The organism is Brevundimonas sp. BR2-1 (assembly GCF_037626195.1).
Classification (GTDB): domain Bacteria; phylum Pseudomonadota; class Alphaproteobacteria; order Caulobacterales; family Caulobacteraceae; genus Brevundimonas.
This window is the reverse complement of the sequence record NZ_JARKMV010000001.1, coordinates 884315-1111119: the sequence shown is the minus strand read 5'-3', so window position 1 is coordinate 1111119 and position 226805 is coordinate 884315. Positions and strand designations below refer to the sequence as shown.

The following is a 226805-nucleotide window of genomic DNA, read 5'->3' as shown; positions in this document are numbered from 1 at the left end:
GACCAGCGGGATGGAGGCGAGGCTGGCGGCCAGCCCCGCATGGGCGCGGGCGGCGATGCGGTCGACCACGCCGTCGGCGCCGTCGAAATAGCGATAGACCAGCTTGCGGTCGCAGCCGGCCTCGGCGGCCAGGGTCTGGACGTTCAGGCCCGGAAAGCCGTCGCGCAGCAGGATGCGCTCGCCCGCCGCGACGATGGCGGCCTCGGTGGCGTTTCGGTCGCGCAGCCTTGCGACGGAGGGGACGGGCGATTCGGCCATACGCCCAGCATCGGGCCGCGCGGCCTGAGTCGGCAAGCGGGCCGGACGGAGAACCATGTCTGGAAGAAGATGCGGCCCGGTCTGCGTCGGGGGGCGTGGCAGAGACCGGGCCGCTGAGGACTCTGTCGAGCGCGCATCGCCGCAAGGTCCGATGGGAAAACTGCGATCGCCGGAAACCGTTCCCCGCCGTCCGAATAAATTCTCGCGACCGTCGCCCCCGCGTGTCCGGTCGCTGACATTTGCCTTCAAAGACAGATATTTAGGGAGTTGCAACTGCCATGGCCGCGAGGGCATTAAGGGCCGACAGTTCGAGGTGAGCATGAGTTTGAGTCTGGAACGGCTGGTCTATGAAAGCACCGCCACGGGAACGACCGCGTCCATCGGCAATCTGGCCGTCATCCTCGCCGAGTCGCAGCGCAACAACGACCGCGACGGCCTGACCGGCGCCCTGGCCGCCCACCGCGACCGCTATATCCAGGTCGTCGAAGGGCCGGCGCAGAGCCTCGACGCCCTGCTGCGCCGTCTGGAGAGCGACCCCCGGCATCGCGACCTCGTCCTGCTCGGGCGCGAACCGATCGACGCCCGGCTGTTCGGCCGCTGGTCGATGGCCAGCGCGGTGATCACTCCCGCCTGCGGCGCGGCCCTGGACGCCCTGGTCGACGACGACGACCTGAGCCCGCCCCAGGTCATCCGCATCCTGCTGGATGCGGTTGACGCCGCCGCTCAGGACGCCTGAACGGCCTGTTCCCTGAGGAGGCGCTGATAGCGGCGGGTCACCATGCCGAAGCTGTTCCGCGTGCTCTTCGCCCGGGCGACGGCGGGATCGCAGACGACCGCAAGTATGTCGCCTTCCAGCTGGCGGTCACGGGGTTTCGACCATTTCAGCTGGCGCGCCGGAAGGTCGAGAATCTCGCCGTCCTGCAGGACGAACCTCTGGCCGCGGCTGGCCATCTGGCGGCCGGAGCAGTCGAACTCGTGGAAATACTGGACCTGGACGATCGGGGCCTTGCCGGTCAGGGGCAGCGGTTTGTCCGCCGGCGCGACCATGGTCGTGCGGGCGCTGGCCGAGGCGCCGTTGACCACGACCTGTTCGACGACGACCAGACCGGCGGTGTTGGCCGCGACGATGTAGCGTCCGCCGGCCGGCTCGAAACAGGCCGACAGACAGGTCAGGGCGAGCGACAGCAGGGCGGTGGAGACGGGACGCATGCGGACTCCGAAAACGGGACCGCGGCCATGCTGACGCGACGGCGGTTAAGCCGCGGCTGAGAACAATGGTGAACCGGTTCGGCATTTTGGACGCAGACGTCTATTAGGGGCGCACACCGGAGCCCCGCCCATGCATCTCGCCCGCTTTCCCCGCGTCCGCCTCGCCCATCTGCCGACCCCGCTGGAGCCCTTGCCGCGGCTGAGCGAGGCGCTGGGTGTCGAGATCTGGATCAAGCGCGACGACTGCACGGGTCTGGCCGGGGGCGGCAACAAGACCCGCAAGCTGGAGTTCCTGCTCGGCGACGCGATGGAGCAGGGCGCCGACACCCTGGTGACCCAGGGCGCGGTGCAGTCGAACCATGTGCGCCAGACGGTCGCCGCCGCCGCCGCGCACGGATTCGCCAGCGAGGTCATTCTGGAGGAGCGGACCGGGTCGAAGGCCATCGACTACACGCGCAACGGCAATGTCCTGATGGACCGGCTGTTCGGGGCCGGGATGCGCACCGTGCCCGGCGGGACCGACATGAACGCCGAGCTGGAGAAGACCGCGGCCGAGGTGCGGGCGCGGGGCGGCAAGCCCTACATCATCCCCGGCGGCGGCTCGAACGCGATCGGGGCGCTGGGCTATGTCGACTGCGCGCGCGAGATCGTGGTCCAGGCGGACGAGCTGGACATGCAGGTGGACCGGATCATCACGGCGACGGGCAGCGCCGGGACGCACGCCGGCCTGGTGGCCGGGCTGGCGGTGATGGGGGCGGACATTCCGGTGCTGGGCGTCGGGGTGCGGGCTCCGAAGGCCAAACAGGAAGAGAATGTGCTCAAGCTCGCGCATGAGACGGCCGCCCTGCTGGGCCGGCCGGATGCGGTGAAGGCGGAGATGGTGGTCGCCGACTGCGACTATGTGGGCGAGGGCTACGGGCTGGTCGACGACGCGGTGATCGAGGCGCTGAAGCTGGCGGCGCGGACCGACGCGATCGTTCTGGACCCGGTCTATACGGGCAAGGCGATGAAGGGACTGATCGCCCTGGCGAAGGCCGGGCGGTTCGAGAACGAGACGGTGGTGTTCCTGCACACGGGCGGGGCCCAGGGCCTGTTCGGATATCAGGGCGAGATCGAGGGCTCGCTCTGATGGCGAAGGTATTGGGCGTTCTGGGCGGCATGGGGCCGGCGGCGACGGTGGCGTTTCTGGCGCGGGTGCAGGCGCTGACGCCGGCCGAGGGCGATCAGGACCACATCCGCATCATCGCCGACATCAATCCGCAGGTGCCGGACCGCAACCGTCAGTCCGACGCCGCCGAGGCCGTGCTGGGTCAGATGGCGATGCGGCTGCGCGACGCCGGGGCGCAGGTGCTGTGCATGCCGTGCAACACGGCCCACGCCCAGGCGGCGGGGATCCGCAAGGTCGGCCTGCCCTTCGTCGACATGATCGCCGAGACGACCGAGGCCGCCGCGGCGGGCGGGGCGAAGAAGATCGGCGTCCTGGCCACGCCGGGCGGCGAGGCGCTGTATGCGCGCGCGCTGCAGGGCAAGGGGGTCAAGATCGTGCGGCTGAGCGGCGCCGCGCGCGAGGCCTTCATGGCCTGCGTCTACGCGGTGAAGCGCGGCGATCTCGGCGAGGGGCCGCGCACCGAGATGAGGCGTCTGGCGGCCACGCTGGTCGCGGCCGGGGCCGAGACGGTGATCGCCGGCTGCACCGAGGTGCCGCTGCTGCTGGGGGCCGGGGACGTGACCGTACCGCTGGTGGATTCGGCCGAGGTGCTGGCGCAGGCGTGCGTGGACCGGTGCAGGTGACCCGCTGAGGCTTGCCTGTCCGGGCGACCCGCTTCACACCTGATCCGGTGACCCGACAAGCCCTTATCATCGACTGCGATCCCGGCGTGGACGACGCCGTGGCGCTGATGCTCGCCTTCGGGTCGAGCGAACTGGACCTGCTGGCCGTCACCGCCGTGGGCGGGAATGTGCCGGTGGAGAAGACGGCGCGGAACGCGCGGATGCTGCGCCAGATCGCGGGACGTCTGGACGTGCCCGTCTTCATGGGCGCGGACCGGCCGCTGCGGCGGGAGCCGGCCGGAGCGGGGGAGTTCCACGGGGCCGAGGGGCTGGGCGACATGACGCCGTTCGAGCCGGATGCTCCGTGTGCGGAGGGGCATGCGGCGGACGCCATCATCGAGCTGGTCATGGGCCGGCCGGAGACGTCGGTGGCGGTGGCGGTGCTGGGGCCGCTGACCAATCTGGCGCTGGCCTTGCGCAAGGAGCCGCGGCTGGCCGGGCGGCTCGGACCCGTGGCGATCATGGGCGGGGCGCGGTCCGAGGGGGGCAATATCACCGCCTCGGCCGAGTTCAACATCTGGGCTGATCCGGAGGCGGCGGCCGAGGTGCTGGCCACCGGCTGCGAGGCCGTGCTGTTCGGGCTGGACGCGACGCATCAGGTGCGGGCGACCGAGGCGCGGATCGCGGCGCTGGAGGCGGCCGGGACGCCGATGGCGGATGCGGCGGCGTCGATGATGCGGTTCTCGCAGCGGGTCGAGCGGCGGATCGTCGGCTGGCCCTCCCTGTCCGAGTGGGGCCCGCCGGTGCACGACCCCTGCCCGGTGGCCTGGCTGCTGCGGCCGGACCTGTTCCAGCTCAAACCCTGCCGGATCGCGGTGGAGACCGAAAGCGAGCTGACGCGGGGCCATACGGCGGTGGAGTTCCGGCTGTCCGTCGCCGGCTCCCTGCCGCACCGCTGGGCGGTCTCGGCCGATGCGGAGGGGATATTCGCCCTGATCGCCGGGGCCGTCCGGCAGCGCCGGACAATCTGACGCAGGGGCTTACGGCCAAGGTTTGCGCTGCCGCAAGGCCGCCGCGCCACAAGGAGACCACCACCCCCGCGACGCCCGCACCGGCCGCATGTCGCGTCCGGACCGCGTCGTGGAAGACGAAGATGAAACGGAACATGACGCTGGCGGCCGCTGTGGCGGTGATGACGCTGGCGACCGGCGCCGCGACCGGCGCCACGGCCCAGACCGCCAACGACTGGCAGGTCGCGCGCAAGGGCGACTGGATCGTCACCGGACGCGTCACCGACGTGTCGAGCAGCGCCGACGACGCGATCTTCACGTCCGCCGGCGCGGACACGGGGCTGGCGGTCGACGTCGGGAACGACGTCATGCCGACGCTGGGCTTCACCTATTTCCTGACCGACAACGTCTCGGTCGAGGCCATCCTCGGCGCCACGCAGCACGAGATCCGGGCCCAGGGCGGGGCCACCGACGTGGCCGTGCACGAGACCTGGGTGCTGCCGCCGGTGGTGACCCTGCAATACCGTCCCATGCCCGAGGCGCGGGTCAGCCCCTATGTCGGGGCCGGCGTGAACTACATGCTGTTCTTCGAGGGCCAGGACCGTAACGGCTTCACCGTCGATCTGGAGGACGGCTTCGGCTACGCCCTGCAGGCCGGGGCGGACGTCGCGGTGACCGGGCCCTGGACGCTCAATGTCGACGTCAAGAAGGTGTGGTTCGACACCGAGGCGACGATCAACGGCGGGGCCCTGACCAGCGACGTCAGCCTGGATCCCTGGGTCGTGTCGGTCGGTTTCGGCCGGAAATTCTAGAGCGTGAAACCGCCGCCGGCGTGATCGCCGGCGGCGTCGCCGTGGTGGCCCCCCGGGCCGCGCGCGGGTTATAGAGGGGCGTCTGTCCGGTTCCGCCGGACGCGGGAGAGACGCCTTGAGGCTGACCGTCGTCGGTTCGATCAATCTGGATTTCGTCGCCAGCAGCCCGGCCCTGCCGCGGCCCGGCGAGACGGTGACGGGAGCGACCCTGGCGCGGCATCCGGGCGGCAAGGGCGCCAATCAGGCGCTGGCGGCGCAGCGGCTGGGGGCGGACGTCAGCCTGACCGGCTGCGTCGGCGACGACGAGATGGCGGGCGCGGCCATGGCCCTGCTGATGACCTGGGGGGTGGATCTGTCGGGAGTCGAGACGGACATCGCCGAGCCGACGGGCGTGGCCCTGATCGCCGTGGACGACACGGGCGAGAACCAGATCGTGGTCTGCGCCGGAGCCAATCACCGGGTCACGCCCGAACAGCTGCCGGCGCGGATCGACTGCCCGCTGATCGTGCAGCTGGAACTGCCGATCCCGACGGTCGAGGCGGCGGTAGGGCGGGCGACCGAGTTCGTCTGCGTCAACCTGGCCCCGGCCGCGCCGGTGTCGGACCAGCTGCTGCGGCGGGCCGATCTGCTTGTGGTCAATGAGACCGAGGCGGCCTTCTACGGCGACCTGCTGCATCACGGCGGCGGGCGGGTGGTGGTGACCGAAGGGGCGAAGGGCGCGGTCATGTACCAGCGCGGCGTCGAACTGGCGCGCGCGGCGCCGCCCCGGGTCAGGGCCGTGGACGCGACGGGGGCCGGCGACGCCTTCGTCGGCGCGATCTGCGTGGCCCTGCTGGAAGGGATGGAGGCGGAAGCGGCGTTGCGGTTCGCCTGCGCGGCGGGGGCGCTGGCGGCGACCCGGCCCGGGGCCCAGCCCTCGCTGCCGACACGGGCCGAGGTGGAGGCTATCATTACGGCGTCGTAACTTTGGCCCGCGAGTTCGGCTGATAGGGTCCCGGCTTCCGTTGAGAGACCGATCCGGGGACCGCCGACATGACACGCACCGCCGCCCTTCTGGGAGCCTCGCTTCTGGCGTTCGCTTCTCCGGCCTTCGCCCAGTCGCCCGCGCCGATTTCCGTGCCGCCGCTGGAATACACTCACCGCGAACTGGCCAACGGGCTGGACGTCTACGCCATGCCGGACGCCACGGCAGGCACGGTGACGGTGACCCTCTGGTACAACGTCGGCGGCAAGGACGATCCGCAGGGGCGCAGCGGCTTCGCCCACCTGTTCGAACACATCCTGAGCCGCAAGACGGTCAACCTGCCGTACGGCCAGATTTCGACGCTGGTCGAGAACGCCGGCGGGTCGCGCAACGCCTCCACCGGCCAGGACTTCACCAACTACTATGAGACGGTGCCGCCCCAGTATCTGGAGACGATGCTGTGGACCCACGCCGAACGGATGGCGCGGCCGGTGGTCGACGACGCCGTGTTCCAGGCCGAGCGCTCGATCGTCAAGGAAGAGCTGCGCCAGCGGGTTCTGGCCCCGCCCTATGGCCGGTTCGGCCGGTTCGTGATCGGCGACAACAGCTTCGACGAAAGCATCTACCGCCGCAGCGTGATCGGTTCGATCGAGGAGCTGGACTCGGCGGTCATCGACGACGCACGGGCCTTCCACGAGGCCTATTACCGCCCCGCCACGGCGACGATGATCGTGTCGGGTAATTTCGATCCGGCGCAACTGGACCGATGGGTCGACCAGTATTTCGCCGACATTCCGAACCCGGAGCGTCCCGTGCCGGTGTTCGAGCGCCCCGTCGAGACGCCGCGCACCGCGCCGCGCATGGTCGAGGCCTACGCCCCCAATGTGCCGATGCCGGCGGTGGGCGTGCTGTATCCAGGCGTGGCGGCGAACCACCCTGACACCGCCGCCCTGGAGGTGCTGCAGGCGATCATGTCGCGCGGCGACAGCTCTCGGCTCTACCAGGCCCTCGTCTACGGCAAACAGCTGGCCTCGACCGCCAATTTCGGCGCCAACAGCATGGAGGAGGACGGCTCGATCAGCGTGACCGCCACGGTGGCGCGGGGCAAGTCGATGACCGATCTGGAGGCGGCGCTGGACATCGAACTGGCGCGGGTGCGCGACGAGCCGGTGACCGCGGCCGAACTGGCCGAGGCCAAGACCGAGCTCGTGGCCGCCGAACTGCGCCAGCGCGAAACGGCCTCGGGCCGGGCCTTCATCCTGGGCCAGGCCATCGTGTCGGAGAACGATCCCCGCGCGCCGGACGCCCAGCTGGCGGCGATCCAGGCCGTGACGGCGGCGGATGTGCAGCGAGTGGCGCGGACGTATCTGAACGACCAGACGCGGGTCGCCGTGCGCTATCAGGACGAGAGCGCCCGGCCCGCCGGCGTGCCCGAGGACAGCTGGCGCAATCCGGCCCCGGTCCCGACCTATCTGACTGTTCCCCCCGCCATCCTGCCGGCCCATGAGCTGCTGCCCGAGGGCCAGCGGATGGCGCCCCCGGCGCCGGGCCCGGTCCGCGCCATGGCCACGCCGCGCGTGGTCGAGCGGACGCTGTCGAACGGTCTGCGGGTCATAGTGGCGAAATCGACCAATCTGCCGATCATGAACGCCCAGCTGGTGATGGCCGGCGGCGCAGCCGGAGATCCCGCCGGCCAACCGGGTCTGGCCTCGATGACCGCCGACCTGGCCACCCAGGGCGCCGGCGACCGCTCGGCCCCCGAGATCGCCCGCACGCTGGAGGCGCTGGGCGCCAATATCGGCGGCGGGGCCGGGGCGGATTCCACCACCCTGTTCCTCTCGGCGCCGGTCGCCTCGGCCGATCAGGCCGGCGCGATTCTGGCCGATGTTGTCCAGCGCCCGAGCTTCGACGCGGCCGAGCTGGAACGCAGCCGGACGCAAAGGGTCACCGCCCTGACCGTGGCCCTGCGCGATCCCGGCGCCCTGGCCTCGCAGGTGCTGAACCGGCTGGCCTTCGGCGGCGCGGCCTATGGGGCGCCGGCCGCGGGAACGCCGGCCTCCGTCGGGACGCTGACGCGCGACCAGATCGTCGGCTTCCATGACCGCTGGTGGCGCCCGGACAACGCCGCCCTGATCATAACGGGCGGCATGGATCCGGAGCAGGCCTTCGCCTTCGCCGAGCGAACCCTCGGCGGATGGCGCAAGCCGTCAGGCGCGGTTCCGGTCGTCGCCGACCGGGCGGGCGACCGGCCCGCGCCGCGGATCGTCGTGGTCGACCTGCCGGGCGTCGGCCAGGCGGCGGTTGCGGCGGCCGTGCGCGGACCGCGCCGGTCGGACCCGGCCTTCTATCCGCTGGCGGTGGTTAACAGCGTCATCGGCGGCGGCCAGAACGGCCATCTGTTCCAGGAGGTGCGGGCCAAGCGCGGCCTGTCCTACGGCGCCAGCTCCCAGCTGGCCGCGCGGGTCGACGGCGGCCTGCTGGCGGCCGCGACCCAGACCAAGAACGAGAGCGCGGCCGAGGTCGTCGCCCTGGTGCTGGCCGAGTTCGACCGGCTGAAGACCGAGGCGGTGACCGACCAGGCAGTGACCGACCGCGAGGCCTTCATCACCGGCGGCTTTTCGCGCGCGGTCGAGACCACCGGCGGTCTGGGCGGGGTGCTGGCGGACGCGGTCACCTATGGCCTGCCGCTGACCGAGGTCGAAACCTACGCCGGCAAGATCAACGCCACGACGCCCGAGGGCGTGATGGCGGCGGCGCAGGCCGTCGGGTCGGATCAGGCCTATGTCGTGGTGGTGGGGCAGTCGGCGATGTTCATCGACGCCCTGCGGGCCGCCCATCCGGACGTGGTGGTGATCCCGGCGGCGTCGCTGGATCTGAACAGCGCGACGCTGGGGCTGTAGGGGAGTGGCTGGTGGCTAGTGGCTGGCCGGCGCCCGCGCGACGGCGTGGTCTGCGCCGCCCTTCCGCCGTCAGACGAAGCTGCAATCACTAGCCACTAGCCACTAGCCGCCAGCCACTACTTCGCCCGGAACGCCGCGATCGCATCCACCGTCTTGCGCACATTGGCCTCGATGCCGGCCCAGTCGCCGGCCTTGACGGCCGCGTCGGTGACCAGTTTCGAGCCCATGCCGGCGGCGACGATGCCGCTGCCGAACCATTTGGCGATACTGGCCTCGTCCGGGTCGACGCCGCCCGTGGGCATGATCTTGGTCCAGGGCATGGGGCCCAGCACCGCCTTGACGAAATCGGCGCCGCCGACGCTGGCGCCGGGGAAGAGTTTGACGATCTCGCAGCCCAGTTCGTGCGCCTGACCGATCTCGGTGACCGAGCCGCAGCCCGGGAAATACGCCGTCATGCGCCGGTTGCAGACGCGGGCGACGTCCGGGACCAGGCAGGGGCTGACCACGAACCGCGCGCCGCGGTTGAGGTAGAGGCTGGCCGTGCCCACATCGACCACCGAGCCGATGCCCAGGATGATGTCCGGGTCGGTCTCCTGCAGCTCGCGGGCGATGTCGGCGAACAGGTCGCAGGCGAAGTCGCCGCGGTTTGTGAACTCGATGGCCTTCGCCCCGCCGCGGGCGCAGGCGCGGATCACGTTCAGGCTGACCTGCGGATCGGGATGATAGAAGACCGGGGCCACGCCCTGGGATTCAAGGGCGGTCAGGACGGCGAGGCGGTCGTGGCGCATGGTCTTGTTCCTTTGCCGGCGTCCGGCAGCCCGCCATGCTTATCCCACCCGCTGCGTTTCGGAAAAGCGGCGGGCGCGGGACGGCGCGAAACTTTGTGTTTCGAAGACCGGCGGCCCGGCTCAGCCCGTCTGCCGCTTCGCGCCGCAGAGGTCGCAGAACTCGCGCCCCGAAACACGGCGGTCCGGACGCCAGCGATGGCGGCGGCAGCGGAGCTGACGGAGGAATTTTCGAAGAACGCGGAACATGAACTCGAATGGACGCTACCGGACGGGCGCAGACACAATCATTCGCCGCCGCGGTCAAGCGATGAATTTGGGATCAAGGGCGAGGATTGTTACCGGTGGCGCCCGCCCGGCATGCGCGCGCGCCCGGCGTCAGGCGCCGGGCCTGGCCAAGTCCGCGATCCGTCTCACCAATTTGCTGTTCGCGTCGAACAGCGGATCCAGCACGGTGAAATGGTTGAGGCCGGGCAGGGCGTCATAGCGGGTCTCGACGCCGTTCGCGGCCCAGTGGTCGGCCATCATTCGCGACTGGCGCAGGAACTCGGAGCTCTCGTCGCCGCCGACGACGCAGTCGAGAACCGTGCCGCCGGGGGTGGAGCCGTTCGGCATGGGCCAGAAGACCGGCGACAGGGCCGCGGCCTCGCGCTCGTCGAGGTCGAGGGCGGCGTTCAGCGAGGTCGGGATGAGCGGACGCAGGTCGAAGATCCCGCTGATGGCGACGGCGGCGGAGGCGCGGCCTTCTGACAGCATGCAGGCCGACATATGGCCGCCGGCGGAGTGGCCGAAGACGACGGGCCGGGCGCCGGTGCGGGCGCGGATCGCCTCCACCGCCGCGCGCACCTGACGCAGGATGCGGCCCAGGCGGACGGCGGGGGCGAGATCGTAGGAGGGGACGGCCAGGCTGACGCCGTGAGCCAGGAAGGCGGGGGCGATTCCGCTGAACCAGCTCTTGTCCAGCGCCTGCCAGTAGCCGCCGTGCAGGAAGACGGCGACCGGGGCGCCGGGGCCGGCGTCGAACAGATCCATGACCTCGCGTTCGCCGGGCCCGTAGGCGATCTCCGTCGGAGGATGGGCGGCGCGGGCGGCCTCGGCGAGTTCGCGCCACCTGGCCATGACGGCCGGGTGGTCGGGCACGCGGGCGCGGTTGTTGTACTGGCTTTCGAAGTCCGGGGCCTCGAGGTCGATCTCGCCTGTCACGAATCCATCCGCTACACACCTCCCGAACCCGGAAGGACCGCCGCCATGATGACCGCCATCTTCGTCTTCATCAAATGCGAGCTGGGCCACGCCAACGACGTGGCCGCCGACATGGTGGACAATGTCGAATACGTTTCGGAGGTCTATTCGACCTCGGGCCAGTACGACCTGCTGGCCAAATTCCAGCTGCCGAAGGAAATGGACATCGGCACCTTCGTGACGAAGTCGGTGCAGACGCGCGCCAACATCCGCGACACCTTCACGGTCATCACCTTCTCGCCCTTCCTGCCCGGCGGGGGCTGACGCAGCGTCACCCGTGAATCGCTGCTAGGGTCGCCGCAGAGGAAACGCGGGTCCCGGCCTGCGCCGGGATGACGAGGTTCACAATGGCCGATCTTGATGCGTTCCGCGCGGAGACCCGCGCCTGGCTGGAGGCGAACTGCCCGGCCGAATGCCGCGGGCCGGTCGAAAGCGACGAGGCCCGGGTCTGGGGCGGGCGGAACGCTGTCTTCCCGACGCCGGCGCACAGGCTCTGGCTGGACCGGATGGCGGCCCGTGGCTGGACCGCGCCCGAGTGGCCGGCCGAATACGGCGGCGGCGGGCTGAGCCGCGAACAGGCCAAGGTGCTGAACTCGGAGATGCGGCGCATCAAGGCGCAGGCGCCGCTGGCCAGTTTCGGGGTGTGGATGCTGGGGCCGGCGCTGCTGGCCTTCGGCACCGAGGAACAGAAACAGCGTTTCCTGCCCGAGATCGTGCGCGGCGAAATCCGCTGGTGCCAGGGCTATTCCGAGCCGGGGGCCGGATCGGATCTGGCTTCGATCCAGACGCGGGCGGAAGATCGCGGCGACCACTGGATCGTCAACGGCCAGAAGGTGTGGACCAGCTATGCCGACAAGGCCGACTGGATCTTCTGTCTGGTGCGGACGGATCCGGAAGCGCCCAAGCACCTGGGCATCTCCTTCGTGCTGTTCGACATGGCGACGCCCGGCGTTTCGACCCGGCCGATCACCCTGATCAGCGGCAAGAGCCCGTTCTGCGAGACCTTCTTCGACGACGTGCGGGTCGAGAAGGCGAACCTGGTCGGGACGCTGAACCGCGGCTGGGACGTGGCCAAACACCTGCTCGCGCACGAGCGGACCATGATCGGCGCCATGGGCGAGGTCGGAGGCGGGCGGCCGCTGGGTCAGGTGGCGACCGGATCGATCGGGCTGGACGGCGACGGGCGGCTGGACGAGCCGATGCTCCGCGCGCGGATCGCCGAGCTGGAAGTCGACGCCGCGGCCTTCCGTCTGGCCATGGAACGGGCGGGCGATCAGGTAAAGGCGGGGCAGGCGCACCCGGCCATCGCCTCGATGCTGAAATACTATGGCTCCGAGCTGAACAAGCGGCGGCACGAACTGCTGATGGCGGCGGGCGGATCGGACGCGCTGGAGTGGGAGAGCGACCGCTCGCGCCACGGGGCGGCGGCGCGCGACTGGCTGCGGACCAAGGCCAATTCCATCGAGGGCGGGACCAGCGAGATCCAGCTGAACATCATCGCCAAACACCTGCTGCAACTGCCGGGCGCCTGACATGCCGCTGATCCTGACCGAAGAGCAGACGATGCTGAGGGAGGCCGCCGACGGCTTCCTGAACGAACACGCGCCGATCGCCCACCTGCGCAAGCTGCGCGACAGCAGGGATGCGGACGGGGTGTCGCGCGACCTGTGGCGGGCGTTCGGCGAGATGGGGTTCGCGGGGATCGTCATCCCCGAGGAACACGGCGGCTCGGGGCTCGGCGCGGTCGAGGCGGGAGTCATGGCCGAGGCGCTGGGTCGGACGCTGACGCCGTCGCCCTTCCTGGGATCGGGCGTGCTGTCGGCGACGGTGCTTAAGGGCGCTTCGGCCGAGCAGCAGGCGGCCTGGCTGCCCCGGATCGCGGCGGGCGAGGCCATCGTGTCGCTGGCGGTCGATGAAGGGCCGAAACATGCGCCGGCGCGGATCGCCACGACGGCCGAGCGCTCGGGCAACGGCTTCCGGCTGAACGGGGCCAAGGGCTTCGTGCTGGACGGTCATGTGGCGGACGCCCTGATCGTGGCGGCACGGACGGAGGCGGGGCTCACCCTGTTCCTCGTCGATCCGAAGACGGCGGGCGTGGAAGTCGAGCGTACGGTCATGGTCGACGCGCACAACGCCGCGCGGGTGACGCTGACCGATGTCGAGGTCGACGCGGACGCCGTGATCGGGTCGGTGGACGGCGGGGATGGCTTGCTGGAAGGCGCGCTGAATCTCGGCCGGGCCTGCGCGGCGGCGTCGCTGAACGGGGCGGGGGATCAAGCCTTCCAGACAACGCTGGAGTATCTGCGGACGCGCAGGCAGTTCGGGAAACTGATCGGCGAATTCCAGGCGCTGCAGCACCGGGCGGCGCATCTGTATTCGGAGATCGAGATCGCGCGGGCGGCGGTGATGGGCGCGCTGAACGCGCTGGATGCGGGACGTGAGGACGCCGGGCTGGCCGTATCGGTGGCCAAGGCCAAGGCCGGACGGGTGGCGGAACTGGCGGTGCAGGAGGCGGTGCAGATGCACGGCGGCGTCGGCATGACCGACGAGTTCGACGTCGGCCTGTTCATGAAGCGGGTGCGGGTGCTGAACGAACTGCTGGGCGACGCCGGGTTCCACCACGAGCGGATGGCGCGGGCGCAGGGGTTCTAGCGGTGGGGCTGCGGGCGCCCTAAACCTCTCCCACGGGAGAACACGCACCATGACGCGAACCAACGCGCCCCAGTATCTGAGCGGCTTCGGCAATCATTTCGCGACCGAGGCCGTGCCCGGGGCCCTGCCCGAGGGACGGAACTCGCCGCAGAAGACGCCGATGGGGCTGTACGCCGAACAGCTGTCGGGCACGGCTTTCACGGCGCCCCGGTCCGAGAACCGGCGGTCGTGGCTGTACCGGCTGCGGCCCAGCGCCCAGCATCCGGCCTATCAGCCGTTCGCCCAGGGCCGGGTGCGGTCCGGACCGTTCCATGACGCGCCGCCGTCGCCCAACCGGATGCGTTGGGATCCGCTGCCGATTCCGGACACGCCGACCGACTGGGTCGAGGGCTTGACGACCTACGGCGGAACCGGGGACGCGGAAGCGCTGAGCGGGACCGGCATCCACCTGTACGCGGCCAATCGTTCGATGACCGACCGGGTCTTCTACTGCGCAGACGGGGAATTGCTGATTGTCCCGCAGCTGGGAATCCAGGTCTTTGTCACGGAGATGGGACGTATAGAGGCGGGTCCCGGCGAGATCGTCGTCATTCCGCGCGGGGTGCGGTTCCGGGTCGAGTGTTCCGGGCCGATCCGGGGCTATGTCTGCGAGAACTACGGCGCGGCCTTCCGCCTGCCGGACCTGGGGCCGATCGGCTCGAACGGCTTGGCCAATCCGCGCGACTTCCTGACGCCGGTGGCGGCGTTCGAGGACATCGACCGGCCGACCCAGTGCGTGCAGAAATTCGGCGGCCGGCTGTACGCCACCACCTTCGACCACAGCCCGCTGGACGTCGTCGCCTGGCATGGCAACAACGCGCCGTACAAATACGACACGGCCCGGTTCAACACGATCGGCACGGTCAGTTTCGACCATCCGGATCCGTCGATCTTCACCGTCCTGACCTCGCCCAGCGACACCCCGGGCACGGCCAACTGCGACTTCGTCATCTTCCCGCCGCGCTGGATGGTGGCCGAGGACACCTTCCGCCCGCCGTGGTTCCACCGGAACGTGATGAGCGAATTCATGGGGCTGGTGACCGGCGAATACGACGCCAAGGAGGGCGGCTTCGCCCCCGGCGGCGCCAGCTTGCACAATTGCATGAGCGGCCACGGGCCGGATCAGGCGTCCTATGACAAGGCGGTCGCCGCCGATCTGAAGCCGGTCAAGATCGCCGACACCCTGGCCTTCATGTTCGAGACGCGGATGCCGATCCGGACCACGGAATGGGCGCAAACCAGTCCGACGATGCAGCTCGACTATGACGACGTCTGGACCGGGTTCCGGAAGGGAAGAGTGGAATGAAGCGCCTCGCCATGATCGCGGCCCTGTTGCTGGCCGCCGCCTGCCAGCCCGTGCCGGAAAAGGGCGACTACGGCTTCGGCAATGAGCCGGCGCCCGTGGCGGTCCCGGAAAGCCAGGCGGCGGCGGACTGCATCGCCCGCAACGGGACGATGCAGCCGGTCGGTCGGATGCAGACGATGCAGTGCGTGGTCCGCTACGCCGACGCCGGCAAGCGCTGCACCGACAGCGACCAGTGCGCCGGCGAATGCCGCACGGCCGATGCCGCGGCCCGTCCGGCGGAAGGCGCGGCGATCGCCGGCATCTGCCAGGCCGACAGCAATCGGTTCGGCTGTTTCACCCGCGTCGAGGACGGCAAGGCCGAAGCCACCCTGTGCGTCGACTGACCCTGCATCCGAAGCCCGTGCGGCGCCGTTCCTGAGCCATGAGCCTGACCGAGATCGCCGCCCTGCTGGGCCTGAACCTGGCCCTGATCGTGGCGGTGATGCTGGGCCTGTGGCTGGTCGCCCTGCGGCTGAAGGACGTCAGCTTCGTCGACGGGGTCTGGCCGCTGGGCATGCTGATGCTGGCGCTGGCGACGTTTCCGCGCACCGACGGCGATCCGATCCGCAAATGGCTGCTGATCTGGCTGGTCGGGGTGTGGGCCGTCCGGCTGGGCTGGCATCTGCTGGGCCGCTGGCGGCGCAACGGTCCCGACGGCCGCTATGTCGAACTGGTCCAGAACCAGGAGACGGCGAAGGGCTGGGCGTTCGCCAAGACGGCCCTGCTGTTCGTCTTCCTGCCGCAGGCGGCGCTGAGCTGGTTGACCTCCCTGCCCGTGCAGCTGGGACAGGTCGCGTTCGAGCCGACGGTCGGATGGATCGGCTGGACGGGCGCGGTGCTGGCGGTCGTCGGCATCGGCTTCGAGAGCATCGGCGACGCCCAGCTGGCGACGTTCAGGAAGGACCCGAAGAACCGGGGCAAGGTGCTGGACGCCGGCCTGTGGAAATACACCCGGCACCCCAACTATTTCGGCGACGCCTGCGTCTGGTGGGGACTGTATCTGATCGCCGCCGAGACGGGGCCGGGGATGTGGGCGATCCTCGGGCCGATGTTCCTGACCTTCACCCTGACGCGCTGGTCGGGCATCGGGATCACCGAAAAGGCGACGGCGAAGACCAGGCCCGGCTACGAGGACTATGTGCGGCGGACCAGCGCCTTCATTCCGTGGCCGCCGAAGAAGGGCTGAACCGCAAGATCGGTCGAGCGCGCGGGAGCCTCAGGCTTCATATCGAGACCGCCACAACGGATGAGGACGATGACGGCGGCGCTCGACCAATATCATGCCCGGATGCAGAGGGTGCTGGATCATATCGACCGGCATCTGGACGGCGATCTGGACCTGGAGACGGTCAGCGGGGTCGCGGCGTTTTCCAAATTCCACTTCCACCGGCAGTTCAAGGCGACCTTCGGGGTGTCCCTGCATCGCTACGTCCAGCTGGCCCGTATGCGCCGGGCCTCGAAACAGCTGGCCGACGGACAGGGCCACAGCGTCACCGATATCGCCCTGGACGCCGGCTACGAGACGCCCGACGCCTTCGCCCGCGCCTTTCGCCAAAGGTTCCGGCAGTCGCCGTCGAGTTTCCGGAAGTCGCCCGACTGGGTTCCGTGGCTCCAGGCCTTCAGGCCTCTCAACGCAGCCAGGAGCAAGCTCATGCAGACGACCTTCAGCCCCGATCAGGTGACCATCCGCGAGGTGGCCCCGACGCGCGTGGCGATCTTCGAACACCGGGGCGATCCTGAGACGTTCGACGACACCCGCGACCGGTTCATCGCATGGCGCAAGGGCGCCGGACTTTCGCCCAGAACCAATCCGACCTTCAACATCTGGTATTCCGAAAGGCGGCCCGCCGATCCCGCCGACTACAGCATGGACCTATGCGTCGGCATCGGCGCCGACCAGCGGATCGATCCCGCGGACACGACGGTCAAGGTCGGCGAAATCCCCGGCGGACGCTGCGCTGTGCTGCGGGTGACGGGCGACACTCACAATCTGGAGCCCGCCGCCCTCTACCTGTACCGCGAATGGCTGCCGGCCAGCGGCGAGGAGATGCGCGACTTTCCGATCTACTGCCAACGCTTCTTCCTGGACGAACCGGAGCAGGGTGCGGCGGCGGAGCTGTTCCTGCCGTTGAGGTAGCGGGTCGCCCCACGGAAAACCCCCGCCGCTCGCGCGACGGGGGCTGACTCTTTCCGAAGGTCGTCGGGGGTCATGAAGGCCCCGGCGTCCGGGTCTTACTGGCCCGGGTTCGCCGTCGACGGCGAGGTGTTCGGGGTGTTGGCCGTGGTCGCGCCGCCGTCGGCGTTGCCGGCCTGCTGCTCGATCATGTCGGCTTTTTCGTTGAGGGCCGTTTCAGCGGCTTCGGTCGGAGCCGCAGCAGCTTGCTCTTCCAGGGCGTCGGCCTGGACTTCGGCGGTCTTGTCGGCCTGGCTTTCACAGGCGGCGACGCCGGCCAGGGCGAAGACGGCGGCGGAGGCGATGATCAGTTTACGCATGAGGATATCCTTCCAAAGTGGAAACCGGATAACTCTGCCGCGCCGCTTCGGTTCACGCGTCCGTGAGAAAAAGTGTCGGGAGCGCTACCTTACTCCGGCGAAGGCCACGCGGGCGGCGCCCAGCAGGGCGGCGTGTTTGTGCAGGATCACGTTCGTGGGGATCGCCGCCATATAGTCCTGGAACCGGCCCTTGCGCTCGAACCGTTCGCGGAAGGGGCTGGCCTTGAGGAAGGGCAGGATGCGCGGAGCGATGCCGCCGGCGATATAGACGCCGCCGCGCGCGCCCGTGGTCAGGGCGATGTCGCCGGCCACGGCGCCCAGGATGGCGCAGAAGCGGGCCAGGGTGGCGCCGCAGGGGCTGTTGGGGTCTTCCATCGCCTCGGTGGTGATCTGGGCCGGGTCGTCGATATGACTTTCGCGGCCGTCGATCTCGGCGAGGGCGCGGTGCATGTTCAGCAGGCCGGGGCCGCAGATCAGCCGCTCGATCGAGACGCGGTCATAGCGGCGGCGCAGGATGCGCAGGATCTCGTCCTCGATCGGGTCGCCGGGGGCGAAACAGGCGTGGCCGCCCTCCGAGGGCATGGCGATTTCGTTCCCGTGGATGTCGCGGGCCAGGGCCGAGACGCCGAAGCCGGTGCCGGGGCCGAGCACGGCGATGGCGGTGTGCGGCTCGCCTTCCGCGGGCCCGCCCAGCGAGGCCAGCATGTCGGCGGGCACGACGGGCGCGCCCCAGGCCAGCGCCTCGAAATCGTTGATCAGGCGGACGGGGTTGAGGCCCAGCGTCTGGAGTTCCGCCTCGGACACGCGCCAGGGCGAATTGGTCAGGTCGATCTCGCCGTCGGTGACCGGCCCGGCCACGGCGATGACGCCGCCGGTCGGCTTGACGTCGCAGCCGTCGATGAAGGCCTTCACCCCGCTCAGGAAGGTGGGGTAGGCCTCGGCGGGGAAGCTGTCGTGGTGTTCGAGCATCGGCTTTCCCTCGACCATATGGGCGAGGGCGAAGCGGGCGTTGGTGCCGCCGACGTCGCCGACGAGCAGGGTCTTGTCCCAGGCGATGGTCATGGAGCAGTTCTCTCCTGAGGGTGCGTCATGCGTCCACCGCGCGGTCGACGACATTGTTGTCCGGCGGCGTGTCCGCCTCGGCGGAGGCGCCGACCGGCAGCGGGAAACAGACCGAGGCGCCTTCCTCCGCGGTCGAAACCACATGGCGGAAGGCCGAGAACAGTTCCCGGCCATAGCCCCATGCCGTGCCCTCCTCGTGGGCCCGCGAGCGGGCGGCCGCGGGACGGGCGGTCAGGTCGGGCACGCCGACGGTGGTCAGCACCCCGGCGTCGGCGTCGAGCCGGATGATGTCGCCGTCGCGAACGTGCGCCAGGGGGCCGCCGGCGAGGGCCTCGGGCGACACATGGATGGCGGCGGGGGTCTTGCCGGAGGCGCCGGACATGCGGCCGTCGGTGACGAAGGCGACCTTGAAGCCCTTGTCCTGCAGCACCGACAGGGCCGGGGACAGGCTGTGCAGCTCGGGCATGCCATTGGCCCTGGGCCCCTGGAAGCGCAGGACGACCACGACATCGCGGTTCAGCCTGCCGTCCTTGAAGGCCAGGAGCGCGTCTTCCTGGGTTTCGAAGACGGCGGCGGGCGCCTCGACGATACGGTTCTCGGGCTTGACCGCCGAGACCTTGATCACGGCGCGGCCAAGGTCGCCCTGGACGAGGCGCAGGCCGCCCTCGGTGTCGAAGGGGTCCGAGGCCGGGCGCAGAATGTCCGTGTCCAGACTCTCCGTGACGCCATCCTTCCAGACCAGTTCGCCGTCGATCATGACCGGCTCCTGGAAATAGTGGTGGATGCCCTCGCCCATCACGGTCGTCACGTCGGCATGGATGTGGCCGGCGTTCGCCAGTTCGCGCGTCACGAAGGCGACGCCGCCGGCGGCCTGGAAGGCGTTCACATCGGCCGAGCCATTGGGATAGACCCGGGCCAGAAGCGGAGTGACCGAGGACAGCTGGTCCATGTCGGTCCAGTCGATCAGCACGCCCGCGGACCGGGCCATGGCGACCAGATGGATGGCGTGGTTGGTCGAGCCGCCGGTGGCCAGCAGGGCGACGATCATGTTGACGATCGACTTCTCGGAGATGACGTCGGCCATCCGGCCCTGACCGCTGCGGGCCAGTTCGACCGCGCGCTTCGCCGCCGCCGCCGTCAGGGCGTCGCGCAGCCCGGTCTCGGGATGGACGAAGGCGGTCGAGGGCAGGTGCAGGCCGCCCAGCTCCATCATCATCTGGTTGGAGTTGGCGGTGCCGTAGAAGGTGCAGGTGCCGGGCGAATGGTAGCTGCCGATCTCGCTTTCCAGAAGGGTCTGGCGGTCGACCTGGTTCTGGGCGTAGAGGGCGCGGACCCGCGCTTTTTCCGCATTCGGAATGCCCGAGGGCATGGGGCCCGCCGGGGCGAAGACGACGGGCAGGTGGCCGAAGGCCAGGGAACCCATGAACAGGCCGGGCACGATCTTGTCGCAGACGCCCAGGGCGACCACGGCGTCGAAGGCGTCATGGGTCAGGCCGACGCCGGTCGACATGGCGATGACGTCGCGGCTGAACAGGGACAGCTCCATGCCGGGGCGGCCTTGCGTGACGCCGTCGCACATGGCGGGCGTGCCGCCGGCGACCTGGGCGGTGGCGTTCACCTCGCGCACGGCGTCGCGGATGATCTGCGGGAAGCGTTCGAAAGGCTGATGCGCCGACAGCATGTCGTTGTAGGCGGTGATGACGCCGACATTGGGCTGGGTCCCCGACATGGCGTTCAGCTTGTCCTTGACCGGGGCGCCGGCGAACGCGTGGGCCCAGTTGGCGCAGGACAGTTTGGCGCGGCCAGCGCCGGAATCACGGGCGGCGTCCATGCGGCGCAGATAGTCGGCGCGGGTGGCCTTCGAGCGCTCGACGATGCGGGCGGTGACCTCGGCCACGACGGGATGGAGGGCTGGCATCAGGCTTTCTCCGTCCACAGAACGTCGAGCGGAACGTTCGCCGCGATCAGGGCGGCGATTGGCTGGACCGCCGGATCGCCGGCCGCCTCGCGCTCGAAGACGGCGCGTTTGGCGGCGCCGGTCAGGGCCAGGACGACGCGGCGGGCGCCCATCAGATAGGGCAGGTTGACAGACAGCCGCTCAAGGCTGGGCGCCGCGCCGTCGCGGCCGTGGGGCACGCCGAGAACCGTCGGCGGCAGGCTCGGGGAAAGCAGGGTCTTCAGGGTCGGACTGTTGGGGAACATGGAGCAGATATGGCCATCCTCTCCCATGCCGAGAAGGACCGCGTCGAGACGGCCCCCTTCACGCGCCAGGGCGTGGGCGGCGAGGGCGGCGGCGCGGTCGACGGTGACCTCGGAATGGTACAGGGGCACGAACCGGGCGGCGGCCGCCGCGCCTGTCATCAGCGTCTGTCTGATCAGGGCGGCGTTCGATTCGGGCGAGGTCTCGGGGACGTAGCGTTCGTCGATCAGGGTCACGGCCACCTTCGACCAGTCGAGCTTCGACTGCGCCATGCGGCGATAGATCGGGGCGGGGGTCGATCCCCCCGAGCCGGCGAAGAGGGCCTTGCCGGCATCGGCGACGGCGGCGGCCAGCGTGTCCGTCAGGCGTGCGGCGCAGGCCTCGGCCCAGCTGGAACCGTCCGCGAAGGTTTCGATCTCACGCATCGCCCGTGTTCCACTGGCGGCCGGTGCGGGAGAGCAGATACTGCGCCTCCTCGGGGCCCCAGGTCCCGGCGACATAGTCCTTCGGCTTGAACGCCGCGCCCTCCCAGGCCTCGGAGACCTCGTCGACCCATTTCCACGCCTGTTCGGCCTCGTCCCGCCGGACGAACAGGGTTGAGTCGCCATTGAGGGCGTCGAGCAGCAGCCGCTCATAGGCGATGCGGCGGCGCGGCGGTTTGGCGTCCTTGTCGTTCTGCCCCCACGACAGGGACATCTGGATCGGCTGAAGTTGCATCCGCTGGTCCAGCCCCGGCTTCTTGTTCATCACCGACAGGGAGATATCTTCCTCGGGCTGAAGCGCGATGACGAGGCGGTTGGCCTGGACCTGACCGCGGTCGTTATCGAAGATGGAATGCGGCAGCGGCTTGAACTGGATGACGATCTCGGTGCGCTTCTCGGGCAGCCGCTTTCCGGTGCGCATGAAGAAGGGCACGCCGGCCCAGCGCCAGTTGTCGATATCGGCGCGGATGGCGACGAAGGTTTCGGTGTCCGAGGCGGCGCCGCGTTCCTCGTCATAGCCTTTCGCGGGTTTGCCCTCGACGGTTCCGGCGACGTACTGGCCGCGCACGGTGACGCGTTCGGCCTCCTCGTGCGTGACCGGACGAAGCGAGCGCAGAACCTTGACCTTCTCGTTGCGCACCGAGTCCGGATCGAGGTCCGAAGGCGGCTCCATGGCCACGAGGCAGAGCAGCTGGAGCATGTGGTTCTGGAGCATGTCGCGCAACGCTCCGTACTCGTCGTAATAGGGCCAGCGGTCGCCGACGCCGACGGTCTCTCCCACGGTGATCTGGACGTGGTCGATCGACAGGTTGTTCCACAGCGGTTCGAAGATGGTGTTGCCGAACCGTAGGGCGATCAGGTTCTGGACCGTCTCCTTGCCGAGGTAGTGGTCGATGCGGAACACCTGCTGTTCCGAGAAGGCGTCGGCGACGGCGTCGTCGATCTCGCGGAAGGTTTCGAGGTCGCGCCCGACCGGTTTTTCCAGCACCACCCGGTCGTCGGCCTCGGCCAGGCCTGCGGCGCGCATGGCCGTGACGATGCGGGCGTAGAGCGAGGGCGAGACCGCCAGGAAGCTGGTGCAGGCGCCGTCGCCGACCTTGTCCTTGAGCGGCTTCAGGCTTTCGGCGCTGGTGGCGTCGACGGCCAGATAGTCGAGGCGGGCCTCCATCCGGCTCCAGGCCTCATCGGACCAGGCGTCGTCCGCCCTGGCCTTGCCCTCGACCGAGGCGCGGACCTTGGCGACGTATTCGTCGCGGCTCTCGTCGGAGCGGGCGGCGCCGATGATCTTCAGACCGTCGGGCAGCAGCCCGTCGTGCTCAAGAAAATAGAGCGAGGGCAGAAGCATCCGCATGGCGAGGTCGCCGCCCCCGCCGAACAGCACCAGGGCCGCCATGCGCTCTCCTTCGTTCAGGTCCCGGCTGGACCGGGCTTTTGTCTGGCCGCTTCCGACCGCTGAGCCAAGACGTCGAGGACATCCTGAAACACCATGTTACGGGCCCGCAGCAAGACCAGCAGGTGATAGACCAAATCCGCGGCTTCGGATGCGAGTTCCGTATCGGGACCCGCGGCGCCGGCCAGGGCGGTCTCGACGCCCTCCTCGCCGACCTTCTGCGCGGCGCGCCTGGGGCCTTCGGACAGCAGGCGGGCGGTCCAGCTCCCGGCGGGGTCGGCAGCGACGCGGGCGGCGATGGTCGCCTCCAGACGTGCGATGCGGCCGAGACCCGGCGCATCCTCGTCACCGAAACAGCTGATGCGATCCAGATGGCAGGCGTTTCCGACGGGGCGGACCTTGAGGACGAGGGCGTCGCCGTCGCAGTCGGGGGTTATCGAAACGACGTGGAGCCGGTCGCCCGAGGTCTCGCCCTTGCGCCAGCGCCCGCCGCGCGAGCGGGAGAAGAAGGTGGCCTCGTTGGAGGCGAGGGTCTCGTCGAGGGCGGCGCGGTCCATATAGGCCAGCGTCAGCACCTGCAGGGTGGCGACGTCCTGGACGACGACGGGGATCAGGCCGCCGGACTTGTCGAAATCGAGGGTGGAGGGATCGATCACAGTCTCATCTCCTGCCCGGCGTCCGACAGGAACGCCTTGAGATCGGGAATGGCCAGGGTCCCGGTGTGGAAGACGCTGGCCGCCAGGGCGCCCGAGACGTCCGCCTGTTCGAAGACGTCGAGGAAGTGCGAGGCCGCGCCGGCGCCGCCGGATGCGACCAGCGGGATCGTCAGCCGCGCGCGGGCGGCGGACAGCTGGGCGATGTCGTAGCCGCGGCGGACGCCGTCCTCGTCCATGCAGTTGAGGACGATCTCGCCGGCGCCGAGGTTCTGGGCGTCGACGATCCAGTCCATGGTGCGGCGCCCCGCGCCGCGGCTGACGTCGGGGTCGCCCGTGTACTGGTGGACCAGCCAGTCGTCGCCGGAGCGTCTGGAATCGACGCCGACGACGACGCATTGGGAACCGAGGCGGTCCGCCATCTCGCCGATCAGTTCGGGGCGCTCGAGGGCGGGGGAGTTGATCGACACCTTGTCGGCGCCGTGGTCGAGGCAGCGGGCGGCCTGATCCACCGAGCGGATGCCGCCGGCGACGCTGAACGGGATGTCCAGCAGGCGGGCGATGTCGCGGACCCAGCCGTAGTCCAGGGTGCGGCCCTCGGGGCTGGCGGTGATGTCGTAGAAGACCAGTTCGTCGGCGCCCTGATCGCGATACCGGGCGGCCAGTTCGGAGGCGTCGCCCATGTCCGCGTGATCCCGAAAGCGGATGCCCTTGACCACGCGTCCGTCCCTGACGTCGAGGCAGGGGATGATGCGGCGCGCCGTCATGCGGTCACCGCCAGGGCCTCGGCCACGGTGAAGCGGTTCTCATAGATCGCCCGGCCGACGATAACGCCGTCGCAGCCGGCGTCGCGGGCGGCGGTCAGGTCGGACAGCTGCGACACGCCGCCGGACGCCTGGACCCGTAGATCCGGACGGCGGTCGGCGATCTCGCTCAACAGGTCGATATTGGGTCCGGTCATGGCGCCGTCGCGGCCGACATCGGTGACCAGCAGGTGGCGCGCGAGGCCCGGCGGATAGCGGTCCAGCGCAGCCCACAGATCGACCTCGGCCGCCTCGGTCCAGCCCTTGAGGGCGGGAATCCAGCGGTCGCCGTCGGCCTTGACGTCGATGGCCAGGGTGATGCGGTCGGGGCCGAACCGGGCCAGCCAGTCGGCGACGGCCCATGGCTGGGAGACCGCCAGAGAGCCCACCACGACCCGGGCGACGCCTGCGTCGAGCAGGGCCTGAACGTCGTCTGCGGAGCGGACGCCGCCGCCCGACTGGATGCGGATGTCGATCGCCGCCGCCAGTTCGCCGATCAGGGCATGCTGCATGGCGCGGCCGGCCTCAGCTCCGTCGAGGTCGACGATATGGGCCCAGGCCGCCCCGTCCGCGGCGAAGGCGGCGAGGCGGGCGGCGGGCTGGTCGTCGTAGCGTGTCACCGCGTCGAACTGGCCGTGCATCAGCCGTACGCAGCCCCCCTGACGCAGGTCGATGGCGGGGTAGACGATCACGCAGGGAGCTCCAGGAAGTTTTTCAGGATGTGAGCGCCGGCGGCCGCCGACCGTTCCGGGTGGAACTGGCAACCCCAGCGGTTGCCGGCGCGGACGACCGCGGGCACCGGCCCGCCGTAGTCGGCGCGGGCGAGGGTCGCGGGACCGTCGGGACAGACGAAGCCATGCACGAAATAGGCCCAGGCGCCGTCCGGAACGCCTTTCAGCAGCGGGTCGGCCCTCACCTGGGACAGGCGGGACCAGCCCATGTGCGGGACAGGCAGGGCCGGTCCGGGCGAAAGGGCGCGGACGCGGCCGGGGATCAGGCCGAGCATCTCCGTCCCGCCGCCCTCATCGCTGGTTTCGAACAGCAGTTGCTGCCCAAGGCAGACGCCGAGGAGGGGGCGCCGGAAGGCCCGGATCGGCTCGATCAACCGCAAGTCGCGCAGTCGGGCCATGGCCCAGGCGGCGGCCCCGACGCCCGGCAGGATCAGCCGCTCGGCCTCTGCGACCTCGCCGGGATCGGCGGTCAGGCGCACGAAGGCGCCGAGCCGCTCCAGGGCGAACTGGACCGAGGCGACATTGCCGGCGCCGTAGGCGAGGACGGTTACCTCGCTCACAGCACGCCCTTGGTCGAGGGCACGGCGTCGCCCTCGATGCGGATGGCCTGACGCAGGGCCCGGCCGAGGGCCTTGTAGACGGCCTCGGTCTTGTGATGGTCATCGTCGCCGGTGACCGAGACGTGCACCGCGGCGCCCATGGCCTCGGCCAGAGACCGGAAGACGTGGGCGGTCAGGTCGGTGCGGTAGTCGCCGATGAAGGGCGTGGAGAAGGTTCCTTCAAACACCGGATACGGCCGGCCCGACAGGTCGATGGAAACGGTGGCGTTGGCCTCGTCCATGGGCAGGGTGAAGCCGTAGCGGGCGATGCCCTTGCGATCGCCCAGCGCCTGTTTCAGCGCCTGGCCGAGGGCGATGGCGGAGTCCTCGATGGTGTGGTGCGGGTCGGTGTGCAGGTCGCCCTCGCAGGCGAGACGCAGCGAGAAGCCGCCGTGGGTCGCGACCTGCTCCAGCATGTGGTCGAAGAAGCCGACGCCGGTGGCGATGGAGACCGGGCCCGCGGCGTCAAGATCGACGGCGCAGACGATGCGGGTCTCCTTCGTGTCGCGGACGGACTGGCCCGTGCGATGGGGACGGCCCGGCCCGGCGCCGAGACCGAGCGCGGCCAGCAACCGGTCATTGGTTCCGGCGCTGGCGGATACGGGAAGGCGGACGCGTTCGCCGGCGCGCTCGGAGGGCACGCCCAGCCGGGCCAGCGACGCGATGACGGCGTCCGGGTCGGAAGGGCGCGCCATGATGACGGGGCCGAAGCCGGGTTCGACGGCCATCTCGCGGCCCAGCGCCTTGACCAGCCGTTCGCGTTCACGCCGGACGGAGGCGAGGCGTTCGGCGCTCTCCATCATCCGCGACGGATCGAGCGCCTGAAGGGCGAGACGAACCGACACCTCCGGCAGGGCCCACGGCTCCAGCACGGAGGCGAGTCGGGCGATCGTCGCGGGCCGGGCGAGGGCCGCGCCGACGCGGGCTCCGGCCAGACCCCAGGCCAGCGACAGGCTGCGCAGGACGATCAGATTGGCGTGGTCGCCGAGGATGGTCGCGGCGGAGGGCGTGTCGGCGAATTCGGCCAGACCCTCATCGACGACCAGCAGGCCGGGAGCGACGCGTTCCGCCATCTCGGCGACTGCTTCCGGCGAGCCGAGCGCGCGCAGGATGACGGCGGCGACCGGGGCGTCCGCGGGCGGCGTGGCGTAGAGGGCTGCGAGGGTGCGGTACGGCTCCGCGTCCGGCGCCTCGACGGCCTGACCGTCGCGGGCGGCGAGGCGGAAGACCAGCTCCAGCCCGTGGGTCAGGCCGCGCACGGGCAGGACGCCGTCGGCGGGAACGCCATAGACCTCCGCCATGCGGGCGGCGAGGGCGCGGGGCTCGGCCGGGTAGCGATCGAGGCCCTCGCCGCCTGCGACCAGGGGAGCGAAGGGGGCGGGCAGGTTGTTCATTCGCCCGTCCTCAGATCGGCGGCGCGGGCGTGGGCCTCGAGGCCTTCCAGCCGGGCGAGGCGGGCGGCGATGGGGGCCAGTTCCGCGGCTCCGGCCTCGGTGACGCTCTGGACCGACATGGAGGTCATGAAGCCGGCGGTGGTCAGGCCGCCGAGCGTTCGCGCCGCGCCGTCGGTGGGCAGGACGTGGCTGGGGCCGGCGGCGTAGTCGCCCAGGGTCTCGGCCGCGAAGGCCCCGAGGAAGACGGCGCCGGCGGCGGTGATCTTCGCCACCCGGTCGTCGGCGTCCCCGGTCTGGAGCGCGAGGTGTTCGGGGGCGTAGGCGTTGGCGACGGCGCAGGCCGTGTCGAGGTCGGCCACGCGGATGGCGCGGCCCTCGGCGAGGGAGGCGCGGGCGATGTCGGCGCGGGGCAGGGAGGGCAGCTGTTCCTCAACCTCGGCGAGGATTTCGTCGATCATCCGTTCGCTGTCGCAGACCAGCAGAACCTGCGCGTCGGCGTCGTGTTCGGCCTGGCTGAGCAGGTCGGCGGCGGCCAGCACCGGATCGGCGCGGCGATCGGCGATGACCAGCAGTTCGGACGGACCGGCGGGCATGTCGACGGCGGGACCGCCGGGACGGGCGGCGGCCTGTTTCTTGGCCTCGGCCACCCAGGCGTTGCCGGGGCCGAACAGCTTGTCGCAGGGTTCGATGATCCCGTCTTCCAGCTCGGCGCCGAAGGTCAGGGCGGCGATGGCCTGGGCCCCGCCGATGAGCCAGAGCGCGTCGAGTCCGGCCTCGGCGGCGGCGTAGATCATCGCGGGATGGGGCTCGCCCGACCTCGACGGCGGGGTGACGGCGACGCGGCGGCCGACGCCCGCGACAGCGGCGGGAATGGCCATCATCAGCAGGGACGAGAACAGGGGCGCCGAGCCGCCGGGGACATAGAGGCCGGCCGACTGCAGCGGCCGGCAGACCAGACGGGAGCGGACGCCGGGGGTGATCTCGACCCAGTCCGTGTCCTCGGGCCGGGTGGCCTCGTGGAAGATGCGCACATTCTCGGCGGCGATGCGGATGGAGCGGGTGTCGGCCGGGCGCAGCCCGTCACGGGCGGCCGCGACGACCTCGGGGGTGAGAGCGAGGCGGCGGGGCGGGGCGCCGTCCAGCCTGACGCTCCAGTCGGTCACGGCGGCGCCTCCACGCGCGGCCACGTCCTCGAGGATGTCGCGCACCGTATCGGCGACGCGGGCTTCCGTACGCTGACGCGGGCGGGCGAGGGCGGCGGCGCGGCCGGCGGGGTCCAGCGCGCTCCAGTCGAAGCGTTTCATCACATCATCTTCTCGATGGGGAGAACCAGGATGGCCGAGGCGCCGGCGGCCTTGAGCCGTTCCAGCGTCTCCCAGAAGACGGCTTCCTGACAGACGGCGTGCACGGCCACCGCGTCGTCGCGGCCCGACAGCGGCATGACGGTCGGAGCGCCAGCGCCGGGCAGGATGGCGGTGATCTCTTCCAGCGCCGAGCGGGGCGCGTTCAGCATCACATATTTGGCGCCTTGGGAGGAGACGACGCCGGCCATGCGTTCGATGACGCTGTCCAGCAGGTGCTGCAGGCCAGGCTCGGGCGCGACCGGCGACCTGATCAGCACGGCCTGACTCTCGAGCACCGTTTCCCGGGCGCCCAGACCGTTGGCCTCAAGCGTCGCCCCGGTCGAGACAAGGTCGCAGATGGCGGAGGCCAGCTTCAGCCGCGGGGCCACCTCGACGGCGCCGCGCATGGTGACGATGTCGGCCTGGACGCCCTGCGCATCGAGCCAGCGGCGCAGGATCTTCGGATAGGAGGTGGCGATGCGCAGGCCCGCCAGCGAGGCGGGGCCGTCGTAGGTCAGGGTCGGAGGCGCGGCGATCTTCAGCGTGCAGCGGCCAAAGCCGAGGGGCATCAGCACCTCGGCGACGGGCCCGCCGTTGCGCACCTCCTCCAGCACGTTCTCGCCGACGATGCCCAGGTCGCAGACGCCGTCGGCGACGAAGGTCGGGATGTCGTCGTCACGCACGCGCAGCAGATCGATGGGGTAGTTCTCGACCCGGTACAGCAGATCGTTGGCGCCCTTGACGACGCGCAGGCCCGCATCGCGAACGAGGTCGAGGCTGCGTTCGGACAGGCGGCCGGATTTCTGCACGGCGATGCGCAGCCGGCCCTGGACGGTACTCATGGTTTTCTACTCAGGATTTGATGCGGTCGAGGACGAGGCGATAGCCCTGATGCGGCATCTCCCTGAGGAACCGCGCGACACGAACGACAGTGGTTGGGCTGGCGTCGGCCTCGACAGCGATCTCGCGATAGGATTTGCCGCCGGCGTCGAGCAGGCGCGCGACCGCCCAGCGTTCGGCGAAGGCGCGAAGTTCGGACGGGGTGCAGAGATCAGCCAGAAACGCGTCCAGCTCTTCGCGCGTGCGCAGCGACAGGATCGCGTCATAGAGCGCGATGCGATCGTCCGCGGCCCTGTCGAGGACCTTCCGGGAGACGGGATTGACCATGACGTTCCACTAAGCTGTAACGCTGGAACAGTCAAGCGCCGGGGCTGATCTCCGACGAATCCTCTTCGGCCGTGGGACCGTCCGGGGTCTGGGCATGCAACTGATCGATCAGGCGGGCGCGGTGTTTGGCTCCGGCGGCGCGGGCGGAGGCCGCCTGCCATTTCAGCGCCTCGGCCGCAGCCTCCATCTCCTGGTCGGAGAAGGAGGGAGACTCGGGAGGGATCTTCATGGGGACTGAACTGAACGACTGCCCGATCAGTGTCGGGTACCGGTCATAACCCGGGCGCGCCCGACGGGTTTCTCGAAGAGTCGGGGTTTTCGGGCGGGTGTGTTTCCCCTACCTCACCCTCGGCGGCTGCGGCCGTCCGGAAAACCGGATACAGGGCCTGAATGGCGAACAGGGTGCTCATCATCGGCGCGGGACACGCGGGCGGAACGGCGGCGGCGCTGCTGCGCCAGTATGGCCATGAGGGCTCCATCGTCCTGGCGGGCGAGGAGCCGGCGGCGCCCTATCAGCGCCCCCCCTTGTCCAAGGCCTGGCTGAAGGGCGAGACGGATCTGGAGGCGCTGCTGCTGCGCCCCGAAAGCTTCTACGAGGAACACGGGATCGAACTGCGGACCGGAGCGACGGCGACCGCGATCGACCCGGCGGCGCGTAGGGTCAGTTTCGCCGACGGGACCGTAGAGCCGTATGACGCCCTGATCCTGGCGACGGGTTCGCGGGCCCGGCGGCTGGCGATTCCGGGCGCGGACAGGCCGGCGCTGATGGAACTGCGGACGCTGGCCGACGCCGAACGGCTCAAGGCGGCGTTGGGCCCCGGGCGCCGGCTTGCCATCGTCGGCGGCGGCTATGTCGGGCTGGAAGCGGCGGCCTCGGCGCGGGCGCTGGGCGCGGAAGCGGTCGTGATCGAACGCATGGACCGGGTGCTGGCGCGCGTCGCGTCGGAGACGCTGTCAGCCTTCTTCACAGCTCGTCACCGCAGCGAGGGAGTCGAGGTCCTGACCGGAGCCGAGGTCACGGCGTTCGAGGACGCAGGCGTGCGACTGGCCGACGGCCGGCTGATCGAGGCCGACGCGTTGCTGGTCGGTGTGGGGGCCGTGGCCTGCGACGACCTGGCGCGGGCGGCGGGCCTGGAGTGCGGCAACGGCGTGATCGTGGACGAGCAGGCGCGGACATCCGATCCGGCGATCTGGGCCATCGGCGATGCGACCTTCCGGCCGATCCCGGTCCACGGCGGGCGGCGGCGCCGTCTGGAGAGCGTGCCCAACGCGCTGGAACAGGCCAAACAGGCGGCCTCGGCCATCGTGGGCCGCCCCGCGCCGGCGCCCGAGGTTCCGTGGTTCTGGTCGGACCAGTACGACCTCAAGCTGCAGATCGCGGGCCTCCCGGACGGCGCGGATCGCCAGATCGTGCGCGGCGACCCCGGCGTCATCGGCGAGGGGGCGTCGTTCGCGGTCTTCCACCTCGAAGGCGACCGCATCCTGTGCGTCGAGGCCGTCAACGCACCTGCGGAATTCATGGCCGGGCGGATGATGATCGGCAAGGCGACGCCGGTAGACGCGGTGAAGCTGGCGGATCCGTCGGTGTCGATGAAACTGGTCGCGGCCGGCTAGACCGCGGCGGATTTCGCCCCTTCGGCGGGCGCCAGCCGGTCCAGCAGCGCCGCCATCGGCGCGGGCCGGCCGATCAGATAGCCCTGGGCCATGTCGCAGCCCATGCCGCGCAACAGGGCCAGGGCGGTCGGGGTCTCGACGCCCTCGGCGGTCACCTTCAGGCCCAGCCCGTGCGCCAGATCGATCGTCGATTTGACCAGCAGGCCGTCGCGGGCCGAATCGTCGAGACCGAGGATGAAGCTCTTGTCGATCTTCAGTTCGTCGGCCCGGATTCGTTTCAGATAGGTCAGGGACGACAGGCCCGAGCCGTAGTCGTCCAGCGAGACGGAAATACCCGCGTCGGCGAACCGGTCGATGGTGCGCAGGGCCATCTCGGGATTCCCCATCACCGCTGTCTCGGTGATCTCGAAACAGAGGTCGGCGCCCGAGGTCGCGACCTCCTCGACGGCGAAGTCGGCGAAGCTTTCGTCGGACAGCAGGCGGCCCGAGATATTGACCGAGACGGTCAGGACGTGGCCGGCGGCGGCCAAGGTCTTCTGGTCCTCGATGGCGCGACGGATGGCCCATTCGGTCAGCGGACGGATATGGCCCGTCTCTTCGGCCATGCCGATGAACAGGTCGGGGGAGACCGCGCCCCGACGCGGATGGGTCCAGCGCATCAGGGCCTCGACGCCGGTGACGCCCTGGGCCCGGAAATCGTATTTCGGCTGGTAGGCCAGGGACACCTCGCCGTTGTTGAGCGCGGTCATCAGTTCGGAGATCAGCGACAGGTTGCCGGCCGGATCACCATAGGCGACCTCGTCGAACGCAGCGGCGCTCTGCCGGCTTGCGCGGGCCTGGTCGAGGGCGATGGCGGCCCGGTCGACGGGCGAGGGGAGGTCGGAGCCGGCGGCTCCATGGCCCGCCACCCCGGCGGTCAGGGCGATATCGACGGGCGCGCCGTTGACGCTGATCGGCGCCTGGGCCGCGGCGGCCAGATGCTCGGCGGCCTCCAGCGCCTCGGCCTTGCTTCTGGCGATGATGACCAGGCCCAGGGAGCCGGCGCCCACCCGGGCCATCGGAGCGCCGTCGGCGAGGGCCGACAGCCGGGCGCCGAGCACGGCCAGCAGCCGGCCCATGGAGTCGTAACCGATGGCGTTGCGCACGACCTCGAAACGGTCGACCCCGAACAGGACCACCCAGGCGTCGGTGTGGCCGCCCGCCTGGCGTTCGAGCGACAGTCGGTTGGGCAGGCCCGTTTCCTGATCGTGCAGGGCCATATGCGTCAGCTTGGCCTCGCGGTCCCGCAGGTCGCCGACCATGGCGTTGAAGCTGGCGGCCAGCCGGCCGATCTCGTCGGTCGAGGTGACGGGGGCCTCGACGTATTCGCCCTGCTGCAGCCGATGGACGGCCTCATCCAGGGCGGTGATCGGCTGGGTCAGGCCGCGTGACAGAACCCAGGTCCCGCCCATGAGCAGCGCCAGCCCCGCGGCCCCGATCGCGGCCAGCCACAGGAACAGCGATTCATAGGGTTTCATGGCCCGGTCCAGCGGAGAGGTCAGGAGCAGGAACGTCTTCGCCGCGGGGTCGAAGCTCGGGAGGGGGTGGGCCAGCTGCATCGACAGGCCTTGTCCAGTCTCGACCGTGATGGGCTGGCCGATCGACGCCTGCACCGGGTTCAGGACCACGGCGGCGGACAGGGGGATGGGCGAGAGGCCTTCCAGATTGCGCATTTGCGCCGCGTCCAGGCGTTCGGCGAAGACAACCCATCCGGCCGGCGCGGGCGTGTCGACCGGGGCGGCGACGACCTGGAACGGCTGGCCGCCGATGGTCAGGACGCCGCTTTCCGGCCCCCCGGACTCAAGACCCTTGAACAGGGCGGTCCGGGCGGCTTCGTCGAGGGTGACGCCGGTCGGGGTCGCATGGCCGTCGACGCCCAGGACGAGGGCCCCGTCCAGCCCCTGCCGGGCGCGCAGATCGTCCAACGCCGAACGCATCGCAGGCGCGTCGTTGGCGGCGACGGCCTGGCGGAAGGCATGGTCCCCGGCCAGCACCCGGGCGCTCTGACCCAGCTGGGACGAGCGGGCCTCCCACAGCTGGCCGTAGACGGCGCCGGCGGAGGTCATTTCGCCGCGAACCATATGGCGGGCGCTGTTGGTCACGGCGGTGACCACGGCGATGGCGCTGAGGATCAGGGCGAGACCGAACAGCCCCATGTAGAGCAGCGTCAGGCGGGTCCGCAGATTGCGGAACGTCAGCAGGCGATGGACCTGTCGGGAGAGGTTCATCCCACGGTCGCCCGTGTGTTGAGGTCGCCCGAGACTGCCCGGCGCGCAGTCGCCATCAGCTCACCGGCGACATCCGGAGTCTTGACCACCGGAAAAACACGAAGGACCAGGAGGCGGCGCATCGTCCGCTTGTACGGAATCAAGATGAAACCCAAGTAAATCATAATACCCGGCCAGATAACTGAATGTCGCACAACGAATGATAGTAGATACGGTCAAGCTTTCGGATTTTTTCCCTGACTTTGACCGCGGGCCCCGACGGCGCCCATGGACGTCCCCGCGCCAGCGCCCTTCGGCCCGCCAGGGCGAGTAACAAGGACATATTGCGACTTATTCGCAATTGCCGTTGCGCTGACCGGCAAAGCTGATATTGCGACGTGATCGCAACTCAAGCCTTCCGGACTGATTCCATGACCTCCCGCGCCGACGCGCTTCGCGCCCTCCTGTTCGCCTCCAGCGCCGCCGGCATGCTGATGGCCGGTCCGGCCCTGGCCGAGCCGGGACCGGACGGAGAACCGCAGGAAGCGACGACGCTGGAGACCATCACCGTCGACGGCCATCCGGTGAAACGCGAGCCGACCGGCCCCGAGTTCGTGGCGCCCCTGGTCGACACGCCGCGCTCGATCACCATCATTCCGCAGCAGATCATCGAACAGACGGCGGCGACCTCGCTGCAGGACATCCTGCGCACCTCGCCGGGGATCACCTTCGGCGCCGGCGAAGGCGGCCAGCCGCTGGCCGATCGACCGTTCATCCGGGGCCAGGCTTCGGGCAACAACATCTTTGTCGACGGCATCCGCGACAGCGGCGGACAGCAGCGGGAGGTCTTCAACCTCGAACAGGTCGAGGTCATCAAGGGCCCCGACAGCGTCTATTCGGGCCGCGGCTCGGGCGGCGGCAGCATCAATCTGGGTTCCAAGGCCCCGCGGCTGACGGACTTCACCCGCTTCGGCCTCGGCGTCGGGACCGACGGCTATATGCGCGCGACGGTCGACCAGAACTGGAACCTGGGCGAGACGGCGGGCCTGCGCATCAACCTGCTGGGGTCCGAGGGCGACGTGCCCGGCCGTGACGCCGTGGACTACGATAAATGGGGGCTGGGCCTCTCGCTGGCGGCGGGGCTGGGAACGCCCACGACGGCGACCTTCAGCTACTACCACCTGACGTCCAACCAGATGCCCGACTACGGCATTCCGCTGTTCACCAAGATCGGCGTGCGCACGACCGACAGCGGCATTCTGGATGTGCCTTACGACAGCTTCTACGGCCTCGAGGCGCGGGACTATCTGACCAATGAGGTCGACACCTTCACCTTCGATTTCGAGCATGCGTTCAGCGAGGACCTGACCCTGCGCAACGTCAGCCGGTGGTCCGAGACGCTGAACGACTATGTGGTGACCAACCCCGGCGACGGCGGCAACACCACCAACGGCGGCGCCGCCCTGATCGGCGGAACCTGGTGGATGAGGCGCGCCACCAAATCGCGCTGGAATCCGACGCAGACCATCGCGAACGTCACCGACCTGACCGGCCGGTTCTCAACGGGCGGGCTGCGTCACAGCTTCGACATCGGCCTCGAACTGGCGCGTGAGGACAACAGCAATGCGTCCTACGCCGTCACCACGATCAGCGGCGCGGCGTGTCCCGCGCCCCTGACCGGATTCGACTGCACCCCGGTGTACGCGCCCAACCCGGAAGACCCCTGGACCGGCACGATCGTCCGTGGACTGATCAGCAAGGCCACGACCGATACAGTCGGCCTGTACGCCCTCGACTCGATCGAGATCGGCCAGCGGTTCATCGTCAATCTGGGCCTGCGCTATGACGATTATTCGGTCGAGGGCCGCAACGCCTCCGGCCCCGTCGCGGTGCCGGTCTACACGCCGGTCGGCGGCGACTGGGACTTCCTGAACTACCAGATCGGGCTGGTGTACAAGCCGACCGCCGACTCCAGCGTCTATGCGTCCTACGCCACCTCGGCCACCCCGCCGACTCTGTCGGCCGGCGACCAGAGCACGGGCGGAGCGGTGGGAACCGAGCTTCTCGACCCGGAAGAGACGGCCAGCTGGGAGATCGGGGCCAAGGCCAATCTGTTCAACGACCGGCTGGCGCTGTCGGCCGCGGCCTTCATGCTGACGCGCGAGAACGCCCGGATCCAGGTGTCGCCCGGCGTGTTCGAACAGGTCGGCGAGGCCGAGGTGAAGGGGATCGAGCTTGGCGTGTCGGGCAACGTCACCCGCCAATGGCAGGTGTTCGGCGGCTATACGTACATGGACAGCGAACTGGTGTCGGGCGCCTATAACAGCGTCAACGTCGGCGATCCTCTGGCCAATACGCCCGAGCATACGTTCAGCCTGTTTTCGACCTATCGCGTGACGCGGGCGCTGAGCCTCGGCGGCGGCGCCTACTACGTCTCCGACAGCTTCGGCGGCAACCAGGGCGGCGCGGGCGGCGGAAACAACCGCGTCTATGCGCCAGCCTACACCCGGTTCGACCTGTTCGCCTCGTATGACCTGAACGAGAGGGCCTCGCTACAGCTGAACGTCCAGAACGCGACCGATGAAGAGTACATCCTGCGCACCAACGGCGTGCACCACGCCGACGTGGCGCCGGCGCGGCAGGCTATCCTGACGCTGAATCTGAGGTACTGATCGGTTCATGCTGCTTCACGTCCCCGGCGTCTTCACCAAGGACGAGGTCGCGACCCTGCGGTCGCGCCTGGACGCCGGGCCGTGGGTGGACGGCAACGTCACATCGGGCCACCAGTCGGCAGGAGCCAAGGTCAACCGCCAGCTGCCCGAGGACTGCGCAGAGGCGCGCGAGGTCGGGGCGCTGATCCAGCAGGCCCTGAACGCCAATCCGATGTTCGTCTCGGCGGCCCTGCCGCACACGGTCTTCCCGCCGCTGTTCAACCGTTATGAGGGCGGCGAGCGGTTCGGGGTCCACGTCGACAATGCGATCCGCCAGCGGGGGCCCATCCGGATCCGGAGCGACCTGTCCGCGACCCTGTTCCTGTCGGAACCCGAGGACTACGACGGCGGTGAGCTGGTCATCGAGGAGATGTACGGTCCGCAGAGCGTCAGACTGCCCGCCGGGGATCTGGTGCTCTATCCGTCCAAGAGCCTGCATCAGGTGACGCCGGTGACGCGCGGCGCAAGGGTGGCGAGCTTTTTCTGGATCCAGAGCCTGGTGCGCGACGATGCGGACCGCGAGACCCTGTTCCGGCTGGACGTGGCGATCCAGAGGGTCAGCGCCGACAGGGGGCCGCAGGATGCGGCGGTGCTGGAGCTGACCGCCGTCTATCACAACCTGCTGCGGCGCTGGGCCGAGGCCTGAGCCTCAGTAGACGTCCCGCCGGTAGCGCCCGGTTTCGATCAGCTCCGCCAGCCGGTCGGCGCCCAGGGCGTCGGTCAGCGCCGCCTGAACCCCTTTCGACATGCCTCCCAGGCTGCCGCAGACGAGGATGGCCGCGCCCCGGTTCACCCAGTCCCTTATCGTGGCGGCGTACTCCACGATCAGCGCCTGGACATAGCGGCCGTCTTCGGCGTCGCGCGAGAAGACGCGGTCAAGGCGGGTCAGGTCGCGGGCCATCAGGGCCGCCTGAAGCTCGTCGTCGAGGAAGGCGTCATGGGCGCGCGTGCGCTCGCCGAATATCAGCCATGCGCCGCCGTGGATGTGGCCGGCGCGGGCCTTCCAGTGGGCCCGAAGGCCGGCCAGGCCTGTGCCGTTGCCGATCAGGATCAGCGGCGTCTCAGGTGCTGGCCCATGGAAGCTCCGGTTGGCGCGGATTCGCATGCTCACGGTGTCGCCGACGGCGAGATCGTGCGTCAGCCAGCCCGAGGCGAGGCCGGGAGAACCGTCCGGCCGGGTCATTCGCCGGACGATGAAGTCGGCGCGGCCGTCGCCCGGCAGGGAGGCGACGGAATATTCGCGGCTGCCCGGGTCGGTCCCGTCGGCGGCGGCGGGCAGGCCGATCTCGGCGATGTCCCCGGCGCTCCAGACGGGGTCGTGGCCCGCGGGCGCGAAACCCAGCAGCCAGGCCTCTCCGCCCGGACTGCCCGGATTGAGATGGCGGCGCTCGATCAGGGTCCAGCGATCATAGGCGGGCGGCGTCCAGTCGGCCTGGATCGTCGAGCCGGTCAGCAGGCCCAGCTGGTGCTGCCAGTGGCGGACGGCGCCGGCGTCGCCGTTGTCGACCTCGACGCGGTCGAACAGGGGCTCGGCCCCCGAGCGCCGCAGCCAGCCGTCCAGCGCGCGGCCGAAGCCGCAGAAGTCCGTATAGGTGTTGTCGCCCAACGCCAGCAGACCGTAGCTCACGCCGGACAGATCGGCTGGCGCGCCCATGGTCTGGCGCACGAAGCGGGACACGCCGTCGGGCGCATCGCCCTCTCCCGTGGTGGAGGCGACGATCAGCAGCCGCCCCGCGCTCCTGAGCGTGGCGGCGCCGAGCTCGCCCAGCGGCATGACGCGGGCGCCGGTTCCGGCCTCGGAGAGGCTGCGCGCCGTCATCCAGGCCAGTTCCTCGGCAAGGCCGGTCTGGCTGGCGAAGGCGACGGTGACGGCGTCCGCACCCGACGCGAGCGCTCCGGCTCGATTCGCAGCGGCGCGGCGAGCGCGGGCGCGGCTCCAGGTCACGGCGATGACCACCAGCAGCCACAGGCCGACGGCGGCGGCCGTCCACAGCCAGCGTACGGGATCGGCGGTCACGCGCCCTCGGCGGCCATGGCGGCGAAGGCCGGAGAGACGATCTCGAGCAGGCCGGTTTCCGTCCGTACGACAAAGGCGGCGGCGATGTTCAGGGCCTCGGCCCAGGCCGGGCCTTCGGTGGGGCCCATGACGGTCAGGGCCGTGGCCATGGCGTCGGCGTACAGGGCGGTGTCAGCCAGCACGGTCACGGAGGCGACGCCGTTGTCGACCGGTCGGCCAGTGTGGCCGTCGATGGTGTGGCTGTAGGTCCGGCCGTCGGCCTCGAACCGGCGCACCCAGTCGCCCGAGGTGGCCACCGCCATGTCGAACAGGGCGGCGGCGGTGCGCGGGGCGGGCGTTCCGGGCGCCTGTTGCAGCTCGACCCACCACGGATGGCCGCCCGGCTTGACGCCTGCGCCGCGCAGTTCGCCGCCGATCTCGACCAGATGATGGACGGCGCCCATGGCGGTCAGGCGTTCCGACACGAGGTCGACGGCGTGTCCCTTGGCGAGGCCGGACAGGTCCAGTTTCAGGCCGCCCGGCTGCTGGACGGCGCGGGCCCCGCGGTTCAGGCGCAGGGCGCCCCAGCCGCTGACCTTCAGGGCCGCCGCGATCTCGTCATCGGACGGAACGTCCGGCCGCGGCCCTGGAGGGCCGAAACCCCACAGGTCGACCAAGGCCCCCAGCGTCGGATCGACCGAGCCGTTGGTGTCGTCGGCCAGATCCAGGGCGGTGTTCAGGAAAGCCCAGAACGGCTCGGACACGGCCCAGAATCCGGGCGGGGCGGCGTTGAACCGGGCCAGTTCCGAGGTCGGGTCCCAGTGGCTGAACAGGGCGATGATCGCCGCCAGCTCGGCCTCGATGGCGGTCTGGAAGGCGTCGCGGTCCGAACCCGGCGGCGGGACCAGCCGGACGGCCCAGCCGGTGCCCATGGTCTCGCCGGCGAAATCCTGGAGCAGGTCGGACGTCGGCAGCTCGGGCGTTCGGCCGTGGGTCGGAATCAGGACGCGATTCTGCGCCTGCGCCGCCGGCTCGCCGATGGTGATCGGCGGCGGGGCGCCGCGCGGGCCGGGCGGCGTTCCGGTCAGGGCAGGACTTCCACGACGCCGTTGTACGCGGCGCTCGAGGCCATCTGCGAACCCGAGGCCGGGGTCCGGACCGAGGCGTTCATCCAGTACATGCCCGGCTCGGGCCAGGTGACGGTGAAGGCGCCGTCGGCGCCCGTGCGGACCGTCATCTCTTCGGGATTGTCGCGATAGCGCGAGCCGCCGCGGGCGATGGTCACCTCCAGATCGGCGGCCGGCCGGCCGTCGCGAACCAGTTTGAAGGTGGCCGCTTCGCCCGCCACGAGATCGTTCGGATGGGTGACGGGGACCAGTTCGATGCCCTGGCCGGTCGGGGTGATGGCGGTCGGCGCGCCGAGGGTGACGAAGGTCTCGGTGCGGCTGTTCGAACGGGTGGCGACCACTTCGGTGGCGTCCGCGGGGATGTTGGCGGCCATGTCCGCCTCGGCCCCGCGCCAGCGCTTCGTTTCGCCGCCCTGTTTGTAGGCGACCATGACGCCGCCCGAGACGTTGGCGATGCGCCAGGTGCCCGCCTGGGTCAGGTGCAGGTCGAAGGTCGAACGGTATTTGCCGGTCATGGCGTTGACCGGCGCGGCGGTCGAACCGTCCGGGGCGGTGATGATCAGGCCGGCCAGGTTCATGGCGGCGTGGTCGGGGATGAAGACCCCGTTCGACATGCCGGCGTCGAAGCCGACCCAGGCGTCCGCGCCCGACAGGACGGTCGAGGTCGGGGCCAGCCAGGCGCGGTGGGCCTGGGCCGACATCGGCAGGGCGAAGGCGGCCAGAATGCCGAGGATGGGGGCGGCCAGCAGGGCGATGCGCTTCTTCATGGGTTCGGTTCCTTAGCGGGTGACGGCGACGCTGACGGCGCCCAGTTCGGTGGAGCCCGATGCGCGGGCGGTGTTGGGGGCGCCCCAGCGGAAGGGCACGCGGACGGCCTCACGGCCGCCCAGTTCGCGCGCCGCCTCCACGACCATGACGTAGTCGCCGGCCGGCATGTCGCGCAGGCGGGCGGCCGGGACGGTGACGGCATGACGGCCCGGGGCCTTGGTCGCGCTGGAAACGCCGTCCATGGGCAGGGTCAGGGACCGGCCGCCGCGGCGCCACCAGGTGCGCATGTCCTTGAGCCAGTCCTTGCCCTCGGCGGCGTTGGAGACCTCGTACCAGACGGCAAGCGTGCGCACGGGAGTGTTGTCCGGACGCTCGATCCACACGGCGACGTACGGGCGGTGATAGGCGGCGACCGACAGCCGCGGCACCTCGACGGAAACCGTGATGTCGGCGGCCAGGGCGGGGCCGGCGACGGCGGCCGCGGCGGTGGCTGTCAGGATCAGGGGAAGCTGGCGCATCTGGGACTCAGTGGATGAACAGAAGGGCGATGACGGCGGGTATCAGAAGACCAAGGCCGAGCAACGGCCAAGTCGAGGGGCGCTGCCGGGCGTGCAGCCAGGTCAGGCCGAAGCCGGTGACAGCGAAGACGATGCAGGCGGCGGCGAAGACGTCGATGAACCAGTACCAGACCGGACCGGTGTTGCGACCCTTGTGCAGATCGTTCAGCCAGGCGATCGCGCCGCGCGTGGTGCGTTCGCGCAGCGCGTCGCCGGTGGCGCGGTCGATGGTCAGCCAGCCGTCGCCGCCGGGCTCGGGCAAGGAGATATAGACCTCGTCGGGCGTGGTCTCGGTGGGGCGGCCCTCGACCTGGACCTTGAAGGTCTCGAACGCCCAGCGTGCGACGGCGGCGGGGACCGGGTCGGTGGTTTCCCCGGGCAGGTCGGCCAGACGCGCCAGAAGGGGGGCGGGCAGCTGACCCGTCTGTTCGACGGTGGCCGGCGTCGCGGGAATCTGGGCGGCGTGGTTGAGCGTGATGCCCGTGATCGCGAACATCAGCAGGCCGATCAGGCTGACAGCCGCCGAGATCCAGTGCCACTGGTGCAGTTGCTTCAGCCAGAACGACCGTTTGGCGTTCAGGGCCGGCTTGGGCTTGGCGGGGGCGGCGTCAGTCACCTGCGGCTTGTGCCGAAGTTGCGAACGATTTGCAATGACTTCCGGCGTGGAACTCAGCGCGACAGTCTGACGCCTGCCGACAGGGTGCGGGGCGGGCCGAAGCCGGCGACGCCGGTTCCGGTCTCGGCGGTCTCGACCGCGGCGTCGAACAGATTGTCGGCGGCGAGCCACAGGGCAGCCGACGGGGTCATCTCCCATTCGGCGCGCAGGTCGACCGTTCCGGCGGCGTCGAGGACGCGGCTGTTCAGGTCATCCTCGAACCGGCGGCTCTCCCATTGCAGGTCGGCGGCCAGGCTGAGGCGGTCGACGGGCCGCCAGTCGACGCCGGCGACGGCGCTCCAGATCGGCGCCTGGGCCGGACGCAGGCCGGTCAGCTGCGGCGCCCGGGCGCCGCCGTCAATGCGGGCGTCGGTGGCGGCCAGGGCGGCGCGCAGGGACAGGGTGTCGGTCAATTCAAACCGGCCCTCCAGTTCCACGCCTGTCGCCTCGATGGTTCCGGCGTTCCGCCGCTGGCGCAGCACGCCGCCTGCCGGCACGAAGCCGGCGCGCGGGAAGACCGCGGGGCCCTGACCGATGGTGACGTTGACGACCGCATCCTCGATCCGGTTCCAGAAGGCCGCAGCGGTCAGGGAGGCGCGGCCGCCCGTCCAGGCCCAGCCCGCCTCTACGCCGGACAGCCGTTCGGGCTCCAGCGCGGCGTTGGCTTCGGTCAGGTCGTTGCCGACCCGGAAGGGGCGGTGCAACTCGTTCAGGGTCGCGGGGCGGAAGCCGGTGTAGCCGGCGAGGCGCAGGGCCCGTCCGCCGCCGATGTCGCGGCGGACGGCGAGACGGGCGCTGACCACTTCCCCGGAGCGGCCGGGATCGGTCTCGTCGAGCGTCGGCAGGCCGGTGGCGAGGTCGCGCTCAAGCCGACGGCCGTTTTCATTGCGCCAGCCGTCGTAGCGCACCCCGCCGGCGACCAGCCACGGCCCGCTGTTCCAGGCCCCCTCGGCGTAGACGCCGGCCACCGAGGTCTCGCCCCCGGCGATCCGGTCGCGGGTGAAGGCACCGGCCATGTAGCGGAACCGTTCGCGGGTCTCGCCCTCGTTGAAACGGGCGTCGGCCCCCAGTTCCCATTCGACCCGGGCTATGCCGCTGACGATGACGCGGCGCAGGGCGGCGTTGGCGCCCCAGCCCGTGGCCGGCGTTTCGTACTGGTCGTTGGCGGGGGTCGTCGTGGCGCGGTCGGCGGAGACGGCGACCGAGGTGTTGGCCAGATCGCTTTCCCGGCGCCAGGCCTGAAGCCGCCAGCCTGGGCGGTCGGCGCGGGGCTGTACGGCCGCCGTGGCGGAGAGCAGGTTGCCGCTGGCGGTCGCGCGGGCGCCGGCCAGACCCGATCCGCGCTCTTCCTCGAAGGCGGCGGCGCGCAGGGAGACGACGGCGGCGGCGACAGCCAGGTCGGCGCGCAGGGAGGCGCTGCGGACCTCGAGATACAGCGGCGTATCCGCGGCGCCTGCGGCCGCTCCGCGCACGGGAACATAGCCGTCGCTGGTCTCATAGAGGCCCGAGGCGACGAGACGGACGGGGCCGGGCGCGGTCGCGCCGGAACCGGCGAGGCGGCCGCCGCCGCGTTCTGCGACAGACGCGTCCAGCACCCAACCCGCGTCGCGTTCGCGCAGGGCGATCACCCCGGTCAGGGCCCCGGCGCCGTACGGACCGGCGCCGGAACCCCTGACGATATCGAGTCCGGACAGGCTTTCGGTCGGAATTTGCGACCAGACCACCCAGCCGCCGAAGGGGTCGTTCACCGGCACGCCGTCCAGCGTGACCAGCGTCCGGCCCGCCCCCGACGGCGCGATGGCGCGCAGGGATATGCCCTGGGTGGTCGGATTGGCGGCGAGGCTGGAGTTGCGCCGGAACAGGGAGACGGCGGGAACGCTCGCCAGAGCCTCGTCCAGCCGCTGCTGCGCGCGCAGATCGTCCGCGTCCAGACGGATGACGGAAAACGCCGCCTCGCCCTCCGAGGGCGGCAGCCGCGCGCTGGTGACGACGACATCGGGAAGCTGGGGCGGCGGTGGAATCTGCATGCGCCCCACCTAGGCCAGACGGCCTCTCCGGGTTCAAGCGGCTTGCGCCGCCGGGGCCCGCGCCGCGATGTCGCTGAACACCGTGCGGATAGCGTTCAGGAGGGCGTCAGGCTCGATCGGCTTTTGCGACACCCCGTCCATGCCGGCGGCGATGTATTCGATCTCGTCCCGGGGATCGGCGTTGGCGGTCAGGGCCAGGATCGGGATGCGGCCGACGGGCCCCGACAGGGCCCGGATCGCCCGGGTCGCCTCGACGCCGTCCATGACCGGCATCTTGATGTCCATCAGCACAAGGTCGAAGGGCCGCGCCTGAACCCTGCGGACCGCCTCAAGGCCGTTTTCGGCGGTGTCGAAGGTGCAGCCGAACAGCTCCAGCACCTTGCCCGCGACGAACCGGTTGGTCGCATTGTCGTCGACCACGAGGACGTGAAGGGTCTCGTGCGGGGTGGGCTCCGCCATCTTCTCCGCCGCGGCCAGCACCTCGGCGCCCGCGCCGGGCAGGCTCAGGGTGAACAGGAATCTGGCGCCGCCGAGGGGGGATTCTCCGACGCTGATCGCGCCGTCCATCCGTTCGGCCAGTTGCCGGCAGATCGCCAGGCCCAGCCCGGCCCCGGCGCCCTCGCGGCCCGCGCGGCCCGTGTTGAACGGCTGGAAGATGGCGCCCGCGACGTCTTCGGCTATGCCCGGGCCGCTGTCGTCGACGACGCCGGTGATGACGACCGCTCCATTCCGCCAGCGGCTGTCGATCCGGACCGAGACCTCTCCCGCGGGGGTGAATTTCAGCGCATTGCCGATCAGATTGTTGAACAGCTGCTTCAGCCGCATTTCGTCGCCCAGAACCCAGTCGGGCCCGTCGGTGTCGTGGACGACGGTCAGTTTCAGCGCCTTCTCCTGGGCGCGGGGCGCCCACAGGGCCAGGAGGTCGGCGGCGACCGTGTCCAGATGAACGGGCGCGGCCTCGAGGCCCATCTGCCCGGCCTCGGCGCGGGACATGTCGAGCGCGTCGGTCAGCAGCCGCAGCAGGTTCTGGCCCGAGTCCAGGATGGTGCGGACATAGGGTTTCATCGCCTTCTGGGTCAGCTCGCGCTCCATCAGGGCGGCGACGCCCAGCACCCCGTTCAGCGGAGTGCGGATCTCGTGGCTCATGACCGCAAGGAATTCGGACTTGGCCCGGCTGGAGGCGCGGGCCTCGGCCTCGGCGCGGGCGAGGTCGCGGATCAGGGCGCCCATTTCCTCGGCGCGGCGGCGGTGGATGGCGCTGCCGGCCTGGAGCACATGCACGCCGGCGCCGACGCCGACATAGCGGCCCCCCGAGGTGACGACGAAGCCGTTCAGCAGGGCGCCCAGATTGGCGGCGTCCATGCTCTGGAACAGGATTTCGGCGTCCTCGTCGGCGTCCAGCACGCGCGGGGCGGCGTCCATGAAGGTCGCCGCGGGGCGTTTGGCGTACAGGGCGCGACCGAACTCGGCGGCCATCCGCAGGGTGAAGGCGTTGCGCTCGATCAGACCGACAGGACGTCGCCCGGCGTCGACGACGGCGAGGACCAGGGTGTCGGGCTCGCGCTGGAAACGGTCGAAGACGTCGGCGCCGGGCGTGTCCGGACCTATGGGATCCGGGGCGCTCGCGAAGTCTCCTATCCGGGCCATACGCAACTCCTGTCTGGAGCGGGATGGATAGGGGGCGCCCCTTAACGCGAGCTTTGCCGTACGTGAATGTTTTGCGAGATTGTCTTGAAAATCAATCTGTAAGCGGATGACCCAAGCGGGTGAGAAGCTCCGCCGCGAAGGTCGACAGGGTGTCGTCGCGGGCGCCCATGACGATGATGCGGTCGCCGGGTTGGGCCAGCCCCACCATCCGGTCGCCGCAGGCCTCGCGGGTCGGCAGGGCCTCCGCGGCGCGGCCCGCGGCGCGGACGCCGGAGGCGATGTCCTCGCTGCCCACGCTGCGGTCGGTGGTGCCGCCGTAATAGACGGGCTCGGGCATCAGCAGGACGTCGTCCTCGCGCATCAGGCCCGCGAAGCCGTCGATGAACTCGTCCTTCATCAGTCGCAGCGGACCGAATCCGTGCGGCTGGAACAGGATCAGCAGCCGGCCGTCGAAGGCGTGCAGCGTCTTCAGGGTGGCGGCGATCTTGTCGGGATTGTGGGCGAAGTCGTCGATGACGGTGACGCCGCCTGCCGTCCCGACCACCTCCAGGCGGCGGCGAATGCCGGCGAAGATCTCCAGCGATGCGACCGCCTCCTCCAGCGGCACGCCCACGGCCCGGACGGCGCCGAGGGCGGCGAGGGCGTTGGCGACATTGTGGGCCCCGGGGACGTTGAGGACCACGGGCAGGGGTTCGCCGCCCAATTCGGTCAGATTGAAGCGCATCCCCGTCGGCAGGGGCTCCAGGTCGTGGGCGTTGAGGGTGGCGGACTCCTCGCCGAGCGCGAAGGTGATGACCTTGTCCGCCGGCAGGGACTGGGCCAGCGCCTGGGTCTCGACATTGTCGAGGTTCAGCACGGCCTTGGCCGCGCGGCCGGTGAAGCCGCCGAACAGGTCGCGCAGCTCCTCCATCGACTTGTGGTCCAGCGAGATGTTGGAGACCACGGCCACGGTCGGATCATAGCGGGCGATGGAGCCGTCGGACTCGTCCACTTCCGACACGAACAGCTCCGGGCCGCCGATCAGGGCGCTGGCGAAGGGGTGGTCGGCGTCGGCGAAATTCCTCATCACCGCGCCGTTCATGACCGTGGGCTGGCGGCCCGCCTGATGCAGGATCCAGGCGATCATGCCGGTGATGGTCGACTTGCCGCTGGTGCCCGCCACGCCGATGGAGACGGGGGCGGCGTTGAACAGCTGGGACAGCAGCTCCGGGCGGGTGACGATGCGGGCCCCGGCGCGCCGGGCCGCGCCGATGTCGGGCACGGTGTCCTCGATCGCGCCGGTGGCGACGACAGTCTGGCCCGAACGGGTGACGCCCGATCCGTCCTGCGGATGCAGGGCCACGCCATGCGCTTCCAGCCAGGCGAATTTCTCCGGCGTCCGGCCCTGATCGCGGGATCGGTCCGAGCCCTCGATCCGTCCGCCCCCTTTTTCCCGGATCTGGGCCTGCACGATCAGCGCCAGAGGCAGCATTCCGGACCCGCCGATGCCGCAGAAGAAATAGTCGTCTTGATTCATGAGGGCGAAACCGGGGAATGTCCGGCGGCCTGACTAGCACGGGCGACGCCTGAGGCCAGACACGTCCATGAAGATCGGCATCGTCAACGCCAGTTCGCGCTTCAATCGGGCGCGCGCCGAGGCCGTCGAGGCATGGTTCGCCGCCAACATCCCCGACGGCTCGGTCAAGGTGGTCTTCCACCCCGCCAGCTTCGGCAAGCACGGTCATTTTGGGGGCGACGACGCCAGCCGGGCCTCGGCCTTCGTAGAATACGCCAATGATCCGCGGCTGGACGCGGTCTGGTTCGCGCGCGGCGGCTATGGCTCGTGCCGGATCGCCGAGGCGGTGCTGCCGCGGCTGGAGCCGGCGGCGCGCAAGAAGCGGTATCTCGGCTATTCGGACGCCGGCAGCATTCTGGCCCTGCTGTACAAGGCCGGCTTTCCGCATGTGGCGCACGGCCCGATGGCCTCGGACGCGGTGCGCAACGACGCGACCGCATGGCGAGCGATCAACTGGTTGAAGTCGGGCGACCCGGCGTCATGGGAGCCGTCGCTGGCGGAGGACTCGCGGCCGGCCGTCGCCTTCAACCTCAGTATCCTCGACGCCCTCGTCGGCACGGCGCTGGAGCCCGACCTGACCGGCCATGTCCTGATGCTGGAGGACGTGTCCGAGCCGATGTACCGGATCGACCGGATGATGTTCCACCTGACCGGCCAGGCCTCGATCCGGCGGGTGGCGGGCCTCCGGATGGGGCGGGTCTCGGACATCGTCGAGAACGATCCGGACTTCGGTCTGACGGCCGAGGAGATCGCCCGCTACTGGTGCCAACGGTCGGGGATCCCGTATCTGGGCGCCGCCGACATCGGCCACGACCGCGAAAACAAGGTGGTTCCCTTCGGCCACAGGTAGCCGGCCTTCGTTTCGCGCAGGCGGGGAACCGTATCGACACTGGCAACATCCCGAGGCCAGATGCGGCCCAGCTGGCGGGTGAGTGCTTCCCCGCCTGCACCGCGTCCTTCGGGGGAATGGGCGCGCGGTGGCGGTCCGGTCGGCGTCGGGGGGCGCGGATCGGGCCGTCTCCCACCGCCGCGACAAAGGCGCCGCTGGCGTCCGCCCGGACCGCACGCCATCTTCATCGGCCATGAACCGCCGCTCCCTTCTGATCCGCACGGCTGCCCTGGCGTCCGTCCTCGGCGGCGCCTGGTGGGCCCGCGACCATCTGCTGTGGCCGAAGCCGGAACTGGCCTTCGCGGCAGGCGGCGCGACGCCCTGGATGCCCTATGGGCGGCGAGGTCCGGCCCCGACCGTGGCGGTGCGGCTGGGCGGACGGCAGGTCGTGGCCCTGATCGACAGCGGGGCCCAGTATTCCGTCATCGACCGCGCCCTGTTCGCCGAACTGCCTGACACGGGGCGGTCGTTGTTCGATATGCCGTTGGTCGCCTATGGCGTCGGCGGCGGCGCGCAGGTGGGGCGGGGCACGGCGCTGGACGTCGAACTGGCCGGGCTGGTGGTGAAGGGCCTGAGGGCGGCGATCCTCGATCTGGGGCCGCTGGCCTCGCGTCAGGGGCTGGGGACGCCGCTGATCCTGGGGCAGGATTTGCTGGGCGAGGCGGTTCTGGCGCTTGATCCGGCCCGACGGCACAGCCGCTTGGTCGCGCGCGAGGCTTTCGTGCGCCCGGCCGATCTGGCCGAGACTCCCGTGCGCCGCTCAGGCCGCGCCCTCACGGCCGAGGTCACGGTGGAGGGCACGCTGATCGAGGCGGTGGTGGACACCGGCGCATCCTCCCTGCTCGGCCTGAACCGCGAGACCGCGGCCCGCGCCGGCCTGCTGGACGGGCGTCCCCGGACCAGCGGCGTGCATCTGGTTCTGGGCGGCTCGGCCCGCACGGCCATCGTCGAGGCGCGCACCGTGACCTTCGCCGACCACCTGTACCGGCGCGTGCCGGTCGGCGTGTTCGACCAGCCGCCCCTGCCGAACTTCCCGGGCGGGCTGGTCGGCATGGAGGCGTTCGCAGGCCGCCGCGTGGCGATGGATCTGGGCGCCGGGACGCTGCATGTGTCCCGGCCGCTCGATCTGACAGTCGGCTAGAGCGCCCCGAAGGTGTCGCAGGCGGCGGGGTCGCCCGTTTCATAGCCGCGCCTCAGCCATTCGACCCGCTGGGCAGATGAGCCGTGGGTGAAGCCGTCCGGCTGGACGCGTCCGCCCTGACGGCGCTGCAGGGTGTCGTCGCCGATGGCCGAGGCGGTCTGCATGCCGGCTTCCAGATCGGCGGCGTCCACCGCGACCTCGCCATTGGAAACCGCGGCGGCGTTGGCCGCCCAGACCCCGGCGTAGCAGTCGGCCTGCAGCTCCAGAGCCACCGAATAACGGTTGGCTTCCGCCTGACCCGAGGCGCGCTGCTGGGCCTCCTGCACCTGCTGCGAGGCGCCGGTCAGGGTCTGGACGTGGTGGCCGTACTCGTGGGCGATGACATAGGCCCGGGCGAAATCCGCGCCGGACGCGCCCAGCTGGGTCTCCATGTCCCTCCAGAAGCCCAGATCGAGGTAAACCTTGCGGTCGTTGGGGCAGTAGAACGGCCCCATGGCGGACTGGCCGAAACCGCAGCCGGTGGAGGTGCCCTGTTCGTACAGGGTGACGGTGGGCGGTTGGTAGCCCTGCAGCTTCGTCTTCCAGACGTCGTCGACATTGGAGCCGACCACGTCGACGAAGGCGCCCGCCTGATCCTCGGGGCTGCCCATCTTGCCCTGTTCAGCCGCACCGACGCCGCCGAATTGGCTGGCCAGCTGGGTCGTGGTCGAAGGATCTATGCCGAAGACGAAATAGCCGATGGCCGCCAGCACCAGGGCGCCGATGCCACCGCCGGCGATGGCGCCGCCGCCCATGCCGCGCCGATCCTCGATATTGCCGCCGCGCCGTCCGCCCTGCCACCGCATATTCGTCTCCCGTCCCTGATCCAAGCTAGGCCGGAACGCGGACGGAGGGGAAGGGATGCAGGGAAAACCCTGGTCAGGGCCGACGATCCAGCCATGCGTCGATCTGGCCGACCCCGTTCGCCGTGGCGCGACGGCGCTGCTCGGCCGACAGGCGCAGCGCCCGTTCCTCCTCCGGCGAGCGCAGGGCGCGGTACGGCGGCGGCAGGACGGGCTCAGGCTGACGCGCGGCCTCGATGCGGAGCCGGTTCAGCCGGGCCTCCGTCTCGTGCAGACGGGCGTCCATCTCGCGCTGGTCGGCCCGGGCGCGCAGACGGTCAATCTCGTAGCGGTGCTGCTCGGCCTGATAGCGGTGCAGATCCGGCGTCGAGAGGCCGGGACGCACCTGGGGAACCTGCGCCGGCGCCGGCGCCGGCGCAGCGAGCATAAGGAGGACGGCGAACAGGCCGGTGGCGTTCATGCCGGGAAGATGGCCCCCAACAGGCCCGTCTCCAAGCGTGGCTGCAACGATGCGGGATCAATCCGCGGCGGGCAGGGCCCAGACCCGGGTGCGTTTGACCGCGGAATCCTCGAGTTCGCGCGTGGTCGGAACGGCGTATTCGGCCAGCAGGTCGAAGCCGCCCCTGGGGAAATAGGTTCGCAGCGGGTCGCCGACGAGAACGCGCGTTCCGCGGGCTGCCGCGAGGCCCAGCCAATCCAGAACCCGGCCCGACATCGGCTGTTCGTAGAAGACATCCCCCGCACAGATCAGATCGACCCCGGGCGGCGGGGCGTCCAGCAGATCGGCGGCGGTGAAGTCCAGGGTCACCTCATTGGCGGCGGCGTTGCGCGCCACGGCCGCGCCGCAGAAGGGATCGATGTCCGCGCACAGGGCCGAGGCCGCGCCCGCCTTCATCGCCGCGATCCCGACCAGACCCGAGCCGGCCGCGAAGTCCAGCACCCGCTTGCCGGCGACCTCGGCCGGATGGTCCAGCAGCCAGCGGGCCAGCCCCTGACCGCCCGCCCAGGCGAAGGCCCAGAACGGCGGCGGCAGGCCCAGTTTCCCCAGCTCCTCCTCGGTCAATCGCCAGATCGGCGTGATCTCGTCCGCCAGCCACAGCGAGATCTCCGGCGCATGCGGGACCGGCTGCAGGCGGGTGTTGGCGGCGATGAAGGCGGCTGGGTCCGCGATACGGGTCATGCGCCGCCGGGTCGGCGTTTCCCGCTGCGCGCCGAGGTGTTCAAAGCCACAGCTGCGCGGATGAGCGCCTTCAGAGCCTCCTCGTCGATCTGGCCGCCCTGATGGAAATCGATGGCGCGCCGGGTGTTGCCCTCGAGGCTGGAGTTGAACAGCCCTTGGGGGTCCTCCAGCGACGCCCCCCTGGCGAAGGTCATCTTGACGGCGGTCTTGTAGGTCTCGGCGGTGGTGATGATGCCGTCGTGTTCAAACACGGGGACGCGCCCCCATTTCACCGTCTCGACCACTTCGGGGTCGGCCTGATGGATGAGCGCCCGGATCCGGGCCAGGGTTTCGCCGCGCCAGTCGCCCAGGGCGGCGATCCTCGCATCGATCCTCTGCGCGGCGGACAGGCCGTCTTCATTCAGGCCGGGGATGGGTTTCTCCATGACTGTCGCTCTTCACATGCGTTCGCCGGGCAGCCGGCTGGCCTGTTTGATCCAGTCGGCCAGTTGGGCTTCGTCGACCGGTTCGTCCTCGTGGATGTGGAAATAGCGCACGTCCTTGTGCTTCGACCCGACGGGCGGCGCGGGATCGAGTGACGCCCCGCGGAAGAAGGCCACCTTCAGATAGCGGTCGAAGGCGTGGAAGCTGGCGAACCAGCTTCCTTCCTCGACGCCGTACATGGGCGTGTTCCATTTGACGGCCTTTCTCACGCCGGGGACCGTGCGCTCGATGAGGGCGTCGAGGCGGCGTCCGGCCTCGCTCTTCCAGCCCGGCGCGGCCGCGATCCAGGCCTTCACCGGAGCGTCGCCATAGCCCTTGGCGATCCGGGGATTGCCGCCCGAGAGGAGGACAGGCTCCGGGGTCTTCTCCGTTTTCCCGGCCATCGCCTTCACTCCGATCCGCGCGCTTTGACGGCATAGGGCAGCACGAACATGTACAGGCCGGTGAGGGCGAGCAGGGCGAGCGGGAACAGCGGCAGGAAATACACCCATTCGGCGGGCTGCTTTCCGATTCCCAAGGCGATGAAAATGGCCGCAACGACGGCCACGAAGACGATCGACGTCCAGCGGTGAAGCGGCCGGATCCAGGTGTTCCAGGTCATGGGGTCCTCCTCTCTATCAAGCCGAAGCGGTCGGCGCTTCGTCCATTTCCGCCAGGGTCTGTTCCAGCTTGCCGAAGAACTGACCCCAGCCAGCGTGGGCGCCGCCGAAGGCCTGTTTCTGATCCGGGCGGAAGCCGGCCTGCTCCATGTGCAGATGCGTTCCCTTCGCGGTCGGGGTGAGGGTGAAGGTCACCACGCTCTTCAGCCCATAGGCGGGATCGTCGTGTTTGAAATCCCAAGTGTAGGACAGGGTCTTCTCCGGCTCGACAGCCAGCACCTCGCAGTCCAGCACGCCGCCCCATTCGCCGGTCAGCTTGAAGCCGTGGCCCACCACGGGTTGGAAATCGTTCTTCATCAGCCAGGCCTCGATCAGGTGAGGCTGGGTGAGGGCGCGCCAGAGCTTTTCGGGCGGGAAGGCGAAGTCGCGTTCAACGACGACGGAGCGGGTTTCGGTCAAGACGTGGCTCACTGGTCCATCCTTTTCAGCAGATCTTCGAGGCCGTCGAATTTCCCTTCCCAGAAGCCGGCCATCTGCGTGGTCCAGTCGATCAGGGGGGCGAGGGCGCCGGGGCGGGCGCTGTAATGGGTCTGCCGGCCTGCCGGGCGATCGCTGACCAGTCCGGCCAGCTTCAGGACCCCGAGATGTTTCGAGACCGCCGGCTGGGACACGCCGGACAGGGCGGTCAGCGCCCCGACCGTCTGCTCGCCGCCGTGGCAGAGCCGCTCGAAAATGGCCCGGCGCGTCGGATCCGCCAGCGATCTGAACAGCATGTCGGCAGCGGTTTCGGACATCAACCCATAACTCTGTGGCTATTGATTGAACTCATAACTACCGGGATATGAGTGAGTCAAGCCGCCGGTTTGGCCGATGCTTCCCGGAGAACCGAGAGATACCCTTGGGCGACCTCCATCCGCTCGCCCGGAGGCCGGGCGCGGACGGCCTTGTGCAGCGACGGCAGCTTCCAGCAGGGCACATGCATGAACAGGTGATGCTCGGCGTGGAAATTGACCCAGTAGGGGGCGATGAGGGCCCGCTCCCACCAGGTGGCGCGGGTGGTGCGGGCGGCGCGGAAGGGGTCGGTCGCCGAGCCCTCGACGCAGGCGTGTTCGGCGATGTTCCGCAGGCGGGTCACCATGGGGAACCACGTCGCCATGGGCAGCAGCCACAGGGCGAAGAAGGCCCACCAGACGCCCGCGGCGACAGCCACCGCCAGCAGGGCTGCATTGACCAGCAGGAAGGGCGCGATCGAGCGGCCGGTGACTATGGCCTCGTAGGCGTGGTCGTCGGTCGCCGTTCCGGCGGCGCGGCCGCGCAGGGCGGCCAGCGGCAACAGGACCCGCTGTTTGAAGAAGGTCTGGCCGGTCAGATCGCGCACGATCTTTCGGCGCAGCGAAGCGCGGCTGACGGGGAAGGGGGCGGACAGGACCAGGTCGGGGTCTTCGGCCTGCTGGGCGTATTTGTGGTGCGCCAGGTGATAGGGCCGGTAGGCGTTCAGCGACGCCCCGACCGGTACGGCGCACAACCAGTGACCGAGGAAGTCGTTCAGGCGGCGATCCGAAGACAGGCCTCCGTGCGCGGCCTCATGCATCAGTATGGCGAGACCGAGCTGGCGGGCGCCGATCACCGCGACGCAGAGGGGGATCAGGATCGGCCAGATCACGCCCGCGGCGACCGCGAGCGCGATGACGCCCCAGCAGTGGGCGACCAGCAACGGGCCGACCCAGGCGCGGCGCGACTGGAAGGGCGCCCAGTCCTCAGGACTGAACAGGTCGGCGGGCCGGATGCGTGGCGCTGCGGGCATGGCCCAGGATACGCCCCCGGCGCCGCCAGTCCAAGCGTGGAGGCTGTCATGCGATCCTGACAAAAAGTCAGGTTGACATGACAGAATGTTGATGTCAGGTTCACCTGACACAAGGAGTCGAGCCCATGCTCACGATCGGACGACCGACCAACACAGCGCAGCGCAGATACGTGATCCGGACCCTGGCCTTCATGGGCGGCTATGTCGCGATCATGGTCGCCGTCATCTTCGGCGCCCTGGACGATATTCAGGGCACGCCCGCCGCCTGGGGGCTGGCACTGACCGTGACAGCGCCGATCGTCGGGCAGATCTGGGCCACCCTGGCGGTGATGCGGGACTCCGACGAGTTCGTGCGCGCCGTCATGGCCAAGCAGTTCATCCTCGCCGCCGGCATCTCCATGGCCCTGTTCACGGCCTGGGGGTTCGCGGAATCCTTCGCGGATGCACCGCATGCGGAAGGGTGGCTGATCTATCCGCTGTTCTGGGCCTCGCTGGGCGTCGTCGCGCCCTTCATCAAGTCGTCGAACTGATGCGGAACCGGCTGAAACTGCTCCGCGTCGAGCGCGGCTGGACCCAGGAACAGCTGGGTCAGGCGCTGGGCGTCTCGCGCCAGGCCGTGAATGCGCTGGAGACCGAGAAACACGACCCGTCGCTTGATCTGGCCTACCGCATCGCCGTGCTGTTCGCGCGGCCGGTGGAAGAGATTTTCGACAATCCTCACACCTGACGCTGTCAGGATAACCTTACAAGGAGAACAGCCATGATGTTCATGTCCCGACATGGCGGCGGCCGGGTGCTGCGCGCCTTCGCCATCGCCTCGGCCGTCGTTCTCGGGGCCGGAGCGGTCGCGCTCGCCGTTCGCGCCGAGGCCGCGACGAGCGCGGCGCATCAGGGCGCGTCAACCTTCGTCTCCGACCGGCTGTCGGTCGAGGTCGTGGGGGCGGGACCGGACGTAATCCTGATTCCGGGTTTCGCCTCGTCCCGCGAGGTCTGGCGCGCCGAGGCCCAGCGGCTGAAGGCGACGCATCGGGTCCATCTGGTCCAGCTGGCCGGGTTCGCGGGCGAGCCGTGGACGCATGGCGACGGACCCTTTGTCGAGCCGGCGGTCGAGGAACTGGCCCGTTATGTCCGCGACAGCGGCCTGCGGCAGCCCGCGGTTATCGGCCATTCGATGGGCGGGATGAGCGCGGTCATGCTGGCGCAGCGGCATCCCGAACGGGTCGGCCGGGTGATGAGCGTCGACAGCCTGCCGTTCTTTTCAGCCCTGTTCGGCCCCACGGCCACGGCCGAGAGCGCGCGGCCGTTCGCGCAGCAGGCGGCCGCCGGGATCATCGCGGCGGACGAGACCGGTTTCCGGGCCGGCCAGGATCGGGCGGCGGTCGGCTATTCGCGGACGTCGGCGACGCGCGCCGCCATGGTCGACTGGTCGATGACATCGGACCGGCAGGCGATGGCCGCGGCGATCAGCGACGTGATGACGACGGACCTGCGGCCGGGACTGGCGGCGATGACGACGCCGGTCTGGGCCGTCTATGCGTCCGATGCGGACGGCGGGGCGTCGGCGGCGATGGCCGACGGTCTGTGGAGGCGGGAGTATGCGACCCTGCCGGGGGTGCGCATGATCCGGGTCGACGACAGCCGCCACTTCATCATGGCCGATCAGCCCGAGCGGTTCGCCGCGATCGTTGATCAGTTCCTGGCCGGAGACGGGGCCTGAGCGGCAGAGGCCGGAGCGGGCTGCTGGACCGGGGCGAGAGCCGGAGTGACGTCCCCGGCCTTCGCCAGCCGACCGCCGAACTCGCCGCTGTAGGCGACGGCCAGCAGGGAGCGGAAGACGGTCGCGGGGATGGCGATCTCATAGCCGCCCTCGACATAGGGGCCGACCTGATAGGGACCGATGAGGAAGGTCAGGCCCGCCGCCTTTCCCGGCGCGTCGCCCGCCGTCAGCACGAAGGGCGTGTCGGCGACGCGGGGGCAGGAGAAGTCCTTGCCGTCCAGGGTGACGCCGGGGCCGTCCGGCACGCGGGCGCGTTTGGCGGTGTTGATCGCCGAGCACAGGGCCTGGTCGAGGACGGTCAGGTCCGCGCCCTTGCCGAACAGATCGGCCAGACCGACCCGACGCTTCAGCGCCTTGTCCCACAGCAGGCCGTCGGTGAGGGTGTTGGGGTGGGCGCCGCCTGAATAGTCGAAGTCGACGCGCTTCAGGCTGAGCAGTTTGGCGGTCTCGGCGGCGACGGTGATGGTGATGGTCTTCTGGTATTTGGGCCGGTCGGTCTCGGCCCCGGCCTCTGTCAACTCGCCCTGGGCGCCCTCGGTGAACTGGCGCAGACGGCGCACCTCCTCGGCGTAGAGGCGGGCGTGCAGGTCGCCCTGGGGCTTGATGCCGGCGGGCAGGGACAGGCGGACGTCGGCGTAAGGCGTCTTGCTCTCGAACTCCATGGGAGCGGCGGCGTCCGCGGGGGTGACGACCGCGGCGGTTCCCGGCGCGGCCGGCGCCGGGGCGGCGGGTTCGCGATCGCGGTTGCAGGCCGACAGGGTCACGGCGAGGGCTGCGGTGAGGAGCAGCAGTCCGAGGGGAGGCCTGGCGATCGAGGTCATGCGTGTCTCCTGAGGCGTCGCGGTCAAGGTGCGTGTTCGGCCCGAAGCCGGTCAAGGTATTCCGGCGACGGCGCGCCCTCGAACTGATCGGCCCATTCGGGCGAGAGCAGGGCGGAGAAGGCGGCGGCCGGCACGACCGCGGTGTAGACGCCCTCGGCATAAGGGCCGACGATGTAGGGGCCGATCAGGAAGACCAGACCCCCGGCCTTGCCCGTTGTGTCGCCGGGGGCGAGAGAGAAGGGCGTTTCCAGCGCCGCCGGGCAGGACCAGAGGCCCTCGCCCTGTTCGCCGCGATAGGGGGCGGGGTCCCAGGCCTGATCGCCGCCGCGCGCGGCCTTGGCGGCGTTGATGGCGTCGCACAGGGCGTGGTCGAGCTTCGTCTGGTCAGCGTCGGCGCGGAACAGCTCGGCCGGGGCGACCGGGCGCTGGCCGATACGATCCCAGAGGATGGCGTGGTAGCCGGGGTTGCCGTGAGCCCCGCCGGTGAAGGACCAGACGAGCCCGTCGGCGCTGACCAGCCGGGAGGTTTCGACCGGCGCGCCCCAGCGCAGGCTCAGGTCCATGTCGGAGTCGAGCTCGCCGCCTGCTTCGGCGCGGGCTCCGCGGACGGCCGCCTCGAACTCGCGGATGGCGGCCATGCCCTCGCCGTAGAGGCGGGCGCGCAGTTCGGGGTGGGCGCGCAGGGCAGGGTCGAGCGTGAGTTCCGTAGTCATCCGGCCGTCCTCCAGCTTGTAGGCGACGGGTCGGGCGTCGTTCGGCGCGATGGCCTGCGGGGGAGAGGCGCAGGCCGCGGCCAGCAGCCATGCGGCGGCCATCAGGATGCGGGGGAAGGCGTTCACAGGGTCAGGGCTCCGAGGCCGATGGCGGCCAGAAGAATCAGGCCGGCGTCGCGGTTGGACTTGAACAGGCGCAGGGCGAGGGCGGGATCGTCGGTCCGGACGCGGCGGGCCTGCCAGGCGAGATGCAGGGCGTAGGCGACGAGTCCGACCCCGAAGAGGGGGCCGAGACCGGCGAGCCAGCCGGCGGCGGCGGCGCAGGCGACGGCGAGGCCGTAGAAGATCGCGACCCCGCGCGGCACGTTCGCGCCGAGCCGCCGGGCCGATGACTTCACCCCGACCATGGCGTCATCCTCGATGTCCTGCAGGGCGTAGATGGTGTCGTAGCCGAGGGTCCAGAAGACGCCGCCGAGGTAGAGCAGGAGGGCGGCGGGGGTCAGATGGCCGGGCAGGCCGGCGTGGGCGTGAAACACCGACACGCCGGTTCGCCAGAAGGCGGGCATGCCGGACCAGGGAAAGGCGCTGGTGAAGGCTGCGAACCCCATCAGGGCGCCCCAGTTGAAGGTCAGGCCGAGCCAGGCCTGAGGCCACCAGGTGATGCGCTTCATGAAGGGATAGGCGGCGACGAGGGCCAGCGACCCGATCCCCAGCATCACCGTGGTCCAATTCATGGCCAGCAGGATCTGCAGGCTGATGAAGCTGCAGACGACGACGAAGATTCCGGCGTGGCTGATGCTGATCCGGCCGGAGGCGACGGGGCGGGAGGCGGTGCGGGCGACCTGCCGGTCGATCTTGCGGTCGACGATGTCGTTGAAGGCGCAGCCGGCGGCGCGCATCAGCCCGGCGCCGAGGGCGAAGAGAACGGCGAGGGTGAGGGCGTGTTCGGCCGCTTGAGGCGGGGTCGGGAAGAGGTCGGGATTCGAAGCAAACGCCAACGCAATCCCCTGCCAGCCGGGGAGGAGCAGCAGCCAGATTCCAACCGGCCGGTCGAAGCGGCCGAGCTTGAGCCACGGCTTGAGGCCTTCCGGCGCGTGGCGGTCCACCCAGTTCGAACCGGCGTCGGGAAGCGGGGCGGAGATCATGGGTGGGAGATAGCCTGTTGGAGGATGGGGGAGAAGGGTCAGGGCTCCGCTCTCCCTGTCGTCATCCCGGGGTTGCTGCGCGCGCCGGGATGGCGACAGGGGTGGGGGCGCCGGACGCCAAACGCGCTCCCTGCTTCGACCCCTCCACCGGTTCGCGGTCTCCTGCCCATCTGCGATGGGGAGGAGACGGAGGGGCCGCCGTGCGGTCAGAGCACCTTCTTCAGCACCGGTCCCAGATTGACTGCGCCGTCCCGGAAATCCTTCCACGGGTCCCGCTTCTTCAGCAGGGCGGCGGCGTCGTGGACCGTGTAGGCGCGGGGGTCGAGGCCGGTCTTCACCTGGGTCCACGACAGGGGGAAGGCGATGCCCGCGCCGGGACGGGCGCGAGGAGACCAGGGGGCGACGGCGGTGGCCATGCGACCGTTGCGCAGATAGTCGAGGAAGATCTTTCCGCCCCGCGCCTTCTTGGCCAGGGTGGTGGTGAAATGGTCGGGGTCGGCGGCGCGGACGCGCTCGGAAACCGCCTTGGCGAAGGCCTTGCATTCATCCCATTCGATGCGGCTCTTCGCGTCAGCCCTGATCGGCACGACGACGTGCAGGCCCTTGCCGCCGGTGGTCTTGACGAAGGGGTTGAGGCCGAGGGATTCCAGCTCCTTCCTGACGGTTTTCGCGGCGGCGATGACGTCGGCGAAGTCGAGCCCCTCGTCGGGGTCGAGGTCGAAGGTGATCTGGTCGGGGGTCTCGGGGTCGCCCGGCTTGCAGCCCCAGGGATGCAGCTCCAGACCGCCGGACTGGCCGATGGCGACCAGGCCGCCGACGTCGACGACGCCGATGTAGGGCTTGCGCTCCTTCACATCGATCAGCTTCAGCCGCGGGTTGGAGCCGGGCATGGCGTGCCGCTGGAAGAATTTCTCGCCGTTGATGCCCTCCGGCGTGCGGATGATGGAGACCGGGCGGTCGGCGACGTGGGGCAGGATGCGTTCGGCGGCCATCTCGTAATAGCGGACGAGGTCGGCCTTGGTCAGGGCGGGCTTTCCGTCGGCCGCGGGCCACAGGATCTTGTCAGGGTTGGAGATGGTCACCCCGGAGACGATCAGCTTGCCCTTGCCTGCGCGCCCGGCGGCGGGACCGGGTTCGCCGGGCATGGCGAGGGGCGATGCGCCGGCGTGGCGGCCGGGCTCCCTGGCCGGATCCGACGGCGTGTGCGGGGCCTCGGTCACCTCGGCGGGGGGTTTGTCGTCGCGCAGGCCCTTGAAGGCCGCCTGACGCAGGGATCCGGTGTCGGTATAGCCGCCGTGTTCGACCTCCGCGACGAGGACGGGTTTGACCCAGTGGATGGTCATGCCGCCGGCGCGGGATTTCTTCGGCGCCGACTTGCCGACGAAGGGACTCCTGTCGGTTTCGGCGGCCTTGAGTTTCGGCAGCAGGGTCTTGAGCAGGGTCTGGTTGTAGCCCGTGCCGACGCGGCCGAGGTGGCGCAGGCCGCGGCCGTCCTTCGCGTCCTCGTCCTGGACGCCGACAATCAGCGAGCGGAAGCGGTCGCCCTCGGAAGTCCAGCCGCCGATGACCACCTCGTCGCCGCCGCGACATTTGGATTTGAGCCAGGTGGTCGAGCGGCCGGCGGTGTAGGGGGCGTCCAGCTTCTTGGAGATGACGCCTTCCAGATCCATGCGGCAGGCGCTGTCGAGGATGGCCTGTCCGGTGGTGGCGAAATGGTCGACGTAGCGGATGCGCTGGCGGGCGGCCTTGGGGATGCGGTCGATGTACGCCTGAAGCCGCGCCTTGCGATGCGACAGGGGCAGTTTGCGCAGATCTTCGGGCCCCTCGAACAGCAGGTCGAAGGCGAAATAGATCAGCTCGCCGGTCCTGCCGTCCGAGATGGCCGCCTGCAGGGCCGAGAAGTCGGGCATGTGGTTTTCGGCCAGGGCGCAGAGCTCGCCGTCGACCACGGCGTCGGGCCAGCGGGCGGCGTCGGCGGCCAGTTCGGGGAATTTGTGCGACCAGTCGAGCCCCTTGCGCGTGCGCACCGTGCCCCGGCCGCCGCCCGAGGCGACCTGCAGCCGGTAGCCGTCGAACTTGATCTCGTGCGCCCAACCGGACCCGTGCGGCGGATAGTCGGCGATCTTGCACAGCTGGATGGGGACGAAGGCAGGGGGTTTGTCGGCCTTGCTGGCGACCGCAGGGCGGGCCTCCGGCTTCGGCGGCGCGGCGCGGGTCGTCTTCCTCGGCGAGCCCCACTGCTTCTTCCCTTCGGCGATTTCGGCGAGGCTGCGGCCGGTGGTGATGGAGGCGTCGATCTCCATATTGGCCTCGCCCTCGCCGGGGACGGCGAACTCGTCCTTCTCCTTGATGAGCAGCCAGTTGTTGCGCTTCGAGGGTTTGCCGCGGTCGGCGCGCAGGCGGATCAGGGCCCATTTTCCCTTCAGCCGCTCGCCATGCAGGACCATCTTGATCTGGCCCTTCCTGAAGGCGGCGTCGAGATCGGGCTCCTGCGGTTCCCAGGTTCCGCGGTCCCACATCTGAACCGTGCCGGCGCCGTAGTTGCCGGCGGGGATGGTCCCCTCGAAGGCGCCGTAGTCGAGCGGGTGGTCCTCGACCTCGACGGCGAGGCGTTTGACCAGGGTGTCGCGCGACGGCGCCTTGGTCACGGCCCAGGATTTGAGCACGCCGTCGACCTCGATACGGAAGTCGTAGTGCAGGCGCGTCGCGGCGTGACGCTGGATCAGATAGGTCAGGGCGGTGGTCTTCGCCCTGCCCTTGCGGCCGGACGGCTCTGGGGTGTCGGCGAAATTGCGTTTCGCCTGATAGGTTTTCAGTTCGCCGTGGGCTGCCATGCGGGGTGAACGCCGGTGGGCGGGGAGCGTTGCGGCTGTGAAGTGGCTAGTGGCTAGTGGCTGGCCGCCGCCTGCGCGACCGCGCTGACCGCGTCGCCGTTCCGCCGACAACAAACGACAATCACTAGCCACGAGCCACTAGCCACTAGCCACTAGCCACGAGCCACTCCGTCACTGGTGAATCGTCTCGCCGTGCTGGGTGTAGTCGAGACCCTCGATCTCCTCCTCCTTCGCCACGCGCAGGCCGGTGGTGAATTTGCAGATCATCAGGATGACGAAGGTGCCGACGCCGCTCCAGGCGATGACGGCCAGCAGGCCGATGGTCTGGTTCAGGAGGTTGGCGTTCTCGCCGGCGGGGTTGATGGCGGCGGTGGCGAGGACGCCGGTCAGCAGGGCGCCGACGATGCCGCCGACGCCGTGCACGCCGAAGGCGTCGAGGCTGTCGTCATATTTGAGTGCGCGCTTGAGCCAGACGGCGCCGGCGTAGCAGGCGGGGCCGCTGAGGATGCCGATGATGAAGGCGCCCTTTGGATCGACGAGACCGGCGGCGGGGGTGATCCCGACGAGGCCGGCGACGATGCCGGACAGCAGGCCGAGCAGGGTGGGGCGTTTGTGGTCGATCCACTCCACGGCGGTCCAGCCGATGGCGGCGGCGGCGGCGGCGAGGATGGTGTTGAAGGCGGCCACGGCGGCGATGCCGTCGGCGGCCCAGGCCGAACCGGCGTTGAAGCCCAGCCAGCCGACGAACAGCAGGCCCGTGCCTATGGCGGTGAAGGCGAGGTTGTGCGGGGCCATATTGTCCCGGCCGTGACCATGGCGGGGGCCCAGAACGAGGGCGCAGACGAGGCCGGCGACGCCCGCATTGACGTGGACCACCGCCCCGCCGGCGAAGTCGAGCACGCCCAGCGAGCCCATCCAGCCGCCGCCCCAGACCTGATGGCAGATCGGGACATAGACCAGCAGGTGCCAGAGGAAGAAGAACAGGATGGCGGCCGGGAATTTGATCCGCTCGGCGAAGGCGCCGGCGATCAGGGCCGGGGTGATGATGGCGAAGGTCAGCTGATAGGCGATCCACAGGAACTCGGGCAGGCCCGGGGCGAGGCTGTGCGCAGTCGAGGGGGTGACGCCGTCCAGGAAGGCGGCCTGCAGTCCGCCGATGAAGCCGTTGGTCGCCGGGCCGCTGGCGCCGAAGGACAGGCTGTAGCCGACGGCGAACCACAGGACGGTGACGATGGCCAGGGCGGCGGTGGAATGGGCGATGGTGGCGATGACGTTCTTGCGCCGGACCATGCCGCCGTAGAACAGGGCCAGGCCCGGCAGGGTCATCAGCAGGACCAGGGCGGTCGAGGTCAGGATCCAGGCCGAGGACGCCTCGTTCAGGACCAGCGGCGCCTGATGGGCCAGCAGCGTCGGGGCGGCGGCTAAGGCGGGGCCGGCGGCGAGGGCGCCGAAGGCTGTGGCGACAAGGGCGAGGGGAAGTCGAGCGATCATCGCGGGTCCGGTCCGGAAGGTCAGAGTGGCTCGGCCCGAACCGCGTTCGACGCCGCGGATACGGATAGGACGCTATTGCAACGCACAAGGCAATTCATTTCGTGTGCGGTGCAATATCCTGCGGCAGTGCTGTGCGGAACAGGGCGTGCGGGCGGCGCTTCGGCATGAATTGACCGGACGATGTCGCGGATGCGGTGCACGTTACAGAGTTGCAATGATTCAGATATTGCGCGGTCAGGCTGTCCGGGTGTCACTGTCTTTCCGGCCACTCGCCGTTATCGCAGTTCTGGGGAAACACCATGCGCAACGCCCGCCGTCTCGCCTTGCTCGGAGGGGTCGCCTCGACCCTGCTGATCGCCACCGCCGTTCAGGCCGGAAGCGTCGCCGCGCCCCCGCCGGCCGTGGCCGCCGCCGCCGTTCAGGAGCGCCTCGCGCCCTTGCCCGATGTGGACATCCCCTTCACCAAATTCGTTCTGAACAACGGCCTGACCGTCATCGTCCATGAGGACCACAAGGTCCCGATCGTGGCGGTGAACATCTGGTACCACGTCGGCTCCAAGAACGAGCCGCAGGGCCGGTCGGGCTTCGCCCACCTGTTCGAACACCTGATGTTCAACGGGTCCGAGAACTACAACACCGACTTCTTCAAGGGTACGGAACTGCTGGGGGCCACGGACCAGAACGGCACCACCAACACTGACCGCACCAACTATTTCCAGAACGTCCCGACCTCGGCCCTGGATTCGATCCTGTGGCTCGAGAGCGACCGGATGGGCCACCTGCTGGGCGCCATCGACCAGGCGCGTCTGGATGAGCAGCGCGGCGTCGTCCAGAACGAGAAGCGTCAGGGCGAGAACCAGCCCTATGGCCGCGTGTGGAACGCGATCACGGCCGCGACCTATCCGGACGACCATCCGTACGGCCATACGGTGATCGGGTCGATGGACGATCTGAACGCCGCCGACCTGCCCACCGTGCAGCAGTGGTTCCGCGACTATTACGGTCCGGCCAACGCCACCATCGTCCTGGCCGGCGACATCACGCCTGAGCAGGCCCGGGAAAAGGTCGAGCGCTATTTCGGCGACATCCCTCCCGGTCCGCCCGTGACCCAGCCGGTCCAGATGATCGCCCGGATGACAGGCGAGCTGCGCGAGACGATGTACGATCGTGTCGGCCAGCCGCGTCTGTACAAGGTGTGGAACACGCCGCGGGCCGGGTCGGCCGACTCGGACCACCTCGGCATGCTGGCCCAGGTGCTCAGCTCTGGCCGCAATTCGCGCCTCTACAAGCGGCTGGTGTTCGACGACCAGATCGCCACCCAGGTGGCGGCCTTCAACTCGGAGAGCGAGATCGGCAGCCAGTTTCTTGTGCTGGTCACAGCCAAGCCGGGCCAGGACCTGGCGCGGATCGAGGCGATCGTCGACGAGGAGATGGCGCGACTGCTGCGGGACGGCCCGACGGCATCCGAGCTGGAGCGAGCGCGCACCACAGTCGGCGCTGGCTTCGTGCGCGGCCTTGAGCGGATTGGCGGCTTCGGCGGCAAGTCCGACATCCTCGCCGAGAGCGAGGTCTTCCACGGCGATCCCGGCGCGTGGCGCGCGTCGTACCAGCGCATCGTGGCGGCGCAACCCGCGGATCTGACCCGGGTCGGCCGCGAATGGCTGAGCGACGGCAGCTACTCGCTGCAGGTCCTGCCCTTCCCCGACTACGCGGCACAGCCGACAGGCGTTGACCGCTCGGCCGGCGTCCCGCCGGCCAGCGAGACGGCGCAGGCGGTCTTCCCGACCATCGAACGGGCCCAGCTGAGCAACGGCCTGAAGGTGATGTTCGTGCAGCGCGCCAGCGTGCCGACGGTCAGCATGAACCTGATCCTCGACGCCGGAGCGGTGGTCGATGCGGACGCCGACGCAGGTCTGGCCCAGCTGACCCCGCAGGTGATGACCAACGGCACGGACGATCTCGACGCTCTCGAGATCAGCGACCGGCTGCAACTGCTCGGCGCCACCCTCGGCGCCGGATCGGGCACGAACTCGACCAGCGTTTCCATGACCGCCCTGTCCTCGCGGCTGGACCCGTCGCTGGACCTGTATGCCGACGTGATCCTCAACCCGGCCTTCCGGCCCGAGGATTTCGAACGCGCGCGCGCGCTGCAGGTGGCCGGGATCCAGCAGGCCAACCGCAATCCCGGAGCCATCGCGCGCCGCGTGCTGAACGCCGAGATGTACGGTCCCGGCAATCCCTACGGGCGTCCGACCAGCGGCACCGAGGCCACCGTCGCGACCCTGACCCCGACCGACGCCGAGGCTTGGCATGAGATGTGGTTCCGGCCCGACAATGCGACCCTGGTCGTGGTCGGCGACACCACCTTGGCCGAACTGACGCCGAAGCTGGAGCGGGCCTTCGCGGGATGGCGTGCGCCGTCGACGCCGATGCCGGCCAAGCCTGGACCGGCTGATGCGGCCGAGCCCTCGGGCCAGCCGCGCATCCTGATCGTGGACCGCGCCGGACCTCAGTCGACCATCGTGGCCGGCCGCGTTGCGCCGGCCTTCGATCCGGCGACCGAAGCGTCGATCGACACCATGAACACCGCCCTCGGCGGCGCCTTCACCAGCCGGATCAACATGAACCTGCGCGAGGACAAGGGCTGGTCCTACGGCGCCGGCGGCGGCGTCCCCTACGGTCGGGGCGAGCGGATCTATTCCGTCAGCGCCGGCGTGCAGTCCGACAAGACAGCCGAGAGTCTGGCCGAGTTGCGCCGGGAGCTGACCGAGGTGGTGGGGTCGCGCCCGCTAACCGAGGAGGAGATCATGGCGGCCCGGTCCAACATGGTCCTGGGCATGGGCGGCAACTGGGAAACCAACGCCGCCATCGCCGGCGAACTGCAGAACATGGTCGTCTGGGGCGTGCCGGAAAACTACTATGACACCTATGCCGGGACGGTGGGGTCCATGACCGCGGCCCGGGCCGCCGCGGCGGCGCAGGCGATCGTCGGCACGGGACCCACGACCTGGGTCGTGGTCGGCGACCGGGCGACGATCGAGCCCAGGATCCGGGCGCTCGGCTATGGCGATGTGCAAGTGGTCGATATCAACGGCCAGCCGGTCCAGTAAGGCGATGATGAGGGCGGGGCCGAACACGGTCCCGCCCTTCTTCGCGGATCAGACCCGGTAGAAGTCGCGGTACCAGTCCACGAACCGCTTCACGCCCACGTCGATGGAGGTCGAGGGGGCGTAGCCCAGAAGGGCGCGGGTCTCCTCGACGTCGGCCTCGGTGCGCGTCACGTCGCCGTCCTGCACCGGCAGGAGGTTGAGCTCGGCCTTGCGCCCCAGCGCCTCTTCCAGCACGGCGATGTAACGCATCAGCGGCTCGCGGCGCCCGGCGCCGAGGTTCAGGATTCGCCAGGGGGCGACGCCCGAGGTGGAGGGGTTCGGGGCCTCGGCCTTCCAGTCCGGATCGATGGCGGCGGGCTTGTCGAGGGCGGCGACCACGCCGTCGACGATGTCGTCGATGTAGGTGAAGTCCCGCTCCATCTCGCCATGGCCGTAGACGTCGATGGGGCGGCCTTCGAGAATGGCCTTCGTGAATTTGAACAGGGCCATGTCGGGCCGGCCCCACGGTCCGTAGACGGTGAAGAAGCGCAGGCCGGTCGAGGGGAAGCCGAACAGGTGGGAATAGGAATGCGCCATCGCCTCGTTGGCGATCTTGGTTGCGGCGTAGACGGTCAGGGGATGGGCGACGCCCTGTCTGACCGAGAAGGGCAGGGTGCCGTTGGCGCCGAAGGCGGAGCTGGTCGAGGCGAAGACGAGGTGCTCGGCCTTCGCCGCCCGGGCGCCTTCGAGGACGGTCAGGAAACCCACGACGTTGGAATCAACGTAGGTCTCGGGCGCCTCCAGGCTGTAGCGGACGCCGGCCTGGGCCCCGAGATGGATGATCCGGCGCGGCGCATGTCTGGCGAACAGGGCGGCCATGCCCTCGCGGTCCGCCAGATCGAGCGTGTGATGGATATAGCCGGGCTGGTCGATCAGCCGGTCAAGCCGCGCCTGTTTCAGGGCCGGATCATAGTAGCTGTTCAGGTTGTCCAGCCCGATCACGGTCTCGCCGCGCGCCAGCAGGCGCTGCGCGGTGTGGAAGCCGATGAAGCCGGCCGAGCCGGTGACGAGGACGGGGTCCTTGCTCATGGACCTTCGTTAGCCCCGAGCGGCCGGATGCGCCAGATCATCCCGCCATCCGCGGCCGCGAGAGCTCCTGAAGCCCTCTGGCCACTTTTGGTTACGATTCGGCTCAAACCGCTGGACGAGACCGCCCACGGATGAAACCAAAGGGCCAACAGCCGCTCGCGGGGACGACGCGGCGATCCAGGGAAGAGACATGACCGACCTCCAGAGCGCGCCGCGCACGGGCACGAACCTCGCCTTCGCCTATGTGACCACCCTGTTCTTCGCCTGGGGCTTCGCCACCTCGCTGATCGATCCGCTGATCGCAGCGGTGCGTCGGGTGTTCGATCTCAGCTATACCGAGGCCTTCTTCACCACCTCCGCCTGGTTCATCGCCTATGGCGTGGCGTCGATCCCGGCATCCTATGTGCTGGCCCGGCTGGGCTACAGCCGCGCGATCATCGCCGCCCTCGCGACGATGGTGCTGGGCTGCCTGATCGTTCCCGTGGCGACGATGATGGATCAATACGCCGGCGTGCTGCTGGCCCTGTTCGTCATCGCCTCGGGCGTGACCCTGCTGCAGGTCGCGGCCAACCCGCTGGTGGCCGAACTGGGCGCCCGTAAGAGCTCGCACTTCCGCCTGAACTTCTCGCAGGCCTTCAACTCGCTGGGCACGACGATCGGGCCGTGGCTGGGATCCCACGTCCTGCTGACGGGCGGGGTCTTCGCGGCCGGGGCCGTCGTCACCGTGGCGACGCGCAACGAGTCCCTGCGCAGCATCGACGCCGGCTTCCTGGCCATGGGCGCCTTCTTCGCCCTGCTGGCCGTCTTCATCTTCACGGCCCGCAAGAAGATCAACGCCGCCGCCCCGGCCGCCGTCGCGGGCGCCTCGCCCCTGGCGGCCTTCGGTTCGCCCTGGGCCCTGTTCGGCGCCCTCGCCATCTTCATCTACGTCGGCTCGGAAGTGGCCATCGGCTCGATGCTGACCAACTTCCTGAACAGCGAGGGCATCCTGGACATCCCGCTGGAAGAGGCTGGCAAGATGGTCGCCTTCTACTGGGGCGGGGCGATGATCGGCCGGTTCGCGGGCAGCGCCCTGCTGACGCGGGTGCCCGCCGGCGTCCTGCTGGCGGTCTGCACGGTCTGCGCCGGCCTGCTGTGCGCGGTCGTGACCCAGACGGGCGGAACCACGGCGGCCTATGCGGCCCTGTCGATCGGCCTGTTCAACTCGATCATGTTCCCGACCATCTTCACCCTGACGCTGGAACGGTCCAGCGCGCCGGCCGCGGCGACGTCGGGCCTGCTGGTGTTCGGCATCATCGGCGGGGCCGTCCTGCCGCTCGTCGCGGGCCAGATCGCGGACGCCGCGGGCGGGGTGCTGACCCCGGCCTTCTATGTGCCGCTGCTGGGCTATGTCGCGCTGACGGTGTTCGCCATTGCGGCGGCGCGGACGCCCGTGCGCAACGGAGACGGCGCGGCGCCCGCGCCGCACTAGGACAATCGCGTAAAGACGGGGCCGCCGGCGGCATCGTCGGCGGCCCTTGTGCGTTTGCCTCCGGGTCGCCCAGGATAGGGGCGGGGCCGCGGAGAGCTTTATGATCGCCATGACGAGACGCGCCGGCCTGCTGGGCCTGTTCCTGGCCCTGATCGCCGCCCCCGCCTGGGCGGCGGTGACCCTGACCTTCTACGCCCATCCCGGCGCCCGCATCCGGGGGGGGGATCTGCTGTTTCCCCATGCCTATGTCCATGCGTCCGGGTCGCTGGACGACACCGGAGATCCGGTCGACTGGGCGGCGGGCTTCACCGCGAAATATCCCGGTCCGCACCTGCTGCTGGCCACGGGTCCGGGCATCGTGGCCACGCCCGAGGGCCGCTATGTAGGGGAGGGCAAGCCCTATTTGCGGATGACGGTCAGCGACGCCGTCTACCGCGCCGTCCGCGCGCGATCGGACTGGTGGAATGGGCCGGAGGGGTCGCTTTACGATCTGCGGCGGCGCAACTGCATCAGCTATATCGCCGATCTGGCGCGTGTCGCCGGCCTGCAGACGGCGAAGGAGCCGTCGATGAAGCCGGGAACGTTTCTGGAGGCCACGGCGGCCCTGAACCCCTCCGCGGCGTGGCGCGAGACGGTCGATCCCGTGATTCCGTCGCCCGCATTTCCGCCGCCCGCGATCCAGCCCGAGCCCCTGGAGCCGGCCCCCGTCGCCTAGGCGTCGCCTGACCACATGGCGTTGGCTCTCAGCCAGGCCTCGTGTTCGGGCAGGCCCTCGACCGTGCGGGCCAGAATGTCCGACAGCTGGCGCAGACCGGCGGCGGACCGTTCGGCGTTCTGGTAGGCATACAGGGGATTGGGGCCGCGCGGGATGATGCCCTGACCGTACATGACGGCCAGCCATGAGGCCTGGCTGAAATATTCGTCGGCCCCGACCTGATACAGCAGCGCCCGCTCCCGGAAGGCTTCGACCCGCTCGGCCAGGGTGTCGGGGATCGGCATGGCGGCCACCTGACGCCAGAAGGCGGAATCGTCCCTCTGGGTCGCGTGGTAGTGCAGGATGACGAAGTCGCGGATCAGCTCGACCTCGCGCCCCAGCCGGCGGTTGTAGGACTGGATGTTGACGGGGCTGAAGTCCCTGTCGGGGAAATGCTGCAGCAGGCGGAATATGCCCGCCTGGACCAGATGGATGCTGGTCGACTCCAGCGGCTCGATGAAGCCGCTGGACAGGCCAAGGCTGACGACGTTGCGATCCCAATAGGTCTTGCGCCGGCCGGTGACGAAGCGCAGCGGGCGCGGCTCGGCCAGAGGCTCGCCGTCGAGATTGGCCAGCAGGGTCTCGCGCGCCGCCTCGTCGGACAGGTGGTCCGAGCAATAGACATAGCCGTTGCCGGTGCGGTGCTGCAGGGCGATGCGCCATTGCCAGCCCGCCTCGCGCGCCGTCGACAGCGTATAGGGCGTCAGCGGCTTCACGCCGGCGCAGGGCACGGCCATGGCGCGGTTGACCGGCAGCCAGTGGGACCAGTCCTCATACCCGGCCTTCAGCGCCCCCTCGATCAACAGGGCGCGGAAGCCGGTGCAGTCGATGAACAGATCGGCCTTCAGGGTGCGGCCGTCCTCCAGCGTCACACCGTCGATAAAGCCGTCCTCGCCGCGCTGGACGACGTCGACGATCCTGCCCTCGATCCTTTCGACGCCCCGGCCCTCGCAGACCCTGCGCAGGTACCGGGCGTAGAGGCCGGCGTCGAAATGATAGGCGCTGAACAGGGTGTTCTTCGGCGAGCGGAAGTCGGGATCGCGGTCGCCCACCTTGCCCGCATCGGCGGCGCGCCAGCAGATCGAATAGTCGCCCAGTTCGCCGGCCAGACCGCGGGCCTTCAGCGCGAAATACGTCTGCTGGAAGTCCGCCAGCGCGGGGCCGCGGCCGAAGGTGCCGAACGGATGGACGTAGCGGTTGCCGATATGGCCCCAGTCCTTGAAGACGATGGCGACCTTCAGCGTGGCCTTCGTCTCGCGCATGAATTCCGCCTCGTCGAGGCCGATCATGGTGTTGAAGTCGCGGATGGGCGGCACCGTGGCCTCGCCGACGCCGACGATGCCGATCTCGTCGGACTCGACCAGCGAAACCCTGGCGTGCGGACCCAGCGACCGCTGCAGGGCGGCGGCGGCCATCCAGCCGGCCGTGCCGCCGCCGACGATCAGAATGGACCGGATGGGTTCCGACATGATGGCCTCCCCGCCGGTTCCAGATGTGCACCAGTCACGCGTTCGTTCCAAGAGCGAGCCCGGAGTTCGCGATTTGTTTACCTGGGTCAAAGCCATTGTAACCATTGCCTAACCGGCGACCCCGGTTCAGGGTCGCGGCGGGGCCAGGTCGGGTAATCACATGCACAACCGATTCACAGTGGGACTGGTGTCCCGGGCCCTCTTTCTGGCCGCGGTTCTGACTCCGCTCGCCGCCTGTGGAGGCGGTGGAGGCGGCGGCGGCGGCGGGGGTGGAATCGTCACGCCGCCCCCTCCGCCTCCGCCCCCACCTCCTCCTCCGCCTCCGCCTCCGCCTCCGCCTCCGCCTCCGCCGCCCCCGCCTCCGCCGCCGCCTCCGCCTTCCACCAGTTCGGCCGAGTATCTGCGCAACTATGGCGTGGCCAACATACGCGCGATCAACGCCTGGAACGCGGGCGCGACCGGAGCCGGAATCACTGTCGGCGTCATCGATTCCGGCATCCATTTCACCCAGCCCGACCTGGCCGGACGCATTTCTGCCGCCTCGACCGACGTCGTGTCGGGCCGGTCCACGCCCGACGGCCCGGACGACCACGGAACGCTTGTGTCCGGCGTCATCGCCGCGGGTTTCAACGGCTTCGGGACCATCGGCGTCGCCTATGAATCGACCATTGTGTCGATCCGCAGCGACACGGCCGGCGAATGTGACGATGACCCTGAAGAGGACGTCTGCTTCGGCACCAGCAACCTGATCCGCGCGATCGACTATGCGATCGCCGCCAACGTCAAGGTCGTGAACATGTCCCTGGGCGGCGAAGGCCCCATGGGCACGGCGTTCGAGGCGGCTCTCCAGCGGGCCGTCAACGCCGGCATCGTCTTCGCCATCTCGGCCGGAAACGAGGGCGCCGAGGCGACAGGCGGAAACCCGGAATATCCGGGCCGCTACGCCTCGGATCCGCGGTTCGCGGGAGCCATCATCGTGGTGGGCGCGCATAACAGCAGCGACGTCATGGCCGGGTTCTCGAACCGGGCGGGGGTGTCCGCCAACAACTATCTCAGCGGTCCGGGCGTGGATGTGATCACCGGCTGCGACGGGACCAGCTGCTTCCGCGTCAACGGCACCTCCTTCTCCTCACCGGCCGTGGCGGGGGCTCTGGCCTTGCTGCTGCAGGCCTTCCCCAATCTGACGGGGCGCCAGGCCGTCGAGATCCTGCTGACCACCGCGCGCGAGGCGGGCGCGGCCGGGACCGACGCCGTCTACGGCCGCGGCCTGCTGGACCTGGTCCAGGCGTTCCAGCCGGTCGGTTCGACCCAGGTCGGTACGCTCAGCGGCCAGAGCGTCTCGGTCACCAGAGAGCGGTTCTCCTACACCGGCGGCGCGTTCGGCGACGCTTTCAGAAACAGCGGGGGGGCGCTGGACACGGTGGGCCACGACACCTTCGACCGCCTGTTCCGGGTCGATCTGGCCGGCAGCTACGGCATGGCTCCGCGCGGGGTCGCCAACATGCTGCCGCGCGCGCCGCGTCAGCAGGCGCGTCTGATGGTCGAGGGTCCCCTGGGGTCGACCCTGACGCTGACGACCGGAGCCGCGGTTCAGGACAGTCCCTGGGACCTGGCCGAATCGACCAATGTCATCACGCCCTGGCTGGACGAGCGCCGGCGTGAGGACATGATGGTGGAGTTCTCGGCCGGCCGCGGCGCGGCCGCTTTCTGGCAGGGCCGCAACGGCGCCCGCTCGCCGTTCGAACTGGGCGCGGCTGATAATTTCGCCTCCCTGGCCCAGGTCGACCGGGCCTGGCTGGGGGCCGTGAAGATCGGGGCCGTGACCCTGACGGCCGATACCGGCGTCGGCGATCGCGCCATGCCGTTCCAGGCGCGGGAGGAAGACGTCTCCAGCTATGCGCGGTTCGTCGCCGACTGGCGGACGTCGTCGACCAGCCGCCTGCGTTTCGCCGTCGGGGGTCTGGACGAGAAGATGGGGCCCCTGGGTTCCTATGCGCCGCTGGACTCCGGCTTCGCCCTGCCCAGCACCACGACCTTCGGCTCGGTCGGCGGCCAGTTCGCCCTGCGCCCCAACCTGTTCCTCAACGCCGAGATGGGCTGGGCGCGCACCGACCTGAGCGGGCGGTTCCTCAGCCTGTCCGAGACCGCCATCAGCTCGACCTGGGCGCTGGGCCTGACGACCTTCTGCAAGCAGCTGGGCTTCGGTTGCGAGAGCCTGACCTGGTCGATCTCGCAGCCGCTGCGGACCGAAAGCGGCGTGTTCAGCGCGTATCTGGCCGATTCCCCGGCGGGGTATTTCGACGAGCTGACCTTCTCGGAGCGCACATTCTCGGCGGCGCCGAGCGGGCGGCAGATCGACATGTCGCTGGGCAGCGTGCACCGGCTCGGCGACGGGTCGGCGCTGAGCCTGCGCGGCATGGTCACGCGCGACGATCAGAACGTGCGGGCGTCGCCGACGACCTTCACCCTGATGGGAAGCTGGGGGAAGACGTTCTAGAGCTCGGAGCAGGCCGGCGGGGGATGTTTGCCGCCGGCCGTTCCCGCGTCTATGGCTCCTGAAAACGAGGGGCAAACGTGGCGATATTTCCGGTGATCCTGTGCGGTGGGGCGGGAACGCGCCTTTGGCCGGCGTCGCGACCGGCCCGACCCAAGCAGTTCATCGATTTCGTCAGCGAGCTGTCGCTGTTCCAGGAGACGGCCCGACGGGTGGTTCCGCTCACCGTTGGCGGCGGACGCCTGGTTGTGGTGGCCGGCGCGTCCCATCGCTCGTTCATTGTGGAACAGCTCGCGACCTTGGGTTTGGACGCGGTGGTTCTGCTTGAGCCGGAAGGCCGGGATTCAGCCCCGGCGATGGCGGCCGCCGCGACCTGGATCGCCAGCGTCGCACCTGACGGCGTGGCCCTGTTCGTCGCGTCGGACCATCACATTCCCGATGATGCCGCCTTCCGCGGCCCGGTGTTGGCGGCGGCGGAAGCGGCCAGGCAGGGCCAGATCGTCACCTTCGGGATTCGGCCAACGGATTCGTCCTCGGCCTACGGCTATATCCAGCCGGAAACGGCCGGCCTGTCGCCAGTCCGGGCGTTCGTGGAAAAGCCTGACAGGGCCACGGCGGAAGCCTACGTTCGCGACGGCTATTTATGGAACAGCGGAAACTTCATGGTCCGGGCCGACGTGCTGCTGGCCCAGCTGGACGCCTTCGCCCCGGAGGTTTCCGCAGCGGCACGGGCGGCGCTGCCGGATAAAACTTCCGCCGTTATGATGCTGACGGATGCATTCCGCAACGCACCCAAGATCTCGATCGACTATGCCGTCATGGAGCGCAGCGACCGGATTTCAGTCATGCCCGTCGACTACCGCTGGTCCGACCTTGGCGCGTGGGATGCGGTCCAGGCGCTCGGATCGGGCGACCGGGGCGAATGGTTTGCAACCGACGGCGATATGGCTCTGGTTCGGGCCGCCAAGGGCATGATCGTCGCTACGGCCGGCGTGTCCAATATCGCGATCATCGCCGAACCCGATGCTGTTCTGGTCTGCAGTCTCGACCGGGCCCAAGAGGTCAAAGGCCTCGTTGAACGCATCCGGTCGGCTTCGCCCGCCCATGCGCACGGCGCCATCAGCGTTGCCGATACGCTGGCGGACAGGGCGCAAAGCTTCGATCGCTGGCTGCGGCTGAACGCCTTGCCAATCTGGGCCACGATCGGTGTTGACGACAACGGTGGGTTCCGCGAGACGATCGATCTGTCTGGCTCTGTGTCGGGCGAGTTTCGCCGTGCGCGGGTGCAGGCGCGTCAGGCCTATGTGTATTGCGCTGCGGGCGACTTCGGTTGGAGCGGTCCGTGGCGATCGGTGGTCAGCCGGGGCCTTGTGCGGTTCGAGGCGACCAATCGGCGCGACGACGATCTTTACCGTACGCTGGTTTCCGCGGATGGCGCCGCGTTGGACGACAGCGCTTTCCTGTACGACCAGGCCTTTGTCCTGTTCGCCTTTGCGGCGGCCGCCAAGGCCGGGATTGCTCCCGAACTGATGACCGAACGGGCCCACGCCGTGCGCGCGGCGCTGGCGGGCGTGCGGGTCCCCGCCGGCGGCTGGCGCGAGGCGGGCGATCATCCGTATCAGGCCAACGCCCACATGCATCTGCTCGAGGCCTGCATGGCGTGGGAGGCGATCGAGCCGAAGGGCGAATGGCGGGCGATGGCCGACGAGATCGTCGCCCTCGCCCGGCGCGCCTTCATCGATCCGCACGGCGGCTTCCTGCGCGAATTCTTCGACGAGTCGTGGGCGTCCGCGGCGGGTGAGGACGGACGACTGGTCGAGCCGGGGCATCAGTTCGAATGGGCCTGGCTGCTGACGCGCTGGGGCCGCCTGCGCGGCGAGGACTGGGCTCTGGAGACTGCGATCCGGCTTTACGACGTGGGCTCGCGCGGCGTGGATCCGGTGCGCGGTGTGGCCATGGACGCCCTGAACGACGACCTGTCGGTACGCTCGGAACAGGCCCGGTTGTGGCCCCAGACGGAGCGGCTGAAGGCGGCGCTGATCCTGACCGAGAAGGCGAAGGGCGAACAGCGGGCGCGTTTGCTGGATGATGCGGGCAAGGCGCTCGCCGGCCTGCAGCGCTATCTCGAACCCTCGGGCCTGTGGCGCGACAAGATGCGGGCCGACGGAGGCTTCGTCGACGAGCCCGCGCCGGCCAGCTCGCTGTACCACATCATGGTCGCCTGGGAGCAGGTCAGGGCGTCGGCGGGGGTTCTGCCGGAGCTCGGCGGGTGGCTGGCGGGCGGATCATGATCGGCGGTCGCTCCGTTCTGGCCGTCATCACCGCACGGGGCGGATCGAAGGGTCTGCCGCGCAAGAACCTTCTGCCGTTTCGCGGCTCGCCGCTGATCGCCTGGACCATTCGGGCGGGGCAGGCCGCGCCGAGCATCGACCGGCTGATCCTGTCGTCGGACGATGCGGAGATCATCGAGACGGCCCGTTCTCTGGGCTGCGAGGCGCCGTTCCAGCGAGCGCCGGAACTGGCCAGCGACACCGCCGCCTCGATCGACGTACTGCTGGACGCCGCGGACCGCGCGCCCGGCCATGACATCGTCGTGCTGCTGCAGCCGACCTCGCCCCTGCGGACGGCCGACGACATCGAGGCCACGCTGGCCGTCATGGCGCAAGGCGGCGCTCCGGGCGCGGTGTCGGTCAGTGAGGCGCCCTGCCATCCGTATCTGATCTTCCAGCGCGACCCGGCGGGCCGGCTGAGTCCCTTCGTCGAGAAGCCGGCGGAGATGGGCTGGCGGCGTCAGGACCTGCCGCCCGCGTATCGCGTCAACGGGGCCGTCTATGCGGCGGATCTGGCGTGGCTGAGGGCCGAACGGACGCTGTGCAAGGCGGGCGAGACGGCGGCGTACGAAATGCCGGTGGAACGGTCGATCGACATCGACACCCTCGAGGACCTGCAGGCCGCCGAGCGCGCGCCCGGCTGACCGTCAGGGCAACAGCGGCCCGCCCCGCGCCCGTTTGGCGTCGATCTCGACCTGAACCTGTTCCAGCGCGCGGGCGCGGGCCTCGGCCGAGGCGTGGCGCAGTTGCGGGTAACGGACACGCCAGTTGGCGGCCCCGAACCGGCGCCAGAAGGCGGGCGCGATGCGGGTGTCGTATCCGGCCCTCGCGGTCAGGAACAGGCCGACCCGATCGGCCTGGGTCTCCTTGTCACCGGCGCCATTGACGGCGGCCGCGTCATTGGCCTCGCGGCCCGCGCCGCCGACATCGCTCCAGGTGCGGTGCCGCAGGACGTGGTGGGCCAGCTCGTGGCCGAGGATCAGGGCCAGTTCGTCGTCGGACCGGGTGAAGCCGGCCAGGGCCGTGCTGATGAACAGCCGCCGCCCGTCGGCGCGCGCATTCAGTTCGTCCGAGGGGTTCAGCTGCACCTCATAGCCGCAGGCCCGGTGCGGCTGGACGGTCAGGTCCAGTGGTTCGTTGTTCCGGCGGATGCCGAGACGGGTCGCGCCGCCGGCCAGGGCGCGGTCGATCATGGCGATGTTGGCGGCCAGACCCTCGAAGGCAGGCCTTGTGCGGGCCGGGCCGGGGTTCAGGGCCTCGCCGTTGACCGACAGGATCAGATCGCCCTCGCGCAGCCCCGCTTCCGCGGCGGCCGAATCCGGAGGCGCGGACAGTACGCCCGGCAGGTCGCCCTCCAGACCGAACCGCGACTGGACCAGAGGCCGCAGCTCGTTGCTGTACTGGCTGGCGGAGTGCAGGGCCCAGCCGGCCGATTGCCGGACTGCGGGACACAGGTCGACGTTGTCCTCGGACAGCCGCTGCGCAACCCGAGCCACGCGTTGGTCCAGCGATGTGAGCGTCGTCAGCCGCTGCGACGCGGCGTCCGAAGTCGTGGCCGCCATGGATCTGCCCGACGCCTGTCCGCAGCCGATCACGCCCGCAGAAGCGGCGACGGCGACGGCGACGGATAGCAGGCGGCGGCTGGACGGCATGGCTCGGTTTCGGTCGTCGGCATGGACAACCGACTTCCCCCAGAGACAGGATGGAGCCCGATGAGGCAACCCGCTTTTCCGCCGCAGGAGCGGTCGGCAAGCGTCGCCTTTTCGGTTCCTTAACGGCCAGCAACCATCTTGGCCGCACGGCGCATCCGCCGCCCGGGACGGATCCCATGAGACTGGACGGCAAGCGCATACTGGTCACCGGCGCGGATGGCTTCATCGGCTCGCACCTGACCGAGCGGCTGGTGCGGCGCGGCTGCGACGTGCGCGCCTTCGTTCAGTACAACAGCCTCGGAAGCTGGGGCTGGCTGGACGAAAGCCCCGCCGACGTTCGCAAGGACCTCGACGTCTTCGCCGGCGACATCCGCGATCCGCACGGCATGCGCACGGCCATGACCGGATGCGACGTGGTGCTGCACCTCGCGGCCCTGATCGCCATCCCCTACAGTTATCATTCGCCCCAGACCTATGTCGAAACCAACGTCATGGGGACGCTGAACATCGTCCAGGCGGCGCGCGATCTGGGCGTCGAACGGGTGGTCCACACCTCGACCAGCGAGGTCTACGGCACCGCCCGCTTCGTGCCGATCACCGAGGCCCATCCGCTGCAGGGCCAGTCGCCCTATTCGGCCAGCAAGATCGGCGCGGACCAGATCGCGCTGAGCTTCCACGCCGCCTTCGGCACGCCGGTGACGGTGATCAGGCCCTTCAACACCTATGGTCCCCGGCAGTCGGCGCGGGCGGTGATCCCCACCGTCATCACCCAGGTCGCCGCCGGCGTCAGCGAGATCAAGCTGGGCGCCATGCATCCGACGCGCGACTTCACCTTCGTCGCCGACACGGCGCGAGCGTTCGAGGCGCTGGCGGAATGCGACGCGGCCGTGGGCCAGACCGTCAACGCCGGCAGCGGTTTCGAGATCTCCATCGGCGACACGGCGCGCCAGATTATCGCCCTGATGGGCCGCGACGTGGCCATCGTCACCGACGATCAGCGCCTGCGCCCCGAGGCCAGCGAGGTCGAGCGGCTTTGGGCCGACAGCGGTCTGATGCAGTCCCTGACCGGGTGGGAGCCCGAATACGGCGGCGGCGAGGGCTTCGCGCGGGGTCTGCAGCAGACCATCGACTGGTTCAGCGATCCGGGGAACCCGGCCCGCTACAAGGCCGATCGGTACGTGCTGTGAGCCTGTCCGATCAGGTGCTTGCGGCGGTCCGAGCCGCCCTGCCGGCGTGCGAAGGCGGCGTCTCCCTGCACGAGCCCGAGTTCCGCGGGCAGGAGTGGGCTTATCTGAAGGACTGTCTCGACACGGGCTGGGTCTCGTCCGTCGGCGCCTATGTCGACCGTATCGAGCGCGACCTCGAGGCCATCACCGGCGCCGCCCATGCGGTGGCGACGTCCAACGGCACCGCCGCTCTCGACATCTGCCTGCGGCTCGCCGGGGTGAAGCCCGGGGATGAGGTGCTGGTCCCGACCCTGACCTTCGTGGCCACCGCCAACGCCGTCGCCTATCAGGGCGCGACGCCGCATTTCGTGGACTCCGAGGCGGCGACGCTGGGCGTCGATCCGGTGCGGCTGGACACATATCTGCACCAGACCGCGCGTCTGAACGGCGACGTCTGTCTCAACACCCGCACCGGAGCGCCGATCCGTGCGCTGATGGTCATGCACGTCTTCGGCCATCCCTGTGATCTGGACGGACTGGCCGAGGTCGCGGCGCGCTGGAAGCTGGTTCTGGTCGAGGACGCGGCCGAGGGCCTGGGCTCGCGCTGGAACGGCCGCCATGTCGGCAATGCCGGGCTGGTATCGGCGCTCAGCTTCAACGGCAACAAGATCGTCACCACCGGCGGCGGCGGGGCCATCCTGACCAACGATGCCGAACTGGGCCGGCGCGCCAAGCATCTGACCACCACGGCGCGGGTCCCGCACAAATGGTCGTTCATCCACGACGAACTGGGCTGGAACTACCGGATGCCCAATCTCAACGCCGCCCTCGGCTGCGCGCAGCTGGAGCGGCTGCCCGACATGATGGCGCGCAAGGCGGTGCTGGCGCGGCGCTATGCCGAGGCGTTCCGCGATGTCGAAGGCGTGCGCCTGCTGACCCCCGGGGCCGGGGCCGAGGTCAACCACTGGCTGAACGCCCTGATCCTCGACCGGCCCGACATGGCGACGCGCGACGCCCTGCTCGAGGCGCTGAACGCGGCGGGCTTCATGGCCCGGCCGCTGTGGACGCTGATGCACCGGCTGCCGATGCATGCCGACTGCCCGCGCGACGACCTGCCGGTCGCCGAGGCGCTGGAGGCCAGCGTGATCAACATCCCCAGCAGCGCCCGGCTGGCCGAGGCATGACCGCGCCGCGCCGCATCTGCGTCGTCACCGGCGGTCGCGCCGACTACGGCCTGCTGCAATGGGTGATGCACGACATTCGCGAGGCGGACGATCTGGAGCTGCAGCTGGTCGTCACCGGCTCGCATCTGGAAGCGGCCTTCGGCCTGACGGCGGACCAGATCGAGGCGGATGGCTTTGCCATCGACGCCCGGGTTCCGCTGGGCCTGGAGGCCGACGGGCCGGACGACACCGTACGGGCCATGGCGCGCTGCCTGACCGGCGTGTCAGAGGCGTTCGAGGCGCTGAGGCCGGATATCATGCTGGTTCTGGGCGATCGCTACGAGATCCTCGCGGCGGCACAGGCGGCGCTGATCCACGGCGTGCCCGTCGCCCATATCGCCGGCGGCGACACGACCGAGGGAGCCTTCGACGAAAACATCCGCCACGCCCTGACGAAGATGGCGCACATCCATCTGGTCACCAACGAACTCTCGGCGCGGCGTGTTCGCCAGCTGGGCGAGGCGCCCGATAGTATCCATGTCGTGGGCAGTCCCGGGCTGGATCAGCTGCGCCGCCGGCCCTTGCTGGATCGGCCCGCGCTGGAGGCCGCATTGGGCGCACCCCTGGGCGCGCGGAACATCCTCCTCACCTTCCATCCGGTCACCCTCACGGCCGATCGGGGACGGGGCGAGTTCGAAGCCCTGCTGGCAGCTTTGGACGCCTTGCCGCGCGACGTGGTGAAATGGATCACCCGTCCCAACGCCGACCCAGGCCATCGCACCCTCGAGGAGGCGCTGGATCTGTGGGCGCGCGACCGGCCGGACGTCCGCGTCTTCGCCTCCCTCGGCCAATTGCGCTATCTGTCGCTGATGGCCCAGGTCGACGCCGTGGTCGGCAATTCTTCCAGCGGACTGTATGAGGCGCCCTCGTTCGGCGTGCCGACGGTCGACATCGGCGACCGCCAGAAGGGCCGGCTGGCCGCCGCCTCGGTGATCCATTGCCCGGCGGAGGCCGGCGCGATCGCGAGCGCCGTGCAGGCGGCGTTCGCGCTCGACTGTTCGGGCGTCGAGAACCCATATGGCGACGGACGCAGCGCGGGACGCATCGTGCAGATCCTGCGCGCCGCCCCGCCGCGCGCCGCCCTGCTGGCCAAGGCGTTCCACGAGGTCGACGCGTGACCGGCCGAGTGTTCGTCATCGCCGAGGCGGGGGTCAATCACGACGGCTCACTGGACGACGCCCGGCGCATGATCGATGTCGCCGCCGACGCCGGCGCCGACGCGGTCAAATTCCAGACCTTCCAGGCCGAACAGCTGGTCACCCCTCGTGCGGGCAAGGCGGCCTACCAGGCCCGCAACACCGGCGAGGACGGTGGCCAGCTGGCCATGCTCAAGGCGCTGGAGCTGGCGCAAGACGACCACCGGGGATTGGCCGGCCACGCCGCCGCCCGCGGCGTCCGCTTCATGTCGACGGCCTTCGATCTCGACAGCCTCGCCTTTCTCTCCGCTCTGGACATGCCGGCGATCAAGATTCCGTCCGGCGATCTGACCTGGGGCGCAATGCTGCTGGCCGCCGCGCGGCTGGACCGGCCGCTGATCGTCTCGACGGGCATGGCCGATCTGGATGAGATCCGCGCCGCCCTGTCGGTGATCGCCTTCGGCCTGACCCGGACAGAAACGCCAGCTAGCAGGGCCGATCTGGCCGCGGCCTTCGACAGTCCGGAAGGGCAGGAGCGGCTGCGCGAATGCGTCACCCTTCTGCACTGCACCACCGAATATCCGGCGCCGCTGGCGGCGGTGAACCTGCGGGCCATGGATGTGATGGCTGAAACCTTCGGCCTGCCGGTCGGCTATTCCGACCACACCCTCGGGACCAGTGTCGCCATCGCCGCCGTCGCCCGCGGCGCGACCGTGATCGAGAAGCATTTCACCCTCGACCGCGCTCGGCCGGGCCCCGATCATGCGGCCTCGCTGGAGCCGGCGGAACTGGCCGCGATGATCGCCGCCATCCGGGAGGTCGAGATCGCCTTGGGCCGCGCGGCGAAGACGCCCGCGCCCGAGGAACTGGCCAACCGTTCCATCGCCCGGCGCAGTCTGGTCGCGGCCCGGCCCATAGCCGCAGGCGAGACGCTGAGCCTCGACAACCTGACGGCCAAGCGGCCGGCTGACGGCGTGTCTCCGATGGATGTCTGGCCGATGCTGGGGCGCGCCGCGACCCGCGCCTATGAGACCGATGAGGCGATCGAGTTATGAGCGAACGATCTCTTGTCGTGGTGGGCGCCGGGGGTCACGGGAGGGTCGTCGCCGACGCTCTGCTGGCTCAAGGCCGGACCGTCCTCGGCTTCGCCGACCCGGGGGCGAAGGGCGCGAGCGGCTTACCCGGTCTGGACATAATCGGCGCTGACGACAGCCTCGACCCGCAGGGCGGCTATGACCTCGTCAACGGCATCGGCGGAACGGGCGACAGCGCTGGCCGCGATCTGAGACGGCGCGTACAGACGCGGCTGGAGGCTCTGGGCTTCCGCTTCGCGGGCGTCCGCCATCCCACGGCGTTCGTTTCACCGCACGCAGTCATTGCGGAGGGCGTCCAACTGATGCCCGGCGCCATGATTCAGGCGGGTGCGGTGGTCGGGACCGGCGTGATCATCAACACCGGCGCCATTATCGAGCATGGTTGCCGCATCGGGGCCTTCACCCACTGCGCCAGCGGCGCCATTCTGTGCGGTGACGTGGAGGTGGGCGAGGGCTCCCACATCGGCGCGGGCGCAGTCATCCGGCAGGGCGTCAGGCTCGAGGCCGGTGTGGTCGTCGGCGCCGGAGCCGTCGTTCTAGACGCCGGCGCTGGCGAGGGCATTCTGGTCGGTGTGCCGGCCAGACGCAGGGGGAACGCATGAAGGCCTGGACAAAGGCCCTGATCGGGCCGGACGCGACGTTCCGCGACGCCCTGATCGCGATCGATTCCACCGGCGCCGGCATCGCCCTGGTGGTCGACGGCGACCGGCGCCTGCTCGGCGCTCTGTCCGACGGCGACATTCGTCGTGCGCTTATCAAGGGCGCAGGGATTGAGGACGAGGCCATCGGCGCCGCCAACAGGAAACCCGTCTGCGCCGACGACCATCAGGACCCGGCCACCATGCTGGCCACCCTGCGGGCCCACAGCCTGCGCCAGCTTCCGATCCTCGACGCCGATCACCGCGTGGTCGGCATGGCCACCGTCGAGGACTTCCTCAACATCCCGGTCCGCACCAATCCTGTGATTATCATGGCTGGCGGGAAGGGCGAGCGGCTGGCCGAGCTGACCCGTGACACGCCCAAGCCGATGCTGACCGTCGGCTCGCGGCCGATCCTGGACACCATCGTCGGCAATCTGGCGGGGCAGGGATTCCGGAACTTCTGGCTGGCGGTGAACTACAAGGCCGAGCAGATCGAGGGCCATTTCGGAGACGGGTCGGCCCTCGGCCTGGACATCCGCTATCTGCGCGAGGACAAGCCGCTGGGCACCTGCGGCGCGCTCAGCCTGATGCCGAGGCCGGACGAACCCTTCGTGGTCACCAACGGCGACGTTCTGGCCAAGGCCGACTACAGCCATCTGCTGGATTCGCACCTGCAGTCCGACGCCCTGGCGACGGTGGTGGTCCGCGACTACCAGATGCAGGTGCCCTTCGGCGTCGTGAACGCCAACGGAGCGCGGGTGACCCGCATCGAAGAGAAACCGACCCAGAGCTACACCATCAGCGCCGGGGTCTATGTGTTGTCGCCCGCCGTGCACGACCTGATACCCAAGGACGCCTTCTACGACATGCCGGCGTTGATCGCCGACATGATCGCCCGCGAACTTCCGGTTCGGCTTCAACGCGCCGAGGGGTACTGGATGGACATCGGCCGCCCGACCGAATATGCGCAGGCGAACGCGGATTTTGGAGCGGTATTCGAGGGTTAGGGGGCGCGGCCCTTTTCCGGACGTACGGACGTACTAGTAGATGGCGCACACGCCCCCGGCAGATCGTGGGGCGAGCGATGTCTCTCGCAGAGAATCCATGATCTCAAAATTTCTCAATCGCCGGACCAAGGTGCAAGCGCCGCAGAACCCTGCAGTGCCCGATGGCGTGATCGCCTGGGCGATCGGCGACATCCACGGACGGCTTGATTTGCTCCGCCCGCTGATTGACGGAATCCTCTCGGATGCCGCGGCTTCCCGGGCGTCGCGGAAGGTCGTGGTTTTTCTGGGTGACTACATCGATCGCGGCCCTCAGTCGCGAGAGGTCATTCAATATCTCTGCGCCTTACCGGCTGTTGCGGGGATCGAGTGGCGCTTCCTGAAGGGCAACCACGAAGAAACCATGCTGAACTTCCTCGATGATCCGTCGGAGGGAATAGCCTGGTGCGAATACGGCGGTGACGCCACCCTGCGGTCCTTTAGCCTTCGTCCTCCGGAGCTGAAGCACAAGCAGGAAGCCTGGGCGCATGTGTCCGCAGACCTGAACCACAAGCTCTCCGCCGCAGAGCGGAATTTCCTCGACGCGCTGGAGCTCACCGTCGTGCTGGGAGATTATTTCTTCGTTCACGCGGGCGCCCGCCCGGGCGAAGCCCTTGATCGTCAGTCGGCGCGGGACCTGATGTGGATCCGGACGAGTTTCCTCAACAGTGACGTCGAGTTCGACAAGGTCATCGTCCACGGTCACACGCCGAGCGCTGAACTGCACGTCGACCGGCGCCGCATCGGTGTCGATACGCGCGCCTACGAGTCAGGCGTGCTGAGCGCGGTTCGGCTCGAGGGTGATCTGCAGGTGGCGATACAGACGGTCGAAGGCGCGGAGGGGCCGGCCCTCAGACGATTCGATCTCGCTCGGGCGGAAGCCCGAGGCGGCTGAGGGGCTAGCGGCGTCTCCGCCGCGATCTCGGCGCTTCGAGGTCGCTCTCTGATCGGACAGCCAGTTCCAGTAGTCCGCAGCACAGGGCGAACAGCGTGACTATGGTTTCAGTCCGCAGCGGGTAGTCGCCGACAGAATGGGCAAGGATCGTTGCGATCGCTATCGTGGCCGCGCGCTGAAGGTCGCGCGATGCTGATACGCGGGCGCGCCACGCGGTCCATGTTCTCCGCCCGAACCAGACAAGGAAAGCCATGACAAGGGCGGCGCCCAGCCACCCTGTCTCCAGCCACAGCTCGAGAAAATCATTGTGCGCCTGGTTGAAGAAGGTCGCGTCGAGGCGCGACAGAGGCTCGACAGAACGGTAAACCGCGTCGAATGAGCCGATCCCGGACCCGAGCGGAAGGTAGGATGCGGCGGCGTCGACGACGAACGGCCAATTCTCGAAGCGGCCCTCTTTGGCGCCCTGGGTGTCGAACCGTTCAAGTACGGGTCCCAGGGCGAACGCGCCAACAGCGGCGAAGGCCAGCGCCGCGCCCAGTCCCGCCGCCAGAAGCGAGCGTTTTGGTCGCCCCCGGCCAAGAGCGATCCAGGCGGCGGCGAGCGAGGCCAGGAGGACAGGCACGACCAGGATTATGCCCGCCCTGGAGCGGATAACCCCGATCGCCACGACCGTCAGGGCGACGTATACGATCGCCAGGCCCATCATCAGCTGGGACCGGCTGACGTGCCGGCGACTGGCCCTGATGCCCAGCACCACAGCGAATGGCAGGCTCATCAGGGAAAGAGCGGCCATGTGGTTCCGGTTTGCGAAGAACCCTACGACGTTGCCGGCGTCAGTTGTCGCCCAAGGGTAGAGCCGGGTTCCACCGCTCGCGAGTTGAGCCGCTCCCAGCAGAATGGCGATGAAGGTCGCAAGGACCAGTCCCTGAGCAAATCTCTGCGGGGCGGACGGGGGCGCCGCGAGCACTCCGAGAAAGACCGCAACGGGTGGGATGAGAGCGAGGAAGGAGCCCCACGTTCGATCAGGAGTGAGGCTGAGCGGCGCAAAACCGGGGGTCACCCCCGCTACGTCCAGGGCCAGAACCAGCTGCTCGCGCCCTGGAATAGCCATCCACAGCGCAGGAGGCAGCGGAATCAGTTGAATGAGGGGAAGGGCGGCTGTGGCCGCCAGCAGGCCCAGGCTGAATCGGTGGCGGGAAAGGTCGTCGCGTTGCAGCAGCGCGAAGGCCGCCAGAATCAACAGCGGCAGAGCGGCCAGTTCGACGAAGGCCAGTCGTAGCTCGTGCTGGCGGCTGGCTCCACCGAGGACAAACGAAAAGGCCAGCAGAACAAACGCCGCGATAACGACGGGGTTCTGCTGGCCTATCCTTAACCTAGGGGCGCGCACCGGCGACTTGATGCGAGGCAGCGCGCCGTGGTTTCTTAGTCGCTCTCGCTGTCGTCGTCGGTGGCGACAACGACGGTCGCGACGATGACGGCGGCGCCGATCAGGAGCACCGGCAGCGGGATGCCAGCGAATTCGCTGGAGGATTCGGCGGTCGCACCGACCCGGTCGCCAACGCGAGCGGTCGAATTATTCACGCCAGCAGCAGCCGCTTGGCCAGCCACCAGCAACAGACCCGCCGTAACGGCAGCAATGGTCTTACGCATGGTTTGTCCCCTTTGATGATTAGGATCTGGACGCCAGGAGGCACAGACGTGAGAACCTATAGGTACTGGTGCGACCCCAGGCAAGCAAAAAGCGTCCAAACTTAAGGCATAGTCGCGTTCGCCGAGACGCACCATTCCCGCGCTCCGGGCGCCGGAAGGGTGCTTCGGGGCCGAGACCTAGGACGAGGGCGAGATCGAAAATCCGTCATACCAGACTACCGCGGGTTGGCTGCGGTCCCTGAACTCCGGTAGCAGGCGCAACCACTGCGCCGAGCATCGCTGGGCCGGAACCGTCAGCTGAACCGAGAAGCGGCGCCAGGCTTCCGGAAGCTCGCCCGACGCGCTCTCCGCGATTTTCTCGCCCGTTTCAAAGCAGGAAATGGCCCACGAAAGGCCTTCGCTCGGCGAGCCGCCCTCCGAATGGGCCCGCCCGGCCCATCGATAGGTTCCCGGCGGCAGCCGGATCAGCTGTTCCGCGAGAGGCCGATAGCTGTAGCCGCCATACTCCACCCGCAGCGCCGATTCGCCGCTGTCGTCGGGCATGACTTGGGCGGACAGCCCCGCTCCGTCGAAAAGGCGCCATTCAAACGGCTTGGGACCGGTGGCGGACGCGAAATCGCCATTCGTGAGCAGTGCGGCTTGCGGCCGGTTCAGCCGACGCCGAAGTTCAAACAGGGCGGGCAGGCGCCCCGCGCCGAGGAGCTTCTCATAGAGGTAGCCCAACTCGAGATCGGTCATCGGAGTGCGGTTGCGCTCCAGCGCAAGCGCCAGGTTCGACGCGGTCTCCAGACCCGTCGGAGACTGGTTGAGCTGATAGAGATAGGCGTAGCGCCACGGAGGGCTTGCTCCGACGACGTCCGCGAGGGAGGCCATGGCGCGAGGATCGGCCGACGCAGCGACCGTGAAGAACTGGAACAACTGGGGATGGAGGTCCTCACGGCGCCGCGCAAGGGTGTCCGCGTGAGCGAACGAGGAGCCAAAGTCTCCTCTCGAAAGCCGGTATTGCACCAGCCAGGCGTGGCTCGGGTCGTCTCGCAGACTCCAGTTGCCGGCCAGGGTGAGCATCTCGTTCGCCGCCGCGGGCCGGCCTTCCTCTGCCGTGGCCAGTCCAAGTACGCGAAGCGCCCTCACGTTGAAGGGCGCCCGTTTGAGAGATTCAGCGGCAAGCGCGCTCGCGTTCTGGAAACGGCGCGCGCCCAGCTCGGCCTCGGCCGCTCGGCCAAGGACCAGCGGCGACGCGGGGTTGATCCGGATGACCATCTGGGCCGGACTGCGCATGACCGCGACCTGACTCAGGATCTGCCATCCGAGCCAGACGACCAGCACAACGAAGGCGAAGGAGGCGACCTGCCGCATCAGTCCTTCCGCCTTCGCCCGTCGTCCGGGCCGCTCTTCGTTCAACGCTTGCGTCCCTTCGCCCCCGGCTTGTCTTCAGCGCCGTAGTGGTAGTCATACGAGTAGTCATAGCCACCGTACGACGTCGCCCGCGCGTTGAACTTGGTCAAGACGACGCCCAACAGGCGCGCTGAGCCCATCTTGAGCCTGCGGAGCGCTCCGCGGGCTTGACCGCGACGCGTGCCCCGCGATTCCAGAACGAACAAAGTGCCTCCCAGAGTGGCCGCCAGGATAGGGGAGTCCGCGAATCCGAGCACGGGCGGACCATCAACAATGATGTGGTCAAACTGTTCCTGGGCATCCTTCAGGAAACGGCGAATTCGGTCGCCGCCCCAAAGCTCTGCAGGGTTGGGCGGCAACGGCCCGCATGCCACGAACGACAGGTTTTCGATCGCGGTCTTGTAGACGACGCTGTCAAGATCAGCGGCGCCCGATAGAAGATTGCTCATCCCGCGCTCATTATCGACGCCGACCAAACGGTGCATGGACGGGTTCCGCAGATCGCCGTCCACGAGCAGAACCCTTTTCCCGGTCCGCGCGAAATTCTGGGCCAGAGCGAAGGAGGTCGTGGATTTCCCTTCAGAAGGCCGTGCGCTGGTGACCAGGATGCTGCGCGGCGCGCCGTCCGGCGTGGAGAACTGTAAGGCCGTGAGGAGCGAGTAATAGGCTTCGGAGAACGCCGATCGTACGTTGGCCAGCGAGGACATCGGACTTTCCTCCGTGGTGAGCAGGGGAATCGCTCCCAGCACGGGAAGGCCGAGCTTGCTCTCGACGTCTTCCGGAGTGGCAAGCGACTCATCGAGCGCCTCCAGCACCAAGGCGACCAAGACCCCGAAGGCGAGCCCGATAAGCATCGCGATCAGAAGATTCATGAACAGTTTTGGGCTGGAAGGTTTTTGAGGCGGCGTTCCGCGATCAACGATCGAGATATTGTTGGTCGTCACTCCGCCGGTCACGCCGACTTCCTTGTAGCGCTGGAGCAGCCCGTCATACAGCGTCCGACTTGTGTCGAGTTCGCGCTGCAGGATGTTGTACTGAATCGACCTGCTACGCAGGTCCAGAACCTGATTCTTGAGCACGTCCACCTGGCCCTGCAGCGACCGCTCCTCATTGGCCGCGACGAGATACTGGCCCCTGATCGAACTGCGAATTCCTCCCGCGACCGAAGCGATCTGGCGGTCGAGTTCGTCAATCTGATCTTTCAGCTGAACCATTTCAGGGAAGTCCGGCTGATAGACGCTCGATTTCTGCTGGTACTGCGCGTCAAGCTTCGCCCGCTCTTCGGTGAGCCGCTGGTACGTCGGGTTGTTAAGCACCTCGGGCACGCTGGCCAGAGAAGCCGTGCTCGCCTGGCGCCATTTCGACTCTGCAGCCACGCGCTCGGCCTTGGCCTCCGCGAGAGCGCCGTTGAGCGAAACGAGGTTGTTGGCCGTCAATGACTGGTTGCGGTTTGCACCGTCTTCCGAGTCTCCGTCGTTTATGTTGATGATCTGCTGCTGGCCGGCGTAGGCCACCAGCTGCCGCTCAGAGTCCTCAAGTTTGACCTTGGTCTGCGCGATCAGATCTTCCAGAAACTGGCGGGCATAGGCTGATGACTGGAACTTTCTGTCCAGATTGGCCTGGATGAAATTCTCCGCAAAGGCGTTCGCGATCCGCGCGGAAAGTGCGGGATCCGGGCTGCTGAAGCTGACGGTGACGAGTCGGGATCCTCGCACGGGGCTGACGCTGAGGTGATCCTGAATGGCTTCAAGCACGCTTTCGCGCAGCTTGAGGGTCGTCTCCGCACGCGTGTCGCCCACGGGCGCCTTGATGCCCATGATCTTGAGGAAGGCGTCAGAGTTCGCCAGGCCTTCGCTCTGGATGACCCGTTCGGAGAGCGACCGGCTGCGGAGCAGGCCGTACTGCGTCTGGAAAAACTCCTCGCCCTGGATCATGGATTCGCGGGGCGCCGCGTCGTCAACCGCAAGCACCCTCGCGGCCTCACGGTCGATCTGTAAGGTGGTGGAAGCCGTGTACAGAGGCGTGGTCAACAACGTCGCGGCTGTCCCAATGACCATGGCGGCCAAGAAGACGCCCAGGATGACCAGGCGATGCTTGAGTACGAGCCGCCAGTACTCGGCGACGTCGAAACGCGCAGCTTCTTCGGCTCCCGGTCGCCAACTGTCGGCCGCACTGCCCAAGGGCGCAGTGTTGTGGTCTTGTGACGGATTGGCTGCGCGACCGCCGTTGTCGCCGTACCCTCTACTGTCGCCCAGCATCATCTCAAATCCAGTTTCACAGGTTAGCGACCGCGCGGACGGCGCATAGAGCAGAGGTCGCCAGTAGCGGAAAGTTGTCTGTCTGGCGATATGCACCAGGCACAAATCCCGGGCACGCCGCGACCGGCGGGAAGGGTTGTTCTGCAGATGCCGCAAATCGACCGGTCTGCATCGACGAAGCGCGGCTATCAGGCATGAGATTGAAGTTCAGCGGTCCAGCCCGATTGTCCGTTCGGGGATCACGCGCGATCCTAGAAGTAGGCAAAGGCCGCCAAGCCAGGCAAGGCCGCGACGACATCACGCATAGTAGCGCTGAGACGCGAGGTGTCCACCACAACGACATCGTCGCCCTGCAGGACGGGATCCACCGCGTTGCCGCTCCGGATCGACGCAAGATCGAAGACCGCCACCATTCTGCGGTCTGCAACCGTCCGGAAAACAGCCACGCTTTCGAGGTCGGCTACGCGGGAGGCGCCCTTCGCCATCGCGACGGCCTGAAGCAAGGTCGTGCGTCCACGCATCAGATAGACGCCAGGTTCGGTGACTGCTCCGTCCACCGTGACTTTCTGGCTTGCCGCCTCGGCGACGGTAACCGTCACCTGCGGGTTCCTCAAATAGCGCGCGCCCAGTCGGCCCTGAATGTCCTGTGACAGCTGCGAAGGGGATCTGCCCGCCGCCGGCACGGAGCCGATAAGCGGCATCTGAATATTGCCCGCAGCATCCACCCGGATATCGTCGGACGAAAGGTCGGCGACCTGAAAAACGTTGATGATCAGCTTGTCGGTCGGACCAATAATATAGTCTTCGCCCGTGTGATTTGGCGAAGCCGCCTGCAGAGCGATCGGATCAATGAGGTTCGTGGCTCCGCTGGTCGAGCCGGACCGGCCCGCGGAACCGCAGGCCGTCAGGGTCATAGCCAAAAAAATGACGAGGGAATTGCGCATTATGGCGTCCGGAGTTCTGAGGGGCGTCTAGCTGGAAGCGCGTCCGTTTTTTCGGCCGCCGCTTGCAAGAAACCTGAGTTGGTCGGGTTATCCAGCACATCCTGCGCCTGCGTCAACCGCCCATTGCGTCGTCTTCACGCGTGCACGCCCCGATCCTGACGCCGTTGCGCCGGCAGCGAGATCCGGACTGTTCCCGGGCGGCGTTGCCGCCCGACACACGATGCAGGTAGCTGACGCACGATCTAGATATTTGTATTGGACTACAGGTTCTGCCAAGTGAGTGCCGCCGATTTCGGCGGCCTAGAGAGTTTCAAGCGCACGTCGGCGCTTTCGGCGCGCAAGAGGGGGTTATGGTTGGTATCGCTGTAAATGCGCGTGGGAACCTCAAGCTGGTCTGGATCGCGAAATTTGCGCTGCACGTAAGCCTTCTGTTCACGGGTTTCATTCTGGCCTACGGCCTGCGCCGGGGAACGATGTTCAGCTGGTGGGTATCGAGCCCGGACGCTGCCCGGGTTGTTGGATGGGCGGCGCTTTTTGCGTTGATCGGAGCCGGTGTCGAGATCGTTTTCCAGTCGGAGCGGTCCGCCTGGCGCTACGCGTCGATCCGCGAGGTGATCGGGCTGACGCGAAACGTGACCGTCACCACTGCCCTCTTTCTCGGCCTGATCTTCTTCGTCGACCGCGGCATACTTCTTCCGCGCTCCGTGCTGCCGCTCGCCTGGATCATGAGTCTCTGTCTGCTGGTAGGGGCCCGGATCGCGTGGCGGTTGCCGCACGACCCGGGCCTGGCGGCGCACATGCTGCCCAGCTGGTGGCCCAAGAGCGGGGAGGGCCGGACCCCTCTTCTTATCGTGGGGCCCATGGCGGAGGCAGACCGGCAATTGCGAATGCTCCAGACCGATCCCCGGTCGCCCTATGAGCCTGTCGGGGTCATAACCCCCAGACCGGAAGAGGTCGGGCTTCGGATGCATGGCGTGCCGTTCATCGCGACCGTCGCCACATGGCGCGAATCCAGCCGCGGTCTCACGGGCGTCGGTCCCCACCACGCGATCGTCTTCATGGAAGACCCGGTCCAGTCCTATGGTCTCACCACCGAAAGAATCGGCGAACTGCGCCGGGCTGGCCACAAGCTTCTGAAGCCGCAGGTTCTGGCCGAGATGGACGGCGCCTCCGGCCGCACTGTGCTCGAGGAGATTCCGCTCGAGGACTTCCTGCCCCGCAAGCCCATCAGCCTGGATTCCGGCCCGATCAAGACGCTCGTCGGCGGGCGCCGTGTTATGGTCACCGGCGCTGGTGGGAGCATCGGCTCGGAGATTTGCCGGCAGTTGATCGTTCTGGGCTGCTCCCATCTGAGCATGGTCGATCACTCCGAATTCCTGCTGTTCGAGATCGATCGCGAGTTAGGACGCTCGAAGACGGCCACTGAACGAAGAGCGGTGCTGGCCAACGTCCGCGACGCAGAACGGATGGCCGCGATCGTACGAAGCGAGCGCCCCGACATCATATTCCACGCAGCGGCTCTCAAGCATGTCGGCTTGGTTGAGAGCAATCCTGCGGAAGGCGTGTTGACGAATGTCCTGGGCACCTGGAACGTCATGCAGGCGGCGATGTCCAATGCCGTGTCCCAGTTCGTCCTCATATCAACCGACAAGGCCGTCGCTCCAACGAACGTCATGGGGGCGACGAAGCGGTTGGCGGAAAACCTGCTGGACCTGGCTCCCGCCGGCGCAACGCAGATGACCGCCGTCCGCTTCGGCAACGTGCTTGGCTCAGCAGGGTCGGTGGTGCCGATTTTCAGGGACCAGATCGCCCGTGGCGGGCCCGTCACCGTTACTCATCCTGAAGTGAATCGGTTCTTCATGACGATCCCCGAGGCGGTGGAGCTCGTCCTTCACAGCGCCGCGATAAGCAATCCGGGGCCGACCACGCGGCCACGCAAATTCCTCCTGGAGATGGGCGAGCCGGTCAAGATTGTGGACCTCGCCCGCCAGATGATCGAACTGAGCGGAAAAGCGCCCGGTGCCGATATCGCGATCGAGTTCACGGGTCTCACGCCGGGCGAAAAGATCGCCGAGATTCTGAATGACGAGGGCGAAGAGGTGCGTCCCTGTGTGGAAGGGATCATGGAACTCCTCTGGGAGAGCCGCGCCAGCGTTGTTCCTCTGTCGGACGTTCGCAAACTCATCGACCTGTCGCGGAGACCGGAAGAACTCCTCCGTTCTCCCGTACTTACCATGGTCGACCGAATTCGCCGGGGACCCGGAGCGCCAACCTCGCGGAATCGAAAATCGGGCCGGTCCGTCTCCGCCCGTTCCTGAAGGGGGGGGGACGCGCATCGGGCGTCCGCACGCCGATTCTTGGGAACGCAGGGTTGGACTTTCGCGGTGAACTGGTATCAGGAGCGCGCGTCGCAGAACGGGGCGCGCGAGCAGCTTCGGGCGACACGGAAATGCCAGAGACGGCATTCGGCCCGACGATCGTGACGAGCAGTAGTGGGGGTTTCCGGTGATCAAGGTCCTGACGGTCTTTGGGACGCGTCCCGAAGCCATCAAGCTTGCACCAGTCGTGCGGGCGCTTTCATCTCATCCCGCGATTGACCATGAAACATGCGTCACGGGTCAGCATCGCCAGATGCTCGATCAAATGCTTAGCCTGTTCGAGATCGAGCCGGAGCACGACCTTGATCTGATGCGGCCCGGCCAGACCCTGCCGCAGATCACCGCAAGCGTCCTGACGGGCGTAACTGAGGTGCTGGATCGGGTGAAGCCTGACTGGATCATCGTGCAAGGCGACACCACGACGGCGTTCGCCAGCGCGATGGCGGCCTTCTACAAGAAGGTCAGGATCGCTCACGTGGAGGCAGGTCTTCGAACGGGAAACATGTATTCCCCGTGGCCCGAGGAAGCGAACCGCAAGCTCGTGGGCCAGCTCGCGACGCTGCATTTCCCGCCCACAGAAAGTTCGCGGGCGAACCTTCTGGCCGAGGGCACGCCTGATGCTTCGATCCTGGTTACGGGCAATACCGTGATCGACGCGCTTCAGTGGGTGTCGGCGCGCCTGGACGAGAACCAGGACGTTCTGGTGGGGGATCGCTTCGCCTATTTGTCGCCGGGCCGGCGTCTTATCCTTGTGACAGCGCACCGCCGGGAGAATTTCGACGGCGGGCTTGCGCGCATGTTCCACGCCCTGCGTCGGGTGGCCGAGCGGGGCGATGTCGATATCGTCTATCCCGTCCATCTGAATCCGAATGTCCGAACCGCCGCGCAGGAGGTGCTGGGCGGACTCCCGAACATCCATTTGATCGAACCGTTGGAGTATCCAGCGTTCGTCTATCTGATGAAGCGCGCCCACCTGATCGTCACCGACAGCGGCGGGATCCAGGAAGAGGCCCCGGGACTCGGCAAGCCGGTCCTCGTCACGCGAGACACGACGGAGCGGCCTGAGGCGATCGCGGCGGGCACTGCCAGATTGGTCGGGACGGCCACCGAACCCCTGTTGCAGGCCATGGTCGAGTTGCTTGATAACCCAGCCTCATACGCCGCGATGGCCAATGCGGCGAACCCCTATGGGGACGGCCGCGCATCACAACGCATTCTCGAAAGGCTGATTGGTGAACCGGTTTAATCGAGTCTGCGTGGTTGGTCTGGGCTATATCGGCCTGCCAACCGCGGCCATATTTGCGGACACCGGTCTCCAGGTTATCGGAGTCGACGTCAGTTCGACGGCGGTCAGCACCATAAACAGCGGCCGGGCCCACATCACCGAGCCCGACCTGGACCTGCTTGTGCGGAGGGTGGTCACGAAGGGCGGGTTGTGCGCAACGCTGACGCCCGAACCCGCGGACGCTTTCATTCTGGCCGTGCCGACTCCCTTCAAGGCCGACCATGAGCCGGATGTCAGCTTCATCGAAGCGGCGTGCGAGTCGATAGCTCCTTTCTTGCAGGCAGGGAACCTCGTTGTTCTGGAGAGCACTTCTCCGGTCGGCACCACGGAGAAGGTGTCGGAATGGCTGGCCAGGGCCCGGCCTGATCTGACCTTCCCTCACGATCGTGGTGAGGCGTCAGACATCCGCGTCGCCCACTGCCCGGAGCGCGTCCTGCCGGGTCAGATCCTGCGCGAAGTCGTCCACAATGCGCGCGTCATAGGCGGGGTGACCGGCAAATGCGCCCAAGCGGCCATGACTCTGTACAAGATCTTTGTGCAAGGCGATTGCCACCTCACCACGGCCCGCACGGCCGAACTCGCAAAGCTGACCGAGAACGCCTATCGCGATGTCAACATCGCGTTCGCCAACGAACTGTCCGTTATCTGTGACGGGCAGGGCGTCAATGTCTGGGATCTCATTCGGGTCGCAAACCTGCACCCGCGCGTGAGCATCCTTCAGCCGGGGCCGGGAGTCGGCGGGCACTGCATCGCGGTCGATCCCTGGTTCATCGTCGCCGCGGATCCGGTCAACAGCCGTTTGATCAGGACGGCGCGGGAGGTGAACAACGCCAAGCCCGACTGGGTTGTCTCCAAGGTGAGAGACGCGGCGGCTCAGGTCGACAGCCCCGTGGTCGCCTGCCTGGGACTCGCGTACAAGCCTGACATCGATGATTTGCGGGAGAGCCCGTCAGTGGAGATCGTCCGCAAGCTGGCCGTTTCGGGCGACGTCGAGATTCTTCCCGTAGAGCCTCATGTCGAAGTCCTGCCGCGCGAGCTCGCCGCCAGCGGACTGAAGCTGCATGACCTGGACCAGGCCCTAGATCGCGCCAACATCGTTCTTCTTCTGGTAGATCACGCAAGTTTCCGGAGTGTCGATCGAAGCCGGCTTGACGGCAAGATCATCATCGATACACGCGGAATTTGGTGAGATGGCGAAGCAAGACCTCAACCCGTCAATCGATCAAGAGAGTCACTAGTGGAAAAAACTGCTCTCATCACCGGTGTGACCGGTCAGGATGGTGCATACCTCGCCGAGTTCCTGATGAAGAAGGGATATTCCGTGCACGGGGTCCGTCGTCGGACGTCGATGTTCAATACCCAGAGAATTGACCATCTTTATACCGACCCGCATGAGTCGGGTGGAAAGCTTACCCTTCACTATGGCGACATGACAGACTCCAGCAGTCTGCTCAGGATCGTCCAACAGGTTCAGCCGACCGAAGTCTACAACCTCGCGGCGCAGAGCCATGTCGCCGTGTCGTTTGAAGAGCCGGAATATACCGCCAACTCCGACGCCCTCGGCGTTCTGCGGTTGCTGGAAGCTATTCGGGTGCTTGGCCTTGAAAAGACATGTCGTTTCTATCAGGCATCCACATCGGAACTGTACGGACTTGTTCAGGAAACGCCGCAAAGGGAAAGCACACCCTTTTATCCACGGTCGCCGTATGCGGTCGCCAAGCTTTACGGCTACTGGATCACGGTCAACTACCGCGAAGCGTACGGGATGTATGCCTGCAATGGCATACTGTTCAATCATGAAAGCCCGATCCGGGGCGAAACCTTCGTCACTCGAAAGATCACGCGCGCGCTTGCCCGGATCAAGCTCGGCGCGCAAGACCGTCTCTACCTCGGCAATATGGATGCGCGACGCGACTGGGGTCATGCCCGCGACTACGTCGAGATGCAGTGGTTGATGCTGCAACAGGATCAACCTGAAGACTTTGTCATCGCCACGGGCGAGCAGCAAAGCGTTCGGGAATTCGTCAACCTCGCCGCCGCCAGGCTCGACATGCAGGTGGAGTGGAAGGGAGCCGGTATTGAGGAGAAGGGCTACCTCGATGGTCGGTGCATCGTCGAGGTGGACCCGGGCTACTTCCGCCCCACGGAGGTCGAAACCCTTCTGGGCGACGCCAGCAAGGCTCAGGCCAAGCTCGGGTGGCGACCCCGCATCAGCTTCGATGCGCTCGTGAATGAAATGGTGGATGAGGATTTCAGGGAGGCCCAGCACGAGATCGCGCTCGCTCCTCATCGGCGTACATCCCTCTATGCGGACTGACTCATGAACCCGGTCGAGATCATCAGCTCCGGCGACACGCCCCTGGCCTATCTGATCCGGGCCGGATGGATGCCCGATGCGACGCAGTTCCTGACGCCGGATCACTTTGGCCAACAGATGGGCATGATTGTCTACGGAGAAGGGAGCGCGATCGTTCCCCATCTCCATCTCCCCGTTGTCCGGGAGGTGCATGGAACGAGCGAGGTCATCGTCGTGCGAAAGGGCGAGTGCGTGGTCGACCTGTACGACGAGAGCAAACGGCTTGTGACGTCTCGCCTGCTCCAGCTCGGCGATATCATCCTGCTCCTCGGCGGCGGGCACGGCTTCAGGATGAACGCAGACACGGTCCTGTTCGAGGTCAAGCAGGGGCCGTACGTCGGAATGAAGGACAAGGAACGGTTCGAGGCGCCCGTCAGGAACGGGACGTGATCTTCTTGTCTTTGCGCCCCTTGGGCGATAGTCCACCGGGGCGTGCGGGCCTCCATGCTTTCCCTGGGTAGATCAGGACACTCGATGATTCCGGTAAATGAGCCTCTTCTCGAGGAAAGCGATTTTGCGCCGCTTGAGGACGCATTCCGGACCGGCTGGATTTCTTCCGCGGGTCGGTATGTCGACGAATTCGAGGACAGGTGGGCGAGCTACTGCGGCGTGGGGCACGGCATCGCCGTGTCCAATGGCAGCACTGCGCTACAGGTCGCGGTTGAAGCCGTGGGCATTTCTGCCGGCGATGAAGTCATCATGCCGAGCTTCACGATCATTTCCTGCGCCTCGCCCGTGGTCAGGGTCGGCGCAAAGCCCGTGCTGGTGGACTGCGACCCGGTCACCTACTGCATGGACTTGGATCAAGTCGCCGCAGCGGTCACGCCCCGGACAAAAGCGATCCTGGTCGTGCACATGTACGGCCACCCGGTGGACATGGATCCGATACTGGCCCTTGCCGAAAAGCATGGTCTGATCGTGATCGAGGACGCCGCCGAGGTTCATGGAGCCCTCTACGAATCCGGCCGGGGCGGCAATGCGCCCGTCTGGAAGAAGTGCGGCGGCATGGGCCACATCGCCACTTTCAGCTTCTTCGCCAACAAGCTGATCACCACCGGCGAAGGCGGGATGGTTATCACGGACAACCCCGAGTACGCCGAGCGAGCGCGAGGATTGCGCAATCTCTGCTTCCGGCAGGACCGCCGCTTTCTCCATACCGAACACGGCTACCAGTTCCGCCTGACCAACATGCAGGCGGCGATCGGCGTGAACCAGGTCGGACGGATCGAGCAGATTGTCGAGCGCAAGCGCCAGGCTGCGCGGGAATACACGCAGCGGCTCGAGACCGTGCCGGGCATTCAGTTGCCGTTCGAACACCAGTGGGCGCGCGCCGTTTACTGGGTGTACGGGCTGGTTCTTGACGACGCCATCCCGTTTGACGCCCTGGAGTTCGCCAACAGGCTGAAGGCGAAGGGCGTGGAAACCCGTCCGTTCTTCCTCGGCATGCATGAGCAGCCCGTATTCCATGACATGGGGCTGTTTGTCGGCGAGCATCATCCCGTGACCGAACGGATCGCCCGGCGGGGGCTCTATGTGCCGTCGGGCTTGGCCATCACGGTTGACCAGATCGAGAAAGTCTCTCTCGCGGTACGTGAAGTTCTGGCATGAGGCGGCTATGAGCGTTTTCAACTCCCTTTATGCCGATCAGTACGACGAACTGTACGCCGCCAAAGGCTACGTCCAAGAATGCGACCTGATCGAACAGGCCGTGGCGCTGTACGGCGGGACCCGGCCGTCCACCGTTCTGGATGTCGGCTGCGGCACCGGCGGCCACGCCATCGAACTGGCAAACCGGGGCTATGCGGTTTCCGGGGTGGACCTTTCACAGCCGATGCTGGACCGGGCCGCGACGAAGGCTGCAGCCTTGCCCGCAGGCCGACGGCCCTCGTGGCTTTGCGGCGACGCGCGCGATTTTGACACCGGCGAGCAGCACGACCTCGCAATCATGATGTTCGCGGTCGTCGGCTATCTTACGAAGAACGACGACGTACTGCAGGCGCTGCGTAACATCCGGTGCCAACTCAAGCCTGGCAGCCTGTTCCTCTGTGATTTCTGGTATGGGCCCTCGGTTTTGTCGACCCGTCCCACGGACCGGGTCCGAGTCATGTCGTCCGGCGAAGGCCGGGTCATTCGGGCCGCAAGCACCGAGCTGGACATCGTGGCGCACACCGCGGACGTCACGTTCAAGCTCTGGACGCTCGCCGGCGATCGTCTCGTTGGAGAAACCAGCGAAACCCATCGGATGCGCTACTTCTTCCCGCAGGAATTCTCGCTGTTCCTGGCCAGCGCCGGCTTCGAGATGAAGTCGATTTCGGCCTTCCCGACCCTGGACGGCGAGCTCGACGAGAACGCCTGGAACGCCTTCGTCGTCGCGTCGGCGATCTGAGATGAGCGTTCAGGACGGTCACTGGGGGCTGAACCGGCCACGACCCGCCCGCGCGGTCGCGGCCGGCTACAATCCGTTCTGGATCTATCTGTTCCTGTTCCCGGTCTTCTTCCAGCGCATCTTCATCGGGGGCGAGGGCACCGTCGCGTCCTATGACGAGTTGACCGGCGCTTCGACCGTATTGCTGGGGTACGGCGCTCACCTGCTGATCTGCCTGCGATATCTGCTGGAACCTAGTAATTTCCAGAAAGATCCGCTCTTTGGGAATGTATTCCTTCCCCTGTTCCTTGTTTCCGCTCTCCACATGCTCCTGCTGTTCGCCGAGCCGTTTGGAGCGAACCAAGCTGTGCTGGGCATATTGCGGTCGCTGTTCTGGATTCTGGCCTGCGTCGCCATCGTCAGGTACTCTACGCCGGAAGACTTTCTGAAGGCCGTGATCAATCTCATCCACGTGACCTTCATCGTGATTGTCGTTTCCTCGGTTGCCTATCGGATCACGGGGATTCCCTACCAGATCATCATGTTCGGCGATGTCCCGCGCGCGCAGGGGTTCCTGACGGAGCCTTCCGGCGCCGCCACCCTTCTGGCGGGCTACGTCGCGCACGCAATCTTCGTCCGGAAATACTGGCGCATCGTGCCTGCGATCATCGCGGTGGCGCTGATCAATTCCGTGATCGCCTATACCGGGTTCATAGCGGCGTTCGCGTTTGGAGGGATCAGCCTCCTGGTTGCATCGCCGGCGAACCGTGTGCTCCTGAGGCGGATAATTCTCTATTCGATCCCGGTTTCCTTCGTCTTTCTCGCTCTCGCCAGCGGGCCCATTTCGAGTTTCGCCACGGAATTACGGGCCAGCATCAGCATGACGTCCTTTGGCGACACCATGTTGTACCGGGGGGTCATCGACCGCCTGTTGCAGGCCATGAGCGTGCTGCAGACGGGCATCGACCTGGTTCGGGCGGGGGGCAATGTCACTGAGGGCGGGCTGTTCCGCTACACCTCCATTCTCCTGCTTATGGACGACCTCGCCCATTCCTGGCGCGGCCTGACCGGATATGGCCTCGGCGCCCACGCCCAGTTGATGGCGGCCAAGGAAATGTCGTTGCTCGATTTCGGGCTTCTCCCTTTGGCGTTCTCGTCGTTCGGCCTGCCTTTGGGCTTTTTGCTGTTCGCGTTCATGGCCAATTTCATGTCTCGCTCTGAACACCCGATCGCAATCTTCGGCACCCCCTGCCTCTTCATCGGGCTGTTCAACTCGGCCGGCGGCATCCACGGCTATTCCTTGGCGATCGTCGCCGCGCTGTTTCTCGTGAAGCTCGCCAGTGTCAGAAAAAACGCCCAGATCCGCCGCTGATTTCCTGACGGTTGTTGCGTCGCGGGGGGCTGGCTATTTCCTGTTGGCGTCGGTGCTTCTCGCCCGAAAATTCCAGCTTAGCCGCGTGGATCTGGCCGACGTCGGGCAGGACCTGTCGCTGGCCATGGTCGTCGTCACGCCGTTGCTCGGGGCGATTGCAGCAATTCTGTCGCGCAGGGTCATCCAGGCCCAGTCCATCCGGCTTGATCTCACAATCCTTCGTGCGTGGGTTCTGGGCGGGGGCGCAATCACCCTGCTGGGCATAGCGGTCGCTGTACCGGATATCCCGGCCCTCGATCAGCCGGGCAGAATACTCATCGCGTCCGGTTTCCTTTCCATGCACGGCCTGGTCGCCGCGCTTCTGCTTTGGTCGGGCATATCCGGCGAGAAGCGGCAATTCGCCCAGATCCTGATCGCCGTTATTCTGGTCATTCCGGTCAGCATCGGGATCCGGCTCGCGCTAAACTCCGGGGGTCTCGACAAGAGCTTTGCTCTGGAAGCCATGCTTCTCTGGGCCATCCTCGCATACACGATGTTCAGCGTGCACAAGGACCTCGAGTCCCCGAGAGACCACCTGTACCCCTTCTCCAGAACGACGATGCTGAAGTACGGCTCGATCAGCCTGTTCTTCAGTGGAACCATCGCTATAGACTGGCAGATCGGCAAGGTCGCGCTCGCGCAAACCCATTATATTCAGTGGGCCTCACGACGCGTTCTCATGGAACGCTTTCTGATGCCGCTGATGAATTCCGTCACCGCCGTCGTGCTCATTCGCATTCTGAGGCGCATGTCCGGTGACCGTCCAGGTCAGCCGAGCAATCTCAGCATCCCGGACCCGGATCGCAGGATCAGGGTCGGCGGGACGGCCTTGATCGTCGTCAGCAGCATCCTGGTGCTTCTGGCGGCTCCCGTGCTCGCCGGTACGAAAATACCCATGCTGGGAGACGGCCTCCTGCTGGCCTGGGGGTATCTGCTGTTCGGCGTCTGCTCCCTTTTCCTCGACCTATTCCAGGCTCGATGGGGATTGAAGAAAGTCGTCGTGACGCTGGGTTCTATCACACTCGTAAGAACGATCGCTTGCTGGTTGGTTGTCGAGCGTTTCGGCGTAACCGGATACGGAAACTTCTGGGTTATAACGAATGCACTTATTCTGATGTATCTTATATATAGTGTGATAGACACCGGTCTTCAGCCCTCGTTGCCTGAAGTTATAGTCAGCCAGAATGAATTTTGAGAATAGATCCATGGTTGGTTTGGGCGTCTGGACCCCAGACGATGCCCGTGCGCGCGCATTCGTCAGCCGGTTCGCTATCCGCGAGCTTTCCGGCAAACGCGTCGCGCAATGGCCGGGGCAAGCCGCATGACAACCGTCTGGTTTGTCTCAAGCCTTGAGCAGAAGGGCGGCGGAGAGCGCTTCGCCCTCGAGGCCGTCGCGGCCCTGCGGGACAGGGGTGTCGACGCCCGGATTGTCTGTGACCGACTGGACGAGGCGGCGAGCTTCGACGGCCGCTATGATCTGGATGGCGTGATCTGCACCGGAGAACCGTATAACGGCGCGACGAGCTACCTCAGACGGGTCATGAGCAAGGCCCGGGGACTGGTCGGCCTGTTCGGCATCCTGAAACGGATGCGGCCTGAAATCGTCGTATGCCAAAGCGAGTATGACGCGATCAAGATCTACTTGCTTTCGCGGGTGCTGGGCTTTCGCTACCGCGTCTATGTCTTCGGCCAGATGTTCCAGTTCCGGACGGATATATCCCGCTATTCGAGGACGTTCCGGCGGCATCTTGAAACCATCGTGGCGTCCCGGCCGGGCTATGTCTCGACGGTAGCGATGCCTCCGCCCCGCTTTTCGCCGGGGGTGACGCTGGTGAACGAGATCGTTTCGCGCCTGAAGTATTTCGCAATCCGGTCTGCCGACCGAATTTTCACCCTGTCCGACCAGGTGAAATGGGAGGTGTCGCTTCTCTACGGCCGGGATGACGCGGTCACGTTGCCGGCGGCGTTCGACGAATCCTTCATCAACGAGGCGGCTATCCTCCAGCCCCGGCCGGTCGGCCGGCCGGTTCGCTTGCTGTCGGTCTGCCGACTGGCTGAAAAGAAACGCGTCGAACTGACGATCTCGGGCTTCTCGGAATCAAGCCTGCCGGGCGAGTTGATCCTGGTCGGCACGGGCCCGGAGGAGGCCCGCCTGCACAGCCTCGCCGGCGCGTCGCGCCGCAGCCAGGACATCCATTTCCTCGGGTCTGTCGACGATGACCAACTGCGGGACGAATTAGCCCGCGCCGACTGTTTTATTTCGATGGATATCGGCGACTATGACATTTCCGTTGTCGAGGCGATGGCGCGCGGCCTAAGGGTCATCGTGCCCCAGGACTTCGATCTCAGCGCCTTCGCGCCCGGTTTCACAGGAGTGATACAAGTGGCGCCCACAACCGATGCGGTGGAGAGGGCTATCTCGTCCATCGAGCAGATGAGTGCTCCCGGGCCGGCAAACCTGGCGGCCCTGAAAAAGCAGACCTGGCAACATATCGCCCAGATCGTTGCGGCCTCTTGAGAAGGAGCCTTTCGCGAATGCCCACCCCCCTCTTTGGTCTCAGGAACTCGGTCGTCCGGCGCGCCGTGTTGAGACTGTTCCGGACGGTAAACCCCGGCGACGTCGCCATTCGCCACCATTGGGTCGGCAAGCCTCTCAGGCTGCATTCCTTCAAACACAAGGGGTACTGGTGGCATGGGAAACGGCGCGAGCAGGAGACGATCAACCGCTTCCATTCGTTGATCCGCCCCGGAGACGTGGTCATCGAGGTAGGAGGCCACATCGGCTACTTCACGATGATCTATGGACAGCTCGTGGGGGACAATGGGCTGGTCTGCGTGTTCGAGCCGGGCGAAAACAACCTGCCCTACATCAGGAAGAATATCGCCGCCTTCCCCAATGTGAAGCTGGTCGAGAAGGCAGCCTCCGACACAGAGGGCGCCGTCACGTTCTGGCTTGAGGACCTCTCCGGCCAGAACAATTCCATCATTGAGAACTATCACCTGCTGGATGGAAACATTCAGCTTTCCGGTCTTGGCGAAGGCGTTCACAAGCGCGCTGTCACGATACCATGCACCACCCTCGACGCCTTTTCGGCGGACCCTCTGCTGGAGGGGCGTCCCGTCAACTTCATCAAGATCGACGTCGAAGGCGCCGAGCTTCTGGTGTTGAAGGGTGCGTCGGCGCTGCTGAAGTCGATGCGCCCGGTCATGATGGTTGAAGTCACGCGAGAGGCGGAAGAGATTTTTTCTCTCCTGACTCGGCTCAACTATCGTCTCGAGCTGGCGGACGGTACTCCGGTCGCCTCCTCTGAGCAGATGAACGGGAACGTTTTCTGTTTCCCGGCCTGACGCCCCTGTAATTACTCCTGTTCCAATAAGCCGATAGCCATGCACCAAGTGATTCAGAACATGAGTAATGGAGAGACGCGCATCGAGCATGCGCCGACTCCGAAGGCTCCCGCGCGGGGGCTGCTCATCCGCACCAGCTGCAGCCTGATTTCGGCCGGCACGGAGCGGATGCTGGTCGATTTCGGCAGGGCTTCGATGCTGACCAAGGCCCGCCAGCAGCCGGACCGCGTCCGGCAAGTGATCGACAAGGCGCGGACTGACGGGCTTTTCTCCGCGATCGAGACGGTGCGCTCCAAGCTCGCCCAGCCTCTGCCGCTCGGCTACTGCAATGTTGGGGTCGTGCTGGAGACGGGTCGGGACGTCAGGGGATTCGAGGTTGGAGACCGGGTGGTCTCGAACGGACCCCACGCCGACGTCGTGGCCGTTCCGCGGACATTGGCGGCGCGTATTCCCGACAACGTGGACGACTCAGCGGCCTCGTTCACCGTGCTGGGCGCGATCGGATTGCAGGGCCTCCGGCTGGCCAACCCTACGCTCGGCGAGGCGTTCGTGGTTACCGGCGTCGGCATCATCGGATTGTTGACCGTTCAACTCCTGCGCGCCCAGGGCTGCAGGGTGCTGGCGATCGATTTTGACGAATCCAAGCTCGCGCTGGCCCGGCGGTTCGGAGCTCGCACCTGCAATCCGGGCGCGGGTGAGGATCCGCTCGCCGCGGGCCTGTCATTCAGTCGGGGGCAGGGTGTGGATGGCGTGATCATCACCGCCTCGACGACCTCCAACGATCCCGTTTCCCAAGCCGCGAAGATGTGCCGGAAACGGGGGCGCATCGTCCTGGTCGGGGTCGCCGGCCTGGATCTGAACCGGGCGGACTTCTACGAAAAGGAGCTGAGCTTCCAGGTCTCCTGTTCCTACGGTCCGGGGCGCTACGATCCCGCCTATGAAGAAGAAGGCCACGACTATCCGGTCGGCTTCGTCCGGTGGACCGAGCAGCGCAATTTCGAGGCGGTTCTCGACATGCTCGCCGACGGGCGCATCGATACGGCTTCGCTGATCAGCCATCGCGTCGACTTCACCAATGCGCCGGCGGCCTATAACGTTCTGGCCGAGGACCGGTCCGCGCTCGGGATCTTGCTGGAATACCCCGAGAAGCCCGCGGACGAACTGCTGATAAGCAGCCTTGCCATCCAGCCTGCTGTCTTCAACTCGGGCAAGGCGGTGTGCGGCTTCATCGGAGCCGGCAACTATGCTTCCCGCGTCCTGATCCCGGCCTTCCGCAAGTCGGGCGCGCAGTTGAAGACCATTGTCACCGCCGGAGGCCTCAGCGGCGTGATCCAGGGGCGGGCGTCGGCTTTTGCGGAAGCCTCGACGGACGTCGAGGACATGCTGGCGGACGCCGAAATCAACACGGTCGCGATCGTGACCCGCCACAACAGCCACGCCCGCTTGGTGGCGCAGGCCCTGACGGCGGGAAAGAACGTTTTCGTAGAGAAGCCGTTGGCGATCACCCTGGACGAACTCGAGCTTGTCGAGCAGGCTTGGGGGGCCGCCGGTCGGGACCGAGCGCGTCCCCACCTTATGGTCGGCTTCAACCGCCGCTTCGCGCCGCAGGTCGTGAAGATGAAGACGCTGCTGGCGACGGTGAATGAACCCAAATCCTTCATCATGACCGTCAACGCAGGAGCGATTCCGGCGAACCACTGGACCCAGGACTCCGCTGTTGGGGGAGGGCGCATCATTGGAGAGGCCTGCCACTTCATCGATCTGATGCGACATCTGGCCAACTCGCCCATCGTTTCCGTTCAGGCCCGATCAATGGGACGGGCGGAAAGCGGCATGATCACCGAGGACAAGGCGGCCATCACCCTCGGCTTCGAGGACGGGTCGTTCGGCACCATCCACTATCTGGCGAACGGATCATCCGTTTTCCCCAAGGAACGGGTGGAAGTGTTCGTGGCCGGCCGCGTCCTTCAGCTCGACAATTTCCGCAAGCTGAAGGGGTTCGGCTGGCCCGGCTTCTCCAGAATGAACCTCATGACCCAAGACAAGGGACAGAATGGCTGCGCCGCGGCGTTCCTTGCGGCGGTCGAGGGGGGGGCCGTTCCGATTCCGGCCGAGGAAATTCTCGAGGTCGCACGCGTCACCATCGAGAGCGCTGAAATCCTCCGGCGCCAATGAGGCAGGTCTGGACCCGCCTGCGCACGCTGCCACGGCTGGGATTGCTCAACCTGGCGCGCGTCGGAGCCTATCGGCTCGCCGTCCGGGCGGGGGTCCATGCCGCGCAGCGGATCACGGCGAACCCGCCCGTCGGGCCGTTCTTTCCGCCGCGAACGCCAAGGCCTTCGGGGCTGGAGCCCTCGGCGCGATGGCGTGATTCCGGTCTCTATTTCGGTTGGAGCGAAGTTGCACTGGTGGACGGCGTGCCTGCCTGGCACACCAATCCGTTCTCCGGCCGGACCGTAGCTGACGCCAACCGCCCCTGGTGGAAGGTCCCGGATTTCGATCCTGATCTGGGGGATATCAAGACAATCTGGGAGCCATCCCGGTTCGACTGGCTCATCTCTGCCGCGCAGCGCGCGAAGGAGGGAGACCCCTCCGGCCACGAGCAAATCGAACGCTGGCTGGCGGACTGGCTGCGCGCCAACCCTCCCTATCTCGGCCCCAACTGGAAATGCGGTCAGGAAGCATCCATCCGGGTGATGCATATCGCAATGGCCGCGCTGATGCTCGACCAGGGCGGGACTCCGAGCCCCGGCCTGCGGGATATGGTCGAGCTCCATCTGCGACGCATAGCCCCGACAATCGGATATGCCGTCGGGCAGGACAACAACCATGGCACGTCCGAGGCGGCCGCGTTGTTTGTCGGGGGCAGCTGGCTGGCGCGGCTTGGCGTTGACGCCGGGCGGGGGTGGGAAAGGCTGGGGCGGAGATGGCTCGAAAACCGGATCCGGACCCTCGTGGAACCTGACGGCAGCTTCAGTCAGTATTCAGTCAACTATCACCGGATCATGCTCGACGCGGTGTCTGTCACCGAGGTCTGGCGACGCAAATGGGAACTGCCGGCCTTCTCGCCGGTCTTCGAAGAGCGGATGCGGGCCGCGACGTCATGGCTGCACGCCCTCGTCGATCCCGTGACAGGCGACGCTCCGAATATAGGCGCCAATGACGGCGCGCGCCTTTTGCCGCTGACCGACACGGACTACCGCGACTACCGCCCGTCCCTTCAGTTGGCTGCGACCCTTTTTTGCGGCGCCCGAGCCTTCGCGGACGCGGATCTGGACGCGCCTCTGAAATGGCTGGACATACCGGCGCCGGCGTACGTTCTGCCGAAGGCCGTCAGTCGGCTCTTCGATGACGGAGGCTACGCCGTGCTCCGTCGAGGCGGCGCTCTTGCGGTGTTGAGATATCCCCGGTTCCGCTTTCGGCCGAGTGGGGCCGATGCCCTGCATCTGGATGTCTGGCTGGCCGGCAAGGGGCTTTTCCGCGACGCCGGCAGCTACACCTACAACGGCGACGGGCGGTGGCTGACCTATTTTCCCGGCACCGAGAGCCATAATACCGTGCAGTTCGACGATCGCGATCAGATGCCGCGGGTCGGACGATTCCTGTTCGGCGACTGGCTGAGGACCGAGGAGATCGCACCGATTCACGCCGTTCCCGGGGGTGAAGCCGTCAAGGCGTCATATCGGGACAGCAAAGGCGCCCGCCATGAGCGTAGCGTTACGATGAACGAGCATGGGGTCGGGGTGAAGGATTGGGTCTCCGGCTTTGATCGAAAGGCCGTCCTGCGCTGGCGGCTGCCGTCAGAGGCGTGGCGATTGACGCCAGACGGAGCGGACGGCCCGGAGGGTTCGATCTCGATCGTCGCTTCCACGCCCATCGTGCGAATGAGCATGGTTCGCGGCAGGGAGTCCCGCTATTATATGAAGCTGGAAGAATCCCCGGTACTGGAGGTCGAGATCGCCGCTTCGGGGTCCATGGAAACCAAAATTGCTTGGATCTATTGATTTATGCCAACGGCCGAGATGAGCGATATTTTGTCGATCGCCACCCGCTTCTTCAACGTATTCGATGGTACAAACGAAGTCGCTGAATGAGGTTTCTATACTTCCACCAACACTTCAATACCCCCGAGGGTACGGTCGGCGTACGATCCTATCAGATGGCGAGCACGCTGGTCTCGCGGGGCCACCATGTGACGATGGTGTGCGGACGATACAATGGCGCAGCCACCGGCCTCGAAGGGCCGTTCGTCGGCGGACGCCGCCGTGGAACGGTGAATGGCATAGACGTCATCGAGCTGGAGATTGATTATTCGAACGGGGACGGATTTGCGCGGCGCACGCTTTCCTTCCTGAGCTTCGCCCTCAAGAGCATTTCGGTCGCCTTAAGAGAAGATTACGATGTCCTGATTGCAACATCGACGCCGCTGACTGCCGGCATACCCGGCATTCTTGCCCGGTGGCTGCGCGGGAAACCCTTCGTATTCGAGGTCAGGGACCTCTGGCCGGAATTGCCGCGCGCTATGGGCGTGATCCGCAATCCGATAGTGCTTTGGGGAATGGGGGTGCTCGAATGGTTGAGCTACCATTCCGCCACGCGGCTCATTGGCCTGTCGCCCGGCATCGTCGCGGGAATTGCGCACAGGGGCGTGGACGAGGCGAACATCGCCTTAATTCCCAACGGTTGCGACCTTGATATTTTCAGCCAGTCCGTCGCCCCGGCCCGACCTGAAGGCGTCGCGCCCGAGGACCTTCTTGCGCTTTTCGCCGGGACACACGGTGTCGCCAACGGCCTGGACGCCGTTCTTGACGCCGCCAGCGTTCTGAAGCGGCGAGACCGTGGAGACATCAAATTCGTTCTGGCCGGGGAAGGTAAACTCAAGGTCAGACTGCAAGATCGCGCGCGTGAAAAGGGTTTGCGTAACGTGATATTCCTCGATCCGATGGGGAAATCGCGTCTCGCCAAGCTCATGATGGGAGCTGACGTTGGTTTGCAGGTACTGGCGAATGTGCCTGCTTTTTATTATGGAACATCGCCCAATAAATTCTTCGACTATATTTCCTCCGGTTTGCCGGTGGTCACAAATTATCCGGGATGGATCGCGGATATGATTGTGGCCAACGATTGCGGCTTCGCTGTTCCTCCCGAGGACGCGGAAGCGTTCGCCGATGCACTCGAAAACGCGGCGGATAATCGGGGGCGGTTCCCCGCCATGAAAGGAAACGCGCTGAAGGTCGCGGAAGGCTTTGACCGCCGGATACTGGCGGACCGCTTCGTGACCTGGGTCGAAGGGGCGGGCCGGTCGTGAAGCGTCTGATGGACGTCGTTGTGGGCGCGGTGGCGCTATGCCTCCTTTCGCCGCTGCTTCTGCTTCTCGCGTGGCAGGTTCGGCGACGGATGGGCGCGCCCGTCCTGTTCCGTCAGGTCCGTGTGGGACGGGACGGCCGTCTGTTCGAGATGATGAAGTTCCGAACGATGAAAGACGCTGTCGACGCCGCGGGCGCGCCGTTGCCTGATGCGGACCGGCTGACCCCATTCGGCTCCTGGCTGAGGGCGTCGAGCCTCGACGAACTCCCCGAACTCTGGAACGTGCTTCGGGGGGAAATGAGTCTGGTCGGCCCTCGTCCGTTGCTCCCTGCCTACCTCCCCCTGTACAGTCCTGAACAGGCGCGACGGCACGAGGTGCTCCCTGGAGTTACCGGCTGGGCGCAGGTCAATGGACGCAACGCCATTGGATGGAACGAAAAATTCGCCCTGGATGTGTGGTACGTCGACAACCGTAGCCTTTGGCTGGACGTGAAGATCATGATCCTGACGGCCAAGCGCATCCTCCAGCGGGACGGAATCACGGCGCAGGGATCGGCGACCTATCCTGAGTTCCAGGGCAACGATGGCTCTGACAAGGAATCAGCCGGTGTCTAACGTCTTGATACTTGCTGCGGGCCGCCGCGTAGAACTGGTGGAAGCCTTCAAGGAAGGGCTGGCTGCTCGCATTCCGGGCGCGCGTGTCTTCGCCACCGACACCCAACCGCTTCTTTCGTCTGCCTGCCATGTCGCGGATCAGGCATTTCGTTCCATCCCGGTCGTGGACGACGGTTATATCAAATTCCTGTTGAACCTTTGCATTGAGCATGGCGTCAAACTTGTTGTTCCGACCCTGGACACAGAGCTTTCACTGCTCGCCCGGAACAGGGCCATGTTTGCCCTGAACGGCATCGATGTCGTCATATCTGACATTGAGCTGGTTGATATATGCCGGGACAAGCGACGTACGGCCGAACTGTTCGACAAGGTCGGGATCGATACGCCGACCATCTATGCACGGGACGCGATCCGTTTTCCCGCGTTCGCAAAGCCGTATGACGGCAGCCGGAGCATCGGCGCGGCGCCCTTGCCATCGCCGGCCGACCTGACCCCCGCCATGCTGGCAGACGAGAAGCTCATGTTCATGGAAATGATCGGAGCCGATCACGTCGAGTATACCGTCGACGCCTATTATGATCGTCAGGGCGAGCTTCGTTGTCTGGTCCCACGGCAACGCCTGGAGGTTCGTTCGGGAGAGGTCAGCAAGGGCGTCACCCGGCGGGGGCCGGTTTATGACTATCTGCGCCCTCGCCTCGGACGTCTTCCCGGAGCGCGCGGATGTATTACCGTGCAGCTTTTCGTCCATCATGAGGCCGGACGTTTCGCGGGCATCGAGATAAATCCGCGTTTCGGCGGAGGTTATCCGCTGACCCATGCCGCCGGGGCCGCCTATGCCACATGGCTGATCGACGAGTATTTCCTCGGCCAGGCCGTGCCGTTCTCTGACGAATGGGAGAGCAACCTTCTTATGCTTCGGTATGACGCGAAGGTTCTCGCTCGCGATGTTGAAATCTGACCTCGCCGACACGGTCGTCGTGCTCGACCTCGACGACACTCTTTATCCGGAGGAAGCCTATGTGCGTTCCGGCATCTTGGCGGCGTGTGCTCTGGCGGGGGATCTCTACGGCGTGGACCACGGCGCTGACCTGCTGTCGCTCAGGGACGCGGGCCAGCGCGATTGGCTGACCGCCCTCTGTTCGCTCTTGCCGGCGGGGATCGATACCCGTGACGCGCTGCTATGGGCCTACCGCCTGCATCGACCGGACATCGCGCTTGCGACCGGCGTGCGCGAGACCGTAGCCGCTCTCGAGACGCACGCCAGATCGGTAGCGATCCTGACGGACGGGCGATCCATCACCCAACGCCTGAAGCTTGGGGCCCTTGGCCTCGATCACCTGCCCGTCTACATTTCGGACGAGTATGGCGGCGCTTTCAAACCCGATCAGACCCGGTTCCGCGCCGTCATGGCCGATTTTCCCGCAGATCAGTACGTCTATGTGGCTGACAATCCAGCCAAGGACTTCGCGGCTCCGAACGCCTTGGGTTGGTCCACCATCGGTGTTCGTGGGAACGAACCCGGCGTGCATTCCCAAGGAGCCGGAACAGCGCCGGACGATAATCCTGATTGCTGGATAGCGGGTGTCGCCGACCTGCTGGGTCCGGAGGAGCGGCTTCAGCCCTTCTGAGCCTCAGGCAGATGCGTGCGTGTTGCGACGACAAAATACCCGCCCGCAATCCGGTCCCGCTCGGCCGAGCGTTCACCAAGCCCGTCAAACCATTTCAGCGGATACAGCAGGATCGCCGTCAGGCCCTTCGCCGGCTTGTAGAGCGTCTGGTGGATCGCGCTTGCGGTGACGGCAAAGAACTCCACAGCTATGCGATAGAGGGCCGTGCCGTGCCCGACACTGATCCCGACCTGATTGATCGACCAGGCGGGCCCGTCAAAGAGTTCCGTGATGCCGTGCCGCGAAAAGCGGTAGAAGTCATAAGGGCCCGGGTGAAATCCAATCTGGAACGGCAGCTGGCAGTATATCCGGCCTCCGGGTTTCAGGACTCGCTCAAGTTCCGACAGCGCCGACCGATAGTCCCCGATGTGCTCCAGCACTTCCTGGGTGATGATCAGGTCGACCGAGGCATCCTTCAAGGGTATGCGGCCGCCGTCGGAAACAATGTCGACCGTTTCGGTGTTTTGCACATCGAGATTGATGATGCGGTCGTGGAACTCCATCGTTCCGCAGCCGAAATTCAGCCCCTTGCGCGCGCCATCACGGTCGAGATCAGCCAGCAACGGCGCAAGGGCCTGGCGGACGGCTCGTGACGAATTGTGGTCCGCGTAGACGTGACGCACAATCAATTCGCTCAGGCCGCCGCGGCGCGCCGGCTCAGGCTGGTCAGCGGTGTCGCGAGCGACCAGGCGTTCGCCCACCCACCGATACTCGGCAGATGAAAAATTCGTCAGCCCGGCGAACCATGCGGTGACGGTTCCGGTCGCCTCCCGGGACATAGGATCGGGGGCCGGCTCAGAGATTGAAGACATTGATGCAGGGGGTTCCGGGAAATGCATGGGTCGAATGCTGCATGCCCAGTGCTTGACCAGCCACGGCAACCGCTTCAACCTGATGATGAACGATCTGCCGTTTTTCCGCAACAACGCCCCTCCTGTGTCTGATGGTTGATGCTTAACACCCCCTTCTCCCCGTGGCCCAGTTTCACAACCGAGGAGATTGAGGCGGTGGCCGCTGTCCTTGCATCGAACCGCGTCAACTACTGGACCGGAGATCGCTGTCGGGAGTTCGAACGCCGGTTCGCCGACTGGGTGGGAACGCGCCATGCCGTCGCGCTGGCCAACGGCACGGTCGCCCTCGATGTCGCGTTGAAAGCGCTGGGAATCGAACCCGGCGACGAAGTCGTCACCACGTCCCGAACCTTTCTGGCGTCCGCCTCCTGCATCGTTACCGCGGGGGCGATTCCGGTCTTCGCTGACGTCGACCTGGACAGCCAGAACATAACCGCCGCGACGATCGAGGCCGTACTCACGCCGCGGACCAAGGCCATCATATGTGTCCATCTCGCCGGCATGCCGTGCGACATGGATCCCATCATGGAACTCGCCGAACGGCGCGGCCTCCAGGTGATCGAGGACTGCGCCCAGGCGCACGGAGCGGTCTATCGCGGGCGGAGCGTCGGCTCCATCGGCCACATCGGGGCCTGGTCGTTCTGTCAGGACAAGATCATGACGACGGGCGGAGAAGGCGGCATGGTCACGACGGACGACCCGGCGCTGTGGTCGTTCATGTGGTCCTACAAGGACCACGGCAAGAGCTGGGAAGCGGTCTATGAACGGGACCATCCCCCGGGCCCCCGTTTTGTCCATGACACCTTCGGAACCAACTGGCGTATGATCGAGATGCAGGCCGCCATCGGTCTGGTCCAGCTGGATCGAATGGCGGACTGGACGGGGCGGCGGACCAGGATCGCCCAGGCCCTCTCCAGCGCATGTGCGCCCTTTGGCGGATTGCGTGTGCCGGCGACACCCAATCACGTCACCCACGCCTGGTACCGCTTCTATGCCTTCGTCCGTCCGGAAAAGCTGGCTCTAGGCTGGAGCAGGGACCGGATCATCGACGCCATCGCAGCTGAAGGCGTGCCCTGCCTCCATGGGTCAGCTTCGGAGGTCTATCGGGAAAAAGCCTTCGACGGGACAGGCTGGCGTCCCGCCGAGAGACTGCCGGCGGCGCGTGCGTTGGGTGAAACCAGCATTGCCTTCCTGGTGCACCCCACGCTGACCGAGGCGGAGGTCGACAAGACCTGCAAGGCGATCGGACATGTCATGCGGCAGGCTGAGTTCCGCGGAGACTGACGCCAGATCGACCTGCCGCTCGTGCGGGTTCAATGGCCGGCTGCAGCCGGGAGCGGATCAGGTCCCGCGTCCGCTCACCAGCTCCTCCACCGCCCCCGGGTCCGCCAGCGTCGACGTATCGCCCAAACTCCCCACATCCCCCTCCGCGATCTTCCTCAGTATCCGCCGCATGATCTTCCCCGAACGCGTCTTGGGCAAACCCGGCGCCCAGTGGATCACATCCGGCGCCGCGATCGGCCCGATCTCTTTCCTCACGTGGGTGATCAATGCCTTCTTCAACGCGTCTGTCGGCTCCACCCCCGCGTTCAGGGTGACGTAGGCGTAGATGCCCTGGCCCTTGATGTCGTGAGGGAAGCCGACCACCGCCGCCTCGGCCACGTCGTCGTGCAGGACAAGGGCTGACTCCACCTCGGCCGTGCCCATGCGGTGGCCCGAGACGTTGATGACGTCGTCGACCCGGCCGGTGATCCAGTAGTAGCCGTCCTCGTCGCGGCGGCAGCCGTCGCCGGTGAAATACTTGCCCGGATAGGCGCTGAAATAGGTGTCGAAGAAGCGCTGGTGATCGCCCCAGACGGTGCGCATCTGTCCGGGCCAGCTATCGGTGATGCACAGGTTGCCCGAGGTCGCGCCCTCCAGCACCGCGCCGTCGGCGTCGACCAGTTGCAGCTCGACGCCCGGCAGCGGCTTCGTCGCCGAGCCGGGTTTCAAGTCGGTGGCTCCGGGGAGGGGCGAGACCAGGATGCCGCCGGTCTCGGTCTGCCACCATGTGTCGACGATGGGGCAGCGACCGTCGCCGACGACCTCGTGATACCAGCGCCAGGCCTCGGGATTGATGGGCTCGCCGACGCTGCCGAGCAGGCGCAGCGAGGTGCGGCTGGTCGCCTTCACCGGCGCGTCGCCCTCGCGCATCAGGGCTCTCAGCGCCGTGGGGGCGGTGTAGAAGATCTCGACCTGATGCTTGTCGATCACCCGCCAGAAGCGGCTGTGATCCGGATAGTTGGGCACGCCCTCGAACATCAGCGTGGTCGCGCCGTTGGCCAGCGGGCCATAGACGCAATAGCTGTGGCCGGTCACCCAGCCCACGTCGGCAGTGCACCAGAAGACCTCGCCGGGGCGGTGGTCGAACACCAGCTCGTGCGTCCACGCCGCCCAGAACAGATAGCCGCCTGTGGTGTGCAGCACGCCCTTGGGCTTTCCGGTCGAGCCCGAGGTGTAGAGGATGAACAGCGGGTCCTCGGCATTCATCGGTTCGCACGGACAGTCGTCGCTGACGCCGTGTTTGGCCTCGCCGTAGCGGACGTCGCGGCCGGCCACGATCGGGATGTCGGCGTTGGTGTGCGAGACGATCAGCACCTTGTCGACCGCCACCTTCTCCAGCGCTGCGTCGACGTTGGCCTTCAGGGGGATGCGCTTGCCGGCCCGCAGGCCTTCGTCCGCGGTGATCACCACCTTCGATCCGCAGTCCTCGATCCGACCGGCGAGACTGTCGGGCGAGAAGCCGCCGAAGACGACCGAATGGACCGCTCCGATCCGGGCGCAGGCCAGCATCGCAACAGCCGCCGCCGGGATCATCGGCATATAGAGGGTGACACGGTCGCCCTTCACGACGCCCAGGCCCTTCAGCACATTGGCCATGCGGCAGACTTCGGCTTGTAGTTCGCGATAGGTCAGGCCGCCGGACTGGGTCGGCTCGTCGCCCTCCCACAGGATCGCGGTCTGGTCGCCGCGCTCGGCCAGATGCCGGTCAAGGCAGTTCCACGCGACGTTCAGGACGCCGTCCTCGAACCAGCGGATGCGGAAGTCGGCCTTGTCGAACGACACGTCCTTGATGCGGGTCGGCGCGGTCATCCAGTCCAGACGGCGGGCCTGTTCGCTCCAGAAGGCGTCCGGGGTTTGCCGCGCCGAGGTGCGGGCGGCCTCGTAGGAGGCGCTGTTCATCCGGGCGCGCTGCGACCATTCGGAAGGGACGGGATAGATTTCGGGGTCGGTCATTCGGTGCTTCTACGGGCTTTCAGAGGACGCCGGTGACGGCCAGAAAGGCGTGGGCCATCAGCCAGAGAAGGCCCAGAAAATTGATTGTGAACACCTGCCCCCGCAAGGCGACATTGTCGCCGCTGCACTGGACGGCGGCGTGGATCAGCCGGCCGATCAGGAAGACCCATGCGGCGGCGATGTCCCATACGGTGACATGGGCGGCGAGGATCAGCAGGATCGCCGCGACCCAGACGAAAACCGGCGCCTCGAACTGGTTGGCCAGATTGCGCTGGAGGCGGGCGGACAACGGCGGGTCGCCGTCCGCGCGCGCGAAGTCGTTCTTCGCCGCCTCGCCGCGGCGGACGACCACCAGCCGCGCCCAGGTCAGCCCGGCGTAGAGACAGACGACCAGACCGAAATGCAGGAACAGCGGCAGCAGTAGCTGCATCGCCGCGGGCGTCATGAGCGCCGTCTCACTCATGCAGGTCGGCATCCTTCCGGTCTTTGACGAACAGGAAGCCGACCACCACCGTCACCAGCGCCACCACCACCGGATACCAGAGGCCGTAGTAGATATTGCCGGTGGCTGCGACCATGGCGAAGGCGGTGGTGGGCAGGAAGCCGCCGAACCAGCCGTTGCCGATGTGATAGGGCAGGGACATCGACGTGTAGCGGATGTTGGTCGGGAACATCTCCACCAGCGCCGCCGCGATCGGCCCGTAGACCATGGTCACATAGAGGACGAGCAGGAACAGGATGCCGACGACCATCGGCCGGTTCACCAGCGCACTGTTCGCCTTGGCGGGATAGCCGGCGGAGGTGAGAGCCTCTCCCAGGCGCCCCTCGAACCCCGTCTTGAGCGCCGTGAACTCCGCGCGGCTGATGGCGCCGCTGGGGATGGAGGCGAACCTTACGTCCTCGGCGATGACGCTGTGGAAGCTGGGAACAGTCGTGCCGCCGATGCGGACCTCGGCCGTCGATCCGGCCGGGGCGGCCACGTTGACGTAGGTGACGCCGGCCTTGGCCAGATAGGATTTGGCCAGATCGCACGAGCTGTCGAACACGGTCTTTCCGACCGGATCGAACTGCAGGGCGCAGTCGGCGGGGTCCGCGTGCACGCTGACCGGGGCCGTGGCGGCGGCTGCGGCCAGCTGCGGATTGGCCGCCTGCGTGAGGGCGTGGAACAGCGGGAAATAGGTCAGGGCGGCCAGCAGGCAGCCCGTCAGGATGATCGGCTTGCGCCCCACCTTGTCCGACAGCCAGCCCCAGAAGACGAAGAAGGGCGTGGCCAGAAGCAGGGCGGTGGCGATCAGGATATTTGCCAGCGGTCCGTCGACCTTCAGCGTCTTCTCGAGGAAGAACAGGGCGTAGAACTGGCCCGTGTACCAGACCACCGCCTGACCCGCCGTCAGGCCTACCAGCGCCAGCAGCACCAGCTTCAGGTTCGGCCACTTCCCGAAACTGTCCTTGAGCGGTGTCTTCGATCCCTTCCCCTCGGCCTTCATGCGGGCGAAGGCCGGGCTCTCGGCCAGCTTCAGCCGGATCCACAACGACACGCCCAGCAACAGGATCGAGACGAGGAAGGGGATGCGCCAGCCCCACTCCTTGAACGCCTCCTCGCCGACGACGGTTCGGACGCCCAGGATGACCAGCAGGCTCAGCATCAAACCCGCGGTCGCGGTGATCTGGATGAAGGAGGTGTAGAAGCCGCGCTTTCCGGGCGGCGCATGTTCGGCGACATAGGTCGCCGCCCCGCCATACTCCCCGCCCAGCGCCAGACCCTGCACCAGCCGCATGGCGATCAGGATCGCCGGAGCCGCCACGCCGATCGCCGCATACGATGGCAACAGGCCAACCACGAAGGTCGACAGCCCCATCAGCAGCATGGTGACGAGGAAGGTGTTCTTGCGCCCCCAAAGGTCGCCCAGCCGCCCGAAGAAAATGGCCCCGAACGGCCGCACCGCAAACCCGGCCGCGAAGGCCATCAGGGCGAAGATGAAACCGGTCGTCTCGTTCACGCCCGAGAAGAACTGCGCCGTGATGATCGCCGCCAGCGAGCCGTACAGATAGAAGTCGTACCACTCGATCACCGTCCCGACCGACGAGGCCAGGATGACCAGACGGTCGTTGCGGTCGACGGTGTGTTCGGCGGCCTCGGTCATGCGTCCTCCCCAATGGCGCCGGAGGAAACTGAACGGCGAAAGCGGCGGTGTCGAGAGCAGGCGTTCACCGCAACTCGATCAGATCCTCCAGATCGGCCCAGACGCTTTCGGCCGTCGGCCGGCGGCCGGCGCCGCGGCCGGTGGCGGTGAGTATCCGGCCGTCCGCCAGCGTCACGCGCAGGGCGTTCGCCTCGTCGGGCAGGTTCGCGAACAGGGCGTCGCCGTCCACGGCCTCGAAGCCCACGCCAGTCCCGCCGGACGCGACGTCCAGCCGCGCGATCTGACGGACCCGCCCGGCGGGCAGGACGGCCTCGGCCGACAGGGTCTGGCGCGCGACGGTCTCGATCCGCAGCGACCGGCCCAAGCCTTCATGGGCGAGGATGGCCAGCTTGGCGGCGGCGTCGAGACCCGTCAGGTCGGCGCTCGGATCTTCTTCCGCGAAGCCGGCCTCGCGGGCGGCGGTCAGGGCGTCGTCGAAGGCCCCGCCCTCCGCCAGACGGTTGAGGATGAAGTTGCAGGTCCCGTTCAGCACCGCCTCAATGCGGACGATCTCACCTTGCGCTGCGGCGCGGCGCACCGTCTCGATGAGGGGCGCACCGCCGCCGACGCTGGCGGAATAGAGCAGGCGCGCGCCGGCGCTTCCGGCCAGCGCCGTCAGGCCGGGAAGGTCGCCGCCGACCGCCTGTTTGTTGGCGCTGACCACATCCACGCCGCGCGACAGGGCGGCGCGGATCAGGGCCAGACCCGTCGAGGCGTCCGAGATGGCCTCGACCACGACATCGGGCTCGCGCGCCAGAAGGGCGGCGGGATCGGACAGGGCGAGGCCGGCGGGAATGGCGACGTCGCGGGCCTTGTCCGGATCGCGGACCAGCACGCCGACGACCTCGAACCGGGCGTCGGCCAGCAGGCGCGGCAGGACGCCGCCGCCGACCACGCCGCAACCGGCGAGCGCGATACGAAGCGGACCCTTCGGCGCCGGCGCCTTGCGATCTGGCGCGGCGTCCGACCCGGCCACGATGGCCACGCCGGCGCCGAGCAGGGCCTCGCCCGGAGCGGCCCGGATCGCACCGACTCCGATGGCGTCGAGCGCCTCGGCCAGGCGCGAGGAAGGATCGGCCCTGCCGCAGGCGACCGCGACGACCCGGCGGCCTCGCCGGACCTGCCGATACACGGCGGAGGCGGCCTCGAGGGGGTCGGAGAGGTCGAGCTGCAGCAGGGCCACCGGTTCGTCGGCGACGGGGGAGGAGACGTCGTCGGCGGCCGGGGTTCGGGAAAGGGGGAGGGCGGTCATGTCAGATCCTCACGCGGCTTGCGCGGCGAGCGGAGCCGCGGCGGGGATCAGGGCGAGGGCGGTCGTCAGATCGGCCAGCAGATCCTCGGGATGCTCCAGCCCGATCGACAGGCGCAGCAGGCCGTCGGTGATGCCGGCGGTGACGCGCGCGTCCGGGGTCATGGCCGCATGGGTCATCAGCGCCGGGTGCGCGATCAGGCTTTCAACGCCGCCGAGAGACTCGGCCAGGGTGAATACCTCCAGCCCGTCGACGAAGGCGCGGACAGCCTGAATGTCGTGCAGCTCGAAGCTCAGCATGGCGCCGAAGCCCGCCTGCTGCCGCGCCGCGACGGCGTGGCCGGGGTGGGTCTTCAGGCCGGGATAGTGGACGGCCTTCACCTCGGGCTGGGCCGCCAGCCACTCGGCGACGCGACCCGCGGTCGCCTGCTGCCGCTCGACGCGGGCGAACAGGGTGCGCACGCCGCGCAGGGTCAGATAAGCGTCGAACGGGGAGCCGGTGACACCCAGACAGTTGGCCCACCAGGTCAGCCGCTCCAGGTCGGCCGGGCCCTTCGCCACGACGCAGCCGCCGACCACATCGGAATGGCCGTTGATGTATTTGGTCGTCGAATGGATCACCAGATCGGCGCCCAGCGCGATCGGCTGCTGCAGGGCCGGCGACAGGAAGGTGTTGTCCACCGCCGCCTTGCAGCCGACGGCGTGGGCCCGGGCGCACAGGTCGGCGACGTCCACCACCCTCATCAGCGGGTTAGAGGGCGTCTCGATCAGGATCAGTTTGGGCTTCAGGGCGAAGGCCGCGTCCAGGGCGGCGCGATCATTCTGGTCGACGAACTGCACGTCGAAATGGCCGCGTTTCGCGCGGGCGCACAGCAGCCTGTGGGTGCCGCCGTACAAGTCGTGCGGGGCGATCAGCAGGTCGCCGGGCTCGAGCGAGAACAGGGCCAGATCGACCGCCGCCATGCCCGTGGCGGTCACCACCGCGCCGCAGCCCCCTTCCAGCTTCGCCAGCGTCTCGCCCAGCACGTCGCGGGTCGGATTGCCCGACCGCGTGTAGTCGTAGCGCCGCTTTCCATCGAGGCCGTCGAAGCTGTAGTTCGACGACAGATACAGCGGCGGCATCACCGCGCCGTGCGCCGGGTCGCTGTTCACGCCGTGCCGGGCGGCGGTCGTACAGGGGTGGGCTTGAGCGGGGGCGGTCATGCGGCGATCTCGCTGGGCTGGGAGGCGGGGAGGTAGGAGAGGACGTCGTGCAGGGCGCGGCCAATCAGCTCGCGCTCCTTCAGGAAGGCGTCGTGGCCGAAGATCGAGGGGGCCTCGATCAGGCGGCGCAGGTCCGGAACGCGGGCCGCCAGCTCGCGGCTGTCGGCGATCGGAACCAGAGTGTCCGAGGTGAAGCCGATCACGGTCAGGGCGCAGCGCACGGCGCGCGGATCGACGTCGTGGCGGTCCAGAGAATCCGACAGGCTGATCCAGCGGTCGGCACTCGTCGCCTCGGCATAGGCTGCGCCGCGGGCGATCAGATAGTCGCACACGGGCCAGGGATCGCCGGCTGCATCGGGCGGCGCCGGGCTGAAGCGCAGGGCGAACTCATCGGCGGTGCGATAGGTGGTCATGGCCAGCTGGCGGGCGAGGGCGATCCCCTCGGCTTCGCGGCCGCAGTCGCGGGCGAAGGCCAGCAGCCGACGCTGCACGCCGCGCACCGCGGTCGCGGCCGGGTGGGCGCGGTGGGCGGCGGAGATGACGGCCAGTTCCCCGATCCGCTCGGGGAAGAGCGCCGCGAAGGCCAGACCGATGCAGCCGCCGTACGAGGCGCCGACGAAGGCGTCGATGCGCGGCTCTCCCAGCGCGTCCAGCAGCAGGGCCAGAAGGCGCGCCTGATCGGCGGTGGTGATGGTGACGCCGGGTTCGTCGCGGCCGGGCAGCAGGTCGAAAGCCAGCACGCGGACGCGGTTCAGATCGACGGGCCCGCCGGCCTTCACCGCCCACGACCACCAGCGCGTGGCGAACCGCCCGCTGGAGATGCCGCCGGCGACGACGACCAGCGGACCGTTGGCCGCGCCGTGCAGACGGCCCACGACCTGCGTCGCGGTCAGGCGCTGGCCGGACTCCAGCCGGAAGTCGTCGGGAAGGATCGCATGGACGTCGCGTCCGGCGGTCTCTTCAAGGGTTTCGCTAGACGCCACGGTCCGCTCCGGTCTCGCTCAGCGAGACCGATGGGGCGAACCAATTCCTTGCGTGACAGACCCGTGAAGTCAGTCGGTCCCCGGACGTGAGGGGGCCGTCGCTTCACTCATCTCTCGCGGCTTCCGAAGACGCCTCGCAGGAGTTGGCACCATCTCCAGGATCGGGTGGATCCTGGAAGGTTGCCCCGGCATCAAAGGGCCTATCCCTCCGCCGGTCTTGATGAGCGCCCTTAGGTTGGCGAAGGGCATTGGAGCCGTCAACCCCCTCAGATCACGCTCCCTGTTCCGGCGGGTCGGATCCTGGGGCAAAGTCAAAGCAGATGAGAGGCGAAACATCGGCGGGCCCACGGCCACCATGGGGCATCCCGAGCCTTGCGCGTCCGCTCCGCCTCGTTCGTCAGGGTCAGGTCAGGGGCATGGCTCTCGAATGGAAGGAACTGCTGGCCTGATTGACCCGCTGAATGACCGCACCAGCCAAGCTTGAAGCCACGAAACTCTCAGGTAATGCTCGTTTACAACGGACCGCCTGAAGAATCGGCGCTCCCAAGCGATGTCCTAGGGCTATCCCTGCAATCGCTTTCCGAGCTGAGGGTCTCCGCAATGCAAAGACGACACTTGTTGGGCCGCGGACTTGCGCTTGCAAGCGCAGGCGGCTTGTCGGGATTCAAAGTCACTCCTGCCGAGACCTCGGTAATTCCCGGTTTTGCGGCCAACATTCCGCCGGCCGTGGCGCCTTCGCGCCAGATAGCGGCGGCGTCACGGTTTTCCGACGATGTCTCCCTTCTGCGCACGGAGGGCTATCAGTCCGCCGGCGACTTGGGCGGAGCGCTCTACAAGCGGGCGCCTGCCGAGCCCGCGCATGTTGGCAAGTTTCAATCCGCTGACGGAGCATGGTGGGAGATCGCAGAACGCACCCTGAACCCCTTCATGTTCGGAGGCAGGGACGCCAACCTCGATCCTGAATGGGACAGCTCGTTCGCGGTACAATCCGCGATCGACCTCGCGGGAAACTGGCCCCACGCGGGCTTCGCCGGTTGCGTGGAGTTTCCCTGCTATTTCAGAACTACGACCACTATTCTGAAACGGCCGTATGTTTCGCTCCTTGGCGTTGGGCCGGGGCGCTCCGGTTTGCGGCCTCATATGTCCAGCGGCCCGGCGCTGGACTGCGACAGCGTCGTGAATACCTCGAGCGCATATCTGGATCGGCTTGAGAGATTTACGATCGACGGCGCCGGCGCTTCCGGCTCGGCCTATGCAATACGTCTCCAGGGCCAGAAACACGTCAGGCTGACCCAGATCGGCTTCTGGCATTTCCGAAACACAACGACCCATGCAGTCCAGATTCTCGGCAGCTGCTATTCCGTCATTTTCGATCAGTGCAATTTCCTGGGCAACAAGCGCCACTTTAAGGTTTCGGCGACCGACGTCGCCGCGAGCCTGTTTCCCACGACGGTGACCATAGGCGCGACGGTGTTCGAGGATGGGGAGGCATCAGGACACGAGGCCATCCTTTTGCAGGACGCCAGCGGAGTCACGTTCACCGACGATTGCGTCTTCCAGAGCAATAAGCAGAAGGTTCTTTTTCGCATTGTCGGGGGCCCGTCGCGAGCCACTCGGCATCTGCACCGGTGGATCAGCCCGTACATCGAAGACAATGGCGGGGGTCAGATCGGAGCCCGGACGTGGGAGTTCGTTGGCCGAGCCGGCAATGCGGTGGACTGGTGTGAAATCACGGGAGCCAAGATCCACGGCGCGGCGCCATCAGGGGGCCACATATACGCCGAGCATACCGACCACCTGCTGGCTAGGGACAACTCCGTCGGACCCGAGCACAAATGGCTGACCGACGGGGGCAGCAACATCAACTACGATATCGATGCGCGTTATGTCGGCCAGACAGATCTGCAGTCGACGCGTTACAACACCACTCGGTGTGTCTTCGATGAAAACGGGTATGTCGGGGAGCATGACGGCGTCATCCCACTGACCGTGGTCAAATCCGCTCCCGGCCGTTTCGATGTCCGGCTTGGTCGAGCCCTAAAGTTAAGGGCAGCATACATCAACGTCCAAGCTTTCGATGCCGCCGGGCGCTCCCTGACATGCACGAGACGTCTGGCCGACGAGAAAACGTTGCGCATTGATGTGGTCGCTAGCGGTGACGAACGGGACGGCCTGCTCATCAGTCCCGCCGGCTGGGTTAACGTAGAAATCTGCGGAGAAATTTCGCCAGCCGGCTAATGCTCTATGGTCGCCTTCGTCAGATGGCGGGCACTCTGCATTGGGGCGGCACGATGGCGATAGCGGCGGACAGTAGGAGGACTGCAGTCTACCGCTCCGTCACAGGTTCCGCGCGAGTCCCAACAGAGCCGACATGGGGGAAGCTAGGATGTTCAAGGGGGTGACGAGCTTGAGCGCGAGGAAAGGACGGGGTGCAGATCCTGCTGTTAATTCTGTAACGCGCCTAAGTGGAAGTCAGCTATATCGATCCATGCGACGCCCCGCCTAGGATTTGGAGTGGCTGACGGAATAGCGCGGCGGGTGAGCGAGCCGTTCCGAAACACACTGAACAGCCGGTCCGTGAGCTCCTGCTGACCCCCCGGGTGTGAATAATCGCCACCATTCGACTCGACGGTTGGGACATCAGCTACCTCAGGTAACATGCCGCGCCTAGCATCGAAATCCGAGCGGAAAAGGGCGGTCCAGGGACCGTCCTTTTCATTTCTGATCTGACGACGATGGTAGATTCGGTCCAGCGTCACCGTTCCTTGATGCAGCCGTCAGAATATCCGCTAGACTCACGGGATGAGGTCAGATCTGGACCATCTCCCGGAGCGCCAGCAGCGTGAGCTTGCCCGCGTTCGTGACACCCTGCTTGCCGGGTTCGAGGCCGCCAGAACGGGCGGTGGCGGCCCCAATCAGGAGTGGCGCCGCGGCGGGATGGTTCTCAAAATCATCCTCTTTGGCTCATACGCCCGAGGCGACTGGGTCGATGACCCGGAGAACGGCTACCTTTCGGACTTCGATCTGCTGATCGTCGTCAGCCACGAAAAGCTGACCAATATCGCGGATTATTGGTGGTACGCCGAAGATCAAATCCTTCGAGATCACGGTGTGGCCAGAACGGTCAACCTGATCGTCCACGACTTGGCCGACGTGAACGACGCCCTCAGGCGCGGCGAGTACTTCTGGAGGGACATCGTCCGCGATGGCATCGCCCTCTATGAGGTGCCCGGGCATCCCCTAACCGAACCACGGCCGATGACGGCGGCGGACGCATTGGCGCTCGCCGAGATCAATCTCCGGGTGAAGCTGCAAGACGCTGATGACTGGGCCCGTCTCGCTGAACTTGCCATCAATGAGGGGAGCGCAGAGGCAAACTGGCGGAGGAAGGCTGCTTTTAACCTTCATCAAGCTGTTGAGACGACCTACGCCTGTTTCCTCCTCGTCCACACCTTCTACTTTCCCCGCTCTCACAACATCAAGTTTCTCCGGTCCCTAGCCGAGGACGTGGATCCGCGCCTGGTCGAGGCGTGGCCGCGCGCGGAACGCGCCGATCGCCGCCGTTTCGAGTCGCTGAAACGCGCCTATGTGGAAGCCCGCTATAGCGACCAGTACGACGCCTCGGCAGAGGATATTGCCTGGCTGACGGCGCGGGCGAAGCAGCTCCGCGAACTCGTGGAAGCGCTCAGCAAGACCCGGGTCGCGGAACTCCAGGAGAAGGCGGACAGCGTTTGAGGAGCGGGCGGTTGCTCAGCCCATCCATCACATTATGTTGACTTTAAACCCCGCCCGAAACGCCCTGAAACCTCACGAAACACCCTGAAAATTCGGCCCGCAACAGCTTCCACCTGACGCTCATTGACGGCAGGGAGCCGCGCTCCAAAGTGCCGTGGTCAGGAGGCTGCAACCAATGAAGACGCAGGTGCGTGAACCCCGGAATCCACTCCTCAATCGCAAGGAGGCGTCCCGCGAACTCGCGGCCTTGGGTATTCGCCGGGCGCCATCCACCTTGGCCAAGATCTTCTCGACCCGAGCTGACGGACCGCCCTGTGTCCACATCGGTCGAACGCCGTACTACCCAAAAGACGAACTTCATAACTGGGCCAGGCGTCAAATCACCAGCTTGCGGTCGTCGTCCCGCGAGCCCCGACGCGAAGGGGAGTGGATTGATAGCCTCTCTTACCAGAGAACTCAGACCCTTCATGAGTCGGACGCCTGTGGTGTGGGGCCCGGCATCCGCCGATCTGAACGCGTTTAATCGCACGGACCGGCGTTCAGCCCAGTCCCAGATCCAAGCCCATACGCGCGACCCGGAACTGGACGTCCTGTCTTTGGACCACCGCTGTCAGCGCCTTGCCGCGGCAAGCCTCCATCCCCGGCTTCCATAACACCAACTGGTAGGCCGTCTTGCTCTCCAGGACGGCGTAGGGTGTTCCGGCCACATGCACTCGTTTGACATAGACGCCCGCTGCGCTCTGGCCATCTGTGGTCAGAAAAACCGGTTTTCCGGCTCGCTCGAGCGGCTCAAACACGGATTTCACCTCCATGGTCCGCAGCTTGTGGACGTCGGTTTCCGAGAGGAGGAGCGGCTCTCCGGCACCCAGCCCTGAATAGCGGAGCCGCTTGCTCCGTTCGACCAGCGCTTCGGTAACAGCATCCCCAAAGGCGCCGTTCAGGGAAGGGCGCTCGGCCTTGGCCATCAAACGGTCCAGCCACGTCAGCCCCGGAGCCCGGATCTGTGCCTCGAGAAGGCGGTCGTCCAGAACCCGAACGGCGACGTCCGAGGGACCCCACTGGGCGATATCGATCTCACCGGCCCGTTTGCAGTAGTCGGCCGGTATCGCATATCGCCCGTCGCACAGGTCCTCGCAGGCACCCTCCAGACTCATCGCCTGGACGCGCTTGTGGTGGAAGCCGATAAATCTTGGCCAGTCGTCAGGCCGCGCCTCCGCATGGTCCGCGACCGACCAGATCCCACCTCGCTCCGCCGCGATGGCTGCGATCGTTGTGTCGGCGGGTCGAGGGCCTCTGGCGGTCCCAAAAGCCTCGATTACAGCGCCGGACGGAATTTCATCGAGGCAGGCGACGCCCTTCGCGTCCCGAACAAGCAGGTGCCCCATTCGACCGTCGACGCCATCGATCACCACGGCCTGTGACCCCCGGGCGTACAGGCCGGTGCGGTGTACGCCGACGAAGGCTCCGACGAAGCGCTCACCCGGTTCCAGTGAGATGGCTTGCAGTCTGGACCGTTCCCCGTGCCAAGCGCCCGCGCTAAGCACGCGACCAGCGGCGATCTCGCGAGCGTCCCGCAAACTTTCCTCACGCAGGATCCGCCGCAGATCAGTCGGAATTCTCCACGTGTTCGGTCCTGCGGACTGCGCCCAACCCTGCGTCTCCAGATAGACGAGCCGACGCAGGGCGTCCGGACGATAGGGTGACGTAATATCCAGTGCCCTGACCTCGCCGCCGCGCTCGGCGGTGATGAGGATCTGGTCGAGCTCGGTGAAGCGGTGGGCCTTGATGGTGCGCGACTCGGTGCGTTCGATCCTGGGGCCGAGAAGCCCGGTCGCAACACTCTCAGCGGCACGTCTCAGCCCGCCGTTCAGATAGACGCTGGTGAGTGCGAGATTTCTCCCATCGAACGCCTGGTCTCTCAGCAGCATGTGAAGGTGCGGTCGGCCTGTGTCGTGGTGCTGCGTGGCGAACCACTCAACCGTAGCCCCTACATCCCGCCTGACCGCCCCCATGAAAGCCCGGGCGTAGTCCTTCAGATCGGGAAACTCGAGACCGTCCTCCGGATTGACCATCAGCCGATAGTGGCCGGGCGCGTCCCTCCACGCCGCGACACGCTTCCTGGGATCTATGTCATCGCCAGCACCGTCAAAAAACCTGGCCCCGCCGCCGTCCTGCTCCACCCCTTCACGCATCAGATAGTTGACATGGTTCGTGAGCGCCTTTCTCGCGCCCTTGAGCGACACCATCTTTTTCGCAACGACAATGACCCTCCGCCCCTGCAGCGGTGACGATGCTGGTCGCCGCGGGCCCGGCCCTGGCCGGCTCGCCGCAAAGTGCCGGGCAAGCACCCGCGGCGACAATGGCGACTTAAGACCGACGCTAGGGGAGGGGATCCGAAATCTCTCCTCGCGCGCCGCCAATCGAGGCTCGAAATCAATCGGATCCGTCTCAAGGGGATGGCGCAATCCGCACCTCGCGCATCGAGTGGCCGGCGGCGAGAGAAGCCGCCGGGCCCGACTCTGTCCCGTCACAGGCTCGCTGTCTCTTTTCGCGTCGTTGCTGACGTTTACCCGTGAGTGATCACGTGTCCTCCCGCGGACTCGATCAACGCCGGCTCGACGTAAGAACGGCCGGACCGCCTGTACCCAGCACGCTCGAGTTCCGGCAGCGTCCGGCGATCGCGCGGCCTATACGGTGGCCGCGCTCGACTCCACGGAGACACCGGAGGAGATGAGGCCCAGATCGCTCCGTCGCCTGATCAGGCCTCGCTCCAGCCGCCGGCCAGCGCCTTGAACAGGGCGATCTGGTAGGTGGTGACCAGCGCGTCCGACGCCGCCAGCTGGGCGTCGGCCGAGGCCAGGGTCCGCTCGGCGTCGAGCACCGTCAGGAAGCTGTCGGCCCCGGCGTCGAAGCGCAGGCGCGACAGGCGGGCGGCGTTGGCGGCCTGATCCCGCGCCGCCTGCAGGGCCGAGCGCCGGTCCAGTTCGCTGGCGTAGTTGGCCAGCGCCGTCTCGGTTTCCTGCAGGGCGACAAGCACCGTCTGATCGAAGTTCGCCAGGGCGATGTCCGCCCCCGCCGACGCCTGTTCGATCCGCGCGCGGGCGGCGAAGACATTGGGGAAGGACCAGCTGATCAGCGGCCCGACGCTGAAGCGGAAGCTGGAGTCGTTGGTCAGGTCGCCGGCGTCCAGCGCCGTCGATCCCACCGAACCGCCCAGGCTGATGCGCGGATACAGGTCGGCGGTGGCGACGTTCACCCGCGCCGCGGCGGCGGCCAGATCGCGCTCGGCCCGGCGTACGTCGGGGCGCCGCGCCAACAGCTGGGCGCCGTCGCCGATCGGGATGGCCCGGGTCAGCTGGGGCGGGCGGGCGCACGTGCGGGCCGCCTCGCTCGCCTCGGCCGGCGTGCGGCCGGTCAGGGTCGCCAGCCGGAACAGGGCCCCGTCGCGCTGGGCGCGCAGGGGCGGCAACGAGGCGCGCGTGCTCTCCAGAGCGGCGCGGGCGCGCGACGTGTCGAGCCCGTTGCCGGAACCGGCGGTCAGCAGACGCTGGGTCAGGTCGGCGGTGTTCGACTGCAGCTCGATGGTCCGCTCGGCCACCGCGATCTGTGCGTTGGCCGAACAGGCGTCGGCATAGGCGCGGGCCGTTTCCGCCGCGACCGACACCCGCACCACGTCCAGCGCCGCCGCGGCGGCATCGGCGTCGGCGCGGGCCGAGCGGATCGAGCTGCCGACCCGGCCGAACAGGTCGATCTCATAGGCGACGTCGAGGCCGACGTCATAGGTCTCGCCCTCGTCCAGCGGCTGGCCGCCGTTGCCGCCGGGAACCGTGGCGGCCGAGGCCCGGCCGTACTGGCCTGTGGCGCCGACGGTGGTGGACGGCAGCCGTCCGACCCGCGCCTCGCCCAGGGCCGCGCGGACGCGGCGCAGGTTGGCCGCGGCGGCTTCCAGCTCGTTGTTCTCGGTCAGGGCCTGGCGGATCAGGCCGTCGAGGGTGGGGTCGTCATAGAGCCGCCACCAGTCGTCGCGCGCCGCCTCGGCGGTCACGGCGGGGGTGGCGGCGCCCACGAAGGCGCCCGACGCCGAGGGGGGAAGGGTAGCGTCGGGCGCCCTCGGCCCGACCGCGCACGACGCCAGCGCAAGCGAGGCGAAGGCAGTTGCGGTCAGGATCCGGGAAGAGGGTTGGGCAATCATCAGGCGTCTCCCAGGCGCGGCGCGGCGGGCAGAGCCTCGGACGCGGGCTGGTCGTGAGCGGGGAAGCCGTCGGTGGTCGGGACGGTAGGGTCCTTCTTCGGCGACTGCGGGATCTTCGAGGCCGCCCAGCGGCTGACCACATAGAAGACCGGGGTGAAGATCAGGCCGAACAGGGTCACGCCCAGCATGCCGGAGAAGACGGCGGTGCCCAGCGACTGACGCATCTCGGCGCCCGGACCCGTCGCCAGCATCAGCGGCACGACGCCGAAGATGAAGGCGAACGAGGTCATCAGGATCGGACGCAGACGGATGCGCGCGGCCTTGACGGCGGCATCCCAGCGGCTCAGCCCCTCTTCCTCCTCGGCCTGTTTGGCGAACTCCACGATCAGGATCGCGTTCTTCGCCGCCAGCGCGATCAGCACCACCAGCCCGATCTGGACCAGGATGTTGTTGTCCAAACCGCGGATGCCGATGCCGATCATCGCCGCCAGCACGCACATCGGCACGATCAGCACCACGGCGGTCGGAAGCGTGAAGGCCTCATACTGGGCGGCCAGCACCAGGAAGACGAAGATCACCGCCATCAGGAAGACCAGGGTGGTTCCGCCCGAGGACGATTTCTCCTGCAGGGCCAGCCCCGTCCATTCGTAGGAGAAGCCGGCGGGCAGGGCCTGCGCCGCGATGCCTTCCATGGCGGCCAGCGCCTGTCCCGACGACACGCCGGGCGCCGCCTGTCCCTGAAGCTCGGAAGCCGGGAACAGATTGTACCGCACCACGCGGGCCGGGCCGGAATCGTCCCTCAGGGTCGCCACCGAGCCTATCGGCACCATGGCGCCGGAGGCCGAGCGGGTCTTCAGATTGGCGATGTCGGCGACGTCGTCGCGAGAGGCCGGCTCCGCCTGCGCCGTCACCCGGAAGGTGCGGCCCAGGAAGTTGAAGTCGTTGATGTAGGACGAGCCCAGATAGATGCCGAGCGTGTTGAACACATCGGCCGGCTGGACCCCCATCATCAGGGCCTTGTCACGGTCGACGTCGGCCGAAACGCGGGGCGAACCGGTGTTGTAGGTCGAGAACACCTGCTGCACCTGCGTCGGCGCCTGGGCCGCCGCGCCCATCATGGCGAAGGTCGCGCCCTCGAGGCCGCGATAGCCGGCGCCGCCGCGGTCCTGAACCATCATCTGGAAGCCGTTGCCATTGCCCAGACCCTGAACCGCGGGCGGGGCGATGACGAAGATGTTGGCGTCCTCGATGCCGAAGGTGGCGCCGGTGATGGCTCCGGCCAGGGCGACGGCCGACTGCTCGGCGTTGCGATGGTCGAACTCGTCCAGACGCACGAAGATGGTCGCGGCGTTGGAGCCGAACGAGAAGCTGGTGCCGTCGAGGCCGGCGAAGGCCACCGTGCCGTCCACGCCCTCGGTCTTCTCGATGATGTTCCGGGCCTGGCTCATCACCGCCTCGGTGCGTTCCAGCGACGAGCCGGGCGGCAGCTGAATGACGCCGATCAGATAGCCCTGGTCCTGATCCGGGATGAAGCCGGTCGGGGTGTCGACCACCCGCCAGGCGGTCAGGGCCAGCAGGCCGACATAGATCGCCAGCACCAGACCCACCGTCCGCACCAGACGCGCGGTCAGCCGGCCGTACTTGTCCGACAGCCAGTCGAAGCCGTCGTTGAAGCGCCGTCCGGCCCAGCCGCCATAGTAGGTCGCGGTTCCCAGAATCCCCGGCTTGCGCACGGGGTCGCCATGCAGGTCGTGCGGCTTCAGCAGCACGGCCGCCATGGCCGGCGAGAGGGTCAGCGACACCAGCAGGGAGATGACCGAGGCCGAGGCGATGGTCACGGCGAACTGCTGATAGAAGATGCCGGGGATGCCGGGCACGAAGGCCGTCGGCACGAACACGGCGACCAGCACCAGTCCGATGGCGATCAGGGCCCCGGACACTTCCTTCATCGACCGGTAGGCGGCCTCCTTGGGCGTCAGCCCCATGCGGATGTACCGTTCGACGTTCTCGACCACCACGATGGCGTCATCGACGACGATGCCGATGGCCAGAACCAGACCGAACAGCGACAGCGAGTTGATCGAATAGCCGAGCGCCAGAAGCACGGCGAAGGTGCCGACCAGCGAGACGGGGATGGCCACGATCGGGATGATCGCCGCGCGCCACGTCTGCAGGAAGACGATGACCACCAGCACCACCAGCAGCATGGCCTCGAATACCGTGTGCTGCACCGCCTCGACGGACTCGGCCACGAATTCGGTGGGGTTGTAGGGCACCGAAATGGCCATGCCCTGGGGCAGTTCGGCGCGAATGGCTGCGATCTCGGCCTGGACCAGTTCAGCGGTTTCCAGCGCATTGGCGCCGGGCTGTTGCTGGATGGCGAGGGCGACGCCCGGCTGCCCGTCGAAATAGCCCCGGATGCCGTAGTCCTGGGATCCAAGTTCGACCCGGGCCACATCGCGGACGCGGGTCGTACGGCCTTGGGAATCGGTCTTGATGACGATGTCGCCGAACTGGTCGGGATCGCTCAGGCGCGACTGCACCTGCACCGGCAGCTGGAAGGCCGCGGCGTTGGTCGGGAAGGGCGGCTGGCCGATGGCCCCGGCGGCCGCGGAGCTGTTCTGTCCGCGCAGGGCGCCGACGATCTCCTGGGCGGTCAGGCTGCGCGCGGCGGCCTTGGCGGGGTCGATCCAGACCCGCATCGAATAGTTGCCGCCGCCGAACACCTGCACCGCGCCGACGCCATCGAGGCGCAGCATCCGGTCGCGGATAACGGAGTTGGCGTAGTTGCCGATATAGTCGTTGGCCAGGCTGCGGTCGGGCGAGGTCAGGCCGATGATGAGCAGGAAGTCCTGCTGCTGCTTGTTCACCGTCACGCCGATCTGGCGCACCGGTTCGGGCAGTCGGGGCTCGGCCAGGGCGACGCGGTTCTGGACCAGCACCTGCGCCGCATCCAGATCCGTGCCCGGTTCGAAGGTGACGGTGATCGTCGCCACCCCGTCCGAGGTCGAGGAGGACGAGATGTAGAGCATTCGCTCGACGCCGTTGACCTCCTGCTCGATCGGCGCGGCCACGGTCTCGGCCATGGTTTCGGCCGAAGCGCCCGGATAGACGGCGGTGACCGCGATCGTCGGAGGCGCGATCTCCGGATACTGCGACAGCGGCAGCAGCGGATAGGCGAAGACGCCCAGAAGGGTGATGAACACCGAGATCACGGCCGCGAAGATCGGCCGGTCGATGAAGAAGCGTGAGATGTTCATGACCGGATCAGTCGACCGACGACAGGCTGTTGGCGAAGGTGGCGCTGGAGGCGGGCGCCGCAGTGGTTACGGGGGCCTGCGAGGCCTGTGCCGCGGCCGGACGGATCTGGCCGAGTTTGGCCTGGACCTTCATGCCCGGGGCCTGGATGCGCTGGACGCCGTTGATGATGACGCGGTCGGTGGGGGCGAGGCCCGAGCGGACCACTCTCAGCCCGTCAACCAGCGGCCCCAGTTGCACCGGACGCGGCGCCACCGAGCCGTCGCGGGCGACCACATAGACGATGCGCCGGGCCTGATCGGTGGCGACGCTCGCGTCGGGCACCAGCATGGCGTTGTAGGTTCCGGCCCCGGCCAGACGGGCCTGACCGAACATGCCGGGCTTCAGGAAGCCGTCGGCGTTGGGGATCAGCGCCCGCAGCCGGATCACGCCCGAGGCGGTGTCCACGGCGTTGTCGGTGAAATCGAGCGTGCCCGAACGGTTGAAGTCGGTCTCGTCCTGCAGCCGGACCTGGATCGGCGCGGCGCCCTGGCGGGCCTGTCGCTGGTATTTCAGCAGCACGGCTTCAGAGCCGTCGAAGACGAAATGGATCGGCGCGCTGGAGACCACGGTGGTCAGGACGTCGGCGGCCGAGGACCCGCCCGCGACCAGATTGCCGGCATCGACGCGGCGGTCCGAGACGCGGCCCGAGATCGGGGCGGTGACGCGGGTGAACTCAAGGTCCAGCTGACGGGCGCGGACATTGGCGTTGGCGGCTGCGATAGCGGCCCGCGCGGTCATCAGATTGCTGCGGCGGGTGTCGACCTCGGCCTGCGAGACCGCTTGGGAGGCCAGAAGGGTTTCCGACCGGGTCAGTTCGCTCTGGGCCAGGCTGATCTGGGCCTGGGCCTGGGCCAGCTGGGCGCGAGCCGAGGCGAGGGCTGCCTGCGCCGGGCGCGGATCGAGGGTGAACAGCAGCTGGCCGCGCCGCACATAGTCGCCGTCGCGGAAATGGACGCCGGAGATGTAGCCGCCGACGCGGGCGCGCACCTCGACAGACTGGGTCGCCTCGAACCGTCCGGTGAATTCATCCCAGTCCTGCACCGCGCGCACCAGCGGCACGGCGACAGTCACCGCCGGGGGAGGCGGGGCCTGGGCTTCGCTCCTTTGTGAGCAGCCATAGAGCACGGTCGTCATAAGGACGGCCGCGGCCACGATCTTCGCGGTTCGCATCGAAAGGTAGATCCCTGTCTTGTCGACTCGGCCAACGGGGAAGATGCCGGTAGTCAACGCCCGGTGACTTAATGGTGATCGTGGTTTCGCTTGTCAACGGCGGATGACAAAGCCATATGCATTTTGGGGCTATTGCGGAGATCACGAATTGTTTTGCCACGTCGCGCCACGGCCCAGAAACGCCGAGGCGACTCGCGCCGCCATCCTGAACGCGGCCCGCGAACGCTTTTCATGCGAAAGCTATGACGACGTCGGCATGCGCGACATCGCCGGCGACGTCGGCGTCGATGCGGCCCTGGTGTCCCGCTATTTCGGTTCCAAGGAAGAGCTGTTCGAAGTGGTGCTGGAAAGCTGCGACAACGGCGGCGAGCTGATGAACGGCGACCGTGCGACCTTCGGCCGGCGGGTGGCGCATGAGGTGATCTTCGAGCCCAAGAGCGAGAGCAAGCTGAAGGGCCTGCTGATCCTGCTGCGGTCCATTTCCTCGACCAAGGCCATGGAAATCGTCCAGCGCAGCGCCAACGCCCGATTCTACGGGCCGTTCGCCGAATGGGTGGGCGGTTCCGACCCCGCCGTCAGCGCGAGACTGGCCGCAGCCTTCATCATGGGCATGGCCGTAAGCCGCGAGGTAACCGGTGGCTTCGGTTTCAGCCACGAGCAATGCGAACGCATGGCCCACCGCATGGGCGTGACCCTGCAGGGCATGATCGACGGATAAGAGTGGCTGGTGGCTAGTGGCTGGTGGCTGGCCGAAGCCTGTACGACGGCACGGTCTGCGCCGCCCTTCCGTCGCGAGACGGGCTACAATCACTAGCCACTAGCCACTAGCCACTAGCCACCTCTCTTCTCGAACTTCCGGATCACGCCCGACCAGGTCATCAGGATCCTGTCGCCCGTGGTGATCTGGCCGCGGACGAAGATCAGGCTCTTGCCCGCCCGCACCACCTCGCCGGTCGATTCCACCAGCTCTCCCTCATAGGCGCCGTCGACGAAGGTCGACTCCAGCGACACCGTCACGCCCGAGGCCCCCTCCATCTCCTGATAGGCCGTCTGGAACAGGGAGATGTCGGCGAAGGTCATCAGGCAGCCGCCGTGCATCCGGTGGCCCGCGTTCATGTGTTTGGGCTCGGCGCGAAAGGCGCAGCGCATCCGCCCGTCAGGGTCCGGCTTGAAGTAGAACGGCCCCACCACCTGATCGAAGGTGCCGTGCAGATCATACATCTGCCAGCCGGCGAACTCGCCCTCCGAAACCGTGACTTTCTCGACCATGGAAAACTCCGCCTTCTTCTTGCTCCCGCAATGCACCATACAGGCGTGATGAGCGACCCCATCGAAACCGCCATCTTCGAAAAACTGGCGAAGGCCGACCCCAAGGGCGTCGGCGGCAAGAGCATCGAACCGTCCGACGTGGCGAAGGAACTGCAGCCCGAGCAATGGCAGCGGATGCTGCCCAAGGTCCGCGCCTGCGCGCTGGGCCTGATGCGTCAGGGCAAACTGACCATCACCAAGAAGGGCAAGCCGGTCGACCCCAACGCCTTCAAGGGCGTGATCCGCCTGCGTCTGCCGACCGAGGCCGAAACCGCCGCGGCGCTGGCGGCCCTGCCGCCCGTCGTCGAGGACGATGACGACTTCGCCTGATCCGGCGGACGGTCTCGAAGCCGTCCTTTCCGATATCCGGGCCTGCCGGGCCTGCCTCGGGCAGCTTCCGCATACGCCGCGTCCGGTGGTGCGCGTCTTTCCCGAGACGCGTCTGCTGATCTGCGGCCAGGCGCCCGGCCGGCGCGTCCACGAGAGCGGTCTGCCGTTCACCGATCCGTCCGGCGACCGTCTGCGCCAGTGGTTGGGCGTCGACTATGAAACCTTCTACGCCGACCCCCGGCTGGGCGTGGCGGCGCAGGCCTTCTGCTATCCCGGCACGGCTCCCAAAGGCGGCGACTATCCGCCCCCGCGCCGCTGCGCCGAGCTGTGGCGGCCGCGACTTCTGGGCGAACTCCCGGATGTGGAACTGACCCTGCTGGTCGGCGGCTACGCCCAGGTATGGGCTCTGGGCGACCGGGCGAAGGTCAACATGACCGAAACAGTGCGGGCGTGGCGCGACTACGCTCCCTCGATCCTGCCCCTGCCGCATCCCTCGTGGCGCAATACCGCATGGCTGCGGAAGAACCCGTGGTTCGAGGAAGAGGTCATCCCCTACCTGCGGGAGCGGGTGCGTGGCATCCTGACCCGATGATCCGCGCCCTGGCCGTCCTGACCGCCGTCCTGACCCTGGCGGCCTGCGCGACGCCCGCCATCCAGCTCCCCATGACTCCGCCGCCGGATTTCGCCGGTCCCGCGCTGGAGGCCCGGGCGCTGGTCATGGATGACGGCGCCCGTCTGCCGCTGGCGCGCTGGGCGCCGGACCGCGGCGAGCCATGGGCCGTCATCGTCGCCCTGCACGGCATGAACGACAGCCGCGCCTCCTTCCGTCTCGCCGGTCCATGGTGGGCCGAACGGGGCATCGAGACCTGGGCCGTCGACCAGCGCGGCTTCGGCGCGGCCCCCGGCCGCGGCGTCTGGGCCGGAGAGGCGCGGATGACGCAGGACATGCGCACCGCCGTCGACCTCGCCCGGGCGCGTCATCCGCGGGCGGTGATCGCCGTCGCCGGGGAAAGCATGGGCGGGGCCGTCGCGATCGCCGCCTTCGGCTCGGCCCGTCCCCCGGCGGCGGATCGCGTCATCCTTCTGGCCCCGGCGGTCTGGGGCTGGTCGGCGCAGGGGCCGGTCAATTCCGCCGGCCTGCGGATCGCGGCGCGCGCCATGGGCGACCGCGCCGTGGGTGCGCCCGAATGGGCCGTCAGGGACTTGCCGGCGTCGGACAACCGGCTGGAACTGATCCGCAACGGCCGCGACCCCAACAGCATCCTGCCGACGCGGTTCGACGCCCTGTACGGTCTGGTCGACCTGATGGAGAGCGCCTCGGTCCGGCTGGGCGACATCCGCGCCCCGACCCTGCTGCTCTACGGGGGCCATGACAATGTCATCCGGAAGGAGCCCATGCGCCGGGCGCTGGAGCGGGCGGGGAGCCGGGCGAACCTGCGCACCGGCTTCTACCCCGACGGCTGGCACATCCTGAACCGCGACCTGCAGGCCGAGACCGTGTACCGCGACGTCGAGGCCTGGCTGAGGGATTCGGCCGCTCCCCTGCCGTCGGGGGCGGGGCCGGTTCTGCCTGCATTGGGAGCTACGGCCCGCCCACGCTGACGTGAAACCGCCATGCTTGCGGTGTTAAGCCCCCGGGCGTAAGCACCCGCCCAACAAAAAAACACCCCGGGAGACGCTCAAGTGAGCATGACGCTGTTTGATTCCCCGTCCTTCGCGAACCACGAAGGCGTCCACGCTGTCTTTGATGAAAAGACCGGTCTGCGCGCCATTATCGCTGTTCACTCAACCGCACGCGGTCCGGCCGTCGGCGGCACCCGGATGTGGAACTACGCCTCCAGCGCCGAAGCGCTCGAGGATGTCCTGCGCCTGTCGCGCGGCATGAGCTACAAGAACGCCGTCGCGGATCTGGAGATGGGCGGCGGCAAGTCGGTGATCATCGGCGACTCGAAGACCCAGAAATCCCCCGAGCTGTTCCGCGCCTTCGGCCGCGCCGTCGATACGCTGGGCGGCATCTATTACGCGGCGGAGGACGTCGGCGTGTCGGTCGCCGACATCGCCGAAGCCCGCAAGGTCACCCCCTATGTGCTGGGCCTGAACGACGGTCCGGAAGCCTCGGGCGATCCGAGCCCCGTCACCGCCGAGGGCGTGTTCCGCTCGACCTTGCTGGCTGCCCGACGCGTGTGGAACCAGGACGACCTGACCGGCCTGACCGTCTCGGTCCAGGGCATCGGCCACGTCGGCGGCTATCTGGCCGACAAACTGTACGCCGCCGGCGCCAAACTGATCATGACCGACGTGAACACGGCCCTGCTCGCCGAGGTCGCCGCCCGCACCAACGCCGAGGTGGTCGCCCCCGACGCCATCTATGACGTCAAGGCCGACATCTATGCGCCCTGCGCCCTCGGCGCGACGCTGAACCCGCAGACCCTCGACCGCCTGACGGTCAAGGCCGTGGTCGGCGCGGCCAACAACCAGCTGGCCACCCCCGACATCGGCCAGACGCTGTTCGAGCGCGGCGTGCTGTACGCCCCCGACTATGTCGTCAACGGCGGCGGCATCATCAATGTGGCCTCGGAACTGCGCGCCCGTCAGGCCGGCGGCGCCTATGATCCGGCCTGGGTCGAGACCAAGCTGTCGCGCCTGATGGAAACCTTCGAGGAGGTCCTGGACCGCTCGGCCTCCGAAAAGCGTCCGACCCACCAGATCGCCGACGCCATCGCCGAGGCCCGCATCAACGCCGCCCGCGATCAGAAGGCCGAGCAGCGCAAGGCGGCGTAAACACCCTCTACCGAGCATCCCGGCATTCGCCGGGATGCACGGTGACAAGTCAGCCTCCCCAAGCCCACAACGTCCGGTTTTGACGTACCGGCCGCCTATCCTGCCTCATGGACCAACGGGGCTATCCGGACCATCCGGACTATCCGGACACAAAAAACGGCGCAGGCGGCATTTCCTGCATCGGCGCCGGATTCGCACCCCGGGGGCATAGGGCTCACTATCGCCTGAACCGCCCTTTGATTCGGGCCGAGGCGCCATGACCGCAACCCACAGGACCGCACCGCTGGCCCGAGCCTTCGATCCGATGCTCATCCTGATGGTGGTGGGCTCGATCGTCGCTGTCGGCGCGCTGGCCTGGCCCGCCTTCCGCTCGGATCCGATGAGCGCGCCCGGGCTGGTGCTGCTCTTCACCGTCGGGGCCGTAGCCCTGATCGGCCTGTTCTCCCTCATGCGCGGCGAGTCCCGCCAGCCGATGAGCGACGCCGCCGTCGACCTGCTGGACGCCATGGCCGAGCCCGCCGCCCTGGTCTGGGCCACCGGCCAGGTTCTGGCCTTCAACGGCGCCTGGGCCGAGGCCAATGGCGCCACCACAGCCCTGCCCAAGGGCAGGTCCGCCTCGGCCCTCTACATGGCCTTCGCCCAGGCCCGGGCGGGCGAACAGGGCCGCGCCATCGTGGTCATCGGCGAGCGCGAGCAGGAGGTGCTGATCGGCGCCGCGGGGGACGGCCGTTTCCTCGTCCGCGCCGCGCCTGAGGCCGTCCTGCCCGTGGGAGCCGCGGCGACCGGCCGCCCCGCCACCATTTCGAACGCGGTCGAGAGCCGCGCCATGGCCGCCGGCGCGCCCTTCGGCTCGGCCGTCATCGCCGCCGAGGACCTGTTCGCCGGCAAGGTCGAGGAGGCCAACGCCGCCCTGTCGGTGCTGACCGGCCCCGCCGCCGCCCGCGACGCCGCCTTCGGCCATCTGTTCGATCCCGGTCTTGTGACCGAAGCCCGCGCCAGGCTGGAAGACGGCTCTTCGGGCCCCATCGAACTGATCGCCCGCGCCTTCCCCGACAAGATGCTCCACCTGTATGTCGCGCCCGAGGGCGACAAGCGGCGCATCTGGCTGTTCGACGTCTCGGCCCAGAAGTCGATGGAGCTGCAGCTCTCGCAGGCCCAGAAGATGCAGGCCGTGGGCCAGCTGGCCGGCGGCGTGGCCCACGACTTCAACAACCTGCTCACCGCGATCCAGCTGCAGCTCAGCGGCCTGCTGGAGCGGCACCCCGTCGGCGATCCGTCGTACGAGGGCCTCAACGAAATCCGCCAGACCGCCATCCGCGCCGCCGATCTGGTCCGCAAACTGCTGGCCTTCTCGCGCAAGTCGACCGTGCGCCGCGAGCGGCTCGATCTCGGCGAGCTGGTCGGCGAATTCGCCGTCCTGCTGCGCCGCCTGCTGCGCGAGGACGTGCGGCTGGAGACCGACTACGGCCGTGACCTGCCGGTGGTCCTCGCCGACAAGAGCCAGCTCGAGACGGCGGTGATGAACCTGGCCGTCAACGCCCGCGACGCCATGCGCGGTGTTGTTGAACCGGGCGCCGGCGTGGTCACAATCCGCACGGCCCGCCTGTCCGCCGACGAGGCCCGGGCGCTCGGCTGGGCCAATCCCGCCACCGACGCCGTCGCCCTGATCGAGGTGGCCGATACCGGCCCGGGCGTTCCTCCGGAGCTGCTCGACAAGATCTTCGAACCCTTCTTCACCACCAAGGCGGTGAACGAGGGCACGGGCATGGGTCTGGCCACCGTCTACGGCATCGTCGAGCAGGCTGGCGGCCACATCAATGTGTCGAACGCCGCCGGCGGCGGCGCCGTCTTCCGCATCTTCCTGCCCGAGGCCGCCGAGGCGGATCTGGCCGAGACCCCGGTGATCGAGAAGGCGGCCAAGGCCCCACGCGACCTGTCGGGCGCCGGCCGCATCCTGTTCGTCGAGGACGAGGCCGCCGTGCGCGGCATCGCCGCCCGCCTGCTGCGCCAGCGGGGCTATGAGGTCATCGAGGCCGAGGACGGCGAACAGGCGCTGGAACTGGCCGAGCAACACGCCGGGACCATCGACATGATGATCTCGGACGTCATCATGCCCGGCCTCGACGGGCCCGCCCTGCTGAAGAAGGCGCGACCCTTCCTGGGCGACGCCCCGGTGCTGTTCATTTCGGGCTATGCCGAAAGCGACTTCTCGGACCTGCTCCAGGACGAGGTCGGGGTCTCCTTCCTGCCCAAGCCGCTGGACATCAAGACGCTGGCGGAGCGGGTGAAGCAGGAACTCCATGCGGGCTGAGACCGTCGAAAGCTGAACCATCGGTAACTTGCCAGCGCGGCCCCGAGGTCTTCCATTGGCGGCCCCATCGTCTGGAGTCTCGCCATGCTGGACCGTCGTCGCCTGCTGCTGTCTTCCGCCGCCGGTCTCGGCATGGCCGTCGCCGGCCCTGCTCTCGCGGCGTCGCCCCAGGCCTCCGGCGGCGCCCGGGTCACGGCCCTGCTCGATCGGATGATGCAGGAGTTTCTGGCGGAGTCGCCGGAGTTCATGACCTCGCTCGGCCTCGACACCGGCCCCAACGCCGGGGTTCGCAGTCGTCTCGACGACCGCTCCCTGGCCTTCGTCGACCGCTCGTTCGCGGCCTTCCGCGGCTATGACGCCGAGTTGAGGACCATCGACCGGACCGAGCTGACGGGGATGGATGCGGTCAATTACGACACCACCCGCTTCATTCTCGATGGCGCCGCAGTGGCCGACGGATTCAACTACGGCGTCCAATCGCCCGTCGGCGGCGCCAGCCCCTATCTCGTCAGCCAGTTGACCGGCAGCTACACCGGCATCCCGCAGTTCCTGGACACCCAACATCAGGTGCGCACGGCGGAGGACGCGGAGACCTATCTCGCCCGGCTCTCGGCCTTCGCCGCGGTGCTGGATGTGGAGACCGATCGGGTGCGAGCCGATTTCGCAGCCGGAGCGACGCCCCCGGACTTCGTCCTGCGACGCACGGGCGAGCAGTTCGCCGCCACCCTCGGAATCGATCCGGCCCGATCAGGCTTGACACAGTCTCTGGTGCGGCGGACTGCCGAGGCCGGGGTCGCCGGCGACTGGGCCGCGCGCGCCGAGGCGATCGTGCGCCAAGCCGTCTATCCCGCCCTGCAGCGTCAGGCCGAGGTCATCTCCGCCGCCCTGCCGGGCGCTACCTCGGACGCCGGCTGCTGGCGCCTGCCGGACGGCGAAGCCTACTATCGCTACGGCGTGCTCAGCTACACCACCACAGACATGAGCGGCGACGAGATCCATGAGATCGGGCTGGCCCAGGTCGCCGAACTCAGCGCCCGCGCCGATGCGATTCTCAGGGCGCAGGGTCTGACTCAGGGCTCGGTCGGCGAGCGCATCGCCGCTGTCGCCCGTCGTCCCGACCAACTGTACCCCAACACCGACGCGGGCAAGGCCCAGCTGCTCGCCGACCTCAACGGCCAGATGGCGCGGATGCAACAGCGACTGCCCGAGGTCTTCGGTCGTCTGCCGAGGGCTTCGGTCGAAATCCGACGGGTTCCGGTCGAGATCGAGGCCGGCGCGCCGGGAGGCAGCTATCAGATGCCGGCCATGGATGGTTCGCGTCCGGGCGCCTACTACATCAACCTGCGCGACACCGCCGAGACGCCGCGCTTCACCCTGCCGACCCTGACCTACCATGAGGCATCGCCCGGCCACCATTTCCAGATCGCCGTCGCGCTCGAGGCCCAGGGCATTCCGATGCTGCGCAAGATGCCGCTGTTCTCCGGCTACACCGAGGGCTGGGCGCTCTACGCCGAACAGCTGGCCGACGAGATGGGCGTCTATGCGGAGGACCCCCTGGGCCAGCTGGGTTATCTCCAGTCGTTCATGTTCCGCGCCACCCGGCTGGTCGCGGATTCGGGCCTGCATCACAAGCGCTGGAGCCGCGAACAGGCGGTCCGCTATATGGTCGAGACTCTCGGGGATGCGGAATCGACCATGACGACCGAGGTCGAACGCTATTGCGTGTGGCCGGGGCAGGCGTGCAGCTACAAGCTCGGCCACACGGTCTGGGATCGCACCCGGACCCGGGCGAAGGCTGCGTTGGGCGGTCGCTTCGACATCCGGGGATTCCACGACACCGCCCTGGCGGCGGGCGCCATACCGCTCGAGGTGCTTGAACGCCTGGTCGCGGACTGGACCGCGAGCGTCCAGGCAGGCTGATCCGCCTGTCATGCGGCCTTACGGGATCGCTCTCTTGCCAATCACTATCCGGCGCCATCCTTTGGCGCCTCGCGCCAAAAGGAGCCTGTCGCCATGATCGATCGCCGCCGCCTTATGTTCACCGCCGCCGCCGGCGCCGGTCTCGCCGCCTGCGGACAGGCGCTGGCCCAGACCCCGGCGGCGGCCGGTTCGGCCTCCGCCGCGCTCACCGCCCTGATGGACAAGATCGTCCAGACCTTTCTCATGGAGTCGCCCGAGACCCTGACGTCGCTTGGCATGGACAAGGGTCCGATGGCTGCGATGAAGTCCCGCCTCGACGACCGGTCACAGGCCAAGATCGACGCCGACCGGGCCGTGTTCAGAGGGCAGATGGCTGAGCTGAGGGGCATCGAGAGGAACGCCCTGCCGGCGACCGAAGGCGTCTACCACGACACCCTGACCTTCTTCGGCGACACCCAGATGATGGGCGACCGCTTTCCCTATGGCGGGGGCGGGTTCGGCCCGGCTCCCTATACGATCTCCCAGCTGACGGGCTCCTACCAGAACCTTCCCGACTTCCTCGACACCCAGCACGCGATCGAGACCGCAGAGGACGCCGAGGCCTATCTGGCCCGCGTCGCCGCCTTCCCGACGGCGCTGGATCAGGAAACGGCGCGGATGCAGGCCGATTTCGCCGCTGGCGCCGTGCCGCCGGACTTCATCATCGACAAGACCCTGCTTCAGCTCGCCAACCTCTACGAGACCCCCGCGGAACAGTCGGTCCTGACCACCTCCGTCGTGCGACGGACGGGTGAGAAGAACGTCGCCGGCGACTGGGGGGCTCGCGCCCGGCGGATCGTCGAAAGCGAGGTCTATCCGGCCTTGCGCCGTCAGGCCGAAGCCATGCGCGCGCGCCGCGCCGGGGCCACCCATGACGCCGGCGTCTGGCGGCTGCCCGATGGCGAGGCCTATTACGACTGGGGCATCCGCAGCTACACCACCTCGACCCTGTCGGGCGCGGAAATCCACGATCTCGGCCTGCAGCAGGTGGCGGAGCTGTCGGCCCGCGCCGACGTGCTGCTGAAGGCCCAGGGTCTGACCCAGGGATCGGTCGGCGAACGCATCTCCGCCCTCGGCAAGGATCCGGCCCAGCTCTACCCGAACACGGACGCCGGCAAGGAACAGCTTCTGGCGGACCTCAACGCCCAGATGGCCGACATGGCAAAACGCCTGCCGCAATATTTCGGGCGCATCCCGTCGGCCCCGGTCGAAATCCGCCGCGTGCCGACCTTCATCGAGGCGGGGGCGCCGGGCGGCTACTACAATTCGCCGGCGCTCGACGGCTCGCGGCCCGGCGCCTACTACATCAACCTGCGCGACACGTCCGAATGGCCGCGCATGCAGCTGCCGACCCTGACCTATCACGAGGCCTCTCCGGGCCACCACCACCAGATCGCCCTGCAACAGGAGCAGGCCGACCGGCCGTTGCTGATGAAGGTGCTGGGCTTCTCGGCCTATTCCGAGGGATGGGCCCTCTACTCCGAACAGCTGGCCGATGAGATGGGGGTCTATGCCGACAACCCTGTCGGCCAGATCGGCTATCTGCAGTCCCTGTTGTTCCGCGCCACCCGGCTGGTCGCGGATTCCGGTCTGCATCACAAGCGCTGGAGCCGCGAACAGACCATCCGTTACATGGTCGAGACGCTGGGCGACGCCGAGAGCGCGGTAACCACGGAGGTCGAGCGCTACTGCGTCTGGCCGGGTCAGGCCTCCAGCTACAAGGTCGGGCACAACAAATGGGTCGAGCTGCGCGCCAAGGCCCAGGCCGCACTCGGCGACCGTTTTGACATACGGGCCTTCCACGACGCAGGCATGAACGCCGGCGGCGTGCCGTTGACGGTGCTGGACAAGATCATGACCGACTGGATCGCCGCCCGGCGCGCCTGACCTGAAACGCACAGTCGCCATCCGAGGATTTTCCCATGCTCGACCGCCGTCGTCTGTTGCTCTCTACCGCCGGCTTCGGCCTGATGGCCGCTGTGCCTGCCGCCGCACAGGCTCCGGCCCTGTCCGAAGCGGACGCCCGGCTGGACGCCATACTGACCCGCTGGTTCAACGAGAACGTGGACCTGTCGCCGGAGTACGCCACCAACCTCGGGCTGGATCGCGACGCGCGCGCCGGCCTGACCGGCAAGCTGCGGCAGGTCGGTCTGGCGGACGCCGAGATGGACCGCGCGCGCGCCCGGGCCCGGTGGGCTGAAATCCAGACGGTGTCCGAAGCGGGCCTGTCCGATCAGGCCAAGGTCTCCCTGGCCGTCTATCGCTTCACGGCCGAGGGCGCCGCGCGCGCGGCTGACATCCCCTATGGCGGCGGCATCGGGCCCTATGTCGTGACCCAGCGGTCGGGCGCCTATTTCTCGCTACCGGACTTCATGGCCAATCAGCACCGGGTCGAGACGCAGGCCGACGCCGAGGCCTTCCTCTCGCGCCTGTCGGCCTTCGCGGTCGTGCTCGATCAGGAGAACGAACGGATTACGGCGGACGCGGGTCTGGGCGTCATGCTGCCGTCCTTCCTGATGGACAAGACCCTGACCCAGCTGCGCACCCTGCGCGACACGGCGCCCACCGACATGGCCATGATCCAGGCGCTGGTGCGCAAGACCGGCGAGAAGGGAATCGCCGGAGACTGGGGCCCCCGCGCCGCCGCCATCGTCGAGGCCGAGGTCAAGCCGGCGCTGGGCCGCCAGATCGCCGTGTTCGAGGCCCAGCGCCCGAGCGCCACGGAGGACGCCGGGGCCTGGAAGCTGCCGCAGGGCGACAAGACCTACGCCCTGGCGCTGCGCGCCTACACCACCACCGACTACAGCCCGCAACAGGTCCACGACACCGGCCTGCAGCAGGTCGCCGAAATCCAGGCCGAGATTGACGCCATCCTGAAGGGGATGGGCATGACCGAGGGGTCGGTCGGCCAGCGGATCAAGTCGCTCAGCGAAGATCCGCAACATCTGTGGCCCAACACAGACGAGGCCAAGGTCGAGTTGATCGGCTCGCTGAACCGCCAGATGGCCGAGCTGACGCCGCTGCTTCCCCGGGTGTTCAACACCCTGCCCAAGGCCCCGGTCGAAATCCGCCGCGTACCGCCGGCGATCGAACTGGGCGCGCCGGGCGGCTATTATCAGGCGGCGTCGCTGGATGGTTCGCGGCCGGGCGCCTACTACATCAACCTGTCGAACACGGCGAACTGGCCCAAATGGGGTCTGCCGACCCTGACCTATCACGAGGCCAGCCCCGGCCACCATTTCCAGATCACCGTGGCGCGCGAGGCGGGCAGCCTGCCGATCTACCGCCGCGTCGCCGGCAACTCGGCCTACAATGAGGGCTGGGCGCTGTACGCCGAGCGCGTGGCGGCCGACGATCTGGATGTCTACGCCGGCAATCCGCTGGGCCGTGTGGGCTATCTGCAGTCGTATCTGTTCCGGGCCGTGCGTCTGGTCGTCGACACCGGCCTGCACCACAAGCGCTGGAGCCGCGATCAGGCCATCCGGTACATGATCGAGGAATGCGGCGAGCCGCCGGAATCGGCCGAGAAGGAGATCGACCGCTACTGCGTCTCCATCGGCCAGGCCTGTTCCTACAAGCTGGGCCAGACGGTGATCGCGCGCCTGCGGGCCGAGGCCGAGGCCCGTTCGGGCTTCGATCTGAAAACCTTCCACGACCGGGTTCTGCTGAACGGGTCGGTGCCGCTGGCGGTGCTGGAAGGGCTGATGAGCGCTCAGGCCTGAGCCTCTGCCGCCAGCACCTTCCGGGCGGCGATGATCGTGGGATCGGCGTCGGCCTGGGCGGCCAGCCATTCGCGGAAGCGGGCGATCTTGGGCGACCGCCGGCGTCCCTCGGGCCAGACCAGATAGTAGCCGGTGTGGAATGACACCGTCTGGGCGAAGGGGCGGACCAGCAGGCCGTTGCGCAGTTCGCGCGCGAACAGGATGGGCGAGGCCAGGGCCACGCCCTGATCGCCCAGGGCGGCAGCAACTTCCAGCACCTGATAGTCGGCCGTCAGCCGGGTCATGGCCGGGGCGCCGCCGCTGACGCCCGCGGCGGCGAACCAGGCGGCCCATTCCTTCTCCATCCCGATCCGCGGCGCATGGAGCAGGTCGGCGGGTTCGGTCAACTTGAGCCGTTCGGCCATGGCCGGGCTGCAGACCGGGGTGAAGACGCTGGGCATCAGCAACTGGCTTTCCATGCCCGGCCAGTCGCCGTGCCCCGAGCGCAGACCGACGTCGAAGCCCTCGCGGGACAGGTCGAGCAGGACGGGATTGGTGTCCAGCCGCACCGCCAACCCGGGATTGGCGACCTGGAAGGCGCCCAGCCGCGGCGCCAGCCACTGCGCCGCCAGCGAGGCCAGGGTGGTGATCGACAGGATATGTTCGTCGGCCTCGGTCAGGTCGCTGACGGCGCGGCGCAGCAGGGTCATGGCCTCGGTGGCGGCGCGGGACAGCCGCTCGCCGCCTTCGGTCGGCTGGACCTCGCGGGGCAGGCGGCGGAACAGGCTCTGACCCAGCCGGCCCTCCAGCGCCTTGATCTGCCAACTGACCGCCGCCTGGGTCATGCCCAGTTCCTCGGCGGCGCGGGTGAAACTCTTCAGACGGGCGGCGGCCTCGAACACGCGGATCGAGGCGAGAGGAATGCCGGCGAGGGGATCGGCCATAAGCGAACCTTATGTGATGGAGCTACAATCTGGTTTGTACGGCGCCGGTGTCAAGCCCATCTTGGTCATATCAGCAGAGCAAGGCCAGAGGAGGCCGAGATGGAAGAGATACATCACACCCATAAGGAGCCTGCATGGGGCTGGCTGTCCGTCCTGCACGACTGGCGTCGTAGCCGGACGCGCCAACGCCTGCGCACCCCGGACCGCATCGTTACGCCCTGGAGCCGCTGAGCCGGGTTCGCCCATCCGGTCTGCCGCAGGCGAAATTCCCTTCTCCCCAAGGCGTGATCGTCGGCCCCCCGATGGGTCGAGGCCCGGATCCTGGAGTCTCCTGCTCCCGGGGTCCGGGCTGAGCCGTGTCGGCGCTGGACATTCAATCCCCGGACCTTGTCAGGCGGAGGCCGCCGCGCGAGGGTGAGGCGCTCTTCGGGGAAAAAGCCATGCTCAGTCGCCGCCGCCTGCTGACCTCCGCCGCCGGCGGCCTGGGGCTTCTCGCCCTTCCCGCCGTCGCCCGCGCCGGCGTTCCGGCCTGGCAGGGCGACGCGAGGTCCCGGGCCCGGGCCCTGTATGACGCCATCTTCGAGGGCACGCTGGAGGCCTCGCCGATTGGGGCCACGGGCCTCGGGCTGGACGTGGGCCCGCGCGCCGCGCTGAAATCCCGCCTCGACAGCCGCAGCTATGAGGACCGGCTGAACATCTTCAAGCCGATTGCCGAGGCCCGCCCGGCTCTGGGCGCCATCGACGCTTCGGGCCTGACGGGCCGGGACCGTTCGGATTTCGACACCGTGGTCTGGATGGCGGACCGTTCGGCGGAAATCGCCGCCTTCCCCTTCGGCGGCGTCGACAGCTACGGCTACCCCTGTCCGTATGTGATCACCCAGCTGACCGGCCTGTATCAGGCCGTTCCGGACTTCCTCGACAGCCAGCATTCGGTCGCCTCGGCAGCTGACGCAGAAGCCTATCTGTCGCGGCTGGAGAGTTTCGCCGAGGGCATGAACCATGAGACGGCGCGCTCGGCCTCGGATGCGGCCGACCACGGGATCGTTCCGCCCGACTTCGTGATCAACAAGGCCCTGACCCAGCTTCGCGCCCTGCGCAGCGAGACCGGAGAGGGCGCCGGTCTTGTCCGATCCCTCGTTCGCAAGACGTCCGAGGCCGGGGTCGCCGGCGATTGGGCGCGGCGGGCGGCGGCGCTGGTGGACGGGCCGGTCGCGGCGGCGCTGGACGCCCAGATCGCGCAGATGGAGCGGCATCTTTCGAACGCAGCGCATGACGCGGGGGTCGGCACGCGCCCGAATGGTGACGCCTATTACAACCTGTGTCTCCGGTTCCAGACCTCGACCGGTCTGACCCCGCGCGAGGCGCATCAGGTCGGGCTCGATCAGGTGGCGCAGATCGAGGCGCTGGCCGATCCGCTGCTGCGCCAGCGCGGCTATACCGAGGGCTCGGTCGGCGCGCGCCTGACCGCCTTCGGGCGCCAGCCTGAATATCTTTATCCGAATACGGACGAGGGCCGCTCCGCGCTGCTGGCCGACCTCAACCGGCAGGTCGCCGCCATCGAGGCGCGGCTGCCCGATGTGTTTGAGCGCCTGCCGCGCGCGCGGGTCGAGGTGCGCCGGGTGCCGCCGGCCATCGAACTGGGGGCGCCGCGCGGCTACGCCCAGAGCCCGTCCCTGGATGGGTCGCGGCCAGGCGCCTACTATATCAACCTGGTCGACACGGCGATCTGGCCACGCTGGGCCCTGCCGACCCTGACCTATCACGAGAGTCTGCCGGGGCATCACCTGCAGGGCGCGCTGGCGCTGGAGGCGACCGGCACGCCCCTGCTGCACAAGTCGCTGGGCTTCAACGCCTATGGCGAGGGCTGGGCCCTGTACGCCGAACAGCTGGCCGACGAGCTGGGCATGTATGACGGCTTCACCGAGGGCAGGCTGGGCTACCACCAGTCCTTCCTGTACCGGGCGGCGCGCATCGTCATCGACACCGGCATCCATGCCCTGGACTGGAGCCGCGAACAGGCCATCGCCTATATGGTCGACACCGTGGGCCTGGCGCCTGGCGCGGCCGAGAGCGAGATCGAGCGCTACTGCGTCTGGCCCGGTCAGGCCTGCGGCTACAAGATCGGCCACACCGAGATCGACCGGCTGAGGACCGTCGCCCGCGAGCGGACCGGCGACCGGTTCGACATCAAGAGCTTCCACTCGGCGGTGCTGGACGGCGGGGCCATGCCGCTGGAGGTGCTGGGCCGTGTGGTCGATCAGTGGACGGCGGCGCGGCTGGCCTGACGAAAAACACCGTCCGAAGAGTCCACTGAGTCCACTTCATCTCGGCGGTGATGGCTGGCGTCGCCACGAGTTTCGGTTGTCAAAGACCGGACCTGACGGGTCTGGACCATGTAAGCATGCGCATGCGTCAATTCTGGACGTAGGCTAGTCCCGCACCGTCCAGCCGTCGGCTTCGCGCAAGGCGTTGTGGATGGCGGTGGCCGCGATGGCGGCCTCGGCCCCGGCGACGGCGATCTGGTTCAGCCCCCGCACGACGTCGCCGGCGGCGTACAGGCCGGGCACGCTGGTGGCCTGGTGCGCATCGACGAACAGGCGCCCGTCGTCGCCGACCCGCGCGTCCAGCCCCTCGGCAAGGTCCGCGTTGGGCGAGGTGCCCAGCGCCGAATACACCAGGTCGAAGCTGCGGAAACTTCCGCCCCAGCTGAGGGCGGTGACCCGGTCGCCCTCAAGTTGAACATTGTCGATCGGGGCGCGGATCAGCTCGATTCCCATCCGCTCCATTTCGCCGTGCTCGGTCAGGGCCTCGGCGGGCCCGATGTGGATCAGGGTCACGCGGTCGGAATAGGTGCGCAGGAAGGCGGCCTCGCGCACGCCCTTGTCGTCGTCGCCGATCACCGCGACCGCCTTGTCGATGGCCTCGTAACCGTCGCAGATCGGGCAGATGCGGACCAGCGACCGCTCGATGGCGCGCTCGACACCCGGAAGATCAGGGTGATGATCAATCACGCCGGTGGCCAGAAGGACGGCGCGGACGAACACTCCGCGGCCGTTCAGCCGGGCGATGAAGCCGTCGCCGTCACGCGTCAGGGTTTCGACCCGGCCGCCCTCGATGACCGCGCCGAATTCCTCGGCCTGCTCCGTCATCCGCCGCAGGATCGCATCGCCGGTCACGCCGCTGGGAAAGCCGGGCATGTTGTGGCTGAGCGGTATCCAGCAGGCCCGGGGCGCGCCGCCGTCGGCGACCAGCACGCGCCGCCGGAACCGCGCCAGATAGGTGGCGGCGGTCAGGCCGGCGGGGCCGGCCCCGACGATCAGGATTTCGGGGCCGTCGTCGCTCATCGCGTTCGCCAGGTCGTGGGCCAGAAATCAGCCGGAACGCCCCAGCACTCGCCCATGGACGATTCGGCGCTGAGGACGAAGGCGCTGCCGGTCCAGGTCCAGGTCGAGGCCGTACCGCAGTCGCCGATGCCGCGGCCCTTGGAGAAGGCGGAGATGGTGCGGGTTTCGGGATCGTAGCCGCCGTTGATCGTTCCCGGACCGCTCTCGCCCGTCGCGGACGCCAGGCTGACCGCACGAGGGTTCCGTCCGCCCGGCCCGGTCAGATACCAGTCGTGGCCGATGTTGTAGGCGCCGGCGAAGCACGGCACCGCCCAGAGCTCGGTCGAGGCGTCGAGCCGCGCCGACATGATCTGATCGCCCATCGCGGTCTCGCCGATCTCGGCCCTGCACGCCTTGACCGCCGCCACGGCCTCCAGCGCTGCGGGGAGAGTCTGGCCTGTGTCGCCGAAGCCGGTCTGGGCGATCGGCGGCGCCGGGATAACCTGCGGGGCCGGCGCCGCGCCGGGCACGGACGATGCGGGCCGCGTTCCCTTGCGGACGAGGGCGGTCGTCGTGTCGAGACGTCCCTGACGCTCGTCGATCCAGAGCATGGCCGCCGCGGCCCCCGACAGCGATATCGGGACCGTCTCGCCGGCGCCCGCCAGGGTCAGGGTCTGTCCGGCGGCGAGGGCGGAGGCAAGGGCGGCGGCGTCTGCCGGGCGGACTTCCGCCGCGCCCAAAGGATCGTGATCCCCCGCGATGGCCGCCGCAACGTGGCGCCGGCCGTCCAGGGTCAGGGTGACCGACCCGGTCAGGCCGTCGCCACCGGAAGGCCAGAAGCCGACCGTGACGGTTCGCGCGCCGTCGGGACCCGGAGCCGAGCCGACACGCACCCAGCCCGTACCCTCGCTTGCGGGGCCGAAGGCGACGCAGTCGTTGGTGTTGTCGCAGGTGGCGCGCCAGTCGCGGAACGCGCGGTTTTCACTCCGCGCCGCCGCCGCCGGAGCCGCGTTCTGCACGGCTGCGGCCTGGCCGGGAGGCGGGGCGGCAGCCGCCGCGGTCTGGTCTTCCTGACCGCACGCCGTCAGCGCCATGGCCGCGAGGCAGGCTCCTCCAAGATACCGCATTGTCCGTCCCCCAGATCCAGCCGGGCCCTTCGCCCTTGGCGGACGTTAACCGAAATCCCGCGGAAGGCCCCCTCTTATCGATCCACGATCCGAACGGTTCCCGCGCGCCCTTTGCGCCCGCCCGCGCGCCCCGCTATACCGCGCGCTCACTCCCCATCCCCAGTCAGAGGCGAACACCCGCATGGCCAAGATCAAGGTCGCCAACCCCATCGTGGACATCGACGGCGACGAGATGACCCGGATCATCTGGCAGATGATCAAGGACAAGCTGGTCTTCCCCTTCCTGGACCTCGAGCTCGACTACTACGACCTGGGCATGGAGAACCGCGACGCCACCGACGATCAGGTGACGATCGATGCGGCCAGGGCGATCCAGAAGCACGGCGTGGGCGTGAAATGCGCCACCATCACCCCCGACGAGGCGCGGGTGAAGGAGTTCGGCCTCAAGAAGATGTGGAAGTCGCCGAACGGCACCATCCGCAACATCCTGGGCGGCGTGGTCTTCCGCGAGCCGATCATCTGCTCGAACGTGCCGCGTCTGGTCCCTGGCTGGACCCAGCCGATCGTCGTCGGCCGCCACGCCTTCGGCGACCAGTACAAGGCCACCGACTTCCTGATCCCCGGTCCCGGCAAGCTGACCATCAAATTCGTGGGCAATGACGGGCAGGAGATCGAGCATGAGGTGTTCGACTTCCCCTCGGCCGGCATCGCCATGGGCATGTACAATCTCGATGACTCGATCACCGAGTTCGCCCGCGCCAGCTTCGCCTTCGGCCTGCAGCGCAATTTCCCGGTCTATCTGTCGACCAAGAACACGATCCTGAAAGCCTATGACGGCCGCTTCAAGGACATCTTCCAGAAGGTGTTCGACGAGGAATTCGCCGCCGACTTCAAGGCCAAGGGCCTGACCTATGAGCACCGCCTGATCGACGACATGGTGGCCGCGGCCATCAAATGGTCGGGCGGCTTCGTCTGGGCCTGCAAGAACTACGATGGCGACGTGCAGTCCGACGTGGTGGCGCAGGGCTTCGGCTCGCTGGGTCTGATGACTTCGGTGCTGATGACCCCGGACGGCAAGGTCCTGGAATCGGAAGCGGCCCACGGCACCGTCACCCGCCACTATCGCCAACACCAGAAGGGCGAAGCGACCTCGACCAATTCGATCGCCTCGATCTACGCCTGGACGCGTGGCTTCTCGCACCGCGCCAAGCTGGACGGCAATGCCGAGCTGGCGACCTTCGCCGACACGCTGGAACGCGTCGTCGTCGAGACCGTCGAGGCCGGCTACATGACCAAGGACCTGGCGCTGCTGGTCGGCGATCAGCAGGGCTGGCTGACCACCGAGGGTTTCCTCGACAAGGTGGCCGAGAACCTGACGAAGGCGATGAAGGCCTCCTAGAAGGGCGCTATCGCTCGCGACGCGGTCGCTCGCTTGCTTGAGCGCGGATCGTGTCAGACCAACCAGGGCTCGCCGGACTCGCGTCCGGCGAGCCTTTCGTTTGAGCGAAACCGGCGTTCGTGCATTGTTGGCCCGTCCGGGGAGGCATTCCATGAAGTTTGTCGGCAGGTTCATCGTCGCTTTCATCGCTGTCATGGCGGTCAGCTTCTTCGCGGCGCCCGGCGTCGCCTTCTTCGCGGTGAGATCGGCGGCGGACGCCAATGACACAGCCGGTCTGGCCCGGCTGATCGACTACGGCGCGGTGCGCCAGTCGCTGCGGCCTCAGCTGGACGGCAACCCCGCCGCCGTCGCCCCGGCCCCGTCCTTCATGGAAGACCCCATCGGCGCGGTGCGCCGCCAGATCGAGCAGGCGGCCGCGCCCCAGGCGCCCGACGTGGAGGCCTATCTGACCCCCGCCGCCCTCGCGGCCCTGACGCGCGGCGAGGGGCGCTACGCCTCGCAGCGCACCGGCGGACCCCTGCCTTCGCCGGACGTCACGACCACCGGCGGGCCCATGCCGCGTCCGGTCTACTGGGGCATGAACCGCGCGCGTATGAGCGTCACAGACGACGGCGGCTCGGAGACCATCTTCACCTTCGAGCGCAAGGGGCCGTTCGAGTGGAAGCTGGTTCACATCGGCCTGCCCGAGGGCGTGGCTCCCTTGCCGCCCGTGGTCCGCGACACCGACCGCAAGGGCGGTTGACGACAGGCTGGCGCTGCCGGCCGATTCCCGGTTACCGTAACGGCGGGACGGCGTTTCGACGCCAGAGGGAAGTATGGCCAGAAAGCTTATCGTCGGCGTCGCCGTGGCGGCCGCGGCCGGGTTCGCGCTCGCATGGGCGGCGTCGCCCGTGCTGGCGGCCAGGGCACTGATCCATGCGGCCAAGGCCGGAGACTCGCGCAAGATCGAACAGCTGGTCGACTTCCCCTCGCTGCGCGGCAGCCTGAAGGAGGAGCTGAACGCCGAGCTGATCGCGCGGATGCGGCGCGATCCCCGCGTCGTCGAAAGCGGACTGGGGGGACTGGGCCTGATGCTGGCGCCGATGCTGCTGTCAGGCGCGGTGGACACCCTGGTCACGCCAGAGGTGGTGGCGCACATGGTCACGACCGCCGAGGCGCCCGACCCTACGAAACCGGGCGACCCGGACCCCGCCGACGAGCGCGACGGGAACGATATCCACCAGTCGTGGGGCTATCGCAGCCTGAACGAATTCGCCGTCACCCTGACGGACCGCGACCGGCCCGACGACCATCTGGCGCTGATCATGGAGCGGCGCGGCCTGTTCGAGTGGAAGCTGGCGGCGGTGGACCTGCAGAGCGGGCAAGAGGTCCAACCGGGCTGACCCGGGGCGCCTCGTCGCCAGGCACCCGGCCGCTATGCAGACCGCCGCTCGGGCTCGGGCCAGTTCAACCACTCGCCGACGGAAGCCTGATGAAGGTCAGCAAACCGCGAGGCGGCCTCGGGCCCGAATATAACCGGATTGTGGACGTGAGCGTCCTCCAGCAGGCCCATGACCAGATCGAGGACCTCCAGCCTGGCCAGTTCTTCTCCGCTGGCCAGTCGCGTGAAGTGCGAAAGCAGGACCTCCCGGCGCGCGCCCGCCCCGGCTGGAACACGGGTGGTCGGGCGGGGCGGCCTCGCCCCGGCCGCTCCGGTTTCGACGGCTGCATCGCCGGCGTTCGAAACGTCGAGGACGTCCGGTTCCGGTTTCTGGACCGGCGGCGGGACGATCGGCGTGACCGGCTCCAGTACAGTGGCGCTCCGCGGCGTCGGCGGCGGGGGCGTTTTCGAGATGTCGGCGGGTTGGGTCGCCCAATTTCCGCATTTGCGGCATCGCTCTGTCTGATGCCGCTCGGACCAGTAGAATTCGTGTCTACACCACAACCTTTTGAGCGTGGGTCGCATGGTCCTTCCCCGACCGTATTCTTAACGAAGCACTAATCGAGGCGTGTTTGTCAACCGTTGTTACGGCGAATACCTGCGCCTTGCTGTATGTCAGGAGTTTTCCAGCGCCGCCCGCACCGCGGCCAGACCAGCCTCCGCCTTCGATCCGTCTGGAGCGCCGCCTTGGGCGAAGTCGGCCTTGCCGCCCGCGCCCTGTCCGCCCATCGCGATGACCGCCGCGCGCGCCAGATCGGCGGCGTTGACCTTGTCCGTCATGTCCGACGTCACCGCGACGGTGACGGCCGCCTTCCCGTCGGTGAGGCCGATCAGGGCGACGACGCCCGTGCCGACCTGTTTGCGGAAGTCCTCGGCGACGCCGCGCAGGCCCTTGCCGTCGACCCCGTCCAGCACCCGGGCGATCAGTTTGACGCCGTTGATCTCTTCCGGCGCGGCGTTGGCGGATGCGCCGCCGCCACCAAGGGCGAGTTGCTTCTTCAGATCGGCGACCTGTTTCTCCAGCGCGCGGCGGTCGGCGGTGAGAGCCTCGACGCGGGCGGGAACGTCGGCCACCTGGACCTTGAAGGACTGGGCGAGGGCTTTCGCCACCCCGGCCTGGGCCAGAAGATACTGGCGCGCGGCCTCGCCGGTCAGGGCCTCGATGCGGCGCACGCCGGCGGCGATGCCCGTCTCGGAGGTGATCTTGAACAGGGCGATATCGCCGGTGCGGGCGACGTGCGTGCCGCCGCAGAGTTCGACCGAATAGGGCTTGTCGGCCTGGACAAGGTCGCGGCCGAGGGTCAGGACGCGGACCTCGTCGCCGTATTTCTCGCCGAACAGGGCGACGGCGCCGGCGGCGATGGCCTCCTGCGGGGCCATCATCTTCGTCTCGGCGGGCAGGTTCTGGCGGATGACGGCGTTCACCTCATCCTCCATCCGGGCCAGTTCGTCCTCGGTGACGGGGGCGTTGTGGCTGAAGTCGAAGCGCAGGCGTTCGGCGTCGACCATCTGGCCCTTCTGCGCCACGTGACCGCCCAGCACATTGGCGAGGGCCTTGTGCAGCAGGTGGGCGGCCGAGTGATTGGCGCGGGTGGTCAGGCGGGCGGCGGCGCTGGAGCGCAGCTGGGCGCGGGCGCCGATGGCGAGCGTGCCCGAGGTGACCTCGATGCGGTGGGCGAACAGGTCGCCGGCGTGCTTCTGGACGTCCAGCACCGTGGCCGAGCCCTGCTGGCCGGTGGCGTCGGTCCATTCGATCTCGCCGCGGTCGCCGGCCTGACCGCCGCCTTCGCCGTAGAAGGGCGTCTGATCGAACAGGACCTCGGCGGTTTCGCCGGGCGCGAGCTCGTCGACAGAGGCGCCGCCGCGCACGATGGCCAGGACCTCGCCTGACCCCTCGACGGCGTCATAGCCGGTGAAGACGGTGGGACCCAGGCGGTCTCGCAGGGCCAGCCATTCGCCGGTCGAGGCGGTCTGGCCCGAGCCGGTCCAGTGCTCGCGGCTGCGGGCCTTCTGCTCGTTCATGGCGGCGTCGAAGGCGTCGGTGTCGACGGTGAAGCCGCGGCGGCGCGCCTCGTCCTGGGTCAGGTCCAGCGGGAAGCCGTAGGTGTCGTAGAGGGTGAAGGCCGTCTGGCCCGACAGGACGCCGCCCTCGCCAAGGTCGCGCGAGGCGTCCTCAAGCAGGCCCATGCCGCGGCCCAGGGTGGTGCGGAAGCGGATCTCTTCCTGCTTCAGCGTGTCTTCGACGAAGGCCTGGGCGCGCTTCAGTTCGGGGAAGGCCTCGCCCATCTCGGAGACCAGAGTCGGCACCAGACGGTGCATCAGCGGGTCCGAGGCGCCCAGAAGATGGGCGTGGCGCATGGCGCGGCGCATGATCCGGCGCAGGACGTAGCCGCGGCCCTCGTTCGAGGGCGTGACGCCGTCGGCGATCAGGAAGGACGACGAACGCAGGTGGTCGGCGATGACGCGGTGGCTGGCGGCCATGTCGCCGGTCGGATCGGTGGAGGTGGCGTCGGCCGAGGCCGCGATCAGGGTCTGGAAAAGGTCGGTGTCGAACACCGAATTCTTGCCCTGCAGCACCGAGGCGATGCGCTCGAGGCCCATGCCGGTGTCGACGCTGGGCTTGGGAAGGGAGCGGACGATCTCGTCATTCTCCTTCTCGAACTGCATGAAGACGTTGTTCCAGATTTCCACGAACCGGTCGCCGTCTTCATCCGGCGAGCCGGGAGGACCGCCGGGGACGTGGTCGCCATAGTCCCAGAAGATTTCGGTGCAGGGACCGCACGGACCGTTGTCGCCCATGGCCCAGAAATTGTCCGAGCCGGCGATGCGGACGATCTTGTGGTCCGGGAAGCCCGTGACCTTCTTCCAGATGTCGAAGGCCTCATCGTCGTCGATGTAGACGGTGACCAGCAGCCGGTCCGGATCGAGCCCGAAATCCTTGGTGACCAGGGTCCAGGCGCGGTCGATCGCGTGTTCCTTGAAATAGTCGCCGAAGGAGAAATTCCCCAGCATCTCGAAGAAGGTCAGGTGCCGCGCGGTGTAGCCGACGTTGTCCAGATCATTGTGCTTGCCGCCCGCGCGGACGCATTTCTGGGAGCTGGTGGCGCGCGGGTAGGGCGGCTTGGCCGCGCCGGTGAAATAGTCTTTGAACGGCACCATGCCTGCGTTGACGAACAGCAGGGTCGGATCGTTCTGCGGCACCAGCGGAGCCGAGTGGACCTTCTCGTGGCCGTCGGCCGCGAAATAGTCGAGGAAGGTCGAGCGGATCTGTTTGAGGCTGGCCATGGTTGGTCGCAAACGCGTCTGAAAGAGGTCAGGGGAGGCAGCGTCCATATAGGTGTTTCGCCCCGAGCGCATCACCCATCGGCGTTCTGCGCCGCCTGCGACGCTTCCATGCCGAGGGCCAGCTTGCGCAGGAGGTCGGCCAGGGCCTTGCGTTCCGCGTCGCTCAGCATGGCCAGCATGCCGGCCTCGACGCCCATATCCTCGCGCAGCGCGGCCTCGGCGGCGGCGCGGCCCTTGTCGGTCAGCCGGACCAGCAGGCTGCGTCCGTCCCCGGGCGAGGGCGGCCGGGTGATCATGCCGGCGCGCACCAGCCGGTTCAGTCGGTCGGTCAGGCCGCCCGACGAGATCATCAGCGAGCGGTACAGCTCGGTCGGTCTCAGCGCATACGGCGGACCGGAGCGGCGCAGGGTGGAGAGGACGTCGAACTCTCCGGCGTCCAGACCATGGCGGGCGAAGACCGCCTCGATGGCCGGGCGGCTCTGCAGCACGATGCGCCGGGCCCGGCCCAGCACCTCCATGCCGCGGGTGTCGAGGTCCGGAAGTTCCCGCGCCCACTGGGCCTGAAGGCGGTCGATATGGTCGGGTGCGTCGGGCATGGGAAAATATCTTGACGTCGAGACAAAAGGTCTTATCTTGGCGTCAAGATAACTGGCCATCGCATTCACACCAAGGAGAAACGGGTATGACCGCCGCCCCCCACGCCAATGGCTTCACGGTCACCGGCATCGACCACATCGTCCTGCGAGTCACGGACCTGGACCGGTCGCTGGACTTCTACACCCGCATCCTGGGCTGTCCGGTCGAGCGCCGCCGCGACGACCTGGGCCTGATCCAGCTGCGCGCGGGATCGTCGTTGATCGACCTCGTGCCGGTGGACGGGGTCATCGGCCAGCGCGGCGGCGCGGCTCCGGGCCCCGACGCCCACAACATGGACCACGTGTGCATCCGCATCGCGGCCTTCGATCCCGAGGCGGCCCGCGAGCACCTGCGCCGCCACGGGGTCGAGGTCGAATCCGAGGGCGTCCGCTATGGCGCGAGCGGCAACGGCATGTCCTTTTCGATCACCGATCCCGACGGCAACGGCGTCGAACTGCGGGCCTGACGGGTTCAGATCACGGTCTTGCGCAGCATCCGCGCGGCCGTGAACGACAGGGCCAGGCCGAAGAAGGCGTGGGCCATGACGCCCAGGGCGGTCATATGGTCGGGCGGCGTGGTCCGCTCGGCCGCCATCGACAGCGGCACGACGATCGAGTTCATGACCCCATAGACGACGATCCCGTACAGCAGGCCCGACAGCACCGGCTTGCGCAGCGCCACCGGCGCCTGGGTCGCCGCGGCGACGAAGATGCCGCCGAAGATGATGGCGATTGCGAAATGGGCGATCAGGCCGACGGCGGCGGAGCCCATGCCGCCCTCGAACGAGGCCGCGCCCAGCAGGCCGCTGCCGACCGCCTGAAGGATCCGCACGGGCGAGGCCGGACGATAGATGACGAAGGCCGTCAGGATGTCGGCTGCGCCCCCTGCCAGGCCGGCCAGAATCGCCGCGCGCGCAAGGGCGCCAGGTTTGGTGATCATGATGTGCTGTCCTCCTGGAGCGAACGGTTAGCGGTCCCGGGACAGGGGGCAAGAGGTCCGCGCGATGCGACGTAACTGTGACGGGGATATGCGTGTTGTGCCCGAGGCGGTTATGAGTCCGTCATCCCGGAGCAAGGCCCGCAAGAAAAAAGGCCGCCCGATCCGGGTGGGGATCGAGCGGCCGCTCCGTCCGGCCCGGCCCGGCGGGGTCGGATGGCGGGTCGGCGGACCCGGCCGGAGAAGTCTGTTTGAGTGACCGAAAGTCCGGTTCGAAAGCTGCGGACAATTCGGACACATCGGACCCGGGTGTGAGGCGCGGAGTCAGCTTCGAAACGTGCGGACTCCGCGAACTCGCCGGACCCTAGCCCTCGAGATCCTGGCCCTCGTCGGGTTCGGGCGTGCCCAGCAGTTCCTCGGCGATCTTGTTGGTCGAGGCGCGCACGGCCTTTTCGATCGAGTCGGCGACGTCGGGATTGGCCTTGAGGAAGGCGCGCACATTCTCGCGGCCCTGACCGATGCGCTGGCTGTCGTAGGAGAACCAGCTGCCCGACTTCTCGACGATGCCGGCCTTGACCCCCAGGTCGATGATCTCGCCGAGCTTGGAGATGCCTTCGCCGTACATGATGTCGAAGATGACCTCGCGGAACGGCGGGGCGACCTTGTTCTTGACCACCTTGACCCGGGTCGTGTTGCCGACGACCTCGTCGCGGTCCTTGATCGCGCCGGTGCGGCGGATGTCGAGGCGGACCGAGGCGTAGAATTTCAGCGCGTTTCCGCCCGTCGTGGTTTCCGGCGAGCCGTACATGACGCCGATCTTGTGCCGGATCTGGTTGATGAACAGGACGATGCACTGCGACTTGTTGATCGAGGCGGTCAGCTTGCGCAGGGCCTGGCTCATCAGGCGGGCCTGAAGACCGGGCAGGCTGTCGCCCATCTCGCCCTCGATCTCGGCGCGCGGCGTCAGGGCGGCGACGGAGTCGACCACCACGATGTCCACGGCGCCCGAGCGCACCAGGGTGTCGACGATTTCCAGCGCCTGTTCGCCCGTGTCGGGCTGGGACACCAGCAGGTCGTCGAGGTTGACGCCCAGCTTCTGGGCGTAGCCCGGGTCGAGCGCGTGTTCGGCGTCGACGAAGGCGGCGGTGCCGCCCGATTTCTGGATTTCGGCCACGGTGTGCAGGGCCAGGGTCGTCTTGCCCGAGCTTTCAGGTCCGAAGACCTCGATGACGCGGCCCCGCGGAAGACCGCCGATGCCCAGCGCCATGTCGAGCCCCAGCGAACCGGTCGAGACCGAAGGAATGGCCTCGGTCACGCCGTTCTTGCCCAGCTTCATGACCGAGCCCTTGCCGAAGGCGCGGTCGATCTGGGCGATCGCCGCCTCCAGAGCCCGCTGCTTGTCGCCGTCGTCCCGGGTCACCAATTTCAAATTCGCCTGTGCCGCCACCTTGCCGCTCTCCCTTGCCATGATTCCCATCTGGTTCCGGGAGAGACCCGCCTGGACCCGCTCCCTGTTGAGACGCAGTTAGTACACGGTTTGTTCCGGTTGCCAATATGTTCTTTTCAGGATGTCGGAGGGGCACGACCAATTTTGACGTGTGGGGTTGGGTCGAGGGCGCGTCGCAAATGAAGGACAGGTGGCTGCAAGCAGCCATCCAGGGCGCCGCTACGGGTGGGAAGCGGACTTCCATTTCGCCCTGGAAGTTCGACCCGAGGGGGAACGACTTCGCCGCATCCGAGGCCAAGCCGATTGTCGAAATTATCCGTTAGGAATCACTTACGGTAAGTGATACATGACCATTCATGGACGGATGGAACGCACTTGCCGACCCTACACGGCGAACGATTCTTGAACGGGTCGCGGTGCGTCCGCGCAATGTGCGGGAGTTGGCCGATGGCCTCCCTGTCAGTCGGCCGGCGGTGTCCCAGCACCTCAAACTGCTGAAGGAGGCGGGCCTCGTCGTTGATCAGGCTGTCGGCACACGACGGCTCTACCGCGCCAACCCCGAAGGTATCGCCGCGTTGCGCGCGCAACTCGACCGCTTCTGGGGTCAGACCCTCATCAATCTCAAACAGCAGGCCGAGGCAGAGGACCAATAGCCATGAGTTCAGACACCGCCGACACTTCCGTCCGCACGGAGATCACCCTCGACGTTCCGGTCGAGCGCGCCTTCAGGGTGTTCACCGAGCGGTTCGATCACATCAAGCCCCGCGAACACAACATGCTGGCCGTCGACATAGCGCTGTCGGTTTTCGAGCCGAAGGTCGGCGGTCGCGTCTACGACCGGGGCGTCGACGGCAGCGAGTGTCAGTGGGGCCGCGTGCTGGCCTACGACCCGCCGACCCGTCTCGTCTTCTCGTGGGACATCAGCCCGCGCTGGCAGATCGAGACGGATCAGGCGCGTTCAAGCGAAGTGGAGGTCCGTTTCATCGCCGAGGGCGAGCGACGGACAAGGGTGGAACTGGAACACCGTCATCTCGACCGGCATGGCGAAGGCTGGCAGGGCCTCGCTGCCGGCGTCAAGGCGGACCAAGGCTGGCCGCTATACCTTCAACGGTTCGCCGAAGCGTCACGCTGAAGTCTGAAAGGGGAGGGACCGGAAGCCATTCGGTCCCTCCCGTCTCACTCCACCCGACAGAAGCAATACATGAACTGCTGAGCGGCACCCCAAGGGGTTTCGTGCAGTTCGGCGACACTGTCCAGGAGACGGAATTTCGGCCCGAACTCGCCGTGCAGGCGTTCGGCGTCGTAGCGGACGACATCCAGTCCGCTGCACTTTTCCGGACCCTCCGGCCCGAAGGTCGCGACAATCACATGGCCGCCGGGCCTGACCGCGCGGGCGACCTGCCGAACATATGCGGCACGGTCGTCCGCGCTCGTCAGGAAATGGAATACGGCCCGGTCGTGCCAGACATCGTAGCGAGCCGCTTCCAATTCGACGGCCGTGATATCGCCAGTGATCCAATGCACGGCCGCGGCGGACGGACCCAGCCGGCCCTTCGCCACGTCAATCGCCGCCGGGGAAATGTCGAGCACCGTGACGTCGCTGTAGCCACGCACGACGAGATCGTCGACCAGAGTCGCTTCCCCGCCGCCCACGTCAATGACGGCGCTGGCGGCGTCCGGCGCAGCGTCTGCAATGAGCCGCAGCGACACCTCCAGGTGGGGCCGATACCAACTTACGTCGTCCACGGCCTTGGTCTGATAGACGTTTTCCCAATGCGCCTGGGTGCTCATCGCCGCCACTCCCGAACCAGGTTCTAAGCTAGGGATTTGTCTGTCCGAACGCCACGGGGGTGAACGTCCGCAAGGGCCGCAGGCGGTCACGAGTCTTTCCACCGGCACTGGACATTCGGCGTCGCGGCTGTGCGGGAGGCCTCAGTCGGGCCGGCGCCAGGCCACGATGCGGGTCGTGGAGACCTGGACAGCCTCGCCGTGTTGGTTGCGGGTCTCGCTGCGGGTGCGGATCATGCCGCGGTCGGGGCGGGTCCGGGACGGCAGGATTTCCAGCACCTCGACATGAACGGTGAGCGTGTCCCCCGGACGGGTCGGGCGCGGCCAGGTCGTCTCGCCGCCGGCGCCGATGAGGCCGCCGGCGAGCGGAAACGCCTCGACCAGCAGTTTCATGGTCAGGGCCGCCGTATGCCAGCCGCTGGCGGCCAGACCGCCGAACAGACTGTCCCTGGCCGCCGCTTCGTCGAGGTGGAAGGGCTGGGGGTCGAACTGGCGGGCGAAGGTCTTGATGTCCTCGGCCGTGAGGGTGATGGAGCTGGAGACGAAGGTCTGACCGACGTGCAGGTCTTCCAGCCAGAGGGGCGCGGTCATGCGGCGGCGATCGTGTCGGGAGCGGGTTGGGGCTCGGCGAACCGGGCCGCACCCGACAGGGCGGCGCCGAGCAGCAGGATCGCCATGGCGGCCATCAGCAAGGGTCGCGCCATCGCCTGCTGAGGGCTGAGCGGCCGGACGACCACCAGCACCAGCAGGCCCAGCAGGACGAGCACGCCGGGCAGGTCCATGCCGATGCCGAGGAAGACCGTGTGGGCCAGCCCGGCGATCCAGCCGGCGCCCAGCACGGCGGCGACCGCGACCGGCGCGAGGGATTTCGCGCGGGTCAGCCCCGGATCGAGGAAGGCGGCGACGACGGCGGTCAGGGCGGCCAGCAGGCCGGTCCAGACGAACAGGAAGGCGGCCTCGGGCGCGAAGCCTTGCGCGGCCGAGGCGACGATGAGGATCAGGCCGATCAGCCCGCTCCATCCGCCCCAGACCGACCGGGCGGACAAGACCGGGAACAGCGACAGGCCGATGGCTGCGACGGCCGCGCCGATGACGATGACGTTCACGCCGCCGAGCCCGAGGGCCAGAAGGGCGGCGGCCGCGATCCCGCCCGCGACGACGCGGCGGTCGGGCCGGGTGCGTCCGCCCATCAGGGCCAGGGCGAGGGCCAGGACTGTGAGCACCGTTCCGGCCTCCATCCACGGGAGGCGGGCCAGCAGGGTGTAGTAGGCCTCGGCGCTGTCGGCGCGGCCCGAAAGCGGGCCGGCCAGCAGCCGCACCGTCTGGGTCAGGACCAGACCGGTCGACAGGAACCACAGGCCATCGACCATGCCGCGCCCGACGTCGGCGAAGGTCAGGCCGGCGTGCGACCGCGCCCGCCACATCGCCGCGCCCAGCCCGAGGAAGGCCAGTCCCAGCAGCAGCCAGCCGGTCGCCGGCGCATGGCCGACAATCACCCGTCCGAAGAGATCGGCGTAGACGAGGTTCTGCGTCGCGGCGGGCAGGGCGCGGGCGCGCAGCAGGGCGTCAGCGGTTTCCAGCGCCTGCGAGCCGATGTGTTGCACGCTGCCCTGATCCAGGGCGTCCGGGGTCGAGGCGCGGGCGTGGTACTGGTCGGGCAGGCCGATGAAGGCCAGATTGATCCCCTGGACGCCGCGTTTCTTGGGGATGGTGAAGTCGGTGCCGTTGGGCATCAACTCATAGACGAAGACCGCCAGCGAGTTGGACGAGACGCCGCCGGGCGCCCGGACGCCCGCGCGGGCGAACAGGCCGATGGTCTGCGCATTGCCGCGCCCGGTCTCGAACATCATGGCGCGGCCGCCGCCGCCGCGCGCCTCCAGATTGACCACCGCGCCGATACGGTCGCGCAGGGGATGGCCGCCCCAGAAGACGCGGGCTCCGTCCAGGTTCAGCTCCTCGCCGTCGGTCAGCAGGACGACCAGGGTGCGGTCGGCGGGTCCTCGAGCGCGGAGGGCGCGCACGGTCTCGAGAATGGCGGCGACGCCCGCGGTGTCGTCGGCCGCCCCGGCGGAGACCGGCACGGTGTCGTAATGGGCCATCAGGGCGACGGCGGGCAGGCGCGGGTCTCGCCCGGGCAGAACTCCGATCAGATTGACGAGTTCGAGCCCGGCCGCGGAGCCGCCGTTGCGCTCGATCCGCTGGACGGCCTCGGGCGAGAAGGGACCGGTCTGGGTGGAGGTCTGCAGGCCGAGGGCGGCCATACGCTGCAGCAGCACGGTCCGGACCCGGAAATGGTCGGCAGAGCCGACCGGATGCGGGCGTTGGGCGATCTCCCGGACGTCGACCATGGCGCGGGCGGCGGAGAAGTCCGTCGCCGGCGCGCTGGCCGGCGCGGGGCGGGGACTTTGCAGGGTCAGCACCGCGATCAGCAGAGCCAGCGCCAGTGATCCGCCAAGCCAGAGCAACCGCATGGTCCATCCTCCCCGATGAAAGGTTACGCTAGCGGGCTATGATAGGTTCGTCATCCTCCGGCGAAGGAGGCGATGACCGGCGCCAGCCTGGACCGAACATTGCATTTCAGAGTTTCGGGAAGCCGGAGTAGCGTCGCCCCCAACATGCCCTGGGAGGGGCGCACCATGTCTCGCATTGTCGCCCTTGGTCTGACCGCCCTCACTCTGGCCGCCTGCAATCCAGCGGACCAGGCACCGCCGACCACGCCGCCGGCGGCGACAGGCGCCGCCCCACCCTCGGCTCCGGTATCGTGGGAGGCGACGCAGGAGCGCTATCGGCAGGTCGAGGCCGCGCCTTCCGACCCCGTGGAAGCGCTGGAATGGCGCGCAGTCCAGTGCGACCACTATTCGAGCGAGTTCGGCGGAGACGGTTCAGAGCGCGACCAGTGGCTGAACACGCAGATGGACAGACTGGAGTGCGAAGACGGATTGGCGGCCGAAGCGCGGGCCATGCGGGACGCCCGCTCCGGCGAGCCTGTCGTCGTGGCGCGGCTGACTACCGTTCTTGCGGCGTTGGGAGAGTAGGCCGCCCTCTCAGGCCCCGACGATCTACGCCGCGCGGCGCAGGGCGGCGGCGGACTTGACGAACAGGCCCTTGCGGCCGGCCACCGCGCGGAAGGCGATGCTGTCGCCGTCGGGCTGTTCATCGGGACCGAGGAACAGGCAGCCGTCGTCGACGAGCCGGCGTTCCAGGTTGTCGAACATATCGCGGCGGCGGGCCGGATCGGCGTCGCCCAGCACATGGCGGCAGAAGATGACGTCGAAGCGGTGATCGTCGGTCGGGGCGTCGGCCAGGTTGGCGCGGGCGAAGTGGACGGTGGCGCGCAGCTCGGCCTTGGCGATCCAGGCGTCCTCGACCTGATCGAACCAGCGCAGCATGGTTTCGGCCTTGAGCCCGCGCTGGATTTCGAAGCCGGTGTAGGCGCCGGACCGGGCCTTTTCGAGCGCGCGTTGCGACAGGTCGGTGGCGATGATCTCGACGGCGACGTGGGCTTCCTGGGCCGCGATAGCGAGCGACCAGGCCTCCTGGCCGGTGGAGCAGCCTGCGGACCAGATTTTAACGGGCTGGTCGCCGCGGGCCTTGCCCAGCGCGGGCAGCAGTTCCTGGGCGAGGGTGTCGAAACTGGTGCGGTCGCGGCGGAACCAGGTCTCGGGATTCAGCAGGGCCTCGATCACCGCCCAGCCGAGGGAGGCGACGGGTTTGGCCCATAGAGAGGCCAGCATGGCGTCGACGCTGTCGAACCCTTCGCGCCGGGCGACCGGGCCCAGACGGTGTTCGGCCAGCTTCATCCGGTCGCGCGTCAGCCTGAACCCCGCGCGCGAGGCCATCAGGTTCTGCAGGCGATCGAAGTCCTCCGGCGTCATCGGATCAGACGGCCCCCACTTCGGCGAATTTGGAGGTCAGGATCTCGCCGTCGAACGGCTTCATCACATAGTCGTCGGCGCCGGCGGACAGGGCTTCGGCGATGCGTTCGGCGCGGGTCTCGATGGTGCAGAACAGGACCTTGGGCGCCATGCCGCCGGGCAGGGCGCGCAGGCGGCGCAGGAAGGTCATGCCGTCCATGACGGGCATCGACCAGTCCAGCAGAATGACCTCGGGAATCACCCCGCCGCAAAAGGCGAGGGCCTCGGAGCCGTCGGCGGCCTCGTCGACCTCGAATCCGAGTCCTTCCACGATGCGGCGCGCGACCTTGCGGATGATCCGGCTGTCGTCGACGATCAGACAGGTTCTGGGGGTCAAGTTCGGGTTCCGGTACTGCGCCGCACAACGCTCGCGTGTGCCGCCTGTCTATAGTCGCCCCGAGCCGGTTAATGAGTCCTTGGGAAACCGGCTTAAGCCTCAGTTAGGCATGCGGGCGGTGAGGATAACCCGGCCTTCCTCGGCCTGGACGTCCAGCGAGCCGCCGGCGTCGTGCGCCGTCAGCCACAGCCAGTAGGGTTGGATCCACTGGCCCGGCAGGCCCTCGCTGAGGGGCTGTCCGGCCAGACCCGAGACGGCCTCGGCCTTGAGGCGGGCGCGATTGCCCTCGGCCTGGCCCTCGATGATCAGGTCGCCGCCCTCGCGCCGGGTGGAGACCACCGCGGTTCCGCCTGACGGCAGGGCGGCCATGGCCAGATAGGCCAGGTTCACCAGCGCGCGCGACTGGGCCTTGGAATAGCTGGCGTCCTCGGCCTTCCAGTCCAGGGTCGCGCGGCCGCCCTCGGTCAGGCCCGCCACCAGCTCGCCCAATTCGGAGCCCGAGAAGCGCTCGGCCGAGGTGGCGGCGCCGAAGGCTACGCGCGCGAACGAGACCAGGGCGACCATCTTCTTCGCGCTGGCCTCGATCAGGCCCATGGCGTCATCCCGCATGTCCTGGGCCGAGGGGTCCTTGAGCAGGTCGAGGCCGGAACTGATCGCGCCGGCCGGGCTGATGAAGTCATGGCACAGCTTTCCGGCGATCAGGGCGGCGAGCGCCTGGCCGTCCGGCAGGGCGGTAGTGGTGTCGGTCATAGGGCCCCGGGGGCAACAGTCGATATCAGGTGCGAACGCTGACCTGATTTGCCGGTTCGCGAAACCGTCCGGATGCTCTAATCCCCGCGCCATGATCAAGCGACTGACCGCCGACCTCAAGTCCGGCGCCCTGACCGAGGCCCTGGCCGACATCGCCGAGGACGCCGCCCGCGTCATCCTGCCGTACTGGCGCAACGGCGTGACGGCCGCGGCCAAGGCCGACGACAGCCCCGTCACCCAGGCCGACACGGAGGCCGAGGCCCTGATCCTGACCCGGCTGGAGGCCTTGTATCCCGGGGTCCAGACCGTCGCCGAGGAGGCTGTCGCCGCCCGGGGCGCGCCGGCCGAAGCCGCAGAATGGTTCTGGCTGATCGATCCGCTGGACGGCACGCGCGGCTTCGTCGAGGGACGTGAGAGCTTCACCGTCAACATCGCCCTGATCCACAAGGGCGCGCCCGTGGCCGGCGTGGTGACGGCCCCGGCCACGGCCACCACCTGGCGTAGCGGTCCGGCAAAGGGCGGCGCCTTCCGCCGCCGTTTCGGCGAGGGCTGGCAGGCAATCAAGGTTCGCAACCGGCCCGCGTCTCCCATGGCCGTGATGAGCCACAGCATGACGGACGCGGAGGCCGAGCGCCTCGCCTCGCGGCACGGCTGCGTGCAGTGGCAGGGGACGGATTCGTCGCTCAAATTCTGCCTGATCGCCGAGGGACGGTTCGACGCCTATCCACGCACGGGCCCGACGTCCGAATGGGACACGGCGGCCGGACAGGCGGTGCTGGAAGCGGCCGGCGGACGGGTGATGGGCGAGGACGGCCAGCCCCTGCGCTACGGCAAGCCCTGTTTCGCCAACGGCGGGTTCGTGGCGCTGGGGGGCTAGGCGCGCCTAGAGACTGACCTTCTCGGGCATGGCCAGCATGGCCCGTTCGAGCAGGGCGGGCGCGCCCCATTCGCGGGCGGTCTCCATCGCCTCGGCCAGCATCAGGCCGATCGCGCGGGGCTCGACCCCCATCAGCCGCCCCTTTGCCATGGCCAGCCGCGCCATGCCGATCTGGTCGGCGGCCCAGTCCAGGGGGCGCGCGGCGCGGGCCGTCAGGCGCTGACGAACGGTGGTCTCGAGCCCGATCAGGCCCGCGAGGTCGCCCACGTTCTCGGCCAGATCGATTTCGGTCGCCAGTCGGCGCTCGCGGGACAGGGCGCCCAGGACCAGACCCGGTTCGCGGGTCAGGGCTTCGGCCTGGGCCAGCAGGGCCATCGGCGTTTCACCCGGCGTTTGAACCAGTTGCACAGCGACCCAGTCCAGCGGGCTGTGATCCGGAGTGAACTGGTCTGCGGCGGCGGCGAAAAGGGCCCGTCCCTGCTCTGCGGCGGCGTCGTTCCCGGCCAGCCTGGCCAAGGCTATCAGGCCCGCGCCGGCCAGGGCCAGGGCCCGGGCGCGGGTCAGGGGGCGGTAGTCGGGCGAAGCGGCCTCGACCAGCACGCGCAAGTCGCGGCCGGCCTGATCCAGCAGCCGACCGTCGCGCCGGGCGACCCCGGCTTCAAGCGACAGGGCGGCGCGGTCCAGCATCAGCTCGTCCCCCATGGCCTGAGGCAGGCCCCGGGCCCCATGGACGGCGGCGTCCAGCAGGGCTGCTGCGTCCAGCATGGCGGACGGCTCGCCGGACAGCCGCGCCCGCCGCGCCGTCAGCCGGGCGTGCAGCGCCGCCGCGGCCGACTGGATGGCGGGGCGTTCGGCGGACACGGACTGGACGTCGGCCACGGCGGCCGCAAGCGTCTCGGGGCCGCCGAACAGGTCGAAATGCAACAGGTGGATTTCGCCGGCCTCGATGGAGGCGGCGGCGGTCTGATCAGGTGTGGTCGTATGCCTGGCCGCGTCGCAGGCGGCGGCGGTCGCGCGGTCCAGGCTGGAGCGCCGGCCGGTGCGCCGGGCGTGCTCGCGCCACAGGGCCGAGGCGCGCATCCAGCCGGCGAAGGGACGGGTGCAGGAGACGCGACCCGCGTCGATCGCCTCGCGCCGGGCCTCGACCTCGACGAGATCGGCGCCGATCAACTCCAGCCAGCCGAGGTCGTCGCTTTCGCGTGCCTTGTCGAACAGCTTTCTCAGATCCCTGCCGAATTCGAACATAGGTCAGGCGCTCCGGTCGTCCCGCTTCGGGACCGAAAAGGCGTCCCGGAGCTGCAGGATGCAAACGCAGAGCCGCGCAGGGAGTTCGACAGGGTGGTTAACGTCAATCCGCGGCGGCCACCCCTTGCCGTTCCGCGATCTCCGTGAGCAGGCGGCGGCCCCACTCCACGCTGGCCCCTCCGTGCGGATTGTTGACGATGGGCGTCAGCAGGGTGACCGCATCGCCGTAATGGCCGCTTTCCATCATGGCGATCGCCGCGTCGCCCCGGATCGACATGACCTGGGGCGCATAGTTCACCGCCATGATCCAGGTCTGCAGGTCGTTGGCGGTGGGATAGTCCGACGCGTTGCGCCGGATCCGCGCCAGGGCGGCGTAGACACGATAGTCGGTCGGGTCGGATTCGAAGGCGCGCCGAAGATAGCCTTGAGCGAGGCGGCGCTGACGCATGCCTTCGGCTGCGTCCGTCGCGACATCGCCGCGTTCCTCGACGATATCGGCCAGAAGCAGCAGGCCCTCGACATTGTCGGCCTGAAGCTCGATCGCCCGGTTCAGGGCGGTCTCCGCGGCGGCGGCGTCGCCCCAAAGCCTCTCCGCCCGGCCCAGTGCGACGAGGGCGAGGGGATCATCGGGGAACCGGGCCGCAGCCGTTTGCAGGGCTTGAAGAAGCGCCGGGCCGTCGACGTCCTCCGGATTCGGCGCACGCGCGTTGACGCTGCGAAGAAGGACCGCGTCGGCCGCCGGCGAAAGGGTTGTCACCGTCATCGCCGGTGCGAGGGGCGGAATGTTGATCTTCGCGTAGTTCATGGGCCGGTTGAGGTAGGCGCGCAGCTGGGTGCTCAGCTGTTCGGGCGTCATTCCGAAGGTCGCCTGCCATGCCTCGACGGGGTCCTGACCGCCGTTGACGGCGGCGACATAGGCGGCCACGCCACGCGCGCGTTCCGGATCGGCGAGCAGCCAGTGGGTGAGCGCCCATGACTGCGCGTAGTACATCTCGATCGCCGTCTGCCCGTCGATGTCGAACGAGCCTTTCGCTCTCAACAGGGTTTCCATGGGGAGCCAGCGGTTCCGCTGGAGGGAGTACTGGCGGCCCGGATGGGGCAGGCCGAAAGACGCGCTTCCCCCCGCCGACACCGTGGCCGTGGCGAAATACTCAGCGAACCCCTCGCTCAGCCATCCGGGGTGTTCGCCGCTGCTGTTCTTGGCCATGAAGTGGTGGCTGTACTCATGCAGCAGGATGTCGTCGTCGCGGCCCCGGATGAGGATGGCGAAGATGTCGTTGTCGCTGCTCGAATAATAGCCGTCGAACCCCTCGGGCAGGGTGGGCAGGGCCAGGCGCAGCGCCCGGTCGTCCGAGACCAGATAGACGGGCAGCTTGCGGATGTTGTCATCCTGGGCGCCGCCGAAACGCGACCTGAGCAGGGCGTCGAAACGCTCCAGCTTGGCGGTGTAGTCGCGCAGAGTCCGTTCCGTGCCGTCGCTGTAGACAATGAAATGCGGACTTTCGGCGCGACGCCATTCGGCGACAGCCGCAACCGGCGACAGGGCGCTCACCGCGAGCGCGACAAGAAGATAGCGAACAACTGACGGCAAAACGGAACTCCCCCCGGAATGTTCGTCATCCTAAGCCCGGTTTGCGCCATGTGGTCCAGCCGCGGGTTGCCCGCAAACGCAACTTCCGGACCGCGCGCCTTGCCCCCGCGTGGGGCGGATCAGGTCGCCGGCGCGGACGCCGTACTGGCGCGGGCCCCGGCGATCCGGTCGAGAATGCGCCGGAGCCGTTCCGGGACCTCCCCGCCGTGCGGGTCGTTGGCGACCGGCAGAATGACCTGTTCCGCCTCGTCGACGAGGCCGTGCCGCAGCATCGCCTCGGCGGTCACGGCGCGGTTGCTGGCGACTTCGGGCGCGATGGCGACGGCGCGTCGCCACAGTTCGACGTCGTTTTCGGTCGGATAGTCCGGGGCGAAACGCCGGCTGTAGGCGATGTTCTGATAGATGCGGTTGTCGCCGGGGTCCGCCGCATAGGCGCGGGCGAGAAAGCCCCGAGCCTGACGGTACAGGCGCTCGCGTTCTTCCGGATCGGTCAGCCTGTCGCCGGCCGTGATCCGCGCGTCGGCCATCAGCAGCAACAGCTCCGTATTGGCCGGGTCGGCGTCCAGCAGGGGCTGGACGGCCCGTTCCGCCGCGGCGGGATCGCCCCAGCGCAGCTCGACATGCGCCAGCATCGACTGCGCCAGGACGTCGCCCGGATGATCCGCGGCCGCCTTGCGCGCGCGGGCCAGCATGTCAGGCCCCTGGTCGGCGGGGCCGCCGTTTCTCGCATTGACGTCCAGCAGCAGGACCTCGTCCGCGCTGTCCGGCAGCGTCGTGACGGCGAGGGCCGGCTCGGCGGAACCCACGTCCAGTTCGGCGTAGCGCGGACCGGCGGTGAGATAGGCCCTCAGTGTCTGGCCCAGCTGTTCCGCGTCCATCCCGAAATGCGTCTGCAGGGCCGTATCGCGCGATGCGCCGCCGGCGGTGTCGCGCAGATAGCCTTCCATTCGCCGGCGCCGCTCGGGCTCGGTCAGTATCCAGTGCATGAGCAGCCATGATTGGGCGTAGAAGGCCGAGGTCTCGCGCCGGTCCTCGAAGCTGAAACGCCCCGCGAGCACCTGATCCATGGGCAGCCAGCGGAGGTTGTTCAGGACCTGGACGTTGGAGAGGGGGCTCTTGCCCAGGGTGGCGCGACCGGATGGCGTGACGGTCGCGGTGCTGAAGAATTCGGCGAACCCTTCCCGGAACCACGCCGGATAGGCACCCGGGAAGTTGCGGTACATGAAGTGGTGTCCGTACTCATGCCGCAGGGTCTCATCGCCGCTGGCCCTGACCGCCACGGCCCGGACATCCCGGAAGTTGGCGGAATAGAAACCCGAGATCCGCTCCGGCAGTTCCGGTTCCGCCGCTTCCAGTTCACGCCGGTTGCGGACGACGTAGACCGGCAGCTTCCGCCCGCCTTCGACGTCGGGCAGGGCGAAGGTGGTGCGCATCAACTGGTCGAGACGCTCCAGCTCGATGGCGTCATCGCGCAGGTCACGCTCGAAACCGTTGCTGTGGACGATGAAATGCTTCGTCTCGGCCTTACGCCATTCGGCGTGGGCCAGTCCGGGGATGGCGACCGCCGCTGCGGCCACGAGAGCGACCCGCAGGCCGGACACACGACTGAAGACGCTCATCGATTCCCTCATGCAACCGGATGCAGATAACCGGTCTCCATGACAGGTTGTCCAGAGGCGTCAGCCGCGTTCCTTGGTCCTGGTGAAGGCCACGACGGGGAACCGCTCCATGACGTAGCCGGTCTCCCAGCTCGACTTGGCCAGGAAGACGGGGTCGTCATCGATGTCTCGGGCCATCTGGCCGCGGTATTTGCCCATGAAGTCCTCGAGATCGGCCTTCGTCCCGCCGATCCAGCGCGCCTCGGCCCAGGGCGAGGGCTCGAAGATGACCTCCAGCCCGTATTCCTCGCCCAGACGGTCGGCCATGACCTCGAACTGCAGCTGGCCGACGGCGCCGACGATGAAGTCCGAGCCCATCTCGGGGCGGAACAGCTGGGTGACGCCCTCCTCGGCCAGACCGTCCAGCGCCTTCTTCAGGTGTTTGGCCTTGAGCGGATCCTTGACCCGCACGCGCTGGAGGATTTCCGGAGCGAAGTTCGGCAGGCCGGCGAAGCGGATCAGGCCGCTCTCCGACAGGCTGTCGCCTACGCGCAGGACGCCGTGGTTGGGAATGCCGATGACGTCGCCGGCGTAGGCGTCGTCGGCCAGTTCGCGGTCCGAGGCGAAGAACATGATGGGAGCGTTCACCGAGAGCTGTTTGCCGGTGTTCTGGACCTTCAACTTCATGCCGCGCTGGAACTTGCCCGAGGCCATGCGGAACATGGCGATGCGGTCGCGGTGGTTGGGGTCCATATTGGCCTGGACCTTGAAGACGAAGCCGGTGACCTCGGCCGAGCCCGGCTGGACGATCTCTTCGACAGGGTCGGCGGCGTTGCGGGTTCCTGCAGGCGGGCCCTTGCGGGCCTTCATCACCTTGGGCGGCGGGGCCCATTCGCCGATCGCGGCCAGCAGTTCGTCGATGCCGAAATGGCGCAGGGCCGAGCCCCACAGCACGGGGGTCATGTGGCCCTCGAGGAAGGACTGGCGGTCGAAGGCCGGGTAACCGCCTTCGACCAGTTCCCGGGCCTCCAGCAGCGCCTCGTGCTCGCCTTCCTCGAAATACTGCGCGGCGTCGGCCAGGGGCAGGGCGGCGGGGTGAGGCACGTCCTCGGCCGAGCCGGCGGGCTTGCGGGCGTAGGGCTGGAACCGCCCCGTGCCCATCTCGACCATGCCGCGCAGGCGGTTGCCGCTCTGGGCCGGCCACCAGATGGGTGCGGGATCGAGCTGCAGGCGGCTGGCGATCTCGTCCAGCAGGGCCATCGGATCCTGGGCCTCGCGGTCCAGCTTGTTGATGAAGGTGATGATCGGAATGTCGCGCAGACGGCAGACCTCAAACAGCTTCAGCGTCTGCGGCTCGATGCCCTTGGCGGCGTCCAGCACCATGATGGCGCAGTCGGCGGCGGTCAGGGTCCGGTAGGTGTCTTCGGAAAAGTCCTCGTGCCCGGGCGTGTCGAGCAGGTTGAACATCTTCCCGTCGTGCTCGAACGTCATGACCGAGGCGCTGACCGAGATGCCGCGCTCCTTCTCGATCTTCATCCAGTCGGACTGGGTGCGCCGGTTCTCCCCGCGCGCGCGTACGGCCCCGGCCGCGCGGATGGCGCCGCCGGCCAGCAGGATATGCTCGGTCAGCGTGGTCTTGCCGGCGTCGGGGTGCGCGATGATGGCGAAGGTCCTGCGGCGCAGGGCTTCGTCTTGCAGGGTCAGTTTCGACATGTTCGATCCGTTGGGCCGCGCGAGTTAGCGCGGACCGGTCCGAAAGTCACCCGCCAGCGAATAGCCCCTCGCCAAACAGGGCTTTTGGAGTCATCGTCCGGTCCGGCGAGACGTCCCGGTCACGCAACCGGACGCCGCCCTTGGAAACGCAAGGAACGGTCATGGCTCCGAACCCCGCAGACCTGCCCCCGCCTCACACGGGCCCGCATCCCGCCGTCAGCCTCATCGCCGGCTTCGGCGTCATCGTGCTGGGCGCGACCGTGGTCCACGTGCTGTTCAACGCCGTGTTCTAAGGGTTCGCCCCGGATCAAACACGTGGACGGGGCTGTCCCGATGACCTTCCACAAGTACTAGAGCGCGGGCTCTGGCTCCTGGTCGACGTCCGCATTCCCCCCGGTCGCGAGTGCGATGGCGGCGAGCATGGTTCGGGCGCGGACGCGGTCGGCGCCGGGGTGGGGCGCGTTGGCGACCGGATCGAGCATCGTCTTCGCCGCACCCCACTGGGACCGGGCCATATAGACCTCGGCCAGCCTCAGCCGGTTCTCGTCTGCCTGGGGAGCAAGGGCGGTGGCGACCTCCAGGGTCGATATGTCGTTGGCGGTGGGATAGCCCGGCTGCCCGCGCCGCGTGTCGTTCAGACCCAGATAGATGCGGAAGTCCAGCGGCCTGTGTTCCATGGCCTGGCCCAGATAGCTACTGGCGAGGCGGCGCCGGGAATTCGCGTTCTCCGACTCCGGCTCCGCCCTGACCTCGTCCATCAGGAGCGCCGCGGCGATGCGCAGCGCGTCTGCGTCCGTGGATGTGTCCGACAAGAGGGGCTGCAGCGCCGCCAGGCCCGCCGCCGGATCGCCCTTCAACCGATGCGCGCGGGCCGCTACCAGCATCGCCATGCGCTGACCCGGGCGGCGCGCCGCCGCCGCGAGGGCGTCGGTGATCAGTTCAGCGCGGTGTCGGGCCGCGTCGCGGGCCATCTGGGCCCTTCGCCCCTCTGAGCGCGGGTCGTCGGGGTCGTTGTCGGGCGGGACCACCAAGGGCGTGTCATCCAGTCGGATGTCGTACCAGACCAGGGCGCCCTCCTCCGCGGCCAAGGTCGAAATCGCGACCTCGGGCATCGGGATATCGATCTGGAGCGTATAATAGTTGATGCGCCCCAGAAAGTAGCGGCGCATGTCAGCCTGGAGTTCGATCGCGGGTCGCCCGGTCGCCTCCTGCATGGCCGTGACGGGGTCCGCTCCGCGGATCACGGCGTTCAGATACTGGCTCAACATCTGCCGCCGTTCGGGCGTGCTCATCAGATAGTGGGTCAGCGCCCAGGACTGGGCGTAGTAGTCGAACAGGCGGGCCCGCCCGGATTGACTGATCCGCCATTTCAGCACGTCGGCCAAGGGCGCCCATTCGTTGGCCCCCAGCTGCGTGAACAGCATCATCCGCCCGCGATCTTCCCGTCCAACCTCGATCTTGTCGGCTTCCATGACGACCGTGGAATAGTATTCGGCAAAACCCTCCACGAACCACGACGGATAGGCCACGGCCGACATCTGGAACATGAAATGGTGCGCGTATTCGTGGAACAGTGTGCCCAGCGCCTCCGGGTTCGAGATGTTGGTCACAGTGTAGATGCGACCCGCGTCGGCGGAGTAGAAGCCGGCGATGCTCTCTGAGCCGTCGGGAAGGATGCGGCGCATATCCCGAGCGCCGTCCGCCAGATAGATTTCGAGCTTTGGAATCTGGACGTCGCTCTGGATCGGATAATAGGTCCGCAGAAGGGCGTCGAAACGTTCGATCTTGGTAGCGTAGGCGCGCAGGGTGCGTTCGGACACGTCGCCGTGGAGAATGAAGTGCGCAGTCTCCGCGCGTCGCCACTCAGCCCGCGCAGGCGCGGCCGCGAAGACGGTCAAGGTCGCGACGGCCAGAACGGCCGCCTTCAGAATGGTCAGAATACGCATCAGCCCCCCGGCTCCCGGCCCAGGTCGCAACCCTAACGTGGGAGGTCTTTGCTGTTCAAGCGAACAGTCTACGCGCGTCAGGCGGCGAGACGCATCCACACGGCCTTGTCGGCGGCGACCGCGTCCAGCTTGCCCTGGGAGGCTCGGGTCTTGAGCTGGCGCATGACGGGGGCGGGCAGGGCGCAGAACTGAGGCTCGACGAGCGAGGGGTCGCAGCCGGCGGCGGGCGCGGCGAACAGGGCGGCGTTGACCTCGGGCGACCGGTCGTGGATCAGCCAGGCCAGGCGGCGGGCGCGCTGCGGATCGTTCTGGTGCATCAACGGGTCTTCGGCGAACAGTTCGCAACCCAGTTCCAGAACATAGTCCAGATCCAGGTTCTCGAACCGGCGCGCGTCGCCGGGCGTGACCGGCGAGGCCTCATCCAGATCGAACACAACGTCGTTGAGAAGAAAGAGCATCGACAACACCCACCATCGCCGGGCTCGTTTCCCGGCCCGTTACAGGTGACCATAGGGGGGGCGACTTGCGGTTCCGTTCCCGAACGCGGTTAAGTATTTCGCACCGTCGGCGGCGACGTTAACCCTCCGGTTTCCATGCCGGGCCGAAATCAGGCGGCGACCTTCTCGGTGATGAAGTGCCGGCCCTCGCGGTCCTCGATCTCGACCACCCAGATGTCAGGGTCGTAGCCGGCCTGGCGCTGGATCCAGGCGTCCAGTTCGCTTTCGAACTCGCTCTCGACCGGCTGGATCCACAGACGGTCGCCGTCGGGGCCGAACGCCTCACTATAGAGTCTGGCGCGGCGCGAGGAGGTGTCGAACGCCTTGACGATAACCGTGCCCGCGCGGGCGTCGCCCCTGCGCGCGACGGTGGCGAAGGCCCCCGCCAGCTCGGCGCGGCGGATCAGGGCGGACACCCAAAGGTCGCTGGATAGAAGCATTTTGATAACCGTGCCCGGAAACCGTACCGGAACGCATGGCGCGTAATGTGCGCCTCATGACGATAGGCCGAACCGCACTGAAGACCAAAGCCGCGTTGCTCGCCGCCGCCGTTCTGTGCGCGCCGGACGCGGCCTTGGCCGGTCCGGCCGACACCTATTACGAGCGCGCCTTCATGGTCGCCGCGGACCAGCGCTGCGGCCTGTTCGACGCGCGCATCGATGCGGCTCTCGGGGCTGCGACGGCCCAGGCCCGGGGCGCCGCCCTGCGTTCCGGCGCCGCCGAGGCCGAACTGAGCGCCACCGCCGCCCGCGCCCGTTCGCGCGCCCACGCCGTTTCCTGTCAGGATCCGCAACTGGCGACCGTGAAGGGCCGCATCGACGACGCCTTCTCGGGCTGGCTGCGGACGCCGCGTATGACCTTCCCGGGCGAGCGCGCCAACTGGACCGCCAACCGCATGCGCACCACCGGCGCGGTCTGGCGGTTGCAGCAGACCTCGATCGTGGGCGCCTCTCCCGTCGCCTTCGGCTATGCAGGTCAGGGCGATGCGTCGAACCTGGTCGCGGTGGTCAGTTTCGTCGGGCGCTCGCGTCCCACCGGGGCGCGGATCGTGCTGCGCGATCCGAACAAGATTCCGCGCGCCTGGCTGGCCGGCGACGGTCTGGCTCCCGCGTCCTCGCGCGCCAGTCTGTGGGCCGCGGGCGTTGCGCCCGCCGAACGTGAGCTGCTGGCCGAAGGCCGCCGGGCCGGCGAGGTCTGGCGCTTTCCGGCCTCGACCGCGGCTGCGCTGGAGCGGCTGGACCCGCGCGAGACCTTCGCCGTCGAATTCCATTTCCGCGACGGCAGCGTGGCCACCGCCAGGTTCGAGGCCGGAGACTTCGCCGCCGGCCGCGCCTTCCTTGCGATGGGAATGCTCTAGGGCCTCAGGCCCCGTTCTTCATCGGCATGGGAATGATCTCGGCTCCCCCTTCCGGGGCCGGGGCGCGGGCGACCAGAGCGACCGGCAGCCGGACCGTCACAGCCGTGCCCTCGCCGAGCGTGCTGTCGATGCTCATCCGGCCGCCATGCAGTTCGGCGAAGGCGCGGACCAGCGACAGGCCCAGACCCGTGCCCTGACGGCGCTGCTCGATCTCGCCGGCCTGTTCGAACGGTCGGCCGAGACGGCGCACGTCCTCGGGTGCGATGCCAACGCCCGTGTCCGCGACGACGACCTCCAGATAGGGGCCGATGGCCTCGACGGTGACGGTGATGGTCCCGCCGGGCGGGGTGAATTTCACCGCATTGGACAGCAGGTTGAGGGTGATCTGTTTCAGCGCGCGCCGGTCCGCCGAGACCTCGACCGGATCGCCCGGCAGGACACTGGACAGGCTCACGCCCTTGTCGTCGGCGTTGACCCGGACCAGGGCCATGGCTGCGGACACCGTCTCGCGGGCGTCGAACCGCTCCAGCGTCAGGGCGTAGCGCTCGGCCTCGATCTTGGCGACGTCCAGCAGGTCGTTGATCAGGTCCAGCAGATGGCCGCCGGCCTGGTGGATGTTCTCGGCGTATTCGCCGTAGCGGTCGGGCAGGGGGCCGAAGATCCGCTGGCGCATGATGTCCGAGAAACCGAGCACGGCGTTCAGCGGGGTGCGCAGTTCGTGGCTCATATTGGCGAGGAAGCGGGTCTTGCCGGCCTCGCGGGCCTCAGCCTCGTTGCGGGCGACCTCAAGGCCCAGTTCGCGGGCGTACTGGGCCGTGCCGTCGAAAATCTGTGCAACCAGCCGCGCGCCCGACGCATCGTCGAGGCGGCGGACGATCATCTGGGCCCGGCGGTCCAGCGCCGTGCGGGGCGCGAACATCGCCGAGCCGTCCTGACCGCCCATGGCCCGCTCCATGGCGCCCAGAACACGGGGGCGGTCGGGGGCGTGGACCGCGGCGACGAGGCCGCTCTCGAACAGGGGATCGACTGGCAGATAGGCGGGCGGGGCGCCATAGGCGGCCACCACCCGGCCGGAAGGCTCGAGGATCAGCATCAGACCGGGCTGGGCGGCCAGCAGGGTTTCGATCCGGGCGGTTTCCGCTTCAGCGGTTTCCAGTCGCCGTTCGCGCTGACGCCACGACAGGCGCACGGCCAGGGCCGCGGCGCCCGCGGTCAGCAGGGCCGAGATCGCCGCCAGCGCTGGCAGGTGCGGACCCGGTACGCCCAGCCATGCCGACAGCAGGCCGGCCACGGCGGCGAGGCCGACGGCCAGCGCCCCGGCCTGGACCGGCCGGGTTCCGCCCAGGGCGATGCCCGCCGCCAGCGGCAGGAAGACGAAGCCGGTCAGAGGCCCGGTGAGGCCGCCCGACAGCGCGGCGGACAGGAAGGCGGCCAGACCCCAGACGCCCAGCAACATCATCCGCTCGCCCGCGCCGTCCCGGCGCAGCAGGCCCAGACCCGTCAGGCCCGGGACCACCATGGACAGGACGCCGTAGAAGACCGGTCCGTCGACGCCGCCGATCCATCGTCCGCCCAGCGCGAGCAGGGCGGCGGCCACGGCCCAGCCGGCGTGCCAAGCGGCCAGCGCGGGGCGGTCGCCCCGGTCAGGGTCGATGGCGGGCCGGAGGTCTGGGCGGGCGGACTGGATCAAGGGCGCGACAGGAGGAGGCCGGGATTCCGGCGGCCGTCCAGCCTAGCGTCGCGGGTGAGTCGTCCAAAGCACGCACGCGTTCCAGGCGACTGCCGCCGCCCGGCCAGAGCGCTTTTCCGGGGACAGGTCGCAAGGTTGTCGTTAACGTCGGCCGGGCCTATTTGCCGCGCATGACGCCGCATCCCTCAATCGACGAGACCCTGGCCGAACTGGTGGAGGAGTTCGACCTCCTGGGCGACTGGGAGGGCCGGATCGAATACGTCATCGAGCTCGGCAAGGATCTGGCGGCCCTCCCGGACGAGGATCGGATCGACACGAACAGGGTCCCGGGCTGCGCCGCCCAGGTCTGGCTGGCGGTGAGGCGGCATGACGACCGGCTGACCTTCCTCGCCGACAGCGACAGCGCCCTGTCGAAGGGCAATATCGCCCTGCTGCTGAAACTGTATTCGGATCGTCGGCCGGACGAAATCCTGGCCTTCGACGCCCGCGCGGCCCTTGACCGGCTGGGGCTGCCATCCGCCCTGACGCGTCAGCGCGCCAACGGCCTGAACGCCATGGTGGGACGGATCCGCGAGGCCGCGGCGGCCTCGGCTCAGAAGTAGGAGCCGGTTATCGTCATGGTCGGGAGCTGATCCGCGGGCTCTGCGACCTCGACGGAAAGGCTCTGCTCGTCGGGCCGGGGCGTCCGGCGCTCCCAGCGTCGGGGATTGTCCGGCGAGAAAGACCAGCGATCCGGATCGCCGAAGGCGCGGCGGCCCAGATCGGCCAACTCTCGCGCGCTGGCGTGCCGTGAAGACATGGTGCAGCTGGCGGCGTAGACCGAACTATCGCCCCGTTCGATGGTCCCCTCCTCGATGCGGATGCGCCAGTTTCCGTCCGAGGAGATCAGATTGACCTCCGACGCCCAGTCGTCCAGCGGCGCATTGTCTCCGATCGGCCGGCGGTATCCGAGATCCCGCGCGGCGCGGATCGATTTCTCGAAGCTCCGGGCCCGGGTGGCGTAGGGCAGGCAGACCTCTGTGAGCGTGCGCGCCACCAGAAGCTCCTGCGCGACGGCGGGAGTGCCGATCAGGCACAGGCTCGCCGCTGCGGCGCAAACAACAAACTTCAACTCTATCCCCGGTTCGCCGACCGTCTGAACACGGTCTGCCGCATGTGTGAGACGCCGCGTCGCCCCCGCGGCTGAAGGGTCCCTCTTAGGGCGGAAGCCTTTGGGGCAATAGTTACGAGGTTGTAACGTCAGGGCGCGCGCGCTCCGTCGGTCAACCGATACGATAGTGATCGGCCAGTGCGGCGAGGCCGGTCTTCAGCAAGGCCTTGCCGCGGCGACGGCCAAGGCCGAGGCCCCGTTCGGCCGCCTGCAGGGCGGAGGCGCGGATGCATATAGCCTCGACCATGCCGCGCGCCGATCCGCAGGCTGCGAGCGCCGCCTCCACGCGGGCCCCGGCCGCCATCGCCGATGCGCCGGGACCCGCCCGGCCCGAAGCACCGCCCCCGGCGCCCGACCGCGGCAAGGCGTCCCATCGCATGGTGACCGACGGTCCGCGCGCCGCCGCCTCGGCGTCGTGGTTCAGGCGGTCGGCCGCCGCGATCTCGCGGGGGGCCAGCCAGGGGCGGCCGCCCGCATCCTTGCGGCGCGCCAGCCAGACAATGGCGGACTGACCCAGGTTGGCGCGGCGCGAGACGACCTGGCCGTTGTCCTCCATCACCGCGCGGACGCCCTCGATCACGCCGGGACGGCCTGGCTCCGGCGAGGCAAGAGCCGGAGTCCGGGCGCCGCCGCGCGCCACCCAGCCCCCGCCCGCCCGGATTTTCAGCCCGGGGTTTCCGGCCAGGTCCCGAAATTCGGCTTCGCCGACGGTCAGAAGAACCCGCGCGCGCCGATCCCGGCCCACCCTCAGGGCATAGCCGCCGGGCGCGGCCTCGATCCAGCCGCCGGGTCGGGCCAGAAGGCGGCGGGCCCGGGCCGTCTCGCCCTTCATGCCGGCACCTCGCACAGGGGGGCGTCCAGCACCTCGCGCACGCAACGCTCCAGCCTGTCCAGCATGGCGTCGAGAGTGGGGCGGTCACGCTCGTCTTCGGCCCAACGACAGGCCGCCGCGGCCGTGGCGCGGTTCAGCCCGAAGGCGTGGGCGACCCGCTCCAGCGGCCAGCCGAAAGTGACATAGGACAGATACATGGCCAGCCGGCGGGCGCGGCACTCTGCCCCGCCGAGCCGGGCTTGCGCACGAATCCGCTCGGCCGCCACACCCGTGGCTGCCGCCACCAGCTGGATCGCCAGGCCGGCGCGAATGCGGTCCTCGTCGGTGACCGGCACCCGATACGTCTCGTTCATTCGAATATCCTCCCATCATCCTGTCGGACGCCAGCCGTTCATCGGCGACGCTCGGCGATAGGAATATAATCCTGACATACGTCGATTTCGGACGTAGGCCCGCAGCCGGAGCGGGACGCGGGCGAGAAAATTCGTCCGCTTGACTCAGGACTCTCGACGGCGATTCGCAAATCAGCCTACGATTCGCCTCAGTGGGGTGTTGTTAACCTTTCTTAAGTTTTTACTCGGTTAACTCCCGAACAAGGTTACCCGGCATCGGGTGTCGGGACTTACTGTCAAGCTTTGCCTGGAGGGGCATCAATGCGCGTTCTGCTTATCGAAGACGATCACGCGACCGCGCAGAGCATCGAGTTGATGCTGAAGTCGGAAGGCTTCAACGTCTACACGACCGACCTCGGCGAAGAGGGCATCGATCTCGGCAAGATCTACGATTACGACCTGATCCTGCTCGACCTCAACCTGCCCGACATGAACGGTCTTGAGGTTCTGCGTCAGCTGCGCGTCGGCAAGGTCAACACGCCTGTGATGATCCTGTCCGGAACCTCGGAGATCGAGACCAAGGTCAAGACCTTCGGCGGCGGCGCCGACGACTATATGACCAAGCCCTTCCACAAGGACGAGCTGATCGCGCGCACCCACGCCGTGGTTCGCCGCTCGAAGGGACACGCCCAGGCCATCATCCACACCGGCGAGATCGCGGTGAACCTGGACGGCAAGACGGTCGAGGTGCACGGCCACCGCGTCCATCTGACAGGCAAGGAATACCAGATGCTGGAGCTGCTCTCGCTCCGCAAGGGCACCACCCTGACCAAGGAAATGTTCCTGAACCACCTGTACGGCGGCATGGACGAGCCCGAGCTGAAGATCATCGACGTCTTCATCTGCAAGCTGCGCAAGAAGCTGGCGACGGCGGCGGGCGGCAAACACTACATCGAGACCGTCTGGGGCCGCGGCTATGTGCTGCGCGACCCGTCGGAAACCGCCGCCCCGGCCCCGGTCAGCGCCGCGGCCTGATCGACCGAAGAACCCGACAAGATAAAGCCCGCCGGATCCCTCCGGCGGGCTTTTTCGTGTGTCCCTGGCCGGCAAGCTGACATCGGGCGGTCTACGACGGATGGAAGCGGACGCAGGTTCAGCCGAGCAACCCGACGGAGACAGCACCGCCGATCAGGAGCATCAGCGCGGCGACGCCATATCGGATCACCACAATCGTGAGCTTGTCGAGATAGCGCGTCGCGACGAACGCTCCGACAAAGGCGGAGAGCGTGCCCGCCAGCACCAGGAGGCCGTCACGCCCGGCCCAATCCAGCCCCGCCATGGAGAATGAGGCTGCGTAGGTTGTGAGGCGCGACAGATCGACCAGAACGGCGATCATCACTCCAGTGGCGATGAAGCTCTGTGGCGGCAATCCAGACCGCAGGAGGAAGATGGAACGGAACGCTCCCTGCTGCCCTGTCAACCCGCCGAAAAACCCCGCTATCAAGCCACCCACTGGCGCAAGCCGGGGCGGCGCCTTGAGCTTCTGGAACCACTGTTGGAGCTCCAGCGAGGCGAAAGCGATCATCAGTAAACCAATGGTCAGGCCCGCGCCGGTTGGTCCGAACTTCCGGGCGAAAGCCTCCCACTCGAACAGGCGAGGCGTATTTCCAAGCAGTGACAGGACCCATGCCCCGAGCACCGCTGCGGGGATCGCCGGCATGCCGAACGCCAGAACAGTTCGCCAATCCACCTTGGTCCAAAGAAGGGCGCCTTTGAAGAGATTGTTCAGGAGATGGACGACGGCTGTGGCCGCGACTGCGATTGGAGCATCAAGGAAAAGCGCAAATGCCGGGAGCAGGAGTGTGCCAAGCCCGAAGCCCGAATAAAGGGTGAGCGCAGAGGCCAGCGCCGCCACAATCGCAATAAGGGCAATGTCCATTGTGATCTCATACGCGATTGAGCGATGAGTGTCCGCCCGGGTTGAGAGCCGACGTCGCCCAAGGGCCCGAGGCGGACCTCGCTCACCTTCGAAAACGCGAAACGCCCGCCGGATCGCTCCGACGGGCGTCGTTCACTTCTGCGTCTATCCCGGGCCTCAGCCTTTGGCCGCGTAGCCCTTGCCGCCGTTGGACGGGCGGCGGTTGCGGGGACGGCGCTTGATCTCGCCGGCCGGCTTGGTCTCGCCCGCCACCGTGGTGTGGCGCGGGTCGTTGTTGGAGTGACGCGGACGCTCGCGCGCCAGCGGATCGAAGGCGCGTTCGGGGGTCGGACGGGCGTCGCGGCCCGGTCCGCCCTTGCGGACGCGGTGCGGCTGGCCGCCGCCCTCCAGCTTGATGCCGTCCCGGCGCGGGTTGCGGGGGCCGCGCTGCTGCTGGCGGTCGCCGCGCCCGTCGTCGGGCATCGAGGCCTTGGACTTGACGCCCGAGGCCATGATCGACTGGTCCAGAAGGGCCAGCGACTTGTCGTTGCGGCGGTCGGTCGACGGGATCTTCTGGCGGGTGACCTTTTCGATGTCGCGCAGCAGCTTCATCTCGTCGCCGGCCACGAAGCTGATGGCCGTGCCGTCGGCCCCGGCGCGGGCCGTACGGCCGATGCGGTGCACATAGGCTTCCGGCACATAAGGCAGTTCGAAGTTGAGGACGTGCGAGACGCCGTCCACGTCGATGCCGCGGGCGGCGATGTCGGTGGCGACCAGAACGCGCAGCTTGCCGGCCTTGAAGGCGGCCAGGGTGCGTTCACGCTGGGGCTGGCTCTTGTTGCCGTGGATGGCGCCGGCTTCGACGCCGCCGGCCTCAAGATAGGCCGCGACCTTGTCGGCGCCGTGCTTGGTCTTGGTGAAGACCAGGCAGCGGGTGTAGCCCGGATCGGCGAACATCTCGGTCAGCAGGGCGCGCTTGCGGCCCTGTTCGATGTGGATGATCGACTGGCTGATGCGCTGGACCGTGGTGGCCTGCGGCGTCACAGAGACCTTGACCGGATCCTTCAGCAGCTCGCCGGCCAGCTTGCCGATCTCGGTCGGCATGGTGGCCGAGAAGAACAGGTTCTGGCGCTTGGCCGGGATGCGCGACACGATCTGGCGGATCGGCTTGACGAAGCCGAGGTCCAGCATCTGGTCGGCCTCGTCGAGGACGAAGATCTCGGTGCGGCTCAGGTCCAGCGTCTTCTGCTGCATGTGGTCCAGCAGACGGCCGGGGGTGGCGACCAGGACGTCGAGGCCCTGTTGCAGGGCGCGTTCCTGCGGCCCGTACTTCACGCCGCCGAAGATGACGGCGACGCGGAAGCCCAGGTGTTTGCCGTAGCTCTTGAAGCTTTCGGCGATCTGGCTGGCCAGTTCGCGGGTCGGCGACAGGATCAGGACGCGCGTCGTGCGGGGCACGGGCGGAATGCGGTTGGCGGCCAGGCGGTGCAGGATGGGCAGGGCGAAGGCCGCCGTCTTGCCGGTGCCGGTCTGGGCGATGCCCAGCAGGTCCTTGCCGGCCATGACGTCAGGGATGGCCTGCGCCTGGATCGGGGTCGGGGTGGTGTAGCCTTCGGACGCCAGCGCCTGCAGGAGGGCCGGGTTCAGGCCGAAGGTATCGAATGTCTTGCTCATGTGAGCGGCTTCTTTCGCGTATGCGGCGACGCGCATCAGCCATGGCTCATCGCCGAAAGGCCGCGCACCGCCAGTCCCGACGGGGTCTCGAAAAGGAGACCTTCGGGGTGGATCGGGCGCCGCCCCGCGTGTCCGGGCAGCGAATGAATCTTGAGGAACCGGCGACTGCTACAGTCAGGTCTTCGTCACTTGAGAAGACCCACACGCGCTGGAGGCGCCGGTAATCGCAATTGTGCGACGCAGCACAAATGGGCTTCCAATGCGGCCAAGTCAAGGCGCGGAGGTCAACCGCCGCCCAGCAGGCTGACCGCCATATTGACGGTCAGGGCGACGATGACGGTGTTGAAGAGGAAGGCCGTGACGCTGTGAACGGTCGCGGTGCGGCGCAGACGTCTGTCTGAAATCTGGATGTCCGCGGTCTGCTGGGCGACGCCGATGATCGTCGAGAAATGCACGAAGTCCCAGTAGTCGGGGTCCTCGCCGCCGGGGAAGATCAGGCCGCCGCGGTCGTGCGACCTGCCCTTGCCGCGTGCGCCGTCGGAGACGGCCGGCGCGTAGAATTCGTGGGCGTAGTGGAAGGCGAAGATCGCGTGCACGAAGGTCCAGGACAGGGCCACGGTGAGCAGTGCGAGGACGGCCGCGCCGCCCTGCTCGTCGTCGCCGGCCACGCGGACGGCCTCGCCCACGACCACGACGATGCTGGCCAGGGCTGCGAACAGAGCGAGAGGCAGCACGGCGACGCCGGCGTCATCCAGCGCGGCCGCACGCTTGCGGATGTCGTCGACCGACCGGGCCCGCCTCAGCTTGAATACGCATTCGACCAGGAACAGGCCGACGCCCACGTCCCAGCCCAACGCGAGCCGTGATAGCCAGCCGCCGCCGATCGGCCATGCGAGGCTTGATGCGGCGACGGCGATGGCCAGCAGAAGCGGCCAGTGCAGGCGGAGCCAGGCGGTGTTCATGGCGTCAACATGCGCCTGTGACCGCCACAGGCAAGAGAGACGGCGCCTGTCCGCCCGCGGCCCTGTGATCAGGATCCGCCGTTGAGCATGGCGAAGACAGCCGCATAGTCGTTGGCTTCGGCGAACCGCAGCGGCTTGACCCGTTCGACGAGGATTTCGCCGCGCGGCGTGTCCCGCCGCTCGATCAGACCGATGACCTCGGCCGTATAGTCGGCCAGCGGCATGGAGTTCGGATTGTCCGCATGGCCCGGCATGAGGTCGGTCGCCACGGCCGGCGGGGCCAGTTCCAGCACCTCCACCGAAGTCCCCGCCAGCTGGTGGCGCAGCGACTCGCTCCACGAATGAATGGCCGCCTTGGTGGCGCTGTAGGTCGGCGTCGCGGCCAGCGGGATGAAGGCCAGGCCGGACGACACCGTCATCACCGTAGCGGCGGTCCGCGTCCGCAGATGCGGCAGCAGGGCGGCGGTCAGGCGGATCGGGCCCAACAGATTGATGGAGATGGTTTCCTCGACCGTGTCGAGGTCGAAGGGTTCGGCCAGCAGGTTTTCCACCTTCATGACGCCGGCGTTGTTGATGACGACGTTGAGGGCGGGGTGGTCCTTCACGACCTCGGCGGCGAACGCGCGGATGGCGACGGGGTCGGCGACGTCGAGGGTCGCGAACGCCATCCCCGGATTCGCCGCCGCGGTTTCTGCGAGGACGGATTCGCGACGGCCGGTGATGATGACCTGATTGCCGCGCGCATGCAGCGCCTCGGCCAGGGCGCGGCCGATGCCCGAGCCGCCGCCGGTAATGAGGATGGTGTTGCCGGTGATGTTCATGGTGCTCTCCTTATCGCGTGCGCTGACGCCGGAAGCAGGTAGAGAAGACACTTCCCATTGGAAAGTAGGCACCGTAAAGGGCGGTACTTACCGAACGGAGAGTTTTGGATATGACGGCGCCGACAACGGGAAAAATCGCACATCCCGAGACAGGCCTGCCGGCCGACCCCCGGGTCGAGGCGCTGGTGAACGAGGTCATCGGCCGCATCGCGGACAAATGGACCATGCTGATCCTCGAGGTCCTGACCGAGCACGGCGAACAGCGCTTCGGCCGCATCGGCGATCTGGTCGGCGGCATCAGCCAGAAGATGCTGACCCAGACCCTGCGCCAGATGGAGCGCGACGGGCTGGTGATCCGCACGGTGCATCCGGTCATTCCGCCCAAGGTCGAATACCGGCTGACGGACCTTGGCCTGACGCTGGCCGAGGCCTTCTGCGGCGTGTGGACCTGGGCCGAGAAGAACCTGGAGCGGATCGAGAAGGCGCGCCACGCCTTCGACACCCGCGACTGAAGCGGCCGTTCTGTTGCGGCGCAAAAGACGCTCGACTTCCGTCGGGTCATCACGGAATGTTTCAGCCTCGTTCCGAGGGAGTGCTCCATGCCGATGACGCCGCGCGCCGGACTTCAGGTCGCCGACGAGCTGGCCGCCTTCATCGAGGCCGAGGCGCTGCCGGGGACCGGGATCGAGCCTGACGCCTTCTGGACGGGCGTCGCCGCGCTCCTTGCGCGGTTCGCGCCGGAGAACCGGCGGCTGCTGGCGGTGCGCGAGGACCTTCAGGCGCGCATCGACGCCTGGCATCTGGAGCGCCGGGGACGGCCGTACGACGTGGCCGCCGCCACGGCCTTCCTGCGCGAGATCGGCTATCTGACCGACGAGCCCGCCCGGTTCGCCATCGGTACGCGCAATGTGGATGCCGAGGTGGCGACGTTGGCGGGACCACAACTGGTCGTGCCCAGCCTGAACGCCCGTTTCGTGCTCAACGCCGCCAACGCTCGTTGGGGCAGTCTGTATGACGCCTTGTACGGCACAGACGTGCTGGGGGATGCGCCGCCGGCCGGGCCCTATGACGCCGCGCGCGGGGTGCGGGTGGTGGCGCGGGCCAAGGCCTTCCTCGACGAGGCGGTTCCGCTGGCCGAGGGCCGCTGGGCGGATCTGACGGACCCGCGCCGGGGCATCGCGATCCGCAACCCGGATCAGTACGTCGGCCGCAGCGACCGCTCCCGTCTGTTCCGGCACAACGGACTGCATATCGAGGTGGTGTTCGATCCGGATCATCCGATAGGGGCGACCGATCCGGCCGGAATTTCCGACGTCGTGCTGGAGGCGGCGCTCAGCACCATCGTCGATCTGGAGGACTCGGTCGCCGCCGTCGACGCCGCCGACAAGACGGCCGCCTACCGCAACTGGCTGGGCCTGATGAAGGGCGACCTCAGCGAGACCTTCGACAAGGGCGGGCGGTCGATGACCCGGGCGCTGGCGCCGGATCGGGAGTTCATCGCGCCGGATGGATCGACCGTGACCCTGCCGGGCCGGTCGCTGCTGTTCGTGCGCAACGTCGGCCATCTGATGACCACTCCGGCCGTGCGGCTGCCCGATGGAACGGACGCGCCCGAGGGGGTGCTGGACGCCATCGTCACCTCGCTGATCGCCATGCACGACCTGAAAGGGCAGGGACGGTTCCGCAACAGCCGGGCCGGATCGATCTACATCGTCAAGCCCAAGATGCACGGGCCCGAGGAGTGCGCCTTCACCGACGCCCTGTTTGACGCGGTCGAGGACCTGCTGGATCTGGCGCGACACACGGTCAAGGTCGGGGTGATGGACGAGGAGCGCCGCACCTCTGCCAACCTCGCCGCCTGCATTAATGCGGTGAAGGACCGGATCGTCTTCATCAACACGGGCTTCCTGGACCGCACCGGGGACGAGATCCACACCGCCATGCAGGCCGGGCCGGTGGTGCGGAAGGGGGAGATCAAATCATCGGCCTGGATCGCCGCCTATGAGGCGCGCAACGTCGCCATTGGTCTGAAGTGCGGCCTGTCGGGCCGGGCGCAGATCGGAAAGGGCATGTGGGCCGCGCCGGACCGCATGGCCGAGATGCTGGAGCAGAAGGCCGCCCATCCGAAGACCGGCGCCAACACGGCCTGGGTGCCCAGCCCGACGGCGGCGACCTTGCACGCCCTGCATTACCACCAGACCGACGTCTTCGCCCTGAGACCCGCGATCGCCGCCTGGCCGGTCGCGGGTCTCGAGGACCTGCTGACCCCGCCGCTGGCCGTGGGGCGGAACTGGTCGGAGGCGGAGATCGCCGAAGAGCTGGACAACAACGCCCAGGGACTGCTGGGCTATGTCGTGCGCTGGATCGATCAGGGGGTTGGCTGTTCCAAGGTGCCGGACATCCACGACGTCGGCCTGATGGAGGACCGGGCGACCCTGCGCATCTCATCACAGCATATGACCAACTGGCTGCTTCACGGCGTCTGCACGGCGGAGCAGGTCGATGTGGCGCTGCTGCGGATGGCGGCGAAGGTCGATGCGCAGAATGCGGGCGACCCGCTGTACCGCCCGATGGCGCCGGACCCCGAGGGCAGTCTGGCGTTCCGCGCGGCGCGCGCCCTGGTGTTCGACGGCGTCGCCCAGCCGAACGGCTATACCGAACCGCTGCTGCACCGGTTCCGAAGGATGGCCAAGGCGACTGGATAACCGCGCAGGACGGTCAACATTTCCGAATCGTAACTTGCGGAGGCGATCGCCGCCTGACAAGGTTCCTTTACTTCACGGAGGGGCTTCCATGCTGACGATCGAGAACCTGACCCACGTCTACGGCAACGGCACGCGCGCGCTGGACGACGTCAGCCTGACGATCCCCAAGGGGATGTTCGGCCTGCTTGGCCCGAACGGGGCGGGCAAGTCGACGCTGATGCGATCGATCGCCACCCTGCAGACGCCGACCTCTGGCTCGATCCGGTTCGGCGACATCGACGTGATCCGGAATCCCGAACAGCTGCGCCGTGTGCTGGGCTATCTGCCCCAGGATTTCGGCGTCTATCCGCGCGTTTCGGCCTACGACATGCTGGATCACATGGCGGTGCTGAAGGGCGTCTCCAACGGCAGGGACCGCAAACAGACGGTCGAGGCCCTGCTGAACCAGGTCAATCTGTGGCCCGTTCGCGGCAAGGCCCTGGCCGGCTTCTCGGGCGGGATGCGCCAGCGCTTCGGCATCGCCCAGGCCCTGATCGGCAACCCCGAACTGATCATCGTCGACGAACCGACCGCCGGCCTCGACCCGGAAGAGCGCAACCGTTTCCTGAACCTGCTGGCCGAGGTCGGCGAGAACGTCGTCGTCATCCTGTCGACCCACATCGTTGAGGACGTGACAGACCTGTGCCCCCGCATGGCGGTGCTGGCCGGCGGCAAGATCCAGCTGGAAGGCGCGCCGGTCGACCTGATGCACACCCTCGAAGGCAGGGTCTGGACCAAGACCATCGACAAGGCCGAACTGCCCGAGTTCACCAAGCGCCACAACGTCATCTCGACCCGCCTCTTCGCGGGCCGCACCGTCGTCCACGTCCTGTCGGACGCCAATCCGGGCGCCGGGTTCGAGCGGGCGCCGGGCGGTCTTGAGGACGTCTATCTGGCGACCGTCAACGCCTCGCGCCGCGCGGCCTGAGGGACGGATCATGTTCGGCAAGATCGCGAGTTTCGAATTCCGCTACCAGCTGCGCCAGCCGGCGTTCTGGGTCATCGCCATCGTCTTCGGCCTGCTGGCGTTCGGCGCCGTGGCCAGCGAGAACGTTTCGCTGGGCTCGGGCGGCAACGTCCTCAAGAACGCGCCCTATGCGCTGGCCAGCGCCCACATCATCTTCAATGTCTTCTTCATGCTGGCGACCACGGCCATCGTGGCCAATGTCGTGGCGCGGGATGCACAGACCGGCTTCGGTCCGATGATCCTGTCGACGCGGATCACCAAGGGCGCCTACCTCTACGGCCGCTTCTTCGGCGCATTCGCGGCGGTGGCTCTCTGCTACCTCAGCATCGCCCTCGGTACGCTGCTCGGCACGCTGATGCCGTGGGTCGATCCCGAGACGGTGGGCCCGTTCCGCTTCGCTGACTACGCCTATGCCTATGGCGTATTCGGGCTCACAGGCCTGTTCCTGACCTCGGCCCTGTTCTTCATGCTGGCGACCGTCACGCGGTCGATGATGGCCACCTATATCGGCGTGGTCGCGGTGCTGATCGCCTACCTGGCCTCGACCGGCGCCCTTGGCACAAAGCCCGAATTCGAGACCGCCATGGCCTGGGCCGAGCCGTTCGGGTCGGGGGCCTACGCCCTGGTCACCAAATACTGGACCGCGACCGAGCGGAACACGCTGAACGCGCCGCTGGAAGGCGTGCTGCTGTGGAACCGTGTCATCTGGACCGGCGTCGGCGCCGTCCTGCTGGCCGCCGCCTATGTGCTGTACCGGCCGTCGCCGCGCGGCGCGAAGCTGAAGAAGCAGGAGCGCATGAAGGCGCTGGTCGAGAAGGACGTGGTTGTCACGCCCGTCGGCGCCCTGCCGCGCCCGACCTATGGTCTGGCCAGCGGCCTGACCCAGCTGTGGTCGCGCACGGTGTTCGAGACCGTGCTGATCTTCAAGAGCCCGGCCTATGTGGTGCTGATCCTGCTGGGCTTCGCCTTCGCCATGGCGACGCTGTTCTTCACCGGCGAAATCTACGGCGCGCCGATCCTGCTGGTGACCCGGGTGGTCATCGAGGGACTGACCGGCGCCTTCGGCCTGATCTCGATCGTCATCTCCATCTACTATGCGGGCGAGCTGGTCTGGCGCGACCGGGACCGCAAGGTGCACGAGATTGTTGACGCATCGGCCACCCCCGACTGGACCTTCCTTGTGCCCAAGACGCTGGCGCTGGCATTGGTGCTGGTGTCGACCGCCCTCGCCGGCGTTCTGGCGGGCGTGGTGACCCAGACCATCAAGGGCTACACGGACTACGAGCTGGAGAAGTATCTGCTCTGGTACGTCCTCCCGCAGGCGGTGAGCTTCGGCCTGCTGGCGGTGCTGGCCATCTTCATCCAGGCGCTGTCGCCCAACAAATTCGTCGGCTGGGCCATCATGGTGGTCTATCTGATCTCGACCATCGTCCTGACCAACCTGGGCTTTGACCACATCCTGTACCGCTATGGCGCGGGCATCGGAGTGCCGTTGTCGGACATGAACGGCCAGGGCGATTTCGCCATCTTCTCCGGCTGGCTGGACGCCTACTGGACGGCCTTCGCCATCATCCTGCTGGTGCTGGCCTACGGTCTGTGGCGGCGCGGGACGGAGACCCGGCTATGGCCGCGGCTGAAGCGGCTGCCGCACCGGCTGATGGGCCCCGCGGGGCTGATCGGCGGCGCGGCCCTGGTCGCCTTCATCGGCCTGGGCGTCTTCATCTACACCAATACCAACGTCTGGAACGACTACCGCAATCGCAGCGCCGTCGAGAAGGAACAGGCAGCCTATGAGAAGGCCCTGCTGCGCTATGAGGCCACGCCCCAACCCTCGGTCGCCGACGTCAAGCTGGTCATGGACCTGCGGCCGCATCAGCCGAAGCTGACCACGCGCGGTTCCTATGTGCTGGTCAACAACACCAATGCGCCGCTGACGGAGGTTCACCTGCGCTGGGGCGACGATCTGGACATGGTTGGCCTGACCGTCGAGGGCGCCTCGGTGGCCCGCGAGTGGAAGGAGTTCGAATACCGGATCTACCGCTTCGCCACGCCGATGCAGCCGGGCGACCGACGCAACGTGACCTTCGAAACAGTGCTGGAACAGCGCGGCTTCAAGGCCAGCGGCAACACCACCCGGCTGGTCGACAATGGCACGTTCGTCAACAATTTCGAGTTCGCGCCGAGGATCGGCATGGACCGCGACGGGTTGCTCACCGACCGCACCAAACGCCGCAAGGCGGGGCTGCCGGCCGAACTCCGTCCGGCCAAGCTGGAGGACACCTCCGCCCAGGCTCGCAACTATATCGGCGCCGACTGGGTGACGGCCGACATCACGGTGTCGACCGACGCCGACCAGACACTGGTCGCCCCTGGCCGGATGGTGTCGGATGTCGTGCGCGACGGACGCCGAACGAGCCGGTTCGTCACCGAGTCTCCGGTGCTGAATTTCTTCTCGATCCAGTCGGGGCGCTATGAACAGACCCGGCGCATGCATAACGGTGTCGAGCTGGTGGTCTTCCATGACCCCGGCCACGATCGCAATGTGTCACGGATGCTGGACGCGCTCGCCGCCTCGCTGGACTATTTCCAGGCGAACTTCAGCCCCTATCAGTTCAAACAGGCGCGGATCGTGGAGTTCCCGTACGGGACCTATGCCCAATCCTATCCCAACACCTTCGCCTGGGCCGAAGGGCTGGGTTTCATCGCCGACCTGAGCGATCCGGAGAAGATCGACTACGTCACCTATGTCGGGGCGCATGAGTTCGCGCACCAATGGTGGGCGCACCAGATCGTCGGTTCGAACCAGCAGGGCATGACCTCCCTGTCCGAAACCCTGGCCCAGTATTCGGCCCTGATGGTCATGGAGAAGAAGTACGGCAAGGATCAGATCCGCCGATTCCTGAAGCAGGAACTGGACCGCTATCTTCGATCGCGCGGGACCGAGCGGCTGGAGGAACTGCCCCTGATGAGGGTCGAGAACCAGCAGTATATCCACTACCAGAAGGGCGGGCTGGTCATGTACCTGCTGCGCGACCAGATCGGCGAGGATGCGGTCAACCGCGCCCTGCGCCGGGTGCTGGCGCAATACGCCTTCAAGGGCGCGCCTTATCCGCGCTCCCTGGATCTGGTGGCGGCCATCCGGGCCGAGGCGCCGGCGGACAAACAGGCCCTGATCACCGACCTGTTCGAGAAGATCACTCTTTACGATGTCAAGACCACCGGGATGACCTCGACCCGCCGCGCAGACGGCCGGTTCGACGTCACGGTCACGGTCGATGCCCGCAAACTCTATGTCGACGGCAAGGGGGTGGAGACCCCGGCGCCGCTGAACGAGACTTTCGACATCGGCCTGTTTACCGCCGAGCCGGGGAAAGGCGCCTTCAACGCGCGCAACGTCGTGCTGCTGGAACGGCGGCCCATCCGGTCGGGGGTGCAGACCTTGCGGTTCATCACCACGCGGGCCCCGAGCTTCGGAGGCGTCGACCCCTACAACAAGTGGATCGATCGCAACTCGGACGACAACGTACGGCCGGTGGACTAGCGGGCTGGCGCCCGGGGGCTCCGGGACAGCCGTACCGTGACGGGCGGCGGCTGCCCCGGTTCCGGGGAGGGTCAGTAGATCCGGATCGAGCTGGTCCGACCGGGGGCCACCTGGATGCGTCCCCGCGCGTCGCCGACGCCGAGCGTGCCCCCGGACACGTCCCAGCACCCTGCGGATACGGTGAAGCTGTAGGCGCCGCCGGACGGGATCGCCATGCCGCTGGGGAGCCGGTTCAGGCCATAGGTGGAGGCCGAGCAGGTCGAGATCAGGACGGCGTGCAGCTGACCGTTGGTGGCGTTGATCACGCGGATGGCGCCCTGCGGCTCGCCCGGCCGGATCAGCGGGCCTCCGGTGACCAGATCAGAGGTGCAGCCTGAAAGGGCGACAGCGATCCCGAGCGTCAAGGCGCGGCGAAGAGAGGTGTTCATCGGTCTTTTTCCAATCCGGAGGTGGTGTTCTACGGCTCCTGACGAACACGCCCGGCCGGCGCAGGTCAGGGGCGGGTCACGGGCGCAGTCGGGCCGGTCGGGGGCGCGGCGACCTCCGCCGGGGCCGCGGGCGGGGCGTCGGCGGCGGGGTCGGTCGGAGGCGTGGCCTCGACCGGGGCGGCCTGAGCGGACATGACCGGCTCCGGCGCGACGGGCGCGGGTGGCAGGCCGCACTGGCGGCCCTGGTAGATGCCGCTGAGCAGGCTGCGACGTTGCTCGGCGATCCGGATCCGTTCGGCTTCGGCCCGCGCGCGGGCCTCGGCATTGCGGCGGGCTGCGGCGCCGGCGGCGTTGGCGAACAGACCCAGGCCGGGGACCGCGCCGAGCGCGCCGGAGTAGAGGGCCGCGTTGACGGCAACGCTGGTGGCGCCGTTGGCCATGGCGCCCTGGTTTTCGGCGTTCCGGGCGTTCTGGGCAGAAATGCCGGCGATCTCTTCCATGCGGGTGATCTCGGCCGTCAGCTGATCACAGGTCAGGCTTCCATCCGTTGGATAGGATACCTGCAGCTGCGGTTCGCCGCGACGCTGGGCCTGCGCCGGGGCCGCGACGGTCACGGCCAGCGCAAGAAAGGCCGACATGGCTGCACGATGGACGATGGGCATGGTCTGGCTCTCCTCTGCAGCGCCCGAAAGCGCTGGTTTTCTGAAGAGAGCTTCACCCTGTCCAACGGTTCGCGGCGTCATCCAAATGGATGAAACCGGAAAGATTAATCGCAAGGCCTTCGGTCAGCCGGCTCCGACGGTCAGGCGGGCCAGCAAGGCCGCGACCTCGGCCTGACGCGTGCAGCCGGTCTTCTCGAATACGCGGCGCAGCTGAGAGCGGACGGTGGTGATGGCGACGCCGCCCTGGCCGGCTATCTCCTCCATGCTCTTGCCGCCGGCGATGCCTTGGGCTACCCGCGCTTCAGACGGGGTCAGGTCGAACAGCGTCCGCATCAGTTCCGCTGACGGCGCCCGGTCGGCGGCGAGCGGTGTCAGCAAGACCAGGGCGTAGCTGCGTCCCAGCACGTCATGCGCCGAGCGCCGGACCGGCATGATATGCAACAGGGTCGTCGCCTGACCGGCCTCATCGCGAAGGGCGAAGGTGCGGGAAGCGGCCAGGGGCAGGGTTTCGATCTGGGCGAGGGCCGAGGTCAGGGTCTCGTTCGCCCTGGCGTCAGCAAGGATCAGACGGTTGTTGACGCCGAACCTGATCTTCTCCGGCAGGGCCTCGATCAGGGGATTGGCCTCGACCACCCGCCCCGTCTCGTCGACCAGCAGGGCGGGCAGGCCGAGCGCGGTCAGGGCGTCGGTCGCCCCCTTGGCTCTCTGCAGCCCGAGACGCGCGGTGACCAGGGCGGCGCGGACCAGATGGGGCCGCAGCTCGTTCAGCCGGTCGACATGCTCCCGCTCGATCGGCCCGCGCTCGAACGTGCGTTCGATGCTGACCACGATCTCGTCGCCGGTCGGCATGCGCAGCCCGGTCCAGGTCGACCAGCCCAGCCCGTGGGGCCGAAACAGGTCGCGGTACATGGGGTCTTTCTCGAGCTGGTCCTTGCTCCAGAAATCCTGCTCGACAAAGAAGGACGCGCGGGCGTTGTTCATCGAACAGACCCGCCGGCTGCAGCGGTCGAACCAGCCGTCGGTGAAATATTCCTGGAAGATGTCCTGGACGCTTTCGGACGCTGTCCAGCAGAGCTGCTTGCGGGCCGAGAACAACAGGCCGCCGCGCGCATCGGTCAGCTCGGCCAGGTCATCGAGAACCGAAGGCCACAGTTCGGGCACCACGGCGCATTCGTAGATGCGGTCGATCAACTCGGTCATGCCCGCCCCGGGATCACGGTCTCATAAGTCCCACGGATAACCTTGTTGCACGAAAAGCGGCTTTTATCCAGCGGGTTACCGGGTCCCGAACAGCCGGTCGCCGGCGTCGCCGAGACCCGGCACGATATAGCCGTGGTCGTTGAGCCGCTCGTCCACGGCGGCGGTCCAGACGGGCACGTCGGGGTGCCAGCCGCGCAGGCGCTCGATCCCCTCGGGCGAGGCGACGAGGCAGACGAAGCGGAGGTTGGTCACGCCGCGCTCCTTGAGCCGTTCGATGGCGGCGACGGCGGTGTTGCCCGTGGCCAGCATGGGATCGATGACCACGCACAGGCGGTCGGCGACGTCTTCCGGCGCGCGGAAATAGTATTCGACGGCGTCGAGCGTCACGGGCTCCCGGTACAGACCGATGTGGCCGACGCGGGCCGAGGGGACCAGCTCCAGCATGCCGTCGACCAGACCGAGGCCGGCGCGCAGGATGGGGACAAAGACCATCTTCTTGCCGGCGATCCGATGGCCGGTGGTCGGGCCGACGGGGGTTTCGACCGGATAGTCCTCGAGCGGCAGGTCGCGGGTGACCTCGTAGCAGAGCAGGGTCGAGATTTCGCGCAACAGCTGGCGGAAGCGCGCTGTGGAGGTGTCCTTCGACCGCATGATGCTGAGCTTGTGGCGGACCAGCGGGTGGTAGACGACGGTGACGCCGTCCATCTTGAAGGGTTTGGTCGGCATCAGAATACGGTCCCGTCGGAGAGGATGGTCAGGGGCGGTCCGCCGCCCGGCCTGCGTTCGGCGGCGGCGCGGCGGCCGGCGGCCCAGGTGCCGCCCTCCAGCACGCTGGCCAGCGGCATGTCGGCGGCGCTCACGCCCAGTTCGGCGCGGACGAGGGGCGCGATCCGGTCCAGCAGGGCCACGGTCATGGCGCGCCAGCCGATCACCAGCGGATCGGACACGGGCCAGGGTTTCTCCGCGTCGGCCGGGTCCTTCAGCGTCAGCACGCCGAGGTCCATGAACAGGCCGCCGTTGCGGTATTCGGCCAGGCCGGTCAGGCCGTCGAGGTCGGTGATCCGGACCCCCGCCGTTTGCAGCGGCTCGACCAGCGAATAGCTGAGCCATTGCGACAGTTTGTGGATCGGCACCAAGCCGTCCGTGGCGTCGCCGCGCTTCATCGCCGGGTGTTTCCAGCAGTCGCCGAGGTCGACGCCGCCCAGCGTCAGGCGGTCGCGCCAGACCGGGCCGAGAGCCTCCAGCAGGACCTCGAGGATGATAGGGGCCGGCAGGCGGTCCTGATCGTCGGCGCGGTCGACCATGGCGTCGAACAGGCCGCCGGGGCGGGGCTCGTCCTCCAGCGCGAACAGGTCCGGCTCGGCAAGGCAGGCCTGACCGAGCCGGCGCAGCAGGGCGGCGCGGCCTTCGAGCCCGACGAGGGGATTGTCGCGGGCGACCTGGAAGCCCCTGGCCAGCGCATCGGCGGTCAGGAAGGTCAGGGCGACGGCGTCGACGCGCCAGGGATCGTCCTCCGTGACCGAGAAGGCTCCGGCCTCGAACATGCGCAGGCTGGCGATGGCCAGACCTTCGGAGCGGGTCAGGGTGCGGCCGGTGACCGCGTCCCTGTACGACCAGTCCGGCCCGGCGCCGGCGTCGAGCAGGACGGAGACGATGGCCAGGTCGAATTCGGCCCGGGCGCGGGAGGCGGGATCCAGCCATTCCCGGTCCTCGGCCGCAGGTCCCCACAGATCGACGCCGTCGACGGCGAAATGCCGCCAGCGGGCGTGGAAGGGCACGGCCAGCGTCGGATACTGGTCGCGGATCACGGCGGCGACATAACGCGCGGTCTCCGGCAACCGGTCGAGGTCGACCGTCCAGTGGTCGAGGCCGCCGGCGACGCCGATGTCGAGCATCTCGTGCGCCCGTTCGCGGACGGCGGCGGCGGTCAGCAGGCTGTGCGCCTGCCGGGTTTCAGAACTGCTCAAGGTCGCGGCCCACCACGCGGGTCAGGTCCTCGGCCGACGGCGGCGCGTCGGGGGTGAAATAGCCGGCGGCCTTCTTGGCCTCCATCTCCACCGAGGCGTCGGGCGGCACGAGGTAGTCGGGTATGGGCACCCGCTCGCCGATCTCGATGCCCGAGGCGGTCAGGGCGTCATGCTTCATGTTGGACATCGAAACGAAGCGGTCGATCTTCGTAATGCCCAGCCAGTGCAGGATGTCGGGCATCAGCTGCTGGAAGCGGGCGTCCTGCACCCCGGCGACGCATTCGGTGCGCTCGAAATAGGTGGCCGCCTGGTCGCCGCCGGGCTGGCGCTTGCGGGCGTTGTAGACGAGGAATTTCGTCACCTCGCCGAGGGCCCGGCCCTCCTTGCGATTATAGGCGATCAGGCCCGCGCCGCCGTCCTGGGCCTCGCGGATGCATTCCTCGATGCCGTGGGTCAGATAGGGGCGGCAGGTGCAGATGTCGGAGCCGAAGACGTCCGAGCCGTTGCACTCGTCGTGCACGCGGCAGGTCAGGCGGCGCTTCGGGTCGGCGATCGCGGCCGGGTCGCCGAAGATGTAGAGGGTGATGCCGCCGATGGGGGGCAGGAAGACCTTGATGTCCGGTCGGGTGACGAGGTCGGCGTACATGCCGCCGGTCTGTTCGAACAGGGTGCGGCGCAGGGCGGTCTCGGTGACGCCGAAGCGTTCGGCGATGCCCGGCAGGTACCAGACCGGATCGATGGCGGCCTTGGTCACGGCGACGTCGCCGCTGTCGTGCACGATCTGGCCGTCGGCCTTGAGCCGGCCCGCGGCGATGGCCTCGCCGATCTCGCCCAGCTGCAGCCGGGCGCGGGTGACGGCGATGGTGGGGCGGATGTCGACGCCGTCGCGGATCTCGTCGGCGAAGTCCTCGGCCACACGGGCGCCCCAGGGATCCAGCGAGACGATCTTGCCCGGATCGCTCCACTGCGGGAACGGGCCCATGGGGGTGGTGGGCGAGGTGTTGGTCAGGTCGGGCCGGTTGTTGGCGCTCATCGCGCCCGAGGACACGGCGAGGGCGCGATAGACCGAATAGGCGCCGCCATGGGCACCGATGGCGTTGCGGTCGCTGCCCGAGTTGACGGTACCGATGACCGGTCCGCGCTCCTGCGCGGTGGCCGCGCCCCAGTTCAGGGGAAAGCGGCTGACGGTTCCCGCGCCGGGATGGGAGTTGAGCCGGATGTGGCTCGGTCGATTGGACATGTTTCCTCACTCGAAACCGGCTTGTTGTTTTTCTTGCGCCGGACTCTGCAGGACACACCCGTTGGGACTCCCTGTCCAGTGCCTGAACGAGTCTGGCCAAGCTGCGTTCTCCTCCCGTTATTCAAGGAGTTCACCATGGCCGCCCGACCCACCTGGCAAGGACATCTGAAGCTGTCGCTGGTGACCTGTCCGGTCGCCCTCTACACGGCGACCTCGAGCGCGAGCCATGTCAGCTTCCACCTGATCAACCCCGACACCAACAACCGCATCCGCATGGTGCCGACCGATCCGGACACCGGGCCGGTCGAACGGTCGGATCTGGTCAAGGGCTATGAGGTGTCCAAGGACGAATACGTCCTGTTCGACGACTCCGACTTCGACAAGGTCAAGCTGGAGTCGACCCGCACCATCGACATCAACCAGTTCGTCGACGAGGACGACATCGACCGCCTGTATTGGGACGACCCCTTCTATGTGGTGCCCGAAAAGGGTGTGGGGGCCGAGGCCTTCGCCGTCATCCGCGACGCCATGAAGGCCGCAGGCAAGATCGCCATCGGCTGTCTGGTGCTGCGCAACCGCGAGCGGCAGATCGCGCTGGAGGTGCGGGGCAAGGGGCTGGTGGCATGGTCGCTGCGGCCGCATGACGAGGTGCGCGACGCCGGCGATTTCTTCGATGACATCCCGGCGGTCAAGGCCGACAAGGATATGGTCGAGATCGCAACGCGGATCATCGGCCAGAAAGAGTCCGATTTCGACCCGTCGAAATTCACCGACCGCTACGACGACGCCCTGAAAGAGATGATCAAGGCCAAGCAGAAGGGCGGCAAGGGTCTGGTCGAGGCGCCGGAGCCCGACGACACCAATGTGGTGGACCTGATGGCGGCGCTGCGGGCCAGCCTGAAGGGGTCCGCCGGCGGCAAGGCCGCCCCGGCGAAGAAGGCCGCTGCGAAGAAGGCGCCCGCGAAAAAGCCGGCCGCGAAGCGGAAGGCGGCCTAGGCGCTCAATCCACGATGCGGCCGATCCTGACGAGAACGCCGCTCGGGTCGCTGACCGCGAACTCCCAGGTTCCCCATGGCTTCAGATGCGGCGTGCCCGGCTCGATGATCAGATCGCGCACACGGTCGGCGACGGCGTCGACATCCTCGACATAGAGGTACAGGCCCAGCGGGTTGTCCTCGACCCGGGCGGGCCAGCCGGGCGTCTCGTTCAGGTGGAGATGCCAGCCGCGTCCGTCGGCCAGGATCAGGTAATGGCCGTGGTCGCTGATCACCTCGAAGCCGAGGCGTTTGTAGAAGGCCTCGCTGGCCTTCAGGTCGCGGCTCGGCACGATGGCCGCCGCCCGGTGTGTGTCCGTCATCCTGCGTTTCCCCGGGGTTCGTCGCGCATCATCCGCGAGGCGACGAGGATTGACCATGCCCCGAACAGGACGGCGGCGGCCGTCGCTGGGTAGAGGCCGAAGGCGCCTTGGCCAACGACCATCCATGCCGCCGCCGCGAGTGCGACCGCAATCCCGACGGCGCCGGCGATGCGGGTCAGGGCGTCCAGCCGCAGCATGCGGACGGCCCACAGGGCCATGGCGACGGCGGTCAGGACCATGCCGAAATTGGCCAGGGCGCGGTTGAGCGCACCGAAGGCCGCGATCTGGAGCCGGACGTCCGCCGGATCGGCCTGGGCCGCGAGAAGACCATGGGCGGCGAAACCGTTGACGAGGGCGGCGGCGATGAAGGCTGTCATCCCCGCGTCGAAGGCCATGGCGCCGGCGCGGACGGAAGCGTGATCCCGGCCCAGCCGCCGCGCCCAGTCCGAAAAGCCGAAGCGCAGCATCAGCAGGCAGGCGATCATGCCGCCGTGGACCCCGCTGTTGGTCCAGTCGCCCATCAACAGGCCGTCGTCGGGTCCGTCCAGCGAGGTTGGATGATGCAGCATGAGGACCAGGCTGCCCAGGGTCGCCGCGATGATCAGGCCGCCGGCCAGACGGGTGTGGTGTTTGTCGTTCATGAGCTCGCCCCTGTGTCCGGACAGGCTTGGGGCGGCCGCAGTCGTGCCGCGAGGGACAAATCCGCACAAAGTCCGCTTCCGGACGAACCCGGCGAATAGTCCGGCAACGCGAACGCCGGAGCGGCTGAACACGGGCGATGCGATGCGCTATCGTCGCCCGATGACCGATGATGCGGCGCGCGATCTGGACCGTCGAACACAACGGACGCGCAAGGCGGTCTTCGACGCCCTGATCCGTCTGATCTTCGCGCAGCGCTACGGCACGATCCGGACGGCGGACCTGATCGAGGCGGCGGGGATCGGCCGGTCGACCTTCTATGAGCATTTCCGCAGCAAGGACGATGTGCTGGTCGCGGTCATCGATCCGATCTTCATGCCGCTGGCGGTCGCGGCCGCCGGGCGGGGTAGCCGGGCCGCGCTGAGGGCGACGCTGGAACACATCTGGGAGCAGAGGGCGTTCGCGCGGGCGCTGTTCGAGCCGCCGTTGCTGGGAAAACTGCAAAGGAAGCTGGCGGGTATGATCGAGGCGCGGCTGCCTGAGTCTGAGGACGGCCCGCCGGCGGCGCTTATCGCCATGGGCGCCGCGGCGGGGCAGCTGGCCATGCTGCGGATGTGGCTGGCCGGTGAGGCCTCGTGTCCGGCGGATGTGCTGGCGCGGGCGTTTCTGGCCGCCGCGAAGCCGATCGGGATTGAACAGTGATCACCGACCCTTGACTTCCTCACACAGTATGCGGCATACACTGTGTGTCACACACTATGTGAGATGCAGGGAAGCGGCATGAGCCTCGATCCGGACCTGTTCGAATCCATGCGGCTGGAGCTGCGGCGCGGGTCGCTGGTGCTGGCGGTGCTCGCCTGTCTGAGGACGGAGCGGTACGGCTACACCCTGCGTCAGGCCCTGGCCGCCGACGGGCTCGAGATGGAGGAATCGACCCTCTATCCGCTGCTGCGCCGTCTGGAGAGCCAGGGGCTCCTCGATAGTGAATGGCGGGAGGAGGAAAAGCGCAGGAAGCGCTTCTACGTCCTGTCGCCGGGCGGCGTTTCGATGCTGGCCGCCCTGACCGACGAGTGGCGGGGGATCAACGCCTCGCTCGACAAGATTCTTTGAGATCGGGCTGAAGGGGAAAGCCATGGACATGATCGACCGCTATCTGAACGCCGTCGCCGCGCAGCTGCCGCAGGACGAACGGGCCGACATCGTCGCCGAGCTGCGCGACCTGATCCTGAGCCGGTTCGAGGCGAAGGAAGAGGAACTGGGCCGGCCTCTGACCGAGGACGAGCAGGAGGCGATCCTGCGTGAGATCGGCCATCCCCTGGTCGTGGCCGCGCGCTACCGCAAGGGGCCGGACTCGCTGGTCGGGCCCCAGCTGTTTCCCTATTGGTTGTTCGGGGTGAAGGCGGGGCTGCTGGTGCTGCTGGCGGTGCAGGCGATTGGCCTGTTCATCCATCTGATCAGCGGAACGGACGATGCGGGGCAGGCGATCAGCCACGCCTTCCACGGCTTCTTCAGCTCGGGCCTGACCCTGATCGGCGTGGCCACCGTGGCCGCCGCCATCTTCGAACAATACGACATCCGGCCCAAATGGATGACGCAGTGGCGGGTCAGGGATCTGGGCGCGTTCGGCCTGTCCGATCCGGCGACATGGGGGGCGAAGGTCGGGCCGATGGAGCCGCTGAAGGCTCCGCCGGCCCCTTGGGCGCGGCCGCGCGCGACGAAGGCCTGGCCGGGCGGCGAGTATCTGTTCTCATTCATCGCCGTGGGCATGTTCTCCCTGTGGTGGGTCGGTGTCCTGCACTTCCCCGGCCTGATGCATGTCCAGCTGCTTGGCGAGGACGCGACGGTGACGCCGGCGCCGATCTGGTCGACCCTGTTCGTGCCGATCCTGGTCTATGCCCTGATCCAGATGTCGGTCGATTTGAACAGCCTGTTCCGCCCCTATGCCGTCCGGCTGCGGGCGCTGGCGCGGATCCCGATCGCCATCGCCGGCCTGTGGCTGACGTATGTGATCTTCCAGGCTGGCCACTGGTTCACCCTGACGCATGACGGCGAGACCGCCCGTATCGCCGGCGACTGGATCATGCTGGACCTCGACTCGCTGCGGACTCTGGGCCGGCTGGGCGACGGGGCCCGGGATCTGGTCGGCGTGGCCAGCACCCTGTCGGTGGTGATGGTCTGGGTGCTGGCCTTCTCGGCGATCAGCCTGGCGTGCAGCGTCGTCTTCAACCTGTGGCGGCTGGCGCGGGGGTGACCCCCGTCAAGGGAGGGATTGCCGCGGCGCGGTCGCGACGGGCGGGCGGGTGACAAAGAAGGTATAGGTCGGAAGTTCGACGGTGACGGCGGGCGCGCCCTGGACCGTCATCCTCAAGGCGCCGTCGAGGCGGCACTCGACCGGATCAACCGTCGACGCCGGCGCGAGGTCGATCGGAATTGGCAGATTGAGGGCGACAGCCGCATCCGGTCCTGTCCGGCTCCAGCCAAGGCCTCCGACCGGAATCGTCGCTGAACGCGGCGCACTCTCTCCGCACGTCCAGGTCAAGGCGGATTGGCCGGACTCGACGCCGGACGTCTTGCGGTTCTCCAGCCTTTCCCGAACCGGCCATGACAGCTGAAGCACGGGACTGGCGACCCCGATCGAAAGGGTTTCGGGCAGCTGGTACGACCCCGCGCCGGCGGATGTCGGCAGCAGGCTGATCGCGGCGCGGTTGTCGGCCAACGTCCATTGCGGCGTGGGGAGGACCAGCGTTGGCGTGTTCGCGGCGCCGGTGATCGGAACCTGAACGGTGAATCCCACGCGAACGCGACCTTCGGCCTGGGCTGTCGCAGGCGGGATCGCGGTGACGGTGAAGACGCAGCTGTTGTTGTCGCCGGGCTGAAGCCTGAGGTTCGATATGGCCGCATGGCCGCTTGGGGCCTCTTCCGGCTTCAGGTTCCAGCGGCTCTGGACGCAATAGTTGGAGGGCACGCCGCCGAGGACATAGGTGAGGTCAAGCGGAGAACCGTCCTCGATGGCCTGCTTGTTCGTCGGGGCGGCGGTGAACCGCGCCAGCGCCGGCGCGTCGCTGATCACCACGGAGGGCTTTGGCAGATTGGTCGGAAACCGCTGGACGACAGCGACCGAGAAGTCTGCCGCCCGGGTGTCGACGCCCCATTGCCCCTGACCCGTTCCGGCGGCCCGGACGGACAGGAACGGGACCGAGCCGGCGACGTTCGTCGATCCTTCCAGCATCGCCATCTGGCTGAGTCCGACGTAGCGATAGACGGCCAGACCGTCGATATGGCTCGCGATCTCCAGCTCCCCCGCCTCGCCCGGCTCTACCAGCGTCGGTTGGGTGAGGTACCACCACCAGATCGACAGCCAGGCGCTGAACCGGTCGATTCCTGGCGGGGCGTCGGTCAGGGTCCCATAGGCGCCGACGGCGGCGGCGACCGGCGAGATCATTTCGCCGCTATAGAGCAGGGCGGTCTGCGAAGTGCGGGAGGTCGCCGCTGCCGACAGGGCGGCGCGAACCCCGGCAAGGTTCAGGTTGAAGCTCGTGTCCGCGTTCGCCGACAGGAGCGTCGTGCAGTTGTTCTGACGGGTCAGGGTGTCGACGTCTCCATCGACAATGACCCCGGAGGCGTGGGAATAGGGCATGCCAAGCGGATTGCCGACGCCGACAATTCCGCCGTTCTGCCGGCGATAGACCCGCGCGAAGTACCGGTTGAGGGAATCGCGGTCGTAGACGAAGGCGTTTTCGCCTAGGCGAGCCCCGAGGAGCTCGCGAACGTCGCGCGGAATGACCGTGCCACTGTTGCGTTTCCGAAAGTCCGGATTGCAGCTCTGACCGACCGCCTGGAAATGGTTCTCGAGCCACGGCCGGATCGGCTGGGACGTTTGCGCCCGGACCGGACCGCTCATGACAATCGCCGCGACTGTCGCCAGAAGCGACGCTCTCAGTGCAGGTTTCAACATCTTCGTCTCCCGGTTCGACGTTACAGTTTCATCAACCGGCGGTATTTACAACCCAGCATTGCTGCACGCCATGTCCGAAAACCGCGAGACATTCGATCCCGCCGGGCGCATCCTGCGGCCATGGAAAACGCAAGCGAACTCGACCAGGAGGCCTGTTACCGCGCGGTGCTGACCCGCGACGCGCGGTTCGACGGACGCTTCTTCGGCTGTGTGAAGACCACCGGCATCTACTGCCGCCCGGTCTGCCCGGCCCGGACGCCGAAGCGGGAGAACATGTTCTTCGTCGTCACGGCGGCGGCGGCCGAGGAGGCGGGCTTCCGCGCCTGCCTGCGCTGCCGGCCCGAGACGGCCCCGGACATGGGCGCCTGGCGGGGGACGTCCAATACGGTCAGCCGGGCCCTGGCCCTGATCGAGGCGGGTGCGCTTGACGAGGGCGATGTCGACGGACTGGCTGCGCGCCTCGGGGTCGGCGAGCGCCACCTGCGACGGCTGTTCCGCCAGCATCTGGGCGCGGCGCCGGTCAGCGTGGCCCAGACCCGCCGGGTGCTGTTGGCCAAGGCGCTGATCCACCAGACCGACCTCAGCATGGCGCAGGTGGCGCTGGCCTCGGGGTTCGGCAGCGTGCGGCGCTTCAACGAGACCTTTCAGGCCCTGTACGAGCGTCCGCCCTCGGCCCTGCGCCGGCGCGGCGAGCGGGTGCACGAGGGCGGGGTGAAGCTGAGCCTGCCGTATCGGCCGCCCTACGACTGGGAGGCGATGTTCGCCGCCCTGGCCGCGCGCGGCGATACGGTCGAGGGGCGGCGCTGGTCGCGTATCCTGACGGCGGAGGACGGCGCCGAAGGCTCCGTTTCGGTCGAACCGGCCGAGGCGGGCAAGGTCTCGATCTGCATCGAGGCGACCGATCTGAAGGTCCTGCCGGGGGTGCTGGCCCGGGTGCGGCGGGTGTTCGACCTGTCGGCCGATCCGGACGCCATCGCCCGCGACCTGTCCGCCGATCCGGTGCTGAAACCGCTGGTCGCGGCCCGGCCGGGCCTGCGTCTGCCGGGCCTGTGGATCGACAACGATCTGGAAACGCCGAGCGATCGGATGCCCGACAGCTGGAATGACGAAACCCTGTCCGCCCGCGCCGAAGCCTGGCGTCCGTGGCGGGCCTATGGCGCTCTGTATCTCGCACTGGCGGGCATCAGCGGCGCCGAACTGATGGAGAGCGACGATGCGAAACGCGCAGCCTGAAACCCTGACCCTGGACCGGGTCGCCACGCCGACCGGCGAGGTGCTGTTGATCACCGATGCGCAGGGCGCCGTGCGGGCGCTGGACTTCGCCGGATACGAGGCGCGGATGATGCGCCTGTTGCGCCGCCACTGGGGCGAGGCCGCCTTGGTCGACGGCCGGGCGCCGGAGGCGGTGCGGGCGGCGGTCGAGGCCTATTTCGGCGGCGACCTGACGGCGCTGGACGGCTTGCAGGTCAAGACCAGCGGCACGGCCTTCCAGCGCGCTGTCTGGACCGCTCTGCGCGCCATTCCGGCGGGCCAGACGCGGACCTACGGCCAGCTGGCCGCGGCGATCGGCTCGCCGAAGGCGGTGCGGGCCGCCGGTCTGGCCAACGGGCAGAACCCGGTCGCCGTGATCGTTCCCTGCCACCGGGTGATCGGCGCCAACGGAACCCTGACGGGCTATGCGGGCGGCATCGAGCGCAAGCGCTGGCTGCTGGCGCATGAGGGCGTCGCCGCCTGAGGTCTTGACGAAACCCGCGCCGCCGTTCCACTGGCGCGGGGACGTCTGGGGGAGCAGGGCCATGAGGCGGATTTTGACGGCGGCGCTGTGCGTCGGGCTGGGGGCCGGTCAGGCTGCGGCCACGCCGCAGGACGACGACTGGGAGTTCCAGGAAGATCCGGCGCAGAATCTCATGGTCGCCGCAGTCCGCTATGAGGCCGGGGCGGCCATCATTGTGCAATGCCGCGCCGGCGCCCTTAACGCCGTTCTGGTCGGTCTGACCCCGTCGGCCACCGGGCTGGAACTGCAGGCGGAGCGGGCCGACGGGCGGCGGGACATCCAGGCGTGGGGGCCGGCGGGCGCGCCCGGCGCGTTCCGGAGCGAGACGGCCGCCCGCGATGTGCGGTTCATGCGCGGGGGCGGGAGCTATTCGCTTCGCACTCCCGAGGGCGCGGCGGTGCGGCTGCGCGCCGACTTCGACCTGCCGGCCCACTCTGCCAATCTGGATCGCGTGCTGACGGGCTGTGGCTGGGCGCTGACCGATGATCGGGACCCGATCGCCCGCGTCGGGAGCGAGGTGTCGCTCAACGACCCGAACGCCGCATCAAGCCGGAGACGCCGGGGCCCCAGCCGGCCGCGCGCCGAGGGTAGCGGCCGTTCGGAGACGCCTCCGGGTCCGACAGCGCCGGCGCCCGCCGAGAACCAGGTCAGCTGCATCATCCGCGCCCTGCGCCTGACCGAATGCCGGCCGGATCATCCGCCGGCTCCGGGCGCCCGCTCGCGCGCCGAAGGTCTCGAGTGGCTGCGGGATCGCCAGATCTACGCGCCTGATGGCGTCGAGACCGAGGGCAGGGTCATGTTCATTGGTGAAAGCCCCCTCATCATGGTCGTGCGCGAGCGATTGATGTGACCGGGCCGGCTGCCTAGAATTTGTAGTTCAGGCCAACCTGGAGAACCGGGAACAGGCCGTAGCCTTCGGTTTCCTCGGTGATCTGTTCGGACTCGTCCCGCAGCCGGGCCTGGAAGGCGGGATCGTTGGACAGGCTGCCGCCGGTGGAGGTCAGGACGACCTCGGGTTCCTCGCTCCAGGCGACGCCGGCGACGGCGCGGAAGCCCCAGCGGCCAGAGCGGTAGAAGGTGTCATCCCAGCCGATGCCGACGAAGGGGGCGACGTCGCGCAGCTTGACCGTCCCGTTCAGGGTTCCGACCTGGGAAGGCGTCCAGGTCTGGCCGCCGATGTCGACCGGACCCGTCGGCGTGCCCGCCAGAGCGATGTCGCGGTCGCCCACATAGGCGCCGCCCGAGATCAGCAGGCCGTTGGCCAGCGGATGCATGTCTATGAAGCCGCCGACGGTGTCGAAAGCCAGGTCGGCGTCATAGTCGATCCCGTCATAGCTCTCGTCGGTCGCATAGGTCAGCCGGTCGACCGCGCCGCGCAGGGTGAAGATCGGACCGAGCTTGACCTGAACCTCGACGCCCAGACCGGTGGTGCCAGCCGTGCCGCCGACGGCGATTCCGGGTTCGGACGATTGCGCCATCGCCGGCCCGGCGGACAGGAGCAGGACGGCCGCCGCGGCGTGGATCAGGCGCATGGAGTTCTCCGGTGAGTTCATCCCTTGCAACGCGTTCTGGTTAAGATCGCGTTTCCCATAAAGGGCGAGTTGCGCATCCGGCTTGCCTTTTCCGGCCAGCCGCCTACATTCATCCCGACTTATGCTAACTTTGAGCATAAGTAGAGGAAATCGAGTTATGGCGGACGGCATGTTTGGCTTGTCGAAGGACCTGGAGCGGGAGACCGGGCCGGTCTGGGCCAAGGTGAAGGATCATGTCACTCCGATGGAGTGGCCCGCGCAGGCGGCGCTGATCAGCGAGATCAACGCGCTGAAGAAGCAGCGCGACGCGGTCATCCTCGCCCACAACTACATGACGCCGGAAATCTTCCACGGCGTTGGAGACTATGTCGGCGACAGTCTGGGCCTGGCCAAGGAGGCGGCCCGTTCGCCCGCGAAGATGATCGTCCAGGCCGGCGTGCATTTCATGGCCGAGACCTCCAAGATCCTGAGCCCCGACAAGACCGTGCTGATTCCCGACCTGAAGGCCGGCTGCTCGCTGGCCGAGTCGATCACGGGCGCCGACGTGCGGCTGATCAAGCAGCGCTATCCGGGACTGCCGGTGGTGACCTATGTGAACACCACGGCCGATGTGAAGGCCGAGACCGACATCTGCTGCACCAGCGCCAACGCCGTGCAGGTGGTGGAATGGGCGGCCAGGGAATGGGGCGTCGACCGCGTCATCCTGATCCCCGACGAATTCCTGGCGCGCAATGTCGCGGCCCAGACCAATGTCGGCATCATCGCCTGGAAGGGCCGCTGCATCGTGCACGAGCGGTTCACGGCCGCGGACATCGCCGAGATGCGCGAAGCCTATCCGGGCGCCGAAATTCTGGCCCACCCGGAATGCCCCGAGGATGTGCTGTCGGCGGCCGACTTCGCCGGATCGACGGCGGCGATGACCGACTACATCACCAGCCGCAAGCCAAAGCAGGTCGTGCTGATCACCGAATGCTCGATGGCCGCCAACATCCAGGGCGACGTGCCCGAGGTCAGCTTCATCGGGCCCTGCAACATGTGCCCCTATATGAAGCGGATCACGCTGGAGAACATCCGCGACTGCCTGCGGGACATGAAGTTCGAGGTGACCGTGCCGGAAGAGATGGCCGAGCGCGCCCGTCTCGCGGTGCAGCGGATGATCGACCTGCCCCCGCCCGCGGTTCCGGCCCGCTACGACCTGTTCAAGGCGAAACACCATGTGGCGGTGGAGCTGATCTGATGCACTACGTCCCGCCCGTTCGGATGGTCGCCAACGTCGACGCGAAGAGCCTGCGGCTTCTCGCCCTCCTGGCCTTGTGGCTGAGGTCGGAGAAGGGCACGTCCGCGCGATGACAGATTCAGATCAGACGCGCCGCCCCGGTCCCTGGGAAAACCTGCCGCCGGCCGCGCCGGCCGAGCGGGAGATCGCCCGGCCGCAGGCGGGCGAACCACCACTGGACAAGGGTCAGAATCCCGTCTGGGCGGTGGTCTCCACCCTGCTTCTGGGCGGCTTCATCTGGTGGGCCTCGGGCAGCTGGGTCGTCGCCGTGGCGGCGATCTGGGGCCTGCTGGTGCATGAGTACGGACATGTGCTGGCGATGAACGCCCTCGGCATGGGTCCGGCCCGCATCTATATCATCCCCTTCCTCGGCGGGGTGGCGAAGAGCCAGCGCCTGCCGGCCAGCGAGTGGCACGGTGTGCTGGTGTCGCTGGCGGGACCGGCGTTCGGCCTGCTGGCCGCCATTCCGTTCTTCGGCCTCTATATCGCGACCGGGCAGGGGATGTGGCTGCAGGGCGTCTTCATCATCGCCCTGATCAATCTGGTGAATCTGGCGCCCGCGCCGCCGCTGGACGGCTCCAAGGCGCTGGGGCCCGTGCTGGCCCGCATCCACCCGATGGTCGAGAAGGCCGCCATGGTCGCCGTCGGCGTGGTGGTGATCGTCTGGGGCTTCACCAACGGCAGCTACATCTTCGCCGCCTTCCTTGCCCTGGCCCTGTTCGGCCATCTGAAGCGCGGGATCTGGCGGCCGGAGGGGCGTCAGCTCAACTGGCCGGAGGCGGCGCGCAGCGTGGGCCTGTTCGCCATCGTGGCCGCGGCCTGCGCGGGCGTGGCCCTGGCCGGCCTGATGCCGGTGGCGGGATCGTTCGGACAGGCGATGGCGCTGGCCGGCAGCTATTTCGAGTTCGGCCGTTGAGCCGCATTCGTCATGACGGGCCACTGATCGTCGGCGGCGGACTGGCGGGCCTGTCGGCCGCGCTGGAGGCCGCGCCGCGCAAGGTGCTGCTCGTCACGCCCGCGCCTCTGCTGGAGGCCTGTTCCTCGGCCTGGGCCCAGGGCGGAGTCGCCGCGGCCCTGTCGGCGGAGGACGCCCCATCTCTGCACGCGGCCGATACGGCGGCGGCGGGCGCGGGTCTGGTCGAGACCGAGGCTACGCGAGCCCTGACCGGCGACGGCCGCGAGACCGTGGAATGGCTGGCCGCCCTGGGCGCCCCGTTCGACCGGAACGCCGACGGCGGCTTCGCCGTCAGTCTGGAAGCCGCTCATTCGCAGGCCCGGGTCGCCCGGGTCGGCGGGGACGGGGCGGGACGGGCGATACTGTCTGCGCTGGTCACCGCGGTGCGCGCCGCATCGCATATCGAGGTCTGGGAGGACGCGCGCCTGCGCGGCCTGATGCAGGACGCCACGGGCCGGGTGTGCGGGGCCCTGATCGAACGCGGGGAAGGACGGACCGTCGAGGTCACGGCGCCGGCCGTGGTGCTGGCCACCGGCGGCGCGGGCGGGCTGTACGCCCGGACGACCACCCCGGCGGCCCTGCTGGGCGAGGGCATGGCCCTGGCCTGGGCGGCGGGGGCGGAGATCCTCGATCCCGAATTTGTGCAGTTCCACCCGACCGCCATCGACGTCGGGCTGGACCCCATGCCGCTGGCGACCGAGGCCCTGCGCGGCGAGGGCGCGCGGCTGATCGACCGCGAGGGCCGGTTCCTGCTGGGTCCGGCGGCGGACGCCGATCTGCAGCCGCGCGACGTGGTGGCCCGCGCCGTCCACGCCGCCGTCGCCGACGGACGCGGCGCCTTCCTGGACGCCCGCACCGCCGTCGGACATGAGTTCCCCGAAGCCTTCCCCGCCGTCTTCGCCGCCTGTATGCGCGCCGGGCTGGACCCGCGCGAGACCCCGATCCCGGTGGCGGCGGCGGCCCATTATCACATGGGCGGAATCGCCGCCGGGCCCGACGGCCGCACGACGCTGCCGGGCCTGTTCGCCGTCGGCGAATGCGCGGCGACGGGGGTGCATGGGGCCAACCGGCTGGCCTCCAACTCCCTGCTGGAAGCGGCGGCGTTCGGACGGCGCACCGGGCGGGCGGCGGCGGCCGAACGCGGCGCGAGCGGCGCGCCGGTCCAGGCCGTGACCGCTCCGGGTCTGGGCGACGCTGAGCTGCTACGGCTGCGCACGACCATGAGCGCCGACGTCGGCGTCGTGCGCGACGCGGCCGGCCTGACGCGCGCCCTGACCCTGATCGATGAGTTGGAAGCGACGGCGGGGCCTGCCCTGCCTCTGGTCGCGGCGCGGCTGATCGCCGAGGCGGCGTTGGCGCGGCGCGAAAGCCGGGGCGGGCATTTCCGCCGCGACTATCCGACAGCGTCGCCGCAGGCGCGGCATACGCGCGTCACGCTCGCGCCCGACTCCGCCCCCGAATCTGGCGTGGAGTCCGGCGTCCTCGCCGCCGTGGGATAGACTGATGATCCGACACCTGCCCGACCTGCTGATCGAGCCGGTCGTCCTTATGGCCCTGACCGAGGACCTCGGTCGCGCCGGCGATGTGACGGCCCAGGCCTGCATCCCCGAGGGCGCGCGCATGAGTGCGTCGTTCGTGGCGCGCAAGCCCGGCGTGCTGGCCGGGATCGACTGCGTGCGCCTGAGCGTGCTGGCCATGGATCCCGAGGCGTCGATCGAGCTGAAGCTGCGCGACGGGGCCGTCTTCGAGGGGGGCGCCGTGCTGGCCGAGGTCGAGGCCGACGCGCGGGCCTTCCTGGCCGCCGAACGGACGGCGCTGAACCTGCTGGGCCGGCTGTGCGGCGTGGCGACCCTGACGCGCGCCTATGTCGAGGCGGCATCCGGGACCCAGGCGCGCATCGCCGATACGCGCAAGACCACGCCGGGCCTGAGAGCGCTGGAGAAGCATGCGGTCCAGTGCGGCGGCGGGGTCAACCACCGCTTCGGCCTGGATGACGCCATCCTGATCAAGGACAACCATGTCGCGGTCTGCGGCGGCGTCGGCGAGGCGATCCGCCGGGCGCGGGCGGCGGTCGGCCATCTGATGAAGGTCGAGGTCGAGGTCGACGGACTGGATCAGCTGGACGAGGCTCTGGCCGAACGGCCGGACGTGATCATGCTGGACAATTTCACCCTGCCGATGCTGCGCGAGGCCGTGGAGCGGGCCAAGGTCTCGCCGTTCGGGCGGCCGGTGCTGGAGGCCTCGGGCGGGGTCAATCTGGATACGGTCGCGGACATCGCGGCGACGGGCGTGGACGCGATCTCGGTGGGCGCGCTGACCCATTCGGCGCCGTCGCTGGACATCGGTCTGGACGTCGTCTGACCTGACCGGCGAACGCCGCTACGGAACAGGGCCGCCCACGGAGGGTTTATTCGGGACAAGAAGGAGACTTCGATGACCCACGCCCCGCGAATACCCAAGGAACAGCGCAGCTACGCCGACAAGGGCGGCAAGTCGGTCGCGGACGCGGCGGACAGCGACCGCCGCGACCTCGAAACCGAGATCCAGACGGGCCAGCCCGGCGATGCGGACGTCAATCTCGACACCCAGGGCCGGTTCGGCAATCTGAAGCAGAATCTGACCAACCAGTGGAAGGTTCAGGACCGCTGATCATGTCCAACAACCAGCACAACCCCACCCCCGAAGACACGAAGCGCTGGGGCGGACCCGGCGCCAGCCACGAGAATGCGAAGAAGGAACCGCCGGCGTTCGAGGATCCGCGCGAGGGCGGACCTACGAACCCGCGCAACAGCAAGGTTTCAGGCGGCGGCGGCGAACGGGATCTGAAACACAGTCACGACGATGCGCATCGCTCGTCGAAGGGCCACCGCGACGCCTGACGGATCAGGCGGCGGTGGGCGTGGTTTCGGCGGGAGCCGGCGACGCGGCCGGGGCTTCCGGCGCGGCCGGAGCGGGAACCACGACAACCGGCGCGGCCTCGACCGGGGCTTCGCGGCCCTCCTGCGAGACAAGCAGATTGTAGGCGACTGCGCCGGCCTCGCGGACCGTGGCGGTCGGATCCATGCTGGCCTGGATCAGGCGAGGACCTTCGGCCGGGCCTGACGGACGGGCGGTGTAGGTGAAGGCGCCCCGCGAGCCGGACCGGCCGCCGAAGCGGTAGAACAGGTGGTCGCCGACCTGACCGACCCGCACCATGGCGTTGCGCCAGCCCGGCGCGACCGCGGTGGTGTGGAAGAAGGTGGCGTTGCCGACCGGGGCGAAGACGCCGCCGGACAGGGCGCTTGAAGCGACCTCGCGGGCCCGGTTCCAGGCGGCGCGGTTGACGCGTCCACGCATCGAGCCGTCGCAGGTGAAGCTGAATTGGCAGCCCGTCCGGCGGCCCGCGCCCTGGAAGACGACGCCGCAGACACTCTTGGGGAAGGCGGGGTGGCGGACGCGGTTCAGGACGACCTGGGTCACGGCGCGCATGCCGTCGCGGCCTTCGCCCCGGGCTTCGTAATAGGCGGCCTGGGTCAGGCACTCCAGATCGCGCGAGGCGTCCAGGGCGCCGCCGAGGCGGAAGGGCTGGGCCGCGACCGGGCCGGTCAGGCTGACCTGGCGCAGGGCGGAAGTGTTCGGCTGGGCGCGCAGCTGTTCGAGGCGCGCGGTCATCAGTTCGGCCTGACGGTCGCGCTGGGCGCCCCCGGCGACGGTGTAGGGGTCGTGACGGCGGGCGATGGCCAGCGCGCTTTCATCAAGGCCGCCGGCCGCGGCCGCGAGGGCTTCTTCCGTGAATCCGGCCGCCGTGGCGCCTTCGATCCGTTCCGCCTGATTGCGGACAGTGGTGGCCTTCGCCGCCGTCCCGCCCAGATAGGCGCAGCCCACGGCCAGCCCCATCACCACGCCGAAAGCCGCAGCCGCCGTGCCAGGCCGGATACGGGCCAGGCGATCGACAGGGGTTTTCGCGCACGTGTGCGGGGCGTTCGGCAAGGGCTCAGTCCTGTTCGGCAGGGCGCAGTGCCGCCCCCGGGTAGTCTCGCAACCGGGCGACACCCTCCATTTCTGGATACATGTGTCGCTTTCCGCCTGCGGTGTATCGACGGTCGGCGAACGGGCCGACTGTCGAGGACGCGCCTTAAGCCAGCCGTTTGTGGCGCCAATGTGGTTGATTCGCAAGATTCGAGTGCGGCGCAACATCGCGCGGGTGTGGATATGTAACGTTAAATGGTCCGACGTCCGATCGCCGGCTTTCGATCATAATCTATCGCTGCTGATCTGTATTTCCAATCACGACCAAAACACGACGTCGGCGTGATTCTGCATAGCGATGATTATTGCGGGCCTGATCTATTGTCTTGGTTAGGGTTTCATTGACTGTTTTAACTTTGAACGCAAAACCGGAACCGGCGGCGCGGCAGGGGCGTTCCAGCTGCGCTATTGGGAGAATTCCGACATGAAACGCATGGCAGTCACCCTCGTCCTGGCCACGTTGGCCGCCGCCGCCGCGGGTTGCGGGCACACCATTGAGCAGAAGGCCGCCACCGGCGCCGTGGCCGGAGCCCTGGTCGCCGGTCCGGTCGGCGCGGCGGTGGGCGGCGCAGCGGGCGCCGCGGTCGGTCACGCCGAGAAACCCAACTGACACATTTCTTCGTCGAATGAGCGGCGCGGACCTGATCCGGCCTCGCAACCTTGATTTCGCCGCCTATATAGGGTTAGCCGACGCGCCCGGGCTGAGTGACGCTCGCCCGCGCCGTTTGCGTACTCCGATAACCGAACAAGGACATCGACGACCTCCGCATGAGAGATCTGAAACAAACCGGCTTCACCGATCGCCTGACCGCCCAGCAGGAGGCCAAGAAGGCCCTGCTCGCCCGCTTCAAGCCCAAGCCCGCCGCGCCCGACCCCGAATTCGAAAAGCTGGCGCTGAAGCGCGCCGCCGAGAAGGAGGCCCTGCGTCAGCAGCACGAGCTGGCCAAGGCCGAAGCTCGCCGCGAAAAGGCCGAGAAGGAAGCCGCGCGCATGGCGGCCGAGGCCGAGGCCCAGGAAGCTGTGGAGGCTGAAAAGCGCGCCGCCCGCAAGGAGCGCAAGGCGCTCACCAAGGAAGAACAGAAGGCCGCCCGCGACGCACGCTACGCCGCCCGCAAGGCCCGCAGCCGCTAATCCGCTCAGACGGCGGCCGCATCCTCGGGCGTCAGATCGCCCAGGATGCGCGCCAGCTGTTCGCCCGAATAGGGTTTGCGCAGGAACGGCCAGGGCGCGTCCGCCAGGGCCGCGTCCACGTCGTCCCCCGCATAGCCGGACGTCAACACCACCCGCATATCCGGATAGTCGCGCTCGCAGCGCCGCGCCAACTCGATCCCCGTCATGCCGCCGGGCATGACCACGTCGCTCAGCATGATGTCGAACCGCTCACGCTTGAGCAGCTCGAGCGCCTGGGGCGCGGTTTCGACGGCCCGCACCTCCAGCCCCAGCCCCTCCAGCAGCTCCAACGCCACCACGGTGACGCTGGCGTCGTCCTCGACCAGAAGCAGGCGGCGGCCCGCCTTCATGGCCTGGGCCGCACCGGGCCCGGCCTCGACCGCGGTCGCCCCGTCTTCGGCCAGCGGGGGCAGATAGAGTTTGATGGTGGTCCCGCGCCCGACCGTCGAGGCGATATGGGCGGCCCCGCCGCTCTGGCGCGCGAAACCATAGACCTGGCTCAGGCCAAGGCCGGTGCCCTTGCCCACCGCCTTGGTGGTGAAGAAGGGCTCGAACACCCGGGCGATCACTTCGGGCGGCATGCCGGAGCCGTTGTCCGACACCGTGACGCAGACATAGTCGCCGGCCGCCAGGTCCGTGACCTCTCCGGCCTCGACCGAGCATGACTGGGTCTGGACCGTGATCCGTCCCTTGTCGCCAACGGCGTCCCGGGCGTTGACGACCAGGTTCAGCAGGGCGGCCTCGAACTGCGAAGGGTCGACGCTGACCCGGGCGCCGCCGCGGCGCAGTTTCAGCCTGAACTCGACGGCCTCGCCGACGGCCCGGCGCAGCAGGGGCTCGCTCTCGCGGATCTGGGCGTTCAGATCGACGGCCTCGGGCCGCAGGGCCTGCCGGCGCGAGAAGGCCAGAAGCTGGTGCGTCAGCCCTTCGCCGCGCCGCGCGGCGGCGAGGGCGGCCTCGCCCAGCTTCTGGCGTTTGGCCGCGTCGTTCGGCGAGCGCAGCATGATGTCCAGGGCGCCGATGACCACGGTCAGCAGATTGTTGAAGTCGTGCGCCACCCCCCCTGTCAGCCGGCCGACCGCCTCCATGCGCTGGGCGTGCATCAGGTCGGCCTCGGCCTTGGCCTTCTCCGCCAGCGCCTCGCCGACGCGTTCCTCCAGCAGCTCGTTGATGCGTTTCAGATCTTCCTCGGCGCGCTTGGCCTCGGTGATGTCGACATTGGCGCCGACATAGCCCTGGAATTTTCCGGCCGCGTCGAAGCGGGGCAGGGCCTCGCAGCGCAGCCAGCGTTCACCCATGACCGGGTGCCGCGTGCGAATGACGCCCTCGAACCGGTCGTGCCGCTCCACCGCCTCGCTGAAGGCGGTCATGAAGGCCTGGATGTCGTCGGGGTGCACCAGCCTGCGCCAACCGTCGACCACGTCCAGTTCGGACTCGATGCCGAAGAAGGTGCGGTAGCGGCGGTTGATGAAGCTGGGCCTGCCCTCGGCGTCCAGCATCCAGATCAGGGCAGGCGCGCTGTCGGCGACGGTGCGGAACCGGGTCTCTGACTCCATCAGCCGGTCGCTGGCTTCCCGAATGTCCGTCACGTCGAACGCCACGCCCACGAAGCCGACCACCGCGCCGCCCGCGCCCAGCCGGGGCCGCGAGAACGACTTCAGCCAGCGGTACTGGCCGTCATGGCGCAGATATCGGGCTTCCATGGAGAAAGGCTGCCCGGTGGCCTCGCCGGCCAGCGATTCCTCGATGATCCGCTCATGGTCGTCGGGATGGACCACCGCGCGCCAGTCGGCGAGGCGCGCCTCTTCATAGGTTCCGCCGTTGAAGGCGACATAGGCCTGGTTGACGAAGGCGCGGGTGCGGTCCTGCTGCGTCACCCAGATCAGCACCGGGGCGGTGTCGGCGATGGCGCGGAAACGGGCCTCGCTCTCGCGCACCGCGCCCTCGGCGCGCGCCCGCTCGATTTCGGTCCACGTCCGGACCGCAACTTCCTGCAGCAGATACGATTCCGCTTCGCTCCATTCGCGCACCGCGGCGTCATGGGCGTACATGAAGGCCCGCAAACGACCGCCCCGAATGACCGGTGCGCGTACAAGAGCTCGCGTCTGCAGTCGCTGGAAGACGTCCAGGGCGTCCCTGGTCCGGGAATCCTTCTGGACGTCAGGTATGCGGATCATCCGTCCTTCGGCCAGATCCGAGATCAGGTCCGCGCCCAGATCCTCCCGACGGAATTCCCCTTCCGCGCTGACGACCCCGGTGGTCCAGTCCCGGGTCATGAACACGACGCCGCGTTCCTGGTCCACTTCGCCATAGCCGACGCGGTTGACGTCCAACTCGGCGCCCACGGCCCGCTCCGCCTCGAGCATGATCTCTTCCGGCGAAGCAAGGTCGCGGAGGCGGTCAGCCAGCTCCAGCAGGAAGCTTTGGCGGCGTTCCAGCGCGGCCAGGGTGTCCAGCGCCTCGCGCGTTTCGCTGACGTCGAAGGCCATGCCCACGTAGCCGAGGAAGGTCTGGTCGGCCCCGAAACGCGGATTGACGGAGATGCGCATCCAGCGCCAGCCGCCGTCGGCGTGCAGGAACCGCGCCTCGAAACCGTACGGCAGATGCTGCGGCCGCGCGGCGGCCATGGCCGCTTCGACCTCGGCCTGGTCGTCCGGATGGATGGTCTGTTTCCAGACGTGGCCCAGCAGCTCCTCGGCGGGCCGGCCGTAGTAGTTGACGAGGGCCGCGTTGACGAATTCGACCTCGGCGTTGGCGTTGGTCATCCAGACCGGCGAGGGCGCGGTGTCGGCCATCAGGCGGAAACGGGCGTCGCTCTCGCCGACACGGGCGTCGGCGGCGGACAGATCGGCCACCGACCGGTCGAGGCGGGACAGGATCTTGCGCAGCGAGGCGGCGACCGCGGCGACGAACAGGCCGACGACGACGAAATTGGTGGTGGCGACCACCCCGAGCGGCGTCGAGACGCCCACGCCCGTGGCGGATGGACCGGCAATGACCCACCCTCCCAACAGCGAGGCGATGACCGTGGTGAAGCCCGCCAACCGGCCCGCAGCCAGCCCGGCCAGGACGACGCCGGGCAGAAGGATTATGAAGCCGCTGATCTGACCGTAGAAACCGGACAGGGCCCAGCGGATAGCCAGCGAAGCCGCCGCGAAGGCGAGACCGATGAGGATATTGGCCCACCACGGCTGCGGAGGTATCCGCGCCAGGCTGCTGAGCCCTGCGTCACCAACCGACAGACGCTTGCGAAATCCGTCCCCGCCCACTCAACAACCCCCGCTCGCGCCGCGCGCGATCCGGTGCAACGTATTGGGAAGCATCACGTTCCTTCAAGCGCTGCGGTTTTGTCGCACCATCGCCGGGGCGGTCGGTATTGGCGAACGCCCCCGCTATGCCCACCTTCATGCCGAACGTTCACCTCCGGAGACGACCACCCATGCCCGCCACCATCGACACCGGCCTGACCAAGACCGAGCGCGCCGACGTCGCCCGGGAACTGACCAAGGTGCTGGCTGACAGTTTCGCTGTCTATCTGAAGACCCACGGCTATCACTGGAACGTGCGGGGCCCCGAGTTCTTCAGCTTCCACAACCTGCTGGAGCAGCAGTACCGGGACATATGGGCCGCCCTGGACGAGATCGCCGAACGCATCCGCGCCCTGGGCGTGCTGGCGCCGCAGAGTTTCTCGGGGTTCGGCAATCTGACCTCGATCAAGGATGGCGATCCCGAGAAGGAGGCGACCGCCATGCTCAAGGAGCTGATGCAGGATCACGAGACCCTGATCGCCACCGCGCGCGCGGCCTTTGAAACGGCCTCCAGGGCCGGCGACGAAGCCTCCGCCGATCTGATGACGCAGCGGCTGGCTGCGCACGAGAAATTCGCCTGGATGCTGCGGTCCACGCTCGGAGGTCGTTGAGACTTGACCTAACGGCGCTTTTCCGCCTGAAAAGCGCCCCGCTTGCCGGGCATGGAGTTGGATTGTGGCGGCTGAGCCGCCCCTGGAGCTGGATTTGGCCGGAATCGACTGGAGTTCGACGCTGAAGAGGACGCGACGGCTCGCCGCCGGCGTCCCCGTGGTGCTGGCCGCCTTCGGCGTGGCCATGGCCGCCAGCTCGACCCCACGGCCCGAGATCGACCGCCGCGCGGAGGCGGTGCGGACCCTCACCAAAGGCGACCTTGGCGCGAGAGGGCTCGCCGCCATCACCAGCCGGATGGATCCGTCGCAATTGGCTCTGGCCCTGCGGCATGATCCGGGTGAACGGCAACCGGCCCTGTATGGACTGACGCCGGGCTGGGAAAGTCTGACGCTGGCTGGCCGCCCGACGCTGGAGTTCGGCGCGACCGGCCTGGACGCCATGAAGCTGAACGCCGCAACGCCCAACGCCTCGCAATATCTGCGCGTGGCGGCGCCCTTCGTGTTCAAGCCCGCCACGGCCGAGGATCGCCGGCGTGCGCTGCGCTGCCTGACCCAAGGCGTCTATTACGAGGCGGCGCTGGAGCCGACGGCCGGGCAGGAGGCGGTGGCCCAGGTCATTCTGAACCGCGTGCGCGATCCCAACTACGCCAACACCATCTGCGGCGTGGTGTTCGAGGGGGCCGAGCGCACGACCGGCTGCCAGTTCAGCTTCACCTGCGACGGCGCCCTGGGCCAGGCGCCGGTCGGCTGGGCCTGGGAGCGGGCGAAGCGGGTCGCGGAACGGGCCCTGGCCGGCCATGTGTCGGCCGCGGTCGGGACGGCGACCCATTATCACGCCGACTATGTGCATCCGTGGTGGTCGCCGACGCTGAACAAACTGACCCAGATCGGGGCGCACATCTTCTATCGCTGGAAGGGCGTCTATGGAGAGCCGGCCGCCTTCAGCCAGCGCTATTCGGGCCGGGAACCCCTGATCGACGAGGCCCGCTTCTCGCGGCCGCGCATCCAGATCGCCACGGCCGCCGAGGCCGAAAAGGCGCTGGCCGAGGTCGCCGCCAACGGCGAGGGTGCGATGCGGACCGTCGAGATCAACGGCCAGACCCGCGTGGTCGGCGTCGCCTCGCTGGGCGGTCGCCGCCAGCCTTCGCCGGCCGAGATCGCCGCCATCAACCAGCGCCTCTCCGACTTCGAGGCTCCGGCTCCCGCGGCGGCCGCTCCGGTCGTGGTGGTGGCCCCCGGGGTGACTCCCATGGAGGTCGAGGAAGTGGGCCGTCCAGGTTCCTGAGTTCCCGGAATCGGAAGCTTTGCAACGGGTTCTGCCTTCGGGCATTACCTGATGTCTACGCGCCCGAGCGCGAAGCATGGACCCCGGATGACCAAGACCGCCTGGAACGAGACAGATCGCCTCGCGGCCCTGCAGTCCTACGATATTCTGGATTCCGAGCGCGAGCCTGCGTTCGACGACATCACGGCGCTGGTGGCGCGGCTGTGCGACGCGCCGATCGCCGTGGTCAACCTGATTGACGCCGACCGGCAGTGGTTCAAGTCCGAGGTTGGTCTGGGCGTACGGGAAACCCCGCTGGAAACCTCATTCTGCCGCCACGCCCTGCTGGAGCAGGACCGGCTGATCGTGCCCGACGCCACGAAGGACCCCCGGTTCGAGAACAATCCGCTCGTCACCGGGAATGCGGGTCTGAAATTCTACGCCGGCGTCCTGCTCAAGGATCAGAACGGCCTGCCGCTGGGCACCCTGTGTGTGCTGGACACCCGCACGCGGCCCGAAGGATTGAGCGCGACACAGGCCGAGGCGCTGGAGGTTCTGGCGCGGCAGGTGATGAACCTGCTCAACCTGCGCAAGGCGATCGCGGCGGGGCGACGCGCCGATGACGATCTGATCGCCGCCGCGGCCGCCCTGGCCGAGAGCGAAGCGAAATTCCGGGCCATCGCCGACTCCATGCCGCAGATGGTCTGGTCGACCCTGCCGGACGGCTTCCACGACTACTATAACGCCCGCTGGTACGAGTTTACCGGCATGCCGGCCGGTTCGACCGACGGCGAGGGCTGGAACGGGATGTTCCACCCGGACGACCAGGCGCGCGCCTGGGAGCGCTGGCAACATTCGCTCCAGACCGGAGAGCCCTACGAGATCGAGTACCGGCTGCGTCGGGCTGACGGCGTCTACCGCTGGACGCTGGGACGGGCCCGGCCGATCCGGAACGAGCGGGGCGAGATCACCCGCTGGTTCGGCACCTGCACGGATATCGAGGACCTGAAACGGGTCGTCGATTCCAAGGATTTGCTGAGTCAGGAGCTCAGCCATCGGATCAAGAACATCTTCGCCGTCGTCTCGGCCCTGATAGCCCTGTCGGCGCGCCAGTTCCCCGAGGCGAAGGACTTCGCCGCCGCCGTGCGGACGCGGATCAACGCCTTGGCCCGCGCGCACGAGTTCGTGCGGCCGCACACCGACACCTCGCGCCCGACCGTCGGCACGATGACTCTGCACGCCTTCCTCAACGACCTGTTCAAACCCTATGCGACCCTGGACGGCAGGATGCGGGTCACGGTGAGCGGGGACGACGCGGTGTTCGATGATCAGGCGGCGACCTCGGTGGCCCTGCTGTTCCATGAACTGGCCACCAACGCCTCCAAATACGGCGCCCTGTCGGTCGAGGGCGGCGCCATCACCCTGGCCACTCGCAACGAGGGCGACCGGTTCATCCTGGTCTGGGAGGAACGCGGCGGCCCGCCGGTGAAGGGCGAGCCGGAGAGGTCAGGGTTCGGGTCCTCGCTGGCCACCCTGTCGGTGGAGACCCAGCTTGGCGGGCGGTTGGAACGGGTCTGGGCGCCCGACGGTCTGAGGGTCACCGCCGACCTGCCGGCCACCGCCCTTTCCAGGCGCCGCGCTGCACAAATTGTCGCATAACGGCGTTTGTCTGCAACTCGCAATAAGAGTCAACGTTGGTTTAGCAACTTGTCCGCATGCTGCGGACGCAATCGAAAGGGACAGAACCGTCTGAAATCTGATGAGTGCGCGTATTCTGATCATTGAAGACGAAGCCCTGGTGGCTATGGAGCTCCGCTTCGTCCTGGAAGATCTCGGCCATGAGGTGGTCGGGACGGCCGCTGACGCGCGCACGGCGCGGGAAGTCGTTCAGGAGACCGAGGTGGACCTGGCCCTGGTCGACATCCATCTGTCCGACGGCCCGACGGGCATCGATCTGGGCCGCGAACTGGGTCAGGAGCTGGGCGTCACCGTCCTGTTCATGACCGCCAACCCCGGCATGGTGCGCAACGGCGTGGCGGGCACGATCGGCGTGCTGTCAAAGCCGACCGACGAGCGCGCCGTGCAGACGGCTGTCGACTACGCCCTGCGCCGCCGGGCCGGGCGTCCGATCGAATACGCTCCGCCGGAACTGCAGCTGTTCGGCTGACGCCGGCTACCAGACGCCGATCTTTTCCGCTTCCTTGTGCGAAATCGGGTGATGGGCTTTCGCGTGATCTTCCTCGGCGAGGAAGCGGACCGCCTCCAGCGCCGCCATACAGCCCATGCCCGCCGCCGTGACGGCCTGGCGGTAGATGTCGTCGGTCACGTCGCCGGCGGCCCAGACGCCCTCGATGGCGGTCGCCGCCGTGCCCGGCTTCACCACCAGATAGCCGCCCTGTTTGGTCTCCAGCTGGCCCGCGAACAGCTCTGACGACGGCGCATGGCCGATGGCGATGAAGACGCCGTCCGCCGTGATCTCGCGCGTCTCGCCCGTCTTGACGTTCTTCAGACGGGCGCCGGTGACGTTGACGCCGCCGAAGCTGTTGGTCTCGCCCAGGATTTCGTCGATGGCGTTGTCCCAGACCACCTCGACCTTGGGGTTCGAGAACAGCCGGTCCTGCAGGATGCGTTCGGCGCGGAACTCGTCGCGGCGGTGCACGACGGTGACCTTCGACGCGAAATTGGTCAGGAACAGCGCCTCTTCCACGGCCGTATTGCCCCCGCCGACGACGATGACCTCCTTGCCGCGATAGAAGAAGCCGTCGCAGGTGGCGCAGGCCGAGACGCCGAAGCCCTGGTATTTCGCCTCGCTCTCGATCCCCAGCCATTTGGCCTGGGCGCCGGTGGAGATGATCACCGTCTCGGCCAGCATCTCGGTCCCGCTATCCAGCGTCAGGCGGAACGGCCGCTGCGACAGGTCCGCCTTGACCACGATGTCCTCGATGACCTCGGTCCCGACATGCTCGGCCTGGGCGCGCATCTGCTCCATCAGCCACGGGCCCTGGATCACGTCCTTGAAGCCCGGATAATTCTCGACGTCGGTGGTGATGGTCAGCTGGCCGCCGGGCTGCAGGCCGGCGATGACGACGGGGCTCAGCAACGCGCGCGCGGCGTAGATGGCGGCGGTCCAGCCGGCGGGGCCGGAGCCGATGATGGCGACGCGGACGGTTCTCGGAGTGCTCATGCCCCTATTTAGGCGCTGATTCCGCTTCTTGCGATGGTAGGTTCCGACTGTTCACAGGTCTGACGGAGGGGACGACATGGAAGGCCGCAGTTTCATCGGTATCGGATTGGCCCTGGGCGTGGCGGTCGGATGCGCCGTCGGCATCGCCATGGACAATCTGGCCATCGGCATCGGTCTGGGCGTGGCGATCGGCGCGGGGCTGGGCGTGACCCTCGACTCCAGCCAGCGCAAGAAGGCTGGCCGCGGGGAGGGCGGCGACAGCGCCACCTACACCTCGGACGGCGACGGAAACGGCAGGGGCGGACACGGCGACGGCTCTGACGGCGGGTCCGATGGCGGCGGCGGCGGTGGAGACGGCGGCGGGGGCGGCGGCGGCGACTAACCCCGCCTCATCCGCTCCAGAACCGTCCGCGCCGCGCGCGCGGTTTCGTCCAGCGGCTCATAGCTCCAGCGCTCCAGCGTCCCGTCGAACGGCCGTGCGGCGCCGCGCTCGCGCAGGTCGGCGTGCAGGCGGGCGAACTTGTCCGCCGCCTTCAGCGGGATCATCGGCAGTATATGAACCGGCTTGCCCGTCGACGCCGCCTCCGCCGCCATATTGGCGCTGTCCTCGGTGACCAGCACATGATCGGCCTGGTCGAGGAAGGCGAAATAGGGGTTCGGACCCGCGCCGTCCCAGATCAGGCCCGGCAGGTGCGCCAGCCGCGCGGTCATCGCCGCCTTCGCCGCCTCGGGCGTGCGCCGCGAGAAGGTCAGCATCAGGGAGCCGCCCGCGGCCTCGACGGCCCCGGCGATCCGCCCGGCCAGATCGGCGGCGTGGGCTTCCGGCAGGTCGAAGGCCTTGGAGCGGCCGCCGATCAGGGCAGCGACGCGGGGGCGGGGCAGGGGCTCCAGCCGGTCCGCGAAGGCGGCCGACCCCTCGGCCAGCCTTTCCGGCGTGACCCGGTGCGGCGAGCCGGTGATCGACAGCACGTTCGGAGCCTCGATCCGGTCATGGGCGGGGGCGACGATCAGGTCATAGGCGGCGTTGCGCCAGCGGGGATCCTGAGTCTGGACCACGAACGTCCGCCCCCCGGACGCGGCCCGGACGCGGGCGGACATCGGCAGGGTGGCGCGGCCGGTGGCGATCCACAGATCGGGCCAGGTCTCGCCGGCGGCGGGTTCGGTGGAATCGGACGACAGGTCCAGCATCCACGACGCCTTCAGCGCCGATGGCAGTTTGTCGAAGAGCGGGCGCCAGCGGATGCGGCGGACGCTGATATCGGCGGGGGTCAGGCGCTGGACGGCCTCGGCCAGGCCCAACGCCTGGTTCTCCATGCCGATGCGGCCGTCGGACACCACCCAGATGGAGAGCGGCGTGCTCACGTCGCCGGGGGCGGTGCGATCCAGCACATGGCCTCGACCTTGTTGCCGTCGGGATCGCGCAGGAAGGCGGCGTAATAGCCGGGGGCGTATTCGGGGCGCGGGCCGGGTGCGCCGTCGTCCACGCCGCCCGCGCCGAGGCCGGCCGCATGGAAGGCGTCGACCGCCGCGGCGTCGGCGGCGTTGAAACAGATGTGGGTTCCGTTGCCGGCCGCGGCCACGCCGCGGTCATGGGGCCGCGACGCCCAGAATTCCGGGAAGGCGCGGCCATAGCCGACGCCCATCTCGTGTTCCATGATCCGCCGCGCGCCCAGAACAGCCATGACGGCGTCGTAGAAGGCGGCGGCGCGGGCGATATCCGTGACGCCGACCGAAACGTGCGACACCAGCGGCGGGCGCGTTTCGGGGGCGTCGGTCATCGGCCTATTTCCACTCGACCTTGAGGATTTCGTAGGCCTTGACGCCGCCGGGGGTGTTCACCTCGACCACGTCGCCGATCTCTTTCGAGATCATGGCGCGCGCGATCGGCGAGGCGATCGAGATCTTGCCCGCCTTCACATCGGCTTCGTGCTCGCCGACGATCTGGTAGCGGGCCTCTTCCTCGGTGTCCTCATCGACCACGGTGACCGTGGCCCCGAACTTCACCTGGCTGCCGTTCAGCTTGGAGACGTCAATGACCTGGGCGCGGCTGATCTTGTCCTCGATGTCGGCGATCTGGCCTTCGATCCAGCCTTGACGCTCCTTGGCGGCGTGATACTCGGCGTTTTCAGACAGATCGCCATGCTCGCGCGCCTCCGAAATGGCCGAGATAACGCTCGGCCTTTCGACGGACTTCAATTGCTTCAGCTGATCGTCGAGGACACGGTAGCCCTCGGCCGTCATCGGCACTTTTTCCATATGTCGTGAATTTCTGAGCTATCGCCCGACTAGAGATTGGTTACGCCAAGGGTCGCTGGGCGCTCGCGACCGGCCCAAGAGGGTAGGGCGCCCGGCCTCAAGGTTCAAGGGGCAAGCGGTATCCTGAAGATTGTCGTTATGTGACGGCCTTGCGCCGGCGCTCGCGGATCTGCTGGATGCTGCCCCACAATTTGACCCTTCCGACCAGACTCCAGGCCAGCCAGGCGACGGCGGCCAGACCCAGGGCCATGAACAGGCTCGACAGCAGGACGACGC

At 68.1% G+C, this 226805-nt stretch carries 209 protein-coding genes, 1 pseudogene and 1 riboswitch (2 of these 211 running past the window's edge); of the genes and pseudogenes, 102 read left to right on the top strand and 108 right to left on the bottom strand.

Annotation, left to right across the window (positions count from 1 at the left end; all coding sequences use genetic code 11):
* Positions 1-258, bottom strand: the 5' portion of a protein-coding gene (locus BrevBR_RS05555; protein WP_332639780.1) for a TetR/AcrR family transcriptional regulator. The gene continues 366 nt to the left of window position 1, outside the view; 258 of the gene's 624 nt are visible here — the first part of the coding sequence; the start codon lies at positions 256-258; its stop codon lies off the left edge, out of view.
* A gap of 319 nt (positions 259-577) precedes the next feature.
* Between BrevBR_RS05555 and BrevBR_RS05550 the strand changes: the two genes are divergently transcribed.
* On the top strand, positions 578-994 hold the full coding sequence (locus tag BrevBR_RS05550; protein ID WP_332639779.1) for a BLUF domain-containing protein: 417 nt from the start codon (positions 578-580) through the stop codon (positions 992-994).
* Here the strand turns inward: BrevBR_RS05550 and BrevBR_RS05545 are convergent.
* On the bottom strand, positions 982-1467 hold the full coding sequence (locus BrevBR_RS05545; RefSeq protein ID WP_340000236.1) for a hypothetical protein: 486 nt from the start codon (positions 1465-1467) through the stop codon (positions 982-984). The genes BrevBR_RS05550 and BrevBR_RS05545 overlap by 13 nt on opposite strands.
* 130 nt (positions 1468-1597) lie before the next feature.
* Between BrevBR_RS05545 and BrevBR_RS05540 the strand changes: the two genes are divergently transcribed.
* The 6 genes from BrevBR_RS05540 to BrevBR_RS05515 all read left to right on the top strand — a co-directional run bounded on the left by BrevBR_RS05540 (position 1598) and on the right by BrevBR_RS05515 (position 8923).
* Complete coding sequence (locus tag BrevBR_RS05540; protein ID WP_340000235.1) at positions 1598-2596, top strand: D-cysteine desulfhydrase; 999 nt, start codon at positions 1598-1600, stop codon at positions 2594-2596.
* Positions 2596-3258 (top strand): aspartate/glutamate racemase family protein, encoded by a 663-nt coding sequence (locus BrevBR_RS05535; RefSeq protein WP_332639775.1) that lies wholly within the window; start codon positions 2596-2598, stop codon positions 3256-3258. Before BrevBR_RS05540 ends, BrevBR_RS05535 begins: the two co-directional genes overlap by 1 nt.
* A gap of 47 nt (positions 3259-3305) precedes the next feature.
* Positions 3306-4268, top strand: a complete 963-nt coding sequence (locus BrevBR_RS05530; protein WP_340000234.1) for a nucleoside hydrolase — start codon at positions 3306-3308, stop codon at positions 4266-4268.
* 122 nt (positions 4269-4390) lie between these two features.
* Positions 4391-5059: an OmpW/AlkL family protein gene (locus tag BrevBR_RS05525; RefSeq protein ID WP_332639773.1), complete on the top strand. Its 669-nt coding sequence runs from the start codon at positions 4391-4393 to the stop codon at positions 5057-5059.
* Between the two features lie 115 nt (positions 5060-5174).
* The gene (locus BrevBR_RS05520; RefSeq protein ID WP_340000233.1) at positions 5175-6023 is read left to right on the top strand and encodes a ribokinase; all 849 of its coding nucleotides are present in this window, start codon (positions 5175-5177) and stop codon (positions 6021-6023) included.
* A gap of 68 nt (positions 6024-6091) precedes the next feature.
* Complete coding sequence (locus tag BrevBR_RS05515) at positions 6092-8923, top strand: M16 family metallopeptidase (protein WP_340000232.1); 2832 nt, start codon at positions 6092-6094, stop codon at positions 8921-8923.
* 116 nt (positions 8924-9039) lie between these two features.
* On the opposite strand, the gene BrevBR_RS05510 is transcribed toward BrevBR_RS05515, so the two are convergent.
* A complete protein-coding gene (locus BrevBR_RS05510) occupies positions 9040-9711 on the bottom strand; it encodes a bifunctional 4-hydroxy-2-oxoglutarate aldolase/2-dehydro-3-deoxy-phosphogluconate aldolase (RefSeq protein WP_340000231.1) in 672 nt (223 codons plus the stop codon).
* Between the two features lie 375 nt (positions 9712-10086).
* On the bottom strand, positions 10087-10911 hold the full coding sequence (locus BrevBR_RS05505; protein WP_340000230.1) for an alpha/beta hydrolase: 825 nt from the start codon (positions 10909-10911) through the stop codon (positions 10087-10089).
* A gap of 45 nt (positions 10912-10956) precedes the next feature.
* Here BrevBR_RS05505 and BrevBR_RS05500 point away from each other — a divergent pair, with 45 nt between their 5' ends.
* The 7 genes from BrevBR_RS05500 to BrevBR_RS05470 all read left to right on the top strand — a co-directional run bounded on the left by BrevBR_RS05500 (position 10957) and on the right by BrevBR_RS05470 (position 17123).
* Positions 10957-11214: an Lrp/AsnC family transcriptional regulator gene (locus tag BrevBR_RS05500; RefSeq protein WP_056618579.1), complete on the top strand. Its 258-nt coding sequence runs from the start codon at positions 10957-10959 to the stop codon at positions 11212-11214.
* A gap of 68 nt (positions 11215-11282) precedes the next feature.
* Positions 11283-12482: an acyl-CoA dehydrogenase family protein gene (locus BrevBR_RS05495; RefSeq protein ID WP_445214742.1), complete on the top strand. Its 1200-nt coding sequence runs from the start codon at positions 11283-11285 to the stop codon at positions 12480-12482.
* A 1-nt stretch (position 12483) separates the two neighbouring features.
* A complete protein-coding gene (locus BrevBR_RS05490; RefSeq protein WP_340000228.1) occupies positions 12484-13602 on the top strand; it encodes an acyl-CoA dehydrogenase family protein in 1119 nt (372 codons plus the stop codon).
* Between the two features lie 49 nt (positions 13603-13651).
* A complete protein-coding gene (gene hmgA, locus BrevBR_RS05485; RefSeq protein ID WP_340000227.1) occupies positions 13652-14947 on the top strand; it encodes a homogentisate 1,2-dioxygenase in 1296 nt (431 codons plus the stop codon).
* Positions 14944-15330 carry a hypothetical protein gene (locus BrevBR_RS05480; protein ID WP_332639765.1) on the top strand — a complete coding sequence of 129 codons (387 nt, stop codon included), beginning with the start codon at positions 14944-14946 and terminating at the stop codon, positions 15328-15330. The genes hmgA and BrevBR_RS05480 overlap by 4 nt, the downstream gene beginning before the upstream one ends.
* 38 nt (positions 15331-15368) lie before the next feature.
* Positions 15369-16172 carry a DUF1295 domain-containing protein gene (locus tag BrevBR_RS05475; RefSeq protein WP_340000226.1) on the top strand — a complete coding sequence of 268 codons (804 nt, stop codon included), beginning with the start codon at positions 15369-15371 and terminating at the stop codon, positions 16170-16172.
* A 69-nt stretch (positions 16173-16241) separates the two neighbouring features.
* Positions 16242-17123, top strand: a complete 882-nt coding sequence (locus BrevBR_RS05470; protein ID WP_332639763.1) for an AraC family transcriptional regulator — start codon at positions 16242-16244, stop codon at positions 17121-17123.
* A gap of 95 nt (positions 17124-17218) precedes the next feature.
* Here the strand turns inward: BrevBR_RS05470 and BrevBR_RS05465 are convergent, their stop codons facing one another.
* The 15 genes and pseudogenes from BrevBR_RS05465 to BrevBR_RS05395 form a co-directional block, all read right to left on the bottom strand.
* Positions 17219-17479 carry a hypothetical protein gene (locus BrevBR_RS05465; RefSeq protein WP_332639762.1) on the bottom strand — a complete coding sequence of 87 codons (261 nt, stop codon included), beginning with the start codon at positions 17477-17479 and terminating at the stop codon, positions 17219-17221.
* 84 nt (positions 17480-17563) lie between these two features.
* Positions 17564-18541 carry a glucokinase gene (gene glk / locus BrevBR_RS05460; protein ID WP_340000225.1) on the bottom strand — a complete coding sequence of 326 codons (978 nt, stop codon included), beginning with the start codon at positions 18539-18541 and terminating at the stop codon, positions 17564-17566.
* A 25-nt stretch (positions 18542-18566) separates the two neighbouring features.
* Positions 18567-20459 (bottom strand): phosphogluconate dehydratase, encoded by a 1893-nt coding sequence (gene edd / locus BrevBR_RS05455; protein WP_340000224.1) that lies wholly within the window; start codon positions 20457-20459, stop codon positions 18567-18569.
* Complete coding sequence (gene pgl, locus BrevBR_RS05450; protein WP_340000223.1) at positions 20459-21166, bottom strand: 6-phosphogluconolactonase; 708 nt, start codon at positions 21164-21166, stop codon at positions 20459-20461. The genes edd and pgl overlap by 1 nt, the downstream gene beginning before the upstream one ends.
* The gene (gene zwf, locus BrevBR_RS05445; protein ID WP_340000222.1) at positions 21159-22616 is read right to left on the bottom strand and encodes a glucose-6-phosphate dehydrogenase; all 1458 of its coding nucleotides are present in this window, start codon (positions 22614-22616) and stop codon (positions 21159-21161) included. The genes pgl and zwf overlap by 8 nt, the downstream gene beginning before the upstream one ends.
* Before the next feature lie 14 nt (positions 22617-22630).
* Complete coding sequence (gene hisIE / locus BrevBR_RS05440) at positions 22631-23269, bottom strand: bifunctional phosphoribosyl-AMP cyclohydrolase/phosphoribosyl-ATP diphosphatase HisIE (protein WP_340000221.1); 639 nt, start codon at positions 23267-23269, stop codon at positions 22631-22633.
* Positions 23266-24033 (bottom strand): imidazole glycerol phosphate synthase subunit HisF, encoded by a 768-nt coding sequence (gene hisF, locus BrevBR_RS05435; protein WP_340000220.1) that lies wholly within the window; start codon positions 24031-24033, stop codon positions 23266-23268. Before hisF ends, hisIE begins: the two co-directional genes overlap by 4 nt.
* Entirely contained in the window at positions 24030-24761 is a 732-nt protein-coding gene (hisA, locus tag BrevBR_RS05430) for a 1-(5-phosphoribosyl)-5-[(5-phosphoribosylamino)methylideneamino]imidazole-4-carboxamide isomerase (protein ID WP_340000219.1), read from the bottom strand. Before hisA ends, hisF begins: the two co-directional genes overlap by 4 nt.
* Complete coding sequence (hisH, locus tag BrevBR_RS05425) at positions 24758-25360, bottom strand: imidazole glycerol phosphate synthase subunit HisH (protein ID WP_340000218.1); 603 nt, start codon at positions 25358-25360, stop codon at positions 24758-24760. The genes hisA and hisH overlap by 4 nt, the downstream gene beginning before the upstream one ends.
* Entirely contained in the window at positions 25357-25968 is a 612-nt protein-coding gene (gene hisB / locus BrevBR_RS05420; RefSeq protein ID WP_340000761.1) for an imidazoleglycerol-phosphate dehydratase HisB, read from the bottom strand. Before hisB ends, hisH begins: the two co-directional genes overlap by 4 nt.
* A 171-nt stretch (positions 25969-26139) precedes the next feature.
* Positions 26140-26700: pseudogene (locus BrevBR_RS05415) on the bottom strand (aminotransferase class I/II-fold pyridoxal phosphate-dependent enzyme); the annotation flags it as partial.
* Between the two features lie 89 nt (positions 26701-26789).
* A complete protein-coding gene (gene hisD, locus BrevBR_RS05410) occupies positions 26790-28097 on the bottom strand; it encodes a histidinol dehydrogenase (RefSeq protein WP_340000217.1) in 1308 nt (435 codons plus the stop codon).
* The gene (gene hisG / locus BrevBR_RS05405; RefSeq protein WP_340000216.1) at positions 28097-28978 is read right to left on the bottom strand and encodes an ATP phosphoribosyltransferase; all 882 of its coding nucleotides are present in this window, start codon (positions 28976-28978) and stop codon (positions 28097-28099) included. Before hisG ends, hisD begins: the two co-directional genes overlap by 1 nt.
* A 10-nt stretch (positions 28979-28988) precedes the next feature.
* Positions 28989-29303 carry a YerC/YecD family TrpR-related protein gene (locus tag BrevBR_RS05400; RefSeq protein WP_332639751.1) on the bottom strand — a complete coding sequence of 105 codons (315 nt, stop codon included), beginning with the start codon at positions 29301-29303 and terminating at the stop codon, positions 28989-28991.
* A gap of 31 nt (positions 29304-29334) precedes the next feature.
* Positions 29335-29532 carry a hypothetical protein gene (locus BrevBR_RS05395; protein ID WP_340000215.1) on the bottom strand — a complete coding sequence of 66 codons (198 nt, stop codon included), beginning with the start codon at positions 29530-29532 and terminating at the stop codon, positions 29335-29337.
* A 161-nt stretch (positions 29533-29693) separates the two neighbouring features.
* Here BrevBR_RS05395 and BrevBR_RS05390 point away from each other — a divergent pair, with 161 nt between their 5' ends.
* Complete coding sequence (locus BrevBR_RS05390; protein WP_340000214.1) at positions 29694-30917, top strand: NAD(P)/FAD-dependent oxidoreductase; 1224 nt, start codon at positions 29694-29696, stop codon at positions 30915-30917.
* On the opposite strand, the gene BrevBR_RS05385 is transcribed toward BrevBR_RS05390, so the two are convergent.
* On the bottom strand, positions 30914-33184 hold the full coding sequence (locus BrevBR_RS05385; RefSeq protein WP_340000213.1) for an EAL domain-containing protein: 2271 nt from the start codon (positions 33182-33184) through the stop codon (positions 30914-30916). The two genes, BrevBR_RS05390 and BrevBR_RS05385, sit on opposite strands and share 4 nt — an antisense overlap.
* 410 nt (positions 33185-33594) lie before the next feature.
* Between BrevBR_RS05385 and BrevBR_RS05380 the strand changes: the two genes are divergently transcribed.
* Both BrevBR_RS05380 and BrevBR_RS05375 read left to right on the top strand, forming a co-directional pair.
* The gene (locus BrevBR_RS05380; protein WP_340000211.1) at positions 33595-35835 is read left to right on the top strand and encodes a TonB-dependent receptor; all 2241 of its coding nucleotides are present in this window, start codon (positions 33595-33597) and stop codon (positions 35833-35835) included.
* Positions 35836-35842: 7 nt separating this feature from the next.
* Complete coding sequence (locus tag BrevBR_RS05375) at positions 35843-36520, top strand: Fe2+-dependent dioxygenase (RefSeq protein WP_340000210.1); 678 nt, start codon at positions 35843-35845, stop codon at positions 36518-36520.
* A 3-nt stretch (positions 36521-36523) separates the two neighbouring features.
* On the opposite strand, the gene BrevBR_RS05370 is transcribed toward BrevBR_RS05375, so the two are convergent.
* From BrevBR_RS05370 to BrevBR_RS05335, 8 genes are all read right to left on the bottom strand, one after another.
* Positions 36524-37891 (bottom strand): sulfite reductase subunit alpha, encoded by a 1368-nt coding sequence (locus tag BrevBR_RS05370; protein WP_340000209.1) that lies wholly within the window; start codon positions 37889-37891, stop codon positions 36524-36526.
* Positions 37888-38802 carry an FAD:protein FMN transferase gene (locus BrevBR_RS05365; protein ID WP_332639744.1) on the bottom strand — a complete coding sequence of 305 codons (915 nt, stop codon included), beginning with the start codon at positions 38800-38802 and terminating at the stop codon, positions 37888-37890. The genes BrevBR_RS05370 and BrevBR_RS05365 overlap by 4 nt, the downstream gene beginning before the upstream one ends.
* A gap of 152 nt (positions 38803-38954) precedes the next feature.
* The gene (locus tag BrevBR_RS05360) at positions 38955-39764 is read right to left on the bottom strand and encodes a DUF4198 domain-containing protein (RefSeq protein WP_340000208.1); all 810 of its coding nucleotides are present in this window, start codon (positions 39762-39764) and stop codon (positions 38955-38957) included.
* A gap of 12 nt (positions 39765-39776) precedes the next feature.
* Entirely contained in the window at positions 39777-40283 is a 507-nt protein-coding gene (locus tag BrevBR_RS05355) for a DUF2271 domain-containing protein (RefSeq protein ID WP_340000207.1), read from the bottom strand.
* Positions 40284-40290: 7 nt separating this feature from the next.
* Positions 40291-40938 carry a PepSY-associated TM helix domain-containing protein gene (locus BrevBR_RS05350; RefSeq protein ID WP_332639741.1) on the bottom strand — a complete coding sequence of 216 codons (648 nt, stop codon included), beginning with the start codon at positions 40936-40938 and terminating at the stop codon, positions 40291-40293.
* Positions 40939-40991: 53 nt separating this feature from the next.
* Entirely contained in the window at positions 40992-43004 is a 2013-nt protein-coding gene (locus tag BrevBR_RS05345) for a TonB-dependent receptor (protein ID WP_340000206.1), read from the bottom strand.
* Positions 43005-43037: 33 nt separating this feature from the next.
* The gene (locus tag BrevBR_RS05340) at positions 43038-44651 is read right to left on the bottom strand and encodes an ATP-binding protein (protein WP_340000205.1); all 1614 of its coding nucleotides are present in this window, start codon (positions 44649-44651) and stop codon (positions 43038-43040) included.
* A gap of 91 nt (positions 44652-44742) precedes the next feature.
* On the bottom strand, positions 44743-46167 hold the full coding sequence (locus BrevBR_RS05335; RefSeq protein ID WP_340000204.1) for a UDP-N-acetylmuramate--L-alanine ligase: 1425 nt from the start codon (positions 46165-46167) through the stop codon (positions 44743-44745).
* A 67-nt stretch (positions 46168-46234) separates the two neighbouring features.
* Here BrevBR_RS05335 and BrevBR_RS05330 point away from each other — a divergent pair, with 67 nt between their 5' ends.
* Entirely contained in the window at positions 46235-47056 is an 822-nt protein-coding gene (locus BrevBR_RS05330) for an LD-carboxypeptidase (protein ID WP_332639736.1), read from the top strand.
* A 232-nt stretch (positions 47057-47288) separates the two neighbouring features.
* Positions 47289-48236 carry an aspartyl protease family protein gene (locus tag BrevBR_RS05325; RefSeq protein ID WP_332639735.1) on the top strand — a complete coding sequence of 316 codons (948 nt, stop codon included), beginning with the start codon at positions 47289-47291 and terminating at the stop codon, positions 48234-48236.
* On the opposite strand, the gene ypfJ is transcribed toward BrevBR_RS05325, so the two are convergent.
* The 9 genes from ypfJ to BrevBR_RS05280 form a co-directional block, all read right to left on the bottom strand.
* Positions 48233-49081 (bottom strand): KPN_02809 family neutral zinc metallopeptidase, encoded by an 849-nt coding sequence (gene ypfJ / locus BrevBR_RS05320; RefSeq protein ID WP_340000203.1) that lies wholly within the window; start codon positions 49079-49081, stop codon positions 48233-48235. The two genes, BrevBR_RS05325 and ypfJ, sit on opposite strands and share 4 nt — an antisense overlap.
* Positions 49082-49154: 73 nt before the next feature.
* Complete coding sequence (locus BrevBR_RS05315; RefSeq protein ID WP_340000202.1) at positions 49155-49538, bottom strand: hypothetical protein; 384 nt, start codon at positions 49536-49538, stop codon at positions 49155-49157.
* A gap of 57 nt (positions 49539-49595) precedes the next feature.
* Complete coding sequence (locus BrevBR_RS05310) at positions 49596-50258, bottom strand: class I SAM-dependent methyltransferase (protein ID WP_340000201.1); 663 nt, start codon at positions 50256-50258, stop codon at positions 49596-49598.
* Positions 50255-50683, bottom strand: coding sequence for a DUF1801 domain-containing protein (locus BrevBR_RS05305; RefSeq protein ID WP_332639731.1), 429 nt, complete (start codon positions 50681-50683; stop codon positions 50255-50257). The genes BrevBR_RS05310 and BrevBR_RS05305 overlap by 4 nt, the downstream gene beginning before the upstream one ends.
* Positions 50684-50695: 12 nt before the next feature.
* Positions 50696-51124: a DUF1801 domain-containing protein gene (locus tag BrevBR_RS05300; protein ID WP_340000200.1), complete on the bottom strand. Its 429-nt coding sequence runs from the start codon at positions 51122-51124 to the stop codon at positions 50696-50698.
* Positions 51125-51129: 5 nt separating this feature from the next.
* Positions 51130-51342, bottom strand: coding sequence for a hypothetical protein (locus tag BrevBR_RS05295; protein ID WP_332639729.1), 213 nt, complete (start codon positions 51340-51342; stop codon positions 51130-51132).
* 16 nt (positions 51343-51358) lie between these two features.
* A complete protein-coding gene (locus tag BrevBR_RS05290; RefSeq protein WP_340000199.1) occupies positions 51359-51811 on the bottom strand; it encodes an SRPBCC family protein in 453 nt (150 codons plus the stop codon).
* A complete protein-coding gene (locus tag BrevBR_RS05285; RefSeq protein WP_340000198.1) occupies positions 51808-52134 on the bottom strand; it encodes an ArsR/SmtB family transcription factor in 327 nt (108 codons plus the stop codon). Before BrevBR_RS05285 ends, BrevBR_RS05290 begins: the two co-directional genes overlap by 4 nt.
* A 56-nt stretch (positions 52135-52190) precedes the next feature.
* Positions 52191-53144, bottom strand: a complete 954-nt coding sequence (locus tag BrevBR_RS05280) for a fatty acid desaturase family protein (RefSeq protein WP_340000197.1) — start codon at positions 53142-53144, stop codon at positions 52191-52193.
* A gap of 125 nt (positions 53145-53269) precedes the next feature.
* Here BrevBR_RS05280 and BrevBR_RS05275 point away from each other — a divergent pair, with 125 nt between their 5' ends.
* The 3 genes from BrevBR_RS05275 to BrevBR_RS05265 are packed head-to-tail and all read left to right on the top strand — an operon-like array spanning position 53270 to position 54861.
* Positions 53270-53674: a hypothetical protein gene (locus BrevBR_RS05275; RefSeq protein WP_340000196.1), complete on the top strand. Its 405-nt coding sequence runs from the start codon at positions 53270-53272 to the stop codon at positions 53672-53674.
* Positions 53674-53871, top strand: a complete 198-nt coding sequence (locus BrevBR_RS05270; RefSeq protein ID WP_332639724.1) for a helix-turn-helix transcriptional regulator — start codon at positions 53674-53676, stop codon at positions 53869-53871. Before BrevBR_RS05275 ends, BrevBR_RS05270 begins: the two co-directional genes overlap by 1 nt.
* Before the next feature lie 33 nt (positions 53872-53904).
* A complete protein-coding gene (locus tag BrevBR_RS05265) occupies positions 53905-54861 on the top strand; it encodes an alpha/beta fold hydrolase (protein ID WP_340000195.1) in 957 nt (318 codons plus the stop codon).
* Here BrevBR_RS05265 and BrevBR_RS05260 read toward each other — a convergent pair.
* The 5 genes from BrevBR_RS05260 to BrevBR_RS05240 form a co-directional block, all read right to left on the bottom strand.
* Positions 54834-55742 carry a DUF3298 and DUF4163 domain-containing protein gene (locus BrevBR_RS05260; protein WP_332639722.1) on the bottom strand — a complete coding sequence of 303 codons (909 nt, stop codon included), beginning with the start codon at positions 55740-55742 and terminating at the stop codon, positions 54834-54836. The two genes, BrevBR_RS05265 and BrevBR_RS05260, sit on opposite strands and share 28 nt — an antisense overlap.
* A gap of 23 nt (positions 55743-55765) precedes the next feature.
* Positions 55766-56581 carry an RsiV family protein gene (locus BrevBR_RS05255; protein WP_340000194.1) on the bottom strand — a complete coding sequence of 272 codons (816 nt, stop codon included), beginning with the start codon at positions 56579-56581 and terminating at the stop codon, positions 55766-55768.
* Positions 56578-57600 carry a UbiA family prenyltransferase gene (locus tag BrevBR_RS05250; protein WP_340000193.1) on the bottom strand — a complete coding sequence of 341 codons (1023 nt, stop codon included), beginning with the start codon at positions 57598-57600 and terminating at the stop codon, positions 56578-56580. Before BrevBR_RS05250 ends, BrevBR_RS05255 begins: the two co-directional genes overlap by 4 nt.
* Positions 57601-57806: 206 nt before the next feature.
* Complete coding sequence (gene ligD / locus BrevBR_RS05245; protein WP_340000192.1) at positions 57807-60434, bottom strand: DNA ligase D; 2628 nt, start codon at positions 60432-60434, stop codon at positions 57807-57809.
* Between the two features lie 171 nt (positions 60435-60605).
* Complete coding sequence (locus BrevBR_RS05240) at positions 60606-61925, bottom strand: ammonium transporter (protein WP_340000191.1); 1320 nt, start codon at positions 61923-61925, stop codon at positions 60606-60608.
* 299 nt (positions 61926-62224) lie between these two features.
* Here BrevBR_RS05240 and BrevBR_RS05235 point away from each other — a divergent pair, with 299 nt between their 5' ends.
* Positions 62225-65035 carry a M16 family metallopeptidase gene (locus BrevBR_RS05235; protein ID WP_340000190.1) on the top strand — a complete coding sequence of 937 codons (2811 nt, stop codon included), beginning with the start codon at positions 62225-62227 and terminating at the stop codon, positions 65033-65035.
* Between the two features lie 48 nt (positions 65036-65083).
* Here BrevBR_RS05235 and BrevBR_RS05230 read toward each other — a convergent pair whose 3' ends face one another.
* On the bottom strand, positions 65084-66103 hold the full coding sequence (locus tag BrevBR_RS05230) for an NAD-dependent epimerase/dehydratase family protein (protein ID WP_340000189.1): 1020 nt from the start codon (positions 66101-66103) through the stop codon (positions 65084-65086).
* Between the two features lie 190 nt (positions 66104-66293).
* Between BrevBR_RS05230 and BrevBR_RS05225 the strand changes: the two genes are divergently transcribed.
* Together BrevBR_RS05225 and BrevBR_RS05220 are read left to right on the top strand one after the other, a co-directional pair.
* The gene (locus BrevBR_RS05225) at positions 66294-67574 is read left to right on the top strand and encodes a sugar MFS transporter (RefSeq protein WP_340000188.1); all 1281 of its coding nucleotides are present in this window, start codon (positions 66294-66296) and stop codon (positions 67572-67574) included.
* A 109-nt stretch (positions 67575-67683) separates the two neighbouring features.
* Positions 67684-68289, top strand: a complete 606-nt coding sequence (locus tag BrevBR_RS05220; protein WP_332639715.1) for a hypothetical protein — start codon at positions 67684-67686, stop codon at positions 68287-68289.
* Here BrevBR_RS05220 and BrevBR_RS05215 read toward each other — a convergent pair.
* A complete protein-coding gene (locus BrevBR_RS05215; protein WP_340000187.1) occupies positions 68286-69797 on the bottom strand; it encodes a tryptophan halogenase family protein in 1512 nt (503 codons plus the stop codon). The genes BrevBR_RS05220 and BrevBR_RS05215 overlap by 4 nt on opposite strands.
* A 415-nt stretch (positions 69798-70212) precedes the next feature.
* Here BrevBR_RS05215 and BrevBR_RS05210 point away from each other — a divergent pair, with 415 nt between their 5' ends.
* From BrevBR_RS05210 to BrevBR_RS05200, 3 genes are all read left to right on the top strand, one after another.
* A complete protein-coding gene (locus BrevBR_RS05210; RefSeq protein WP_340000186.1) occupies positions 70213-72294 on the top strand; it encodes a S8 family peptidase in 2082 nt (693 codons plus the stop codon).
* Between the two features lie 77 nt (positions 72295-72371).
* Positions 72372-74582 carry an AGE family epimerase/isomerase gene (locus BrevBR_RS05205; protein ID WP_340000185.1) on the top strand — a complete coding sequence of 737 codons (2211 nt, stop codon included), beginning with the start codon at positions 72372-72374 and terminating at the stop codon, positions 74580-74582.
* Entirely contained in the window at positions 74579-75265 is a 687-nt protein-coding gene (locus BrevBR_RS05200) for an acylneuraminate cytidylyltransferase family protein (RefSeq protein WP_340000184.1), read from the top strand. Before BrevBR_RS05205 ends, BrevBR_RS05200 begins: the two co-directional genes overlap by 4 nt.
* Before the next feature lie 3 nt (positions 75266-75268).
* Here the strand turns inward: BrevBR_RS05200 and BrevBR_RS05195 are convergent, their stop codons facing one another.
* Positions 75269-76273, bottom strand: coding sequence for a M48 family metallopeptidase (locus BrevBR_RS05195; RefSeq protein ID WP_340000183.1), 1005 nt, complete (start codon positions 76271-76273; stop codon positions 75269-75271).
* Positions 76274-76449: 176 nt separating this feature from the next.
* Between BrevBR_RS05195 and BrevBR_RS05190 the strand changes: the two genes are divergently transcribed.
* The 7 genes from BrevBR_RS05190 to BrevBR_RS05160 all read left to right on the top strand — a co-directional run bounded on the left by BrevBR_RS05190 (position 76450) and on the right by BrevBR_RS05160 (position 83471).
* Complete coding sequence (locus BrevBR_RS05190) at positions 76450-77460, top strand: NAD-dependent 4,6-dehydratase LegB (protein ID WP_340000182.1); 1011 nt, start codon at positions 76450-76452, stop codon at positions 77458-77460.
* The gene (locus tag BrevBR_RS05185) at positions 77457-78623 is read left to right on the top strand and encodes a LegC family aminotransferase (protein ID WP_340000181.1); all 1167 of its coding nucleotides are present in this window, start codon (positions 77457-77459) and stop codon (positions 78621-78623) included. Before BrevBR_RS05190 ends, BrevBR_RS05185 begins: the two co-directional genes overlap by 4 nt.
* Positions 78620-79780: a UDP-N-acetylglucosamine 2-epimerase gene (gene neuC, locus BrevBR_RS05180; protein WP_340000180.1), complete on the top strand. Its 1161-nt coding sequence runs from the start codon at positions 78620-78622 to the stop codon at positions 79778-79780. Before BrevBR_RS05185 ends, neuC begins: the two co-directional genes overlap by 4 nt.
* Complete coding sequence (gene neuB / locus BrevBR_RS05175) at positions 79777-80853, top strand: N-acetylneuraminate synthase (protein ID WP_340000179.1); 1077 nt, start codon at positions 79777-79779, stop codon at positions 80851-80853. The genes neuC and neuB overlap by 4 nt, the downstream gene beginning before the upstream one ends.
* Positions 80850-81494: a NeuD/PglB/VioB family sugar acetyltransferase gene (locus BrevBR_RS05170; RefSeq protein ID WP_340000178.1), complete on the top strand. Its 645-nt coding sequence runs from the start codon at positions 80850-80852 to the stop codon at positions 81492-81494. Before neuB ends, BrevBR_RS05170 begins: the two co-directional genes overlap by 4 nt.
* A complete protein-coding gene (locus tag BrevBR_RS05165; RefSeq protein ID WP_340000177.1) occupies positions 81491-82540 on the top strand; it encodes a nucleotidyltransferase family protein in 1050 nt (349 codons plus the stop codon). The genes BrevBR_RS05170 and BrevBR_RS05165 overlap by 4 nt, the downstream gene beginning before the upstream one ends.
* Positions 82541-82637: 97 nt before the next feature.
* Positions 82638-83471, top strand: coding sequence for a metallophosphoesterase family protein (locus BrevBR_RS05160; RefSeq protein WP_340000176.1), 834 nt, complete (start codon positions 82638-82640; stop codon positions 83469-83471).
* A 4-nt stretch (positions 83472-83475) separates the two neighbouring features.
* On the opposite strand, the gene BrevBR_RS05155 is transcribed toward BrevBR_RS05160, so the two are convergent.
* The 5 genes from BrevBR_RS05155 to BrevBR_RS05135 all read right to left on the bottom strand — a co-directional run bounded on the left by BrevBR_RS05155 (position 83476) and on the right by BrevBR_RS05135 (position 89718).
* Positions 83476-84711 carry an O-antigen ligase family protein gene (locus tag BrevBR_RS05155; protein WP_340000175.1) on the bottom strand — a complete coding sequence of 412 codons (1236 nt, stop codon included), beginning with the start codon at positions 84709-84711 and terminating at the stop codon, positions 83476-83478.
* Positions 84712-84893: 182 nt separating this feature from the next.
* Positions 84894-85121 (bottom strand): hypothetical protein, encoded by a 228-nt coding sequence (locus tag BrevBR_RS05150; RefSeq protein WP_340000174.1) that lies wholly within the window; start codon positions 85119-85121, stop codon positions 84894-84896.
* 177 nt (positions 85122-85298) lie between these two features.
* Positions 85299-86477: a hypothetical protein gene (locus BrevBR_RS05145; RefSeq protein ID WP_340000173.1), complete on the bottom strand. Its 1179-nt coding sequence runs from the start codon at positions 86475-86477 to the stop codon at positions 85299-85301.
* Positions 86478-86518: 41 nt separating this feature from the next.
* The gene (locus tag BrevBR_RS05140; RefSeq protein WP_340000172.1) at positions 86519-88777 is read right to left on the bottom strand and encodes a GumC family protein; all 2259 of its coding nucleotides are present in this window, start codon (positions 88775-88777) and stop codon (positions 86519-86521) included.
* A 248-nt stretch (positions 88778-89025) separates the two neighbouring features.
* The gene (locus BrevBR_RS05135) at positions 89026-89718 is read right to left on the bottom strand and encodes a polysaccharide biosynthesis/export family protein (protein ID WP_340000171.1); all 693 of its coding nucleotides are present in this window, start codon (positions 89716-89718) and stop codon (positions 89026-89028) included.
* A 350-nt stretch (positions 89719-90068) separates the two neighbouring features.
* On the opposite strand from BrevBR_RS05135, the gene BrevBR_RS05130 reads away from it, so the two are divergent.
* From BrevBR_RS05130 to BrevBR_RS05050, 17 genes are all read left to right on the top strand, one after another.
* Positions 90069-92036, top strand: a complete 1968-nt coding sequence (locus tag BrevBR_RS05130; protein ID WP_340000170.1) for a nucleoside-diphosphate sugar epimerase/dehydratase — start codon at positions 90069-90071, stop codon at positions 92034-92036.
* Positions 92037-92223: 187 nt separating this feature from the next.
* Complete coding sequence (wecB, locus tag BrevBR_RS05125) at positions 92224-93342, top strand: non-hydrolyzing UDP-N-acetylglucosamine 2-epimerase (RefSeq protein WP_340000169.1); 1119 nt, start codon at positions 92224-92226, stop codon at positions 93340-93342.
* Positions 93343-93352: 10 nt separating this feature from the next.
* On the top strand, positions 93353-94570 hold the full coding sequence (wecC, locus tag BrevBR_RS05120; RefSeq protein ID WP_340000168.1) for a UDP-N-acetyl-D-mannosamine dehydrogenase: 1218 nt from the start codon (positions 93353-93355) through the stop codon (positions 94568-94570).
* A gap of 48 nt (positions 94571-94618) precedes the next feature.
* Positions 94619-95698, top strand: coding sequence for a GDP-mannose 4,6-dehydratase (gene gmd / locus BrevBR_RS05115; protein ID WP_340000167.1), 1080 nt, complete (start codon positions 94619-94621; stop codon positions 95696-95698).
* A 3-nt stretch (positions 95699-95701) separates the two neighbouring features.
* The gene (locus BrevBR_RS05110) at positions 95702-96127 is read left to right on the top strand and encodes a hypothetical protein (RefSeq protein ID WP_340000166.1); all 426 of its coding nucleotides are present in this window, start codon (positions 95702-95704) and stop codon (positions 96125-96127) included.
* A gap of 84 nt (positions 96128-96211) precedes the next feature.
* Positions 96212-97345 (top strand): DegT/DnrJ/EryC1/StrS family aminotransferase, encoded by a 1134-nt coding sequence (locus BrevBR_RS05105; protein WP_340000165.1) that lies wholly within the window; start codon positions 96212-96214, stop codon positions 97343-97345.
* A gap of 7 nt (positions 97346-97352) precedes the next feature.
* Positions 97353-98123, top strand: coding sequence for a class I SAM-dependent DNA methyltransferase (locus BrevBR_RS05100; RefSeq protein ID WP_340000164.1), 771 nt, complete (start codon positions 97353-97355; stop codon positions 98121-98123).
* Position 98124: 1 nt separating this feature from the next.
* Positions 98125-99474, top strand: coding sequence for a hypothetical protein (locus BrevBR_RS05095; protein ID WP_340000163.1), 1350 nt, complete (start codon positions 98125-98127; stop codon positions 99472-99474).
* Positions 99443-100708 (top strand): hypothetical protein, encoded by a 1266-nt coding sequence (locus BrevBR_RS05090; RefSeq protein ID WP_340000162.1) that lies wholly within the window; start codon positions 99443-99445, stop codon positions 100706-100708. Before BrevBR_RS05095 ends, BrevBR_RS05090 begins: the two co-directional genes overlap by 32 nt.
* Positions 100709-100834: 126 nt before the next feature.
* Positions 100835-102031, top strand: coding sequence for a glycosyltransferase family 4 protein (locus BrevBR_RS05085; protein WP_340000161.1), 1197 nt, complete (start codon positions 100835-100837; stop codon positions 102029-102031).
* Between the two features lie 17 nt (positions 102032-102048).
* Positions 102049-102861, top strand: a complete 813-nt coding sequence (locus BrevBR_RS05080) for an FkbM family methyltransferase (RefSeq protein ID WP_340000160.1) — start codon at positions 102049-102051, stop codon at positions 102859-102861.
* Between the two features lie 39 nt (positions 102862-102900).
* Entirely contained in the window at positions 102901-105036 is a 2136-nt protein-coding gene (locus BrevBR_RS05075) for a bi-domain-containing oxidoreductase (protein ID WP_340000159.1), read from the top strand.
* The gene (locus BrevBR_RS05070; RefSeq protein ID WP_340000158.1) at positions 105033-106865 is read left to right on the top strand and encodes a heparinase II/III family protein; all 1833 of its coding nucleotides are present in this window, start codon (positions 105033-105035) and stop codon (positions 106863-106865) included. The genes BrevBR_RS05075 and BrevBR_RS05070 overlap by 4 nt, the downstream gene beginning before the upstream one ends.
* A gap of 86 nt (positions 106866-106951) precedes the next feature.
* Positions 106952-108169 carry a glycosyltransferase family 4 protein gene (locus BrevBR_RS05065; RefSeq protein WP_340000157.1) on the top strand — a complete coding sequence of 406 codons (1218 nt, stop codon included), beginning with the start codon at positions 106952-106954 and terminating at the stop codon, positions 108167-108169.
* Between the two features lie 8 nt (positions 108170-108177).
* On the top strand, positions 108178-108783 hold the full coding sequence (locus BrevBR_RS05060; protein WP_340000156.1) for a sugar transferase: 606 nt from the start codon (positions 108178-108180) through the stop codon (positions 108781-108783).
* Positions 108776-109741, top strand: coding sequence for an ATP-grasp domain-containing protein (locus tag BrevBR_RS05055; RefSeq protein WP_340000155.1), 966 nt, complete (start codon positions 108776-108778; stop codon positions 109739-109741). Before BrevBR_RS05060 ends, BrevBR_RS05055 begins: the two co-directional genes overlap by 8 nt.
* Positions 109728-110411, top strand: coding sequence for an HAD family hydrolase (locus tag BrevBR_RS05050; protein WP_340000154.1), 684 nt, complete (start codon positions 109728-109730; stop codon positions 110409-110411). The genes BrevBR_RS05055 and BrevBR_RS05050 overlap by 14 nt, the downstream gene beginning before the upstream one ends.
* Here BrevBR_RS05050 and BrevBR_RS05045 read toward each other — a convergent pair.
* Positions 110399-111373 carry a class I SAM-dependent methyltransferase gene (locus BrevBR_RS05045; RefSeq protein WP_340000153.1) on the bottom strand — a complete coding sequence of 325 codons (975 nt, stop codon included), beginning with the start codon at positions 111371-111373 and terminating at the stop codon, positions 110399-110401. The genes BrevBR_RS05050 and BrevBR_RS05045 overlap by 13 nt on opposite strands.
* 27 nt (positions 111374-111400) lie before the next feature.
* On the opposite strand from BrevBR_RS05045, the gene BrevBR_RS05040 reads away from it, so the two are divergent.
* Positions 111401-112585: a DegT/DnrJ/EryC1/StrS family aminotransferase gene (locus BrevBR_RS05040; protein WP_340000152.1), complete on the top strand. Its 1185-nt coding sequence runs from the start codon at positions 111401-111403 to the stop codon at positions 112583-112585.
* Positions 112586-112642: 57 nt separating this feature from the next.
* Here BrevBR_RS05040 and acs read toward each other — a convergent pair whose 3' ends face one another.
* The 6 genes from acs to metX all read right to left on the bottom strand — a co-directional run bounded on the left by acs (position 112643) and on the right by metX (position 120195).
* Positions 112643-114577, bottom strand: a complete 1935-nt coding sequence (gene acs, locus BrevBR_RS05035; RefSeq protein WP_340000151.1) for an acetate--CoA ligase — start codon at positions 114575-114577, stop codon at positions 112643-112645.
* 19 nt (positions 114578-114596) lie between these two features.
* The gene (locus BrevBR_RS05030) at positions 114597-115040 is read right to left on the bottom strand and encodes an MAPEG family protein (protein ID WP_340000150.1); all 444 of its coding nucleotides are present in this window, start codon (positions 115038-115040) and stop codon (positions 114597-114599) included.
* Complete coding sequence (locus BrevBR_RS05025; protein ID WP_340000149.1) at positions 115033-116721, bottom strand: MFS transporter; 1689 nt, start codon at positions 116719-116721, stop codon at positions 115033-115035. Before BrevBR_RS05025 ends, BrevBR_RS05030 begins: the two co-directional genes overlap by 8 nt.
* Positions 116722-116785: 64 nt before the next feature.
* A complete protein-coding gene (locus tag BrevBR_RS05020) occupies positions 116786-118012 on the bottom strand; it encodes a homoserine dehydrogenase (RefSeq protein WP_340000148.1) in 1227 nt (408 codons plus the stop codon).
* 9 nt (positions 118013-118021) lie between these two features.
* Complete coding sequence (metB, locus tag BrevBR_RS05015; protein ID WP_340000147.1) at positions 118022-119212, bottom strand: cystathionine gamma-synthase; 1191 nt, start codon at positions 119210-119212, stop codon at positions 118022-118024.
* Positions 119209-120195: a homoserine O-succinyltransferase MetX gene (gene metX, locus BrevBR_RS05010; protein ID WP_340000146.1), complete on the bottom strand. Its 987-nt coding sequence runs from the start codon at positions 120193-120195 to the stop codon at positions 119209-119211. Before metX ends, metB begins: the two co-directional genes overlap by 4 nt.
* A gap of 104 nt (positions 120196-120299) precedes the next feature.
* A riboswitch (SAM riboswitch) is annotated at positions 120300-120422 on the bottom strand.
* A 277-nt stretch (positions 120423-120699) separates the two neighbouring features.
* Between metX and BrevBR_RS05005 the strand changes: the two genes are divergently transcribed.
* Together BrevBR_RS05005 and BrevBR_RS05000 are read left to right on the top strand one after the other, a co-directional pair.
* Positions 120700-122433, top strand: a complete 1734-nt coding sequence (locus BrevBR_RS05005; protein WP_340000145.1) for a hypothetical protein — start codon at positions 120700-120702, stop codon at positions 122431-122433.
* A gap of 564 nt (positions 122434-122997) precedes the next feature.
* Positions 122998-123930, top strand: coding sequence for a HEPN domain-containing protein (locus BrevBR_RS05000; RefSeq protein WP_340000144.1), 933 nt, complete (start codon positions 122998-123000; stop codon positions 123928-123930).
* A 539-nt stretch (positions 123931-124469) separates the two neighbouring features.
* On the opposite strand, the gene BrevBR_RS04995 is transcribed toward BrevBR_RS05000, so the two are convergent.
* From BrevBR_RS04995 to BrevBR_RS04980, 4 genes are all read right to left on the bottom strand, one after another.
* The gene (locus BrevBR_RS04995; RefSeq protein WP_340000143.1) at positions 124470-126176 is read right to left on the bottom strand and encodes a DUF3363 domain-containing protein; all 1707 of its coding nucleotides are present in this window, start codon (positions 126174-126176) and stop codon (positions 124470-124472) included.
* A gap of 512 nt (positions 126177-126688) precedes the next feature.
* Positions 126689-128122 (bottom strand): TolC family protein, encoded by a 1434-nt coding sequence (locus BrevBR_RS04990; protein WP_340000142.1) that lies wholly within the window; start codon positions 128120-128122, stop codon positions 126689-126691.
* Positions 128122-131382 carry an efflux RND transporter permease subunit gene (locus BrevBR_RS04985; protein WP_340000141.1) on the bottom strand — a complete coding sequence of 1087 codons (3261 nt, stop codon included), beginning with the start codon at positions 131380-131382 and terminating at the stop codon, positions 128122-128124. Before BrevBR_RS04985 ends, BrevBR_RS04990 begins: the two co-directional genes overlap by 1 nt.
* A 7-nt stretch (positions 131383-131389) precedes the next feature.
* Entirely contained in the window at positions 131390-132592 is a 1203-nt protein-coding gene (locus BrevBR_RS04980; protein ID WP_340000140.1) for an efflux RND transporter periplasmic adaptor subunit, read from the bottom strand.
* 148 nt (positions 132593-132740) lie between these two features.
* On the opposite strand from BrevBR_RS04980, the gene BrevBR_RS04975 reads away from it, so the two are divergent.
* Positions 132741-133310 carry a TetR/AcrR family transcriptional regulator gene (locus BrevBR_RS04975; protein ID WP_332639672.1) on the top strand — a complete coding sequence of 190 codons (570 nt, stop codon included), beginning with the start codon at positions 132741-132743 and terminating at the stop codon, positions 133308-133310.
* A 113-nt stretch (positions 133311-133423) separates the two neighbouring features.
* On the opposite strand, the gene BrevBR_RS04970 is transcribed toward BrevBR_RS04975, so the two are convergent.
* The gene (locus BrevBR_RS04970; protein WP_332639671.1) at positions 133424-133861 is read right to left on the bottom strand and encodes a PaaI family thioesterase; all 438 of its coding nucleotides are present in this window, start codon (positions 133859-133861) and stop codon (positions 133424-133426) included.
* Positions 133862-133909: 48 nt separating this feature from the next.
* Between BrevBR_RS04970 and BrevBR_RS04965 the strand changes: the two genes are divergently transcribed.
* The 8 genes from BrevBR_RS04965 (at position 133910) to BrevBR_RS04930 (ending at position 145003) form a co-directional block, all read left to right on the top strand.
* Entirely contained in the window at positions 133910-134230 is a 321-nt protein-coding gene (locus tag BrevBR_RS04965) for a DUF3253 domain-containing protein (protein WP_340000139.1), read from the top strand.
* Entirely contained in the window at positions 134214-134822 is a 609-nt protein-coding gene (locus BrevBR_RS04960) for a uracil-DNA glycosylase family protein (protein WP_340000138.1), read from the top strand. Before BrevBR_RS04965 ends, BrevBR_RS04960 begins: the two co-directional genes overlap by 17 nt.
* Entirely contained in the window at positions 134819-135832 is a 1014-nt protein-coding gene (locus BrevBR_RS04955; protein WP_340000137.1) for an alpha/beta fold hydrolase, read from the top strand. The genes BrevBR_RS04960 and BrevBR_RS04955 overlap by 4 nt, the downstream gene beginning before the upstream one ends.
* Before the next feature lie 87 nt (positions 135833-135919).
* Positions 135920-137011, top strand: coding sequence for a Glu/Leu/Phe/Val family dehydrogenase (locus tag BrevBR_RS04950; protein WP_332639667.1), 1092 nt, complete (start codon positions 135920-135922; stop codon positions 137009-137011).
* 256 nt (positions 137012-137267) lie between these two features.
* On the top strand, positions 137268-139322 hold the full coding sequence (cckA, locus tag BrevBR_RS04945; RefSeq protein WP_332639666.1) for a cell cycle histidine kinase CckA: 2055 nt from the start codon (positions 137268-137270) through the stop codon (positions 139320-139322).
* An 84-nt stretch (positions 139323-139406) separates the two neighbouring features.
* A complete protein-coding gene (locus tag BrevBR_RS04940) occupies positions 139407-141242 on the top strand; it encodes a DUF885 domain-containing protein (RefSeq protein WP_332639665.1) in 1836 nt (611 codons plus the stop codon).
* Between the two features lie 93 nt (positions 141243-141335).
* Positions 141336-143168, top strand: coding sequence for a DUF885 domain-containing protein (locus tag BrevBR_RS04935; protein WP_340000136.1), 1833 nt, complete (start codon positions 141336-141338; stop codon positions 143166-143168).
* Between the two features lie 35 nt (positions 143169-143203).
* Complete coding sequence (locus BrevBR_RS04930; RefSeq protein WP_340000135.1) at positions 143204-145003, top strand: DUF885 domain-containing protein; 1800 nt, start codon at positions 143204-143206, stop codon at positions 145001-145003.
* On the opposite strand, the gene BrevBR_RS04925 is transcribed toward BrevBR_RS04930, so the two are convergent.
* Positions 144994-145926 (bottom strand): LysR substrate-binding domain-containing protein, encoded by a 933-nt coding sequence (locus BrevBR_RS04925; protein WP_340000134.1) that lies wholly within the window; start codon positions 145924-145926, stop codon positions 144994-144996. The genes BrevBR_RS04930 and BrevBR_RS04925 overlap by 10 nt on opposite strands.
* A 99-nt stretch (positions 145927-146025) precedes the next feature.
* Between BrevBR_RS04925 and BrevBR_RS04920 the strand changes: the two genes are divergently transcribed.
* Positions 146026-146157 (top strand): hypothetical protein, encoded by a 132-nt coding sequence (locus tag BrevBR_RS04920; RefSeq protein WP_332639661.1) that lies wholly within the window; start codon positions 146026-146028, stop codon positions 146155-146157.
* A 209-nt stretch (positions 146158-146366) separates the two neighbouring features.
* Positions 146367-148211, top strand: coding sequence for a DUF885 domain-containing protein (locus BrevBR_RS04915; protein WP_340000133.1), 1845 nt, complete (start codon positions 146367-146369; stop codon positions 148209-148211).
* 144 nt (positions 148212-148355) lie between these two features.
* On the opposite strand, the gene BrevBR_RS04910 is transcribed toward BrevBR_RS04915, so the two are convergent.
* Positions 148356-149270 carry an NAD(P)/FAD-dependent oxidoreductase gene (locus tag BrevBR_RS04910; protein WP_340000132.1) on the bottom strand — a complete coding sequence of 305 codons (915 nt, stop codon included), beginning with the start codon at positions 149268-149270 and terminating at the stop codon, positions 148356-148358.
* Entirely contained in the window at positions 149267-150376 is a 1110-nt protein-coding gene (locus BrevBR_RS04905) for a DUF1176 domain-containing protein (RefSeq protein ID WP_340000131.1), read from the bottom strand. Before BrevBR_RS04905 ends, BrevBR_RS04910 begins: the two co-directional genes overlap by 4 nt.
* A 181-nt stretch (positions 150377-150557) precedes the next feature.
* On the opposite strand from BrevBR_RS04905, the gene BrevBR_RS04900 reads away from it, so the two are divergent.
* The 3 genes from BrevBR_RS04900 to BrevBR_RS04890 all read left to right on the top strand — a co-directional run bounded on the left by BrevBR_RS04900 (position 150558) and on the right by BrevBR_RS04890 (position 153157).
* Positions 150558-151775: an NADP-dependent isocitrate dehydrogenase gene (locus BrevBR_RS04900; RefSeq protein WP_332639657.1), complete on the top strand. Its 1218-nt coding sequence runs from the start codon at positions 150558-150560 to the stop codon at positions 151773-151775.
* 151 nt (positions 151776-151926) lie between these two features.
* On the top strand, positions 151927-152517 hold the full coding sequence (locus BrevBR_RS04895) for a DUF2939 domain-containing protein (RefSeq protein ID WP_332639656.1): 591 nt from the start codon (positions 151927-151929) through the stop codon (positions 152515-152517).
* A gap of 73 nt (positions 152518-152590) precedes the next feature.
* Positions 152591-153157, top strand: a complete 567-nt coding sequence (locus BrevBR_RS04890) for a DUF2939 domain-containing protein (RefSeq protein ID WP_340000130.1) — start codon at positions 152591-152593, stop codon at positions 153155-153157.
* Positions 153158-153189: 32 nt separating this feature from the next.
* Here the strand turns inward: BrevBR_RS04890 and BrevBR_RS04885 are convergent, their stop codons facing one another.
* The 3 genes from BrevBR_RS04885 to BrevBR_RS04875 form a co-directional block, all read right to left on the bottom strand.
* Complete coding sequence (locus BrevBR_RS04885; RefSeq protein WP_340000129.1) at positions 153190-153720, bottom strand: hypothetical protein; 531 nt, start codon at positions 153718-153720, stop codon at positions 153190-153192.
* A 90-nt stretch (positions 153721-153810) separates the two neighbouring features.
* Positions 153811-156480: an alanine--tRNA ligase gene (alaS, locus tag BrevBR_RS04880; RefSeq protein WP_332639653.1), complete on the bottom strand. Its 2670-nt coding sequence runs from the start codon at positions 156478-156480 to the stop codon at positions 153811-153813.
* A gap of 71 nt (positions 156481-156551) precedes the next feature.
* Positions 156552-157076 carry a MarR family winged helix-turn-helix transcriptional regulator gene (locus BrevBR_RS04875; RefSeq protein WP_340000128.1) on the bottom strand — a complete coding sequence of 175 codons (525 nt, stop codon included), beginning with the start codon at positions 157074-157076 and terminating at the stop codon, positions 156552-156554.
* A gap of 86 nt (positions 157077-157162) precedes the next feature.
* Between BrevBR_RS04875 and BrevBR_RS04870 the strand changes: the two genes are divergently transcribed.
* A complete protein-coding gene (locus BrevBR_RS04870; protein WP_332639651.1) occupies positions 157163-157582 on the top strand; it encodes a VOC family protein in 420 nt (139 codons plus the stop codon).
* A 5-nt stretch (positions 157583-157587) separates the two neighbouring features.
* Here the strand turns inward: BrevBR_RS04870 and BrevBR_RS04865 are convergent, their stop codons facing one another.
* Both BrevBR_RS04865 and recA read right to left on the bottom strand, forming a co-directional pair.
* Positions 157588-158055 carry a hypothetical protein gene (locus BrevBR_RS04865; RefSeq protein WP_340000127.1) on the bottom strand — a complete coding sequence of 156 codons (468 nt, stop codon included), beginning with the start codon at positions 158053-158055 and terminating at the stop codon, positions 157588-157590.
* Positions 158056-158416: 361 nt separating this feature from the next.
* Positions 158417-159499: a recombinase RecA gene (gene recA, locus BrevBR_RS04860; RefSeq protein ID WP_332639782.1), complete on the bottom strand. Its 1083-nt coding sequence runs from the start codon at positions 159497-159499 to the stop codon at positions 158417-158419.
* A gap of 356 nt (positions 159500-159855) precedes the next feature.
* On the opposite strand from recA, the gene BrevBR_RS04855 reads away from it, so the two are divergent.
* Both BrevBR_RS04855 and BrevBR_RS04850 read left to right on the top strand, forming a co-directional pair.
* Positions 159856-160152, top strand: coding sequence for an ArsR/SmtB family transcription factor (locus BrevBR_RS04855; protein WP_340000126.1), 297 nt, complete (start codon positions 159856-159858; stop codon positions 160150-160152).
* Positions 160153-160154: 2 nt separating this feature from the next.
* A complete protein-coding gene (locus BrevBR_RS04850) occupies positions 160155-160631 on the top strand; it encodes an SRPBCC family protein (RefSeq protein WP_340000125.1) in 477 nt (158 codons plus the stop codon).
* Between the two features lie 44 nt (positions 160632-160675).
* Here BrevBR_RS04850 and BrevBR_RS04845 read toward each other — a convergent pair whose 3' ends face one another.
* From BrevBR_RS04845 to BrevBR_RS04835, 3 genes are all read right to left on the bottom strand, one after another.
* Positions 160676-161290, bottom strand: a complete 615-nt coding sequence (locus BrevBR_RS04845; RefSeq protein ID WP_340000124.1) for a class I SAM-dependent methyltransferase — start codon at positions 161288-161290, stop codon at positions 160676-160678.
* 141 nt (positions 161291-161431) lie between these two features.
* Positions 161432-161878 carry a MaoC family dehydratase gene (locus BrevBR_RS04840; RefSeq protein WP_340000123.1) on the bottom strand — a complete coding sequence of 149 codons (447 nt, stop codon included), beginning with the start codon at positions 161876-161878 and terminating at the stop codon, positions 161432-161434.
* On the bottom strand, positions 161875-163758 hold the full coding sequence (locus tag BrevBR_RS04835) for a M20/M25/M40 family metallo-hydrolase (RefSeq protein ID WP_340000122.1): 1884 nt from the start codon (positions 163756-163758) through the stop codon (positions 161875-161877). The genes BrevBR_RS04840 and BrevBR_RS04835 overlap by 4 nt, the downstream gene beginning before the upstream one ends.
* 165 nt (positions 163759-163923) lie before the next feature.
* Between BrevBR_RS04835 and BrevBR_RS04830 the strand changes: the two genes are divergently transcribed.
* Positions 163924-164322 (top strand): hypothetical protein, encoded by a 399-nt coding sequence (locus tag BrevBR_RS04830; RefSeq protein WP_340000121.1) that lies wholly within the window; start codon positions 163924-163926, stop codon positions 164320-164322.
* Positions 164323-164346: 24 nt separating this feature from the next.
* Here the strand turns inward: BrevBR_RS04830 and BrevBR_RS04825 are convergent, their stop codons facing one another.
* From BrevBR_RS04825 to chpT, 3 genes are all read right to left on the bottom strand, one after another.
* Positions 164347-165162: a CheR family methyltransferase gene (locus BrevBR_RS04825; protein ID WP_340000119.1), complete on the bottom strand. Its 816-nt coding sequence runs from the start codon at positions 165160-165162 to the stop codon at positions 164347-164349.
* 4 nt (positions 165163-165166) lie between these two features.
* Positions 165167-165538 carry a response regulator gene (locus BrevBR_RS04820; protein WP_292098782.1) on the bottom strand — a complete coding sequence of 124 codons (372 nt, stop codon included), beginning with the start codon at positions 165536-165538 and terminating at the stop codon, positions 165167-165169.
* 99 nt (positions 165539-165637) lie between these two features.
* On the bottom strand, positions 165638-166288 hold the full coding sequence (gene chpT, locus BrevBR_RS04815; RefSeq protein ID WP_340000118.1) for a histidine phosphotransferase ChpT: 651 nt from the start codon (positions 166286-166288) through the stop codon (positions 165638-165640).
* 91 nt (positions 166289-166379) lie between these two features.
* Here chpT and cysQ point away from each other — a divergent pair, with 91 nt between their 5' ends.
* The gene (cysQ, locus tag BrevBR_RS04810; protein ID WP_340000117.1) at positions 166380-167165 is read left to right on the top strand and encodes a 3'(2'),5'-bisphosphate nucleotidase CysQ; all 786 of its coding nucleotides are present in this window, start codon (positions 166380-166382) and stop codon (positions 167163-167165) included.
* Between the two features lie 6 nt (positions 167166-167171).
* Here cysQ and BrevBR_RS04805 read toward each other — a convergent pair whose 3' ends face one another.
* The 4 genes from BrevBR_RS04805 to BrevBR_RS04790 form a co-directional block, all read right to left on the bottom strand.
* On the bottom strand, positions 167172-168410 hold the full coding sequence (locus tag BrevBR_RS04805) for a hypothetical protein (protein WP_340000116.1): 1239 nt from the start codon (positions 168408-168410) through the stop codon (positions 167172-167174).
* A 103-nt stretch (positions 168411-168513) separates the two neighbouring features.
* Positions 168514-170001, bottom strand: a complete 1488-nt coding sequence (locus BrevBR_RS04800; RefSeq protein ID WP_340000115.1) for a hypothetical protein — start codon at positions 169999-170001, stop codon at positions 168514-168516.
* A gap of 119 nt (positions 170002-170120) precedes the next feature.
* Complete coding sequence (locus BrevBR_RS04795; protein ID WP_340000114.1) at positions 170121-171620, bottom strand: DUF1570 domain-containing protein; 1500 nt, start codon at positions 171618-171620, stop codon at positions 170121-170123.
* Between the two features lie 60 nt (positions 171621-171680).
* Positions 171681-173312, bottom strand: a complete 1632-nt coding sequence (locus tag BrevBR_RS04790; RefSeq protein ID WP_332639637.1) for a peptide chain release factor 3 — start codon at positions 173310-173312, stop codon at positions 171681-171683.
* A gap of 161 nt (positions 173313-173473) precedes the next feature.
* On the opposite strand from BrevBR_RS04790, the gene BrevBR_RS04785 reads away from it, so the two are divergent.
* Complete coding sequence (locus BrevBR_RS04785; RefSeq protein ID WP_340000113.1) at positions 173474-173605, top strand: hypothetical protein; 132 nt, start codon at positions 173474-173476, stop codon at positions 173603-173605.
* Positions 173606-173662: 57 nt separating this feature from the next.
* On the opposite strand, the gene BrevBR_RS04780 is transcribed toward BrevBR_RS04785, so the two are convergent.
* The 3 genes from BrevBR_RS04780 to BrevBR_RS04770 form a co-directional block, all read right to left on the bottom strand.
* A complete protein-coding gene (locus BrevBR_RS04780; protein ID WP_332639635.1) occupies positions 173663-175258 on the bottom strand; it encodes a DUF1570 domain-containing protein in 1596 nt (531 codons plus the stop codon).
* A 77-nt stretch (positions 175259-175335) separates the two neighbouring features.
* Complete coding sequence (locus BrevBR_RS04775) at positions 175336-175716, bottom strand: hypothetical protein (RefSeq protein ID WP_332639634.1); 381 nt, start codon at positions 175714-175716, stop codon at positions 175336-175338.
* A gap of 149 nt (positions 175717-175865) precedes the next feature.
* Entirely contained in the window at positions 175866-176195 is a 330-nt protein-coding gene (locus BrevBR_RS04770; RefSeq protein WP_332639633.1) for a DUF1491 family protein, read from the bottom strand.
* A 56-nt stretch (positions 176196-176251) separates the two neighbouring features.
* Here BrevBR_RS04770 and BrevBR_RS04765 point away from each other — a divergent pair, with 56 nt between their 5' ends.
* A complete protein-coding gene (locus BrevBR_RS04765) occupies positions 176252-177112 on the top strand; it encodes a hypothetical protein (protein WP_340000112.1) in 861 nt (286 codons plus the stop codon).
* A gap of 4 nt (positions 177113-177116) precedes the next feature.
* On the opposite strand, the gene BrevBR_RS04760 is transcribed toward BrevBR_RS04765, so the two are convergent.
* Positions 177117-178802 (bottom strand): sensor histidine kinase, encoded by a 1686-nt coding sequence (locus BrevBR_RS04760; protein WP_332639631.1) that lies wholly within the window; start codon positions 178800-178802, stop codon positions 177117-177119.
* Positions 178803-178972: 170 nt separating this feature from the next.
* On the opposite strand from BrevBR_RS04760, the gene BrevBR_RS04755 reads away from it, so the two are divergent.
* Positions 178973-179404 (top strand): SufE family protein, encoded by a 432-nt coding sequence (locus tag BrevBR_RS04755; protein WP_332639630.1) that lies wholly within the window; start codon positions 178973-178975, stop codon positions 179402-179404.
* Here the strand turns inward: BrevBR_RS04755 and BrevBR_RS04750 are convergent.
* The 3 genes from BrevBR_RS04750 to BrevBR_RS04740 form a co-directional block, all read right to left on the bottom strand.
* Positions 179395-179913, bottom strand: a complete 519-nt coding sequence (locus BrevBR_RS04750) for a hypothetical protein (RefSeq protein ID WP_340000111.1) — start codon at positions 179911-179913, stop codon at positions 179395-179397. The two genes, BrevBR_RS04755 and BrevBR_RS04750, sit on opposite strands and share 10 nt — an antisense overlap.
* 151 nt (positions 179914-180064) lie before the next feature.
* Entirely contained in the window at positions 180065-180784 is a 720-nt protein-coding gene (locus BrevBR_RS04745) for a DUF6456 domain-containing protein (protein WP_340000110.1), read from the bottom strand.
* Positions 180781-181137: a chromosomal replication initiator DnaA gene (locus tag BrevBR_RS04740; RefSeq protein ID WP_332639627.1), complete on the bottom strand. Its 357-nt coding sequence runs from the start codon at positions 181135-181137 to the stop codon at positions 180781-180783. Before BrevBR_RS04740 ends, BrevBR_RS04745 begins: the two co-directional genes overlap by 4 nt.
* 300 nt (positions 181138-181437) lie before the next feature.
* Between BrevBR_RS04740 and ctrA the strand changes: the two genes are divergently transcribed.
* Complete coding sequence (gene ctrA / locus BrevBR_RS04735) at positions 181438-182151, top strand: response regulator transcription factor CtrA (RefSeq protein ID WP_055827964.1); 714 nt, start codon at positions 181438-181440, stop codon at positions 182149-182151.
* A gap of 118 nt (positions 182152-182269) precedes the next feature.
* On the opposite strand, the gene BrevBR_RS04730 is transcribed toward ctrA, so the two are convergent.
* From BrevBR_RS04730 to BrevBR_RS04715, 4 genes are all read right to left on the bottom strand, one after another.
* On the bottom strand, positions 182270-183055 hold the full coding sequence (locus BrevBR_RS04730; RefSeq protein WP_340000109.1) for a sulfite exporter TauE/SafE family protein: 786 nt from the start codon (positions 183053-183055) through the stop codon (positions 182270-182272).
* A gap of 156 nt (positions 183056-183211) precedes the next feature.
* Entirely contained in the window at positions 183212-184708 is a 1497-nt protein-coding gene (locus BrevBR_RS04725; protein WP_340000108.1) for a DEAD/DEAH box helicase, read from the bottom strand.
* A 284-nt stretch (positions 184709-184992) separates the two neighbouring features.
* A complete protein-coding gene (locus BrevBR_RS04720; protein WP_340000107.1) occupies positions 184993-185670 on the bottom strand; it encodes a DUF1345 domain-containing protein in 678 nt (225 codons plus the stop codon).
* Between the two features lie 68 nt (positions 185671-185738).
* A complete protein-coding gene (locus BrevBR_RS04715; protein ID WP_340000106.1) occupies positions 185739-186491 on the bottom strand; it encodes an SDR family oxidoreductase in 753 nt (250 codons plus the stop codon).
* 110 nt (positions 186492-186601) lie between these two features.
* Here BrevBR_RS04715 and BrevBR_RS04710 point away from each other — a divergent pair, with 110 nt between their 5' ends.
* The 4 genes from BrevBR_RS04710 to BrevBR_RS04695 all read left to right on the top strand — a co-directional run bounded on the left by BrevBR_RS04710 (position 186602) and on the right by BrevBR_RS04695 (position 193743).
* The gene (locus BrevBR_RS04710; protein ID WP_332640988.1) at positions 186602-187003 is read left to right on the top strand and encodes a winged helix-turn-helix transcriptional regulator; all 402 of its coding nucleotides are present in this window, start codon (positions 186602-186604) and stop codon (positions 187001-187003) included.
* 87 nt (positions 187004-187090) lie between these two features.
* Entirely contained in the window at positions 187091-189196 is a 2106-nt protein-coding gene (locus BrevBR_RS04705; protein ID WP_445214741.1) for a malate synthase G, read from the top strand.
* Positions 189197-189284: 88 nt separating this feature from the next.
* On the top strand, positions 189285-190163 hold the full coding sequence (locus BrevBR_RS04700) for an ABC transporter ATP-binding protein (RefSeq protein WP_332640989.1): 879 nt from the start codon (positions 189285-189287) through the stop codon (positions 190161-190163).
* Positions 190164-190173: 10 nt separating this feature from the next.
* A complete protein-coding gene (locus BrevBR_RS04695) occupies positions 190174-193743 on the top strand; it encodes a M1 family aminopeptidase (RefSeq protein WP_340000105.1) in 3570 nt (1189 codons plus the stop codon).
* Between the two features lie 71 nt (positions 193744-193814).
* On the opposite strand, the gene BrevBR_RS04690 is transcribed toward BrevBR_RS04695, so the two are convergent.
* From BrevBR_RS04690 to BrevBR_RS04665, 6 genes are all read right to left on the bottom strand, one after another.
* Positions 193815-194171 carry a hypothetical protein gene (locus BrevBR_RS04690; protein WP_340000104.1) on the bottom strand — a complete coding sequence of 119 codons (357 nt, stop codon included), beginning with the start codon at positions 194169-194171 and terminating at the stop codon, positions 193815-193817.
* A 65-nt stretch (positions 194172-194236) separates the two neighbouring features.
* Positions 194237-194833 carry a hypothetical protein gene (locus BrevBR_RS04685; RefSeq protein ID WP_340000103.1) on the bottom strand — a complete coding sequence of 199 codons (597 nt, stop codon included), beginning with the start codon at positions 194831-194833 and terminating at the stop codon, positions 194237-194239.
* A 123-nt stretch (positions 194834-194956) separates the two neighbouring features.
* Positions 194957-196033 (bottom strand): helix-turn-helix transcriptional regulator, encoded by a 1077-nt coding sequence (locus BrevBR_RS04680; protein ID WP_332640994.1) that lies wholly within the window; start codon positions 196031-196033, stop codon positions 194957-194959.
* Positions 196034-196108: 75 nt separating this feature from the next.
* Complete coding sequence (gene upp, locus BrevBR_RS04675; RefSeq protein WP_340000759.1) at positions 196109-196738, bottom strand: uracil phosphoribosyltransferase; 630 nt, start codon at positions 196736-196738, stop codon at positions 196109-196111.
* A gap of 20 nt (positions 196739-196758) precedes the next feature.
* Positions 196759-198000 carry a URC4/urg3 family protein gene (locus BrevBR_RS04670; protein ID WP_340000102.1) on the bottom strand — a complete coding sequence of 414 codons (1242 nt, stop codon included), beginning with the start codon at positions 197998-198000 and terminating at the stop codon, positions 196759-196761.
* Positions 197987-199240 (bottom strand): GTP cyclohydrolase II, encoded by a 1254-nt coding sequence (locus tag BrevBR_RS04665; RefSeq protein WP_332640998.1) that lies wholly within the window; start codon positions 199238-199240, stop codon positions 197987-197989. The genes BrevBR_RS04670 and BrevBR_RS04665 overlap by 14 nt, the downstream gene beginning before the upstream one ends.
* 135 nt (positions 199241-199375) lie before the next feature.
* Here BrevBR_RS04665 and ku point away from each other — a divergent pair, with 135 nt between their 5' ends.
* Positions 199376-200236, top strand: a complete 861-nt coding sequence (gene ku, locus BrevBR_RS04660) for a non-homologous end joining protein Ku (RefSeq protein WP_340000101.1) — start codon at positions 199376-199378, stop codon at positions 200234-200236.
* A gap of 4 nt (positions 200237-200240) precedes the next feature.
* Here the strand turns inward: ku and BrevBR_RS04655 are convergent, their stop codons facing one another.
* Positions 200241-200597 carry a VOC family protein gene (locus BrevBR_RS04655; protein ID WP_340000100.1) on the bottom strand — a complete coding sequence of 119 codons (357 nt, stop codon included), beginning with the start codon at positions 200595-200597 and terminating at the stop codon, positions 200241-200243.
* The gene (locus BrevBR_RS04650; protein WP_340000099.1) at positions 200594-201238 is read right to left on the bottom strand and encodes a hypothetical protein; all 645 of its coding nucleotides are present in this window, start codon (positions 201236-201238) and stop codon (positions 200594-200596) included. Before BrevBR_RS04650 ends, BrevBR_RS04655 begins: the two co-directional genes overlap by 4 nt.
* 142 nt (positions 201239-201380) lie before the next feature.
* Between BrevBR_RS04650 and BrevBR_RS04645 the strand changes: the two genes are divergently transcribed.
* From BrevBR_RS04645 to BrevBR_RS04635, 3 genes are all read left to right on the top strand, one after another.
* Complete coding sequence (locus tag BrevBR_RS04645; RefSeq protein WP_340000098.1) at positions 201381-201938, top strand: TetR/AcrR family transcriptional regulator; 558 nt, start codon at positions 201381-201383, stop codon at positions 201936-201938.
* Between the two features lie 78 nt (positions 201939-202016).
* Positions 202017-202346: a PadR family transcriptional regulator gene (locus BrevBR_RS04640; protein WP_332641003.1), complete on the top strand. Its 330-nt coding sequence runs from the start codon at positions 202017-202019 to the stop codon at positions 202344-202346.
* Positions 202347-202368: 22 nt separating this feature from the next.
* Positions 202369-203487, top strand: coding sequence for an HAAS signaling domain-containing protein (locus tag BrevBR_RS04635; RefSeq protein WP_340000097.1), 1119 nt, complete (start codon positions 202369-202371; stop codon positions 203485-203487).
* A gap of 6 nt (positions 203488-203493) precedes the next feature.
* Here the strand turns inward: BrevBR_RS04635 and BrevBR_RS04630 are convergent, their stop codons facing one another.
* A complete protein-coding gene (locus tag BrevBR_RS04630; protein WP_340000096.1) occupies positions 203494-205191 on the bottom strand; it encodes a hypothetical protein in 1698 nt (565 codons plus the stop codon).
* 120 nt (positions 205192-205311) lie between these two features.
* Between BrevBR_RS04630 and BrevBR_RS04625 the strand changes: the two genes are divergently transcribed.
* The 3 genes from BrevBR_RS04625 to BrevBR_RS04615 all read left to right on the top strand — a co-directional run bounded on the left by BrevBR_RS04625 (position 205312) and on the right by BrevBR_RS04615 (position 207815).
* Complete coding sequence (locus tag BrevBR_RS04625; RefSeq protein ID WP_340000095.1) at positions 205312-206424, top strand: bifunctional transcriptional activator/DNA repair enzyme AdaA; 1113 nt, start codon at positions 205312-205314, stop codon at positions 206422-206424.
* Complete coding sequence (locus BrevBR_RS04620; protein WP_332641007.1) at positions 206405-206926, top strand: methylated-DNA--[protein]-cysteine S-methyltransferase; 522 nt, start codon at positions 206405-206407, stop codon at positions 206924-206926. The genes BrevBR_RS04625 and BrevBR_RS04620 overlap by 20 nt, the downstream gene beginning before the upstream one ends.
* Before the next feature lie 61 nt (positions 206927-206987).
* A complete protein-coding gene (locus tag BrevBR_RS04615; RefSeq protein ID WP_340000094.1) occupies positions 206988-207815 on the top strand; it encodes a hypothetical protein in 828 nt (275 codons plus the stop codon).
* 13 nt (positions 207816-207828) lie between these two features.
* Here the strand turns inward: BrevBR_RS04615 and BrevBR_RS04610 are convergent, their stop codons facing one another.
* Positions 207829-208497 (bottom strand): hypothetical protein, encoded by a 669-nt coding sequence (locus BrevBR_RS04610; protein WP_340000092.1) that lies wholly within the window; start codon positions 208495-208497, stop codon positions 207829-207831.
* 157 nt (positions 208498-208654) lie between these two features.
* On the opposite strand from BrevBR_RS04610, the gene nadA reads away from it, so the two are divergent.
* From nadA to BrevBR_RS04580, 6 genes are all read left to right on the top strand, one after another.
* Positions 208655-209734 (top strand): quinolinate synthase NadA, encoded by a 1080-nt coding sequence (nadA, locus tag BrevBR_RS04605; RefSeq protein WP_340000091.1) that lies wholly within the window; start codon positions 208655-208657, stop codon positions 209732-209734.
* Between the two features lie 109 nt (positions 209735-209843).
* A complete protein-coding gene (locus BrevBR_RS04600; RefSeq protein ID WP_340000090.1) occupies positions 209844-210689 on the top strand; it encodes a metalloprotease in 846 nt (281 codons plus the stop codon).
* Positions 210686-212227 (top strand): L-aspartate oxidase, encoded by a 1542-nt coding sequence (locus BrevBR_RS04595; RefSeq protein ID WP_340000089.1) that lies wholly within the window; start codon positions 210686-210688, stop codon positions 212225-212227. The genes BrevBR_RS04600 and BrevBR_RS04595 overlap by 4 nt, the downstream gene beginning before the upstream one ends.
* A gap of 4 nt (positions 212228-212231) precedes the next feature.
* A complete protein-coding gene (nadC, locus tag BrevBR_RS04590) occupies positions 212232-213089 on the top strand; it encodes a carboxylating nicotinate-nucleotide diphosphorylase (RefSeq protein ID WP_340000088.1) in 858 nt (285 codons plus the stop codon).
* Positions 213090-213161: 72 nt separating this feature from the next.
* Complete coding sequence (locus BrevBR_RS04585; RefSeq protein ID WP_056618196.1) at positions 213162-213377, top strand: hypothetical protein; 216 nt, start codon at positions 213162-213164, stop codon at positions 213375-213377.
* A 2-nt stretch (positions 213378-213379) separates the two neighbouring features.
* Complete coding sequence (locus tag BrevBR_RS04580) at positions 213380-213607, top strand: hypothetical protein (protein ID WP_332641015.1); 228 nt, start codon at positions 213380-213382, stop codon at positions 213605-213607.
* 4 nt (positions 213608-213611) lie between these two features.
* Here BrevBR_RS04580 and BrevBR_RS04575 read toward each other — a convergent pair whose 3' ends face one another.
* Positions 213612-214697, bottom strand: a complete 1086-nt coding sequence (locus BrevBR_RS04575; protein ID WP_340000086.1) for a cell wall hydrolase — start codon at positions 214695-214697, stop codon at positions 213612-213614.
* Positions 214698-215160: 463 nt separating this feature from the next.
* Here BrevBR_RS04575 and BrevBR_RS04570 point away from each other — a divergent pair, with 463 nt between their 5' ends.
* Both BrevBR_RS04570 and BrevBR_RS04565 read left to right on the top strand, forming a co-directional pair.
* On the top strand, positions 215161-215346 hold the full coding sequence (locus BrevBR_RS04570) for a hypothetical protein (RefSeq protein WP_340000085.1): 186 nt from the start codon (positions 215161-215163) through the stop codon (positions 215344-215346).
* A 158-nt stretch (positions 215347-215504) separates the two neighbouring features.
* On the top strand, positions 215505-215867 hold the full coding sequence (locus BrevBR_RS04565) for a DUF6481 family protein (protein ID WP_332641018.1): 363 nt from the start codon (positions 215505-215507) through the stop codon (positions 215865-215867).
* 5 nt (positions 215868-215872) lie between these two features.
* Here BrevBR_RS04565 and BrevBR_RS04560 read toward each other — a convergent pair whose 3' ends face one another.
* Positions 215873-219175 carry a PAS domain S-box protein gene (locus BrevBR_RS04560; RefSeq protein ID WP_340000084.1) on the bottom strand — a complete coding sequence of 1101 codons (3303 nt, stop codon included), beginning with the start codon at positions 219173-219175 and terminating at the stop codon, positions 215873-215875.
* A gap of 170 nt (positions 219176-219345) precedes the next feature.
* Between BrevBR_RS04560 and BrevBR_RS04555 the strand changes: the two genes are divergently transcribed.
* The 4 genes from BrevBR_RS04555 (at position 219346) to BrevBR_RS04540 (ending at position 223256) form a co-directional block, all read left to right on the top strand.
* Positions 219346-219825, top strand: a complete 480-nt coding sequence (locus tag BrevBR_RS04555; RefSeq protein WP_340000083.1) for a Dps family protein — start codon at positions 219346-219348, stop codon at positions 219823-219825.
* 94 nt (positions 219826-219919) lie between these two features.
* Positions 219920-221110: a cell wall hydrolase gene (locus BrevBR_RS04550; RefSeq protein ID WP_340000082.1), complete on the top strand. Its 1191-nt coding sequence runs from the start codon at positions 219920-219922 to the stop codon at positions 221108-221110.
* A gap of 87 nt (positions 221111-221197) precedes the next feature.
* Positions 221198-222748: a PAS domain-containing protein gene (locus BrevBR_RS04545; RefSeq protein WP_340000081.1), complete on the top strand. Its 1551-nt coding sequence runs from the start codon at positions 221198-221200 to the stop codon at positions 222746-222748.
* Between the two features lie 100 nt (positions 222749-222848).
* Positions 222849-223256: a response regulator gene (locus BrevBR_RS04540; protein ID WP_340000080.1), complete on the top strand. Its 408-nt coding sequence runs from the start codon at positions 222849-222851 to the stop codon at positions 223254-223256.
* A 6-nt stretch (positions 223257-223262) separates the two neighbouring features.
* On the opposite strand, the gene trxB is transcribed toward BrevBR_RS04540, so the two are convergent.
* Positions 223263-224273 (bottom strand): thioredoxin-disulfide reductase, encoded by a 1011-nt coding sequence (gene trxB, locus BrevBR_RS04535; protein WP_340000079.1) that lies wholly within the window; start codon positions 224271-224273, stop codon positions 223263-223265.
* 76 nt (positions 224274-224349) lie between these two features.
* On the opposite strand from trxB, the gene BrevBR_RS04530 reads away from it, so the two are divergent.
* Complete coding sequence (locus tag BrevBR_RS04530; RefSeq protein ID WP_340000078.1) at positions 224350-224655, top strand: hypothetical protein; 306 nt, start codon at positions 224350-224352, stop codon at positions 224653-224655.
* On the opposite strand, the gene BrevBR_RS04525 is transcribed toward BrevBR_RS04530, so the two are convergent.
* The 4 genes from BrevBR_RS04525 to BrevBR_RS04510 form a co-directional block, all read right to left on the bottom strand.
* Complete coding sequence (locus BrevBR_RS04525) at positions 224652-225662, bottom strand: mitochondrial fission ELM1 family protein (protein ID WP_340000077.1); 1011 nt, start codon at positions 225660-225662, stop codon at positions 224652-224654. The genes BrevBR_RS04530 and BrevBR_RS04525 overlap by 4 nt on opposite strands.
* Positions 225632-226051, bottom strand: coding sequence for a VOC family protein (locus tag BrevBR_RS04520; protein ID WP_340000076.1), 420 nt, complete (start codon positions 226049-226051; stop codon positions 225632-225634). The genes BrevBR_RS04525 and BrevBR_RS04520 overlap by 31 nt, the downstream gene beginning before the upstream one ends.
* A 4-nt stretch (positions 226052-226055) precedes the next feature.
* Complete coding sequence (greA, locus tag BrevBR_RS04515) at positions 226056-226529, bottom strand: transcription elongation factor GreA (protein ID WP_332641031.1); 474 nt, start codon at positions 226527-226529, stop codon at positions 226056-226058.
* Between the two features lie 136 nt (positions 226530-226665).
* A protein-coding gene (locus BrevBR_RS04510; RefSeq protein ID WP_340000075.1) for a hypothetical protein crosses the window boundary here: on the bottom strand, positions 226666-226805 show its 3' portion. 76 nt of this gene lie beyond the right edge of the window; 140 of the gene's 216 nt are visible here — the last part of the coding sequence; its start codon lies beyond the right edge, outside the window; it ends in the stop codon at positions 226666-226668.

Coding starts and splice junctions, on each gene's coding strand:
- BrevBR_RS05550 (WP_332639779.1), top strand. CDS start 578: ATGAGTTTGAGTCTGGAACGGCTGGTCTATGAAAGCACCGCCACGGGA.
- BrevBR_RS05545 (WP_340000236.1), bottom strand. CDS start 1,467: ATGCGTCCCGTCTCCACCGCCCTGCTGTCGCTCGCCCTGACCTGTCTG.
- BrevBR_RS05540 (WP_340000235.1), top strand. CDS start 1,598: ATGCATCTCGCCCGCTTTCCCCGCGTCCGCCTCGCCCATCTGCCGACC.
- BrevBR_RS05535 (WP_332639775.1), top strand. CDS start 2,596: ATGGCGAAGGTATTGGGCGTTCTGGGCGGCATGGGGCCGGCGGCGACG.
- BrevBR_RS05525 (WP_332639773.1), top strand. CDS start 4,391: ATGAAACGGAACATGACGCTGGCGGCCGCTGTGGCGGTGATGACGCTG.
- BrevBR_RS05515 (WP_340000232.1), top strand. CDS start 6,092: ATGACACGCACCGCCGCCCTTCTGGGAGCCTCGCTTCTGGCGTTCGCT.
- BrevBR_RS05510 (WP_340000231.1), bottom strand. CDS start 9,711: ATGCGCCACGACCGCCTCGCCGTCCTGACCGCCCTTGAATCCCAGGGC.
- BrevBR_RS05500 (WP_056618579.1), top strand. CDS start 10,957: ATGATGACCGCCATCTTCGTCTTCATCAAATGCGAGCTGGGCCACGCC.
- BrevBR_RS05495 (WP_445214742.1), top strand. CDS start 11,283: ATGACGAGGTTCACAATGGCCGATCTTGATGCGTTCCGCGCGGAGACC.
- BrevBR_RS05490 (WP_340000228.1), top strand. CDS start 12,484: ATGCCGCTGATCCTGACCGAAGAGCAGACGATGCTGAGGGAGGCCGCC.
- hmgA (WP_340000227.1), top strand. CDS start 13,652: ATGACGCGAACCAACGCGCCCCAGTATCTGAGCGGCTTCGGCAATCAT.
- BrevBR_RS05480 (WP_332639765.1), top strand. CDS start 14,944: ATGAAGCGCCTCGCCATGATCGCGGCCCTGTTGCTGGCCGCCGCCTGC.
- BrevBR_RS05475 (WP_340000226.1), top strand. CDS start 15,369: ATGAGCCTGACCGAGATCGCCGCCCTGCTGGGCCTGAACCTGGCCCTG.
- BrevBR_RS05470 (WP_332639763.1), top strand. CDS start 16,242: ATGACGGCGGCGCTCGACCAATATCATGCCCGGATGCAGAGGGTGCTG.
- BrevBR_RS05465 (WP_332639762.1), bottom strand. CDS start 17,479: ATGCGTAAACTGATCATCGCCTCCGCCGCCGTCTTCGCCCTGGCCGGC.
- glk (WP_340000225.1), bottom strand. CDS start 18,541: ATGACCATCGCCTGGGACAAGACCCTGCTCGTCGGCGACGTCGGCGGC.
- edd (WP_340000224.1), bottom strand. CDS start 20,459: ATGCCAGCCCTCCATCCCGTCGTGGCCGAGGTCACCGCCCGCATCGTC.
- pgl (WP_340000223.1), bottom strand. CDS start 21,166: ATGCGTGAGATCGAAACCTTCGCGGACGGTTCCAGCTGGGCCGAGGCC.
- zwf (WP_340000222.1), bottom strand. CDS start 22,616: ATGGCGGCCCTGGTGCTGTTCGGCGGGGGCGGCGACCTCGCCATGCGG.
- hisF (WP_340000220.1), bottom strand. CDS start 24,033: ATGACGGCGCGCCGCATCATCCCCTGCCTCGACGTCAGGGACGGACGC.
- hisD (WP_340000217.1), bottom strand. CDS start 28,097: ATGAAACGCTTCGACTGGAGCGCGCTGGACCCCGCCGGCCGCGCCGCC.
- hisG (WP_340000216.1), bottom strand. CDS start 28,978: ATGAGTACCGTCCAGGGCCGGCTGCGCATCGCCGTGCAGAAATCCGGC.
- BrevBR_RS05400 (WP_332639751.1), bottom strand. CDS start 29,303: ATGGTCAATCCCGTCTCCCGGAAGGTCCTCGACAGGGCCGCGGACGAT.
- BrevBR_RS05395 (WP_340000215.1), bottom strand. CDS start 29,532: ATGAAGATCCCTCCCGAGTCTCCCTCCTTCTCCGACCAGGAGATGGAG.
- BrevBR_RS05390 (WP_340000214.1), top strand. CDS start 29,694: ATGGCGAACAGGGTGCTCATCATCGGCGCGGGACACGCGGGCGGAACG.
- BrevBR_RS05385 (WP_340000213.1), bottom strand. CDS start 33,184: ATGAACCTCTCCCGACAGGTCCATCGCCTGCTGACGTTCCGCAATCTG.
- BrevBR_RS05380 (WP_340000211.1), top strand. CDS start 33,595: ATGACCTCCCGCGCCGACGCGCTTCGCGCCCTCCTGTTCGCCTCCAGC.
- BrevBR_RS05375 (WP_340000210.1), top strand. CDS start 35,843: ATGCTGCTTCACGTCCCCGGCGTCTTCACCAAGGACGAGGTCGCGACC.
- BrevBR_RS05365 (WP_332639744.1), bottom strand. CDS start 38,802: ATGGGCACCGGCTGGGCCGTCCGGCTGGTCCCGCCGCCGGGTTCGGAC.
- BrevBR_RS05360 (WP_340000208.1), bottom strand. CDS start 39,764: ATGAAGAAGCGCATCGCCCTGCTGGCCGCCCCCATCCTCGGCATTCTG.
- BrevBR_RS05355 (WP_340000207.1), bottom strand. CDS start 40,283: ATGCGCCAGCTTCCCCTGATCCTGACAGCCACCGCCGCGGCCGCCGTC.
- BrevBR_RS05345 (WP_340000206.1), bottom strand. CDS start 43,004: ATGCAGATTCCACCGCCGCCCCAGCTTCCCGATGTCGTCGTCACCAGC.
- BrevBR_RS05340 (WP_340000205.1), bottom strand. CDS start 44,651: ATGGCCCGGATAGGAGACTTCGCGAGCGCCCCGGATCCCATAGGTCCG.
- BrevBR_RS05335 (WP_340000204.1), bottom strand. CDS start 46,167: ATGAATCAAGACGACTATTTCTTCTGCGGCATCGGCGGGTCCGGAATG.
- BrevBR_RS05330 (WP_332639736.1), top strand. CDS start 46,235: ATGAAGATCGGCATCGTCAACGCCAGTTCGCGCTTCAATCGGGCGCGC.
- BrevBR_RS05325 (WP_332639735.1), top strand. CDS start 47,289: ATGAACCGCCGCTCCCTTCTGATCCGCACGGCTGCCCTGGCGTCCGTC.
- ypfJ (WP_340000203.1), bottom strand. CDS start 49,081: ATGCGGTGGCAGGGCGGACGGCGCGGCGGCAATATCGAGGATCGGCGC.
- BrevBR_RS05315 (WP_340000202.1), bottom strand. CDS start 49,538: ATGAACGCCACCGGCCTGTTCGCCGTCCTCCTTATGCTCGCTGCGCCG.
- BrevBR_RS05310 (WP_340000201.1), bottom strand. CDS start 50,258: ATGACCCGTATCGCGGACCCAGCCGCCTTCATCGCCGCCAACACCCGC.
- BrevBR_RS05305 (WP_332639731.1), bottom strand. CDS start 50,683: ATGGAGAAACCCATCCCCGGCCTGAATGAAGACGGCCTGTCCGCCGCG.
- BrevBR_RS05300 (WP_340000200.1), bottom strand. CDS start 51,124: ATGGCCGGGAAAACGGAGAAGACCCCGGAGCCTGTCCTCCTCTCGGGC.
- BrevBR_RS05295 (WP_332639729.1), bottom strand. CDS start 51,342: ATGACCTGGAACACCTGGATCCGGCCGCTTCACCGCTGGACGTCGATC.
- BrevBR_RS05285 (WP_340000198.1), bottom strand. CDS start 52,134: ATGTCCGAAACCGCTGCCGACATGCTGTTCAGATCGCTGGCGGATCCG.
- BrevBR_RS05280 (WP_340000197.1), bottom strand. CDS start 53,144: ATGCCCGCAGCGCCACGCATCCGGCCCGCCGACCTGTTCAGTCCTGAG.
- BrevBR_RS05275 (WP_340000196.1), top strand. CDS start 53,270: ATGCTCACGATCGGACGACCGACCAACACAGCGCAGCGCAGATACGTG.
- BrevBR_RS05270 (WP_332639724.1), top strand. CDS start 53,674: ATGCGGAACCGGCTGAAACTGCTCCGCGTCGAGCGCGGCTGGACCCAG.
- BrevBR_RS05265 (WP_340000195.1), top strand. CDS start 53,905: ATGATGTTCATGTCCCGACATGGCGGCGGCCGGGTGCTGCGCGCCTTC.
- BrevBR_RS05260 (WP_332639722.1), bottom strand. CDS start 55,742: ATGACCTCGATCGCCAGGCCTCCCCTCGGACTGCTGCTCCTCACCGCA.
- BrevBR_RS05250 (WP_340000193.1), bottom strand. CDS start 57,600: ATGATCTCCGCCCCGCTTCCCGACGCCGGTTCGAACTGGGTGGACCGC.
- ligD (WP_340000192.1), bottom strand. CDS start 60,434: ATGGCAGCCCACGGCGAACTGAAAACCTATCAGGCGAAACGCAATTTC.
- BrevBR_RS05240 (WP_340000191.1), bottom strand. CDS start 61,925: ATGATCGCTCGACTTCCCCTCGCCCTTGTCGCCACAGCCTTCGGCGCC.
- BrevBR_RS05235 (WP_340000190.1), top strand. CDS start 62,225: ATGCGCAACGCCCGCCGTCTCGCCTTGCTCGGAGGGGTCGCCTCGACC.
- BrevBR_RS05230 (WP_340000189.1), bottom strand. CDS start 66,103: ATGAGCAAGGACCCCGTCCTCGTCACCGGCTCGGCCGGCTTCATCGGC.
- BrevBR_RS05225 (WP_340000188.1), top strand. CDS start 66,294: ATGACCGACCTCCAGAGCGCGCCGCGCACGGGCACGAACCTCGCCTTC.
- BrevBR_RS05220 (WP_332639715.1), top strand. CDS start 67,684: ATGACGAGACGCGCCGGCCTGCTGGGCCTGTTCCTGGCCCTGATCGCC.
- BrevBR_RS05215 (WP_340000187.1), bottom strand. CDS start 69,797: ATGTCGGAACCCATCCGGTCCATTCTGATCGTCGGCGGCGGCACGGCC.
- BrevBR_RS05200 (WP_340000184.1), top strand. CDS start 74,579: ATGATCGGCGGTCGCTCCGTTCTGGCCGTCATCACCGCACGGGGCGGA.
- BrevBR_RS05195 (WP_340000183.1), bottom strand. CDS start 76,273: ATGCCGTCCAGCCGCCGCCTGCTATCCGTCGCCGTCGCCGTCGCCGCT.
- BrevBR_RS05190 (WP_340000182.1), top strand. CDS start 76,450: ATGAGACTGGACGGCAAGCGCATACTGGTCACCGGCGCGGATGGCTTC.
- neuC (WP_340000180.1), top strand. CDS start 78,620: ATGACCGCGCCGCGCCGCATCTGCGTCGTCACCGGCGGTCGCGCCGAC.
- BrevBR_RS05170 (WP_340000178.1), top strand. CDS start 80,850: ATGAGCGAACGATCTCTTGTCGTGGTGGGCGCCGGGGGTCACGGGAGG.
- BrevBR_RS05165 (WP_340000177.1), top strand. CDS start 81,491: ATGAAGGCCTGGACAAAGGCCCTGATCGGGCCGGACGCGACGTTCCGC.
- BrevBR_RS05160 (WP_340000176.1), top strand. CDS start 82,638: ATGATCTCAAAATTTCTCAATCGCCGGACCAAGGTGCAAGCGCCGCAG.
- BrevBR_RS05150 (WP_340000174.1), bottom strand. CDS start 85,121: ATGCGTAAGACCATTGCTGCCGTTACGGCGGGTCTGTTGCTGGTGGCT.
- BrevBR_RS05145 (WP_340000173.1), bottom strand. CDS start 86,477: ATGCGGCAGGTCGCCTCCTTCGCCTTCGTTGTGCTGGTCGTCTGGCTC.
- BrevBR_RS05140 (WP_340000172.1), bottom strand. CDS start 88,777: ATGATGCTGGGCGACAGTAGAGGGTACGGCGACAACGGCGGTCGCGCA.
- BrevBR_RS05135 (WP_340000171.1), bottom strand. CDS start 89,718: ATGCGCAATTCCCTCGTCATTTTTTTGGCTATGACCCTGACGGCCTGC.
- BrevBR_RS05130 (WP_340000170.1), top strand. CDS start 90,069: ATGGTTGGTATCGCTGTAAATGCGCGTGGGAACCTCAAGCTGGTCTGG.
- BrevBR_RS05110 (WP_340000166.1), top strand. CDS start 95,702: ATGAACCCGGTCGAGATCATCAGCTCCGGCGACACGCCCCTGGCCTAT.
- BrevBR_RS05105 (WP_340000165.1), top strand. CDS start 96,212: ATGATTCCGGTAAATGAGCCTCTTCTCGAGGAAAGCGATTTTGCGCCG.
- BrevBR_RS05100 (WP_340000164.1), top strand. CDS start 97,353: ATGAGCGTTTTCAACTCCCTTTATGCCGATCAGTACGACGAACTGTAC.
- BrevBR_RS05095 (WP_340000163.1), top strand. CDS start 98,125: ATGAGCGTTCAGGACGGTCACTGGGGGCTGAACCGGCCACGACCCGCC.
- BrevBR_RS05085 (WP_340000161.1), top strand. CDS start 100,835: ATGACAACCGTCTGGTTTGTCTCAAGCCTTGAGCAGAAGGGCGGCGGA.
- BrevBR_RS05080 (WP_340000160.1), top strand. CDS start 102,049: ATGCCCACCCCCCTCTTTGGTCTCAGGAACTCGGTCGTCCGGCGCGCC.
- BrevBR_RS05075 (WP_340000159.1), top strand. CDS start 102,901: ATGCACCAAGTGATTCAGAACATGAGTAATGGAGAGACGCGCATCGAG.
- BrevBR_RS05070 (WP_340000158.1), top strand. CDS start 105,033: ATGAGGCAGGTCTGGACCCGCCTGCGCACGCTGCCACGGCTGGGATTG.
- BrevBR_RS05065 (WP_340000157.1), top strand. CDS start 106,952: ATGAGGTTTCTATACTTCCACCAACACTTCAATACCCCCGAGGGTACG.
- BrevBR_RS05060 (WP_340000156.1), top strand. CDS start 108,178: ATGGACGTCGTTGTGGGCGCGGTGGCGCTATGCCTCCTTTCGCCGCTG.
- BrevBR_RS05050 (WP_340000154.1), top strand. CDS start 109,728: ATGTTGAAATCTGACCTCGCCGACACGGTCGTCGTGCTCGACCTCGAC.
- BrevBR_RS05040 (WP_340000152.1), top strand. CDS start 111,401: ATGCTTAACACCCCCTTCTCCCCGTGGCCCAGTTTCACAACCGAGGAG.
- acs (WP_340000151.1), bottom strand. CDS start 114,577: ATGACCGACCCCGAAATCTATCCCGTCCCTTCCGAATGGTCGCAGCGC.
- BrevBR_RS05030 (WP_340000150.1), bottom strand. CDS start 115,040: ATGAGTGAGACGGCGCTCATGACGCCCGCGGCGATGCAGCTACTGCTG.
- BrevBR_RS05025 (WP_340000149.1), bottom strand. CDS start 116,721: ATGACCGAGGCCGCCGAACACACCGTCGACCGCAACGACCGTCTGGTC.
- BrevBR_RS05020 (WP_340000148.1), bottom strand. CDS start 118,012: ATGACCGCCCTCCCCCTTTCCCGAACCCCGGCCGCCGACGACGTCTCC.
- metB (WP_340000147.1), bottom strand. CDS start 119,212: ATGACCGCCCCCGCTCAAGCCCACCCCTGTACGACCGCCGCCCGGCAC.
- BrevBR_RS05005 (WP_340000145.1), top strand. CDS start 120,700: ATGCTCGTTTACAACGGACCGCCTGAAGAATCGGCGCTCCCAAGCGAT.
- BrevBR_RS05000 (WP_340000144.1), top strand. CDS start 122,998: ATGAGGTCAGATCTGGACCATCTCCCGGAGCGCCAGCAGCGTGAGCTT.
- BrevBR_RS04995 (WP_340000143.1), bottom strand. CDS start 126,176: ATGGTGTCGCTCAAGGGCGCGAGAAAGGCGCTCACGAACCATGTCAAC.
- BrevBR_RS04990 (WP_340000142.1), bottom strand. CDS start 128,122: ATGATTGCCCAACCCTCTTCCCGGATCCTGACCGCAACTGCCTTCGCC.
- BrevBR_RS04985 (WP_340000141.1), bottom strand. CDS start 131,382: ATGAACATCTCACGCTTCTTCATCGACCGGCCGATCTTCGCGGCCGTG.
- BrevBR_RS04980 (WP_340000140.1), bottom strand. CDS start 132,592: ATGCGAACCGCGAAGATCGTGGCCGCGGCCGTCCTTATGACGACCGTG.
- BrevBR_RS04970 (WP_332639671.1), bottom strand. CDS start 133,861: ATGGTCGAGAAAGTCACGGTTTCGGAGGGCGAGTTCGCCGGCTGGCAG.
- BrevBR_RS04965 (WP_340000139.1), top strand. CDS start 133,910: ATGAGCGACCCCATCGAAACCGCCATCTTCGAAAAACTGGCGAAGGCC.
- BrevBR_RS04960 (WP_340000138.1), top strand. CDS start 134,214: ATGACGACTTCGCCTGATCCGGCGGACGGTCTCGAAGCCGTCCTTTCC.
- BrevBR_RS04955 (WP_340000137.1), top strand. CDS start 134,819: ATGATCCGCGCCCTGGCCGTCCTGACCGCCGTCCTGACCCTGGCGGCC.
- BrevBR_RS04950 (WP_332639667.1), top strand. CDS start 135,920: ATGACGCTGTTTGATTCCCCGTCCTTCGCGAACCACGAAGGCGTCCAC.
- cckA (WP_332639666.1), top strand. CDS start 137,268: ATGACCGCAACCCACAGGACCGCACCGCTGGCCCGAGCCTTCGATCCG.
- BrevBR_RS04940 (WP_332639665.1), top strand. CDS start 139,407: ATGCTGGACCGTCGTCGCCTGCTGCTGTCTTCCGCCGCCGGTCTCGGC.
- BrevBR_RS04935 (WP_340000136.1), top strand. CDS start 141,336: ATGATCGATCGCCGCCGCCTTATGTTCACCGCCGCCGCCGGCGCCGGT.
- BrevBR_RS04930 (WP_340000135.1), top strand. CDS start 143,204: ATGCTCGACCGCCGTCGTCTGTTGCTCTCTACCGCCGGCTTCGGCCTG.
- BrevBR_RS04925 (WP_340000134.1), bottom strand. CDS start 145,926: ATGGCCGATCCCCTCGCCGGCATTCCTCTCGCCTCGATCCGCGTGTTC.
- BrevBR_RS04920 (WP_332639661.1), top strand. CDS start 146,026: ATGGAAGAGATACATCACACCCATAAGGAGCCTGCATGGGGCTGGCTG.
- BrevBR_RS04915 (WP_340000133.1), top strand. CDS start 146,367: ATGCTCAGTCGCCGCCGCCTGCTGACCTCCGCCGCCGGCGGCCTGGGG.
- BrevBR_RS04910 (WP_340000132.1), bottom strand. CDS start 149,270: ATGAGCGACGACGGCCCCGAAATCCTGATCGTCGGGGCCGGCCCCGCC.
- BrevBR_RS04905 (WP_340000131.1), bottom strand. CDS start 150,376: ATGCGGTATCTTGGAGGAGCCTGCCTCGCGGCCATGGCGCTGACGGCG.
- BrevBR_RS04900 (WP_332639657.1), top strand. CDS start 150,558: ATGGCCAAGATCAAGGTCGCCAACCCCATCGTGGACATCGACGGCGAC.
- BrevBR_RS04895 (WP_332639656.1), top strand. CDS start 151,927: ATGAAGTTTGTCGGCAGGTTCATCGTCGCTTTCATCGCTGTCATGGCG.
- BrevBR_RS04890 (WP_340000130.1), top strand. CDS start 152,591: ATGGCCAGAAAGCTTATCGTCGGCGTCGCCGTGGCGGCCGCGGCCGGG.
- BrevBR_RS04885 (WP_340000129.1), bottom strand. CDS start 153,720: ATGCGACCCACGCTCAAAAGGTTGTGGTGTAGACACGAATTCTACTGG.
- alaS (WP_332639653.1), bottom strand. CDS start 156,480: ATGGCCAGCCTCAAACAGATCCGCTCGACCTTCCTCGACTATTTCGCG.
- BrevBR_RS04875 (WP_340000128.1), bottom strand. CDS start 157,076: ATGCCCGACGCACCCGACCATATCGACCGCCTTCAGGCCCAGTGGGCG.
- BrevBR_RS04870 (WP_332639651.1), top strand. CDS start 157,163: ATGACCGCCGCCCCCCACGCCAATGGCTTCACGGTCACCGGCATCGAC.
- BrevBR_RS04865 (WP_340000127.1), bottom strand. CDS start 158,055: ATGATCACCAAACCTGGCGCCCTTGCGCGCGCGGCGATTCTGGCCGGC.
- BrevBR_RS04855 (WP_340000126.1), top strand. CDS start 159,856: ATGGACGGATGGAACGCACTTGCCGACCCTACACGGCGAACGATTCTT.
- BrevBR_RS04850 (WP_340000125.1), top strand. CDS start 160,155: ATGAGTTCAGACACCGCCGACACTTCCGTCCGCACGGAGATCACCCTC.
- BrevBR_RS04845 (WP_340000124.1), bottom strand. CDS start 161,290: ATGAGCACCCAGGCGCATTGGGAAAACGTCTATCAGACCAAGGCCGTG.
- BrevBR_RS04840 (WP_340000123.1), bottom strand. CDS start 161,878: ATGACCGCGCCCCTCTGGCTGGAAGACCTGCACGTCGGTCAGACCTTC.
- BrevBR_RS04835 (WP_340000122.1), bottom strand. CDS start 163,758: ATGCGGTTGCTCTGGCTTGGCGGATCACTGGCGCTGGCTCTGCTGATC.
- BrevBR_RS04830 (WP_340000121.1), top strand. CDS start 163,924: ATGTCTCGCATTGTCGCCCTTGGTCTGACCGCCCTCACTCTGGCCGCC.
- BrevBR_RS04825 (WP_340000119.1), bottom strand. CDS start 165,162: ATGACGCCGGAGGACTTCGATCGCCTGCAGAACCTGATGGCCTCGCGC.
- chpT (WP_340000118.1), bottom strand. CDS start 166,288: ATGACCGACACCACTACCGCCCTGCCGGACGGCCAGGCGCTCGCCGCC.
- cysQ (WP_340000117.1), top strand. CDS start 166,380: ATGATCAAGCGACTGACCGCCGACCTCAAGTCCGGCGCCCTGACCGAG.
- BrevBR_RS04805 (WP_340000116.1), bottom strand. CDS start 168,410: ATGTTCGAATTCGGCAGGGATCTGAGAAAGCTGTTCGACAAGGCACGC.
- BrevBR_RS04795 (WP_340000114.1), bottom strand. CDS start 171,620: ATGAGCGTCTTCAGTCGTGTGTCCGGCCTGCGGGTCGCTCTCGTGGCC.
- BrevBR_RS04790 (WP_332639637.1), bottom strand. CDS start 173,312: ATGTCGAAACTGACCCTGCAAGACGAAGCCCTGCGCCGCAGGACCTTC.
- BrevBR_RS04785 (WP_340000113.1), top strand. CDS start 173,474: ATGGCTCCGAACCCCGCAGACCTGCCCCCGCCTCACACGGGCCCGCAT.
- BrevBR_RS04780 (WP_332639635.1), bottom strand. CDS start 175,258: ATGCGTATTCTGACCATTCTGAAGGCGGCCGTTCTGGCCGTCGCGACC.
- BrevBR_RS04775 (WP_332639634.1), bottom strand. CDS start 175,716: ATGCTCTTTCTTCTCAACGACGTTGTGTTCGATCTGGATGAGGCCTCG.
- BrevBR_RS04770 (WP_332639633.1), bottom strand. CDS start 176,195: ATGCTTCTATCCAGCGACCTTTGGGTGTCCGCCCTGATCCGCCGCGCC.
- BrevBR_RS04765 (WP_340000112.1), top strand. CDS start 176,252: ATGACGATAGGCCGAACCGCACTGAAGACCAAAGCCGCGTTGCTCGCC.
- BrevBR_RS04755 (WP_332639630.1), top strand. CDS start 178,973: ATGACGCCGCATCCCTCAATCGACGAGACCCTGGCCGAACTGGTGGAG.
- BrevBR_RS04745 (WP_340000110.1), bottom strand. CDS start 180,784: ATGAAGGGCGAGACGGCCCGGGCCCGCCGCCTTCTGGCCCGACCCGGC.
- BrevBR_RS04740 (WP_332639627.1), bottom strand. CDS start 181,137: ATGAACGAGACGTATCGGGTGCCGGTCACCGACGAGGACCGCATTCGC.
- ctrA (WP_055827964.1), top strand. CDS start 181,438: ATGCGCGTTCTGCTTATCGAAGACGATCACGCGACCGCGCAGAGCATC.
- BrevBR_RS04730 (WP_340000109.1), bottom strand. CDS start 183,055: ATGGACATTGCCCTTATTGCGATTGTGGCGGCGCTGGCCTCTGCGCTC.
- BrevBR_RS04725 (WP_340000108.1), bottom strand. CDS start 184,708: ATGAGCAAGACATTCGATACCTTCGGCCTGAACCCGGCCCTCCTGCAG.
- BrevBR_RS04720 (WP_340000107.1), bottom strand. CDS start 185,670: ATGAACACCGCCTGGCTCCGCCTGCACTGGCCGCTTCTGCTGGCCATC.
- BrevBR_RS04715 (WP_340000106.1), bottom strand. CDS start 186,491: ATGAACATCACCGGCAACACCATCCTCATTACCGGCGGCGGCTCGGGC.
- BrevBR_RS04710 (WP_332640988.1), top strand. CDS start 186,602: ATGACGGCGCCGACAACGGGAAAAATCGCACATCCCGAGACAGGCCTG.
- BrevBR_RS04705 (WP_445214741.1), top strand. CDS start 187,091: ATGCCGATGACGCCGCGCGCCGGACTTCAGGTCGCCGACGAGCTGGCC.
- BrevBR_RS04700 (WP_332640989.1), top strand. CDS start 189,285: ATGCTGACGATCGAGAACCTGACCCACGTCTACGGCAACGGCACGCGC.
- BrevBR_RS04695 (WP_340000105.1), top strand. CDS start 190,174: ATGTTCGGCAAGATCGCGAGTTTCGAATTCCGCTACCAGCTGCGCCAG.
- BrevBR_RS04690 (WP_340000104.1), bottom strand. CDS start 194,171: ATGAACACCTCTCTTCGCCGCGCCTTGACGCTCGGGATCGCTGTCGCC.
- BrevBR_RS04685 (WP_340000103.1), bottom strand. CDS start 194,833: ATGCCCATCGTCCATCGTGCAGCCATGTCGGCCTTTCTTGCGCTGGCC.
- BrevBR_RS04680 (WP_332640994.1), bottom strand. CDS start 196,033: ATGACCGAGTTGATCGACCGCATCTACGAATGCGCCGTGGTGCCCGAA.
- upp (WP_340000759.1), bottom strand. CDS start 196,738: ATGGACGGCGTCACCGTCGTCTACCACCCGCTGGTCCGCCACAAGCTC.
- BrevBR_RS04665 (WP_332640998.1), bottom strand. CDS start 199,240: ATGTCCAATCGACCGAGCCACATCCGGCTCAACTCCCATCCCGGCGCG.
- ku (WP_340000101.1), top strand. CDS start 199,376: ATGGCCGCCCGACCCACCTGGCAAGGACATCTGAAGCTGTCGCTGGTG.
- BrevBR_RS04655 (WP_340000100.1), bottom strand. CDS start 200,597: ATGACGGACACACACCGGGCGGCGGCCATCGTGCCGAGCCGCGACCTG.
- BrevBR_RS04650 (WP_340000099.1), bottom strand. CDS start 201,238: ATGAACGACAAACACCACACCCGTCTGGCCGGCGGCCTGATCATCGCG.
- BrevBR_RS04645 (WP_340000098.1), top strand. CDS start 201,381: ATGCGCTATCGTCGCCCGATGACCGATGATGCGGCGCGCGATCTGGAC.
- BrevBR_RS04640 (WP_332641003.1), top strand. CDS start 202,017: ATGAGCCTCGATCCGGACCTGTTCGAATCCATGCGGCTGGAGCTGCGG.
- BrevBR_RS04635 (WP_340000097.1), top strand. CDS start 202,369: ATGGACATGATCGACCGCTATCTGAACGCCGTCGCCGCGCAGCTGCCG.
- BrevBR_RS04630 (WP_340000096.1), bottom strand. CDS start 205,191: ATGTTGAAACCTGCACTGAGAGCGTCGCTTCTGGCGACAGTCGCGGCG.
- BrevBR_RS04625 (WP_340000095.1), top strand. CDS start 205,312: ATGGAAAACGCAAGCGAACTCGACCAGGAGGCCTGTTACCGCGCGGTG.
- BrevBR_RS04620 (WP_332641007.1), top strand. CDS start 206,405: ATGCGAAACGCGCAGCCTGAAACCCTGACCCTGGACCGGGTCGCCACG.
- BrevBR_RS04615 (WP_340000094.1), top strand. CDS start 206,988: ATGAGGCGGATTTTGACGGCGGCGCTGTGCGTCGGGCTGGGGGCCGGT.
- BrevBR_RS04610 (WP_340000092.1), bottom strand. CDS start 208,497: ATGCGCCTGATCCACGCCGCGGCGGCCGTCCTGCTCCTGTCCGCCGGG.
- nadA (WP_340000091.1), top strand. CDS start 208,655: ATGGCGGACGGCATGTTTGGCTTGTCGAAGGACCTGGAGCGGGAGACC.
- BrevBR_RS04600 (WP_340000090.1), top strand. CDS start 209,844: ATGACAGATTCAGATCAGACGCGCCGCCCCGGTCCCTGGGAAAACCTG.
- nadC (WP_340000088.1), top strand. CDS start 212,232: ATGATCCGACACCTGCCCGACCTGCTGATCGAGCCGGTCGTCCTTATG.
- BrevBR_RS04585 (WP_056618196.1), top strand. CDS start 213,162: ATGACCCACGCCCCGCGAATACCCAAGGAACAGCGCAGCTACGCCGAC.
- BrevBR_RS04580 (WP_332641015.1), top strand. CDS start 213,380: ATGTCCAACAACCAGCACAACCCCACCCCCGAAGACACGAAGCGCTGG.
- BrevBR_RS04570 (WP_340000085.1), top strand. CDS start 215,161: ATGAAACGCATGGCAGTCACCCTCGTCCTGGCCACGTTGGCCGCCGCC.
- BrevBR_RS04565 (WP_332641018.1), top strand. CDS start 215,505: ATGAGAGATCTGAAACAAACCGGCTTCACCGATCGCCTGACCGCCCAG.
- BrevBR_RS04555 (WP_340000083.1), top strand. CDS start 219,346: ATGCCCGCCACCATCGACACCGGCCTGACCAAGACCGAGCGCGCCGAC.
- BrevBR_RS04545 (WP_340000081.1), top strand. CDS start 221,198: ATGACCAAGACCGCCTGGAACGAGACAGATCGCCTCGCGGCCCTGCAG.
- BrevBR_RS04540 (WP_340000080.1), top strand. CDS start 222,849: ATGAGTGCGCGTATTCTGATCATTGAAGACGAAGCCCTGGTGGCTATG.
- trxB (WP_340000079.1), bottom strand. CDS start 224,273: ATGAGCACTCCGAGAACCGTCCGCGTCGCCATCATCGGCTCCGGCCCC.
- BrevBR_RS04530 (WP_340000078.1), top strand. CDS start 224,350: ATGGAAGGCCGCAGTTTCATCGGTATCGGATTGGCCCTGGGCGTGGCG.
- BrevBR_RS04520 (WP_340000076.1), bottom strand. CDS start 226,051: ATGACCGACGCCCCCGAAACGCGCCCGCCGCTGGTGTCGCACGTTTCG.
- greA (WP_332641031.1), bottom strand. CDS start 226,529: ATGGAAAAAGTGCCGATGACGGCCGAGGGCTACCGTGTCCTCGACGAT.